Here is a 226,119-nt window from a genome sequence, read left to right on the forward strand (position 1 = left end):
CGGCGGGCCGGCGCATGCGCACTTCGGCGCCGCCGACCCTGATTGTGCCGCTGGTGGGTGCGTAGGACCCGTTGAGTACTTTCATGAGCGTCGATTTGCCGGCGCCGTTCTCACCCACGACCGCATGAACGGTGCCGAATTTGACGGCGAAATTGACGTTGGACAGAGCCTTCACGCCCGGGAACGTCTTGCTGATGCCTCGCATGTCCAAGGCGCAATCGGCGACGACAGTCATATCTGGCTAGGTTCCTCCTGGCGGCTGGCCGATCGTCCTCGGTATCGGCCATCGATATGTTAGTATAATAGTCGCTTCAACACAGCTCGACCCCTCTTCGAACTGGCTTGAACGTCCGGGCTTTTGAACACGCGACTCAGTCAAGGCTCTCGGTTGCGGTTGAATTTCTCACCGCGGATGATGACTATTGCACTAATATAATAGTTCTGGCAAGGTGGATTCCGGCGGTCGTTATGAACATCGTGTCCACCGACACCCGACCGCTTCCATTGGATGCGTTCCGATTGACATTCTAGTATTATCTGGCCATTTCTGGTGAACGAAGACACGGATTTGCAATGGACCTGGATCCTTCGACGCTCAATCGGGCTCTTCCGCTCCGCGATCAGATCTACCACAAGATCCGCAACCTGATCGTCGTCGGGCAGCTGAAGCCGGGAGAGGTCATCAACGAAGTCGCCATCGCGGAGGCCCTGGGGGTGTCGCGCACCCCGGTGCGCGAAGCGGTCAAGCGCATCAGCGACGAGGGCCTGGTCAAGATCTTGGCACAGACCGGCACCTATGTCGCTCCGATCAGCCGGGCCGACCTGGAAGAAGCCTATGTCATTCGGCGGGCACTGGAGATGGAGAGCGCCCGACGCGCGGCCGCCAAGTTCACAGCGGCGGCCAGCGAATTGCTGGAAGACAACATGGCGGCGCACCGGCTTGCCATATCCCGCGGCAGATATGCCACCGCGATACAGCTCGACGATGTCTTCCACCGCACCATAGCCGAGATCTGCGACCTGCCGATGATCTGGAGAGCCGTCGACATCTCGAAGGCACAGATGGATCGCGGACGCTATCTCGCCATCCCAAGACCGGGCTATGGAGAACAGACGATCGAGCAGCACGAGGCCATTTTCGACGCGCTGAAGCGCCACGACGCCGAGGGGGCGGCAAGGGCCATGGAACATCATCTCGAGACGTCGTTCCGCAACACGCTCGAAGTCGCCGCCGACCTTCTCGACTGAAGCCCCTGCGAGCCACCGGCATGCAAAGAATGGGACTATGTATCGGCGTGAAAGCCGAGGCGATCGCGGACTACAAGCGCGTCCACGCCGCCGTCTGGCCCGAAGTGCTCGACGTCATCAGCCGCGCCAACATCCGCAACTATTCGATCTTCCTGCGCGAACCGGAGAACCTTCTGTTCGCCTGCTGGGAGTATCACGGCAGCGACTTCGCCAGGGATGCGGCGCGGATGAGCGAGTCGCCGGCGATGCGCAAATGGTGGGAGCTGTGCGACCCCATGCAGACGCCACTGCCGACGCGCGCCGACAGCGAATGGTGGGCGGCGATGGAAGAGGTCTTCCATCTCGACTGACCGTGTCCCGGCCGGGCGGCGATCCGTTGTTTCATCCAGCCGTTTGCCGCCCTCAAACTGCGCCGCAAGGCGCACTCATCGCACGCCACTCACCTGACCGATCCGCCGCAACGCCCTGCAGTCCAGGCCTTTCGCAACCGCACCTTGACCACTGACATTCTATTATATTAGTATTCCAAATCACTTTTGCCTCTCGACGCTCCTTGTCGGGGAGAGCTTTTTCAGAGTTTGGGTCCTGGCACGGTTCATCAAGCTGTCGAATACCGACAACATTCTTCTGGCAGTCGATCCGTTGAAGATCGGCGACAAGGCCGGGGACGTGGCAGCGAAGGCGCGCATACCGCGCGGGCATAAGATGGCGCTGTGCGACATCGGCTCGGACGACCCGATCGTGAAATACGGCCAGACCATTGGCTTTGCGCGGGAACCCATCGTCGCCGGCGACTGGGTTCACGAGCACAATGTGTATCTGCGCAATTTCGAACGCGACTACGTCTTCGGCACCAATACCAGGCAAACCGAGATCGTTGCCGAGGCCGAGCGGGCCACCTTCATGGGTTACCGCCGGCCGAGCGGCAAGGTCGGCACGCGCAACTTCATCGCCGTCCTGACGTCAGTGAATTGCTCTGCCAGCGTCGCCCGGTTCATCACCGACGAGGTCAACCGGTCTGGCATCCTGCGCGACTATCCCAATATCGACGGCATCATCGCACTCGTCCACGGCACCGGCTGCGGCATCGACACCAAGGGTCCCGCTTACGACCTGCTGAAGCGCACGCAATGGGGCTTTGCCACGAACCCCAATGTCGGCGGCGTGCTGATGGTCGGGCTCGGCTGCGAAGCGTTCCAGATTCCGCGCTGGATGCAGTCGTACAACATCGAGGAGAGCACGATTTTCCGCACGATGACGATCCAGGAAACCGGCGGCACGCGAAAGACAGTCGAGGCCGGCGTTAAGGCGATCGTCGACATGCTGCCTACGGTGAACGCCGCCGAAAGGACGCCGCAACCAGCCTCCGAACTGGTGCTAGCACTGCAATGCGGCGGATCGGACGGCTACTCCGGCATCAGCGCCAATCCGGCACTGGGTGCTGCGGTGGACCTGCTTGTCGGGCAAGGCGGCACGGCCGTGCTCTCGGAGACGCCCGAAATCTATGGCGCCGAACATCTTCTCGCCTTGCGCGCCGAGAGCCGCGCGGTGGGTGAAAAGCTGATCGAGCGCATCCGCTGGTGGGAGGATTATACCGCCAGGCACGACATGGAGATGAACAACAACCCTTCGCCCGGCAACAAGCTGGGTGGGCTGACGACCATCCTGGAGAAATCGCTCGGCGCCTCCGCCAAGGGCGGCACCACCAATCTGCGCGCAGTGCTGGAATATGCCGAGCCGATCAACGAGCGCGGCCTCGTCTTCATGGATACGCCTGGCTACGATCCGGTCTCGGCCACCGGGCAGGTCGCCGGCGGCGCCAACATATTGTGCTTCACCACCGGCCGCGGTTCGGCCTTCGGCTGCAAGCCGACGCCCTCGATCAAGCTTGCCTCCAACACCTTTATCTTCGAGCAGATGCGCGAGGACATGGACATCAATTGCGGAGACATACTGGACGGCGTCTCGCTGGCCGAGAAGGGCCGGGAAATCTTCGCCGAGATCCTGCGCGTCGCATCCGGCGGGCGCACCAGGTCGGAAGCGCTCGGCTATGGCGACAACGAGTTCGTGCCATGGAGCCTTGGCGCAACCATGTAGCGATATCGCCCGCCTGCGCAGGCCGGCCTTTATCCCGGAAGTAGCTCAAACGGAAAGAACCGCTCGACATGAACAGGATCGATCTTGACGGCCAGCACGCTGTGGTCACCGGCGGCGCCCAGGGCCTCGGCTTTGCGATGGCCAGACGTTTCGTCGCCTCCGGCGCGACGGTAACCTTGTGGGATCTCGATGAGGCCCGCCTCGAAACCGCCAAGAAGGAACTCGGCAGCGCCGCCACGACGGAGACCGTGGACGTCGCCGATTGGGCGTCGGTGGACGCGGCGCGCGCCAGGACCGAAGAGCTGGCCGGCAAGATTTCCATTCTGGTCAATTCCGCCGGAATTGCCGGCCCGGCCGCCCCGCTCGACGTCTACGACATCGAGACGTGGAAGAAGGTCATCGACGTCAACGTAAACGGTACGTTCTACGTCAATCGCGCCGTGGTTCCCGGAATGAAGGAGCGCAATTACGGACGGATCGTCAACATCGCTTCGGTGGCCGGCAAGGAAGGCAACCCCAACGCCTCCGCCTATTCAGCCTCGAAGGCGGCGGTCATCGGCTTGACCAAGTCGCTCGGCAAGGAACTGGCGCAGTACGACATCGCCGTGAACTGCATCTCGCCGGCCACGGCACAGACGCGCATCCTCGAACAACTGACGCCGGAGCACATCGAATATATGCGCTCGCGCATTCCGCGCGGCCGCCTGCTGGAGGTTGACGAAGCCGCGGCGATGGTCGCCTGGCTCGTCTCCAAGGAGAACAGCTTTACAACCGCCTCCACGTTCGACCTGTCGGGTGGACGGACGACCTACTGAAAGGCAGTTGCCGTTCAGCCAGGCAACCGACCCAGACCAATCGCAAAGCGCTCCACCATTGCGAGGCCAGGCTCGCCTGGCCGCATCGCCGGAGCCCGGTCATGTACCGGGATGCCGGCGCGGGCGCCGAACAGCCGCTTGCCGTAACAGACCAGGCTCTCGATGCCTTGCATGACGAACACGGCAGCCGGCAATATTCTTGCATATTCAGCCTCGGCCGTGACTTCGTCTCCGGCGCGGAACGCATGATAGGCGCGCACGGCATAGTCGGCGCAATCCGGCGCCAGGATCATGCCGCGGCAACCGATGCGGAAATTGTCGATCAGTTCCAGGCCGCCGCGTCCGTTGAAAACCGGTATCCGGCCTTCGGTGCGCTCGATCAGCCCGGCGATGTCGGTGACCGGACCTTCGCCCTTGATCAGCCTTATGTTGGGATGCAGCGTGACGAGTTCGCGGATTTCGTCCGATGACAGGCCGCGCCCGAAAAACGCCGGCGCGTTCTGGATCGCCACCGGCAGGTCGGTCGCCTCGGCGACGCGGCCGAAGAACTTGATGTATTCCGGCGCACCATAGGATCCGGCTGGCGGCGGCTGCAGGATCACCCAATCCGCTCCGACGCTTTCGGCATGGCGAACCTGCGCCACCTGCTCAGCCACAGAAGAACCGAAGATGGTGAAGGCGAGCGGCACTTTTCCTGCGGTGTCTTCCGCCGTCCAGTCCATGATCGTCCGACGCTCGGCCTCGGTCAGCTTGGCGACTTCCGTTGCCAGGCCGAGCGCCGCCATGCCGTGCACGCCGGTCGCGAGGCAGATCTCGACCTGCCGACGCATCGCCGCGCGGTCCAGCTGTTCGTTCACGTCAAAGAGCGCGTAGAGAATGGCGTGAATGCCGTGGAAATCGAAAGGCCGGAAATTAGGCATGCTGGTCGGCCTCAATGGCTTTCGCGCGGGATGGCGTGGCCACGGCTTCCGACGAGAAAGTCGAGGTCGGCGCCACGATCCGCCTGCAGGACATGGTCGACGTAAAGCCCCTGATAGCCGCCGCGCATCGCCGGGACGGGCGGTAGCCAGGATTCACGACGCCGCGCCAACTCCTGTTCCGACACGTCGAGATGCAGCTTCCTCGCTTCGACATCGAGCTCGATGAAGTCGCCGCTCCTGACCAGCGCCAGCGGGCCGCCGATAGCGGCTTCGGGTGCGGCATGCAGAACGACAGTGCCGAAGGCGGTACCGGACATGCGGGCGTCGGAGATGCGGATCATATCGCGGACGCCTTGCTTCAGCAGCTTCCGAGGCAGCGCCATGTTGCCGACTTCGGCCATGCCAGGATAGCCTTTCGGCCCGCAATTCTTCAGCACCATGATCGACGCATCGTCGATGTCCAGCAAGGGATCGTCGACGCGCGCCTTGTAGTCGTCGATGTCCTCGAAGACGACGGCGCGGCCGCGATGCTTCATCAGCGCTGGCGAGGCGGCGGACGGCTTGATAATGGCGCCGTCGGGCGCCAGATTGCCGCGCAGCACCGCGATGCCGCCGTGCGATGTCAGCGCCTTGTCGCGCGGGCGGATCACCTCCGGATTGTAGTTTTGGGCGTCAGTGATGTTCTCGCACACGCTCTTGCCGGTGACGGTCAGCGCGTCGAGATCAAGCAGATCGGCCATCTCCTTCATGACGGCCGGAATGCCACCGGCGTAGCAGAAATCCTCCATCAGGAAACGGCCGGACGGCATCAGGTCGAGGATGGTCGGCACATCGCGGCCATATCTGTCCCAATCGTCCAGCGTCAGCTCGGTGCCGACGCGGCCGGCGATTGCCAGCAGATGCACGACCGCATTGGTCGAGCCGCCGATCGCGCCATTGATGCGGATCGCGTTGGCGAAGGCTTGTCTGGTGAGGATAGCCGACAGGCGCAGATCCTCATTGACCATCTCGACGATGCGCCGTCCGGTCATGCGGGCGATGCGGCTGCGGCGTGCATCGACTGCCGGATAGGCGGCGTTGCCCGGCAGCGCCAGGCCGAGCGCCTCGACCATCGAGGCCATGGTCGAGGCCGTGCCCATGGTCATGCAGTGACCGGGTGAGCGCGACATGGCGCTCTCGGCATTGGCGAAATCCTGCTCGCTCATCACGCCGGCGCGAACGTCTTCCGAAAACTTCCACACATCGGTGCCGGAACCGATCTCCCGGCCCTGGAAGCGGCCATTGAGCATCGGACCGCCTGAGATGACGATCGACGGCAGGTCGCAGGAAGCCGCGCCCATGACCAGCGACGGCGTGGTCTTGTCGCAGCCGGCCATCAGCACAACGCCATCCATGGGATTGCCGCGGATTGCCTCCTCGACATCCATCGAGGCGAGGTTGCGAAACAGCATCGCCGTCGGCCGCAGATTGGACTCGCCGCAAGAGAAGACCGGGAATTCGAGCGGCAGGCCGCCGGCTTCCAGCACGCCCGCCTTGATATGCTCGATCAGGCCGCGGAAATGCACGTGGCAAGGCGTGAATTCGGAGAATGTGTTGCAGATGCCGATCACCGGGCGGCCGTCGAAAGCATCATCGGGCAGGCCGTTGTTCTTCATCCAGCTGCGGTGGATGAAGGCATCCTTGCCCAGCCCGCCGAACCACTGCTGCGATCGTCTCTTGGTCATGGTCTTTCCGGCGTTCAGGCGGGATGCTGGAGCTGGCTCAGTCCACCGTCGACGACGAGCGTGGCCGCGTTCATGAACGGGCACTCGTCGGAAATCATGAACACCGCGGCAAGCGCGATCTCGTGCGCCGTGGCGATGCGGCCGCCGGGGTGCAGTGCCATGGTGTTGGCGCGTGCTGTGGCCGGGTCGGCAAAGCTGTTCCAGTAATCGATCGCCTTCTGCGTCTCGACATAGCCCGGCGCCAGCGCGTTCACGCGCACGCCTTGCGCCGCATATTCGAGTGCCAGCGATTTGGTCAGGCCGAGCAGCGCGTGCTTGGCGATCGGATAGGGGAAGGTATGCGGGATGATGGTGAAGCTGTGCGTCGAGGCGATGTTGAGGATGGCGCCGCCGCCGCTCGCGATCATGCCCGGCAGCACCGCCTTGCTGCAGTTCCAGGCTCCCTTGACGTTGACGTCGAAGTTGCGGTTCCACTCTTCCTCGGTCGCCTCGAGCGGCGTCGAGAACACATTGACCCCGGCATTGTTGATCAGCGCGTTGATCGGGCCGATCTCGGCAGCCGCTTGGCTGACGGCAGCCGCAATCCCGGCGCTGTCGCTTATGTCGGCCGCAACATGTCCGACATGGCCTTGCGGTGCGGCAAGGCCGGCGACTGCCTTGTCCAGCAGTGCGGCATCGCGGTCGACCAGGAACAGTTTTGCGCCTTCGGCCAAACAGGCTTCGGCGATGGCAAGCCCGATGCCTTGCGCTGCACCCGTCAGGAAGATGCGTTTGCCGGAAAGGCGCTCAGCCATTTTTGTTCCTCCAGCCTATCGCCGACCCAGTGCCGATGAGCGCAGATTGTCGAGCAGCACGGCCAGCAGCAAAATAACGCCGCGCACGATGTACTGGTAGAAGGCCGGGATGTTGAGCAGGTTCATGGCGTTTTCGGCGATTCCCATGATCAGCACGCCGACGATGACGCCCGACATGGTGGCGCGGCCGCCGGCAAGCGAAACGCCGCCGAGCACGCAGGCCGAAATGACCGAGAGTTCCAGCCCGACCGCCGCGTTGGGCTGGCCCGAGGTGATGCGCGACGCCAGCAGGATGCCGGCGATACCGCAGACGACGCCTTGCAGCGCAAAAATCCAGATGCGCGTCCGGTCGACATTGACGCCGGCAAGCCGCGAGGCCTCCGGATTGCCGCCGATGGCCAGCGTGTTCTTGCCGAAGACGGTCCGGTTGAGGACGAAGCCGAAGATGCAAAACAGGATGGCAAGCACCCAGACCGGCGTCGGTATGCCGAGCAGTTTCGAGAGCGCCAGCTGATAGAAATCCGGGCTGTTGATGCCGACGGCGCGGCCGTCGGACGCGATCAGCGCAAAGCCGCGCACGATCTGCATGGTGGCCAGCGTCGTGATCAGCGCGTTGATGCGAAATTTGGCGATGACAACGCCGTTGATGAAGCCGACGAAAGCGCCGCAGGCGATTGCCGCCAGCAGGCCAAGCAGGATCGAGCCGGTGTAATTCGAGGCCATCACAGCGACCATGCCGGCAAAGGCGACGATCGAACCGACCGACAGGTCGAAGTCGCGCGCGGCGAGGCAGAACATCATGGTGCAGGCGACGATACCGACGGTGACCACCGACTGCAGCAGGCCGAGCATGTTGCGGTCCGTAAGGAAGTTCGGCACCAGAGCCGACACCAGCGCGAAGGCGACGACAAAGATGACGACGAGGCCCTGTTCGCCGAGCAGGATTTTTTTCAACTGGTCGGTCATGCCAAAGTCCTCAGGATGCGATCGCGTCGGGGGTTTTCTGATCGGGCAGAGCGGCGGCCAGGATCGCCCTTTCGGCGAACTGGTCGCGGGTGAGTTCAGCGCTGACGCGGCCACCGCACATCACCAGAATACGGTCGCAGATGCCCATCACCTCCGGCAGTTCGGACGAGACCACGACGATCGCCATGCCGTCCTGCGCAAGCTGGTAGAGCAGTTCGTAGATTTCCGATTTGGCACCGACATCGATGCCGCGCGTCGGCTCGTCGACAATGAGCACCCGCACGCCCTGTTCGGACAGCCAGCGGCCGAGGATGACCTTCTGCTGGTTGCCGCCGGAGAGGTTGATGATGTCCTGCTTGCGCGACGGCGTGCGCACCTTCAGCTTCTTGATAAAGGTCTCGGCCGTGGCGATCTCGCTGGCGCGGTTGAGCACGCCGAAGCGTGTGTGATGGCGCCGCGACGAGATGTTGATGTTCTCCTCGACCGAGCGCCCCTGGATGATGCCGTCATGCTTGCGATCCTCCGAGCACAGCACGATGCCGGCCCGGATCGTGCCACGCGGATCGGTGGCGCGAACCAGCTTGCCGTCGACGGTGATGGTGCCGCCCGAACGCGGATCGGCGCCATAGACCAACCGCATCAGCTCCGAGCGCCCGGCGCCGATCAGGCCGAAGAAGCCGACGATCTCGCCTGCCCTTGCCTCGAAACTGGCCGGTGTCTGCAGTTTGGGGCCGCTGAGAGCGTCGACCTTCAGGCGGACATCGCCTGTTTTTCGTGCGCGAAAACCCCAGATATCCGAAATCTCGCGGCCGACCATCTCGGCGACGACCTGATCGCGGGTGACGCCTTTCAGCGACGCGTGGTGCGCCGCGAGCTTGCCGTCGCGCAGCACGGTCAGGCTGTCGCAGAGCCGGAACACCTCGTCGAGCCTGTGCGAGACGTAGATGATGACCTTGCCCTCGCTGCGCAGGCGATTGATCAGGGCAAACAGGATTTCGCTTTCGCGCGAGGACAGCGACGAGGTCGGTTCGTCCAGCGCGATAACGCGTGCGTCGAGCATGACCGCCTTGGCGATCTCGACCATCTGGCGTTCGCCGATCGACAGCGTCTTGACCTTGCGGCGCATGTCGATGTCGATACCGGCCGATTTCAGCTTGGCGCCGACGTCGTCCAGCATCCGGCGACCGGCGATGATGCCGGCGTTGGCGGGGAAACGACCTAGGCTGAGGTTTTCGGCAACGGTGAGTTCAGGAACGAGTTGCAGTTCCTGATGAATGACAATGACGCCATTGTCGAAGGCATCCCGGGTCGAGGTATAGGCCTGAACCCTGCCGTCAATGCGGATCTCACCCTGATCGGCATGCTGGTCGCCGGACAGGATCTTGATCAGGGTGGATTTGCCGGCGCCGTTCTCGCCCATCAGGCCATGCACGGCGCCTTTGTCGACGCCGAACGAAACGTCCGACAGCGCCTTGACGCCCGGATAGGTCTTGGTGACGTGCGAGAAGTCGAGAAAGGACACGAGCCGATCCTTTTGAGCCATGACAAACAGGCGGCGGGATGAGCCGCCGCCTGTTTGTACAGGGAGGATTATTCGATGCCGAGGCCCTGGCGGACCTTCTGGTAGTCGTCGCGCTTGGCGAGTGCACCCGAAGTCAGGATCAGCTTCTCCGGTTCCTTGTTGTTGGCAACCCAGTCATACATGTTGAGCGCCGTCTCGTAGCCATGACGCTTCGGCGAGATGATCACGGTGCCGACGAAGCCGGTGGCGGTCGGCTTCTTGAACTCGTTGATCGCGGAATCCGCGCCGCCAATGCCAACGCCGATCACGCTGTCAGCGGGGATGCCGACGCTTTCGGAAGCACGCACTGCGCCGAGCACCGCCTCGTCGTTGAGGCCGAAGGAGACCCACTTCTTGATGTCGGCATGGGCGTTGAGCACGACAGTCGCCGCATTGAGGGCAGCTTCCGTGTCGGTCTTGGCCTGCGGGGCGTCAAAAATGTTCTCGGCTGTGAAGCCGTTTGCCTTCAGCACCGAGATGGCGCCTTCGACGCGGTCAACCGCGGTCGGCAGTTGGTCATACGAGACGCGGATTGCGCCGACCTCGTCCGCCTTCCAGCCGCGCGCCTTCATTTCGTCGACGATCGCCTGGCCGACGGCTTCGCCGATCTTGGTGGCCGAAATGCCCATATGCGGCACGTCTTCCAGCGCCTTGCCGTCGGCGCCGACCAGACGGTCGTCGACAGTCATCAGCTTGAGATTGTTGGCGGCGGCCTTGGCGACGATGCCGGGGCCAAGCTTTACGTCCGGTGTGCAGACGATGAAACCCTGGGCGCCCTGGGCGCCGAGATTGTCGATCGCCGACATCAGCTTCTCACCGTCCTCGGCGCCGATCTTGACCAGGGTAAAGCCCTTCTCCTTGGCGGCCTGGTCGGCGAACTTCCATTCATCCTGGAACCACGGCTCCTCGGGCTGTTTGACGATGAAACCGATTTTGGTGTCCTGAGCATATGCAGCGATGGTCGTGACGGACAGCACGGCAAGCGCGCCCGCGACGAGCGCGGTCTTCAAAAGTCGCATGATTACCTCCCAGCGATAGACCGGGCGCTCAGCCCGGATGCCGGAGTCTCTAATCGCTTTTATCATACTCGTCAATTGATCTGGTATGATAATTAATGTACATGCTCTGACCAGCGATCGCTAGCGCAATCGATCCGCATCCGTTAAGGGCGGACCGGTTGTGCGAAACCAGCGGTTCGCCGCCTTGGAGGAGGGCTGAGGTGACCGAGATTCTGAAAAAAGCCCCGGGAGATACGACCACTCGCCGCCCGCGCGTGATGCCGGATGTGACCAAGGCGATAGCCTCTGACATCTTCTCCGGGCGCTATCCGGCCGGCTCCTCCTTGCCGACCGAAAACGAGCTCGGCGTCGAGTATGGGGTCAGCCGCACCGTGATCCGCGAAGCCCTGAAGGTGCTGGCCGCCAAAGGGCTGGTGCTGTCGCGGCCACGCATCGGCACGATCGTCTGCAACGAGGACGACTGGAACATCATCGACCCGCAGGTGCTCGCCTGGCACGCGCCGCACGCGCTGGACGACAAGCTCTTCGACGCCATCCTCGAAACGCGCCGCGCCATCGAACCGCTGGTCGCAGAACTCGCCGCCACCCGCGCGACGCTGCAGGAAATCGCCGACCTCGAAGCGGCATGGCGAGGCATGGCTGGCGCCGGCGAGGATCTCGCCGCCTTCTCGCGCAGCGACATCGCCTTCCACCAGATCGTCTATGCCGCGAGCCACAACCCGATCTTTCGCCAGATCGGCAATCTCATCGACACCGGGCTCAAATTCTCGCTCGAGGCGACGGCGGTGATTTCGCTCGACCGGCGCATGGAGGCCGTGGCGGCGCACCTCGAGGTGGTCGAGGCGCTGCGCATGCGCAATGCCGAGGCGGCACGCGGGGCGGCAAACAAGATCCTCGACCTCGCGGCGCGCGACCTCGTCAGCGCCAAGAAACTCAAGAGCAACTGAGACTGCGCATGAAAATCATCTCGCTCACCACCTACATCGTTCCGCCGCGCTGGCTGTTCCTGAAAATCGAGACCGATGCCGGCGTCACCGGCTGGGGCGAGCCGGTCGTCGAGGGCCGGGCACTGACCGTCGAGGCAGCGGTCAAGGAGCTTGGCGATTACCTCATCGGCAAGGATCCCCGCCTGATCGAGGACCACTGGACGGTGATGCACCGCGGCGGCTTCTACCGTGGCGGGCCGATCCTGATGAGCGCCATTGCGGGCATCGACCAGGCACTGTGGGATATCAAGGGCAAGGCGCTCGGCGTGCCTGTGCATGAATTGCTCGGCGGCAAGCTGCGCGACACGATCAAGGTCTATTCCTGGATCGGCGGGGACCGGCCGGCAGAAGTCGCGGCCGGTGCCCGGGAAATGGTTGCGCGCGGTTTCCTGGCGTTGAAGATGAACGGTACCGAGGAGTTGCAGATCGTCGACAGCCACGACAAGATCGATGCCGCTGTCGAACGCGTCGCCATGGTGCGCGAGGCGGTCGGACCCAACATCGGCATCGCCGTCGATTTTCATGGGCGCGTCCACCGGCCGATGGCGCGTGCCCTGGTCAAAGAACTGGAGCCTTACAGGCTGATGTTCATCGAGGAGCCGGTGCTCAGCGAAAACCGCGAGGCGCTGAAGGAGATCGCCGCGCTTGGCTCGACGCCGATTGCGCTCGGTGAGCGGCTCTACAGCCGCTGGGACTTCAAGTCGGTGTTCGAGGAAGGTGTCGTCGATATCATCCAGCCAGACCTGTCGCATGCCGGCGGCATCACCGAATGCCGCAAGATCGCGGCGATGGCGGAAGCCTATGACGTGGCGGTGGCGCCGCATTGCCCTCTCGGGCCGATCGCGCTTGCTGCGTGCCTGCAGCTCGACGCGGTCAGCTACAACTGCTTCATCCAGGAGCAGAGCCTCGGCATCCACTACAATGCCGCCAACGACCTGCTCGACTATGCCGCCAACAAGGATGTCTTCCGCTACGAGGATGGTTATGTCGCCATTCCCGACGGACCGGGCCTGGGTGTCGAGATCGACGAGGACTATGTCAAGGAACGCGCCAAGGAAGGCCACCGCTGGCGCAATCCGGTCTGGCGCCACAAGGACGGCTCCTTCGCCGAGTGGTGATCGGGCTGCCTTTCAGTCTCTAAGCGCTCCATGAACAATGAGGACTTTGTCCGGCGAGCGATCGCTCTCGAGAAATGGCTCGTTCGTTCCGTTGATGGAGGCGCTTTCAGCGGCGTTGCCTGAACTGGCCATCAAGCGCGATGGCCGCAGTGCGGCACATTCATCGGCTGCGAATTGCAGAGGGACTGTTTGGTGGAGCCAATCGGGATCGAACCGACGACCTCTTGAATGCCATTCAAGCGCTCTCCCAACTGAGCTATGGCCCCACTTCCGGCAGTCAACCGGCGCCGTTTCCGGCGAAGAGATCCGGCGCGGGTTGGAGACCGCGCCGTTAGTGCAGGCGGCTTCTAACCCCGCCCTTCTCAGATATCAAGCCTTCGAGAGCCGCTTTTTCTTCACAGGCCTCGAAAGCCCGCAAACGCCCGCTTTCAAGGCCGATCAGACCTCGTCGTCGTCGTCGCCGACGCCGATCATGTCGGCGACATCGTCGTCTTCTTCCTCTTCGTCGGCAAGGAAGGTGTCATCTTCGTCGTCGCCGAGATCGACGTCGTCCTCGTCGTCGCCAAGATCCGGCAGGTCGTCGCCCTTGACGTCCTCATCAGCCTCTTCGAGCGAGACGACCTCAACGCCTTCTTCTTCCTCGGCGTCCACTTCCTTCTCGGCCACTTCCTCTTCCTCCTCGAGAGCGGCAATTTTGCCTTCCTCGAAATAGGAACGCGGATAGGTCTTGCCAGTGTATGGCGAGACGATCGGGTCCTTGTTCAGGTCGTAGAATTTTCGGCCCGTCTCCGGGTCGATACGTTTTGTGCCAAGTTCGGTTTTTGCCACGGCAAGCCTCGTCAATAAAAGAGTGGTCCCCTTAACCACAGTTTGCAGCGCTGTCAAAGCGAAAAGCCGGCGTCACAAAACCATGCATTGAAAGGCCTCGCGTCAGTGACGACCATGGGGGATGACCATTTCGGCCCGCCGTGATACGAGACCGCCGCAACAAATGAAAAGCGCCGGCCTGCCGGCATTCCGTCCAGGGAAATTCCATGTCTCACGCCGCCGCCCCCAAGCCGGCCACCGCCCGCCAATCCCCAGCCCTTTCCGGCATCGCGCGCGTGCCGGGCGACAAGTCGATCTCGCACCGTTCCTTCATGTTCGGCGGCCTCGCCTCCGGGGAGACTCGCATCACCGGCCTGCTCGAAGGCGAGGACGTGATGCGCACGGGTGCGGCCATGAAGGCAATGGGCGCACATATCGAGAAGAACGGCGACGAGTGGGTGATCCGCGGCACCGGCAACGGCGCACTGTTGCAGCCGGAAGGCCCGCTCGACTTCGGCAATGCCGGCACCGGCTCGCGGCTGACCATGGGCCTTGTCGGCACCTATGACATGGAGACGACCTTCATCGGCGACGCCTCGCTGTCGGGCCGGCCGATGGGCCGCGTGCTGGAACCCTTGCGCCAGATGGGCGTGCAGGTGCTGAAGGCGACGCCAGGCGACCGCATGCCGATCACGCTGCATGGACCGAAGCACGCCGCCCCGATCACCTACCGCGTGCCGATGGCCTCGGCGCAGGTGAAATCGGCGGTGCTGCTGGCCGGGCTGAACACGCCGGGCATCACCACGGTGATCGAGCCTGTCATGACGCGCGACCACACCGAAAAGATGCTGAAGGGTTTTGGCGCCAATCTGTCGGTCGAAACCGACGAGCGCGGCGTGCGCCACATCTTCATCGAAGGCCAGGGCAGGCTGACCGGCCAGACCATCGCCGTGCCGGGCGACCCGTCCTCGGCCGGTTTCCCGCTGGTGGCCGCACTGATCGTGCCGGGTTCGGACATCACAATAGAAAACGTGCTGATGAACCCGACCCGCACCGGCCTGCTTTTGACGCTGCAGGAGATGGGCGGCAGCATCGAAATCCTCAACCCGCGCAATGCCGGCGGCGAGGATGTCGCCGACCTGCGCGTGCGTTATTCCGAACTGAAAGGCGTCATCGTGCCGCCCGAGCGGGCGCCGTCCATGATCGATGAGTACCCTGTGCTCGCGGTCGCTGCCAGCTTTGCCGAGGGGGAAACGCTGATGCAAGGGCTGGAAGAGCTGCGGGTGAAAGAGTCCGACCGGCTGTCGGCCGTCGCCAACGGGCTGAAGCTCAACGGCGTCGATTGCACCGAGGGCGAGGCTTCGCTCGCCGTGCGCGGCAAACCGGGCGGCAAGGGCCTTGGCGGCCATCCCAACGGCCAGGACACCACCGTGCAGACTCACCTCGACCACCGCATCGCCATGAGCTTTCTGGTGATGGGGCTGGCGACGGAAAAGCCGGTGACCATCGACGATCAGGCGATGATCGCGACGAGTTTTCCGGAATTCATGGGGCTGATGAAGGCGCTGGGCGCGGAGATTGGATAGCAAATGTTGCACGACTGGCCAATCCTAGGAGCTTGCCTAGGAGCGGCGTTGGTCCCTTATCTAATTGAGCGTTTTGTTTTCAAAAACCGCGTAGGCATTTTTGCCTTTCTTTTTTGGATTTTGTTACTTCAATTTCTGATGATGTATCTGTCGGTTTACGCAGCCACCCTCCTGGAAAACAACAAATGGGTTTTCCTTGCGGTGCTGATCAAAGGGTTCGGTGCAATGGCTTTTGTAACAATTGGCGTCGTACCGTTTATAGCGCTGCCGCTGTCGGTTCTGATTGCCGCGGCGGTGTTGGCATTTCGATTTTTCAGACCAGCCAAATGAGCTCGACCTTCACCATCGCCATCGACGGCCCCGCCGGCGCCGGCAAAGGCACCCTCGCCCGGCGGTTGGCTGACCATTACCGGCTAAACCTGCTCGACACCGGTCTCACCTATCGCGCCGTCGCCTATGCGCTGATCCAGCACGCGCTGCCGCTCGGCAATGTCTCGGCCGCCGAAACCGCGGCGCGCCAGGTCGATCTGGCAAGGCTCGACCGGACGGTCTTGTCGGCGCATGCGGTCGGCGAGGCCGCCTCGAAGGTCGCGGTGTACCCCACGGTGCGGCGCATCCTCGTCGAGAAACAACGCGACTTCGCCAAGACGCCGCCCGGGGCCGTGCTCGACGGCCGTGACATCGGCACCGTCGTCTGCCCCGACGCCGACATCAAACTCTATGTGACGGCCAGCGCCGAGGTGCGGGCACAGCGCCGGCTGGCCGAGATCGAGAGCATCGGCGGGACCGCTGATTTCACCGAGATCCTCGCCGATATCGTGCGCCGCGACGAGCGCGACATGGGTCGAGCGGACTCACCGTTGAAGCCGGCGGTCGACGCGCACTTGCTTGATACCAGCGAAATGGCTATAGAAGCCGCGTTTCTTGCAGCCATGGCGATCATAGACGACGTGCTGGCCAAGAGAGACAAGGCCTGATCCGGGTTTTCCCTCGTATTTCCGTTGTCGGAGGCGAAGAAAATACCCATATCGGGCACGAACCAGCCTGCCAGCATTCTTCATGCGCCGGAATTGCCGCTTAAAGAGCGGCCCAGGGTTTTTGTAGCCCGGAACGCCGGCAGGCCAACGCAACGCTAACCTACGGCGCCCGTCCCGCTTCTAGATGCGGGGCACTCCAGGAGAAACAATGTCAGCTGCAAATCCCACTCGCGATGATTTCGCGAGCCTGCTCGAAGAATCATTTACCACAGGCCATTCCGGCGAAGGTCAGGTCGTCAAGGGTACGATCACCGCGATCGAAAAGGACATGGCCATCATCGACGTCGGCCTCAAGGTCGAAGGCCGCGTGCCGCTGAAGGAATTCGGCGTCAAGGGCAAGGACACCACCCTCAAGGTCGGTGACACCGTCGAAGTCTATGTCGAGCGCATCGAGAACGCGCTTGGCGAAGCGATGCTTTCCCGTGAGAAGGCCCGCCGCGAAGAGAGCTGGGTCCGTCTCGAAGAGAAGTTCACCAAGGGTGAGCGCGTCGAAGGCGTCATCTTCAACCAGGTCAAGGGCGGCTTCACTGTCGACCTCGACGGCGCCGTGGCCTTCCTGCCGCGCAGCCAGGTCGATATCCGCCCGATCCGCGACGTCTCCCCGCTGATGCACAACCCGCAGCCCTTCGAGATCCTCAAGATGGATCGTCGCCGCGGCAACATCGTGGTGTCGCGCCGTACCGTGCTCGAAGAGAGCCGCGCCGAACAGCGTTCGGAAATCGTGCAGAACCTCGAAGAAGGCCAGGTTGTCGAAGGCGTCGTCAAGAACATCACCGACTATGGTGCGTTCGTCGACCTCGGCGGCATCGACGGCCTGCTGCACGTCACCGACATGGCATGGCGCCGCGTCAACCATCCGACCGAAATCCTCAACATCGGTCAGACGGTCAAGGTGCAGATCATCCGCATCAACCAGGAAACCCACCGCATCTCGCTCGGCATGAAGCAGCTCGAGAGCGATCCGTGGTCCGAGATCGGCACCAAGTTCCCGATCGGCAAGAAGATCAAGGGCACCGTCACCAACATCACCGACTACGGCGCATTCGTCGAGCTGGAGCCGGGCATCGAGGGTCTCATCCACGTTTCGGAAATGTCGTGGACGAAGAAGAACGTGCATCCCGGCAAGATCCTGTCGACGACCCAGGAAGTCGACGTGGTGGTGCTCGAGGTCGATCCGGCCAAGCGCCGCATCTCGCTCGGCCTCAAGCAGACGCTCGAGAATCCGTGGCAGGCTTTCGCCTCGAGCCATCCGGTCGGCAGCCAGGTCGAGGGCGAGGTCAAGAACAAGACCGAGTTCGGCCTGTTCATCGGCCTCGAAGGCGACGTGGACGGCATGGTGCACCTTTCCGACCTCGACTGGACCCGTCCGGGCGAGCAGGTCATCGAAGAGTACAATCGCGGCGACATGGTCAAGGCGCAGGTGCTCGATGTCGACATCGACAAGGAGCGCATCTCGCTCGGCATCAAGCAGCTGGCCAAGGATACGGTCGGCGAAGCGGCGACTTCAGGCGAACTGCGCAAGAACGCGGTCGTCACCTGCGAAGTCATCGGCGTCAAGGATGGCGGTCTGGAAGTGCGGCTGGTCGACAGCGGCATCGAGACCTTCATCAAGCGCTCCGATCTGAGCCGTGACCGCGACGAGCAGCGCCCCGAGCGCTTCACCGTCGGCCAGAAGGTCGATGCCCGCGTCATCGCCTTCGACAAGAAGACCCGCAAGCTGCAGGTCTCGATCAAGGCGCTGGAAATCGCCGAAGAGAAGGAAGCGGTCGCTCAGTACGGCTCGACCGACTCCGGCGCTTCGCTGGGCGACATCCTGGGTGCCGCGCTGAAGAAGCAGGGCAGCTAAGCATTAGCTGTTGCCGCGCCTTGCGCGCGGCCTCAACAAAAACCCCGCCGGAGCGATCCGGCGGGGTTTTTCTTTGACTTGACCGACGTGAAGGGTTGGAAGGTTACGCCCTGCCGTAAAGCGGCACCAGCGTACCGCTCATCGCCAGATTGGCCGGCGATGCCAGGTAGGCGATGGCTTCCGCGGCGGCTTCGAGGCTGACCCATCTGGTGACATCGGCATCCGGCATGTCGGCGCGGTTTGCCGGCGTATCGAGCGTCGACGGCGCCACGGCATTGACCAGGATGCCCCTGTGCTTCAGCTCTTCGGCCATCGCCACCGTCATCGCGGCAACCGCCGCCTTGCTGGCGGCGTAAGCGACCATGCCAGCGCCGCGCCGCGGATCGAGCCCGGCGCGCGCCGTGACGTTGACGATGCGGCCCGCGATGTCCGACGACAGCATTGAGCGGATCGCGGCGCGGCAGCACAGGAAGGCGGTGCGTGCATTGGTGTCCATCATCTCGGCAAAGGAGGCCGACTCGATCTTTTCCACCGGTGCGGCGGTGAAGCCGCCGGCCAGGTGGATTGAGCCCCACAGGCCTGGAACCTGACTGTAGAACGCCTCGACCTTGGCGGGGTCCGAGAGATCGACATTGTGCACCAACTGGACACGGTCATGCGCGGCGAAGGGAAAATGCGCTGGTGCGGCGGCATGGGCATTGGGCACATGGCAGATCGCGCCGTCACTCAGCAGTTTGCCGACAACCGCACCGCCGAGCGCACCGGTTCCACCGGTCACGACGATATGCTTGCCTTCAAGTGTTTCCGTCATCTTGGACGCTCCTGTCATTTTTTTATCGTTAGGTCGTTTCTGTGCCGCCGACGCGAAGCGTCGCGCCTTTTGCCCCGTCACTCAATTGACATCTCGACATGGCAGTTGTCGCGTCTTTGCATGCGTCCGCCCACCGGCCGGCCGAGGTTCAGGGCCGGCGAGACGGGAAATACGTAGCACCGTCCTTCAGTCAACCGTGATTTCGATGACGCGCGGCAGTCCGGTGGCCCGGGCGCGCTTCAACGCGTCCGCGAGAGCGTCGATGTCGGCAAGCCGTTCGGCGCCGATGCCATAGGCCTCGGCCAGCTTGCAGAAATCCGGCGGCGCCGGCGATACACCGACCGGCTCGACACCGACATCGAGCATCGAGGTTTCGATCTCGCGGTAGCCTCTGTTATTCCAGACGATGAAGATGACCGGCGCCCGCGCATCGAGCGCGGCGCCCAACTCCGGCAACGTGAACTGGAAGCCGCCGTCGCCGGTCAGGCAGACAACCGGCGCATCGGGTATCGCAAGGGCCGCGCCAATCGCCGCCGGCGGGCCATAGCCGAGCGCGCCGAAGCCGGTGGCGGCATTGAACCAGCCGCCTGGCCGGTCGTGGTCGTAATAGAGGTTGGCCGCATAGATCGGCTGCGTCGAATCGCCGACGATGAGCGCGCCCGGCAAGGTGTCGCGGATCATCTCGACGGCGCGCACCTGTGCCTGCAGTGTCGGATTGAGCTCGGCAAAGGCTGCTTCCCGGGCGGCGGCGGCGCGTGTCGGCCCACCTTCGCTTGCCGGGATATGGCCCGTCTGCAGAAGCAGCGCTTCGAGCGCCTCGGCGCAATCGGCCTGGATCGAAACGGTTGCCGGGCGGCGGGCAAGCTGGTCGGCGCCGATATCGATGCGGATCAGATTGGCGGGCAGGACGAAGCCACCATCGCTGTAGCCGTCATAGTCGGTCGGGCCGAATTCGGTGCCGGCGGCAATGACCAGGTCGGCGTCGGCCATCAGGGCCCGTACCGCCTTCAGGCTGGGACTGGCCGGCACGCAAAGCGGATGACCATGCAGCAGGCCGCGCGCATTGGCGGTCTGGACGACCGGCGCTCCCAGCCGCTCGGCCAGACGCCGCAGCGGCGCTTCGGCGCGTTTGGCGCCGCCGCCGACCAGGATCAGCGGGCGGCGCGCGGCACCGATGAGTTTGGCCGCGCTGGCAATTGCGGCACCTTCCGGCGCGGGTGGGGTCACATTGCTCAGCATGGCAGCGATGCCATCCGCCGACTTGACCATGACGTCGGTCGGGATCTCGATATGCACGGGGCCGGGCCGGGCCGATGAAAACAGGGCAAAGGCCTGCGCCAGGGCACCGGGCAATTCGCTGGCCTCGGTAACGCGCTGCGAAAACAGCGCCACCTTCTCCATCATGCCGCGCTGGTCCGGCAATTCATGCAGATGGCCCAGCCCCTTGCCCAGCGTCGGCGTGGCGTTGACGCCTGATATGACCAGCATCGGTACCGAATCGGCGCGTGCCTGCCCCATGGCGGTGATGGTGTTGGTGAGCCCCGGTCCGGTGATGACAAAGGCGACGCCCGGCTTGCCGCTGGCGCGCGCATAGCCATCGGCCATGAAGCCGGCGCCCTGTTCGTGACGCGGCGTGACGTGGCGGATATTCGAGCGCGCCAGCCCGCGGTAGAGCTCGACCGTGTGGACGCCCGGAATCCCGAACACCGTGTCGACGCCATGCGCTTCAAGCAGCGAGATGAGGGCTTCGCCGAGTGTCGTCATTGGTTTTCCTCCCCGTCCGGCGCGAGGCCTAGTTCGGCCTCGACAGTCTTGATGCCGATCGCCGCCAATTCGCCGGCCGAGAACATCTCGCCGGCCAGGCAGCCTTCGATCCAGAGTCCGTCGATGATCGCATTAATCGCGATGGCATGGTGGCGCAATTGGCTTGCGTCCGGATTGCGCCGTTCGGCGGCGAGCACCTCAGCCACAACCGCCTCCACCTCATTGCGAAAACCAAGGTAGCCTTCGCGGTGGGCGTGGGCCAAGGTCGGATCCGCTCTGGCGCGGCCGATGAAGGTTGCCCAGAGCGAAAACACCCGCGCATCGATGATCGGCGCATTGAGGTTGGCGGTGACGAAAGCCGCAAGGCGCTGGCGAGGCGAGGCATTCTCCATGACCAAAGCCGCTTTCGCCTGCTCGGTCATGCGGCCCATCAGCGCTGCATAGGCTTCCTGCAGCAATTCTTCCTTGCCGGGAAAATAGTGCCGGATCAGCCCAGCGGTGACGCCGGCACGCAATGCGATGGTGCGCAAGGTGGCGCCCTGCAGGCCATGTTCCGCCACGCTGTCCAGAGTGGCCTCGATCAGATCCTGCCGCCGCCGCTCCTCGCCCTCGCGACGGAACCTGCGGCGGGATGGCATATTCATTGGCGCAGGATCGGTCGCGTCAGGCATGTCGGCCCGCCCTCGCAGGCGATGCAGAGCGCATCCGCCTCGAAGATTTCGACCGTGCAGCCGGCGGCTTCCATCGCGGCTTTGGTCTTTGGAAAGCCTGCGACGGCAATGACCTTGTGTGGGCTGGTCGGCAGCACGTTCAGGCTAAGGCCGTTGGAAGCCGCGAACTCTTCGGCGTCGCCTTCGACCAGTCGGATGTTGCGCGCCTTCAGCATCTGATAGAACGGGGCCGGCAAAAGCGGTGAATAGACCAGTGCGAGGTCGTCGGCCAGCGGGCTGATCACCGACATCAGATGCAGGCACGCCTCTTCGCCTTGCCACAGCGGCAGATCAAAGCCGTAGACGGAAACGCCCAGCGGCGTCAGCAGGTTGGAAACCTGCTGGATGCCTTCCTGGTTGGAGCGGACACCGCGCCCGATCACCAGCGTGCGGGCATCGAGCCATACACAATCACCGCCTTCGACCTGGCCAGGAACCTCGACGCGGCCCAGGATTGGAATACCCAGCCTTCGGTAGGTTTCCTCATGAAGCGAGGGCTCCCTGGCGCGCAACGGCTTGCCCATGGACAGGATCAGCGCGCCGCGATCGGTCATCAGCGACGGGTCGTGCGTGAACACCGAATCCGAAAGTCCATCCGCCGCGTCCTCGATCCATTCGATTTCGGCACCGGAAGCCGCCACCAGTTCAGCAAGGAGCGCGTGCTGCGATGCCGCTTTCGCCGGATTGAAACCCGGGCCATAGTGCCAAGCAGCCCTGTCGGCATTGCGCATGGCGTTGGCCGCCGACCGCATCAGCACGCGGCGCAGCGGCGCCGCCATGGACTGTGATCCGAAAGCGCTCATCGAAGTCCTTTTTCGCTGAAAAAAATCGAGAAAATTTCATGGAAGGCTATTTATACACTTGCACAACAAGCTCGCAAGTGCCGTAATAAGCAGGATTGACGGGCTCGCGCCGTTGGGTCCATGCTGAAGTCTGGAGCGGGGCAGTACAGCGTATATGTTGATTAGCCGGATAGACGTTCGACGAACCGCCACCGACCCTATAGAGGTCACCCAGTGAGCGTGGTGGAAGCTGCCACAGTCCAATCCGGCAAGGCGCATGACGGCGCCGCCGAAGCCATCCACGTCGAAAACCTGCACAAGAAGTTCGGTGAGCTGCATGTGCTGAAGGGCGTCTCGCTGTCGGCGCGCGACGGCGAGGTCATCGCAATCATCGGCGGCTCGGGCTCCGGCAAATCCACCCTGCTGCGCTGCATCAACTGCCTGGAAAACCCGACCAGCGGCATCATTCGCGTCAATGGCGAGGAGATCAAGCTCAAGGCCGACAGCCACGGCCACACCATTCCGGCCGACCGCAAGCAGATCGAGCGCATCCGCTCCAAGCTCGGCATGGTGTTCCAGAACTTCAACCTTTGGAGCCACATGACGCTGATCGAAAACGTCATCGAGGTCCCCGTACATGTGCTTGGCGTCAAGCGCGATGTGGCGATCGGCGAGGCCGAGAAACTGCTCGCCCGTGTCGGTCTGGCCGAAAAGCGCGATGTCTATCCGGCCTATCTGTCGGGCGGCCAGCAGCAGCGCGCGGCGATCGCCCGTGCGCTGGCCATCAATCCGCGCGTCATGCTGTTCGACGAGCCCACCTCCGCACTCGATCCCGAGCTGGTCGCTGAAGTGCTGAAGGTGATCGGCGACCTGGCGCGCGAAGGCCGCACCATGGTGCTGGTCACCCACGAGATGAAGTTCGCCCGCGAGGTCGCGACGCATGTCGTCTATCTCTACAATGGATTGGTCGAGGAAGAAGGCCCGCCCGAGCAGATCTTCGGCGCGCCCAGATCCGAAAGGCTGAAGCAGTTCATCCGCAACATCGGCTAGGACAGGCCGGGACGGAAGAAAACCGGGAACCAACAACAAACTGGGAGTCATGAAATGAAGACCGTTCTGAAGACATTCGCCGCAGCGCTGCTGCTCGGCGTCGCAGCCATGGGCGTGGCCAAGGCCGATCCCGTCAAGATCGGCGTCGCCGCCGAGCCTTATCCGCCCTTCACCTCGCCCGATGCTTCGGGCAAGTGGGTTGGCTGGGAGATCGACTTCATCGATGCCGTCTGCGCCGAGGAGAAGCTCGATTGCGTCATTACCCCGGTCGCCTGGGACGGCATCATCCCGGCACTGACGACCAAGAAGATCGACCTCATCGTCTCCTCGATGTCGATCACCGCCGAGCGCGCGAAGACGATCGATTTCTCGGACAAGTACTATAACACGCCGACCGCGATCATCGGCCCGAAGGACCAGAAATTCGGCTCCGCCCCGGACGACCTCAAGGGCAAGATCGTCGGCGTGCAGGTTTCGACGGTACACGCTGTCTACGCCAAGAAGCATTTTGGCAGCACAGCCTCCGAGATCAAGGAATACCAGACCCAGGACGAAGCCAACAACGATCTTGCCGCCGGCCGCCTCGATGCGGTTCAGGCCGATTCCATCGCGCTTGGCGAGTTCCTGAAATCCGACCAGGGCAAGGCCTGCTGCGACTTGAAGGGGATGGTCGCTCCGGACGACGAAGTGCTCGGACCGGGCGTCGGCGCCGGCGTGCGCAAGGAAGACACCGAACTGAAGGGCAAGATCAACGCCGGCATCAAGGCGATCCGCGCCAACGGCAAATATGACGAGATCTCGAAGAAATACTTCGATTTCGACATTTACGGCGGCGGCGGCGCGCAGTCGAACTGACTATCCTCGCATGAGCCGTGGAGCATGGCGTCAGCGCCATGCCCCACCTGCCCGATCTTTCCCAGGCATGTTTGCCGCCGACACAGCCGTCGGCGGTTGGCCAGCACTTCGGGGGCGACGCTGATTGACGCACTTCTTTCGGCCTCCGCGGCCGGCATCACCGAGCTTCTCTCGCCCTACCCGCCAGGCTGGGGCGGGACGCTTCTGGTCGGGCTGCTGCACTCAATCGAGATCGCGCTGGGCGCCACGTGCCTCGGCCTTCTGATCGGCACCGGCGGCGCCTACGGCAAGCTTTATGGCGGGCCGGTGGTGCGCGATCTCCTGGCGGTCTACACCACCATCGTGCGGGCTGTGCCCGAACTGGTGCTGATCCTGCTACTCTATTACGCCGGAACCGACCTGATCAATCAGGCGCTGACGGCCATGGGCTATCAGCGCGTCGACGTGAGCGGCCTTGCCGCCGGCATCGCCGTGCTCGGCTTCGTCCAGGGCGCCTATTCGACAGAGGTGATACGCGGCGCGATCCTGGCCATTCCGCAGGGCCAGATCGAGGCCGCCCGCGCCTATGGAATGTCTCCGGGCCTGCTGTTGCGGCGCATCACCTTGCCGTCAATGCTGCCCTTCGCCATACCGGGCCTCGCCAATCTCTGGCTGATCGCCACCAAGGATACCGCGCTATTGGCGGTCGTCGGCTTCTACGAACTGGCGCTGGCGACGCGGCAGGCGGCGGGTGTCACCAAAGCCTATTTCACCTTCTTTTTCGCGGCGGGCGTGCTCTATCTGCTTTTGTCGCTGTTCTCCAACCTCGTCATCGGCCGGGTCGAGACCTGGTCGCGGCGCGGCATGCCTTCGCTCAAGGAGGCGCGCTGATGGCCAACGAGGCTGCCATCATCAACGTCGTCGCGCGAACATCGCTGTGGCTGCAGCCGCACCGCATCGTGCTGATCCTGATCGCACTGGGCCTTGTTTTGTCGGCTGCCTTTTTCATGCGCTGGGACTGGCTGCCGCAATATTATGAAATGGGCTTGATCGGCATCTGGCGGTCGCTGTGGATCCTGGCCGTCACCTGCGTGCTGGGCTTTCTGCTGGCCGTGCCGCTCGGGCTGGCGCAAGCCGCCGGCTCATTCTGGTTCGCCGCGCCTGCCAAGGTGTTCTGCACGGTGATCCGGGGCACGCCGCTGCTGATCCAGCTCTGGCTGCTCTATTACGGCCTGGGTTCGCTGTTCCCGCAATATCCGTGGATCCGCGAATCCTGGATGTGGCCATATCTCAGGCAAGCCTGGCCCTATGGCGTGCTGGCGTTGACCCTGTCTTTCGCCGGCTATGAGGGCGAGGTGATGCGTGGCGCCTTTGCCGGCGTGCCCAAGGGACAACTGGAGGCGGCGCGTGCCTTCGGCATGAGCCGCTGGAAGGCATTCCGGCGGATCTGGCTGCCGCAGGCCATCTACCGGGCGCTGCCGACGCTGACCGGCGAGACCGTGCTGCAGTTGAAATCGACGCCGCTGGTGGCAACGATCAGTGTCATCGACATCTTCGCCGTTTCGTCCAAGGTGCGGCAGGACACCTACCTCACCTATGAGCCCCTGCTGCTGCTGGCGCTGATCTACATGACGATCACCGGTATTCTGGTCTTCGCCTTCAGCAGGATAGAGGCCAGGATTCCCAACAAGATTGGTTAGAGGGGAGTAGGGGAGTAGGGGAGTAGCCAGCCACTATTCACGTTCACAATTCCATCCCCATTCGCTATTCACTGCTCACCATTCCCCTATTCCCTTACTCCCCTATTCCCCTAGGATTGCCATCATGCAACTCAGTCTCGACCAGGCAAAAGGACTGTGCCGGATGGCGGCACTTGGCGCTGGCGCCAATGAGGAAGCGGCACAATCGCTCACTGCTTCGATCATATCAGCCGAGGCCGAAGGGCTTTCCTCGGTCGGTCTGTCGCATTTCATCGACTATCTCGAGGCGCTGGAAGCCGGACGCATCGACGGCAATGCCGACCCGGTGATCACCCGGCCGGCGCTTGCGGTCTATCTCTCCGATGCACGCCGGGGGCTGGCGCATACCGGCTTCGACCGCACCATCGACGACCTCGCCAAGGCGGCAAAACTGTTCGGCGTCGCCATCTTCTCGCAGAAGAACGCCTATACATGCGGCGCGCTCGGCTATTTCACCGGAAGGCTGGCAACACTCGGGCTGGTGTCGTTCGCCGCCACCAACGGCCCGGCCGTGCTTGCCGGCTCGGGCTCGGTCAAGCCGGTCTACTGCACCAACCCGATGTCGTTTGCCGCCCCCGCCGCCGACGGGGCGCCGCTGGTCATCGACCAGTCGTCGAGCGCCACCGCTTTCGTCAACATCCGCAAAGCGGCCGAGGAGGGCAAGACAATCCCGGAAGGCTGGGCGCTGGACGCCAGCGGCAACCCGACCACCGATCCCGCCGCCGCCATGAAGGGCGCAATGCTCGCCTTCGGCGGCCAGCGCGGCGCCAACATCGCGCTGATGGTCGAGGTGCTGGCGGCGGGCCTGTCGGGCGCCAACTGGTCGCTCGACGCGCCATGGTTCAGCGGCGGGCCGGACAGCCCCGGCACGGGACTATTCGTGCTTGCTATCGAACCCAAGCTGCTCGATCCGGATTTCGAGCAGCGGATGAAGGATCAGCTCGACCGGCTGCGGCGGCGCTTCGGTGTGCATGTGCCCGGTCGTGCCCGCGCAGAGGCCGCCGAGAAGGCGCAAGCGCGGGGCATCACGGCATCCAAGGCGGTGGTGCAGCGCATTTCCGAATTCGCCGCACGCTATTCTTCCTGAATAGCTGTTAAATATCAAATAGTTATCTGAAATCTGCCCGCCGCAGGCGCGGCGCGGTGCGATTTTCTTTGCGCGCTGCTGAACCTTTCCGCGCCTTGCTGCGACCCAGCTTTGTCCAGGGCAAGGCGAGCTTGCCCGATCCACACCGGGGGAAGCAGCAAACCGAAATCGAAAGCCTGCATCACGCGAAGGCCGGTCCTTCGCGCCTCGGAAACCTCAACCCAAATCAAAGGAAATTGTCATGACCAACACCAAGATTACCATGCTGACCGCCGTCCTTCTGCTCGGCTCGTTCATGGGTGCCACACAGGCAGCCACCCTGAAGGCCGCGCCGATCAAGCCGACCAGCCCGGGTGTCATCGCCGCCCCGAGCGGCGGCGCCACCGAAGACCATTACTGCAAGAACGGCCATGCAAAATTCGCCAATTGCAGCGCCGATTTCGTCGCCGCCTGCAAGAAGGTTGGTGGCACCATGTCGGATGTTCAGGGCTGGGGTGGGCGTACTTGCTTCACGCCCTCCTGATACCGTCTCAGGTCAGGCCGCTCCGTCGGCCCCTGACTTCGCATGGATGTCACCCGGAAAACCCCGCTTCTGCGGGGTTTTCTGCGTTTTGATCGCACAATGGTAAAACATTCTTGTTTTGGTCAACTTTTGTTTATTTGACTTCGGCCAACCCGACCGGCCGTTTGCGCTGATTGAGCAAAACAGAGGAGCTATAATGCCGGCAAGCATGGACAATCCCCGCAACGCCCTTGTCATCCCGGTCCTTGGCAGGCTTTACGCGGCTCTGCACGATGGTGCCGAAACCGTTCTTCGCGTCGTCGCCGGCGGGTTTTTCGCCATCCACGGTTCGCAGAAGATCACCAATCCTTTCGGCGCTGCCGAGATGGTCGAGGGTCTCGGCTTCTATCCGGGCGCGTTGTGGTCGTTGCTTCTGGCCTGCACTGAATTCTTCGGCGGCATCTTCATCGCCATCGGGTTTTTGACGCGGCCGGCCGCCTTTGCCGGCCTGTTCGTGCTGCTGGTCACGGTCTGGTTCCACTGGGTCACGATGGACCAAGGCTATTCGGGCGCGGAAAAGTCGCTGCTTTGGGCGGCGATCCTGCTCTTCTTCGTCATTCGCGGCGGCAACCGCCATTCGGTCGACGCCCGTATGGGCAAAGCGTTCTGACAGGCTGATAGCGACGACGCGTCGCCCTTTGCCTTTGGCACGAAACGGATTATGAAACGGCTTCAGCCAAGCTTGCGAGCGCCGGAGCCAGCCATGACCGAAATCCTGCAGACCCCAAAGCTCGTCGTCGTCTTTGGCGGGTCAGGCTTTGTCGGCCGCCATGTCGTGCGCGCGTTGGCCAAGCGCGGCTATCGCATCCGGGTCGCCTGCCGGCGGCCCGATCTTGCCGGCCATTTGCAGCCGCTTGGCAATGTCGGCCAGATCCAGCCGGTGCAGGCCAATGTGCGCGTGCGCTGGTCGGTCGACCGCGCCGTGCAGGGCGCCGACCACGTCGTCAATCTGGTCGCCATCCTGCATGAGAGCGGCCGGCAGAAATTCTCCGCCGTGCACGAGTTCGGCGCCCGCGCAGTGGCCGAGGCCGCACGCTCGGTCGGCGCCGGCCTGACCCACATTTCTGCGCTTGGCGCCGATCTGGACTCCGAATCAGACTACGCGCGCACCAAGGCGCTTGGCGAAAAGGCTGTGCTGGAGACGATCAAGGACGCCGTGATCTTCCGGCCGTCGATCAATTTCGGACCCGAAGACGGCTTCTTCAACCGCTTCGCCAACATGGCGCGCTATTCGCCGGTGCTGCCGCTGATCGGCGGCGGCCAGACCAAGTTCCAGCCGGTCTATGTCGGCGACGTGGCCGAAGCGGTGGCGCGCTCGGTCGACGGCAAGGTGGATGGCGGCCAGATCTATGAACTTGGTGGACCGAAGGTGCTCACCTTCAAGCAGTGCATGGAAGAGCTGCTCGACGTGATCGAGCGCAAGCGGCTGCTGGTGCCGGTGCCGTGGTGGGTGGCCAACATCCAGGCCTCGATCCTCGGCCTGTTGCCCAATCCGCTGCTGACCAAGGACCAGGTGACGCAGTTGCGCGAGCACAACATCGTTTCGGACGCCGCCAACAAGACCAACAGGACGCTTGCAGGGCTCGGCATCCAGCCGCAATCGATCGCGACGATCCTGCCCAGCTATCTCTGGCGCTACCGCGCCGCCGGCCAGTTCCAGCAACGCAAGCCTGCTGCTTGATTTATCACAACCGTCTGAAGCTGTGTCTCATGCCGGTCGCGGCGTGACCCGCATCGGCAGACCGCCTTGCGGCTGCGTGGTCAGTTTCTGTACCGGCCAGGGTTTGGTTTCGGCTGTCGTGTCGAAGCGGAAGCGCGACAGCATGATCGCCAGCGCGATGATCGCCTCCTGCATGGCGAAGCTGGCGCCGATGCAGACGCGCGGACCCGCGCCAAACGGCAGATACTGGAAGCGGTCGATCTTTTCGCGATTCCCCGGATGGAAGCGCTCCGGCAGGAAGGCATCCGGCCGGTCCCACAGTTTCCTGTGGCGATGCACGACCCAGGGCATCACCAGCACCGCGGCGTGCTTGGGAATATGAAGATCCTTCCACATTTCCGGTTCGATCGGCTCGCGGTTGATCGACGGCGCCGGCGGATACAGCCTGAGCGCTTCGTCGAAAGCCGCACGCGTGAACGGCATGGCGTCGAGCCACTTCGTCGGATCGGGCTCGCGCGCCAACACCTGGTCGATCTCCTGCTCGACCCGGTCGCGCTCCCACGGTGATTCAGCCAGGCAATACAGTGTCCAGCCCAGCGCACGCGCCGTCGTCTCATGGCCGGCGCCGATGAAGGTGATGATGTTGTCCTCGACCTCGGCCCGCGTCAGCCCGTCGGGTCCCTCGGCCTTGAGCAGCAGCGTCAGGAAATCCTGCGGCACGGCATCGGGGTCGCGCTTGAATTTCGCTTCGCGCATCTTGACCGTATCGGTGACGATCTTGCGGAAATAGGCCATGGTCTTGCGGCCGCGGATACGGGTCAGCCTCGGCAGCCAGTCGGGCGCGCGCAACAGATCGAGCGGATCGACGCGACCCATGGTCTCGAACAGGCGGTCGATCTCGTTGGCGAAACTGCCGGGCTCGCCTGATATCTCGCCGGAAAACAGCGTCTCGGCCAGGATGTCGTAGGTGAGCAGCGTCATGTCATGGGCGATGTCGGACGTGCCGCCGTCTTCGTAGCGGGCGACGAAGTCCAGCGTGCGTCTCAGCATCGGCTGGGCGAAGCCGAAGATGTGGCGCGGCGTGAACACCGGCGCCATCGCCTTGCGCGACCGCTTCCAGACCTCGCCCTCGGCGGTCAGCAGGCCATCGCGCAGGATCGGCCGCAGGATCTTCTGACGCACCGTCGCCATCTTGTAGTTCCTGGCGTTGTCGACCAGCACATGGCGGATCAGGCCGGGATCATTGGCGACGATCAGATGTCCACCAACACCACTGGCCGAGATCCACGGCTCGTTGTAGGTGTGCTCACCCCACAATTCGAGCGGGTTGCGGTAGACGATGCGGATCATCTCCAGCGTCGAGGGCGGCGTGGTGCGCGGCTTCGGCGCCGGGGGAATGAAGGGGGCGGGCTGGATGTCCATGGGCTGCTCCGCTGATACCCCAATGTAATGGCTGGCAATGCGGGCGTCCATGTGACCGAACGGCAGGCGCAAATATGCAGCCCGAGGCGTCACAGCAGGCGATCCGTTCAGCCGATTGTGACCGCCTCCATGGCGGTGCCGCCTTGTCCGCGGCCGCGCCCTGCCGTAGGTCACCAACAGATACCGCCAGACCTAGGAGCCCGCCTTGAAGCACCAGTTGAACATCATCATCGGCAGCACGCGGCCAGGCCGCGCCGGACCGGTTTTTGCCGAGTGGCTGGAGACGTTCGCGCGCGAGCATGGAAAATTCGAGCCGGTACTGACCGACATCGATACGTTCAAGCTGTGCTGGACGAACCGCACCATCCAAGGCTCGGCAATTACAAGAACGACCATACCAAGGCCTGGTCGAAAGCGATCGATGCCGCCGACGCCTTCGTCTTCGTGGCGCCGGAATACAATTATTTCGTGGCGCCGGCGATCGTCAACGCGGTCGATTATCTCGCGCGTGAATGGAAGTACAAGCCTGCAGCCATTTTCAGCTATGGCGGCGTCTCCGGCGGCCTGCGCGCGGCGCAAGCGCTGAAGCCGTTGCTGACATCGGTCGGCGTCATGCCGATCTCGGAAGGCGTCGCGCTGCCGATGTACCAGAAACTGCTCGATGAGAACGGCGCTTTCAACGCCAGCGAACAGGTGCAGGGCGGAGCCAAAACCATGCTCGACGAGCTGTTGCGCTGGAGCGAGGCTTTGAAGCCTATGCGGGTTGCCTGAAAACGCTGGTCTTCCGCAAAAAGCCCGGCTTGCTCATGGCATAAAGAGGTGGAATGTTTGCGCAAATGGACAAGCCGGGGGGCGGTTCGACTTGCGCTTGCTTTTTGCCTTGCTGCTGATGCTCATGAGCACCGCCGCCGCGGTGGCTGAGCGACGCGTGGCCTTGATCATAGCCGAGGACGGCTACCGCCTGGTTCGGCCGCTCGCCAATCCGGTCCATGACGGCGAGGCGATGGCAGCGGCGCTGAAGAAGCTCGGCTTCGAGGTCATTCTCGAAACCAATCGCGACCTGCGGCGAATGCGCCGCGCGCTCGACGATTTTCGCCTGGATGCCAAAGGCGCCGACGTGGCGCTGGTCTACTTCTCCGGCCACGGCGTGGAAATCTCGGGCGACAACCGGCTGCTCCCGATCGATGCCGACGCCTCCTCGCTCGATGCGCTGGAGAAGACCAGCCTGCCGCTGGAAGAGGTGCGCGACAGCGTGGCCGCCACGGCCAAGGTCGGCCTGATCATGCTCGACGCCTGCCGCAGCGATCCCTTTTCGGGAAGCAGCGGTGAAGGGCGCGGCGCGACATCGCTGGCAAAGGATGTCTCCGACAAGGTGAAGCCGGGTCTCGGCCGGATTGGCCGCGCCGAAAACATCCTGTTCGCCTTCTCCGCCGCACCGGGCGAGACGGCTGCCGACGGCACCGGCCAGAACTCGCCCTTCACGACAGCGCTGACCAAATATCTCGGCACCGACGGGCTCGAGATCCGCTCGGTGCTGACGCTGGTGCAGCAGGAGGTCTACGATTTGTCGCGGGGCAAACAGCTGCCTTACGTCGAGAGCGGCCTGCCGAAGCTGTTTTTTGCCGCGGCCGCCAAGCAACAATTGCCGGAGCGCGAGCGCCTGTTGCTTGCCATGGCCGACGTGACGCCGGAAATGCGCGGTGAGGTCGAGCAGGTCGCCAGCGATGTCGACATGCCGCTGGCGCCTCTCTACGGCGTGCTGATCAGCTCCGACGCCAGCCACCTTTCCGCGGACAGCCTGAATGCCCGGTTGCGCGAGGCGGCCGACGCCTTCGTCAAGGTGCGCGGCGAAATGAGGACGCTGGCCTCCGATGATCCGCAGGTGACGGAATTGCGCCGGCAGGCCGAGGAGCAGCTTTCGCTCGGCGCCTTCGATGGGGCTCGCGCCATCCTCGCAAAGGCCGCCGACATCGACAATGTTTCGCGCAACGCCTTGAAGGCCAACTTCGTCAACCGCACGCTGTCCGAGGCGGCGACGCGTTTCCTGTCGGGCGGTGCGGCGCGTGCCGACCTCGACTATGCCACGGCCATCAAGGACTATGAATCGGTGCTGGTCCTCTACGGCGAGGCCGGGCAAACCGATCTGACCCTGGACCAGGCCGACCGCCAGATCCGAACCCTGGACGAGCTCGGCAAGCTCTACACCCTTGTCGGCAACACCGATGCGGCAGGCCGCGCCTTTGCAGCGCTGGTGTCCAATCTCGAGCTGCGTTCGGCCCGGGAAACCGACCCGAGCGTCAAGCGCGATTTTGCCGTCAGCCACATCAAGCTCGGCAACATCAAGCTGGCGCAAGGAGACCTGCCGGAAGCGCTGGAAAACTATCGGACCGCCAGAACCATGCTCAGGGATTTGACCGCTGCCGAACCCGATCGGCTGTCATGGTTCAGCGACTTCGCCATGGCCGACGACAAGATCGGCAATGTGCTTGTGACGCAAGGCGATCTGGCTGGGGCCTCGCAGATCTACCAGGAAGGCTTGTCGGTCAAGAAGCAGCTTGCCGACAACGAGCCGGAGCGCGCCGAACTGCAGCGCGACCTGACGATCAGCTATGACGAGATCGGCGGCCTTGCCCGGGTCATGGGGCAACTGGACAACGCCCAGATGGCCTACGAGGAGAGCCTGAAGATCCGATTGGCATTGGCCGAAAAGAAGCCGCAGGATGCCGAACGGCAGCGCGATGTGTCGGTCAGCCATGATACGATCGGCGACCTCAAGCGCGAGCGCGGCGATGCGGCGGGCGCACTCGCGTCCTATAAAGCGGGCCATGCGATCGTCGAACAATTAGTGGGCCGCGACCCCGACAACAGTGAGTTGAAGCGCGACCTGTCTGTCGGCAACGCAAAGATGGGCAATGCGCTGAGCGATCAAGAGGAATGGCCGGCAGCCCTCGCCGCCTATAGGCAAGCCCTCTCGATAGCCCGCGTGCTGGCGGCCAGTGACCCTGCCAACGCCGACTGGCAACGCGACCTCTCGGTCAGCCTGGAGAAGGTCGCCGGCATTCTGGCGATACAGGGCGACCGCGCCGGAGCACTCAAGGCCTATACAGACAGTTTCGCTATCGCCGACCGGCTGGCCAAGCTCGACCCTGCCAATGCCGACTGGCAACGCGACCTATCGATCACCCTGTCCGAGATCGGCATGCTCAAGGCCAAGCAGCGCGACGTCAAAGGCGCGCGGCAGGCTTTCCAGGACAGTCTCGACATCCGCCAGAAGCTCGCCCGGTCCGACCCAAACAACGCCACCTGGCAGCGCGACCTGGTGGTTGCCATGATCGACTACGCTCAGGTCGCCAAGAACCCCAAGACGGTGCTTTCGCAGGCGCTGGACATGACGCTGGAGCTCGACCGCAGCGGGCGGCTGGCGCCGCGATACAAGTTCATGATCAAGTTTCTCAGGGACCGGCTGGCCAAAGTGAAATAGGGCCTGACGGGAGGCTGCCATGGACAGCCGGCTCATTCCCCGTGAAATGCCTGCAAACCTTGGAAAAACCGCCTTTTGCGCCTATATCTAGTGCATATCAGAGGCGCGATTCGGAGCGGGTTTTTCGCGCCGTGCAAGCGGCATCCAGACAACAGGTTTTCATGAGCGATCAGATCGACAACAACAACGGCGCTGAAGCCGAATACGGCGCCGATTCCATCAAGGTTTTGAAGGGGTTGGATGCTGTCCGCAAACGCCCCGGAATGTATATCGGCGATACCGACGACGGTTCGGGCCTGCATCACATGGTCTATGAAGTGGTCGATAACGCCATCGACGAGGCGCTGGCCGGTCACGCCGATCTCGTCACCGTAACGCTCAACCCCGATGGTTCGGTCACCGTGATCGACAATGGCCGCGGAATTCCGACAGATATCCACACCGGAGAAGGCATTTCGGCGGCCGAAGTGATCATGACGCAGCTGCATGCCGGCGGCAAGTTCGACCAGAATTCCTACAAGGTCTCGGGCGGCCTGCATGGCGTCGGCGTCTCGGTGGTCAACGCGCTGTCGGCGTGGCTGAAGCTGAAAATCCGCCGCAACGGCCAGATCTTCGAGATGAGTTTCACGCATGGCAATGCCGACGCGCCGCTGAAGGCGACCGGCAGCTATGAGCAGGACAAGCAGCCGGGCACCTATGAGGGCCGCAGCGGCAGCCAGATCACCTTCTTCCCGTCGGCCGAGACCTTCACCATGGTCGAGTTCGACTTCAGCACGCTGGAACACCGGCTGCGCGAGCTTGCCTTCCTCAATTCCGGCGTGCGCATCATTTTGACCGATGCCCGTCACGCCGATGTCGTGCGCCATGAGCTGCACTATGATGGAGGCCTCGAGGAATTCGTCAAATATCTCGATCGGGTCAAGAAACCGCTGATCGACAAGCCGATCGCCATCCGGGCGGAGCGCGATGGGATCACCGTCGAAGTGGCGATGTGGTGGAACGACAGCTACCACGAGAACGTGCTGGCCTTCACCAACAACATCCCTCAGCGCGATGGCGGCACGCATCTGGCCGGCTTTCGCGGCGCGCTGACGCGCCAGATCACCGGCTATGGCGAATCCTCCGGCCTGACCAAGAAGGAAAAGGTCTCGCTGATCGGCGACGATTGCCGCGAAGGCCTGACGGCGGTGCTTTCAGTCAAGGTTCCAGATCCGAAATTCTCCTCGCAGACCAAGGACAAGCTGGTCTCGTCGGAAGTCCGTCCTGTCGTCGAAGGCCTGGTCAACGAAGCGCTCGGCACCTGGCTGGAAGAACATCCGAGCGAAGGCAAGGTGGTCGTCGACAAGGTGATCCAGGCCGCGGCGGCGCGTGAAGCGGCGCGCAAGGCGCGCGATATCACCCGCAAGAGCTCGCTCGGCGTCACTTCCCTGCCCGGCAAACTGGCCGACTGCCAGGAACGCGACCCGGCGAAGTCCGAAATCTTCATCGTCGAGGGTGACTCCGCCGGCGGCTCGGCCAAGGGTGGGCGTTCGCGCCAGAACCAGGCGATCCTGCCGTTGCGCGGCAAGATCCTCAATGTCGAGCGGGCGCGCTTCGACCGCATGCTCGGCTCCGACATGATCGGCACGCTGATCACGGCGCTCGGCACCTCGATCGGCAAGGACGAGTTCAACGCCGACAAGCTGCGCTACCACAAGATCATCCTGATGACCGACGCCGATGTCGACGGTGCCCATATCAGAACCTTGCTGCTGACCTTCTTCTTCCGGCAGATGCCGGAGCTGATCGAGCGCGGCCATCTCTATATCGCCCAGCCGCCGCTCTACAAGGTGACGCGCGGCAAGAGCTCGCAATACATCAAGGACGAGAGCGCATTCGAAGAGTTCCTGATCGGCTCGGGACTGGAGGAAGCATCGCTTACGCTCGGCTCGGGCGAGGTTCGCATCGGGCAGGACCTGCGCGGAGCCATCGACGACGCACTGGCGGTGCGCCAGCTGATCAACGGCCTGCACACGCGCTACAACAGAGGCGTCGTCGAACAGGCGGCGATTGCCGGCGGGCTCAACCCGGACGTGTTCACCGATCTCGGCCGCGCCAACGCCATGGCGGAGCGGATTGCAAAACGCCTCGACATCATTGCCGAGGACACCGAGCGCGGCTGGACCGGCCGCATGTCGACCTCGAATGAAGGTGTCGGCGGCTATGTGTTCGAGCGCACGGTGCGCAGCGTCAAGGAATACGCGCATCTCGATCTGGCGCTGATCAATTCGGCCGACGCACGCCAGCTCGACCGCTACGCACAGCGCCTCAGCGAGGTCTACGGCTCGCCGCCGGTGCTGCGCCGCAAGGATGTCTCCGAAACCATCTCGGGGCCGCTGGCGATGCTCAATGCGGTCTTTGCAACCGGCCGCAAGGGCCTGACAATGCAGCGCTACAAGGGTCTCGGCGAGATGAATGCCGAACAGCTGTGGGAAACCACGCTCGATCCGAACGTGCGCTCGCTGCTGCAGGTCAAGGTCAATGACGCGACCGACGCGGACTCGCTGTTTTCGCGGCTGATGGGCGACGAGGTCGAACCCAGGCGAGAATTCATTCAGGACAACGCACTGTCCGTCGCCAATCTGGACATCTGATATCTGGTCTGTGACATTGGCGCTGTGCGCGCCAATTGTTCGCCGGCGGCAAGAAAATCATTTTATAGTCCGCCGGAACGGAAGTCCCCTTGGAGCATTGTGACAACATCGATCACGATTTCTAACAGGAGGCCTTCATGGGACGCGGCATTTTGCTCTGGTTGCTCGGCATTCCGATCCCGATCATCATTTTGATCATGCTGTTCGCGCGATAGGGGGCTGTCATGCAGTCCACCCTATCGGCTGTCGACGTTTCCGCCTCAACCGAATCCTCCGCCACCGCCGTAAGTTGGGGGCCTATCGTCGCCGGCGCCTTCGCGGCTTCGACGCTGACCCTCATCCTCATGCTGCTTGGTTCGGGGCTGGGGTTGAGCATGGTGTCTCCCTGGTCGGGGTCTGGCACAACCGTTACCACATTCGCGGTTTCCACCGCGGTCTGGCTGGTCATCGTGCAATGGCTGTCCTCCGGCCTCGGCGGCTATCTTGCCGGACGGCTGCGCACCAAATGGGTCGGCGTTCATACCGACGAGGTCTATTTCCGTGACACCGCCCACGGTTTTCTCGCCTGGGCACTCGCCACATTGCTCGTCGTCGGCGTGCTTGGCTCAGCGCTTTCCGCGGCGATCGGTTCAGGCGTGCAGGCGGTGTCCACCGTCGCGTCCGGCGCTGCCATGGGGGCATCGGCTGGGGCCTCGGCCAATGCCGGCACCCCGTCGGTCGACAATGCGACATCCTATCTGGTGGATTCGCTGTTTCGTCCGGCCGATCCGAGCAAACTGGCGGCCGCCAATCCGGACAGTGATGCCGCGGCGGCCGGGCAGGCCTCGCGCATCCTGATCGCCGGCGCCGTGGCGGGTGAAGTGTCGGCCGAGGACAAGACATATCTGTCGCAACTGGTCGCCGCCCGCACGGGGCTTTCCGAGGCGGATGCCAAGACGCGGGTGGATGCGGTCATCGCCAAGGCTCAGGACGCCAAGGTCAAGGCGCAACAGGCCGCCGACACCGCCAGGAAGGCCAGCGCGACCTTTGCGCTGCTTGGTGCGCTGTCGCTGGCGATCGGCGCCTTCATCGCCAGCGCCGCCGCGGCTCTCGGCGGCAGGCAGCGCGACGACGAGGAAGCGGTGTTCCTCACCAGCCGCTGATCCGGCCAAGACGCCCAAAACAAAAGCCCGGCCGCAAGGCCGGGCTTTTGTTTGCTTCCGTCGCGCCGTGGTCGGATCAGTGATCCATGGCCTTGACGATCTCTTCGGTCATCTTCTTGGCATCGCCGAGCAGCATCATGGTGCCGTCCTTGTAGAACAGCGTGTTGTCGATCCCGGCATAGCCGGAACCGAGCGAGCGCTTGACGAACAGGCAGGTGCGGGCCTTGTCGACGTCGAGGATCGGCATGCCGTAGATGGGCGAAGACTTGTCGTCGCGCGCGGACGGGTTGGTGACGTCGTTGGCGCCGATGACATAGGCGACATCGGCTTGCGCGAATTCCGAGTTGATGTCCTCGAGTTCGAACACTTCGTCGTAGGGCACATTGGCTTCGGCGAGCAGCACGTTCATGTGGCCGGGCATGCGGCCGGCGACCGGATGGATGGCATATTTGACGTCGACGCCATTGGCCTTGAGCTTGTCGGCCATTTCGCGCAGTGCATGCTGCGCCTGGGCAACCGCCATGCCGTAGCCCGGCACGATGATGACTTTCTGGGCGTTCATCATGAGGTAGGCGGCATCGTCGGCGGAACCCTGCTTGACCGTGCGTTCGATGCCGTCATCGGCGGCCGCTGCCGTCTCGCCGCCGAAGCCGCCGAGGATGACCGAGATGAAGCTTCGGTTCATGCCTTTGCACATGATGTAGGACAGGATCGCGCCGGACGAGCCGACCAGCGCACCGGTGATGATCAGCGCCAGATTGCCGAGCGTGAAGCCGAGTGCGGCCGCCGCCCAGCCCGAATAGGAGTTGAGCATCGAGACGACGACCGGCATGTCGGCGCCGCCGATCGGGATGATGAGAAGGACGCCAAGGACGAGCGAGGCGGCAACGATCAGCCAGAAGACCAGCTTGGACTCGGTGGTGACCAGCAGCACGATCAGCACGACGAGCGCGATGGCAAGTGCCGCGTTGATGAAGTGGCGTCCGCCGATCATGATCGGCTTGCCGGACATGCGGCCGTCGAGCTTGAGGAAGGCGATGACCGAGCCGGTGAAGGTGATGGCGCCGATGGCGACGCCAAGGCTCATCTCGATCAGCGCCTGGGCGTGGATGTCGCCATCCGTGCCGATGCCGAAGCTTTCCGGCGCATAGATGGCGGCGGCCGCCACCATGACGGCAGCGAGGCCGACCAGCGAGTGGAACGCGGCGACCAGCTGCGGCATCGAGGTCATGGCGATGCGGCGCGCGGTGACGGCGCCGACGCCGCCGCCAATGGCCAGGCCGAGCACGATCAGGCCGAAGCGGCCGGCCGAGGGGGTTGCCAGCGCCAGCGTGGTGGCGATGGCGATGCCCATGCCGATCATGCCGTAGAGATTGCCCTGGCGGCTGGTGGTCGGATGCGACAGGCCGCGCAGCGCCATGATGAACAGGACGCCGGAGACAAGATAGAGGAAGGACGCGAAGTTGGCGTTCATGGCGCTCTACTTGTCCTTCTTCTTGTACATGGCCAGCATGCGCTGGGTGACGAGGAAGCCGCCGAAGATGTTGACCGACACCAGCATCAGCGCGACGAAGCCGAAGCCCGCGGCAATGCCGGAGGCGGCGATGCCGACGGCAAGCAGCGCGCCGACGACGATGACCGAGGAGATGGCGTTGGTGACGGCCATCAGCGGCGTGTGCAGCGCGGGGGTCACCGACCAGACGACGTAGTAGCCGACGAAGATCGCCAGGACGAAGATGGCGAAGCGGAAGACGAAGGGATCGATGGCGCCGCCGGACAGCGCATGCGCAGCATCACCCGCCGCGTCGGCACCACCAGGCGCGGTCGCCATGTTTTGCACCGCCAGCCGGACGGCGGCGGAAGCCTGGTCGAGCTGGTCAAGGGCTTTCTGCAGGGTCTGATCCATCACGCAATGCCTTTCGACTTCGACGAGGGCGACTTGGATGCGGCCGGTTTCTTGGGCGCGGCTTTCTTGGGCGAAGCGTCGGCGACCATGGTCTTGGCCGGGATCGCCGCCGGCTCGACATGGGGCTGCTGGTCAGACTTCACGAATGCCGGATGAACCACCTTGCCGCCGTCGGTCAGCATCGTTGCCTTGACCAGATCGTCATCGCGGTTGATGGCAAGCGTCTTGGTCGTCTTGTCGACCAGCGTTTCCAGGAAGGCAAACAGGTTTCTGGCATAAAGCAGCGAGGCCGACGCCGCGATGCGGCCAGGCACATTGAGATGGCCGACAATCTTGACGTTGTTGGCGGTGGTGACGACCTTGCCGGCTTCGGCGCCCTCGACATTGCCGCCACGCTCGACCGCCAGATCGACGAGAACCGAGCCTGGCTTCATCGAGGCGACCATGGCCGCTGAGACCAGCTTCGGCGCCGGTCGGCCGGGGATCAGCGCCGTGGTGATAACGATATCCTGCTTGGCGATGTGCTCTGATGTGAGTGCCGCCTGCTTGGCCTGGTATTCCTTAGACATCTCCTTGGCGTAGCCGCCTGCCGTCTCTGCGGCCTTGAATTCCTCGTCCTCGACCGCAAGGAACTTTGCGCCGAGCGAGGCGACCTGTTCCTTGGCGGCGGGGCGAACGTCGGTGGCGGTGACGACCGCACCAAGCCGGCGCGCGGTGGCGATCGCCTGCAGGCCGGCGACACCGACGCCCATGATGAAGACCTTCGCCGCCGGCACCGTGCCGGCCGCCGTCATCATCATCGGCAGCGCGCGATCATATTCCGAAGCCCCGTCGATCACCGCCTGATAGCCGGCCAAATTGGCCTGCGAGGACAAAACGTCCATCGACTGCGCGCGGGTGATGCGCGGCATGAATTCCATCGAGAAGGCGGTGACACCGGCCTTGGCCAGGGCTGCCACAGCGGCATCATTGCCATAGGGATCCATGATGGCAATGACCGCTGTACCGGGCCTGTAGCTCTTCAGCTCGGCATCGCCGGGCCGACGCACCTTCAGCACGACATCGGCCTTGGCGACATCGGAAGCCTTGCCTATGGCGGCGCCGGCGCTCGCATAATCGGCATCGACGATGCGCGAATTCAGACCGGCACCGGCCTCGACGACGACGTCGAAGCCCAACGCCGCCAGCCGTTTCACCGTATCGGGCGAGGCCGCGACGCGCGGCTCGTTGGCATCGAGCTCACGAGGGATGAAAACCGTCTGTCCCACCGCATGATCCTTTCGGCCGGAAGCTATTTCCCGCAAGACGCCGGCCGGCCTCGCGGCGGCGCCGTGGACAAGGTGTCGGAAAATCTATCGGAGGATAAAGGCGCCGACGGCCATAATCAGCACGAACAGGATGGTCGCCGAGAAGAAGCCGCCCGCGAAGAAGCCGAAGGCCATCGCCAGAAGCAGGGCTCCGCAGAAAAGCGATCCGTATTTGGCCAGCGCGAGGAAGCCCGCATAAGTGCGGTCATGCTCGGCATAGTCCATCTTCGCGCCCAGCTCGACAGGACCGGTCGGCGAGTGATCAGCCATAGGAATACCCCTTCGAAGACATCTTTCTGGCACATAGCGAAAAGCCGGGCCGAGAGCAATGGCGCTATTGCCGCACAACAGCGGACAACTGCCTCAAGGAAAGGTTGAAGCCGGCTGCCAACGCGCGACGGAGTCCGATCGCTGGATTCTGATGCTTGATGCGGAAAGATGCTTTGAAGGCAGACGCTTGCGTGGCCTAAGCCGGCGCCCTCAGCCGGCTAGATGCGGAAATAGCCCGAGCAACCCGACGACGATCAGATAGAGCGCGACGATGTAGTTCAACAGCCTTGGCATGACCAGGATCAGCACGCCGGCGATCAGCGAGATAAGCGGGGTGAGCGCAAGTGTGGAAATGGTCATGACGGGTTCCTTTGGCATATCCCTGGATTCGGCGACCAATGGCGAGGACGACAAGGCGCCGAGCCATCAGAACGCGTATCCGGCCGGAAAGCTCCAGTGGTTCTGCGAACGCCTAATCTCAGGCGGCTTCGCGAAAATATTTGGCAGTCGGCAGGATGGTCAGCGGCGCCAATTCTCCAGCACCAGGTGTCTCGAACAGCATACGCTGCTCCAGAGATGTGGATCGGAAGAATGGGAAGCGCGAGAACGACCGCTCGCGAATGGCAGCGACATTGGCGCGATAGAGCACGACCTTGTAGTTCAGGCCCGGATAGTCGCGCAGTTCGCCGATCTGCTCAGAACAGTAGATACGACGGTAGAAACCCGCATGTTCGGGCCGGATAGTCGAGAGACAGTAAGGTGCGTCGAAGTAGAAGCAGGCCATTCCGGCAAGGCGCAGCGTCAGGTAGGGGATCTGCGGATAGACCTTCGACCAGTCTGGGTCGGCAGCAAAGCGGCTCGGATCGGCAAAGTGCGCCCCGGCAGCCAGCATCGGGCGCAGGATGTCGCCGTAGACAGTTGTAGACGGCGATTGCGGCGTGGCCCGGCAGGCATGATGAATGCGCACCGTGGAGACCAGGATGCCGTCAATATAGACGCCGAACTTGGAACAATTTTCAGCTTCGTCGAGCTCGTCATGCACAATATGTTCCGGGTTTTCCGGCACCATATCATTCAAGCGATAGGATTTGTAGCGTAACCTATAGATGTCTTCGAGATCCTCTCCCTTGTCGCAGCGGCGATATTCCGTCCGCTCAAGCATCGCTGAAACATTGCGGGCGAAACTCGACATGCTGTCGGGCGAATTTTCTTCACCCCCGCCCGCCACATGGCCAAGCGCTTCCAACTGCACATCCATACTCAAACCCTCGTAAGTTTCCGCCGCAGTTCAACCTACGACGGGACCCTGAGATGTAAAAGATGAAAATGGAGCACACGTCGTTTACCGATCATTAACGTTAACGATCCGTAAATTTTTATGAAAAGGCGACACTCTTCCCGGCACCGGTCAGCGGCGTGCGGCTCTCTTGGCTGAATTGATGTCCTTGGCGAAGGGCCATACCGTGTTCGACATGGTCTCGATGCCGGAAGCGCTGAGCGCCGAACCGAACAGGAACCCCTGGACAAGGTCGGGCTTGACCTGCAGCGCCAGTATCTTGAGCTGCTCGAAGGTCTCTACACCCTCGACGGTGACCGAAAGGCCCAGCGGCCGCGATAGGTTGACGATACCCTTGAGCAGCTCGAGCGAACGGGGGTTCTGGGTGACGTCCATCAGGAACGAGCGGTCGATTTTGATCTTGTCGAGCGGCAGTTTGTGCAGATAGCTCAGGCTCGAATAGCCGGTGCCGAAATCGTCGAGCGCGATGCGTACGCCGATCTGCTTCAGCTCCTCGATATACTGGCGCGTCAGCGACTTGTCGTCCAGCAGCGCCGTTTCGGTGACCTCGATCTCGAGCCGGGAGGCGGCGAGGCCGGAGCCGGCCAACGCATCGCGAACCTTCTGGATGACGTCGCGGTTGCGGAAATCCTTGGCCGAGAGATTGACCGAGACGCTGGTCTGGTCCGGCCATTTGGCGCATTCGGCGCAGGCTGCCTGCAGCACGAAGGTGCTGATCTCGGAAATGATGCCCATTTCCTCAGCCAAAGGAATGAAGATGCTGGGCGAGATCGGCCCGAGATCGGGATGATCCCACCGGCACAACGCCTCGCAGCTGGCGATACGCATGGTGCTCATCGCCACGATCGGCTGATAGACCACCCTCAAGCCCTTGCTTTCCACGGCTGTACGCAGGTCCGCCTTCATCAGCTGACGGTTGCGGAAGGCGGCATCCATCGAGGCTTCAAACAGCCGCCAGCTGTTCTTGCCGAGCTCCTTGGCCTTGTAGAGCGCCAGGTCCGCCTTGACGATCATGGCGTCGACATCGGTATCCTTGACCCGTGACAGCACCGCGCCGCCGCTGGCCTGAATACGCAGCCCGTGACCGGCGACGTCGACTTCCCCTTGCAGGCCGGCGAAAATCTCGTCGAGCTGGCTGGTCAGATGGCTCTCATCCTCGACGCGGTCGAAGAAGATCATGAACTCGTCGCCACCGAAACGGCTGACCGTGATATCTTGCCTGGCAATGGCGGCAAGCCGCTCGGCAACGGCATAGATCAAGCCATCGCCGATCGGATGGCCAAGCGTGTCGTTGACGCTCTTGAAATCGTCGAGGTCGAGCACCGCAAGGCCGCAGAGACGATCGCGATCGCCGGATACCATGGCCTCGCCGACCAGTTCATGGAAATAGGCGCGGTTGGGCAGGCCGGTGAGGTTGTCGTAACGTGCCATGAAGCGGATCTTGTCTTCCGCCTCGACACGGGCGGTGACGTCCTCGAAGGTGATGACGCCCAGTTCCTGGCTGCCTTCGCGAGCCGAGAACTCGTAATGCTGGCCGTTGGCGAGGGAAACCAGCACCTTGCGGTCGCGGCCCTCGCGCAGGGCACGCGTCAGCTGGGCCTCGATGTAGCGGCAATCCTTGGGCGCCAGCATGCCGCCGGCGACACCGCGCATCAACAGACCATGGATCGACCGGCCGAGCAGCGCGTCGGGCGACTTGAGCGACATCAGATGCGCCGCCTCGGCATTGGCCACCGCGACGCGGCCGTCCGGGCCGAGCATGACAAGGCCGTGCGACATGGTGTTGAGCGCTCGGTTGAAGCGCTGGGCGATGCGATTGGCCTTTTTTTCCTCGGACAGGGCGGCGAAAAGCACCTCGCGGACCAGATCGGCGAAGCGCTTGATGGCAAAAAGAAATGGCGCCGAAAGCAGGCCGAGAATGAAGTGATAGGGATCGCCCCGCAGGATGAAGCCCAGCGAGATCGGCCAAGTCATGGTCATAATGAAGATCACGACCATCCTGGGCGAACCATAGTTGCGGCCAGCAATAGACGTGGCGGAGGCAAGCGTCACGCAGACGGCAGCTATTTCCGCGAATGGGTCATAGGCAAGATAGATGCCGACAAAGCAGAAGGCACCAAGCATGAAGCCATGCATCGAGCCGTACAGTATGTAGTCGTTCTCGCGGCGACGCGCCTCTTCCCAATTTTGAGGCGAAGGAGCGTGACGATATTTCCTGATGTTGCGAAGACGAAGGAAGGCGACGGCCAGCAGTCCGAGTGTGACCGCGAGATAGGCCGGATCCATGGTTTTCCAGTAAACCAGCACGACCAGCAGGGTTTGGGCAAAGAATCCTATCGAAAGCGTCAACCCGTCGCGAAACAAGGTTTCCACGAACGGAATGTAGACGTCGACCGGGATCTCGTTCTTCTTTATCAGATTCAACGCCTGAATCCCAACCCTGGGGAGCCAAGCAGTGCCACATCCGCCTTAAGAAAGATTTAGAGAGGCCCCGCCGCTCCTGCCGTCAAGCCGGGTGACGCAACGGAAAGCAAGGAAACTGTCGTTCAGGTAAACAAGGCGTATCGATCATTCCGCGGCCTGAAGTTTCGGCCGCGCCGGCGTACTCGATAGGCGTTTGAGCAGCCTTTGGCGTTCGCTCGAGGCCTTGTCGGCGCTGGCTCGACGGACGTGACCATAGCCGCGAATGAGGGCCGGCACCGAGGCCAGCGCAACCGCCGCATCGACCTTGGCCGGGGCCAGCGATCCGGCGATGAGTTCCAGATCCGCCTCATACTGCGCCAGCAGCCGTCGCTCCATGCGCCGTTCGGCGGTGTAGCCGAACAGGTCGAAGGCGGTGCCGCGCAGGCCCTTCATCGCCGACAGCAGGCGAAAACCCTTCATCATCCACGGGCCGAAGCTCGATTTCCTAGGGCTGCCGTCATTGCCGCGACGGCCCATGATCGGCGGCGCGAGGTGGAATTCGAGCTTTTCGTAGCTCTGGAATTGTTTTCCAAGTTCGGCGACGAAAGAGCCGTCCGTGTAAAGACGCGCCACCTCGTATTCGTCCTTGATCGCCATCAGCTTGAACAGGTTCCTGGCGGCGGCCTGCGATACCGTGGTCGACCCGGGTATGGCCTTCGCTTCGGCGGCGCGCAAAACGGCCAGTTTTTCGGCATAACGCCTGCCATAGGCGGCGTTCTGATAGGCTGTCAGGAAGGCGACGCGGCGGGCGATGATATCGTCCAGTGTCTCGGCGACATCCGTGCCCGGGCCGGCCTTCCCAGCCACGGCTGGACCCGGCTGGGCAACGAGGCCGCGCACGAATTCCGGCTGATGGGCAGCGCGACGCCCCCAGCGGAACGCGGCGACGTTCATCGCCACGGCTTCGCCATTGAGCTCGATCGCCTTCTCGACCGCCTCGGCGGATAGCGGCAGGCCGCCATGCTGGAAGGCAAAGCCGAGCATGAACATGTTGGCGCCGAGCGAGTTGCCGAAAAGTGCCGTGGCGGTGCGGGTGGCGTCGAAGAAATGCGCCTTGTCGTCGCCCGCGGCCGCACGGATCGCCTTTTTCAGCCGCTCTATCGGCAACGAAAAATCCGCCGAGCGTGCAAATTCGCCAGGCATGATCTCGGCGGTGTTGGCGACGAAGATGGTGTGGCCCTCGCGCACCGCGGTCAGCACCTTCTTGGCGCCCGAAACGACGAGATCGCAGCCAAGCACGAGATCGGCCTTGCCGGCCGAGACGCGGATGGCATGGATGTCGTCGGGGGTGCGGGCGATGCGGACATGCGTGAACACCGAGCCACCCTTCTGGGCGAGGCCGGCCATGTCGATCATGCCGCAGCCCTTGTCCTCGAGATGCGCCGCCATGCCAAGCACCGCACCTACGGTGACGACGCCCGTGCCGCCGACGCCGTCGATGATCGCCGCCCAGCCCTGCTCGCCAAGCGGGAATTGCGCCGGCACAGGCACGCCTTCCAGCGGATCGGCCTTGCCGGCCAGGCCCTCGGCCTTGCGGATCTTGGCGCCGTGCACAGTGACGAAGGATGGGCAGAAGCCGTTGACGCAGGAGAAATCCTTGTTGCAGCTCGACTGATCGATCTTGCGCTTGCGGCCGAATTCGGTCTCGACCGGCTGGATCGAGACGCAGTTCGACTGCACGCCGCAATCGCCGCAGCCCTCGCAGACCAGCTCGTTGATGAAGACCCGCTTGTCGGGATCGGGGAAGGTACCGCGCTTGCGGCGGCGGCGCTTTTCGGCGGCGCAGGTCTGGTCGTAGAGCAGCACCGAAACGCCCTTGACCTCGCGCAGCTCGCGCTGGACGAGATCGAGGTCATCGCGGTGATGGATGGTGGCGCCGGCCGGGAATTCGGCCTTGCCGGCATATTTGCCGGGCTCATCTGTGACGATGGCGATGCGGTCGACGCCTTCGGCGCGCACCTGCCTGGCGATCATGTCGACGGTCAGGCCGCCTTCGTGCGGCTGGCCGCCGGTCATGGCGACGGCGTCATTGTAGAGTATCTTGTAAGTGATGTTGGCATCGCTCGACAGCGCGAAGCGGATCGCCAGCGTACCGGAATGGTTGTAGGTGCCGTCGCCAAGATTCTGGAAGATGTGCTCGCGCTTGGAGAACGGCGCCTGGCCGACCCATTGCGCGCCCTCGCCGCCCATGGCCGTGAAACCGACGGTGTTGCGGTCCATCCACAGCGCCATGAAGTGGCAGCCGATGCCGGCCGCGGCGATAGAGCCGTCCGGCACCTTGGTGGACGAATTATGCGGGCAACCGGAACAGAAGAACGGTGTGCGCGAGCCGATGTCGGTGGCCTCGGTGAGCATTGCCTGGAACTGGCGCAGCTTCGCCACCCGCGCCGAAATCTCTTCGGACGGGCCGATGGTCCTGACGATCCTCTCGCCAAGCGCAATGGCGATCTCGTTGGGATCGAGCGCGCCCTTGGCCGGAAACAGCCAGTCGCCGCGCTCGTCCTTCTTGCCGATAATGACCGGTTGGGTGGCAGTGCCATAAAGGCTTTCGCGCAGCTGCACTTCGATCAGCGAGCGCTTCTCCTCGACGACGACAATGGTGTCGAGGCCGCGGGCGAAATCGGCGATGTGATGCAGGTCGAGCGGCCAGGGGCAGCCGACCTTGAACAGCCGCACGCCGATGCGGTTGGCGGCCGCCTCGTCGATGCCGATGTCCTCCAGCGCCTGACGGACATCGAGATAGCTCTTGCCCAGCGTGATGATGCCGATCTTCGGGTTGCGGCCGCCCGAATAGACGATGCGGTTCAGCCCGTTGGCAAGGATGAAGGCGGAAGCCGCGGCGCGCTTGTGCTCATGCAGCCGCTCCTCCTGACCGAGCATATCGATCTCGTGGCGGATGTTGAGACCGCCTGATGGCATGTCGAAATCCGGCACGACGATGTTCAGCCGCTCGAGCGCGGCATCGACCGAGGCGGTCGATTCGATGTTATCCTTGACGCATTTGATCGCCGCCCAGGTACCGGCAAAGCGCGACATGGCAAAGCCGTAGAGCCCGTAATCGATGATCTCCTGGACACCGGCGGGATTGAGGATCGGCACCATCGTGTCGACGAACAGGAATTCGGTGGCGTGCGCATTGGTCGAGGATTCGGCCATATGGTCATCGCCCATCAGCGCAAGCACGCCGCCATGCTTCGACGATCCGGCGAGGTTGGCGTGGCGGAACACGTCGCCTGAGCGATCGACACCCGGTCCCTTGCCGTACCAGACCGAAAAGACGCCGTCATGAGTGCCCTCGCCCAGCAGTTCCGTCTGCTGCGTTCCCCAGCAAGCGGTGGCGGCAAGCTCCTCGTTGAGACCCGGCTGGAAGACGATGTCAGCCTGGGCGAGCTGTTTCTTCGCCTTCCAAAGCTGCATGTCGAGGCCGCCGAGCGGCGAACCGCGATAGCCGGAGACGAAGCCGGCCGTGTTCAGGCCGGCGCGGCGATCACGCTCGCGCTGCATCAGCAGCATGCGAATGACCGCCTGCGCGCCAGACAGGAAGATGCGCTCCTTTGCGAGATCGAACTTGTCGTCGAGCGCGACGTCGTGCAGCGTCATCAGGCATTTCCTCTGCGGAGGCCACGCGGGGCAGGCAGCCAACGTCGGGGTCGGATGACGCATCCTTTCTCCCCTTGCAAGGCAGGTCAAACAAAATCGCAGATGCCAGGCAACGCGCAACGGACAGTCCGCGGCCATCCTGAATCGGGTATGAAACCGATCCACGGACATTGCCCGGCGCACGAAAATTTCAGCTGCGGCCCGGATGGCCGCGACGCGTCAGCCGCCCTTCGAGCAATCCGGCTTCGGTTCGCCCGGCAGCTTGCCGTCGGGATGGCCGACGAGATCGGGATTGGCGGTGTAGAGCTGGTCGATGACCAGCGGCCGGTCGGGCAGGATCGACTGGTCTTCCGTCGACATCAGCGTGGTGTCGATCTTCTGCAGGACCGCGCCGTCGGCGCCTTTGATGCTGATGGCAATCGCATAGGGCTTGTTCTTGACGACGCAGGTCAGTGCCGGACTCTCCAGCGTCACCTTGTCGAGCTTCGGCCAGACCTTCTGCTCGACCACCAGAGGCGCGCCGCCGGCGGGATCCTGGAAGCTGGCGACCGCGACCTGGCCCTCTCCCATCGGCTTCAGCGGCCGCAGGGTCACGACATAAGTCGCCCTTGCGAGGCGGTAGTTGAAGACGAATATCTTGCCGGAAATCTCGAACAGCTTGCCTTCGTCATTGCCGGTATCGCGGCAGGCGCCCAGCGCAACGGCCGCGATGAGTGCCACGCCGACAAGGATCGAACGGGAAAGGCCGCTACGCATTCCTGACCTCATTTTCCGCCATGCGACGGCGACGATAGTGACGGCTTGCCTTCTGCCTGTTGCCACACACCGCCATGTCGCACCAAAGGCGGCTGGAATTGCGGCTTCTGTCGACGAACAGCCAGGTGCAATTGGGACAGATCCTCAGCCTCGCGACGGTGTCGTCACGCAGAAGCGACAACGCCGAAACCGCCAGTGCCGCCTCGAAGGCGATCGGCGTCAGGGGATCACCGAACGGCCGCCCCGGCGCACCGATCTCGGTCCGGCTGCCGGCAAGGCCATCGGCGCAGGCTCTCAGGAATCCGGGCAGATCAGTGGTGGCAACCGCGCCCTTCGACGCCGCTCCACGAAACAGCCGGTCGGTCGCCTCGCGGATCGACAGCACGACGGGTGCGATCGCCACCGCCGAGGATACCGCCAATGGCCTGTCGCCAAGTTCGGCAGCGCGAAAGCGGCTCGCCGCATCGGCGAAGCGGGCAATCTCGGCCGGATCGTCGAAGCGATCGAAGGTTCGCCCCGGATCGCCGCGCAGCACGACGGTGTTCGCTGTGTCGAGCGCAAGCAGGCCGCCGGTGAAGCGGTGCGGGGTCCAGGATACCGTCATGGCGAAAATCTAACCTATAAATCGTATTTGACAAGTTAGATTCAGCGATGCACCCTCACTCTGGGCTGCGATGATCTTCGCAGCCTTTTGAGCCTGTCGTTGGCCAGGACCGCTTCGCACTTTTGGGCGGCATGCTTCGAGGTTTTGCATGCTCTATTTCTTCCAGCAGGTGCTGAACGGGCTGCATTCGGGCGCGCTTTATGCGCTGCTCGCCTTTGGCTATGTGCTGACCAACGGCATCCTGCACCGCACCAATCTCGCCTATGGCGCATTGTTCGCCTTTTGCGGCCAGACGATGATCCTGACCGCGGCCTTCGGCTATCAGATGCTGTGGCTGACGCTGCTGGCGGCGGTGGCGCTCGGCGTCGTCGCTGCGTTCCTCTATGCCGCGCTGATCAGCCACGTGCTGTCGCGCAGTGTCTTCGAACCTTTGGCCGACCGCACGCCCAATGCAATTGTGGTGACGACGCTCGGCATCCTGCTGCTGCTGTCCGAAGCGAGCCGCATCGCCGCCGACACGCATGATCTGTGGCTCCCGCCGATGCTGGCGCAGCCTATCGTTTTCGCGCAGGGCGCCACCTTCACGGCAACGCTGACGCTCATCCAGCTCATCGACTGCGCCGTGGTGGTGGCGGCAATCGCGCTGGCCAGCTGGGCATTTGCCCGGTCGAGCTTCGGACGGCGCTGGCGCGCCGTCTCCGACGACCCCAAGGCAGCCGCTATGTGCGGCGTCGACGTGCGCGCGGTGTTCCGGCACGCGGTCCTGTTCGGCGGCTTCTGCGCCGCGCTGGCCGGTGTGATGGCCGGGCTCTATTACGGCAATGTCAGCTTCGGCTCGGGCCTCGTCTACGGCCTGAAAATCCTGTTCGTGACGGCGGTCGGCGGCTATCTCTCGCCGTCGCGCGCGGCACTCGGCGCGGCCGCCTTCGGCATGGCCGAATCGCTGTGGGCCGGCTATTTCCCGGTCGAATGGCGCGATGCGTGGATGTATCTGTTCCTGGTCACGACGCTGATCCTGATCGGCGCCGGCCGCGACACCGGCAAAATCGCCTGAAACGTCAGACTTTGGTTGCATGACGCCAGGGCAGATCGCCGGTATTGGGCACTGTCTGCCATGCGATGACATTTGCTCCCTCTATCCTTGTTGACCCGTCAGTCCACGCGCGGCATACCGTTGGACCACGCGGCGTGACGGACAAAAAGGGGGAAGCCGGCACGCCTCCGGTACAAGGGAGGAATGCATGGCAGGGCTTCTTGCTCTATCCAGGACAATTGATCGCGCCAACGAATTCATCGGCAAGTGGATATCGTGGCTGATCCTGCTGGCGATCCTGGTGAGCGCCGCCAACGCCATTATCCGCAAGGTGTTCGACATATCCTCGAACGCCTGGCTCGAACTGCAATGGTATCTGTTCGGCGCCGCCTTCATGCTGGCCGCCGCCTATACGCTGAAGCAGAACGAACATATCCGCATCGACGTCGTCTACGGCCTGTTTTCACGCCGCGTGCAGCACTGGATCGACCTGCTCGGGCATCTCTTTTTCCTGATGCCGTTCGTGACGTTGATGGTGATCTATTTCGTGCCCTATGTGTCGCTGTCGTTTCGCAGCGGCGAGATGTCCAACAATTCCGGTGGTCTGATCATCTGGCCGGCCAAGGCCATCCTGCTCGTCGGTTTTTTCCTGCTCGCGCTGCAGGGCATCTCCGAGATCATCAAGAAGATCGCCATCATGCGCGGCGACATGGACGATCCCAATCCGTTCATTTCCGTGCATGAACAGGCCGAACTCGAAGCCAAGGCGCTGGCCGACGAGGTGCGCTCGTGATGGAGTTCATCGCGCAGAACATGGCGCCGATCATGTTCGCTTCGCTGATCATCTTCCTGCTGATCGGCTACCCCGTCGCTTTTTCCTTGGCCGCCAACGGCTTGATGTTCTTCTTCATCGGCGTGCTGCTGTCGCCTTATTCCGGAGGATCGATCAACCTCGCCTGGCCGCTCCTGCACGCATTGCCGGATAATTTCTACGGCAGCCGGGTGATGTCGAACGACACGCTGCTGGCCATCCCGTTCTTCACCTTCATGGGCATCGTGCTCGAGCGATCGGGTATGGCCGAAGACCTGCTCGACACGATCGGCCAGCTGTTCGGGCCAATCCGCGGTGGCCTTGCCTATGCGGTGATCTTCGTCGGCGCGCTCTTGGCGGCGACCACCGGCGTGGTGGCGGCTTCCGTCATCGCCATGGGCCTGATCTCGCTGCCGATCATGCTGCGCTATGGCTATGACCGCCGGCTCGCATCCGGTGTCATTGCCGCCTCCGGCACGCTTGCCCAGATCATCCCGCCGTCGCTGGTGCTGATCGTGCTTGCCGACCAGCTCGGCCGTTCGGTCGGCGACATGTATGCCGGCGCGCTGATCCCCGGCCTCGTGCTCACCGTCCTCTATATGTCCTACATCCTGATCATGTCGATCATCCGGCCGAACTCGATGCCGGCGCTGCCGCTGGAAGCCCGTACACTCGGCCATGGCGTGATGTCGCTGCTGGTGGCTTTGCTGGTCACATTAGCGGTTTCCTACGCGGCGTATCGTTATCTGGCGCCGGCGCATGGCGACAATGCCGACATTCTCGGCGCGACTGCCGGAGTCCTGTTCATCTACATCGTCGCCATTGCCGACAAACGCCTGAATTTCAACATGATGTCCAGGCTCGCGCAGCAGGTGATCATCGTGCTGATCCCGCCGCTGGCGCTGATCTTCCTGGTGCTGGGCACCATCTTCCTGGGCATCGCCACGCCGACCGAAGGCGGCGCCATGGGTTCCGTCGGCGCCTTGATCATGGCGGCGGCAAAGGGGCGCTTGTCGCTTGACGTCGTCAAGCAGGCACTGGCCTCGACGACAAGGCTATCGTCCTTCGTGCTTTTCATCCTGATCGGCGCACGGGTGTTCTCACTGACCTTCTACGGCGTCAACGGCCACATCTGGGTCGAGCACCTTTTGACGTCGCTGCCGGGCGGCGAGGTCGGCTTCCTGATCGGCGTCAACATGCTCGTCTTCTTCCTCGCTTTCTTCCTCGACTTCTTCGAATTGGCGTTCATCATCGTACCGCTGCTGGCGCCCGCCGCCGACAAGCTCGGCATCGACCTGATCTGGTTCGGCGTGCTCCTTGGCGTCAACATGCAGACCAGCTTCATGCACCCGCCCTTCGGCTTCGCGCTGTTCTACTTGCGTTCGGTGGCTGCGCGCGTGCCCTATCTCGATCGTCTCACCGGCAAACAAATCGCGCCGGTGACCACCGGACAGATTTATTGGGGCGCGGTGCCCTTTGTCTGCATCCAGGTGATCATGATCGGGTTGACCATCGCCTTCCCGCAAATGGTGATGCACTACAAGGGAACGACCGTCGATCCGGGCACGATCGACTACCAGGTGCCGGAGATGCCCGGCCTGTCGCCGCTCGGCACGCCGCCGGCGGATGGCGCAGCGCCTGCCGGCGGCGGCACGGCTCCCGCCGCCCCCGATCTGTCGCAGCCGCCGAGCTTCGGCGACGCGCCGCCGGCCAAGCCGGCAACGCCACAGCCCGACCTGTCGCAACCGCCAAGCTTCAACTGAACCGGCATGGTCAAAACCATGAAAGCGGTGCGGCTGGAAGCAGTGGGCGGCATCACGCTGCGCGACGTCGACATGCCTGACATCGGTGCGGATGAGCTACTGGTGCGCATCGAAGCCTGCGGCGTCTGCGGCACGGATCGGCATCTGTTTCACGGCGAATTTCCGTGCACGCCGCCGGTGACGCCCGGCCATGAGTTCTCCGGTCTCGTCGAGGCGATCGGAAAATCGGTCTCGGGTTTTGCCATCGGCGATCGTGTCACCGGCGACCCCAACATCGCCTGCGGGCGCTGCGCGCGTTGTCACGCGGGACAAATCAATCTCTGCAGCAATCTGCGCGCCATCGGCATTCATCGCGACGGCGGCTTTGCCGAATACCTTGCCTTGCCGCAGAAGCAGGCTTTCGTCCTGCCTGCGGGTCTCGATCCCATGCACGGCGCGTTCTGCGAGCCGCTCGGCTGTTGCCTGCACGGCGTCGACCTTGCCGGGATCAAACCGGGCAGCTCGGTGGTCGTGCTTGGCGGCGGCGTGATCGGCCTGCTCACCGTGCAGCTGGCAAGATTGGCGGGAGCCACGACCATCATCCTTTCGACCAGGCAAGCCTCGCGGCGCGCCCTCGCCGAGGACCTCGGCGCGACAATGACTATCGATCCAACCACCGCCGATGTCATCGATGCCATCGCCGGACCGGTGGGGCTGGTGCCAGGCGGTGTCGACGTCGTCTTCGAATGTGCGGGCGTGCGAGAGACCGTCGAGCAGTCGATGCGGCTGGCCCGCGCCGGTGGCACGGTCGTCATCGTCGGCGTGACGCCGCAAGGCGTGAAAGCTGAATTCGAGCCGTTCGACCTGCTGTTCCGGGAACTGAAGGTGCTCGGTTCCTTCCTCAATCCCTACACCCATCGCCGTGCCGCCGAACTCATTGCTTCCGGCACGATCGAGATCGATAGGCTGATCTCCAGGCAGGTGTCGCTTGAAGAAGCGCCAGCGGTGATCGCCAATCCGCCGGCGCCCGGCGAGGTCAAGGTTCTGGTGGTGCCGCGCCGAGGCTGAAGCGCCGGTTTCGCCTCCGGTATATACAGAAAAGCTCCCTGAGCGGGTTCCGCCCAGAGAGCTTTTGAGCAGAAGTCCGGCCGACTACAGCTTGCCGTTGCGCTGCTGGACCATCATGAAGGTGTCGTAATTGTATTCGGCCACCTGCGCCCAGAGATAATGCTCCTTGCGGAAGCCCTTGATCGATTCCCAGATCTTCTTGAACGGGGCGTTGGAGGCTTCCATTTCGGTATAGACCTCGTTGGCCTTTTCGAAGCAGGCGGCCATGATCTCCTGGCTGAACGGGCGCAGTTTCGCGCCGCCGGCTACCAGTCGCTTCACCGCCGCAGGGTTCAGATAATCGTATTTCTGCAGCATGTTGGCGTCGGCCGCCTGCGCGGCAGTGTGCAGCAGCGACTTGTACGTCGGCGAAAGTTCTTCGTACTTCGCCTTGTTGAACATCAGGTGGACGGTCGGGCCGCCCTCCCACCAGCCGGGATAGTAATAATAGGGCGCGACCTTATAGAAGCCGAGCTTCTCGTCGTCATAGGGACCAACCCATTCGGCCGCGTCGATGGTGCCTTTCTCCAGCGCGGGATAGATATCACCGCCGGCGATCTGCTGCGGCACGACGCCGAGCTTCTGCACCACCTTGCCGGCAAAACCGCCGATTCGCATCTTGAGGCCGGAAAGGTCGGCCACCGTGTTGATTTCCTTGCGGAACCAGCCGCCCATCTGGACGCCGGTGTTGCCGCCCGGCAGGCCGAAAAGGCCCTGCGTGGCGAGAAACTCGTTGAACAGGTCGATGCCGCCGCCATGGTAGTGCCAGGCATTCATGCCGCGTGCGTTGAGCGAAAAGGGAACCGCCGCACCGAGCGCCCATGTCGGGTCCTTGCCCCAGTAATAATATGCCACCGTATGACAGGCCTCGACCGTGCCGGCCGTGGTGGCGTCGGCGGCCTGCAGGCCAGGCACCAGCTCACCGGCAGCAAAAACCTGAATCTGGAAATTGCCGTCGGTGGCTTCCGACAGCATCTTCGAGAACACCTCGGCGCCGCCATAGATGGTATCGAGCGACTTCGGGAAGGACGACGCCAGCCGCCATGTCACCTTGGGATTGGACTGGGCGATTGCAGGCGCTGCCAGCGTGGCCGCCGCCGCGGCGGCACCGACGCCGGTGACACCGGCCTTGCGAATGAATGAACGACGATCCATGAACTTCCTCCCTTTTGGATCAACAGGCCGACGTCAGGAAATCCTCGGTTTCCCTGTCGGTTCGTTCGAGACAATACACGGGCAAGAAGTCGAGTCCAGCAGGCCGACCCGATTTGACGGCGAAGCCCGGCTGCCCTGCAACTATAGTCTAACAGGCCGTTTCGTGGCCCATGCGACACGCCGAAACTTGGCATGGAAAAACAACCGGGGATCGCCTATTTTAGCGGCAGGTATCCCTTGCCCAGATGGAACACAGAGCAAAAATGCATCAGCCGCTCGTCGCCATATCGACCGACGTCCGTCAGTTCGACAACTACACCTGGCACGCCGCCCCACAACAATATCTGGAAGCGGCGGTCACCGGCGCCGGCGTGTTTCCGGTGCTGGTGCCATCGTTCGGCGACCGGCTCGATTTCGACGAACTTCTATCGTCGGTCGACGGCGTCATGGTCACCGGCTCGAAATCCAATGTGCATCCCTCGCTCTATGGCGGCGACGCCAGCGAAGCCAATGGCCCCTATGATCCGGCGCGCGACGCCACGACGCTGCCGCTGATCCGCCGGGCGATCGAACGCGGCGTGCCGCTGCTCGCCATCTGCCGCGGCATCCAGGAATTGAACGTGGCGCTGGGCGGCACGCTCGGCACCGAGATCCAGGAGCGCGAGGGCTCGCTCGACCACCGCGCGCCGGTGAGCGATAAGCAGGACGAACGCTTCGCCATCCACCAGACCATTTCGATCAAACCTGACAGTTGCCTGGCCGGTGTGTTCGGTGCCGGCGACATCAAGGTCAATTCGTTGCACCGCCAAGCCATCGACCGGCTCGGCTCGAAGCTGCAGGTCGAGGCCGTCGCCACCGACGGCACGGTCGAGGCGGTTTCGGTGCGCGACGCCCGCGCCTTCGCCGTCGGCGTGCAATGGCACCCGGAATACTGGGTCAAGTCGGACAGCAATTCGGTGAAGATATTCCGGGCCTTCGGCGATGCGGTCAGGGGCCACGCCCTGATCCGCCAGGCAGCGCGTACGGCGGCAGAGTAAACGACCGGGTCCGCCCCCTGGCGCGAACCCGCGATCAGAACTTATAGCTGACGCCGAAGCGTACGGTTTGAGTCGTCACGTCGGTTGGGTAAAGCCAGGAACTGTCGGTCGCTGGATTGTCGGAGAACGTGCCAAAATCGCTGTAGCGATACTCGACCCGCGTCGTCCAGTTTTGCGCGAAGGCATATTCGATACCAGCGCCCACAGTCCAACCTGCCTTTGTGTTGGACGAGCTATCCGTCGTGGTGCCGTCGTCATATTTGGTATCGAAGTGAGCGACTGCGAGACCGCCCGTACCGTACAGGAGAGCCGGTCCCACCGCATAGCCAAGACGTGCGCGCAACGAGCCCTGAACGTCGATTTTGGTTTTGATATTGCCCGCATACGCGGAATCCACGGAGCCGCCCGCTCCCGAGGCTTCGAGATCGGCCTCGACGCCAAGAACGATCGAATTGAAGGCCTGATTGTAGCCGGCGTGGATACCTCCAATCACTCCGTCGGACTTCCACGCGTCAGCCCAATCGGAACTGCCGTCGTCGATATTGACGTCGTGGCTATCGACGTGCCCCCAATTGTATCCAAGCTGCGCGCCCACATAGTAGCCACTCCATTCGTAAGCCACCGGAGCTTCGACAAGCGCGTCGGCAGCGAAAGCGCCACCCGAAAGGGCGACAAGCATGGTGGATGCGAGAAGGATGGATTTCACGTTAGGCCCCCAATTGAATGGTGCATAACGATCTATCTTCGTTTGTATCGCAAGATGCTAAAATAGCGTGGAACTTCTTTTCGCAATCGGCGTGGCAGAACGGCCACTATGATTGGCTGGCTAAACCGCCATGGCGGTGCGATACCTGCCCTTTGAAGCGGCAGAATAGGCCGCTGGGCATTAATAGCTATTCAGCGACAGCAACGGTAGCGCCGGGGCATAAGATTCGTAGCCGTCGCCATCGGCAGCCGCGAAGGTGACGATCGGATCGACGCCGTTGGCGCTGAAGGCGACCGTGCCGTCGTTTTGCTCGCGCCAGAACTTCGCCTGCTCTATGCCGGGCAAGAGCCGGCGGCATTTCGGAGCAACGGTGACCAGCGACAAACCGTCCGAAATTTCGGCCCCGCGGCTGACTGCACAGACCGCCTCATCGCCATTGGCGACCAGCCTGTAGCTGTTGGACGGGGCGGCCTCGTTGGCCACGCTTTCTCGGCTGCCGCCATGAAACAGCTGAATGCCGCCAAACAGCGCTGCGGCAGCGATCAATGCGGAAAGTGCTTTCATCATTTTTCATCCACGTACACGGACAGGTTGAACAATGATTCCAAATGGTTAAGCTGACGTTAATAAATGTGGCGGCCACCGATCAGTTTCTAGCCTTGACTTCTGCTGTCTCGGGGACCGGCGTCAACGGCCGACGCTCGGTGAACCAGGACACCAGATTGTCGACGCACAGATCCGCCATGGCGCGGCGGGTGTGGTCCGAGGCCGAGCCGACATGCGGCAGCAGCGAGGTGTTGGGCGCGTTGAGCAGCGCCTTGGGCACGTTCGGTTCGTCGGCAAAGACGTCGAGGCCGGCGGCGGCGATGGTGCCGGTGACAAGGGCTGCCGCAAGCGCTGCTTCGTCGACAGTGCTGCCACGGCCGATGTTGACGAAGACGCCGTTGGCGCCAAGTGCCGACAGGATTTCGGCATTGACCGCCTTCTCCGTCGAGGCGCCCCCCGGCGCGACCGAAATCAGCGTATCGACGGCTTCTGCAAGCCCTTTCAGGGTCGCATGATACTGGTAGGAAAGACCTTCGACACGGCGCCGGTTGTGGTAGGCGACCGGCAAGCCAAAAGCTTCCAGACGCCGGGCGATGGCCTGCCCGATGCGGCCCATGCCGAAAATACCCACACTGCGCCCGCGCAAGGTCAGCCGGCTCAGCGGATAGTTGCCGTTGCGCAGCCAGCTGCCGTCGCGCAGCCAGGTTTCGGCGCGCGGCAGGTCGCGGATGGTGTTGATCAACAGCCCGATCGTGGTGTCGGCGACCTCCTCGGTCAACACGTCGGGCGTGTTGGTGACCATGATGTTCTTCGCTCGGGCATGGCTGACATCGACCGAATCATAGCCGACGCCGAAGGAGGCGATGAGCTCGAGGTTGGGCAATGCATCCATCATCGCCGCGTTGATGCCGGCAAACGAAGCGATGCCGCGCACATCGCTGCGCATCTCGTCGGTGATGAGGGACGGATCGGCGCGTTCTATTCTGACACGCCTGAACGTACGGTTGATGCGGTCGACCGCATGGTCGTTGAAATCGCCCGGCACCAGGATGGCGACGGTCTGCAACTGTTCGGCCTTGGTCATGCACGCTCCACCGGCTTGCCGGTCGACTGACGCACATGCAGTTCCGGCTTGATCAATTCCTGCGAGGGCCGCACCGTCTGGCCGTTGAGCTTGTCGAGCAACGCGCTGGCGGCGCGGCGGCCAACCTCGCGCTGGCCGTTCCAGACGGTGGTCAGGGCCGGCGTCGCGATCGCCGCCTCTTCGAGGTCGTCATAGCCGGTAACGGAGATGTCGATGCCGGGCACAAGGCCGGCACGGGCAATGCCGTTCATCAGGCCGATGGCGACAAGGTCGTTCCAGCAGCAGGCAGCCGTCGGTCTGTCCTTCAGCGCCAGGAACTGTCCGGCGGCCTCGAAGCCGGCCTGCTTGGTGCGTGGGCCGGCGATGCGCCATGACGGCCTGACTTCCAGCCCGGCCGCCTCCATCGCGTTGACATAGCCCTGGTAGCGGTCACGGCCGGTCGAGGTCTGGTCGGTGCCGCCGATCATGGCGATGCGCTTGTGGCCGAGCGAGATCAGATGGTTGGTGGCGAGGCCTGTTCCATAAGAGTCGTCGCCGCGAAAGACCGGCACGTCGGCACCCTCGACGGTGCGCGCGATCAGCACAGCCGGCAGGCCGTTCTCCTCGGCCATCAGGATGTCGGAAGCCGGCGTGCCGATGGCCGGCGACATGATGACGCCGTCGGCGCCGAGCTGTAAAAGCGTGTCGATGAAGGTGCGCTGCTTTTCGAGCTGATCGTAATGATTGGACAGGATGAAGGTTTGACGGCTGCGGTCGAGCTCGCTTTCGATTGAGCGCAGGATCTCGGCGAAGAATGGGTTCATGATGTCGTGGACGACGACGCCGACAATGCCGGAACGCGAGGTGCGCAGGCTGGCGGCGCGTCGGTTATAGATATAGCCGATGGCGCGGGCATGTTCCTTGATGCGGTCACGCGTGGTACCGGCAACCAGAGGGCTGTCGCGCAGCGCCAGCGAGACCGTAGCCGTGGACACGCCGAGCGCATCCGCGATCGTCGAAAGCTTGATTTTTTGTGCCAGCGACGTGTGCTCCCCGGACCTGAATTTCCAGACCTAAACTGTTTAAAGGCGGCGTTATGCCACCGATCGGGGGCAAATCAAAGTTTTTTTGCCAACGCCTCGGCCTCGACATCCGAGGCCGCGCGGCTCCGCAGCCGAAGCCTATGCTCGCGATGGACGATGTAGAGACCGCTGGCGACGATGATGGCGGCGCCGACCAATGTCCAGCGGTCGGGAAACTGCTTGAAGACGATCCAGCCGGAAATGATCATCCACACCATCTGCGAATAGGGATAGGGCGCCAAAGCCGTGGTTGTCGCCAGCCGGTAGGCCTGGACCAGCAGCCAGTGACCGACGCCGCCGAACACGCCGAGCATCAGCAGCACGAACCAGTGCCAACCGTCATGCGGCAGGGAAAACGAAAACGGCAGCAGGGGCAGAAGCAACAGCGCCGGCGCCAACGCCGAAAACAGGATGAGGCTCTCCGATGTCTCGGTCGCCGACATGCGGCGCGTCATGATGACGTAGAAGCAGTTCGACAGCATCGAGCCGAGCGCGAAGAGATGTCCGATGCCGAAAACGCCGACGCCCGGCCGGGTGATGATGAGGACGCCGGCAAAGGCCGCCAGGATGGCCAGCCAGCGCCGCCAGCCGGCCCACTCGCCAAGCAGCGGACCGGCCAGTGCCGTGATCACCATCGGCCCGAAGAAATAGATCGAGGTGGTCTCGGCCAGTTGCAGGGATTTGAGCGCCAGGACATTAAATATGGTCGATCCGAACAGGAACGCCCCGCGCAGGATATGCGCCGGCAGGTTGACCGGACGAAACCGCACCGGTTGGCGCCAGCCGCGCAGCAGCGCGCCGACCAGCACGACATGCACGGCAAAGCGCACCCAGGCAACGACCAGCACGGAAACGCCGGCAAGGACGAGGTATTTGCTTGATGTGTCGAGGAAGGTGAAGAAGACATAGGTGGAAAGCATGCACACGATCGCCACCGGGGGCGTCGCGCTTTCTACATGTCTTTGGGGAGCACTCACTTGCAGGCCGGGTGGGAAGCTGGGCTGGAGCCCACCTTTGCGGGAATTGCCGGCTCCCGGCAAGCCAATTGTCGACTGCCGCGACATGAAAGCCTGCTGGCACAACAAGAGCCGCCGGCAGGCGTAGTGCCTTGGCTAGGCGTGCATGCGGGCGCCCTTGGTGATTTTATCGACCAGCTTCTTGTCGGCGCGAAGCGCGATCCCGACCACCTTGGCGTCTTCAGGCGCGAATTCGGCGAAGACGGCACGGTTGGCCGCGTCAAAGCCGGTCGAAAACATTTCCTCGACATAGAGCGAGGTGGTCACGCCGCGCTCCAGCGTGCGCCGGTGGATGGTGCCCAGCGTCGTCTGGTCGGCGGACAAAACGATGACCGGCTGGATCGACAGCGGGTTGTAGAGATTGCCGGCGCGGTCGCGATAGGGTTCACCGATGATATCGGGAAACTGCGCGACGATGCCGCTGGTCAGGAAAGCGGTGACGTTGAGTTTCTGCCAGACCGGCAGATCTTCCCTGAGCACGATTGCAAATTTCGTATCGAACATGAGACATTGGCCATTCGGTTTGTGCCCCAATGCGAGGCTGAAGGAGACGATGTCGCACGATCTAGACAGCCAGGCCTTCAAGGGTCTTGGACGTTTGTGCGTCGATGCGGCGGAAAACCGCATCATCTCCGCCCCCGATCCCGCAGGCATGGAGCGGATCGAAGCGCGCTTCCATGGCAGCGCGTTCGACCTCCATCGCCACGACACCTATGCGATCGGGGTGACGCTGCACGGTGTGCAGACGTTTCGCTATCTCGGCGCTGCGCGCCACAGCCTTCCGGGCCAGATCATCGTGCTGCATCCCGACGAGTTGCACGACGGCGGCGCCGGCACCGAGGACGGACTGCGCTACCGAATGCTCTATCTGGAACCGTCGCTGATGCTCGACTGCCTTGGCGGCGCGTCGCTGCCTTTTGTCAGGGATGGCGTGGTGGCGGACGCCGCCTTCTGCGCAACGCTGCTTTCGGCGCTGGGTCCGCTGGAGCAGGAACTCGACGAGTTGTTCGTCGACGACTTCCTGACGCAACTGATGCAAAGCCTGATCCGGCATGGCGGCCAGTCGGCGAAGCCGATGAGCAGGACGGCGTGGCGGGCGGCTGCGCTGGCGCGCGACTATCTCACGGAAAACCTGAACCGGCCGGTGCGTTCCGGCGAGCTGGAAGCTGTAACCGGGCTTGATCGCTATGCCTTGTCACGGCATTTCCGTGCCGCTTTCTCCACCAGTCCACATCGCTTCCTGGTGATGCGCCGGCTTCAGCGGGCGCGGCGGATGATCGCCGCCGGCGAACCGTTGGCACAGATCGCGGTCGAAGCCGGCTTCAGCGACCAGAGCCATTTCATCAGGCAATTCAAGAAGGCGTTCGGCATGACACCGGGACGCTGGTCGTCGCTGATCCAGGGCTCTGCCGCGGCGGCCTGATCGCCTGCCGCGACAATCCGCCGGTCAGTCGTCCGATTCGGCGTCGTCGTCGATGAGCACCAGTTCCTCGTTCGAGAGGTTGGCCTCGATGCGGGCAAGCAGTTTGAACAGCGACTTCTGGTCCTTCTTGTCGAGACCCTTCAGCGCCAGCTTTTCGGTCTTCTTCACCGATTTCTCGATGGCGTGAATGATGTCGCGACCGGTGTCGGTGAGGAAAATATGCGCCTGACGGGCGTCGGCCGAGGAGGCGCGTTTTTCCAGAAAACCCTGGGCCTGCAGCCGGTTGATTGTCTTGGTGATGGTAGGTGGGCGCACGCCGAGGCGTCCGGCAAGATTGCCCGGCGTCTGGCCGTCCTCACGGTCGAGCGCCAGCATGATCTGATCCTGGCCGGCATAGAAGCCGTGCGCCAGAAGCCGGGCCGCCAGCGCCGTTCTTGCCAGCCTTGCCGCCGAATGCAGCCGGCTCATTGTCGCAGTCTTATCCGCCTTGGCCATGGTCATCCCTCTTCGGCCGTACCGGTGCGGGCAGCATAGAGGCAGCCGGCCGGTTGGCAATCGACGATGAAAAAGATTCCGGAGCTTCAAACAGCTTTGCCGGCAAGCATTGTGGTGTCCGCCGTGGCTAATGCCAGATGTTTATTTCAGTTAGATGACAAACGAATTCCCAGCCGGAATTTTCGCCGCGAGCAAAGTGATGGAGTGACCGCCGCTCAGCCGGACTTCACCGCGATGATCATCAGCGCCTGATAGGCATCCTCCAGCTCGCGCAGCGCAGCCTGCGATTGCGGTCCAGCCCGCCTGGCGATGCCGTCCGCGGCATTCGAGGTGTCGCGCTCGCCCGACCGGTCATTGTAGGGTGCGGCCGTGGTGAAAATCTGCTCGCTGAGGCTGTCCGGGAAAAACAACTGTCCGGTCATCACCGAACTGTCGTCGGGAAAGACCTTAAAATGGATGTGGGTGGTGCGGCCGCGATACCAGCCGGGATAGATCGTGGCGAAGGAAACGATGCCACTCGCGTCGGTCCTTTGCCAACCACGCAGGAAGGTCTGGCCCGAGGTGTCGAGATCGCGGCCATCACCCTGTCCGGGATAGCCGGAATAGGCGCCTTGCGCGTCGCAATGCCAGATGTCGACACGAGCGCCGGCAAGCGGGCGGCAGCCCGCGTCGACAACCTGCAGCCGGACATCAAGGGCAATGCCCTTCTTGCCTTCGGTGACATCGGCGCGTTCTAGCTTCGGATCGAAATAGAAAGGTCCCTCGGTCGCCTCGGGCGTGATGGTGCAGACACCGGCGCCGTTTTCGAACAAGGCCAGTCCGGCATAGGGTGAAGTCTGGTCTGCTATCGCGGCGGCGGGCAGGAAGGCACCACCGCCGGCGGTGACCGCGATCAAACCGAGCGCCTGGCGCCGGCTCATTGAGAACGAGGATGGCTTGCCGGACATATCTTGCCTCTCGAATTGGCATCTGTCGCCCTGATCTAGGCGATCACAACGGCTTTCGCCACGATTCGGCAATGCAGCAAGCCGGTTTGGCCCATCGGTTTGCCCCGTGCAAAAGCCCCGCACACATCCTATATGGAGCCGACATTCCCTTTTCTCAGGCCGAATTTCCGAGGCCCAGATAATTCGAGGCAAGCCATGAGCGACGCACAGACGCAGATCCCCGTAACCGTTCTCACCGGCTATCTCGGTGCCGGCAAGACGACGCTGCTCAACCGCATCCTGTCGGAAAACCACGGCAGGCGCTACGCCGTCATCGTCAACGAGTTCGGCGAAATCGGCATCGACAACGACCTGATCGTGGAATCCGACGAGGAAATCTACGAGATGAACAATGGCTGCGTCTGCTGCACGGTGCGCGGCGACCTGATCCGTGTCGTCGAGGGCCTGATGCGCCGACCCGGCCGCTTCGATGCCATCGTCGTCGAGACCACCGGGCTCGCCGATCCGGTGCCGGTGGCGCAGACCTTCTTCATGGATGACGACGTGCGCTCCAAGACCAGGCTCGACGCGGTGGTGGCGCTGGTCGACGCCAAGCACCTGCCGCTGCGGCTCAAGGATTCCCGGGAAGCCGAGGACCAGATCGCCTTCGCCGACGTCGTCGTGCTCAACAAAACCGACCTCGTCACATCAGAAGAGCTCGCCAAGGTCGAGGCGACGATCCGCGCCATCAATCCGGCGGCGAAGATCCACCGCACGACCCGAGCCGGCGTCGCCCTGACCGAGGTGCTCGATCGCGGCGCTTTCGACCTGTCGAGGGCGCTGGAAAACGATCCACACTTCCTCGAAGCGCATGACGATCACGATCATCATGACCACGACCATGACGGCCACGATCACCACCACCATGATCATGACGGGCACCACCATCATGCGCATGCTTCCGACATCCATGACGTGACGGTGCAATCGGTGTCGCTACGCGGCGGCGAGATGGACCCGAAGAAATTCTTCCCATGGATCGAGAAGATCACCCAGATGGAAGGCCCCAACATCCTGCGGCTGAAGGGCATCATCGCGCTCAAGGGCGATGATGAGCGCTATGTCATCCAGGGCGTGCACATGATCATCGAGGGCGATCACCAGCGCGCCTGGAAGGACGGCGAGAAGCATGAGAGCCGGCTGGTGTTCATCGGCAGGGAACTCGACGCCGAGCGGCTGAAGAAGAGTTTTGACGCCTGCCAGGCGGCTTGATTTCCAGACTTTATAGCGCTAGCGCTGCCCCTCCTTCCTTCTCCCCTTGTGGGAGAAGGTGGCCGGGCGAAGCTCGGTCGGATGAGGGGTGTTCCAGCTTGGCGCTGACGGAGATCCGTCACCCACCCCTCAACCGTCTCGGCGCTGCGCGCCGATCCACCTTCTCCCACAAGGGGAGAAGGCCGGCCGCACCCCAGCCGCGCTGGCGACCCAGCGAGGTTAGACGACCAGCATAAATCTCGAATGGAATAATCTCCCATGCCGACCGTTGCCCCGCTTGATCTCGAAGGCCACTGCATCGCCGCCGTCTTTCTCGGCGACGTGCCGCATTTTGCGATGGCCGACGGCGCCGTCCATCGGCTCGACCATGGCCACAAGACAATTCAGGCCAATGACGGGCTGCTCGCCGCCTTTCTTGATGCGGCCAATGACCGGCTGATCACCGGCGGCGAGGACGGCAAGGTGTTTTCCGTGAAAGCGGGCGGCGAGGCCACGGAATTGGCAAGCGCGGCCAAGAAGTGGATCACCAGCGTTGCCGCCGGGCCGCAAGGCGCCATCGCCTATGCCTCAGGCAAGACCGCCTTCGTGCGATTCGCCGACGGCAAGACGAGGGAATTCGTCCATCCGCGTTCGGTCGAGGGGCTGGCCTTCTCGCCCAAGGGCATGCGCTTCGGTGTCGCCCGCTACAATGGCGCGACGCTGCATTTCCCGGCCGCCGAGGGCAAGCCGGTGGAGCTTGAATGGGCCGGCGCCCACACCGGCATCACCTTCTCTCCCGATGGCGCCTTCCTCGTCACCACCATGCAAGAAAACGCATTGCACGGCTGGAAGCTCGCCGACGGCAAGCACATGCGCATGACCGGCTATCCCGGCAAGGTCAAAAGCCTGTCGTGGAGTGTGAAGGGCAAGTGGCTGGCGAGTTCCGGCGCGCCGGCGGCGATCGTCTGGCCGTTTTCAGGCAAGGATGGTCCAATGGGCAAGGCACCGCTGGAGCTCGGCACGCGCGGCAACGCCATGGTGACGGCTGTCGCCTGCCACCCGAGCCAGGATGTCGTTGCCGTCGGCTATGATGACGGCATGGTGATGGCGGTGCGTTTTGCCGACTCCAAGGAAGTGCTGTTGCGACGGCCGGGCAAGGGCGCCATCACCTCGATGATGTGGGACAAGGAAGAACGCCGGGTCGCCTTCGGCAGTGCCGCCGGCGTTTGCGGCGTCATCGATATCACGGCCTGACCCCGCTCACTCCGCTCCGCACGACACTTTGCCGCTGATTTCAACCGGTTTGCCGTCCTGGTCCGTATCCGCCGCGGCGTCGTAGATGGAGAGCGTATAGCTCCCGTCGTAGACGCCTTCGTCGCTGGTCTTGGTCAGGATCGTCAGTTCGACCGAATTGATCTTTTGGGCGACCTCGTGCTCGCGATAGATGTTCAGCCGCAATTCCTTGCCGTCGAGCCAGTACTGCGTCAGGTTGGAATCCTCGAACACCGTCTTGCGCAGGCTGTCGCCGGCAGGCCGGCTCAGAATTTCGAGGTTGCCTCGAAAGTTGAAGGTCGGCCCGCCCATGCCTCTGGTGACGCCTGCCTCGACCTCGAATGTCGCCGCCGTGTCCTCAGTGGAGCACCAGATGCCACCCGACGCGAAGGCAGCGCCAGCCGACGACAGAAGCATTGCCACACACATGATCGTTCGCATTTTACCCCTCCACCTAAATTCCCGCTCATATTGGCGCTGACTTCGGCAGCACGGTCAAGCGCCGCCGCCAAAGGCTGAGCCAACGCAGGGCAGATGCGCGGCCAATTGCGGATGCGGACACGGATTGGCTAAGAGGGATCGACCAGAGGGGTTTTCATGCACAGCGACACGTCCAACACGTCCATCGGCGGCATCGGCCGCGACCGCATTGCCGATTTGCGCGAAACCGAGGGGGCAGCCTTCCGCAAGGCGCGGCCAAAATCGCAAGCCAAGATCGGCAACGGCCTGCCCGGCTTCTTCGGCGGCGTCCCGATGCACTGGATGAACGATTGGCCGACGCCGTTCCCGATCCTGGTCGACAACGCCAGGGGCGCGAACATCACCGACATCGACGGAAACAAGCTCGACGATTTCTGCCTTGGAGACACCGGCTCGATGTTCGGCCATTCGCCGCCACCGGTGGCTCGCGCCATCCGCCGGCAGGCCGGACGCGGCCTGACCTATATGCTGCCTTCGGAAGATGCGCTGGCCATCGGGCCGCTGCTGCAGCAGCGCTTCGGCCTGCCGTTCTGGCAGATCGCGACGACGGCGACCGACGCCAACCGCTTTGCATTGCGCGTTGCCCGTGCCGTCACCGGCCGCGAAAAAATCCTGGTCTTCAACGGCTGCTATCATGGCTCGGTCGACGAAACGATGGTGCGGCTGATCGACGGCAAGCCCGTCAACCGGCCAGGATTGGCGGGCGAGTTCCGCGACTTGACCCGCACGGCCAAGGTCATCGAGTTCAACGATGTTTCAGCACTCGAAGCCGCGCTTGGGGATAAGGACGTCGCCTGCGTCATCGCCGAGCCAGTGCTGACCAATTCCTGCATGGTGCTGGCCGATCCGGGCTACCATGACGCCCTGCGCAAACTGACACGCCAAACCGGCACGCTGCTTCTGATCGACGAGACGCACACGATCTCGACCGGCCCCGGCGGCTACACGAGGAAATATGGTCTCGACCCGGACTTCTTCGTGCTGGGCAAGCCGATCGCCGGCGGCGTGCCGGCCAGTGTCTGGGGCATGAGCGACGACGTTGCCTCACGCTACGCGGATTACAACAGGACCAAGGAGCCGGGCTATTCCGGCATGGGCACGACACTCTCGGCCAACCCGCTTCAGTTCGCGGCGATGCGCGCCACGCTCGAAGAGGTGATGACGCAGGAAAACTACGACCGGATGGATCATCTGGCGCGGCGGCTCGATGCCGGGCTGACCGGCGTGATCGATCGCTATCGCCTACCCTGGCATGTTTCCCGCGTCGGCGCTCGTGTCGAGTTCATCTGTGCGCCCGGTCCGCTGCGCAATGGCGCCGAGGCGGAAATGGCGCATGCACCGGAACTGGAGGCCGCTATCCATGTCGCGCTGGTCAATCGCGGCGTGCTGATCGCACCCTTCCACAACATGATGCTGATCTCGCCGGCGACCTCGGCTGCCCAGGTCAACCGGCTGATCACCGCCTTCGGCGCGGTTGCGGCGAAGCTTGCGGCATGAGACAAGCGGCGATGGACCACCCTAATGCCATGATAACCTCACCTTCGGGCTCGACACCTGCCGAGGCGCACGCCTTTCTCGACGCCCATCCCGAGATCGAGGCCTTCGATATCGTGCTGACCGATGCCAATGGCGTCGGCCGTGGCAAGATCGTGCGCCGGCATGAACTGAAGAGCATCTTCGAGGGCGGCCGCCATATGCCGATCTCGATCCTCGGCCTCGACATCACCGGCGAGGATGTGCACGAGACCGGACTGATCTGGACGACCGGTGATGGCGACCTTAGGGCATGGCCGATCCCCGGCACGCTGGTGCCGCTCTACGGTACGAGCCCGCCGCGCGGCCAGTTGCTGATGGCGATGTACATGCTCGACGACCGACCGATGTCGTCGGATCCGCGCCTGGCGCTGGCTCGGCAGGTGGAGATCCTGGCGGCCAAGGGCCTCTATCCGGCCGGCGCCTTCGAGCTCGAATTCTTCCTGCTGGCCAATGAGCGCGACGCCGACGGCAAGGTGCAGCCGGCGCGCGCGGTGCTCGATGGCCGCGTCTCGGGCAAGACCGAAGTCTATTCCGTCGATCATCTGCACGGCATGGAGCCGCTGTTTTCCGACATCTATGCAGCGGCCAAGGCGCAAGGCATTCCGGCCGAGACGGTGATTTCCGAATATGCGCCCGGCCAGTACGAATTGACGCTGAACTACCGCAAGGACGTGATGCGAGCGGCCGACGATCTGGTCATGCTGAAGCGGCTGGTGCGGGCGCAGGCGCGCCGCCATGGCGTCACCGCCTGTTTCATGGCCAAGCCGATCGAGAAATATGCCGGCTCGGGCATGCATTTCCACGTCTCGCTGCAGGACACGGCCGGCCGAAACGTCTTTGCCGAAGCGGGCGGCGAGAGCTGGTCGCTGCCGCTGCTGCAGGGGCTCGGCGGCCTGATCCAGACCATGGCGGAATCGATGCTGGTGTTTGCGCCGCATGCCAATTCCTGGCGGCGCTTCGTCTCGCAATCCTATGCGCCGGTGGCGCCGACCTGGGGCGTCAACAACCGATCGGTGGCGCTGCGAGTGCCGGCAGGCGACGCCAAGAACCGGCGCATCGAGCACCGGCCGTCCGGCGTCGATGCCAACCCTTATCTGATCGCCGCAACCGTGCTCGCCGGCATCATCAAAGGCATGGATGAAGGCCTCGATCCGGGACCCGAAACGACCGGCAACGGCTATGAGGCAGCGGTCACGCGCACGACCATGCCGGTCGACTGGCGCGCCGCGATCGAAGCGGCGCGGACGTCCAGCTTCCTGAAGAACGCGCTCGGCGAAGACCTGCACCGCACCTTCGTGGCGATCAAACAGTCCGAATATCTGCGGGTGGCACGCACGGTCAGCGAGTTGGATTACCACCTCTATCTGCACGAGGTTTGATGGATTCATGATGGGCGGCAAATCACTTTTTCGCCGCCTCCATCAAATGAGGTAGCGGATCTCCTGTTTAGGACATATCATGAACAGATGAGCGCACTTACCGTCCGTGAAAAGCTGGCGATCCTCTCCGACGCCGCCAAATACGATGCCTCCTGCGCCTCTTCCGGTGCGGCAAAAAAGGATTCGTTGAAATCCGGCGGCATCGGCTCCACCGAAGGCATGGGCATCTGTCATTCCTACGCGCCGGACGGCCGCTGCATTTCGCTCTTGAAAATCCTGCTGACCAATTTCTGCATCTACGATTGCAGCTATTGCATCAACCGCTCGTCCTCCAATGTGCGGCGCGCCCGTTTCACCATCGACGAGGTGGTGAAGCTGACCATGGATTTCTACCGGCGCAACTACATCGAAGGCCTGTTCCTGTCTTCAGGCGTCGTCCGCTCACCGGACGAGACCATGGGCGAGATGGTCGAGGTGGCACGCCGACTGCGCGTGGAGGAGAAGTTCTCCGGCTACATTCATCTGAAGACGATCCCGGAAAGTTCGGCCGAACTGATCGAGAAGGCAGGGCTTTATGCCGACCGGCTATCGATCAATGTCGAACTGCCGACCGACGAGGGTGTGAAGCGGTTGGCGCCCGAGAAGAAGCCGGAGACAATCCGGCTTTCCATGGCCAGGCTGCGCCAGAAGATGGAGGAGAAGGCCGAGCCGACTTTGAAAACCAAAAAGCGCGAACGCTTTGCGCCGGGCGGCCAGTCGACGCAGATGATCATCGGCGCCGACAAGACATCCGACGACGGCATCCTTCACACCAGCGCGCGGCTCTATGGCAGCTATCATCTGCGGCGCGTCTATTACTCGGCTTTCAGCCCGATTCCGGATTCGTCATCGTCGCTGCCCTTGCTGAAACCACCGCTGATGCGCGAACACCGGCTCTATCAGGCCGACTGGCTGATGCGGTTCTATGGGTTTTCGCAGCCGGAAATCCTTGCCGGGAGCAGCGACGGCATGCTCGATCTCGCCATCGACCCGAAGCTCGCCTGGGCGCTGCGCAACCGGGGGCAGTTTCCGGTCGACATCAACCGCGCCGACCGCGAAGCTCTGCTGCGGGTGCCGGGTCTCGGCACCAAGGTGGTGGCAAAGATTTTGGAGACGCGCCGGCACCGGCGCATGCGGCTGGAGGATGTCGGGCGGATCTGCCAATCGATCGCCAAGCTCAGGCCGTTCATCATCGCCGAAGGCTGGTCGCCTGGTGCGCTGACCGACAAGGCCGGCTTGCGCGACAGGATCGTCCACTCCTGCGAACAATTATCGTTGTTCTGATCATGCGGCCGGCGGAACTTGATCTCGTCAGATACAGTGTGCGGCTCGATAGCGAGACGGATTTTGCCGGCTGGCGTGACGCGGCACGGCGGCTGGCCCTGAATGAGGTCAGGCCCGAGGACGTCGGCTGGCATGTCGCGCCGGGCTCTGATCAGGCAGAATTGCCTGAAGTGCCTGCGGGCGCGCAACTCGTCGTGCCGCGCGACTTCATCGGGCATGCCGAAACGGCGTTCTGCCATTCCGATCCCGGCCGGTTTGCCTTTCTCTACCGAATGCTTTGGCGATTGCGCGACGAGCCTAAACTACTGGAAATCGCGTCGGATCCCGACACCAGGCGGCTTGAGGCCATGGAAAAGGCGGTGCGGCGCGACAGCCACAAAATGCATGCCTTCGTACGCTTCCGTAAAATCGGCGACGGTGCCGATGAGCGTTATGTCGCCTGGTTCGAGCCGGATCATTTCATCGTCGAGCGCAACGCCGATTTCTTCGTCAGGCGTTTCACCGGCATGCGCTGGACGATCCTGACGCCCTACGCCTCCGCCGATTGGGATGGCGAAAGGCTGGCTATCGGACCGGGCGCGGCCAAGGGCGATGCGCCGGATCAGGACGACACCGCGGCGCTCTGGCGCACCTATTTCGAGAACATCTTCAATCCGGCGCGATTGAAGGTGAAGGCCATGCAGAAGGAGATGCCGAAGAAATATTGGCGGAACCTTCCCGAGGCTTCGCTCATTCCAGACATGATCGCAGGAGCGGACAAGGCCGCCAAGGACATGATTGCGAAAATGCCGACAACACCCGCGCCGCACCACGCCAAGGTGCAGGCACGGCATTGGCCGAAGCAGCCCGCCGAAGCACCGGAAGATGATGCAGACACGATTCCCGAGTTGCGTGAGGTAGCGAAAGGCTGCCGCCGCTGCCCGCTGTGGCGCGACGCGACGCAGACTGTCTTCGGTGAAGGTCCCGACAATGCCAAGGTGATCTTCGTCGGCGAACAACCGGGGGATCAGGAGGATCTCGCCGGCAAACCTTTCGTTGGTCCGGCCGGCAAGGTGTTCGATGCGATCCTGGATGATGCCGGTGTCGATCGGCAAAAGGTCTATGTCACCAACGCAGTCAAGCACTTCAAGTTCGAGCCGCGCGGCAAGCGCCGCATCCACTCCAAGCCGAATTCCGGTGAGATTCAGGCCTGCCGCTGGTGGATCGACCAAGAATTCGAGCTGATCAAGCCGAACCTCGCCGTGGCACTCGGCGCGACAGCGGCGATGTCGCTGCTCGGCAAGGCGATCCCGGTGACAAAGATGCGCGGACAAGTGATCGAGCGCGAGGACGGATTGCGCGTGTTCATCACCATCCATCCCTCCTTCATTCTGCGCATCCGCGAGTCCGCGGACAAGGAGGCTGAACGCGAACGGTTCCTGCAGGATATGAAGCTGGTGAAGCGGCTGATGGCTGCCTGATCAGTCTGTTTTGCGCAATTCCGGACGGAAAACCGCTTCACACTTTTTCCTGGAATTGCTTCAGCTACCTGATCAGAATCGCCCTGAGGTCGTTGACATTCGTGCCGGTCGGGCCGGGTACGAAGAGATCGCCAACTGCGTTGAAGGCCGTCCAGGCATTGTTGCCGGCAAGCATAGCCTTGGCGTCCACCCCGGCTGCGCGCATGCGCGATACGGTCGAGCCATCGGCGAAGGCGCCGGCATTGTCTTCCGAACCGTCGATGCCGTCCGTGTCGGCGGCCAGTGCGTGGATGCCGTCGACGCCGTTGATGCCGATAGCAAAGGCGAGCAGGAATTCCGAATTGCGGCCGCCCTTGCCTTTTGCCCGTAGAGTGACGGTTGTCTCGCCGCCCGACAGGACCAACACCGGCTTCGAAAATGGTCGGTTGCGCGTCGCCACTTCGCGCGCGATCGCGGCATGGACGCCGCCCACCTCGCGCGCTTCGCCCTCGATGGCATCGGAGAGGATAACGGCCTCGACACCCTGCCGTTTCGCTTCCGCAGCGGCGGCTTCCAGCGATACCCCGGCCGAAGCGATCAGATGCACCTCGTTGCGCGAAAAACGCTCGTCATCCGGGCTTGGCGCATCGGCGACCGGCGAATTGATATGCGCCATCACCGAGGCCGGCAGTTTCATGCCATAGGCCGATATTGAGGCCAGCGCGTCGGCGCGGATGCCTGTATCGGGTACGGTCGGGCCGGAGGCGACCATTGCCGGATTGTCGCCGGGAATATCGGAGACGATCAGCGATACCACCCTGGCCGGCCATGCGGCCGCTGCCAGCCTGCCGCCCTTGATGGTGGAAAGGTGCTTGCGGATGGTGTTCATCGCCGCGATCGGCGCACCCGAGGCGAGCAGCGCCTCGTTGACGGCGATCTCGTCGGCCAGCGTCAGGCTGCCGGCCGGCGACGGCAACAGCGCCGATCCGCCGCCGGAAATCAGCGCCACCACCAGATCATCCTCAGTCAGACCCTGGACCTTGGCGAGCAGGCGCCGCGAGGCTTCCCGACCGGCAGCGTCCGGCACCGGATGAGCCGCCTCGATGATCTCGATGCGCTCGCAGGTCGCGCCATAGCCATAGCGGGTGACGACCAGCCCATCGATGAGGCCGTCCCACACTTTCTCGAACGCTGCCGCCAGCTGCGCCGAGCCTTTGCCCGCGCCGATGACGATGGTACGGCCCTTTGGCTTGGCCGGCAGATGATCCCGGATGGTTCGCTCCGGATCGGCGGCGGCGATGGCGGCGTCGAAGATGGAGATCAAGAATGTCTTGGGATCAAGCACGGTCATTCGGCTTCCGGAGGCAATGCCAGGCCGCGCTTGTCGACGCCCAAATGATCGCACAGCGCATCGACGACGACGCCGTGATCCTCGCGCTCCGGCAGTCCGGAGACGGCGATCACACCAATGACGCCGGCGCCCTTGACGGTCACCGGAAAGCCACCGCCGGCCAGCACGTAGTCGGCAATATCCAGCCCCTCACCAATCTTGAAGGTGCGGTCGGGGCGCTGCTGTTCCAACACCATGCGATAGGTGCTTCTCAGGAACCGTTCGACCACATTGATCTTGCGCCGCGCCCAGTCGGGATTGGAAGCATTCGAGCCCGGCAGCGCGGCATAGAACAGCGGCCGGTCGAAGGTCCGGATATCGACGATGATTGGCAGGTTGCCGGCCAAAGCCCTATCGCGAATCGCGGTACCGATCTCAAAGGCAATGGCCTCGTCGAACTCCGAAAAGACGAGCGTGGCTTCCTGTCTTTTAATAGTCTCGATGTCGTCGGCCACTGTCTCGCTCCCGATGTCGTTGTTGGCTTTCGCCGACTATCGCGGCGCGGTCAAGACGTCAGCGGTCAGGCGCGCCCATCTGCTAGGACTATGTCCAGCGCCGCCTCGGCATGAAGTTGGGTGACGTCGAAAGCTGGCAACGGATAGTCGTCCAAAGCGGCCAACAGCGGAAGCTCGGTGCAACCTAAGATCACCGCCTGCGCGCCGCGCGCCTGGAGGTCCAATGCCATATCCATCAGCGCAGCCATTGAGTCCTGCTTCACGATGCCCAACGTCAGCTCATCGATGATGATACTGTGCAAGGCTTCACGTTGTTGCTGCGGCGGTGTGAGGACTTCGAGGCCATGACGCTGGCGCAGACGTCCCGAGAAGAAATCCTGCTCCATCGTATATCGCGTTCCCAACAGCCCCACACGCGCGAAGCCCCGTAACTGAATGGCCTGCGCTGTGGCATCGGCGACATGCAGCAGTGGGACGGAAAGCTGAGCCTCCACTTGGTCGGCCACACGGTGTGCGGTGACTGAGGTGAGCATCACTAAATCGGCGCCGGCCCTTTCCAGGTTTCGCGCCGCTTCGGCTACCGTTTCAGCGAGATCATCCCAGCGTCCGAGCGCGGCCATCTCGTTCAGTTCGTCGAAATCCAACGTGAACAGGACCGACCTGGCATTGTGATGTCCGCCGAGGCGCCGATGCGCGGCCTGATTGAGCAGCCGATAGTAAATCGCGCTCGATTCCGAACTCATCCCGCCTACCATACCGATGAGTTTATTCTGACGGACGGTCATCGACGGGCTCCCCTCGCACCTGCCGCTGCACTATAGCAGATCGCTCTTCGCTGCGCGCCCCGCGACATAGGCCTCGCGCACGGTGCGGTCGTCGCCAAGCGTCTGCAGGAGAAACAGTTCCTGCGCCAGCGTCTCGACCGTTTCCATCCTGAGCCGCATCGCCGGCGTTGCCCTGGCGTCCAGCACGACGATGTCGGCATCGGTGCCCTCGTCCAGCGTGCCGATCTTGTCGGCCACCGACAGCGCCTCGGCATTGCCGCGCGTCATCTGCCAGAAGGACTGGAACGGGTTGAGCTTCTCGCCATTCAGCGCGATCACCTTGTAGCCCTCGTCCATGGTGCGCAGCATGGAGTAGTTGGTGCCACCGCCGACATCGGTGGCGGCGGCGATGCGGAGCGGCTTGTCGCGGCGACGAATGCGCTGATAATCGAACAGGCCGGAGCCGAGGAAAAGGTTGGAAGTCGGGCAGAACACCGCCACCGAGCCACTGTCGGAAAGCGCATCCGCTTCGCGCTCCGAGAGATGGATGCAGTGCCCGAACAGGCTCTTTTTGCCCAACAGCCCGTAGTGCTCGTAAACGTCGGTATAGTCGCGCGACCACGGGTAGAGTTCCTGCGTGAAGGCAATCTCAGCGTGGTTCTCCGACAGATGCGTCTGCATGTGCAAATCGGGATGTTCGCGGCACAGCGCGGCCGCCATCTCCATCTGCTCCGGCGACGAGGTGATGGCGAAGCGCGGCGTGATGGCATAAAGCTGCCGTCCCTTGCCATGCCACTCCTTGATCAGCGCCTTCGTGTCGTCGTAACCCGATTGCGGCGTGTCGAGCACGCCGTCGGGCGCATTGCGATCCATCATCACCTTGCCGGCGATGTTGAGCATATTGCGGTCATGCGATTCGGCAAAGAAGGCCTCCGCCGAAGCCTTGTGCACCGAGCAGTAGGCGGCGACCGTCGTTGTACCGTGGCGCACCATCTCGTCGAGGAACAGCCGCGCGATACGGCGGCCATGTTGCGCGTTGGCGAACTTCGTCTCTTCCGGAAAGGTGTAGGTGTTCAGCCAGTCGAGCAGCTCAGCGCCATAGGAGGCGATGATCTGCATCTGCGGAAAATGCGCATGCGCGTCAATGAAGCCGGGCAGCAGCAGATGCGGCCGGTGGTCGATTTTTTTCGCTACCTCGCCGGCTTGCTTTTCAACATCGGCATAGGTGCCAGCGGCGACGATCCTGCCGTCGCGGATCAGCAGGCCACCATCCTCCTCGTAGCGCCAGGCGGAATGATCGTCGATGGTCTGCGGCCAGCGCGCGAAGGACAGCGTGCGGCCGCGCAGGAGTGTCGAGGTCATGCTATTTCCCCGCGCCTTCGAACCAGGCCACCAGCAGCGCCCGTTCCTTGTCGGTGATCTGCGAGACGTTTGCGGGCGGCATGGCGTGGCTGCGGCCGGCCTGCAGATAGATCTCGCGGGCGTGGTTGGCGATATCCGCGTCGGTGTCGAGCATCACGCCCTGCGGCGCATGATAGATGCCTTCGTAGACCGGCTCCGCCGCATGGCACATCGAGCAGCGGCCGAGCACGGTGTCGCGCACGGCCGGGAAATGCGCCGAAGCGACATAGATTTGCGCCGATGCCGATTCCCTGGGTTCGCCGGTCAGCACCTTCGGCGCGGTCGACAGCCAGATGATGACAATGAACAGGACGAGTGCCGCCATCCAGGTCCAGGTCGGATTGCCCTTGCGGGCATGGATCGAGTTGAAATAGTGCCGGATCAGCACGCCGATGATGAACACCAGCGAGGCGATGACCCAGTTGAACTCAGTGCCGAACGCCAGCGGATAGTGGTTCGACAGCATCAGGAACAGCACCGGCAGCGTCAGATAATTGTTGTGAAGCGAACGCTGCTTGGCGATCTTGCCATATTTCGGATCGGGCTTGCGGCCGGCGATGAGGTCGGCGACAACGATCTTCTGGTTTGGGATGATAACCATGAAGACATTGGCCGACATGATCGTGGCGGTGATGGCGCCCAGATGCAGGAAGGCGGCGCGGCCGGTGAACAGGTGCGTCAGCCCCCAGGCGATGAACACCAGCACGCAGTAGAGCACCAGCATCAGGCCGGTATCGCTTTTTCCCAGCGGCGAGCGGCACAGCAGATCATAGACCACCCAGCCGACGCCGATCGTCGCCAGCGACAGCAGGATGCCTGTAGGCACCGACATCGGCAGCACGTTGGGATCGATCAGGAACAGATCGGCTCCGGCGTAGTAGACGACGCACAGCATGGCGAAGCCGGACAGCCAGGTGGCGTAGGATTCCCACTTGAACCAGGTCAGGTGTTCCGGCATTTCGGCTGGTGCCACCAGATACTTCTGGATGTGGTAGAAGCCGCCGCCATGCACCTGCCATTCCTCGCCGAAGGCGCCGACGGGCATGCCGGGACGCTGGCGCAGGCCGAGGTCGAGCGCGACGAAGTAGAAGGACGAGCCGATCCAGGCGATGCCGGTGACGACGTGGAGCCAGCGCACGGCAAAACTCAGCCAGTCCCAGAAAATCGCGAAATCCATCATTGAAATCGTCCCTGCCGATTGGGCGACTTTACGGCTTGGAGCGCAAACGGAAAGAGGCGAGGTGCACGATGACTTTCAAAAAAAAATGGAAAATACTAGGGTAGTCACACGCAGCAGGATGGGAGCCGCCCGAAAGCGGCCTCAGGAAAGCCACGAAACCGCATGGCCTATCTCGACAACATTGCCGTCTTCGTTCGCGTGGTCGAACTCGGCAATCTGTCGGCGGCCGGGCGCGACATGCGGATTTCGCCGGCGGTCGCCTCCAACCGCATCAAGGAGTTGGAGAAGCACCTGGGCGTGCGTCTGTTCAACCGCACGACGCGGCAATTGATGCCGACCGAGCATGGCACGGTTTTTTACGGGGGCGCAAAGCAGGTGCTGGAGGCGATCACCGAAGCGGAAGCCGCGGTCTCGGCGCTTTCCGGTCAGCCGCGCGGCACCATCCGCGTCACCGCCCCCTTGGGCCTCGGCCGTCGGTTGGTGGCCTCGGGCATTCCCGATTTTCACGACAAATACCCAGACATCGAGGTGAGGCTGAGGCTTTCGGACCACAATGTCGACATCATGAAGGAAGGCATCGACGTCGCCTTCCGGCTCGGTATCATCGAGGATTCCAGCCTCAGGATGCGCGGCATCATGGAATGCGAGCGCGTGCTGGTGGCGGCGCCGAAATATCTCGAGGCGCGCGGCGAACCGATCGAGCCGCAGGAACTGATCGGCAAGAAGCACGACTGCCTGATGCTGCGTTATTCCGGCGCGCGCGAATATGTGTGGACGCTGCAGACCCCCACGGGCCCGCAGAAGTTCGAGGTACACGGACCCTACGACACCGATGATGGCGACGTGCTGACCGGCTGGGCGCTTTCAGGCCGCGGCATCATCAACAAGCCGCGCTTTGAGGTCGAGCCGTTCATCCGCGACCGGCGGCTGAAGGTGATCCTGAGCAGCACGCCGCCGACACCGGTGCAGTTCGCCGCCGTCTATCCGCACAAGAAGCTGCAGGATCCAAAAGTGCGGCTGCTGCTCGACTTCATGGCCGAGCGCTGCCAGCGACTGATCAACGATCTGCTAGCTGGGAAATAATGCTGGCCTCCACGTGCCCGGCGGTTGGCCCAGCGCCAGCGGTTGCCATCCCCTGAAGTGGCGAACATAGTTCGGGTGGTATTTCGTCTCGCAGGCACCATCGATGGACAGCGGCGCCACAATGCATCTTGCCGTTTCGCTGTTTCCGGGGATCGCCGATCCATCGCCGGAACCGGGATTCAGCCGCCTGACTGGTTTCGTGCAAAAGGCCGAAGCAGCGGGCCTGGACATGGTGCTGCTTGCCGATTCCGCACCGGCGTCCGGCGGCGGTGCCGCGAACAGCCCGATGCCCTTCGAAGCGACCACTTTGCTGGCCGCATTGGCGACTGTCACAAGCAGGATCGGACTGGTCGCCGCGGCATCGACCGTCGCCCACCAGCCATACAATCTGGCGCGCCGTTTCGCCTCGCTCGACATTATCAGCCATGGCCGCAGTGGCTGGAACGCAACCATGACGCAAGCGCCACGGGAAGCAGCCAATTTCAGCCGGGCCGAAGGATTTTCGCCTGACGATTTCCGCCGTCGCAGTGAGGAATATATCGGCATCGTGCAAGGTCTGTGGCGGGGCTGGGACGCGGACGCGATGCTGTTCGACCAGAGCGGCGGCCGCTTCCACGACCCCGAAAAGATGCATCTGCTCGACCACAAGGGCGGGTTCTTTTCCGTGCGCGGACCGCTGAACGTCGCCCGTTCGCCGCAGGATACGCCAGTGCTCGTCTTGTCGGACCTGAGCGAAGCCGACCTGGATATTGCCGCCCGCACCGCCGATGTCATCCTGCTGGATGGCGGACCGTTGGACGGCACGACAGAACGCTACGACGATATCCGGCGCCGTGTCACGGCGTGCGGACGCGATCCGGACGCTGTGAAAGTGCTGACGAACGTCGCGCCTACCGCCGATAGTAAGCCGGCTGCCCGCGCCGACAGGCTGGAAAAGGAATTCCGGGCGAGAGGCTGCGACGGGTTCAACATCCTGATGCCGGCACAGCTTTCAGCGCTCGACGATTTCGTCGATCTGGTTTTGCCGGAACTGAGGCAGCGTGGCCTGTTTCGAGAGAACTATCGCGGCACGACGTTGCGCTCGCATCTCGGGCTTGCCGGCGGAGGTGACCGATGACCGCTCGCCAGATGAAGCTCGGCGCCTTCCTGTGGGCGACAGGCCACCACATCGCGGCCTGGCGCCATCCCAAGGCACACGTCACCGCCGGCATAGACATCGATCATTACATCCAGCTGGCGCGCACGGCGGAGGCGGCGAAGTTCGACATGATCTTCTGCGAGGACGCCGCCGGCCTGCGCGAGGCCAATGTCGGCATCGCCAGCCAGACCTCGCGCTCGATCGGCTTCGAGCCGATCAGCCTGCTTTCGGCGCTCGCCGTCCAGACCAGCCGCATCGGCCTCGTCTCGACAGCCTCGACAAGCTACAACGAGCCCTATGGCCTGGCGCGAGCCTTCCTGTCGCTCGACCATCTGAGCGGCGGCAGGGCCGGCTGGAACCTGGTCACCTCGGCCAGCCCCGTCGAGGCCGCCAATTTCGGCTCGACCGGCCTCAAGCCCCATGCCGATCGCTATGAGCGCGCGCGCGAATTCGCCGAGGTGGTAACCGGGCTCTGGAACGGCAAGCTCGATGGCGCTTCTGGATCCGGACATGACGGCCAGAGCTTTTCGGTTCGCGACCCGCTCGATCTGCCGCGTTCGCCGCAGGGCGCGCCGGTGATGGTCCAGGCCGGCGCCTCGGATGTCGGCCGCGACCTTGCCGCCGGCACCGCCGATGTGGTGTTCACCGCGGCGCAGACCTTCGAGGAAGCGAAGGCCTTTTACGACGACCTCAAGGGACGTCTGGCGGCCTACGGGCGCGAGCCTGACGACATCAAGATCATGCCGGGCGTCGCGCCAGTGGTGGCGGAGACCGAAGCGGAGGCCCGTGAAAAATATGACGAATTACAGGCGCTGATCCCCGACGACGTCGGTGTGGCGCTGCTGTCCAGCTATCTCAGCATCTCCGATCTGTGGCGCTATCCGATCGACGGGCCGCTGCCGGACCTGCCGGAGAGCGAGGGGATGAAAAGCCGGCAGGCGCTGGTCATCGAGCAATCGCGCCGCGACGGCCTCTCTATCCGCGAGCTTGCCCGGCATTTCGCCGGCGCGCGTGGCCATTGGCGCATCGTCGGCACGGCGGCCCAGGTGGCCGATGAGTTGCAGGCGCGGTTCGAAGGCGGTGCCGTCGACGGCTTCAACGTCATGCCCTCTTATTTCCCCGGCCAACTCGATGCCTTTGCGATGCTCGTCGTGCCGGAATTGCAGCGACGCGGCCTGTTCCGCAAGGAGTACGAGGGCCGCACATTGCGCGACCAACTGGGTTTGAAACAGCCGGTTAACTGCGGCGCAGCCTAGCCTGCCATCACCCTGCCATGCGGAATTTGATGGTCGGCACTTGAGGTTGCGTTGTGACTGACCAGCGCCGTCATGATCTCGGCTGCCGCCAGCGCCGCGATGACCTGCGGGCGCTTGTCCTTGACCGTATCGCCGCCGATCGGCGAGACGAGGCGGGCAAACTCGGCCTCGCTGCCTGCCGCTGATTTCAGGAACCAGTTCCTGAACGTCGCTTTCTTGGTCTTCGAGCCGATCATGCCGACATAGGCGGTGTCGCCGCGCTTCAGCGCCTCGGCGACGATCAGGAAATCCAGCGCATGATCGTGGGTCAGGATGGCGAAGGCGGTGCCGGCGGGAGCGTTTCGCACCTCGGACTCGGGGATCGGCGTCAACCGCGGCTCGACGGTTTCCGGCATGCCTTCCAGTGCCTCGGCCCGCGTCTCGATGACGACGCAATGCACGGGGAGAAGTGCTATCGTCGACGCCAACGCCTGGCCGACATGGCCGCCGCCGAAGACGTAGACATATGGCAGGTGTGCCTCTTCGGCTTCCGCAACCGCAACCAGTTCGGCGGCAAGCGCGGCATCGACGAGCCGGATCAGCACTTCGACGCGCCCGCCGCAGCATTGGCCGATTTCCGGGCCTAGCGGGACGTCCAGGGTAGCGCAGACTTTGTCAACCTCGATGCGGGTTCCCCTCCCCCTCGAGGGGAGGGTGGCGGCGAAGCTGCCGGGTGGGGTCGGATCGACCGGGCTCAACGCCCTGGCGGTGCCTTCTGATAGGACCCCCTCTGTCGGCTTCGCCGACATCTCCCCCTCAAGGGGGGAGAAGAGCATCTGCCTGGCCTTGTCGATCGCCATGTATTCGAGCTGACCGCCGCCGATCGTGCCAAAGATCGCCGCCCGCGAGACGAGCATAAATGCGCCCTTCTCGCGTGGCGTCGAACCTTTTGTGCCAGCCACTTCGACCAGGGCAATCCAGTCGGCGCTGGCAAGGAAGTCTCTCAGGCTTTGCACTTTCGAATTCATCATTCGCATTCCCGTGCGGGAAATATAGGTTTTTTCGGCCCGGATTGCACGCATTGCCGACCTTGCGCCAGACTCAGGCGACGGCCTCTTTCTTCAGCCTCTCGATCGCCATCAGCACGCGCTCCGGTGTGGCGGGGGCATCGAGGCGCGGGCAAATCTTGTTGTCGGCGACACTGGCCACCGCATCCGACAGCGCATGCAGCACCGACATGCCGAGCGGGAACGGCGGCTCGCCGACCGCCTTGGAGCGGTGGATGGTCGGCTCGCCCGCTTCCGGCCAGTCGGCCAAGGTGACGTTGAAGATCTTCGGCCGATCGGAGGCGAGCGGGATCTTGTAGGTCGACGGCGCATGCGTGCGCAGCCGGCCCTTGGCGTCCCACCACAGTTCTTCCGTCGTCAGCCAGCCCATGCCCTGGATGAAGCCACCCTCGATCTGGCCGATGTCGATGGCTCGGTTCAGCGAGCGGCCGCAGTCGTGGAGAATATCGGTGCGCTCCACCATGTATTCTCCGGTCAGCGTGTCGACCGAGACTTCCGAACACGACGCGCCATAGGCGAAATAATAGAAGGGGCGGCCCTCGCCCTTGTCGCGGTTCCAGTGGATTTTCGGCGTCTTGTAGAAACCCGCCGCCGACAGCTGGACACGGGCCATATAGGCCTGCTTGACGAGGTCGGCGAAGGCGATTTCCTGGTTGCCGATGCGCACCCGGTTGGGCAGGAACAGCACCTGATCGCGCGGCACCTGGTATTTTTCGGCGGCGAAATCGGTCAACCGATCCTTGATCTGGCGAGCGCCGTTCTGCGCCGCCATGCCGTTGAGGTCCGAGCCAGACGACGCTGCCGTGGCCGAGGTGTTCGGCACCTTGCCGGTCGTGGTCGCGGTGATCTTGACCTGGTCGAGGTCGATCTGGAACTCTTCCGCCACCACCTGCGCCACCTTGATATAGAGGCCCTGCCCCATTTCGGTGCCGCCATGGTTCAGATGCACCGAACCGTCGGTGTAGACATGCACCAGCGCGCCGGCCTGGTTGTAGTGGGTGGCGGTGAACGAGATGCCGAACTTGACCGGTGTCAGCGCCAGGCCGCGCTTGATGAAACGGCTGTTGGCGTTGAAGGCCGATATCTCACGCCGCCGCCGCGCATAGCTGGCGCTTTCCTCCAACTCGGCGACGATGCGCTGGATGATGTTGTCCTCGACCGTCTGGTGGTAGGGCGTGATGTTGCGGCCCCCCTCGCTATCACCACTGGTGCCGTAGAAATTCTTTTTGCGGATTTCGAGTGGATCCTTGCCGACGGCAAAGGCCACCTCGTCGATGACGCGCTCGGCGCCAACCATGCCTTGCGGGCCACCGAAACCCCGAAACGCGGTGTTCGACACGGTGTTGGTGTAGAGCGGCGCCGACTGGGCATGCACCGCTGGCCAGAAATAGCTGTTGTCGCAGTGGAACAGCGCGCGATCGGTCACCGGGCCGGAAAGGTCCGACGAAAAACCGCAGCGCGCCGCGAACATGAAATCGACGCCGAGGATATTGCCCTCGTCATCGAAGCCGACCTCGTAGTCGACGAGGAAATCATGACGCTTGCCGGTGGCGATCATGTCGTCGTCGCGGTCGGGCCGGATTTTCACGGCGCGATGGTGTTTCTTCGCGGCGATCGCGGCCAATGCGGCAAACTGGTTGCCCTGCGTCTCCTTGCCGCCGAAGCCGCCGCCCATGCGGCGGATTTCCACCGTGATGGCGTTGCTCGGCACGCCGAGCGCGTGGCTGACCATATGCTGGACTTCGCTCGGATGCTGGGTCGAGGAATAGATGGTGACGTCCTGATCCTCGCCCGGAATGGCCATGGCGATATGGCCTTCGAGGTAGAAGTGTTCCTGGCCGCCGATGCGCATTTTTCCCTTCAACCGGCGCGGCGCCTGACGGATCGCTGTAGCGGCATCGCCGCGCTTCAGCGTCAGTGGCGGCGTGACGAGCTTGTCCTTCCTAGGATCGAGCGCACCAATGTCGGTGACGAAGGGCAATTCCTTGTATTCGACCTTGGCCAACCTGGTGGCGCGGCGCGCCTGCTCGCGGGTCTGCGCAATGACGCAGAAGATTGGTTGGCCGTAGAATTGCACCTTGCCGTCGGCCAGCACCGGCTCGTCGTGACGGCCAGTCGGCGAAATATCGTTCTCGCCCGGCACGTCACTGGCCGTCAGCACGCCGACAACGCCGGGCGCTGTACGCACCGCCGAGAGATCCATGCTGGCGATGGTGGCATGCGTGGCGGTGGAAAGCCCGAGGCAGCCATGCAGCGTGCCGGCCGGTTCCGGCATGTCGTCGATGTAGACGGCGGTGCCGCTGACATGCTTGTGCGCGGAATCGTGGCGCTGATCGGTGGCGACGCCGCCGGCGATCTTTTCAGCCTTGAGGTTAGGGGCAGCGTGCTTGTTCATCATGCGCGCCCTTTCCCTTCTCCCCGTTCACGGGGAGAAGGTGGCCCGAAGGGTCGGATGAGGGGCAGCGCCGACGTCGACAGCCTTGCAGACAAAGATCGACGACGGCGCCGCCCCTCATCTGCCTGCCGGCATCTTCTCCCCGTGAACGGGGAGAAGGACGCTACTCGCGACCGTTCGGCTGTTTGTTCACTGGCATTGGTGCTCATCATGCCGCCTCGTTGCGTGACACTTGGAATGGTGCCCGGGTATCCGTGGTCTCGGCGAAGAAGCGCAGCAACAGGTTCTTTGCCGCTAGCGCCCGGTATTCGGCCGAGGCTCGCATGTCGGTCAGAGGGGTGAAATCCCTTGCATATTCGCCCATCGCCGCTTCAACCGTCTGTTCGGTCCACGGCTTGCCGAGCAGCGCTTTTTCGACAGAAGACGCCCGCTTCGGCGTCGCCGCCATGCCGCCATAGGCAATGCGCACCTCCGCGACCGTGCCATCGCTGGCCAGCGTCAAGAAGAAGGCGCCGAGGGCTGCGGTAATGTCTTCGTCGCGGCGCTTGGTGATTTTGTGGACCGCGAATTTTGTGCCCTTGGCGGGAACAGGAACGTGCACCGCCTCGACGAATTCGCCCGGCTGCCGGTCCTGCTTGCCATAGGCGATGAAGAAATCCTCCAGCGCGATCGTGCGCTGCTTCTTGCCACGGCGCAGCGTCAGTTGCGCGCCGAGCGCTATCAAGGGCGGCGGCGTGTCGCCGATCGGCGAGCCGTTGGCGATGTTGCCGCCGATGGTGCCCATGTTGCGCACCTGTTCGCCGCCGATACGATCGAACAACGGCCCCAGCGCCGGGATACGCTTCGCCAATGTCGCGAAGGCATCAGTGTAGGTGACGCCCGCGCCGATCGAAATGATGCCGTTTTCTTCCGAGATGGTGGAAAGTCCGTCGAGATTGCCGATGAAAATGGCCGGCGAAATATCGCGCATGTGCTTGGTGACCCAGAGGCCGACATCGGTCGAGCCGGCGACGATGGTGGCGCCGGGTTCCTTGTCCAGCACGGCGGCGAAATCATCGACATCGGCCGGCACGACCAGCCGCGCCTTGGCCGAACCGATCTCGACCCGGGCGCCGTCATGCAGGGCCTCGAGCCTCTCGGTGATCGCCTTGCGCTCCGCGGCCAGCGGATCCTCCGCCGCCTTACCGTAGCTGGAAATGGCATGCGCCGCGCGGATGATCGCCTCGTAGCCGGTGCAGCGGCAGAGATTGCCTTGCAAGGCCTTTTCGATATCCGCGTTCGACGGATTCGATGACTTCATCCACAGGCCATAGAGCGACATGACGAAGCCCGGCGTGCAGAAGCCGCATTGCGAGCCGTGGAAATCGACCATCGCCTGCTGCACCGGATGCAGTTGGCCTGATACGCCGCGCAGATGCTCGACGGTCACGACATGGGTGGCGTCCAACGAGCCGAGGAAACGGATGCAGGCATTGACGCTTTCATAGACCAGCCCGCCGGCCGAGAGCTTGCCGACCAACACGGTGCAGGCGCCGCAATCACCCTCGGCGCAGCCTTCCTTGGTGCCGCGCAGCGACCGCTCTAGCCGCAGCCAGTCGAGCAGGGTCGCGTCTGACGCCACCGACGAAAGCGCGACGTCCCTGCCGTTGAGGATGAAGCGGATTTCTTTGCGGATGCTGATTTTGGCCATGCCTCAGCTCCCCCTGTATGTCGAGTAGCCGTAAGGTGAGACCAGCAGTGGCACATGATAGTGCACGGGCTCGGCCATGCCGAAGCGGATCGGTATCACATCGAGAAAGGCCGGTTTCGGCAGGCTCAACCCCTGCTGGCGCAAATAGTCGCCGGCGGCGAAGACCAGTTCGTATTCGCCGGTGCGGAACTCCGCGCCGACGAGCAGCGGCTTGTCGCAACGGCCGTCGGCATTGGTGACAACGGTCTTCAAATGTGTCCGTGCCTTGCCGTCGAGGTGATAAAGCGCGATCGACAGTCCCGCCGCCGGTTTGCCGGTCGCCGTGTCGAGGACATGGGTCGTCAGACGCCCGCCATCGGCATTCGACGTTTCTGCCATTGGCCGCCTCCATTTCCGGTACGAGCGAATTGGCCCGGTACGATCAAGTATCAACAGTGAATTGTGCGCCAATTAAAGGCGATGCATAAGTCCCGGTCGAGCGGAGTGCGACAAAAACACTTTCAAAAATTTTCGGGGGAATGCGAGAAGCACCCTTTCGATATCCTGATCATACTTCGGGCCGTGCCCGGCGGGAGGGACGATGCGTTACTGCAGAGACATGCGCGGCTATGGAGCCAATCCGCCGGACCCGAAATGGCCTGGCGGGGCACATGTCGCCGTGCAGTTCGTCGTCAACTACGAGGAAGGCGGCGAGAACTGCGTGCTGCATGGCGACAAGGCGTCTGAAGCCTTCCTGTCGGAAATCGTCGGCGCGGCACCCTGGATGGGCCAGCGTCACTGGAACATGGAATCCATCTACGAATACGGTGCCCGCGCCGGCTTCTGGCGGCTGCTGCGGCTGTTCACCGAGTCGCAAGTGCCGATCACCTGCTACGGCGTCGCCACCGCACTCGCCCGTTCGCCGGATCAGGTGGCGGCCATGCAGGAAGCCGGCTGGGAGATCGCCTCGCACGGGCTGAGATGGATCGACTACCGCGACCACAGCGCCGAAGATGAGCGCCGCGACCTCAAGGCGGCGATCAAGCTGCACTACGAAGTGACCGGCGTGCGCCCGACCGGCTGGTATACGGGTCGCACATCGATCAACACAGTGCGGATTGTGGCGGAAGAAGGTGGTTTCGACTATGTGTCGGACACCTATGACGACGAGCTGCCCTACTGGTTCGAGCATGAGGGCGGCGCGCAGCTCATCATTCCCTATACACTCGACGCCAACGACATGCGGTTCGCCACGCCGCAAGGTTTCAATTCGGGCGACCAGTTCTTTGCCTATTTGAAGGACAGCTTCGATACGCTCTATGCCGAGGGCCAGGCCGGCCGGCCGCGCATGATGAACATTGGCCTGCATTGCCGCCTCGTCGGGCGGCCGGGCCGGGTGGCGGCGCTGAAGCGCTTCGTCGACTATGTGAAGTCGCACGACAAGGTCTGGCTGGCGAGGCGCATCGACATCGCCAGGCACTGGCAAGAGGTCAATCCTTATCAACCGCCGGCGCTCCGCCCATCGAAGATGGAATTCGAGACCTTCGTCCACACTTTCGGCGGCGTGTTCGAGCATTCGCCCTGGATCGCCGAACGCGCCTATGAACTGGAACTGGGCCCGGCGCATGACACCTCAGGCGGTCTGCACAATGCGCTTTGCCGCATCTTCCGGTCCGCCAGCGAAACCGAGCGGCTTTCGGTGCTCAACGCCCATCCCGACCTTGCCGGCAAGCTGGCCAAGGCCAAACGGCTGACGGCGGAATCGACCAGGGAACAGGCCTCGGCCGGCCTCGACGCGGTGACCGACAAGGAGCGCGAACTGTTTTCCAAGCTCAACGCCGCCTACGTCACCACCTTCGGCTTCCCCTTCATCATCGCGGTGAAGGGCAAGACGAGGCAAGAAATCCTGGCGGAGTTCGAGGCGCGCATCGGCAACAATCGCGGCGTTGAATTCGAGACCGCCTGCAAACAGGTCGAGCGCATCGCACTGCTCCGCCTCAAGGACATGCTTCCGCAATAGGTTTGAACCCATGGATACGATCAGGATGCCCGAGCGAACCTATTACGCGCCACATGGCGGCCTCCCCGGCCAGAGCGAGCTTCTGACCGGTCGCGCCGTCTTCACCCAGGCCTATGCCGTCATTCCTCGGGGTGTGATGCAGGATATCGTCACCAGTGCCTTGCCGTTCTGGGACGAGACCCGCGTCTGGATATTGTCGCGACCGCTGTCGGGTTTTGCCGAGACGTTCTCGCAATACATAGTCGAGGTTGCGCCAGGCGGCGGCAGCGACCGGCCGGAACCCGATGCCGGTGCCGAAGGTGCGCTGTTCGTGGTCGAAGGCGAGCTGACGGTTCTGCTTCAGGGCAAAAAGCATAGTTTAAGGCCCGGCGGCTTTGCCTTCCTGCCGCCGGCCAGCGGCTGGAAGGTTCGCAACGAAGGCAAAGCCGATGTTCGCTTCCACTGGATTCGCAAGGCTTACGAGGCGGTCGACGGTCTCGATGTGCCGGAGGCCTTCTTCGCCAACGAACAGGAGATCGCGCCGACGCCGATGCCCGGCACCGAGGGCCGCTGGGCGACGACGCGTTTCGTCGATCCAGCCGATTTGCGCCACGACATGCACATGACCATCGTCACGCTTGAACCGGGTGCGGTCATTCCCTTCGCCGAGACCCATGTCATGGAGCACGGGCTCTATGTGCTGGAAGGCAAGGCGGTCTATCGCCTCAACCAGGACTGGGTCGAGGTCGAGGCCGGCGACTATATGTGGCTGCGCGCCTTCTGCCCGCAGGCCTGCTATGCCGGCGGCCCGGGCAAATTCCGCTATCTGCTCTACAAGGACGTCAACCGGCACGCCAAGCTCGGCGGCGCCGGTGTCCCTGGGCGGACGCCGTGACGCGGATCATTACGCGGCCACTGACCCGCGAGAGCTTTGCTCCGTTCGGCGACGTCATCGATATGGGCGGCGACAACCACTACCCGATCAATGGCGGCCGCGCGGAACGCTATCACGATCTGGCGACCGCCGAGGCGATCGGACCGAATGCCCGCGTGCTAATCTCGATGGTGCGCGGCACGCCTTACGAACTGCCGCTGAAGCTGAGCATGGTCGAGCGCCACCCCTTCGGCAGCCAGGCCTTCATCCCGCTGTCGCCGCGTCCATTCCTGGTCGTCGTCTGCCATGACGGCAAGCAAGGGCCTGATGAGCCGCATGCCTTCATCACCGCACCCAGCCAAGGCATCAATTACCGGCGCAATCTCTGGCATGGCGTGCTGACGCCGCTCGGCGAGCCTCAGGATTTCCTGATCGTCGACCGTGGCGGCGACGGCTCCAACCTCGAAGAGTTCCATTTCTCGCACGCCTACGAGATCCATCTCCCTTAATTTTTTGTGCGTGTCGTTACCCCAAACCCGGGGGCACTTTGGGCGACATGCGGCAGGAGACCCCCTGATGACGGATATTTCGCTGATCGACCGCCTGCTCGACGTTATCGAGCACGACATCGTGCCGAAGACGGCCGACGGCGTCACCCATGGCAACAAGCTGTTCGGCGCCGCGATCCTGCGCAAGGACGACCGGTCGCTGGTGCTGGCCGAAACCAACAACGAGATGGAAAACCCGCTCTGGCACGGCGAGGTGCACTGCCTGAAGCGCTTCTACGAAATGCCCAGGGCTGAACGCGTCGATACGAAAGACGCCATCTTCATCGCCACGCACGAACCCTGCTCGCTCTGCCTGTCGGCTATCACCTGGACCGGCTTCGACAATTTCTACTATCTGTTCAGCCACGAGGATTCGCGCGACAGCTTTGCCATCCCGCACGATCTGAAAATCCTGAAAGAGGTCTTCACCCTCGATCCCGGCGGTTACAACGCCGAAAACGCCTACTGGAAGAGCTTTTCCATTCGCCGGCTGGTGCGAGCTTTGCCCGAGGCCGAACGGCAACGGCTGGAAACACGTATCGGCGCGATTTCGGCGCGCTACGATGAGTTGTCCGGCGTCTATCAGGCGAATAAGGACGATAACGACATTCCGCTGAATTGACGCGGATTGACCAGCCGAATTCGTTGGCTGGCCCACGACGCGACCCCACCGGCTCCATCATCTGACGATCCTGGAGCATGCCATGAAAACAGTCACCGAATTTTCCCGCAAGGTCGTCGAATTCCCGGACATGGGGATCGTCATGCCGGACGGCTGCCGGCTCTCGGCGCGGGTGTGGATGCCGGAGGATGCGGGCGACGATCCGGTGCCGGCGATCCTCGAACACCTGCCCTACCGCAAGCGCGACGGCACCATCTTTCGCGATCAGCTGACGCATCCCTATTTCGCCGGCCACGGCTATGCCTCGATCCGCGTCGACATGCGCGGCAATGGCGATTCCGAAGGGCTGATGGACGACGAGTATTCCGAGCAGGAATTGCAGGACGCCTGCGACGTCATCGCCTGGGCGGCAAGCCAGCCCTGGTGCAACGGCAATGTCGGCATGATGGGCATTTCCTGGGGCGGCTTCAACTGCCTGCAGGTGGCGGCCAAGCAGCCGCCGGCGCTGAAAGCCGTGATCAGCCTATGCTCGACCGTCGACCGCTATGCCGACGACATCCACTACAAGGGCGGCTGCCTGCTGATCGAGAACTTCGGCTGGGCCTCGACCATGCTGTCCTACTCGTCGCGGCCACCGGACCCGCTGCTGGCCGGCGACAACAGATGGCGCGATCTGTGGCTGACCCGGCTGGAGAACCAATCCTTCCTGGCGCCGCTGTGGCTGAAACACCAGCACCGTGATGCCTACTGGAAGCGCGGCTCGATCTGCGAGGATTTCTCCGCCGTCAAAGCCGCGGTGCTGTCGATCGGCGGCTGGCATGACGGCTACCGCAACACGGTCTCGCATCTGGCCAGCAACATCGAAGCCCCGGTCAAGGGCATTATCGGGCCATGGATCCACAAATACCCGCACTACGCAGGACCAAAACCCGCCATCGGCTTCCTGCAGGAGGCTCTGCGCTGGTGGGACCGCTGGCTGAAGGGTGTCGACACCGGTGTCGAGTCCGACCCGGCCTACCGCGCCTATGTCATGGACAGCGTGCGCCCAGCGCGCTGGCACCCCGAGCGGCCTGGCCGCTGGGTGGCGGAGCAGGAATGGCCATCGTCCAACATCAAGACGCAGACGGTCGATCTGATCCCCGCAACGGAAAAACCCGCCATCGTGGCCTCGCCGCAAAGCTGCGGCCTGGCCGGCGGCGAGTATTTTCCTTTCACCTTCGGCCCCGAACTGCCTGGCGATCAGCGCCCCGACGATGCCCTGTCGGCGTGTTTCGACCAGCCGGAACTCAGCGAGCCGATCGACATCGTCGGCGCCCCGGAGGTCGAGCTGCAGCTATCCTCTGATCGTCCGCAGGCCAACATCGCGGTCCGGCTTTGCGATGTGCATCCCGACGGCGCCTCGGAGTTGATCTCCTATGGCGTACTCAATCTGACCCACCGCAATTCGCACGAATTTCCGGAGGCGCTGGTGCCGGGTGAAACCGTGTCTGCGCGCGTAGTGCTCGATCAATGCGCCTACCGCGTGCCTGCCGGCCACCACCTGCGCGTTGCCGTTTCGAACGCCTATTGGCCTGCCATCTGGCCGTCGCCGGAGCCGGTCCGTCTGACCTTGTCGGCGGCGACGCTCCGCTTGCCGCTGCGGCCGCTGGCGACAGACGACGAAGCGGCGTTCGCCGAGCCGGAAGGTGCCACTCCCTGGGCAACGGAGACGATCCGCGCCAGCAATTCCGAGCGCCATATCGATCGTGACGAAAAGACGGGAATCGTGACGCTTTCCATCGTTGATGATTTCGGCGAGGTGCGCGATCTCGCTCATGGCCTGGCCAATGGCAGCATCGCCCGCGAGACTTGGACGATCCACCCCGATGATCCGCTGTCGGCCTCGGGGAAGACGCACTGGACGCAGACCCTGTCGCGAAACGGATGGTCGGTACGCACCGAAACGACAGCCGAAATGCGGTCGGACGCGCAAAACTTCATCGTCAGCGCCAGAATCGAGGCCTATGAGGACGAAACGCTCGTCTTCGAGCGCAATTTCGAGGAGAAGGTGCCGCGCGCGCTTCTTTGAGCACCGAGTTCATTGGTCCAATTGCGACGTACGATTTACGCCACGGCATGTCGCATTCGGTCTTGCTTACCGCTTTCCCTTGCGGTCATTATTCTCCTCACAAGAAATAAGAAAAACGACCGCAGAGTCGAACCAACAGAGTGAGGAACTCAAAATGTCGAACGAACTGGAATTTCTTAGCCGGCGTGTCGCGTCGGGCAAACTGAGCCGTCGTGATTTTCTCGGCCGGGCGGCGGCGCTCGGTATCTCCGCGCCCTTCGCCAACTCGCTGCTTTCAAGCGCTGCACGCGCGGCAGGTCCGGTCAAGGGCGGTACACTGAAAGCCGGACTTGTCGGCGGCGAGTCCACCAACAGCCTTGATCCGGCACTGTTCATGACTCAGGTGCCGTTCGCCTTCGGCAAGATGTGGGGCGAATTGATCGTCGAGCTTTCGCCGGAAGGCAAGCTCGAGAACCGCATCGCCGAGGAGATCGGCTCGTCGGACGACGCCAAGGTGTGGACGCTGAAGATCCGCGACGGCGTCGAATTCCACAACGGCAAGACGGTGACCGCCGAGGATGTGGCCGCCACACTTGAGCGCCATTCCGACGAGAAGTCGAAATCCGGCGCGCTCGGCTACATGAAGGGCATCGAGACCATCAAGGCCAGCGGCAAGGAAGTCGTGCTGACCCTGAAGGAAGCCAATGCCGATCTGCCCTATTTGCTCAGCGACTACCACCTGATCGTCCAACCGAATGGCGGCAAGGACAAGGCCGACGCAGGCATCTCGGCCGGTCCTTACAAGGTCACGACCAATGAGCCCGGCGTGCGCCATGGCGGCGAGCGTTTCGCCAATTACTGGCAGGGCGACAAGATGGGCCACGCCGACCAGATCGAGATCATCGTCATCAACGATGCGACGGCGCGCACGGCCGCCCTGCAGGGCGGCCAGGTCAATATGATCAACCGCGTCGAGCCAAAGATCGTCGATCTGATCAAGCGCCTGCCGGGCGTCACCATCCGCAACCACGCGGGTCCCGGCCACTATGTCTTCATCGCGCATTGCAACACCGCACCCTTCGACAACAACGATCTGCGCATGGCGCTCAAGCTGGCCATCGACCGCGAAGAAATGCTCGACAAGATCCTGCGTGGCTACGGTTCGATCGGCAACGACTTCCCGATCAACGCTTCCTACCCGCTGTTCAGCGATATCGAGCAACGGAAATACGATCCCGACAAGGCCAAGTTCCACTTCAAGAAGTCGGGCCATGACGGGGCCGTGCTGCTACGGACTTCCGACGTCGCCTTCCCCGGCGCCGTGGATGCCGCGCAACTCTATCAGCAGAGCGCGGCCAAGGCCGGCATCAAATTGGAGATCAAACGCGAACCGGGCGACGGCTACTGGTCGGAAGTCTGGAACAAGCAGCCCTTCTGCGCCTCCTACTGGGGCGGCCGCTCGACGCAGGACCAGATGTACTCGACCGCCTATCTGTCGACGGCGGACTGGAACGACACGCGTTTCAAGCGCCCGGATTTCGACAAGATGGTGCTGGCGGCCCGGGCCGAACTTGACGAGACCAAGCGCAAGGCGATGTACCACGACATGGCTGTCATGGTCCGCGACGAAGGCGGCCTGATCCTGCCGATGTTCAACCAGTTCATCGACGCAACAGGCGCCAAGGTCGACGGCTGGGTCGACGATCCACATCAGGAGCTGATGAACGGTTACGCCTTGGCGAAGTGCTGGCTGCAGGCCTGAGCCGGCTTTGCGGATATGTCTTCACCCATCCTGAAACTGATTGCCCAGCGCATCGCGCTGGGCATTCTCCTCTTGTTGGCCGTTTCGGTCCTGATTTTCGCCGGCACGCAGATCCTGCCCGGCGATGTCGCGCAAGCCATTCTTGGGCAATCGGCGACACCGGAGTCGCTCGCCAATCTGCGCGAGCAGCTCGGCCTCAACGATCCGGCCTATATCAGGTATTTCCGCTGGCTCGGCGGGGTGGTGACAGGTGACCTGGGTACCGCCATGTCGAGCGGCCAGGATATCGCCACGTCGATCAAGGGACGGCTGTGGAACACGCTGTTTCTCGCCTTCTGGGCGGCGATCGTCGCCGTGCCGCTGGCGATCATTCTCGGCCTGATCGCGGTGCGCTACCGCAATGGCTGGGTCGACAAGCTGATCTCCGGGCTGGCGCTGGCCTCGACCTCCTTTCCCGAGTTCTTCATCGGCTATGTGCTGGTCTATTTCTTCGCCGTGAAATGGCAAATCTTCCCTGGCATCTCGACCGTCTATGACGGCATGCCTTTTGGCGAGCGCATGCAGGCGATCGCTCTGCCGGCGGCCGCGCTGACGCTGGTCGTGCTCGCCCACATGATGCGCATGACACGCGCGGCGATCCTCAATGTCATGCAGTCGGCCTATGTCGAGACGGCGGAACTGAAGGGCCTGTCGGCCTTCAACGTCATCCGCAAGCACGCCTTCCCCAATGCCATCGCGCCGATCATCAACGTCGTCATGCTCAACCTCGCCTACCTGATCGTCGGCGTCGTCGTGGTCGAGGTGATTTTCGTCTATCCGGGCATGGGGCAGTATCTGGTCGACCACGTCACCAAACGCGACGTGCCGGTGGTGCAGGCGGTCGGCCTGATCTTCGCCGCCGTTTATATCAGCCTGAATATCATTGCGGACATAGCGGCGATCGTCGCCAATCCGCGTCTCAGACATCCGAAATAGGGGGCGGATATGCTCGATATCAAACGCATCCCCCTCCCCGCGCTGATCGGGATCGTGCTGACGGCATTGTTCGTGCTGGCGGCGATCTTCGCCCCCTGGATCGCGCCGCACGGCAATGGCGAAATCGTCGGCGACGTCTGGGAACCGATGTCGGCTGCCCATTTGCTGGGCACCGACAATCTCGGCCGCGATCTTCTGTCTCGCATGATCTACGGCGCCCGCATCACTTTGTTCATCGCGGTGCTGGCCACCGCACTGTCATTCTCGCTCGGCGCCATCCTCGGCTTCTCGGCGGCCGTCTTCGGCGGCTGGTTCGACACGCTGCTGTCGCGCCTCGTCGATCTCTTGATGTCGATCCCGACGCTGATCATGGGTCTCGTCGTGCTGTCAGTGCTGCCGACCAATCTGGTGACGCTGATCCTGGTGATGGGCATTCTGGATTCGACCCGCGTCTATCGCCTGTCGCGCGCGGTCGCCGTCGACATCAACGTCATGGACTATGTCGAGGCGGCGAAACTGCGTGGTGAGGGCAGCGGCTGGATCATCTTCCGCGAGATCCTTCCCAACGCATTGTCGCCGCTGGTTTCGGAACTCGGCCTACGCTTCATCTATGCCGTGCTGTTCCTGTCGACGCTGTCGTTCCTCGGCCTTGGCGTGCAGCCACCGGACGCCGACTGGGGCGGCATGGTCAAGGAAAACAAGGATGGCATCGTCTTCGGCATCGCGGCCGCGCTTATCCCGGCGGCGGCGATCGCCCTGTTGGCGATTTCCGTCAACCTGGTTGCCGACTGGGTGCTCAACCGGACGACCAGCCTCAAGGGAGGACGCGGGTGATGGCCGACACCAAAGCGAAATCAGGCCTGCTGCTCGACATCCGCAACCTGCGCATCGAAGCCACCGTCTTCCCGCCCGGCGAGCCGCCAAAGAACATCGTGTTGGTGCACGATGTCTCGCTGACGCTTGAAAAAGGCAAGGTGCTCGGCCTGATCGGCGAGTCCGGCGCCGGCAAGTCGACCATCGGCCTGTCGTCGATGGGCTATGGCCGCGGCGGCGTGCGCATCACCGGCGGCGAGGTGATCCTGAACGGTCGCGACATCCTCAAGGGCGGCAAGGACGGCTTCCGCAAATTACGCGGCCGCGAGGTCTGCTATGTCGCGCAATCGGCGGCAGCCGCCTTCAACCCGGCGCACCGGCTGATGGACCAGGTGGTGGAAGCCACGCTGCTGCACGGTACGGCAACGCGGGCCGAGGCCGAGAAGCGCGCGGTTGCGCTGTTCAAGAAGCTCAGCCTGCCGAACCCTGAAACCATCGGCGAGCGCTTTCCGCACCAGGTTTCGGGTGGCCAGTTGCAGCGCGTGATGACGGCGATGGCGCTGTGCTCCGAGCCGGACCTGATCGTCTTCGACGAGCCGACAACGGCGCTCGACGTGACGACGCAGATCGACGTGCTGGCGGCGATCAAGGATGCCATCCGCGACACCCATGTCGCTGCGCTCTACATCACCCACGACCTTGCCGTCGTCGCCCAGGTCTCAGACGAGATCATGGTGCTGCGCCATGGAAGGCTGGTCGAATGGGGCGGCACAAGGCAGATCATCAAGGAGCCGCGCCAGGAATACACCAATGCGCTGGTCTCGGTGCATGAGATCGAGCATCAGGAGCAGAAACCCGGCACGTCGCCATTCCTGTCGGTGAAGAACGTCACCGCCGCCTATGGCCGCAGCGACATCAAGGTGCTGAAGAACGTCTCGGTCGACATCTATCCGGGTCAGACGCTGGCCGTCGTCGGCGAGTCAGGCTCCGGCAAATCGACGCTGGCACGCGCCATCACTGGCCTGCTGCCGCCCGAACAGGGCACCGTCACCTTCGACGGGCGTCCGCTGGCAAATCGGCTGGCCGACCGGCCGAAGGAAGATTTGCGCCAGTTGCAGATGATCTACCAGATGGCCGACGTGGCGATGAACCCGCGCCAGACCGTCGGCACCATCATCGGCCGGCCGCTCGAATTCTATTTCGGCATACGCGGCCGCGAGCGCGACAGGCGCGTCGCCGAACTGCTCGACAAGATCGAGATGGGCAAGGGCTTTTCCGACCGCTATCCGGCCGAACTTTCCGGCGGCCAGAAACAGCGTGTCTGCATTGCCCGATCGCTTGCCGCCAAGCCGAAGCTGATCATCTGCGACGAGGTGACCTCTGCGCTCGATCCGCTGGTCGCCAACGGCATCCTCAAGCTGCTGCTCGATTTGCAGAAGGAGGAGAACGTCGCCTACCTCTTCATCACGCACGACCTCGCCACGGTGAAGTCGATCGCCGATTCGATCGCGGTTATGTATCGCGGCGAGGTGGTGCGCTACGGCCCCAAGAGCCAGGTGCTAAGCCCGCCCTTCGACGCCTACACCGACCTGCTGCTCTCCTCGGTTCCAGAGATGGAAATCGGCTGGCTGGAAAAGGCAATCAAGGGACGGCGCATGACCAGCGCGGGCAACTAAAGCAATTCGGGGAAACTGGAACCGGTTCTCCCAGAAGAAGCGCATGGCGCTTCCCCTGGGAATTGCACCAGACCAAGCCGCCACATGGGGCGCCGGCGACCGTCATCCGGATGCAACACAAGAGCGCCAAACGTCCTTCGGGACGAGCGCTGCTCGCACGACTTTTAAAACAGGGGTAGGACATGAAGACTGAACTCGATTATCTCGCCGAACTCGCCGGTCAAGGCCGGATATCGCGCCGCGCCTTTCTTGGGCGCGCCGCCGCGCTCGGCGTATCGGCGGCCCTGATGCCGGCGCTGGCCGGCAAGGCATTTGCCCAGACGGCGGTGAAGGGCGGTATCATCAAGGCCGGTCTGCAGGGCGGTGAATCCACCAACAGCCTCGATCCGGCGCTGAACCTCAGCCAGGTTACCTTCAGCTTCGGCAAGCTTTGGGGCGAGTATCTCGTGCGCCTCACCCCGGACAACAAGCTGGTCAACCTGATTGCCGAGGAGATTGGCGCCTCGGCCGACGCCAAGACATGGACAATCAAGATCCGCGACGGCATCGAGTTCCACAATGGCAAGACGGTCGGCGCGGAGGATGTTGCTGCCACCATTGAGCGCCATGCGGACGAGAAGTCCAAGTCCGGAGCACTCGGCATCCTCAAGAACATCAAGGGGATCAAGGCGAGCGGCAAGGAGGTCATCGTCACGCTCGGCGACGCCGATGCCGACTTCCCCTATCTGATGGCCGACTACCATCTCACCATCCAGCCGAATGGCGGCAAGGACGATCCGAACGCCGGCATCAGCGCCGGTCCCTATAAGGTTAGCGTCAACCAGCCCGGCGTGCGCCATGGCGGCGAGCGCTTCGCCAATTACTGGCTGGGCGACAAGGCCGGCCATGCCGACCAGGTCGAGATCATCGTCATCAATGACGCGACCGCACGGCTTGCCGCCCTGCAGGGCGGCCAGGTGCACATGATCAACCGCGTCGAGCCGAAGGTCGTCGATCTGGTCAAGCGCATCGCGGGCGTCTCCATCGAGAACGTCTCGGGCAAGGGCTACTATCCGTTCAACATGTTCTGCGACACCGCCCCCTTCGACAGCAACGATCTGCGGATGGCGCTGAAGCTTGCCATGGACCGCGACGAGATGCTGGAAAAGATCCTGCGCGGCTATGGCTCGGTGGGTAACGACTTCCCGATCAACGAGGCCTATCCGCTGTTTTCCGCCGACATCGAGCAGCGCAAGTTCGATCCGGACAAGGCGGCGGCAGCCTATAAGAAATCGGGCCACAGCGGCTCGATCGTGCTGCGCACCTCGGACGTCGCCTTCCCGGGCGCCGTCGATGCCGCACAGCTCTATCAGCAGTCCTGCGCCAAAGCCGGCATCAAGATCGAGATCAAGCGCGAGCCCGGCGACGGCTACTGGTCGGAGGTCTGGAACAAGCAGCCTTTCTCGCTCTCCTACTGGGGCGGACGCGCGACGCAGGACCAGATGTATTCCACCGGCTATGTCTCGACCGCCGACTGGAACGACACGCGCTTCAAGCGGCCGGAATTCGACAAGATGCTGTTTACCGCGCGCGGCGAGCTCGACCAGGCCAAGCGCCAGGCGATCTACCACGACATGGCAGTGATGATGCGTGACGAAGGCGGGCTGATCGTGCCCTTCTTCAACCAGTTCATCGACGCGGCCGCCACCAGCAAGATCGGCGGCTATGCCAAGAGCCCTATCGGCGAAATGATGGACGGCTACGCGCTTGCCGAGTGCTGGCTCAACGCTTGAGCGGACTCTGATCGTCCGATTTCATCTAGCAAGAACGCCGTGTGCCCAAGACGGCACACGGCGTTCCCGTTTCAACCGCCAACCGCATGGAGCAGCCCGTGGCGCTCAAGTCCAAGCTTCTGCTGATCATCCTCGACGGCGTGCCTTACCGGAACTGGCGCCGGCTGATGGGCAATCTCGAAGGCTGGGTGCAATCGGGCGAGGCGCGCGTCTGGAAGATACGCTCGGTGCTGCCGTCGACCTCGGCCTGCTGCTATGCGTCGATCCACACCGGGGTCTCACCGCAGGTGCACGGGATTCTCTCCAACGAGAACCGGTTCCGCGTCGAGCAGCCCGATATCTTCTCCGAAGTCAGCAAGGCAGGCGGCAAGACGGGGGCGGTGACCCATTCCTACTGGTCGGAATTCTTCCGCGGCTATCCGTTCGACCTGGTCGAGGACATGGAATTCGACGAGCCAGGCGGGCCGATCACGCATGGCCGCTTCCACACCATGACCGGGTACAATCTTCGCAACCAGATGACGCCGAGCGATGTCGACCTGTTCGCGACGCTGACGATGCTGACGAAACGCCATGGCATCGACTACGGCATCCTGCACACCTGCACGCTGGACTCGATGGGACACCGCTTCGGCCACGACTGCCACGAGATGGACCATGCCGTCTATGCGATGGACGGGATGCTGGCCGCCTTCCTGCCGCGCTGGATCGAAGCCGGCTATGAGGTGATCGTCACCGCCGATCACGGCCAGACCGATCGTGGCCATCATGGCGGCCATGACGACGAGATGCAGGATTTCGCGCTGTACTATTTTGGACAAGGTAAGGGTCCGCAGGCCGACACGCTGCTCGACCAGCTGCAGCTGGCGCCGACAGTGCTGAGCCGGCTGGGTGTGGCAATACCGGAGACGATGAAGGCTAAATCTTTCTTGGAGTGAGCGGGCGCGCAGAACTCTTCCCTTCCCCCCTTGTGGGGGAAGGGAAGACCCTGCCTCTGGCAACACTTCCTTACTTCGGTTAGCCTCCGCAAAATTCCTTGGCGGAGGATGAACCTTTTTGGACCGATCAGCGACAGAGCAGACAGGAGCCAGGCGGCTCGACCGGCCATGACGGCAGCGACGGAGACCGATCGCGCTCTCGTCGACCGGGTCGCGAAGGGCGACCGTGCCGCCGTGCGGCTCCTGTTCATGCGTCACCACGCGCGGGTCTACCGCTTCGTGGCGCGCCAGACGGGATCGGAAATGATGGCCGACGATATCGCCAACGAAGTCTTCCTCGAGCTATGGCGCCAGGCGCCCGGCTTCGAAGGGCGTTCCGAAGTCTCGACATGGCTGCTCGGCATCGCCCGTTTCAAGGCGCTGTCCTTTCTGCGCAAGAAGAAGGAAGACTGGATCGACGACGAGGCCGCCGCCGCGGTGCCCGATGGCGCGGACACGCCGGAAGTCGTCACCATGAAGGAAGACAAGGCCGCCGCCCTGCGGCGCTTCGTCGACACCTTGCCCGAAGAGCATCGCGTGGTCATCGATCTTGCCTATTATCACGGACAGTCGGTGAGCGAGATCGGCGAGGTGCTCGACATTCCGGTCGCCACCGTCAAGACCCGGATGTTCTACGCCCGCAAGAAACTCGGCGAGGCCCTCAAGGCCGCCGGTTACGACAGGGGGTGGCCATGAGCGCCGCTGAAAAGATGTCGCGCCGCGACGAAATGGAAACGCTGCTGCCATTCTACCTGAACGGCTCGCTGGAAGGTTCCGACCTGGAAGCGGTCGAGGAGTGGCTGGCCAGCGATCCGGCCGCACTTGCCGCCCTTGGCGAGGCTGAAGCCGAATTCTCCGGCGCCACGGCCGCCAACGAAGCAATCCGGCCGCCGGCCGATGCGCTCAGCCGCTTTGCCAAGGCACTCGACGCCGAGGCCGGGCCTGCGCGCAAGCCGGCAGGATCGTCCTGGCTGGCGCAGGCCTGGGGCCGCTTCATGGCGGTGCCGGTCGGTGTCGCCTGGGCGGCAGCCGCGGTTCTGCTGGCTCTGGTCATGGTGCAGTCGTTTGTCGAACCCGGCGGCAAGGGCAATGATTTCGAGATTGCCGGCGCGCAAGACGATCCGGCGAAAATGCCGTTCGCCCTGGTCAAGTTCAAGCCGGATGCCAAGATGTCGGACATTTCCGCCTTCCTCGGCAGCAACGGGCTGAAGATCATCGGCGGACCGACCGCCGACGGCGTGTTCCGGCTTGGCATTCCGGCCGCGACAGCTGCCGACTACAACAAGCAAATCGGCCTTGTTGCCGCCCAGGCTTTCACGGAAACTGTGATCGAGGGAAGGAAACCCGTTGATGGCGGCTGAGGCGGTCATTCGATTTGCGGCAGTGCTTGCGACGGCGATGGCAATCGTCGTGCCCGCGTCGGCGCAGACCAACGACCCCAATCCAGACCAGACGAAAATCGACTGCCGCAACGGGACCAACGCGGCGGGCGCCGATTGCGCCAAGGATGGCAATGACACAAAGAGCGGATCGGACGCAGGCCAATCCGGCGCGGTCTTCCTGCCGGCGCTGATCGTCGACCTGTTTCCCAACCCGGCGGCGTCTCCAACACCGGTACCGACGCCCCGGCCGGCGCCCGCAACGCCGCCGGCCGATACTCAAGCCGGCCCCCCGCCCGGTGGCCCGATCGTCTCGCCGACCGATCTTATTGCCGTTCAGCCGCCGCGCGCGGTGGTTGGCGATTTCGTGCCCGACGAGGTGCTGGTGACCGTCGACGGCGATGCCGGCGCTGTCCAGCAGATCGCCGCCTCCTTCGGCCTGCAGGTGCGCTCGCAGCGCCAGTCGCTTCTGCTTGGCACCACGCTGGTGCGCTTCGGCATTCCCGACGGCCGGCCCGTCGGCGTCGTGCTGGCGCAACTGGCCGCCGACGGCCGCACCCAGCGGCGCGAGCCCAACCATGTCTATTCGCTGCAGCAGGCCGCCGGCATCGTCAACTATGCGTTCGATCGTATCGCGCTCGATGCCAAGCAGGCGAGCGGCGAAAACGTCCGCATCGCGGTGATCGACACTGGCATCGACGACACCAACCCGGCGCTGTCGGGCGTCATTGCCGGGCAGTTCGACGCCATGCCCGACGTGCCGATCGAAAAGCGCGATCACGGCACGTCGATCGACGGGCTGATCGCCGGCGTCGGCGTGCTGGAAGGCATGGCGCCGGGCGCAAAGATCTATCACGCCCGCGCCTTCGAGGGCGGCAAGTCGACCATGGACGTCATCCTGTCGGCGCTCGACTGGGCGGCGGAACAGGACGTGCGCATCATCAATATGAGCTTCGTCGGGCCGAAGAACGATTTGCTCGGCGTCGCCTGCCGCAATGCCCGCGCACTCGGCATGGTGCTGGTCGCCGCAGCCGGCAACAACGGGCCGAAGGCGCCCTATGGCTATCCGGCGGCTTTCGATGGTGTCATCGCAGTCACCGCCACTGATGCCAAGGACGGGCTGATGCCGCAGGCCAATCGCGGCGCCTATGTCTTCATCTCGGCGCCCGGCGTCGAGATGGTGGCGCCGAGCGGCGGCGGTTCGGACGTGGTCACCGGCACCTCGTTTGCGGCGGCGATCGTGAGCGGCGCCATCGCCAATCTCATCCATGCCGCGCCCGATCGCTCGGCCGACGACATCGAGAAGGCGCTCGCGGCGACGGCCAGGGATCTCGGCCCCAAGGGACGCGACGATGATTTCGGCTACGGTCTGCTGGACATCAGGGCGGCGGCGAGGGAATAAGGTCAGTCAAAGTGGGTTTGGGTCAAAACTCTATCAAGTGACTGCCGTCAATGGCTGAGATGGGTGGGCAGCGGAAGCCCGAGGCTGGCACCGAGCAGCAACTACATTAACCAGAAACAGTCATCCGCCACCGTTGTCGAATGACCGGGATGAGGCCGGAAACTGACGGTCGGCTTTCAACTGTTAAAGGGGTGGAAGCGGACTTTCAGAACTTGGGGAGCATCGACGCGATCTGACCCATTCCGGTCATTCCCAGAGCATTTCGGCGTCTCCAAAGCGGACACTCAAACCAAGCCGGCGCTGATGACCTAAGCGGACATCTTGTCGAGAGAGCATTCCGTTCAGATTCGTGGGTGGAAGGTCCGGCGCGTTGCCATTCCGAGTAACACCGCCCCTCTAGCTGTGCCGTAACACGGTCGCGCACACTCGCGTCCGAAGCAGGACTAGAATAGGCTGGAGCCAAAGCCGCTTGGACCGACCAGGGAAGGCGCAGGGCACGTATGGAGCGACGGCTTACAGCAATACTTGCTGCCGACGTGGTTGGTTACAGCCGCCTCATGGGCGAGGACGAGGTAGGAACGCTTGAGGGACTGAAGAGCTGCCGTCGCGAACTGATCGACCCCGAGATCAAGAAACACCACGGCCGCATAATCAAGCTAATGGGCGACGGCGCGCTCGTCGAGTTCGCCAGCGTCGTCGATGCCGTCCAGTGTGCTGCTGTGATCCAGCGCCGGATGGTCGACCGCAACAAGGGTATCCCCGAAGCCCGGCAGCTCCGGTTTCGCATCGGCGTCAATCTCGGCGACGTCATCGTAGAGGGCGACGACATCTATGGAGATGGCGTGAATATCGCGGCGCGCTTGGAAGCGATGGCCGAGCCAGGCGGTGTTTGCATCTCCGGGACGGCGTTCGATCACGCGGTGCACAAAGTGGATGTCGGCTTTGCGGATCTCGGAGGGCAGCGCCTCAAAAATATCGCCGATTCGGTTCGCGCCTATCGGGTTCTGCTCGATCCCGGAGACGCGGGGAAGATCTTAGCGGCGCCAAGCCGGCCAGGTTCCCCCATCATGATTTTGGCAGGAGTAGCAGCGCTGCTCGTCGTCTTGCTTGCAGGCATTTTTGCATGGCAATGGCAAAAACTCTCCGCGCTCGAAAAGCCCTCCATTGCAGTACTGCCGTTTACGAACCTGAGCGGCGATCCTGGCCAGGACTATTTTGCCGACGGCATCACTGAAGATTTGATCACCGATCTTGCGAAGCTTTCCGGGCTCGATGTGATCGCCCGTAACTCCGTCTTCGCCTACAAAGGAACCTCCCCCGTTTTGGCAGATATTGGGCGTGACCTTGGCGTGCAATTTGTCGTTGACGGCAGCGTGAGGCGGACCGGCGATCAAATCCGCCTCAACGCGCAGCTCATCGATATCGCCACTGGCGACAATCTATGGGCTAATCGGTTCAATCGCGGCATCGCGGACGTGTTTGCGGTCCAGGACGAGATGAGCCGGGAAATCGCCAAGGCGCTTGGCGTCCAAGCTTCGGCAGCCGAGAGAGAGCGAATGGCACGCCCGCCGACTGCAAATCTCGAAGCCTATGATACCTACCTCCGTGCGGAGCGGGAGGCGCGCACCGGTCGAGGCGACGGATTGCGCGAGGCGCTTGCGCTGTATGAGAAGGCGCAGAAGCTCGACCCCACCTTCGCCGAGGCCTTTGCCGCCGACGCACGGCTGAGTGTCTATCTTTGGCGGACTGCCTCCGATGATATCATTCAGAGCGCGCTTGCGCGAAAGAGAGCATATGAGAAGGCAAGCCGTGCTTTGGAGCTCGATTCGGATTTTTCATCGCCCTACGCCGTTCTCGGGATTATGCAGGTCATGGATCGCCGCTATGAAGATGCGATCACCTCGGCGGAGCGTGCTGTCGCATTAGGCTCCGGAGACGCTGCGACGGAAATTGCCGTTGGTTATATCCAGCTGTTCGCCGGCAACCATAACAAAGCGGCATTGGCGGTCGAGACGGCATTGAAACTTGATCCCAATCTGGCTCCGATAGACCGGGAGGTTGTCGGGGTTGTCTTGCTTTTGCTCGGGGACATCAGGAAAGCCATTGAGACTCTCGAGCGCGCTCGCGACGATGCTCCAGAGGCGGGCAGCCTGAGGATTCTGCTCGCAGCGGCCTATGCCCGCGCCGGCCGCACAGAGGACGCCAAAGCGGCGATTGCGGACGGCCTCCGGCTGGTGACGAAGACCGAATCCTTGGCTCGACTGCGGTCGTTGGACGCGTTTCGGAATCACTATGCCCATCTTCGCAACGCTGAAGATTTGGCACCGCTCATCGACGCCCTCCGTCTGGCAGGACTTCCCGAATGGCCGTTCGGCTTCACCGCCGACGAACAGGACCGGTTGAACGGTGCGGAAATCGCATCTTTTGTTGTTGGCAAGACCTTGAAAGGCAACCTCGAACCGGACGGGCTTCCAGCCATTATGCAGATAGAACAGGACGGCACGGCAGTCTTCCGAACGATGACACGAATGCTCACCGAGAGGGTCTACGTCGATCGCGACCTCTTATGTGAGCATAGCGAAAATATGTTTGGGCGGCCCATCTGTGGTCCCGTCTACAGACGCAGGGACGCTGCCGGCAACGGGTATTCGTATGTCAATACAGGTATGGTGTTTCACTTCGTGACAGTGAATTGAGCTCGCAAGACTCAGGGGTTATTGATCAAGTTCCAATCCGGCACATCGACTGCCAACTTTGCTTCGACGATCGGCCATTTTGCATCGCCCTTCGGAACAAGATCATCGGCATTGTCCGCAAAGGCGGCCGCGTTCCCTTCGTCGTAGATCAAGTAGAGCTTGCCATCGATGATCTTGAATGCTTCCGGATCGACATTGACGGTGACGGATTCGTGGAGTGCGACCTCGCCCGCGCAGTAACCACCGTATTGAGGAGCGTATTTGGCAGGTTCGCTCATGAACATTTCCTTGTGTTCCTTGCTGGCGAAATGCCACGGCGTGCCAAGCCACTCATAGGAAAAGTCTTCGGAACCCTTCACGGCCTTGCCATCGGTGAAATAAGCGACCGTGTCGTAGCCCATGATCGCCACTCCGCCGAAGTAGCCGGTATTCACCGAGTCGGCCAAGGCAGAGCCTGCACCGGCCATCAAGGTGAGCGCACATATGACTGCCGACGCCGAATTGGAAACCAGTCTAGTCGATCTGTTCATCTGCGTTCTCCGTTCAATCGTGGATAGCTTCGCACTTCGCAGCGTTCGCTTCGCCAAGGACGTTCGCCTGGCACGTCGCGCCATGCCGTTTGAATAGTTTTATGATGTCGGTATTGCCTTTCCAGAACGCGCGGGTAATCGGCATGTAGCCATGACCCTCGGCATGGTTCACATCCGCACCTTGCGCAATGAGGAATTCTGCGAGTTCTACATGGTTTTCCTCACCCGCTATCACCAAGGGTGTGACCCCAGACTTGTTAGCCGAGTCTTCGAGCACCGCCCCCTGTTCGAGCAACAGCTTGGCGACTGGGAGACTTCCAGAAAAGGCAGCCGCGTGGAGGGGGGTAAACCCACCGGAATTGCGCGCCATGACGTCGGCGCCCTTGCTCAGCAGGAATTCCGCAATGGGAAGCTGATCGTCGAGAGCAGCAGCGATGAGGAGCGTTGCCTGGTCGCGTGCCCGGCTGTCGACGTCGGCACCGCCCGCCAAGGCTTGCTCCACGGCATTCTTGTCGCCGGCGGTGATGGAGTCGAACAACGGCTCACCTGCGACTACTCTTGTAGCCGCCAATACCAGCATAGTAAGTGCCAGCAGTCCGCGCATCATGTAGAATAGCATATTAGCTTCGACTTATTCAAGCTGCATTAGGCTCGTCGGGGCAAATGCCGGGGGACAGCGCGGCCGGATGTCTGCTTCAGGTCGGTCACGTGGCCCACTTCAACGGCTGGCTTGAGGCGCGTAGCGGCCACTAGCGTCGTGGAAGACGGACGTAGGCTTTGGGTCGAGCTCGATCGCTACAGGTGATTAAGTTCGGACCTCAGCCAGGCGCCCCTGCCACCGATCCCCGGACCACCAGGTCGACCGGCCAGACCTCGCCTCGCGCCCCCTCCTCCAGTCCTGAAATCCGCGCCGCCAGCCGCTCGGCGACACGGGCGCCGGCGAGACGGATCGATGAACGCGTCGTCGACAGCGGCACCGAGAAATTCTCCGGCCTCAGCCAGGGGAAGACGTCGTCATGGGCGATCAGCGAGACATCGCCGGGAATGCTCAGGCCGAGGTCGCGCACCGCGCGCACGACGCCCAGCGCCATGATCAGGCTGGAGCAGGCGATCGCCGTCGGCGCGTCGTCCTCTTCCAGCAAACGCCTGGTGGCGCGATAGCCGTTCTCCTCGGTCATATCGACCGAGCAGACATGGCGTTCGCTCAATGACAGTCCGCTCGCGGCGAGCGCCCGGCGCACGCCGCGTTCGCGATGGATGGCGAAGGTCTCGCGGTCGTCACCGTTGATCAGCGCCAGCCGCCGATGACCGAGCTGGATCAGCAGCCTGGCCGCCTCGTGGAAGGCGCCCTCATTGTCGATGTCGGTAAAAGCATAGTCGAAGTCGAAGCCCTCACTGCGGCCATGGACGATGAAGGGAATGCCGAGCGTGTTGACCAGCGCCACGCGTCGGTCAACGGGCCTTGGAGAGGAGATATAAACAGCGTCGACCTGCCGGTTGGCGACGATGCGCCGGTAGGTCGTCTCCTGGTCGTCGGCGTCGGCCGGCGACAGCACAAGGTCAAGCTCGTGCGAGCGGGCATAGTCACCAAGGCCGGACAGGAACTCGACGAAATGCGGATCGATGTCGACCGACGCACCGGTCGGCAGGACATAGCCGATCATGCCGGTCTTGCCGGTCGCCAGCCGGCGCGCGCTCGGATTGGGACGATAGCCATGGCGCTTGGCGGCATCCATGACACGCCTGCGCGTCTCCTCGTTGACCTCGGGATAGCCGTTCAGCGCACGGCTTACCGTGGTTTGCGAAAGTGCCAGCATATGGGCGAGCTGCTTGAGGTTCACGAAAGGTCTCCATTCCCTCAAAGCGCTTTTAAATTGAATCGACCCAAGTGCCAGCGGGGCCGAGCCATACCAAGCCTAACATAGACGCGGTTCGGGCGTGTTTGAAACAAAAACTGCTGCTGCATCGCCATAATAGTATGTTGCAGCGCACTTTCGGGGGCGCAAATGCGCGAACCTAAATCGATTAATCCGCCGGCCTCTTGACTTCCCAGCAATTCAATGGCGTGATCGAAAAAGCCAAAGCGCTTTGGAAGACTCTTCGAAAGGTTGCGGTTCCTTTCCGACTGAGTCACAGCCCTGCGGCGTCGGCGGGCGGAATGGAGGTTCCGTCCGGTGTGTGAGACCCACTGGGAGGAATACCGATGAAGAAAATGCTTTTGCTGGGTGCTGCGTTTGCCACGTTCGCCCTGAACGCGCCCGCGCAGGCCGAACTGAAGTTCAAGCCCGGCGAAGACAAGCGCTTCAACTGGGCGAACTACGAAGAGCTCAAGAAAGTCGACCTCAAGGGTGAGACGCTGTCGATCTTCGGACCGTGGCGCGGCGAGGACGAAGGCCTGGTGCGCGGCGTTCTCGACTATTTCTCGGAAGCCACCGGCGTCGAGATCAAATACTCCTCCTCGGAGAATTACGAGCAGCAGATCGTCATCGATACGCAGGCCGGCAGCCCGCCGAACATCGCCGTGCTGCCGCAGCCGGGCCTCATTCAGGACCTGGCGTCGAAGGGCCTTTTGACGCCGCTCGGTGACGACACCGCCAAATGGGTCAAGGACAATTACGGTGCCGGCCAGTCATGGGTCGATCTCGGCACCTTCAAGGACAAGGACGGCAAGCCGGGCTTCTTCGCCTTCCCTTACAAGGCCGACGTGAAGTCGCTGGTCTGGTACTCGCCGGACAATTTCGAGGAAGCCGGCTACAAGGTGCCGAAGACGCAGGAAGAACTCGCCGATCTCGAAAAGAAGATCATCGCCGATGGCGGCAAGCCGTGGTGCATCGGCCTCGGCTCCGGCGGCGCCACCGGCTGGCCGGCGACTGACTGGGTCGAAGACCTGATGCTGCGCACCCAGCCTCCGGAGGTCTACGACAAATGGGTGAAGAACGAGATCCCGTTCAACGATCCGGCGGTGGTCAACGCCATCGACATTTTCGGCAAGATCGCGACCGACGACAAGATGGTCGACGGCGGCGCCAAGGCGGTTGCGGCGACCGACTTCCGCGACAGCCCGAAGGGCCTCTTTTCGGTGCCGCCGAAATGCTACCTGCACCACCAGGCATCGTTCATTCCGACCTTCTTCCCGGAAGGCACCAAGGTCGGCCAGGACGCGGACTTCTTCTACTTCCCCCCCTATGCCTCCAAGCCTGAACTGGGCACGCCCGTGCTCGGCGCCGGTACGCTGGCGATGATCACCAAGGACAGCAAGAGTGCGCGCGCGTTCATCGAATTCCTGAAGATGCCGCTCGCCCACGAGATCTGGATGGCCGAAGGCGGCTTCGTGACGCCGCTCAAGTCGGTCAACAAGGATGCCTATGCCAGCGACGCGCTGAAGAAGCAGGGCGAAATCCTCGCCAATGCCTCGACTTTCCGCTTCGACGGTTCCGACCTGATGCCGGGCAAGATCGGCGCCGGCGCCTTCTGGACCGGCATGATCGACCTGGTCGGCGGCAAGTCGGCGCAGGACGTCGCCACCGACATCCAGAAGAGCTGGGACGCCATCAAGTAGACGGCTGGCACGTAGACGACCAACCATTCTCGCACTGGATCCGGACCGTACTGGCCCGGATCCGACGGCGGCCCGTGCCGCAGCCTTTCGTCATGAGCGCATTGACATGAAGCGCGATCGGCAATGTGCGCAAGCCGCCGATGACGCGCTCCAAACAACTGAATCGGCGCCTGGTCCCCGTCACCAAGGTCATTCCTTGTCGGGTCATGCGCAGGGGGAGAGGGACCCATGGCGGCTCAGATTTTCTCGGCCATAACAGTCATCATCGTCGGCGTCGGCGGTTGCGTCGCCTATTTCTGGGGCGCCAACAAACTGGTCGACCTGATATTCCCGTCACGCGGCGTCGCCGGTGCCGCGGCCATCGACAATCTGCGCCGGCAAGGGCTGGTCAGGCCATGGCTGTTCGTCGGTCCGGCGATGATTATCCTCACCATCTACCTGATCTACCCGGTGGTCGAGACGCTGCGGCTGTCGTTCCTCGATCGCGGCGGCATCAATTTCGTCGGCCTGGCGAACTATGAATGGGCGTTCGGCGATCGCGAGTTCCGCAACTCGATCCTCAACAACATCATCTGGCTGGCGGTCGTGCCCGCCGCCTGCACGTTCCTAGGGCTGATCATCGCCGTGCTCACCGACAAGATCTGGTGGGGCACGATCGCCAAGAGCCTGATCTTCCTGCCGCTGGCGATCTCCTTCGTCGGCGCCAGCGTGATCTGGAAATTCATCTACGAGTATCGGGGCGAGGGCCAGACCCAGATCGGCATCCTCAACGCCATCATCCAGCATTTCGGCGGCCAACCGCAGGTCTGGATATCGCTGCCGTTTTGGAACAATTTCTTCCTGATGATCATCCTGATCTGGATTCAGACCGGCTTTGCCATGGTCATCCTGTCTTCCGCCCTGCGCGGCATTCCCGAAGAAACGCTGGAAGCCGCCGTCATCGACGGCGCCAATCCGTTCCAGATCTTCTGGAAGATCATGGTGCCGCAGATCTGGGGCACCATCGCCGTGGTCTGGACCACGATCACCATTCTGGTGCTCAAAGTGTTCGACATCGTGCTGACCATGACCAACGGCCAGTGGAACAGCCAGGTGCTGGCCAATCTGATGTTCGACTGGATGTTCCGCGGCGGCGGCGATTTCGGCCGCGGCGCCACCATCGCCATCATCATCATGATTGCCGTCATCCCGATCATGGTCTGGAACATCCGCCAGGCGAACAAAGAGACGGGAGAACATTGAGATGGCCGTCGCGACCGGAAATTCCTTCGCCAGCCGCTTTGGCGTCCACATCGCCGTGCTCATCTTCGTCGCAATCTGGACCATACCGACGCTCGGCATCCTGGTTTCGTCGCTGCGCGACAAGAACCAGATCATCGCCTCGGGCTGGTGGAACTCGTTCGCCAGTTCCACCCAGACGGAAGCCGGCCGGCTGCCGCCCGCCTCGGCGCAAGTCGAGAAGGACGGCAAGTTCGTCCTCGAAGGCAATATCTTCGGCGACGGCGCCAAGCGCGACATCAGCGCCTTCGGAGTCAAATCGGCGGCACCGACGCAATATCCCGCCGGCACCACAGCCGATCTCGGCGACGGCATGACCTTGCAGCTCAATGCCGACGGCAGCTTCATCATGCAGTCCCCGAAAGCGTTCGAAGGCGATCGCGGCCAGCGCGTCTATTATGCTTCGTCGGCGCCGCCGAAATTCACCACCGACAATTACAGAACCGTGCTGTTCTCCGAAGGCATCGGACGGTCATTCATGAATTCTCTGACCGTCACCATTCCGGCTACCGTCATCCCGATCCTGATCGCCGCCTTTGCCGCTTATGCGCTGGCCTGGATGCGGTTTCCCGGCCGGGCGTTGCTGATCGCGGTCATCATCGGCCTGCTGGTGGTGCCGTTGCAGATGTCGCTGATCCCGTTGTTGAAACTCTATAATGGTGTCGGCGCTTTCTTCGGCATGCCGTCGAAGACCTATCTCGGCATCTGGCTGGCGCATACCGGCTTCGGCCTGCCCTTCGCCATCTACCTGCTGCGCAGCTACATTGCGGGCCTGCCGCGCGAAATCATGGAATCGGCGCGCATCGACGGCGCCAGCGATTTCGAGATCTTCGTCAAGATCGTCTTGCCGCTGTCGTTCCCGGTGCTGGCTTCGTTTGCCATCTTCCAGTTCCTGTGGGTATGGAACGATCTGCTGGTGGCGATGGTTTTCCTCGGTACAGAGGCAGACCAGATCGTGCTGACCGCCAAGCTCAACGCGCTGTTGGGCTCACGCGGCGGCGACTGGGAGATTCTGACGACATCGGCTTTCGTGACCATCATTGTGCCGCTGATCGTGTTCTTTTCGCTGCAGCGCTATTTTGTCCGCGGGCTGCTTGCCGGCTCGGTGAAAGGAGGCTGAGACGATGCAATCCGCTTTGAAGGCCAGCTCGAAGCCTGACCTCGCCATCGATCGCGACTGGTGGCGAGGCGCCGTGATCTACCAGATCTATCCGCGCAGCTACCAGGACTCGAACGGCGACGGCATCGGCGATCTCAAGGGCATCATAGGCCGCCTCCCCTACATCGCCGCACTCGGCGCGGATGCCATCTGGATTTCACCGTTCTTCAAGTCGCCGATGAAGGATTTCGGCTATGACGTGACGGATTACTGCGATGTCGATCCGATGTTCGGCACGCTGGCCGACTTCGACGCGCTGACCGCCGAGGCACACAGGCTGGGCTTGAAGGTGATGATCGACGAGGTGTTGTCGCACACCGCCGATAACCACCCATGGTTCAAGGAAAGCCGGTCGAGCCGCAGCAACCCGAAAGCCGATTGGTACGTCTGGGCAGACGCCAGGCCGGACGGCACGCCGCCCAACAACTGGCTGTCGATCTTCGGCGGCTCGGCGTGGCAATGGGACACCAGCCGCCAGCAATATTACATGCACAATTTCCTGGCCGAACAGCCCGACCTCAACTTTCACAACCACGAGGTCCAGGACGCGTTGCTCGACGTCACCCGCTTCTGGCTGGAGCGCGGCGTCGATGGTTTCCGGCTCGATACCATCAATTTCTATTTCCACAGCCAGGGCCTGGAAAACAATCCGCCGCTGCCGCCGGAAGAGCGCAACGACCAGACCGCGCCGGCGGTCAACCCCTACAACTACCAGGACCATCTCTACGACAAGAGCCGGCCCGAGAACCTCGGCTTCCTCGAACGGTTCCGTGCCCTGCTCGATGAGTGTCCGGCAACCGCAGCGGTCGGCGAGGTCGGCGATTCGCAGCGCGGGCTTGAAGTGGTTGCCGCTTACACCGCAGGCGGCAAGCGCGTGCACATGTGCTACTCCTTCGATTTCCTGGCGCCGGAAAAGATCAGCGCGGGCAAGGTCCGCTCGGTGCTGGAATCCTTCGGCAAAGTCGCCAGCGACGGCTGGTCGTGCTGGGCCTTCTCCAACCACGACGTGATGCGCCCGGCCTCGCGCTGGGCCGCCAATGAGGCCGATCCGACCGCCTACCTCAAGGTCATCTCGGCGCTGCTGATGTCGTTGCGCGGTTCGGTCTGCATCTATCAGGGCGAGGAGCTTGGGCTCGGTGAGGCAGAGCTGCGGTTCGAGGATCTGCAGGATCCCTACGGCATCCGCTTCTGGCCGGAATTCAAGGGCCGCGACGGCTGCCGCACGCCAATGGTGTGGGATGGCGATGCCAAGAATGGCGGCTTCTCCCAGGCAAAGCCCTGGCTGCCGGTGCCGGCCAAGCATCTGGCGCAAGCGGTCAATGTCCAGCAGGACGACGAGGCTTCGCTGCTCGAGCACTACCGGCGCTTTCTCACCTTCCGGCGTGCCCATCCGGCGCTGGCCAAGGGCGACATCACCTTTATCGAAAGTGAGGGAGATACCGTCGCCTTCACGCGCCGCGCAGGCAACGAGCAGATCGTCTGCGTCTTCAATCTGGGAGCCGGGCCGGCCAAGGTTGACCTTGGCGGCCGATCGCTGCAACCTCTGCCCGGGCACGGATTTTCGGGGCAGGCGAACAGCGGTTCCATCGAGCTTGGCGGCTACGGCGCCTGGTTCGGGCGTCTCGACTGAATTTCCAATCACTGGAGGAAACCAATGGCCGATGTCACGCTAAGACAAGTGAAGAAGTCCTACGGCAATCTGAACATTCTCCACGGCATCGATCTCGAGATCAAGTCGGGCGAGTTCATCGTCTTCGTCGGCCCGTCGGGCTGCGGCAAGTCGACATTGCTGAGGTCGATCGCCGGGCTCGAGGAAATCACCTCCGGCGAGCTCAGAATAGCCGGCGAAGTGGTGAACGACGTGCCGCCGTCGAAACGGGGCATCGCCATGGTGTTCCAGTCCTATGCGCTCTACCCGCACATGACCGTCTACGACAACATGGCGTTCTCGATGAAGATCGGCAAAGAGAACAAGGCCGAGATCGACCGCCGCGTGCGTCAGGCCGCCGAGATCCTGCAGCTGACCAAATATCTCGACCGCCTGCCTAAGGCGATGTCGGGCGGCCAGCGCCAGCGCGTCGCCATCGGCCGCGCCATCGTGCGCAATCCCAAGGTGTTCCTGTTCGACGAGCCGCTTTCGAACCTCGATGCCGCGCTTCGCGTCGCCACCCGCATCGAAATCGCCAAGCTCAAGGAATCGATGCCCAACACGACGATGATCTACGTCACCCACGACCAGGTCGAGGCGATGACGCTGGCCGACCGCATCGTGGTGCTCAAGGACGGCCATATCGAGCAGGTCGGCACTCCGATGGATCTATACAAGAAGCCCGGCAATCTGTTCGTTGCCCAGTTCATCGGCTCGCCAGCCATGAACATCCTGCCCGCGACCATCGACAAGACCGGAAACCCGACCGTCGTCAGCCATGTCGGCGGACGCAAGGCGACCGTGCCGATCGCGACGCCGGCCTCGGCAAAGGGCGCTGCGGTTAGTTTCGGCGTGCGGCCGGAGGACCTGATCATCGCCAGCGGCGCGGACTATCTGTTCGAGGGGACGGTCGACTATGTCGAGCAACTCGGCGAGGTGCAGCTTGTCTATGTCGACATCGGCCGCGCCGACCTGCCGCTGGTGACCAAGCTGCCCGGCAATGTCGAGGTCAAGCGCGGCTCGACATTGCGGCTGAGCGCCAATGGCGAGGACTTGCATATCTTCGACACCGATGGGCGGTCGTTTGCCCTTCATGAAGCGGAAGCGAAGGCGGCCTGACGCAGGACCGCGTCTTGGACGCAAAAAGAGCGGCGGGCCAGGCCCGCCACTCTTTTGTTGAAGATCAGCTTCGGCTGTTAACGGCCAAAGAGATTCCGGTCGCTGCCCTGAGGGGCGGACTTCTCTTCGTCGCCCGACGAATTGAGCAGCTTCTCGACGAGGCCACCGCTGTTGCGGACCGAGCTCGTATGCGCGCTGTCAACCGAGGTAACCGCAGGCTGGTTGGCGCCGTTGGAGCCAAAGTTGTCGCTGCCGGCGAAGGCACTGCCGGTGATGGCCAGAACGGCGGCGGCAGCAATAAGGATCTTGTTCATTTTAGTCTCCTGAATTCTGGATTTCGCCAGACGGCAGACACAGCTGCCGTCGCTTGCGAAATTGGTTTTAGCGACCGAAGAGGTTACGGTCGCTGCCCTGAGCGGGTGTCTGGGCAGCCGGTTCCGAGGTCTTGGTGGAAGCCGTGTACGACTGGTCCACAGCGGCGGCAGGCTGGTTGGCGCCGTTCGAACCGTAGTTGTCGCTGCCCGCGAAAGCGCTGCCGGTGATGGCCAGAACGGCGGCGGCAGCAATGAGGATCTTGTTCATCTTAAAATACTCCTGAATGTCTGAATTTCGAATGTCTGAATTTCGCCAGGGCAGCGGGCGGGCCCGCCGTCGACTGGGAATCGGCTGTTAGTTGTTGCCGAAGAGGTTGTGGTCAGCACCCTGGGCAGGCGCCTGAGCAGCCGGTTCCGACTTCTTGGTCGAAGCGGTGTACGAGCTGTCGACAGCAGTGGCTGCCGCGGCGTTCGAACCGTAATGGTCGCTACCAGCGAAGGCGCTGCCGGAAATGGCCAGAAGGGCTGCGGCAGTGAGAATGATCTTTTTCATTTTTGTACTCCAGTATCGTCTTTTTCCGTCCGTCTAGCGGCGTGTCTTGGAAATGAAATCGCGTCGTTCGGACAGCCCCGATGTGGGAGGGCAACCCCGCCTTTTCCAATCACGAAGTTGTTCCGTGTGGACCATGAATCCACACCTTGAAATTGTGCCAGGGGAATCTAGAGATACATTTTTCCTCTCTAAATCAGCATGTTAAGTTTAACCATCCGATGGATCACTGACTGTTTCAAAGGCCCGGCGTTCACACCGTCCTGCACGCACCGTCAACAGAAACGAACCGTTCGGTTCGATTTTAGGTCAAGCTAATAGTCACTTTTCGAAACCGTTAACCTTTTTTGACCCCCGCCAAGGGTCGGACTCGGGAAGATCGCAGCCGGCAAATGGCGGCCCGGGAGGCGGGATTTCGGCCCGCGACGATCTGCGGTGACGTTTCGCATGCCGTGTCGCGCCGCATGGATACGATGTCGTTTTCATGCCGACGGCGCGCCAGCGATCGTGGTTAGATCATACCATCTCAGGTGCCGCTTCGTGACGACGAGGCGGAGAATTGGGAAGCCGGTCAGAATCCGGCGCTGCCCCCGCAACGGTGGTGGAGTTCAAGTCGCAACGGGAGACCACTGGGCAACTGCCTGGGAAGGTGTCGCGATGGTCCGCAAGGACAACTCCAGAGCCCGGAAACCAGCCCGAGATTTTTAGACTCGACTGATCGCGGTGGGCGGTCAAGAGGTGGATAGCGCATGTCCGGCACCTAGCCGGCCTGCGTTTCAATCCTTCCTCCATCACCACCAGTTCAGTCCTTAGAAACGAGGACAGGACATGGATATCCGCAACGACATGCTGAGGCTCCTGAAGGGGCGCCGGCAAGGCTTTTCGCTGGAGCAGCCCTTCTACACCGATCCAGACTACTTCAAGCTCGACATGGAGCTGATCTGGTATCGCGACTGGCTGTTCATCGGCCATGATTGCGAACTGCCGAAGCCGGGCAGCTACATCACCGTGCAGATCGGCGACTATCCGGTCGTCCTTGTCCGCGACCAGCAAGGCAAGATCAACGCCTTCCACAATTCCTGCCGCCATCGCGGCAGCCGCGTGTGCAACACGGAGAAGGGTACGGCGGCAAAGCTCGTCTGCCCCTATCATCAGTGGACCTATGAGTTGGACGGCCGCCTGCTGTTTGCCCGCCAGATGGCCGACGGTTTCGACAAGAGTGATTTCGGCCTGAAGCCGGTCGCCTGCGAGAGCGTCGGCGGCTACATCTTCATCTGCCTGGCCAAAGAACCGGCGGATTTCACGCCGATGCGGGCGATGATCGAACCCTATCTTTTGCCGCACCGGTTGCGTGAGGCAAAGATCGCCTTTGAGAGCACGATCATCGAGAAGGGCAACTGGAAGCTGGTCTGGGAAAACAACCGCGAGTGCTACCACTGCGTCGCCAATCACCCTGAGCTGTGCAAGACCTTCCCCGAGGCGCCGACCGTGACCGGCGTCAACGGCGCCGACAGCGACCCCGAGATGGTCGCGCACTGGGCCAAATGCGAGGCCGCTGGCTTGCCGAGCAAATTCCGCATCGATCCGGCAGGGCAGTACCGCGCCACCCGCGCGCCGCTGCTGCGCGATGCCGTCAGCTACACCATGACGGGAAAACGGGCGGTCCAGAACAACCTGTCCGACAGCGTTTCAACCGACCGCATCGGCTCCTTGCTGCTTTATCATTATCCGACAACCTGGAACCATATCCTCGGCGACCATGCCGTCACCTTCCGCGTGCTGCCGATCAGTGCCACGGAAACCGCGGTGACGACGAAATGGCTCGTCCACAAGGATGCGGTCGAAGGCATCGACTACGACCTCGCTGAGCTCACCCATGTCTGGACCGAGACCAACGACCAGGACCGCCGCATCGTCGAGGAAAACGCCTTCGGCATCCTGTCGCCGGCCTACGAACCAGGCCCCTATTCGGAGCTGCATGAGGGCGGCGTGATCCAGTTCGTCGAGTGGTACGCGTCGTTCATCGGGCCGCGCCTTGCCGAAGGCGGCCGGCCGGCCCTGCGCAGCGTCGCCTAGCTCAGGGGACAAGAGGATGAATGCGATGACGGACCTTGGCCTCTATCGCCATCTCGACCAGATGACGCCCTGGAACGACCGGCTGCAGGTGCTGGAAGTGATCGGCGTCAGCGACGAAGCGCCGGACGTGAAGACCTTCACCTTCCGCTCCGACAACCAGACCTGGTTCCGCTACAAGCCGGGCCAGTTCGTGACGCTGGAACTGCCGACATCGGAGGGGCCGCTGATGCGCACCTACACGCTGTCGTCCTCGCCGTCGCGGCCGTTCTCGATCGCGGTGACGGTCAAGGCGCAGGCAGGCAGCACCGGCACGCGCTGGATGTTCGACCATCTGACGCCGGGCTCGCACGTCAAGGCCTATGGGCCGACCGGTGATTTTTCGCTGCACAGCCACCCGGCGGCCAAATATCTGTTCATTTCGGCGGGCTCCGGCGTGACGCCGATGATGTCGATGCTGCGTTGGTTGAACGACTGTGCGCCATGGACAGATGTCGGCTTCGTCAACTGTGCGCGCCGCCCGGAAGAGATCATTTTCCGCAAGGAACTCGAGCTGCTCGGCAGCCGCATGCCCGGCCTGTCGCTCGGCTTCATGATCGAGGAGCGGTCGAGCCGCGAGGGCTGGTTCGGCCATATGGGCCGCATCGACGCGATCCGGCTGCCATTGCTGGCGCCCGATTTCCGCGAGCGCGAGATTTTCTGCTGCGGCCCCGATCCCTTCATGCGCGCCGTGCGCGGCATGCTGGACGCCGCCGGCTTCGACATGGCGAAATACCATCAGGAAAGCTTTGCTGCGCCTGCCGTGGAGGAGATCCCGGCGCCGTTCTCGCCGCCGGCGGAGGACGGCGCTGCTGCTGCCGTCGAGGCCGTGACACCGATCCGGTTTTCGCTTTCCGATGTCGATGCCGAATGCGTCGCCGGCCAGACCGTGCTGCAGACGGCACGCGCCTCTGGGGTGCGGATTCCCGCCGCCTGCGAGTTCGGCCTGTGCGGCACCTGCAAGGTGAGGAAGGTCGCGGGCGATGTCGAGATGAGTCACAATGGCGGCATCCTCGATCACGAAATCGAGGACGGCTTTATCCTCGCCTGTTGCTCGAAGCCGCTTTCTGCGCTTGAAATCGAAGCGTGACCGGCTGCGCTCGCCCCCAAGCCTGCGCCATCTTGCCAAAAACCCTGCAAATGGTTAGACGCCTGCAACGGTGGGGTTGACCGTAAGGCCCGAAGATCATCTCCGCGGCCTGCTCGGCGGGGGAGCAAACATGCGACAATCCGGCATCTATGCCATTGCCAGCAAGGATATCGTCTTTGAATCCTTCGACGGCGAAGCCGTCGTTCTTGACCTGACCACGGGCAAATATTTCGGCTTCTCTGATTCAGGCAGCAGACTTTGGGATGCACTGTCGTCCGGCGTGCCTGCCTCCGAACTGGTCGGCGCCACGACCGGCATTGGCGCCCTCGATGCCGCCGCGATTGACGGCTTTGTTTCACAATTGCTCGAATTCGGTTTGCTGGCGGCCGTAACCGATGGCGTGGCAAGACCGGCTCCAAGCGAATTGCTGGCTCAGCTCGCCGCTGCCAGAGAGCCCCTCAAGGTCGACATCCATGACGATCTCGCCGATCTCATTGTCGTCGACCCCATCCACGAGGTCGAGGAGCCCCTCGGCTGGCCCGCGGTGAAGCAGGCCAACTGAAGCGCCCATCAGGTTCTCGTTGCCGGACAGCTCCGGAACAGGCAAACCCATGCCGAACGTCACTCTCGAAAACTTGGTTGACTACGCACGTCATGTCCTGGCGCAAGCAGAGAGCAGCGCCGAGCATTATCCACTGACCCGCAAGGCGAGCTTGCCGCATCTGGATTTGACCGCGAATGTCAGCGCCGGCGCATTGGCGGATGCCGTCGCTCATGGCTTTGTCCCTGCTCCGGGCAACCGAACGCCTGCCGATATCTGCCGCGTCTTCGTCGCACATCCCGGCATAGACGGCATCGCGGCACCGGTCAGTTGGGGCCAGGGGCCCTTCACGCAGCATGGCTTCGCCACCCGGCTGGCGGAGGCCGGATTGCGCGGCAACCATTTTCACGACCTGGATTTCTGGCAGTTCTATGATCCGCAACGTCGCGTTGGGGTGCAGTTGATGGCTTCGGCCGATGCCTTTCCACCGTGGGAGCCGGGAGCGCCGCTGCGCCCCTTCCTCCATTGGGAATATGCGGCGCGCGGCATGCGCCTTGCCCATGCCGGCACGCTCGGGGCCAATGGCAAGGGCGTGCTGTTGGCCGGCGCGGGCGGGGCCGGGAAATCCGGAACCGTCGCCGCCGGCCTCCTCAACGGACTGGACAGCGTCGGCGACGACTATGTGCTGGTCGACCTCTCCAACGGGGTGACTGCCCGCCCACTGTTTTCAACACTCAAACAGGATCCCCAGGGGTTCGTTCGGCTTGGGCTGAAGCATCGGCTGAAAGCGCATGGTCCGCTCAACTGGCAAGGCAAGCATGCTTTTCACATTGATGACATCGCGCCTCGGCCGGTGCCCGAAACTCTGGACATCATCGCGCTGCTGGTGCCACATATCGGCGGAGGCGAGGCAAGTTCGATCGTGCCGGTGTCGCGCAGGGATGCCATGATTGCCTTGGCGCCGTCGGGCATAGCGCAGATGCCGGGCGAGCGGGAGAGCGGCTTTCGCTTCTTCAGCGACCTGACCCGCCTGCTGCCGTGCTATCGTCTGTCGCTGGGGACGCAGCCACAGGAGATAGCCGGTACGATTGCCGACTTTCTCACGCGGGGCGCTTCGTGAAACTGAGCGTGATAATGCCCGTCTACAACCGTGAGCGCTATGTCGTTTCGGCATTGCGCTCGCTGGTGCGGCAGCGGGACGCCGCCGATCTCGACATCATCGTCATCGACGACGGCTCGACCGACGGCTCTGCTGAGGCCGTGCGCTCGATGATGCGCGAAAACCCCTGCATCCGACTGTCCCAGCAATCCAACATGGGCGTGGCCAAGGCGCGCAACGCCGGGCTGCGGCAACTGCCGCCGGATGCGGAGTTCGTTTCGTTTCTGGATTCTGACGACATCTCGCTGGCCGGACGGTTCAAGAAGGACCTTGCACGCTTCAGAGCAGACCCCGGACTCGAGCTGACCTATTCGCTGATGACGCTGGTCGAGCGGATTGACGATGAGCGGCTGAAACCGGCAGCCGACAGCCGCACGATGACGCTTCGGGGAATTTCGCTGAGCGCCGCCGTGTTCAGCAGAGGGCTTGTCGACAGGACGGGCGAGTTCGATGAGGATTTCGAGCAGGCTGAGGATACCGACTATCTGCTGCGCGTTTTCGAGGCGGGACCGAACTACGAATTGTTGGACGCGGTCGCGATCTACTACCGACGCCATGCCGGAAATGTCACCAAGGAACATAGCGGCAGGGTCCGCAACCACTTGCGTGCAATCCACAAGTCGATGCGGCGGCGCAAGGCCGATCCGTCACGGCGAGAGGTCCAGGGCATCTTCGAATTGAAGAGTCCCACCGATTGGCGGATGCTATGATGCTCGACACAATCAAGTCGGATCAGCCAAGCCCGCAACGCTGCCGGAGACGCCCATGAAGCTGAGCGTCATCATGCCCGTCTACAATCGCGAACAATTCGTTGGCCTCGCGCTGCGCTCGCTGCTCAGGCAGCGCGAAGACATCGATCTCGACATCATCGTCATCGACGATGGGTCGACCGATGGTTCGGCAGCCGTCGTACGGTCGTTGATCGACGAGGCCCCGTGCATTCGTCTTTTCCAGCAGATCAATGGCGGGGTCACCAAAGCGCGCAATGCCGGGCTGAAGCAGTTGCTGCCGCAGACTCATCTGGTGTCGTTTCTCGATTCGGACGACATCTCCCCGACAGGGCGCTTCAAGGCGGATCTCGCTTGTTTCGGAGAGAATCCTGGCCTCGACCTGACCTATTCGCGCATGACGCTGGTCGACAAGATAGATGGCGAGACGCTGGAACCGGCCGCCGACAGCCACTCCATCACCGTGCGAGGGATCCACCTGTCCGCCGGGATCTTTGCGCGAAACCTCATCGAGCGCACCGGTGGTTTCGACGAGGATTTCAAACAGGCCGAGGACACCGACTATCTGTTGCGTATCTTTGAGAGCCAGACAAAATACGTTATGCCCGATACGGTGGCTCTCTACTACAGGCGTCATCCCGGCAACATGACCAAGGAAGCCGATGTGCCCTTTCGCGAGTTCATGCGCGCCCTTCACAAGTCGATGAAGCGTCGTAAGGCCGACCCCAACTTGCGCCGAGTGGAGGGAATCTTCGACTTCAAGGATCTCGCGCAGTGGCGGTTCCTTTGATGGCAGCCTACGGCGTCGTCATTCCGGCTTTCAACGCGGCCGCCACCATCGGCGCGGCCCTGAACTCCGTCCTGGCCCAGACGGCAAGGGCGGAGGCCGTCGTCGTGGTCGATGACGGTTCGACCGACGATACGGTTGCGGTGATCAATGCGATGAACTTGCCGGTGACGGTGCTGCGACAGGACAATGCCGGACCTGGCAGCGCAACGACCCGTGGCATTGCGGCACTCTCGACGCCGCTCATCGCGACGCTCGATGCCGACGATTTGTGGTTGGCGGACAAGATCGAAAAGCAGCTGGTCCATCTCGACCGTCATCCCGGGACAACGGGCGTCTTTACGCATTGGCGGACGTTTCGCGGCGACAGCCCCGATTTGCCCGATGCGACCAGTGGAGCTGGCTGGTCGCGCACGACGATGATGATCCGCCAAGAGGTGGTGCAGAGCGTCGGTCCCATCATCGACCCACCAGGCGGTCGCGGCGAGATGATCGACTGGATCGCCCGGGTTCGTGAGGCAGGCTTTGCCCTTGCCATGCTCGACGACGTGCTTGCATTGCGCCGCATCCGTCCGGGCAGCCTTTCCTACGGCCGCGATCCGGCACGCGACCGGGGCTACCTCCAGGTCGCAAGGCTCGCCATGCAGCGGCGAGCCCAGAACAAGGCAGGTTCCAGTTGAACGCCACGCCCGTTCGCCGCATCGGCCGCCGCTTCCCGGACTATGGCTGGTCGTGGCCCACCGGCCAGCTGGACCTGTTGCTGAAGGCGGCGCTGCTCTCCGATGAGGACGCAGCCGCTGCCTGTGCCGCGCGCTGGCTGGACGAGAACGACATCGATCTCGTCTCGTTTCGAGAACATCGCCTGCTCGCCGCCATCTCCGACAGGTTCGGCAGGAAGCTGGCCGGGCATGCCGCCCATCCGCGCCTCGTCGGCCTGCAGAAGATGCTGTGGACGAAGTCGCGCATGGCGATGCGCGAGGCCGAGCCGGCGCTGAAGGCGATGGCCGACGGCGGCGCCGACATCATGCTGATAAAGGGCGCCAGCCGCATTGCCTTGAACGCGTCGGCGCAGCGTGGCCGGGTGGCGCATGATATCGACATATTGGTGCGCCCGCGCGACATGGCTGCCGTCTTCGACATCTTGCGCGATCGCGACTGGCAGATCGCCTCGGGCGTCAGCGCGCAATATTTGCGAACCCGGTTGGCGTCGCTGCGGTCGATGAACTTCTTCAAGGGCCGTTTCGGTGACATCGACCTGCACCAGCTCGGCTATGACGGGTCGCAGACGAGCGCGGAAGACGACCTGGCGATCTGGCAACGGGCGGTCCCGGCACAATTCAGCGGCGTCGCGGTCTTCGTGCCGTCGCCGGCCGATCGCATGGCCCTGGCCATCGCCCATGGCGGCCTCGACGCCCATACCCACAGCGACTGGCTTGTCGACTGCGCGGTCGCCATTCATGGCGAAGACGTCGATTGGGACACGTTCCTCGACATCGTCGGCAGACGCGGCCTGGCGGTTCCAGCGGCGGTGGCGTTATCCTATCTAACGTTCGAGATCGGCATTCCGGTGCCGGAACCGACAATGGCCAGAATCTTGGACATGGCCGACGGGGTTGGCCTGTCGCGTTGGTCGTCGGTTCTGCAAGCCAAGCCGCGCACGGATTTCGGCGGCCTGGTCTGGCTATCGCGCGGGCTTGCCAAGCAGTTGCGCCTGAAGCGGAAGAAGGGCCGGTTGCAGCAGGAGCCGCCCGCCACACCTTGGCGCGGCAGATCGGCCGCGCGCAAGCCTCAAGCAGCATCGGCGCCTTTGGTGTTTTCGCAGGCCATCGCCTGTCCGCAAACGACCGGCGACATGATGCTCGAAATCATCGTCAGGATCGGCGTTCCGCCGGTCCGGCGCCGCATCGAGATGGAGATCAATGACGGTGGCGAGCATATTGCCCGCCTGCGCGCCATGGCCATCAGCCGGTCCGGCAGGGAACGCGTGCTGCATTTTCGCGGCAAGGTGACTCTCGACGGCGCGCGAGTTGCCTTGACGCTCGAGGCGCGACCATCGCGACAGTTTCGCGAGTGGAACGACGCGGCCACGGTGGCCGCCTATGGCGCCTTGCCTTTCCAGTTGCTGTCGGCGGATTTCTTTCCGGTCGGCTGAAGGAAGGCCCACCCGGCAGCTATAAGGCGTCGGGAGTGATCAGCCTCAAGGATGGGAAATAGGTCTGGTAGCGGCCGACATCACGGGTCAGAAGCGGAAGCTTGGTGACGGCGGCATGTGCGCCGATGAAGAAGTCAGGCAAGACGCCGGTCCTCGATCCTCCTGATCGGCGGTATTGCGTGAATACCTTTCCAGCAAGGAAAAGGGCGGCTCTTGGCATCGGAGCCATTTCGAGACCGGCCGCATCCAGAAATGCCTCAAGATCCTCGATTCTGATGTAGCGAACGGCAAGTTCTGCATAGACCGCATCATTGATCAACAATGGCCCATCGAGGCTTGCCGCCTCGAGTTGCGCGATCGACCAGCCCGCCCAATTGGGATCGTCCGTAACAAGGTCGAGCAGAACGTTGGTGTCGACGAACGTCACGCTCCGCCACGCGTCAGCGCCATGATAGCCTCGGTCGTGAGCCCCTCGCCGGCATGGCCGCGCAGATTGGCGAAGCGGCTCGCAGGCGGCTTTCTGTCAACCCGAGCCAACACCACGCTGCCATCGGCGGCGCGCCGGAAATCGACTCTGCTGCCCGGGACGATCCCCAGGAGGTCGCGGACGGGTTTGGGAATGGTCACTTGTCCCTTTGCCGTGACGGTGGTGGCCATCTTCACTCCTTGGTAATACCATATTCCGACAAGGTATTACCTCATCGGTCGATTTTCAAGGCTTGAAGCATCGTGTCTCGACCGAACCGCCAGAGTCCGTTCAAACTCCGTAGCGTTCGGTGCGAATGATTTCCGCTGCAACGCCGGCATCGATCAGCGCTTGGGCGGCCGCGGAAACGAAGGCGTTGGAGCCGCAGACGAAGGCGATGCCAGGCGGCTCCGGCAGCCGCGTCATGGCTTGAACCATCATCGCGACGTCTACCCGCCGCGCATAGTCGGCTGGACGGCGTGCGGCTTCGCGCGTCAGTGTCAGCATCAGGTCGAAGCCGTCCTGGCGTTCGTCGAGGGCGATCAACTCGTGACGAAAGATCACTTCGTCCCAGACCCGGACCGAAAAGACCAGGACGACGGGCACCGCTGAATTACGCGCGGCGCGGTGGCGGAGCATCGACATCAAGGGCACGACGCCCGAACCGCCGCCGACCAGAACAAGCGGTCCACTCTCATCCTCCGGCCAGACGAAATGCCCGCCAAGCGGCCCGCGCAGTTCGATTTCATCGCCCACTGCCGCGACCTCGTGGAAGAAGGGCGAGACCTCGCCATCGTCGAGTTTTTCGATCGCCAGTTCGATTGCGCCGCTCGTTTCGGGCGCGGAGGCGATGGAATAGGAGCGGCGCGCCTGATAGCCGTCCGGCGCCGTCAGCCTGACGTCGACATGCTGCCCGGCGCGATAGGCGAAGGGCCGAGACGGCTGGAAAAAGAAGCTGGTGACACGCGGCGTGCGCTTTTCGATGCGGACGATGCCGGCTGTTTGCCAGGGCGACTGCACTGCCGCCGCATCGCTCATGGATCGTCCGTGTAGCGCTGCTCGCGCCATGGGTCGCCATAGATATGGTAGCCGCGCAATTCCCAGAAACCGGGCTCGTCTCGCGTGGTGAATTGCAGGCCGTTCAACCATTTGGCCGACTTCCAGAAATAAAGATGCGGCACCAGCAGCCTTGCCGGGCCGCCATGGTCCGGTGTGATCGGCTTGCCTTCGTAGAGCAGCGCCACCATGGCCTTGCCGGCGGTGAGGTCCTTGACCGGCACGTTGGTGGTGTAGCCGTCGAACGCGTGCGCCAGCGTGAAGCCGGTCGGCGGCTCCAAACCGGCATCGGCAAGGATATCGTCGACCAGCACGCCTTGCCACGGCGTGTCGAACTTGGTCCATGCGGTCACGCAATGGATGTCGCGCGTCATCTTGTTCAGTGGCAGGGCGTTGAACTCGGCCCAGTTCCATTTCTTGATCGGGCGTGGCCCATGTTTCAGCGTGAAAGACCAATCCTCGGTACGCACGCGCGGCGTCGGACCGGCCGACAGCACCGGAAAACCCTGTTCCAGATATTGGCCCGGCGGGATGCGGGCATCGCCATCGGTTGGCGGGCGCCGTCCTGAAGAGAAACCTCGGGTGACCATAGCGGCAATCCCCATGCAATCAGGCCACTATCGGCCTGACGCAATGTTCTCGAAGATGCCCTGACGGGCAACCGAAATCTTGACGGGCGGAGACCGGCGGGATCGTCACCGATGGACCTGCCGGTCCCATGTTCACGTCAACGCCATTTCTCAGCCATTGGCGAAAGGCACCGCGATGTACATTTGAGCGTCGCCACGCTCGACCAGCAACAGCACCGATTTCCTGCCGGACTTGCCGGCCAAGGCGATCGCCTGGGTTACCTGCCTGGCGTTCTTGACCGGCACCTGATTGACGGCAACGATGATGTCGCCGGCCTGTATTCCGGAAGCGGCGGCCGCTTTGTCGGGGTTGACGCTGGCAACCACCGCGCCGTGCTGCTTGCCGGCTAGGTTCATCTGCTGGCGAATGTCGGGCGTTATATCCATCAAGCCGAGTCCTATCGCGGGAGCGCGCCCGGCGCTCGGCGCGTCGGACCCGTCGTCCAGCGACGCGGTCTTCGCATCGGCGCTGTTTTGGCCGACATCGACGGAAATCCGCATCGGCTTGCCTTTGCGCCAGACATCCACCGTTTCCCTGGCGCCCGGCGCGACATCGGCGACCGCCCGCGACAGGTCCTTGGGATCCTTCACGTCCTGCCCGGCAAAGCTGGTGATGACGTCACCCGTCTCGACGCCGGCCTTGGCCGCCGGCGAACCGTCGTTGACCTCTGAAACCAGCGCGCCGCCGGAATGGCCGAGCCCGATGGCGCTCGCGACATCGGGTGTCACCTCCTGGATCTGAACGCCGAGATAGCCGTATTGGATGGAGCCGCCCTTCATCAGCTTGGCGACCACCTTCTGGGCCTGATCCGACGGAATGGCAAAGCCGACGCCGACGCTGCCGCCATTGGGTGAATAGATCGCCGTGTTGATGCCGACGACATTGCCGGCGACATCCACCAGCGGACCGCCGGAATTGCCGTGGTTGATCGGCGCGTCGATCTGGATGAAATCGTCGAACGGGCCACTATGCAGGTCACGGCCGCGCGCTGAGACGATACCTGCCGTGACGGTGGTGCCGATGCCGAACGGATTGCCGAAGGCCAGCACCTGGTCGCCTGGCATGAGCTTGTCGGAATCGCCCCATTTGACGGTCGGCAGGGGTTTGTCCGACTTGACCTTGAGTACGGCGAGATCGTTCTTGGCATCGCGGCCGACAAGCTTGGCCGGAAGTTCGGTGCCGTCGTCGAGCGTCACCTTGATCGAAGAGGCACCATCGATGACGTGATTGTTGGTGACGACGGTGCCATCCGCGCCGACGATGAAGCCGGAACCCAGCGCCTCGGCGCGCTGCGGTTGCTGTTGTGGCGGCGTCTTCGGCGTCGGCATGCCCTGGTCACCGAAGAACTGGCGGAAATAGTCATCGAAAGGCGAGCCGCCGTCGAAAGGAGATGCATCGCTCATCGTTTCAGGCTGTGCCTTCATGACGGTGGTGACCGTCACCACCGCCGGCTTGTCGGCGGCAACGATGGGTGCGAACGAGCCATTGGGCGCGGTGATGCCGGCGACAGGCGTCTGGGTTGTCGGAATGGTGTTGCCCTCGCCTTGGGCGAAAGACATGACGAAGGGGGATATGATCAGCGCAGCGCCCAGCAAGGCCGCGACGCGATGCCTACGAAGGATATCTGACATGGTCGTTTGTCCGGGCGAGAGTTGATCCAGCGCCGTGGCCTCTCCCGTGCGGGGAAATCGGTCATCGGCGTGTCGAGGTCGCAATTGCCCGTCTCGCCTACATGGCAGCCAACCGGATCGACGGCCTTGCATCTAGGGCGCGGATTCGCCCGATTTAGGGTTTTAGGGCGACCTTACGAAGATTTAATATCCGCACGGCGGCAGGGCCGCAAAGTCGTTGGGCGGCACCTTGCTGTCTCGCTGGAGCCTCAGCCACCGGCGCTTCGCTCGAGATAGGCCGTGGCAATCTCGCGCATGCGCTTGCCGTCGAAGCTCGGTCCGTGTCCACCATGACCGATGCGGATCGGCAGGTCGAGCAGGCGCCGCATCGTGCTGACATAGGCGGCTCGGTCGGAATCCGGCAGGTCGTCGATCAGCATGGCGTCGTAGATGGCATCGCCGCTGAAGAACAGGCCGTCGACCTCGTCGAACAGCGCGATCGAATCCGGTGAATGGCCCGGCAAATGCAGCACGCGAAATTGCCGGTCGCCAAGATCGACGACATCGCCCTCGTCCAGGGTTCGCGTCAACGGCGCGGGCGGGATCCTGTAGTCGGCCGACTTCCATCCGGGCGCCGGCAGTTTCGAGACGGCACCGTCGAGGTCATGGAACATGTAGGCGTAGGTCGCGGCCTCATCCATGGTCTCGAACCGGGCCGCGCTCATCCTTGGCCCGGCCCGCAACGGGAATTCATGCAGCGAGCCGACATGGTCGAGATGGATGTGGGTGGCAACGACCAGCAGCGGCTTGCCTTCCGCCGTCTCGATCTGCGGCGCCAGCGGACAGATGCCCATGCCGGTGTCGACGAGCAGGTCGGCATCGCGACCGCGCAGATGCCAGATATTGGCCCGAACATAGGCATGGACGAAGGGCTCGGTCAGCATCGTCGTCTTGTCGTCGACGACGCTCCTGCTGAACCAGTCGGGCATCACCTGTGAGCCGGGCATCAAGTGTGAGCCCGGCATCAGACGAAGGGCTTCCCGACCTTGTACTTTTCCGGCACCAGCCGCTTGAGATAGGCCATGCCGGCATCCGACAGCTGATTGACATCGGGCTTCATGAAATCGTCCGGCATGTGGCGTGTCTTGCCGGCGACGTTCTTGAGCGGCACTTTCTTCAGCACCGTTCTGGTGCCGTCATATTGCAACGCCACCGAGCCGCCGCCCTGTTCGGCGACGGTGACGGCGAAAGCGCCGGCATCGAACGCCTCCTGCGCGTCGACCGCGCTGATGGCGCCGATATAGCCGCGCGGCATGTAGCCGAGCGCATCGACGCGGGCCCGCTTGCCCGGCAGGCCTTCCGCCAACGCGCGCTCGAGTGCGGCCGGCAGGTCGCTGCCCGACAGCTTGACGTTGCCATGCGCGTCGCGCTCAAGCTTGTCCGGCGGCACCAGGCTTTCGACCAGCGCCTTGCCGTCGGCGGTGCTGACGCCTTCCGAAACGGCGACGATGCAGCGCTTGTGGCGATCGAGCGTGGCACGCACGTCGTCGATAAAGCCGGCGGCCGAGAATGGGCGCTCGGGCACGTAGACGAGGTGCGGGCCGCTGTCGGGGTCGAGCTGCCAGGCGGCCGCGGCCGCGGTCAGGAAGCCCGCATGCCGGCCCATGACGATGCCGACATAGATGCCGGGCAGCGCACGAAAATCGAGATCGACGGACAGGAAGGCGCCGGCGACGAACTCGGCCGCCGAAATGAAGCCCGGCGTGTGGTCGTTTTCCTCGAGATCATTGTCGATGGTTTTTGGCGCATGGACGAAGGCAATTGAGCCGCCGGCGGCATCGGTCAGGATCTGCTGGGTACCCGACGTGTCGTTGCCGCCGATATAGATGAAGGCGTCGGCGCCGGCCTTCTTCAGGCCGTTGAGGATGACATCGCAATAGGCGGCGTCGGGCTTGTCGCGGGTCGAGCCGAGGGCGGCGCTCGGCGTGCCGGCAATCAGCCGCAGCCGGTCCTCGGGGATGGCGGAAAGGTCGATATAATTGCCGTCACGGATGCCGCGCACACCATGGATGGAGCCCAGCACCTTGGCACCGGGATGCCGCTTGCGGACCTCCAGTGTCGCCCCGACAACCGTCTGGTTGATGACGGCGGTTGGGCCGCCGCCCTGCGCGATGACAAACGTTCCAGCCATGCTTGATTTCTCCCGGCGCGATGGTTTTCAAGGCACCTTGGCCTGTCTTGCCGCATCGCGCAACGGGAGTTTCGAGCGGCGCCAACACGCCGCATAAGCGTCAGACGACGACGACCGGATTTTTTTTGGAGACGCGGCTGTAGAGGTCGATGATGTCCTGGTTGATCAGGCGCACGCAGCCCGACGACATCGCCTGGCCGATGCTCCACCATTCGGGCGAGCCGTGGATGCGATAGCCGGTGTCCTTGCCGTCCTGGTAGATGTAGAGGGCACGCGCGCCGAGCGGATTGGTGAGGCCGCCGGGCTGTCCGGCTTGCCATTTCACCAGTTCAGGCTTGCGGGCAATCATCTCCGGCGGCGGCGTCCAGGTCGGCCATTCCCTGCCGTACTGGATGTTGGCGCGACCCGACCAGCGGAAGCCATCCTTGCCGATGCCGACGCCGTAGCGAATGGCGTCGCCACCCGGCTGGACGAGATAGAGCATGCGCTCCTTGAGATGGACGACGATGGTGCCGGGCGCCTCGCCTGTCGTGTCGACGACGATCTGGCGACGGAATTCCGGCTTGACCTTCAGATATGGCACTTCCGGCACGTTGAAGCCGCCGTCGGTCAGCCCGGCATACATGACGCCGGGGCTGGTGATGTTCTTGTCGACGCTGATGCTTGGCCGGATCGGCCGCACGGAACCCGTGGTGACGTCGTCGAGCTCGAGCGCCGGCAGACCCAAGCCCGAGGTCGAGCAACCGGCGGCGCTCAGCAGCGCGAGCGCCCCTGCCCCGGACAGGATGGCGCGGCGGGAAAGATGATGATCGGTTTCGATTGCGTCGCCATTTCGCGGCGGCGTCAGACCTTGCGGCAACTCACGCATATACCCAGACCCTACGCTGTCGGCGGGAAGCACGGTCCGGCCGGATAGCGGGCATTTTCATCATTCATGGTTGATAAAGCGTGAAGACGTTGCACAGCCTGCATTTGCGCATGGCCTTGACGATGTCCGACCTTCTTGCCTGGGCTTGAACGAAGGCTGCTGCACAAAAAGACCTCGGCCGGGTCATATTCCCGGCGCCGGCGTTTCCTACTCCTCGAACCATCAGCGAGGGGCCTCCATGTGCAAGATCTTAAAAACCGACATCAAGCTTTTTGCCGCTGCCATTGTCGCGGCGGCAACCGTTCTCGGTGCCAATGTCAGCCTGGCCGATATCGTGAGCACGCTGAGCGGCGCGAACTGACACCGATCTGCCGCTGGCGCAGTCAGGGAAATCGCCTCTTTACATTCTCCTGGGCCTGAGGATTTATCCTCTTCTTTAAGCTCAAGGGAGACGAGCATGTCCTTCGAAAACTGGGCCGCCTTCGCCGCCGCGTCGACGATCCTCCTCATCATTCCGGGTTCGACCATCCTTCTCGTCGTGTCCTACGCGTTGGGCCAGGGCTGGCGCACCGCTCTGCCTATGGCAATCGGCGTGGCGCTGGGCGACTTCACCGCGATGACCTTGTCGATGCTGGGCATCGGCGCGCTGCTGGCAGCTTCGGCTGGTGTCTTCACCATCCTGAAGCTGATCGGCGCCGGCTATCTGATCTATCTCGGCGTGAAACTGTTTCGCGCCGGCGGCGCGCTGAAAGCCGAACCGCGCACCGACGCGGTCTCCTCGGCCAAGATGATGGCGCACGCCTGGCTGGTCACCGCGCTCAACCCGAAAAGCATCACCTTCTTCGTCGCCTTTCTGCCGCAGTTCCTCGACCGGCACGCCGATTTCTGGACGCAGATGCTGATCTTCGAGACGACCTTCCTGGCGCTCGCCTTCGCCAATGCCTTTGGCTATGCGCTGATCGCCTCACGCGCACGCAACGTGGTGCGCAATCCCAAGGCGATCCGGATCTTCAACCGCACCGGCGGCACGCTGCTGGTCGGCGCCGGCATCGCCACGGTGGCGATGCGTTCCAGCAATTAGCTGTCTTTTTGCTCATGACCCCGAAATTGTTTTCGGGTCATGATCAACCTTACCATTTGACGCTGAACCCAAGATTGCCTTCGAGTATCCGACGCTCGTCGCCGCCGAGATTGGTGGTGTAGTCGCCGGTGGCGAAGATGCTGACCTTGTCCGTCACCTTGGCGATCACACCGCCACCGAATTCGAACGAGGTCGATCTGCCCTCGGTGGAGATATCGGTGGTGTCGAAATTGACATGGCTCGTGCCGCCGAAATCGTGCCAGATGTTGGCCTTTAGGTACGGCTGCAGCGCCATGCCATTGATCGTTGTTTCGCCTTGCAGCCGTGCGCCGAGCCGGCCGGTCACGTTGCCGTCGGTATCGAAGGAAACCGAAGCAAAGCGGTCCGATGCATCGTCGAGCGACAGTTGCTGCCAGACCAGTTGCGCCTGCGGTTCAAGCGTCCAGCCTTGCCCCAGCGCGATGGGATAGCCGCCTTCCAGCGAAGCGGTGACACCGGTCCCGCCGACGTCGATGCCGATGCCGCGCGACGATGTTGCGTCTCCGCCGAAGAAGGTGGCCATGAGGACGCCGTCCAGGTACCAGCCACCCTGACCGATCCGGGTCCAGTAGCCGCCGACGCTGGTGCCGTTGATATCCATGCTGCCGACGGACAGATTGTCCCAGCCCAGCGCCTGGCCGCGCACGTCGCCATTCATGCTGGCATAGGCGACGAACAGGCCGGCGCGATCGGTCTGGCCCGACGCGGTTTCGCGGCCGAACAGATCGAAGCCCGCCTGGAGGCCGAACAGGGTGCCGTCGAAGGACGGCGATACGGTTCCTGAATACGCCATCTTGCTGTCCTGGCCGAAGATGCGGCCCCAGACCGGCGACAGCTCGGTGTTCGACAACAGGCTCTGCTCGCCGCGCCGTTCGTGGAAGGTGCCGAGCGTCGTCATCGCCAGATGTTCGGCGACCGGGGGCAAGGCGGAATAGACCGGAACCTCGATGCGATAGAGCAGGATCTCCTCGCCCGCCGCCGGTGTCGGCAGGTCAGGCACATCCGTTGGCACAACCGGCGGCGGCGGGGGCGGATCCGCAACTGGTGCCGGCGGTGGTGCCGGCGGCGGCTCGGGCTCCGGATCGGCGGCCTGCACCGGCGGTGTCGGATCGACCGGCGGGTTGTTGATGTCGCCCTCGGTCGGAGGCGGCGTCGGCGGCAGCTCGGAAGGCGGCGGCGGCGGCGGTTCGGCCGCCGGCGGCTCTGGTTCCGGCGGCGCAGTAGGTTCCAGCGCCGGCGGGGCGGCGGCCGGAGGGGCCGGCGTGTTCAGCGTCGAGCGCAGGTACCAGTTCTCCTCGCTGCCGGCGCTGACGCCGCCCTTGAACAGATAATATTCAAAGGCACCGGCGGCGACCGGGGCGTCGAGCGCGAATGTCGTGGCGCCCGAGGTGGCGCCGTTGATTGCCTGGACGACCATGATGCCGTCCTGCGTGGTCGCAGCCCCCGCGCCGCCGAGATTGACCACGGAGATCCCGGTCGAACCGGAAGCCGTTCCGCTCGACAGGACCAACTTGTCGGATGCGGAGGAATCGTCACCGAGCTCGGTCTGGATAAGCAGCAGGCCCCCCAGCCCGACATAATTGCCCGAAATCGTCAGGCTGTCGGTGGCGCCGGTGCTGCCATTGGTCAGGTCGATGCGGCCGGCATTGGTGACCTGCGCCAACTGGCCTGCCGTAAACGCCTGGATCGCCGCATTGAAGCCGCCGCCATAGAGCGTGCTTGCGGCATCGACACTGAGCGAACCTGTGCCGGTGCCGCTATCGCCGAGCACCAGATTGCTGTCCATCGTCAGTTCGGTGTCGTTGGTGGCGTCGATGCTTTCCCAGTTCTGGAGCCGGCTGACCCCATCCAGTTTGACGTTGTCCAGTGTCAGCGCGTCGGTACCGAGGCCGCCTGATATGGCATCCGTGGCACCGAGATTGGCGTTGGTGAGGTTGCTGAGCCTGGCGGTGTCGTTGTCGCCGCCGAGATCGACGGCGCCATAGATGATGCCGCCACCGTTCCAGACGAAATCGTCGGCGCCAAAGCTCATCAGTATATCGCCACCGACCGTGCCGCCGGTGACCGTGACGCTGTCATTGCCGCCGCTGACGCTGATGTTGCCGCCGATGGTGCCGCCCGATAGGATGATCGTGTCCTTGTCGAAGCCGGTGACGAGGTTGCGGTCGATGGTGCCGCCGGACATGTTGAAATAGTTCTGGTCGAGCTTCATGTTGACGCGGCCGATGCGGCCACCGGTCATCACGGCGCGGTCGCCATCGTCGAAGAAATCGACGATGCGTCCGCCGGTCATGGTGAAGGTGTCGAGGCCGTCGCCCTGGTTGAGCGAGCCGATCTGGCCGCCGCTCATGTTGAAGTCGTCGATGCCGGCGCCCTGCTGGACATTGCCGCCGACGGTCCCCGCGCCAATGGTGAAGAAATCCGTACCGCCGCCCTGATCGACGGTGCCGGTGATGGTGCCGGACTGCATGTCGATGCGGTCCGTGCCGACACCAAAGGTCACGTTGCCTGATATCTGCCCGGTGCCGCCGGCGGGAAAATTCAGCGTGTTATCGCCATCGGCATCGGTGAGGCTGCCGCCCGAGTCGCCGCTATCGCAGGTGTAGACGGTATTTCCGGCGATTGGGCCCAGCACGCATGCGGCAAACGCAGCTGAATTGGGCAGCAACGCAAAGGCCGTAGTTGAGAGGATGCTAATAAGCCAAGGGTGTAGCGGATGCGGCTTTCGCCGTGGCGAAGCAACTGTCACCTGCGCATCCTCCGAACGACTGTTCGGAAGCGAGTTCTTCATATGCCACATCGCGTCCCCTCTCGATTCGCGATTTCCAGCCCCCGCCAGTCGCCGTAATGAAGACACAATTCATTCGATTTTACAAAGCCTAATCTGCCCCGCATGGTTGCTAAACTGCAAAGACTACTGAAATGATCTGGCGTAGCGCACGGTTGGCGTGTCCGTGGCCCATGCTTTAGGATCGGTTTGGGCCGAAGGATCGAGGCCCTGTCACGGATCGATGAAAGGACATCGCATGGCAGCCAGGGACGCATTCGGCCTGACGCTTTCGGGTGCAACGGAGGCGGGGTTCGCCCCCTACAGCCAGGCAGTGCGCGAACTGCAGTGCTTCATCGGCGATCCCGTGGCGTCCATCGACCACGCCATCGCGGAAGATCCCGGCTTCGTCATGGCGCATGTCTTCAAGGGCTATCTGTTCGGCCTCGCCACCGAGCGGGAGGCGACAGCGGTGGCCAAGGCTTGCCATGAGGCGTCACTGCCGCTTGCCGCGACCACGCGCGAGCGGGCGCATGTCACAGCCCTGGGTCATCTCGCCAACGGACGCTGGCATCAAGCCAGCCGCATTCTCGAGGACATCACCATCGAGACCCCGCGCGACGGGCTGGCGCTGCAGGTCGGCCACCAGATCGATTTCTTCACCGGCAATGCACGCATGCTGCGCGACCGCATCGCACGCGCCCTGCCGTCCTGGCAAAGCGGCATGCCCGGCTACCACGCCATGCTCGGCATGCACGCCTTCGGGCTGGAGGAAATGGGTGACTATGTCAGGGCCGAGCAGCTTGGCCGCGCGGCGGTCGACTTCGAGCCGCGCGACGGCTGGGCGCAGCATGCCGTCGCCCATGTCATGGAAATGCAGAGCCGGCAAAGGGATGGCATCGCCTGGATGCTGACCAACCCGGAAGCGTGGACAAGGGAGAGTTTCCTGCAGGTCCACAATTGGTGGCACCTGGCGCTGTTCCACTATGATCTCGGCGAGACCGACGCGGTGCTGGCCCTCTATGACGGCCCCATCTACATCGTGCAATCGACGATGGCGCTCAACATGGTCGATGCCTCGGCAGTCCTGTGGCGGCTCGCCCTCGGCGGCGTCGATGTCGGCGACCGCTGGGCGGCGCTCGCCGCCAATTGGCATAAGGCCGGCGCCGGCAATTATGCCTTCAACGATGCCCACGCGATGATGGCCTTTGTCGGTGCAGGGTTAGATGCGCCGGCCCTCGCTTTGCTTGAGGCTCAGCGCGAGGCCATGCGTGGCAGCGACGACAATGCGGCTTTCACGCGGGATGTCGGCCATCCGCTGACGCTCGCCATCAAGGCATTCGGTGAGGGCAGTTACGCCGAGACCGTGCGCCTGATCCGGCCGATCCGATCGATCTCCCATCGCTTCGGCGGCAGCCACGCCCAGCGCGATGTTATCGACCTGACGCTGATCGAGGCAGCGTTGCGCGCCGGTGACGGTGCGCTGGCCAGGGCGCTCACGGCCGAGCGTTCGATGGCGCGGCCCGACAGTCCGCTGTCAGCGCTGTTTGTGCGACGCGCCGCCGATTTGTCGGAGAATTGACCCGAAGCGGATCTTGTTTTAAAAACTGGCCAAGCCAGATTTTTTCGAGACCCGAAAAAATTAACTGGCGTGGGAGGAAGACATGTATCTGGGCCTCGATCTCGGGACGTCGGGCGTCAAGGCGCTGCTGATCGTTGCCGGGCAAACCGTCGTCGGTTCCGGCCATGGTTCGCTTGATGTTTCACGGCCGCATCCCGGCTGGTCGGAACAGAATCCCGAGCACTGGATCCGGGCCTGCGAAGACGCAATTGCCGAGCTCAAATCCTCCCATCCGGATGAACTCGCGGCAGTCAAGGGCATTGGCCTGTCCGGGCAGATGCATGGCGCCACGCTGCTCGACGCCGCCGACAAGGTGCTGCGTCCCTGCATCCTGTGGAACGACACGCGCAGCCATGCCGAGGCGGCTGTCCTCGATGCCGATCCGCGCTTCCGCGCTCTGACCGGCAACATCGTCTTTCCCGGTTTCACCGCGCCGAAACTTGCCTGGGTGAAAAACAACGAACCCGCTCTCTTCGCCAAGGTCGCAAAAGTGCTGCTGCCCAAGGATTTCCTGCGGCTCTGGCTTTCGGGCGAACACATTTCGGAGATGTCGGATTCTGCCGGTACCTCCTGGCTCGATGTCGGCAACCGGCGCTGGAGTACGGACCTGCTCGCAGCGACGTCGCTCGACGAGGAGCAGATGCCGTCGCTGGTCGAGGGTACGCACAAGGCAGGCGCACTGCGCAGTGAATTGGCCTCGAAATGGGGCGTCCAGGCCGGCATTCCAATCGCCGGCGGCGCCGGCGACAATGCGGCCTCGGCCTGCGGCATGGGCACGGTCGGCGCCGGCCACGCTTTCGTCTCGCTCGGCACATCGGGCGTGCTGTTTGCCGCCAACGCTTCCTACCTGCCCAACCCGGCTAGCGCGGTTCACACCTTCTGCCACGCCCTGCCGAACACCTGGCACCAGATGGGGGTCATCCTGTCGGCAACGGATTCGCTCAATTGGCTGTCCGAAATCACCGGGAAGAGCGCCGGCGAATTGACCGCTGAACTCGGCGACACATTGGAGGCGCCCAGCGGCGTGTCCTTCCTGCCTTATCTCTCGGGTGAGCGCACACCCTACAATGATGCCGCCATTCGCGGCGCGTTCGCCGGGCTGGCGCATGAATCGAGCCGTGCCGTGCTGACCCAGGCCGTGCTGGAGGGTGTGGCCTTTGCCTTCCGCGACAGCCTCGACGCCCTGGCGAAGGCCGGCACGAGTTTGACGCGGGTGACGGCGATCGGCGGCGGTTCCCGCTCGCGCTACTGGCTGAAGGCGATTGCCACCGCGCTTCAACTGCCTGTCGACATTCCCGCCGACGGCGACTTCGGCGCCGCCTTTGGCGCCGCACGGCTCGGCCTGATCGCTGCGACTGGTGCCGATCCCCTGGAAGTCTGTACGGCACCGAGGACGGATGCCACGATCGAACCGGACGCGGCGCTTGGCGGCGTCTATGCCGATGCCTATCAGCGCTACCGGGAGCTGTACCCGGCGATCAGGGCTGTAACCGCGTGATTCAGTGCGAGGCGCCCCCCTCTGCCCTGCCGGGCATCTCCCCCTCTAGGGGGGAGATCGGCAGCGTTGACGGCTTTACTCGTCTTGCAAGGTTGATAATTAGCGATGGCGGGAAAGACAGCCAATCTCCCCCCTTGAGGGGGAGATGGCCGGCAGGCCAGAGGGGGGCGCTTCGCACCCGCCTCGCCCAGAAGTCCTTACTGCGCAGGCACCTTGTCGAGAAAGCCGGTGACGCTCTTCAGGCGGCCGTTCTCGATGATTCCGATGTCGGTACCTTCGATCACCGATGGCGTCCCCTCAGGCCCGAGATTCCACGAGAAGCGGATCTTGTCGGCAAAACCGTCCGGCGTGCCCTTCAGCGAGAACCGGAAGCCGGCAAAGCGCTGCTGCACGCCGTCGATCAGAGCCGCGACGCCTTCATGGCCGTCGCCCTGCATGAGCGGATCACGATAGCTGACGTCTTCCGTGAAGGTCGCCTTGAGCAATTCGGTCCGGCGGACGGCATCGCTTTCGTTCCAGGCGGTGATGTAGTTTTCAGCGATCTTGGTGAGGTCGGTCATGGTCTGTCTCCTTCATTTGACGGTTTTGACATGACCCTTTTCAACCGGCGCTGGCCTGAAACCAATTACGCCTGAGGTAATGGCGGCAGAACTTTGTGAGAGGACAGAAATCATGAGCAGCGGATTTTTCGGCGACATCAAGAAAATCAAATATGAAGGGCCGGATTCGACCAATCCGCTGGCCTATAGGTTCTACAATCCCGACGAGCTCGTCGCCGGCAAACGGCTGGAAGACCATCTGCGCTTCGCCGTCGCCTACTGGCACTCCTTTGCCTGGCCGGGCGGCGATCCGTTCGGCGGCCAGACCTTCGACCGGCCGTGGTTCCCCAAGGCAGGTGGCACCGACACGATGGAGCTGGCAAAGCTGAAAGCGGACGTCGCCTTCGAGATGTTCTCGCTGCTCGGCGCGCCCTATTTCTGCTTCCACGACGCCGATGTGCGGCCGGAAGGCAAGGATTTTTCCGAAAGTGCCGCGCGCCTCGACGAGATCGCCGATTACTTCGCGGGGAAGATGAAGCAGACCGGCGTCAAGCTGCTTTGGGGCACCGCCAATCTGTTCTCCAATCGCCGCTTCATGTCGGGGGCGGCCACCAATCCCGATCCGGATGTCTTTGCCTACGCAGCGGCGACGGTAAAAAGCTGCATCGACGTCACCAAGCGGCTGAAGGGCGAAAACTACGTGCTGTGGGGCGGGCGCGAAGGCTATGAGACGCTGCTCAACACCGACCTCGCGCGCGAGCAGGAACAGGCCGGCCGGTTCCTCAGCATGGTCGTCGACTACAAGCACAAAATCGGCTTCAAGGGCGCGATCCTGATCGAGCCGAAGCCGCAGGAGCCGACCAAGCATCAGTATGATTACGATGTCGCCACGGTCTACGGCTTCCTCAAGCGCTTCGGGCTGGAGAAGGAGGTCAAGGTCAATATCGAGCAGGGCCACGCCATCCTGGCCGGCCATTCCTTCGAGCACGAACTGGCTCTGGCCAATGCGCTCGGCATTTTCGGTTCGATCGATATGAACCGCAACGACTATCAGTCGGGATGGGACACCGACCAGTTCCCCAACAACGTGCCGGAAATGGCACTGGCCTACTACCAGGTCCTGCAGGCCGGCGGCTTCAAGACCGGCGGCACCAATTTCGACGCCAAGCTGCGCCGCCAGTCGCTCGATCCGCAGGACCTGCTGATCGGCCATATCGGCGGCATGGACTCTTGCGCACGTGGCCTGAAAGCCGCGGCCCGCATGGTTGAGGACAAGGCGCTATCGGCGCCGCTGGCCGAACGTTATGCCGGCTGGAACACGGCCGAGGGCAAGGCGATGCTCGCCGGCAAGCGCACGCTTGAGGATATCGCCGAGCGTGTCGTCAAGAAGAAGATCGAGCCGCAGCCGAGGTCCGGCCGCCAGGAACTGCTGGAAAATATCGTCAACCGCTACGTGTAAGGCGCGCGCCGCTCCATCTCTGGACCGACATCCGGCACCACTGGATGAAAGCCGCCGCCATCGCTATCTGCTAGTCAGCCCACTTCGCGAGAGGCTGCCGAGGATCGCACAGATCTTCGGCAGCCAGCGTGAGATCAAGATGCCACGCGTGTCGCCGAAAGAGAGCCCGTGCGGCAGCCTTTATTTTTATGCATGTCGTCATCCCAAAACCGCTGGCACTTTTGGGCGACATGCATTGGCGGGAGACGGAAAATGGCAGAGGATCGAATCATCGTGCGCCCGGCGCAGGCGAGCGATATTCCGGCGTTGAAGCAGGTGCTGCAGGAAACGTTCGAAGGCACATGGCTGCCGAACATCACCGAAGCAGCGGCGCGGTGCTATGTCGAGACGGATATTGGCGGGCGCTATGTCGACCGGAGCTGGCCTGAGTTCGCCGTTGCCGAGATCGATGGCGAGGTCGCCGGCCTGATCCATTGGCGCGCGGATTTCATCGAGGCCCTGCACGTCATGGCATCCCGTCAAGGCCAAGGTGTCGGCCGCAAGCTGCTTTCCCATGCCGAACAGGCAATCGGCACCGCCGGGTTGGCGCAGGCGCGGCTGGAAACCGACACGTTCAACCTGCCGGCACAAGCCCTCTACAAGGCGGTCGGCTATGTCGAGAAAAACCGCTATCCAGACGACGAATGGGACAGTGGCTTTACCACGAGTGCTGTTCGAAAAGCGGCTGTAGATCTCTCCTTGACCTGACCTGCCAAGGCGCAGGAACAGCTTTGCGCATGGCCCGGTCCCGCGACACGGTTTTGCCCTTCGACGCCCTTCAATGACCTCGCTCTTGCCTTCAAACAGCCGTCACGAATCTCGTATAAGACTGGCTCGTGGCGGGAGAGGAAGAAGGAGGCGAACCGATATGCAGAACGAACGTGAAATCGACGCCCTGCTCTCACCTGGCGAGGCTGGATCGATCATCGACCGGCTGATGGCGATGCCGCGGAAAACGGACGACGCCAAGATTTCGAATGAATGGGATCGCGCCGTGGCCAGCCGCTTCGAGACCCGTCTGGCCAGACAGATGCGCTCGCAAATCGACGGCGACCGCCAGAACGCGGCCTGATCGCGCGTTGAAACCTACCCCCTCCGCAACCTGACCGGCGCTTCGCCGAAAGTCTTTGAAAACGCCCTCGAAAATGCCGCGGCGGACGAGAACCCGGTCCGCCCGGCAATGTCGGCCATGGCAACCCTTGTATCGACCACCAGCCGGCGCGCGGCACCGAGGCGCAGCCTGAGATAATAGGCGCCCGGCGTCTCGCCGATCGACTTGCGAAAGATGCTCTCCAATGTCCGCGCCGTCACCCCGGCGCGCTTTGCCACTGCTTCTATGGTCAGCGGCTGGTCGACATGCGCTTCCATCAGCCGGATGGCTTGCGCAAGGCGCGGGTCGTAGCCGTCGAGCCGGCCGAGCGAGACCAGCGGCTGTGCGTCGGTGGCGGCGCGCGCCTGGTCGTAGATGAAGACGCTGGCGACATCGAGTGCGACGGCCATGCCGAGCCGCGTACGGATGAGATGCAGCATCAGGTCGAAGGTCGGCGACGCGCCACCCGACGTGAACACCGGCCCGTCGATGACATAGCGGTCAGGGCGGACATCGACGCCGGGAAAGGCCGAGGAAAAATCCTCCATGTCCTCCCAGTGGGTGGTGGCGCTGCGCCCTTCCAGCAGGCCGGCGCGAGCCACCAGCCAGGTGCCCGCCTCGACACCGCCGCAAGCACGCGCCGTGCGTGCCGCCCGGCGCAGTCCGGACAACAGAGCCGACGTTGCATAATTCTGGGTGCCGAAGCCGGCGACGACGACAAGGACGTCGGTTGGCTCGCCCGCGTCGAAACGGCCACTGACCGCCACCGGCAGGCCGCATGTGGTGACCGGAGCCTCGCCGGTCACCGAGACCAGCCGAAAATCGAACAGGGTCTCGCCGGAGATGCGGTTGGCGGCCCGCAGTGGATCGACGGCGGATGCGACGCACATGATGGACGAGCCGGAAAACACCAGCAGCGTCACCTTGAGCGGCGAGCGCTCGGCGCGAAAGATCGTCGGTTTTTCGCTTTTCGTCATGGAAGCTTCGTAAAACGCAAAACAGTTTCCGGCAAGTCGGGCATTGTTGTGGTCATCTTTGTGCATGTCGTTATCCCAAAACCGGTTCCCACTTTTGGGCGACATGCATACTATTGGAGGAGAATTCCATGCCGCTTGCGATGAACCGCGAGGTCTTCATTACCTGTGCCGTGACTGGGTCCGGCGGGTCGCAGGACCGCAGCCCTCATGTGCCGCGCTCGCCAAAGCAGATCGCCGATTCGGCCATCGACGCGGCCAAGGCTGGCGCCGCAATCGTGCACTGCCACGTCCGCGACCCCGAAACCGGCAAGCCCAGGCGCGATGTGCATCTCTACCGCGAAGTGACCGAGCGCATCCGCGAGGCAGAAGTCGACGTCATCCTCAACCTGACCGCCGGCATGGGCGGCGACATGGTGTTCGGATCGCCGGAAGCGCCGCTGCCGCTCAACGAAAAAGGCACAGACATGGGCGGCGCCACCAACCGCATGGAACATGTGCGCCAATGCCTGCCGGAAATCTGCACGCTCGACTGCGGCACCATGAATTTCGCCGAGGCCGACTATGTCATGACCAACACGCCCGGCATGCTGCGCGCCATGGGCGGCATGATGACGGCGCTCGGCGTCAAGCCGGAGATCGAGGCCTTCGACACCGGTCATCTGTGGTTCGCCAAGCAGCTGGTCGAGGAAAAGGTGCTCAATCCGGATGCACTGGTGCAGCTCTGCATGGGCGTGCCGTGGGGCGCGCCCGACGACCTCAACACCTTCATGGCGATGGTCAACAATGTGCCGTCGACCTGGAACTGGTCGGCCTTTGCCATCGGCCGCAACCAGATGGCCTATGCTGCTGCGGCGGTGCTGGCCGGCGGCAATGTCCGCGTCGGTCTCGAAGACAATCTCTGGCTCGACAAGGGCGTACTGGCGACCAATGCGCAGTTGGTCGAGCGCGCCGCCAGCATCGTCACCAATCTCGGCGCCAGGATCCTTGGGCCGGAAGAGGTACGGCAGAAGCTCAACCTCACCAAGCGGGCGCCGATCGCGGCATAAATTATTCGTCGGGAGGGTCGGCATGACTACCGTAAAATTCACCGCAATGAAGGATGGCGACCGGGACGACTACGAGTTCCTGACCGCGCATGAGATCGACTATGCCGCCAGGACCGGCGAGCGGCTGCTCGATGCGCTGGTGCAGCTCGACGCGGGCCTTTCGGGCTACAAGATCACCCGGCTCGGCCATTCGCTGCAGGCGGCGACGCGTGCCTGGCGCGACGGCGCCGACACCGACTGGATCGCCTGCGCGCTACTGCACGACATCGGCGACATCTATGCGCCTTACAATCACGACGAATATGCCGCTTCGATCCTGAAACCCTTCGTGCGCGAACAATGCACTTGGGTGGTGGAGAAACATGGCGACTTCCAGCGGCTCTACTATGCCCATCACCTCGGCGGTAACCGCCATGCGCGCGACCGCTTTGCCGGCCACGCCTATTTCGACGATTGCGACCAGTTTTGCGAACGCTGGGACCAGTCCAGCTTCGACCCCGATTATGACACGCTGCCGATCGAATTCTTCCGGCCCTTCGTCCTCGAAGTCTTTGCCCGCAAGGCATACGACCCGTCCGTGATCCGCGCCGGCGAACGCGTGCCGCTCATAGATCCCACAACCGCCATGACCAGAACCGGAGCTTCCGCATGAGCATCATCAACAAGGCAGCCGCCATCGGTGGCGGCGTCATCGGCGCCGGCTGGGTGGCGCGGCTGCTGCTCAACGGCATCGACGTGTCGATCTTCGATCCCGATCCCGAGGCGTCGCGCAAGGTCGGCGAAGTGATGAAGGGCGCGCGCCGCGCCTACAAGCAGATGGTACCCGGCGGTTTGCCAAAAGAGGGCAAGCTGACCTTTGCCAAGACCATCGCCGAGGCAGTGGCCGATGCCGATTTCATTCAGGAAAGCGTGCCGGAACGGCTCGACCTCAAGCACCGGGTGCTCGCCGAGATCGATACCCACGCGCCGGCCAATGCGATTGTCGGTTCCTCGACCTCCGGCATCAAGCCAACCGACATGCAGGTGGCGATGAAGAAGCATCCGGAGCGGCTGGTCGTCGGCCATCCGTTCAACCCGGTCTATCTCCTGCCGCTGGTCGAGATCGTGGGCGGCGAGCAGACCTTTCCCGAGGCGATCGAGGTCGCCAAGGAGATGTATGCCTCGATCGGCATGAAGCCGGTCGTCATCCGCAAGGAGATCGAGGCCTTCGTCGGCGACCGCCTGCTCGAAGCGGCATGGCGCGAGGCGCTGTGGCTGATCAAGGACGGCATCTGCACGGTCGAGGAACTCGACGACATCATGCGCTACGGCTTCGGCCTGCGCTGGGCGCAGATGGGCATGTTCCAGGTCTATCGCGTCGCCGGTGGCGAGGCCGGCATGCGCCACTTCATGGCGCAGTTCGGGCCCTGCCTGAAATGGCCATGGACCAAGCTGATGGATGTGCCGGAGTTCAACGACGAACTGGTCGACCTGATCGCCACGCAATCGGACGACCAGGCACATGGGCTGTCGATCCGCGAACTGGAAAAAATCCGCGACGACAATCTGGTCGCCATCATGGATGCGCTGTCGAAGCAGAACAAAGGCAAGGGCTGGGGCGCCGGCGCCCTGCACAAGGACTATACCAGGCAGCTGGCCAAGCTGGCGGCGAAGAAGCCCACAGCCTCCAAGGCTGCCGAGAAGGCCAAAGCCTTGAAACCGGTCAAGAAAGCCGAAAAGCCGAAGAAAAAGCCCGGCAAGAAGAAAGGCTGAGAGCATGGATTTCGGGCTGTCGGAGGAACAGAGGCTCATCGTCGAGACGACGCGTGCGTTCGTCGAGAACGAGCTTTACCCGCATGAGCGCGAGGTCGAGCGCACCGGCGTGCTGCGCCGCGACCTGATCGAGGAGATCAAGGTCAAGGCGATCGAAGCTGGGCTCTATGCCGCCAACATGCCGGCCGATGTCGGCGGTGCTGGCCTCGATACGGTGACTTGGCTGCTCTACGAAAAGGAGCTTGGCCGCGCCAATTACGCGCTGCACTGGACTTGCGTGGCGCGGCCCTCCAACATCCTCCTGGCCGGCACGCCGGAGCAGCGCGAGAAATATCTGTTCCCCTGCATCCGCGGCGAGAAATGGGACTGCCTGGCGATGACCGAGCCGGGCGCAGGCTCCGATTTGCGCGGCATGAAGGCGACCGCCGTACAGGACGGCGACGACTGGGTGCTGAACGGCACCAAGCATTTTATCTCCCACGCCGACCTCGCCGACTTTGCCATCGTTTTCATGGCCTCAGGCGAAGAGGATTCGCCGCGCGGCAGGCGCAAGAAGATCACCGCATTCTTCGTCGACAAAGGGACGAAGGGCTTCACCGTCCGCGATGGCTACCGCAACGTCTCGCATCGCGGCTACACCAACGCCATCCTCGAATTCGACGATTGCCGGCTTCCCGCCGCCCAAGTGTTGGGCGAAGTCCACAAGGGGTTCGACGTCGCCAATTCATGGCTCGGCGCCACCCGGCTGCAGGTCGGCGCCACCTGCCTCGGCCGCGCCGAGCGGGCGCTTGGCCATGCCATCGAGTATGCCGCGCAGCGCCAGCAGTTCGGCCAGCAGATCGGCAAGTTCCAGGGCGTGTCGTTCAAGCTTGCCGACATGGCGACCGAATTGAAGGCCGCCGACCTGATGGTGTTCGAAGCCGGCTGGAAGTACGATCAGGGCACTGTCACCGATCAGGACATGGCCATGGCCAAGCTGAAGGCCACCGAGATGCTTGCATACGTTGCCGATGAGGCGATCCAGATTCATGGCGGCATGGGACTGATGGACGATTTGCCACTGGAGCGCATCTGGCGCGACGCGCGCGTCGAGCGCATCTGGGAAGGCACGTCAGAGATCCAGCGCCACATTATTTCAAGGGCGCTGCTGCGTCCGTTCGGGGCATAACATATGCATAAACTTGAGCGTCTCCTGCGGCCGAAATCGATCGCCGTCTTCGGCGGTGCGCAGGCCGCGGCCGTCGTCGCGCAATCGATCAAGATGGGCTTTGCCGGCGAGATCTGGCCGGTGCATCCGACCAAGGACGAGGTCGCCGGTCGCAAGGCCTATCGTTCGGTGGCTGACCTGCCGGGCGCGCCCGATGCTGCCTTTGTCGGCGTCAACCGGCATTTGACCATCGAGGTGATCAAGGCGCTGGCCGAGCGCGGCGCCGGCGGCGCCGTCTGCTTTGCCGCCGGCTTCCTCGAAACCGAGGCCTATGACGATGATGGCGAGCGGCTGCAGGCCGAGCTGGTCGCCGCAGCCGGCTCGATGCCGATCATCGGGCCGAATTGCTACGGTCTGATCAATTATGCCGACGGCGCGCTGCTGTGGCCCGACCAGCATGGCGGCATAAGATTGGCCGAGGGCGGCAAGGGCGTCGCCATCATCACCCAGTCCTCCAACATCGCCATCAACATGACCATGCAGAGGCGCGGCCTGCCGATCGCCTTCCTGATGACCGCCGGCAACCAGGCGCAGACCGGTCTGTCCGAAATGGCGCTCGGCCTGATCGAGGACGAGCGGGTCACGTCGCTCGGCCTGCATATCGAGGCCTTCGATTCGGTAGCCGGCTTCGAGAGGCTGGCGGCACGGGCGCGCGAGCTGAAAAAGCCGATCATCGCCATGAAGGTCGGCCGTTCCGAACAGGCCAGGCAGGCGACCGTCTCGCACACCGCCTCGCTGGCCGGCTCGGACGCGGCCTCGGGTGCGTTCCTGCGGCGGCTCGGCATTGCGCGTGTCGATTCGATCCCCGCCTTTATCGAGGCGCTGAAGCTGCTGCACATCACCGGACCTTTGCCCGGCTACAGGCTGTCGTCGATGAGCTGCTCCGGCGGCGAGGCCTCCGTCATGGCCGACAGCGCCGAAGGGCGCTGGGTCAATTTCCCTGTGCTGACCGACAGCCACCGCGCCCATGTCAAATCGACGCTCGGGCCGCTGGTCGCGGTCGCCAATCCCTTGGACTATCACACCTTCATCTGGAACAACGAGCCGGCGATGACCGCCACCTTCACCGCCATGGTGTCGGGCGGCTTCGACCTCAACATGCTGGTGCTGGATTTTCCGCGACCTGATCGTTGTTCGGTCACCGATTGGTGGGCGACGTTGCGCGCCTTCGAATCGGCGCTGAAGACCAACAAGGCGCATGGCGCGATCGTCTCGTCGCTGCCGGAAAACCTGCCGGAGGAGTACACCGCCGAACTGATGGCGCGCGGCATGGTGCCGTTGTTCGGCATTTCGGAAGCCATGGATGCCGCCGGGGCGGCGGCCTTCATCGGCTGGGCTTGGGCCGAACCGCAGGCGCAGCCGATCGACACTTCTGCTGCCGGTGCGCCTGGTGGCGACCATGTCACGCCCGACGAGGCCGAAGCAAAATCGCGGCTGATCAAGGCCGGCCTGCCGGTGCCGAAAGGCGAACGGGCCGCCAATGCGGTCGAGGCGGTGATTTCGTCGATGGCGCTCGGCTTTCCCGTCGCACTGAAGGCGCTCGGCGTCAGCCACAAATCCGAAGTTGGCGCCGTCAGGCTCAACCTCAGGGATGCCGAATCCGTCAGCACCGCGGCGCATGACCTCTTGCCGCTCGGCACCGGGCTCTATGTCGAGCGCATGGTGCGCGACGGTGTCGCGGAACTGATCGTCGGCTTCACCCGCGACCCGATGTTCGGCGCGGTGATGACCTTGGGCACCGGCGGCGTGCTGGTCGAAATGTTGCGCGACAGCGTCACGCTGATGCTGCCGGCGACGCGCGACGATATCGAGGCGGCGCTGCGCGGCCTGAAACTGTTCCCGCTGCTCGAGGGCTATCGCGGCCGGCCAAAAGCCGATGTCGCGGCTGCCATCGATGCCATTTCGGGCATTGCCGCCTTCGTGCAGCAGAATGCCGGTGAGATCGAGGAACTCGACATCAACCCGCTGATCGTCTGCAGCGAAGGCAAGGGCGCCTGGATCGCCGACGCACTGCTGGTGCTGGGAGAGAACAAGAATGTCTGACGTCATTTCGACCCGCCGCGAGGGCACCATCCTCGAGGTCACCCTCGACCGGCCCAAAGCCAACGCCATCGACCTGAAGACCTCTCGGCTGATGGGCGAGACCTTCAAGGCATTCCGAGACGATCCGGAATTGCGCGTCGCCATCGTCAAGACCGCCGGCGACAAGTTCTTCTGTGCCGGCTGGGACCTCAAAGCCGCTGCCGGCGGCGATGCCGTCGATGGCGACTATGGCGTCGGCGGCTTTGCCGGGCTGCAAGAATTGCGCGACCTCAACAAGCCGGTGATCGCTTGCGTCAACGGCATGGCGGTCGGCGGCGGCTTCGAGCTGGCGCTGTCCTGCGACCTCATCTATGCCTCCGATCATTCCTCCTTCGCGCTCCCCGAAATCCGCGCCGGCACGCTGGCCGACGCGGCAACGATCAAACTGCCGAAGCGCATCCCCTACCATGTCGCCATGGACCTTCTGCTGACCGGCCGCTGGATGGATGTGGCCGAGGCGCATCGCTGGGGCCTGGTCAACGAAGTGCTGCCCAAGGAGAAGCTCGAGGACCGTGTCTGGGAGATCGCCCGGCTGCTCGCAGGCGGCCCGCCGCTGGTCTTTGCAGCGATCAAGGAGACCGCGCGTGTGGCCGAGGCGCTGACCTTCCAGGATGCAATGAACAAGGTGACGCGGCGCCAGCTGCCGACGGTCGATGCCCTCTACGGCTCCGAAGACGGCATGGAGGGTTTTCGCGCTTTTGCGGAGAAGCGTGAGCCGGTGTGGAAGGGGAAATGAGGATTGTTGCCGAAATGACAGCGCTCACCCCCCTCTGTCCTGCCGGACATCTCCCCCTCAAGGGGGGAGATTGGCAGCTTCGATCTCTGCGCTCTTCTTGCGACGCAGAAGGTTGGCGAAAGCCTTCGCAACATCCGATCTCCCCCCTTGAGGGGGAGATGTCCGGCAGGACAGAGGGGGGCGCCCTGGCTCAGCCTTGGGCGCCTTTCCAGCACCCATGACCGATTACAAAACCCTCATCGACGCCGAGACCTGGGCGTTCATAGAGCGGACCAATTCCTACTATCCGCCCGACACGATCGACTACACGATCGCGCAGCAGCGCGGGATCTATGACCGCATGTGCCGCGAATTCTTTGCCGGCTATCCCGAAGGCGTGGCGGTCGAAACCTCAGCCATTGCGACGCCCACGCACGACATCCCGATCCGCACCTACCGAAGCACACACAAAGCTGCGGTGACGGTGCTCTATGTCCATGGCGGCGGCTTCATCCTCGGTGGGCTGGACAGCCACGACGATGTCTGCGCCGAGCTCTGTGCCCGCACCGGCTATGAGGTGGTCTCGGTCGATTATCGGCTGGCGCCGGAGCATCTGCATCCGGCGGCCTTCGACGATGCGATGAGCGCCTTCGAATGGGCCGCCGCCAATCGCGATCATCCTATCGTGCTGTGCGGCGACAGCGCCGGCGGCAATCTCTGCGCCGCCGTCAGTCACGCCACGCGTGACCGTTCGAAAAGGCCGGTTGGCCAGGTGCTGATCTATCCCGGCCTCGGCGGAGACCGCGCGAAAGGCTCCTATGTCAAGCACGCCGAAGCGCCGATGCTGACCATCCGCGATCTCGAATTCTACAAGCACATCCGCACCAGCGGCGTGGATAGGACCGGGGACATCACGCTGTCGCCGCTCGCCGACACCGACTTCTCCAACCTGCCGCCGACAGTACTGATCACCGCCGAGTGCGACCCGCTGTCGTCGGATGGCGAGAGCTATCACGACCTGGTCGTGGCGGCGGGCGGACGCGCAACCTGGTTCGAGGAAACGGGGCTGGTGCATGGTTATCTCCGAGGCCGGCACACGGTCGGCCGCGCCCGCGCAAGCTTCACCCGGATCGTCGATGCGGTGACCGCGCTTGGACAGGGCGATTGGCGCTGGTGATCGCGGCTGGACTCTGAGGACCGACCGGCCCCGGCTCATCCCACCGAAGCGGCCGCCGCACGGCCGGCGCTGCGGCCGGAAAAGATGCAGCCGCCGAGGAAGGTGCCCTCAAGCGCCGCATAACCATGCACACCGCCGCCGCCAAAACCGGCGGCTTCGCCGACGGCGTAGAGTCCCGCAACCGGCTGGCCATCGGCACCCAGCACGCGGCTGTCGAGATCGGTCTGCAGGCCGCCCAGCGTCTTGCGCGTCAGGATGTTGAGGCGCACCGCTATCAGCGGGCCGTTTGCCGGATCGAGCATCTTGTGCGGCTTGGCCGTGCGGATCAGCCGGTCGCCGAGATAGGCGCGCGCCCCGCGCAGAGCGGTGATTTGCATGTCCTTGGAGAACGGGTTGTCGAGCTGCCGGTCGCGGGCGCGGATTTCGCGCTCGACTTGGGCTACCTCAAGAAGCGGCTCGCCGCCGGCAAGCGCGTTCATGCGCGCGACCAGCGTCGGCAAGTCGGCCTCGACGATGAAATCCTCGCCCTTCTCCATGAACGCCTTGACCGGGCTCGGAATGCCCGATGTGGCGCGACCGAGCACCTGGCGCCAACTCTTGCCGGTCAGGTCCGGGTTCTGTTCGGAGCCCGACAGCGCGAACTCCTTCTGGATGATCTTCTTGGTCAGGATGAACCAGGAATAGTCGAAGCCGGTGCTCATGATGTGGCTGAGTGTGCCCAGCGTATCGAAACCGGGATAGAGCGGCACCGGCAGGCGCTTGCCGCGCGCATCGAGCCACAGCGATGACGGGCCGGGCAGGATGCGGATCGCATGATCGGTCCAGACCGGCGCCCAATTCTTGATGCCCTCGACATAGTGCCACATGCGGTCGCGGTTGATGATCGAACCGCCGGCCCGTTCCGTGATCGCCAGCATGCGGCCGTCGACATGATCGGGCACGCCGGTGATCATGCGCTTCGGTGCCGCGCCCAGCCGCTGCGGCCAGTTTTCCCGCACAAGCTGATGGTTGGCGCCGATGCCGCCGGAGGCGACGATCACCGCTTGCGCGTGAAGCTCGAAATCGCCTGATATTTCGCGCGAACTCTTGTGGCCGCGCTCGACAGCGCTGGGCTGCAGGATGTCGCCACGCACACCGGTCACAACAGCACCCGTCCGCGTCAGTTCATTGACGCGGTGGCGGAATTTGAAACTGATCAATCCGCGCTTTTGGGCCTCGCGCACGCGCTGGGCGAACGGTTCGAGCACACCGGGGCCGGTGCCCCAGGTAATGTGAAAGCGCGGCACCGAATTGCCATGGCCGATGGCATTGCCGCCGCCCCGCTCGGCCCAGCCGACCACAGGAAAGAATTTCAGGCCGCGCTGCATCAGCCAGGAGCGTTTCTCGCCGGCGGCGAAGCCGACATAGGCTTCCGCCCATTTGCGCGGCCAGAAATCCTCCGGCCGATCGAAAGCCGCGGTGCCCAACCAGTCTTCCAACGCCAAGTCATGCGAATCGCGGATGCGCATGCGCCGCTGCTCGGGCGAATCGACGAGAAAAAGGCCGCCGAACGACCAGAATGCCTGGCCGCCCAGCGACTGCTCGGGCTCCTGGTCGACGATGATGATTTTCTTGCCGGCCTCGGCAAGCTCGGCGGCGGCAACCAGCCCTGCAAGGCCGGCGCCGACAATGATCACGTCCGCATCGTCAGCCATCTTTCCTCCCAGAATTAGCCGGCTACTTCAATTGCAAGGGGTCAGACGGTCTCCCAGCCTTCTTTGCCGCCGGCGCGGAAGATGGCATCGATGACTTTCTGGTTGAGCACGGATTCCTCCAGCGTGAAGACGCGCTCCTTGCCGCCCTGTGCTGCACGCGCGAAGGTCTCGACCTCCAGCCGGTATTGCTGCGTGCCGGGAAAGCGGAACACCTGCGCCTCGGTGTGGTTCTGGTTGTGCAGTTCGACGCGGTGGTGGTCGTAGAGCCCGGCATTGAAGGGCGAGAACAACTCGATGAAACCCTTCTCGCCGTGGAACACCATCACCTGGCGCGCCGCCATCTGCGTCGACAGATAGAAGGACAGCTCGAAGTCGCCGAAATCGGCGCGGATCGAGGAGTAGATGTCGGTGCCGAATGTCTTGTCGCGCTCGATCGTCGCCTGCACGCGCAGCGGCTCCTTGCCGGTCGAAAAGCGCGTCGACACGGTCGGGTAGACGCCGATATCGGGCAGCGCGCCGCCGCCGAGGTCGAGCTGGTTGCGCATGTTGCTGGGGTCGACATTGTAGTAGGAGAAGGCACCCTGCACATGGCGCAGCCGGCCGATGGCGCCGCTGGCGATGAGGTCGCGTACTTTGATCCATTGCGGGTGGTAGATGACCATGAAGGCCTCGCAGACCAGCACCTTTTTCTGGTCGCGCAGCTTGATCAGCGGCAGGATGTCCTTGGCGTCGAGCGCCAGCGGCTTTTCGACCAGCACGTGCTTGCCGGCTTCGATGGCCTTGGCCGCCCATTCGACATGCTGCGAGGTCGGCAACGGGATGTAGACGCCATCGACCTCGTCGGAGGCAAGCAGTTCCTCATAGGAGCCGAAGGCATGGCGCGCGCCGAAGCGCTCGGCCAGCGCCTTGGCCTTCGACAGGTCACGGCTGGCGATCGCCGACAGCACGCCGTTCTCCGCCTCGACCATCGCCGGCAACAAATGCTCGCGGCCGATCTTGGCCGTCGACAACACACCCCATCGGAACATCAGGCTTCTCCATCACAATTACAGGCAACGAGGTTTGCCCGAAATCGCCGGAAAAGCCAATGACGAGGGTCAGCCCCTTTTGCCGGTCAGCGTCATGTCGAAGTCGACGATGTTGGAATAGATTGGCGTGCCGACATCCATGCCGTAGCGCGACCTCAGCACCTTGCCGGTGACATGGAATTTGATCGTCCCGGCCTTGAGACCGCCAAGCTCGGCCGTGAACTTTTCCGGAAACGTCTTGCCGCGCGCCGTCAGCCGGCCGCTGACGAGGGCCGTGGTGTCGCTGGTTCGGGTCACGCTGGTAGAGCGGAACTGGATCTCCGGGTTGTTGGCGGCATCAAACACCGCGTCGGAGCGCAGGAAGGCATCGATACGGCTCTGGCCGGTGCCAACGCTTTCGGGAAAGATGGTGAAATTGACCTGCGAGTGCCCGACATCGCTGTTGTCGATGCGGATCGAGCCCTTGAAGCGGGCGAAGGCGCCATTCAGGCCGCCGCCGCCGACCTTGCCGATGGAGAAGCGGATGCTGGAGTTGGCCGGGCTGATCGAATAGCTGCCGGCGGCGTCACCAAGCGCGACGGCCGCTGAAACAGGCATGGCGAGGCAAGCGGCGACCGCCGCAAATCCGAGGATGCGCGTGTACATGGGGATGTTCCTTGTTGGAGGCAGCGCATTTCTCGCGCCCTCACTCCATGAACGAATGAACCGCTCGCTCTATTCCGGATCTGACGAAGGCGTGATCATGCGCATGAGCACGCCATCCCTGAGCTGGAAATGATGCCGCAGTGCCGCCGCAACGTGGAGAGCCACAAGCGCCATGCCGGCATAGGCAAGATACCAATGCGCCGCCGCCCAGAAGCTTTCGGCACCATCCGATTCGGCCAGCGGCAGGTTCGGCATGACGAACAGGTTGAACGGCAGGCTGGGTATCTCCAGCATCGAGACCGACACCAGCGCCCAGCCGGACAAGGGCAAGGCAAGCTGAAACGCGTAGAGCGCAAAATGGGCCAACGGTGCCGCCCGACGTTCCAAAGTCCCGACCGAGCCCGGCAGCGCCGGCGTTGTATTGCCGCAGCGCCAGACGATGCGCAGGATGATCAGGCCGAGCAGCAGGAAGCCGAAGGATTTGTGCAGCTGGATCAGTTCGAAGGCGGTGCGCTGGCTGGTCACCCGCACCATGACGAAGCCGAGTCCGAACTGGCTGATGAAGATCAGCGCAATCAGCCAGTGAAGAATGATCGCGCCCCAGCCATAGCGGGTGGTGCTGTTGGTGATCGATGTTTGCATCGTTGGTGAACGACCGCGATGCCGGTTATCTTCCACCAAGGGGGGGGCGAGCCCGCTTTATCCACTCACCTTGAAGAAATCGACAAAGGCCCTGAGCGCTGGCCGCATCTGACGGCGGCTCGGATAATAGACAAAGAAGCCGTCGAAGGGCGGGCACCAGTCCTCCAGCACGCGGATCAGCCTGCCGTCGGCGAGCGGTGCGCGGACATAGTCCTCAAAGACGAAGGCGAGCCCGGCGCCGTCGACCGCCGCCTGGGCGATCAGATGGTCCTCGTCGAGGATCAGCGGTCCCTCCACCGCCATCTCGATCGTCTCGCGGCCTTTCTCGAACTCCCAGCGGTAGAGGATGCCGCTGGAGAAGCGGAAGCGGATGCAGCGGTGGCCGGCCAGGTCGCGCGGGTGGCGCGGCTTGGGGTTGACCTCGAAATAGACCGGGGCGCCGACCACCGCGCCGCGAAGGTCCGGCCCGATGCGCACCGCGATCATGTCGCGCTGCAGGCTCTCGCCAAGCCGGACGCCAGCATCGAAGCCGCCTTCCACCACGTCGGTGAAGCGGTCCTCGATGACGATCTCCAGCACGATGTCGGGATAGGCCGACGCAAAGGCGCCCAGCCGTGGCGTCAGCGCCAAATGCGCTGCCGTGCGCGGCACGGTCAGGCGCAGATTGCCGGCCGGCCGGTCGCGCGTCTCGATTGCCGTCTCCAGCGCCAGGTCGATCTCCGACAGCGCCGGCCGCAACCGCTCCAGCAACTGCGCACCTTCTTCGGTCGGCGCGACGCTGCGTGTGCTGCGCGCCAGCAGCCGAACGCCAAGCCGCGCCTCCAGGCTGGATACCGCGTGGCTGACAGCCGAAGGCGCGATGGCCAATTCCCTGGCGGCGCCCCGAAAGCTGCCGCATTGAGCGACAGTTGCCAGCACGGCCAATTGGGAAAGATGCGCGCGATTCATTGATCTATCTTTTAGTACAGCCCGTGCGGATGGAAGCCGATTATCGAACACAAGGCAAGGCGCTATTTCTCCCACATCGCAACAAGGAGACGCGTTATGCAAACCCGCAAGCTAGGAACTGAATTGAACGTCTACCCCGTCGGCCTCGGCTGCATGGGCATGAGCTTCGCCTATGGCGGCCAAGCGGAAGCCGATGCGATCGCCACGCTGCATCGCGCCGTCGATATCGGCGTCAACTTCTTCGACACGGCGGAGGTCTATGGCCCCTTCGAGAACGAGATCCTGCTCGGCAAGGCGCTGAAGCCGGTGCGCGATCATCTGACGATCGCGACAAAATTCGGCTTCCGGATTCTGGAGGAAGGTACAGGCCTCGACCGCATGGCTGGCGTCGACAGCCGCCCCGAGCACGTCAAAGCGGTCGCCGAGGCCTCGCTGAAGCGGCTGGGCACCGATGTGATCGACCTCTACTACCAGCACCGTGTCGACCCCAACGTGCCAATCGAGGATACGGTCGGCGCCATGGCCGAACTGGTGCGCGAGGGCAAGGTGCGCGCGCTTGGCCTGTCCGAGGCGAGTGCCGCGACCATTCGCCGGGCCCATGCCGTGCATCCGGTATCGGCCGTGCAGAGCGAATATTCGCTGTGGAGCCGCGACCCGGAAGACGAGGTGTTCGCCGTCTGCCGCGAGCTCGGCATCGGCTTCGTTCCCTATAGCCCGCTCGGCCGTGGGCTGCTGACCGGCACGATCGCCAAGCCCGAGGCCTTGAGCGACGGCGACTGGCGCCGGACCTTGCCGCGCTTCCAGGCCGAGGCGATGGAAGCCAACGCCGCTGTCATCGCCACCTTGGAAAAGCTGGCTGTTGAAAAGGGCGTGACCTCGGCACAGCTGGCGCTGGCCTGGGTGCTGCACCAGGGCGATTTCATCGTACCGATCCCCGGCGCGCGCAAGATACGCCATCTGGAGCAGAACACGGCGGCGGCGGACATCGCGCTAAGCGCGGCCGAGGTGCAGGCTATTGGTGACGCGCTGTCGCCCAACAAGGTTATGGGCAAGCGCTACACCGAAGAGTTGCTGGCACTGGTGAACCGCTAGGTCTTCCCCCTCCCCCTTGTGGGGAGGGTCGGCTCGCTGTCGCAGCGAAGCGGAGACAGCGGGACGGGGTGGGGGAGCGCCCTACGAAGACCCCCACCCCGCTCCGCTGCGCGGATCGACCCTCCCCACAAGGGGAGGGTGAGGTCACCACGGCACAACCGTAATCTCCGGCCAGCACTCCCTCGCCCTCGCCCCCTTCACCTCATGCGTCTGCTGGTTGTCCATCACCCGGTTCGGTGTGATGCGGAACGAAAAAACATCATCCAGCCCGAACGGCGCCACCAACACCAGCTGCCCGTCAGCATCGTATCGAACCCCGACGGCGTGCGTCTTCGACGCGAAATAGCAGACGGGATCGCTGGCGTTCGAATAGCGCGGGCAAGGCCGCCCGAATTTCTGCGGATACCAAAGATGCACCCGCGCCTGATTGCGCACCTCGACCGGCAGCGGCAGTCCTTCGAAATGCTTCTCCGCGCGGCGAATAACGGCGTCCTCGGCCTCGTAGGAGAGGTCGCTGTCATCGAAGTAGAACAGGTCGACATCCCTGATGCCATACCCCGAAGGCTTGCCGGTCAGATGGTTCCAAACACTGTTGTAGAGCGCGCCGGAAACCACCAGCCAGTCCGGCAGGTCGAGCGTGCGAGCCCGCGCCAGCGCGTCGCGTAACAGCGGGTCGGCAAGCACGATGGCGAGAAACGCCGCGCGCTGCTCTTCAAGAGGAAGGCCCGAATAGCAGAGAGTATCCATCGCCCTTTGGAGAGCGATTCGGCAAGTATCCGCAATGCTTCGCCCATAGCGCCACCAAAGATGTGGCCAGATTGCAACGTGACCGGACCATGATGCTCGGCCTGGCCCTAAAACAGCCCACCCTCGTCATCTGACGACTATGCGCGTCTGCCCATCTGCCGGCATGGACGATTGCTATTGGAATTTTCCACACCGGCTGGAGTAGCCTGGGCATGCAGATATCGTCGGTTTGGCCAGCAGCATCGTCGAGAGGACCGATCGACAGGGCAAAATTGACTGCGAAGTGGTTCTGGATTGCCGCGACCTTCTGCGTTCTGATCGCAGCCTCGCTCAATGCAAGTGCTGCGGCGGAGCCGATCGTGATTTCCCCGGCCACGCTGCCGGATGGGAGAGTTGGTGAGCACTATGATCGGACGCTGATGGCTTCAGGCGGAGCTGGCGGGCCATACACGTTCGCGCTCACTTCGGGGGTCACGCCGGTCTCCTTCAGCAGCGGCGGCGTCCTCTCCGGGGCAGTGATAGCCGCCCCCGGCACCTATAATTTCAGAGTCCTGGCGACAGATCAGGTCGGCAACACCGGCACACGCGACTACACGATTGTGATCGCGGACAACCCGGTCTTGATTTCGCCTGCTGCGTTGCCCGGCGGGCAGATTGGCCAGCCGTATAACCAGGCGCTGACGGCTTCGGGTGGCGCTGGCGGTCCCTACACGTTCTCGATCGTTTCGGGCTCCATGCCCGTCGCCTTCAGCAGTGCCGGCGTCCTCTCAGGGCCAGTGATAGCCGCCCCCGGCGTCTACAGTTTCAGGGTCCGGGCGACAGACCATGTCGGCAACAGCGGCGAACACGACTACACCATCGTGATCGCGGACAACCCGGTCGTCATTTCACCAGCTGCCTTGCCCGGCGCGCAGATTGGCCAGCCCTATAGCCAGGCGCTGACGGCTTCGGGTGGTGCTGGCGGCCCCTTTACGTTCTCGATCGTTTCGGGCTCCATGCCCGTCGCCTTCAGCAGTGCCGGCGTCCTCTCCGGGCCGGTCATAGCGGCCCCCGGCGTCTACAGTTTCAGGATTCGGGCGACGGACCATGTCGGCAACAACGGCGAACGCGACTACACGCTTGCGATCACCACTGGCCCGCCCATCGTAATTTCACCGGCAGCTTTGCCCAATGGCCAGGTTGGGCAGCCCTATAGCCAGATGCTGACCGCAACCGGCGGTGTGGGCGCGCCTTACACGTTTCAGCGGATCATCGGAAATCTGCCCGAAGGCGTTTCGCTCGCAACCGATGGCACACTCGGCGGCACGCCGACCGAGAGCGGATCATTTGCCTTTGCCGTCGATGTGTTCGACACCTCCGAGAACAGGGCAAGGCGCGAGTATACGCTGGACATCGCTGCGGCGCCCCGACCGACGGCGCCGTCACGGACCATGACCATCGTTGCCGGCATGTCGGCTTCGCTGCCGTTGACGCCGGGTGCTACCGGCGAACCATTCAGCGCCGCGGCGATCATGTCCAGCGCCCCCGCCGAGGGCGGCACGGCGACGCTGTCCGGCGCGCCCAACTACCTACTGACCTTCGCGTCCTCGCCGGTGTTTTCAGGCACCGTCATCGTAACGTACACACTGACCGGCCCCGGCGGCGTTTCCGATCCGGCCACGGTGACCATCACCGTCACCACGCGGCCGGACCCCTCCGACGATCCGGAGGTCGCCGGGCTGCTCAATGCCCAGGCGCAAGCGGTGCAGCAATTCGCCGCCGGGCAGACAGACAATATCAACCATCGCATGGGCGCTTTGCGAAGCGAGGCGTGCCGCAAGGCCTTTGCGAATGGGCTCGAACTGTCTGGCCAAGGCGCCGATGGCAATGCCGCCAGCGTCGACTTTCCAGACGGATCCGATTGTGGGGGCGACGCGGCAAAGCTGGGCTTCGGCTTGTGGGCCGGCGGTCACATCGATCTCGGCCATAGTTTGCCTGACAATAGCGCGGAGCGGGACTCCGTTTCGATCAACATGACCACCGGCATCGACTACCGTTTCAACGACCGTTTCGTCGCCGGTCTGGCCGTCGGCTACTCCAGCGACGACAGCGACATTGGCGGCAATGGCACCGAGAGTTCCGGCGAGGCCTACAGCGCGACGCTCTATGCAAGCTATCGCCCGGCCGAAAACCTGTTTCTCGATGCCCTGGCCGGCTACGGTTCGTTCAGCTTCGATTCGAAGCGCTTCGTGACAAGTGTTGGCGGCTTTGCCGACGGTCAGCGTGACGGCGACCAGATTTTCGGCTCGCTGACTGCCGGTTTCGATCATAGCGTCGGCGGGCTGCGACTCACTCCGTTCGCCAGGTTGACGGCATCCTCTTCGAGCCTCGACGCGTTTACCGAAACCGGAGCAGGCATCTATTCGCTGAGCTTCGGCAAGCAGAGTGTCGACAGCCTCGGCGGCACGCTTGGCCTTGCCGGCGGCTATGACATGCCGGTGGCCCTCGGCGTCTTCACACCACGCTTCCGGTTTGAATACACTCACGAATTCTCCGGCTCGAGCGGCGTCGATATCCGCTACGCGGATAGTCCGGATGGCCTTGTCTATGGCTTCCAGACGCAGCCTTTGGCGAGTGACCAGGTGATGATCGGCCTGGGCGCCGATCTGCTGCTGCACCAAGGGTTATCCATCGGGCTCGATTATCGCGGCACAATCGGCTTTCAAGACAGCTACAGCCATGCCTTTGGCCTGAGGGTCGGCGGCGGGTTCTGACCATTGCGGCAACGGCTGCTCATCCGTCCCGTGGACGGATGAGCAGCCCCATCGCTAACAGTTCAGTCGCCTTGGGCGCTACGTCCTCAGAACGCCACCGGCCTGCTTACCGACATTCTCGACGATACGCTTGGCCAGTGCCTCGAAATCCTCGTCGGTCAGTGTCTTTTCAACCGGCTGGATCGACACTTCGACGGCGATCGATTTCTTGCCCTCGCCCAGCGAAGCGCCTTCGAAGATGTCGAAGACCGAGACGGCGGTGATGAGCTTCTTGTCGGCGGCGAGCGCCGCGCGCACCAGCGTGCCGGCCTCGACCGTTTTGTCGACGACGAAAGCAAAGTCGCGCTTGACCGCCTGGAAGGGGGACAGTTCCAGTTTCGGCTTGGTTTTCGTCGGCTTGGCCTTCGGTTCGGGCACGGCATCGACGAAGACTTCGAAGCCGCACAGTGGCCCGGAAACATCAAGGCCTTCCAGCGTCTTCGGGTGGAATTCGCCGAAGGTGCCGAGCACGGTTTTCGGACCGAGCTTGATCGTGCCGGAACGGCCGGGATGATACCAGGCCGGGCCGCCGGCCTCGATCTGCAGCCGGTCGACAGGCGCACCGCAGGCTTCCAGTGCGGCGATCGCGTCGGCCTTGGCGTCGAACACGCCGACCGCACCCGAATTGCCGGCCCAGTTGCGGCCTGAGCCGTCGAGCTTGGCGGTGCCGCGGCGCACGCCGGCGGCCACGCGCCGCTGCTGGTCGGCGCCGTCGCCCTCATAGGTGCCCGAGACTTCGAACAGCGCCACGTCGCCGATGCCCTTGTCGGCATTGCGCTGGGCAGCAGCAATCAGGCCCGGCAGCAGCGACGGCCGCATGTCGGACATGTCGGCGGCGATCGGGTTGGCGAGCTTCAGCGCGGTCTGGCCGCCGCCGAACAGCTCGGCGTGCTTGGCCGGAATGAACGACCAGGTGACGGCTTCCATCATGCCGCGCACGGCAAGCGCGCGCTTGGCGGTGCGGGTACGGACCTGCAGCGTGGTGAGGATCCTTGCATTGACCGCGTCATGCGCACCGAGCGGCTGCGGTGCGATGTTGTCGACACCATGGATGCGCATGACTTCCTCGACCAGGTCTGCCTTGCCGTCGACGTCGGGGCGCCAGGACGGCACGGCGACATTGACCACATCGCCCGATCCCTCCGGCTTGAAGCCGAGGCGCGACAGGATGTCGAGGCTTTCCGCCCTGGGAACCTCGATGCCGGTCAGCCGCTTCACTTCCGAAAGCGGGAAGGAAACGATCTTCGACTTGTGGCCGGCGTAGCCGACGACTTCCATTTCGGTCGGCGTGCCGCCGCAGAAATCGAGCACCAGTTTCGTTGCCAGCTCGACGCCGGGAACCATGAATTCGGGGTCCACGCCGCGCTCGAAGCGGTAGCGCGCGTCGGTGATGATGGCGAGCGTGCGGCCGGTGCGCGCCGTGGTGATCGGATCCCAAAGGGCGGATTCGATCAGCACATCTGATGTGTTCTCGTCGCAGCCCGAATGCTCGCCGCCCATGATGCCGGCGATGGACTCGACGCCGTTGTCATCCGCGATGACGCACATTTCCGGCGTCAGCGTGTATTCGCGGCCGTCGAGCGCCTGCACCTTTTCGCCATCGCGCGCGCGGCGCACGACGAGATTGCCGGCAACCTTGCTGGCGTCGAACACATGCAGCGGGCGGCCGCGGTCGAAGGTGACGTAATTGGTGATGTCGACCAGCGCGCTGATCGGTCTCAGCCCAATGGCGATCAGCCGCTGCTGCAGCCATTTTGGCGACGGCCCATTCTTGACGCCCTTGACCAGGTTGAGTGCGAAGCCGGGGCAAAGCTCCGGCGCTTCGATCGTTACCTTGACCGGACACATGCCGTTGCCGACATGCGACATGATGGCGCCGCCGACGAGGCGGCCAAGCCCGCTCGCCGCCAGATCCCTGGCGATGCCGTAGACGCTGGTCGCATCCGGCCGGTTCGGCGTCAAATTGATCTCGATGACCGGATCGTCGATATGCGCATAGGCGGCGAAGCTGGTGCCGACCGGCGCATCCTCGGGCAGGTCGATGATGCCGTGGTGTTCGTCGGACAGTTCCAGTTCGCGCTCGGAACACATCATGCCGTGGCTTTCGACGCCCCTGATCTTGCCGACCGTCAGCGTCACGTCGATGCCGGGCACATAGGTGCCGGGCGCGGCAAAGGCGCCGATCAGGCCGGCCCGCGCATTGGGCGCGCCGCAGACGACCTGCACGGGTGGTTTGCCGTTGCCCGTATCGACAGTCAGCACGCGCAGCCGGTCGGCATCGGGGTGCTGCACCGCCGTCAACACCCTGGCTATGACGAAGGGTTTCAGGCTCGACTTGTCGTCGACATGCTCGACTTCGAGGCCGATCGAGGTCAGTCGCTCGACGATCTCGTCAAGCGTGGCGTCGGTCTCTAGGTGGTCCTTGAGCCAGGAGAGGGTGAATTTCATGGGACTGTTCCGTCTGGTCTTTTGACGCTTGTTTTCAGATGTCTCGGCAGGTCGTCGGATATATGCAGGAAGGCAAGCTGTTCGCTGACATAGGCATGCTGCGTCGGCTCAAAATCGGCCGGCATGTCCATGGTGCCGAGCATGAAGTAGATGTCGTCCTCCAGCCGCTCGTCGACATAGGCGATGGGTGAGCCGCAAGTGCCGCAGAACGAGCGCGTCACCGGGCCGTTCTCATACATCTTCAGCGCCTTGCCGGTGAACGCGACCTGATCGACCAGGAAGCCGACAAAGGCCGACACCGGCGCGCCGCTGGCCCGCCGGCAATCGCCGCAATGGCAATAGCTGACGTGATGCGGTTCGACTGATGCCTCGAACCGCACGGCGCCGCAGCGGCAGCCGCCGGCATAGGGCGCTGTCATGCGCTCAGGCCTCCGAACAGCGTCGGCATGTCGAGCGGCCTGAACCCGTAATGCGACAGCCAGCGCACGTCGGCATCGAAGAAGGCGCGCAGGTCCGGCATGCCGTATTTCAGCATGGCGATACGGTCTATGCCCATCCCCCAGGCAAAGCCCTGATATTCGTCCGGATCGAGCCCGCCATGGCGCAGCACGTTGGGGTGCACCATGCCGCAGCCGAGGATCTCCATCCAGTCGGAGCCTTCGCCGAAGCGCACTTCGCCGGGCCTGGAGCGGTCACACTGGATATCAACCTCGAGGCTCGGTTCGGTGAACGGGAAGAAGGACGGCCGGAAGCGCATCTTGACCTGCGGCACCTCGAAGAAGGCCTTGCAGAACTCCTCCAGCACCCACTTCATGTTGGCGACGTTGGCCGTCTTGTCGATCACCAGCCCCTCGACCTGATGGAACATCGGCGAGTGGGTGGCATCCGAATCCTGCCGGTAGGTCTTGCCCGGAATGACGATGCGGATCGGCGGCTTCTTCGTCTCCATGGTGCGGATCTGCACCGGCGAAGTGTGGGTGCGCAGAAGCTTGCGCTCGCCCTTCTCGTCCGGCTGGAAGAAGAAGGTGTCGTGCATCTCGCGCGCCGGATGGCCTTCTGGGAAATTCAGCGCGGTGAAATTGTAGTAATCGGTCTCGATATCGGGACCTTCGGCGATGGAGAAACCGAGGTCGCCGAAGATCGCCGCAATCTCGTCGACGACCTGGCTGATCGGGTGTATACGGCCGCGCTCAGCCGGCGACTGCCGCACCGGCAGCGTCACATCGACCTTTTCGGCGGCGAGGCGCGCGGTGATCGCCACATCTTTCAACTCGGCCTTGCGCGCCGTCAGCGCATCTGTGACGCGGTTCTTGAGTCCGTTGATTGCGGGGCCTTTGACCTGACGCTCCTCGGCGGTCATGGCGCCAAGGGTCTTCAGCATCTCGGACACGGCGCCCTTCTTGCCGAAAGCAGCGATGCGCACGGCCTCGATGGCCGGCTCATCGGCGGCCGAGGCGATTTCGGCCAGAAGTGAGTTTTCAAGCGTATCCAGGCCAGTGGTTGCGTCGTTCACGGTCAAAACTCGCTACGTTGGAAATCAGCTCAAAGTGAAAGTCACTTTTAAGTTGAAGTTCAGGCAAAAGAAAACCCGCGCCAGCCGTGCCAGCGCGGGTTCCCCAAATCAGAATTGCGAATGCTTGGGAAGCGCTGGTCTTAGGCGACAGCGCTTTCAAAAGCGTTCGGCGTGGTGTTCTTCAGATATTCGAGCGCCACCTTGGCCTTGGCGACCAGGGCTGCGAAAGCCTGCGGCTCGTGGATGGCCATGTCCGACAGGATCTTGCGATCGATCTCGATGCCCGACTTGTTGAGGCCGTCGATGAAGCGGCCATAGGTCAGGCCATGCTCGTGGGTCGCGGCGTTGATGCGCTGGATCCACAGCGCGCGGAACGAGCGCTTGCGGTTCTTGCGGTCGCGATACGCGTACTGCATCGACTTTTCCACCGCCTGCTTGGCGATGCGGATGGTGTTCTTGCGGCGGCCGTAGAAGCCTTTCGCGGCTTTCAGGACCTTCTTGTGCTTGGCGTGCGAAGTGACGCCTCTTTTTACGCGTGCCATGTCATGATCTCCTTAAAACGTGTCCGGACCGAATGCCTTAGAGGCCGTTCGGCAGAAAATTCTTGATGACCTTCTTGCCATCCGGTTCAGCCAGAACCATCGTGCCGCGGGCATTTCGAATGAACTTGTTGGAACGCTTGATCATGCCGTGACGCTTGCCGGCCGCAGCCGACAGGACTTTACCCGTACCTGTGATCTTGAACCGCTTCTTGGCGGCCGATTTGGTCTTCATCTTGGGCATTTTGCTACTCCGTATTGTTGGCGCACTACCGCGCTTCTTGTTCGCTTCAGGCCGACCAAAGCCCGAAAAGCAAATGAAACCGCCACGGCATGCCCTGCCGGGCGGTTTTCTTGAACCGCGGTGCTATACGTCAAACACGGCCCGCGCGCAACACCTGTGGAGATGCGGCGCTGTGTCCTCGTCAGGGCAGCGTGAACCAGACCGGCAACATGCCTGACTGCTGGGCGCCGTCAATCAATTCAAAGGCCGGCAGCGCGACGAGGAAGACCAAACCGTCGAGCAGCGTGGTCAACAGCAGGCGCGGCTTGAAGTTTCCGGTATTGCCCTCCTGGTAGAGCGACAGTTTCGGGAAAAAGCGCGGCACCCGCGCCAGATAGGCCTGATACGGCGCGCCGAGCGCTTCCTTGAGGAACTTCTCCTCGCGCAGGATGACGATATGGAACGCCCCCGCGCACAAAAGCCCGAAGAGGATGATGCCGGAGAACGAACCGATCTGCGCGCCGACGCCAGCCGCGGCTACGGTCGAGAACACATAGAGCGGGTTGCGGGTTATCGAGTAAGGCCCGCCAGTCACCACCTCGGACGATTTGCGCCCGCCTATGTAGAGTGTCGCCCAAAGGCGGCCCACGATGCCGAGGAAAATCAGCAGCACGCCGAACATTTCGATCGTCTCGTGCACGGCTGTGTCGGGCGGAAACGTCGATTGGCCAAACAGCAATGCTGCAAACAGCACGACCACGAGAACGGCAAGCACTATCCGGCGCATATGCTGGTAATTGCCCAGCCCGTGTTTGAAGTCCACGTCCGAAACCTTGACTTCATCGACCATAGTGAATCCGATCGTCAGGAATTTTGCCGGCGATCGCAGCGTCTGAACAAGAAGAAGGCGTCCCGCCGATCGCCGGGACGCCTTGCGATGTGATTCAGGCGGATTTAAGCGCGATGGCCAAGCCTGACGTTATCGTGATCCTAGATACGCGCCGATGCAGATCTTAGCGCGGCGACAGCACCATCATCATCTGGCGGCCTTCGAGCTTCGGTTCCGCCTCGACCTTGGCAATCGTCGCCACTTCCTCACGGACCTTGTTCAGAAGCTGCATGCCGAGTTCCATATGCGCCATCTCGCGGCCACGGAAGCGCAGCGTCAGCTTGACCTTGTCGCCTTCCTCGAAGAAGCGGCGAACCGCCTTCATCTTGGTCTCGTAGTCATGGCTGTCGATGTTCGGGCGCATCTTGATCTCCTTGATCTCGATGACCTTCTGGTTCTTGCGCGCCTCGGCCGCCTTCTTCTGGTTGGCGTATTTCAGTTTGCCGAGATCGAGTATCTTGACGACGGGGGGTACCGCATTGGGCGATATCTCGACGAGATCGAGCCCAGCCTCTTCGGCGAGCAGCAATGCGTCGTTGATGGAAACATCGCCGCGGTTCTGGCCTTCGGCGTCGATAAGCTGGACCCGGGGAACCCGGATGTCACGGTTGGAGCGCGGGCCATCCTTGGTCGGCGCCGCTGCTTTGAAAGGTCTGCGAATGGTCGTGGTCTCCTTGGCCGTTTCGTTCAGGGTCTGTCAGTGTTGATGCATGGACGCGCCAATGTGGTGAGCGCGCGGGCGGAGTCAATAGCACAGCATTGACAGAAAATCACCCTGATCGCTGCTCTGCACCAAACAAACAACATCGTGAGCACTTTTCGCCACGCCACCGTCCGTGTCACAAGACCGGCGTTGAGGAAAAGCCATGACTGCCACGCCCCCAATCTTTCTGGATGTAGATGGATCGCGCATCGCGGTGCGCCATACTGCTGGCTCTACGCCGGGCATCGTCTGGCTCGGCGGCTACAAGTCGGACATGCTGGGCACGAAGGCTCAGACGCTGTCGGACTGGGCGGCAAAAGAAGGCCGCGCCTTCCTGCGCCACGATTATTCCGGCCATGGCGAATCCGGCGGCGCCTTTGCCGACGGCACGATTTCGACATGGCTTGCGCAAAGCCTTGCCGTGTTCCGGCATTTCACCCGGGGCAGCCAGGTCCTGGTCGGCTCCTCGATGGGGGCCTGGATCGCGCTGCGCATGGTGCAGGAATTGCGCAAGGCAGGCGATAGCAACGTCGCCGGCCTGGTGCTGCTGGCGCCGGCCCCGGATTTCACCGCCGAACTGGTCGAACCGGTGCTGACCAAGGCGCAGAAGCGCGATCTCGCCAAAAAAGGTTTCTTCGAAGAGCCGTCGGACTATTCCACGGAACCCTACATCTACACCCGCGCGCTGATCGAGGACGGGCGCGACAACCGGGTTATGACAGGCCCGATCGACACCCATTGCCCGGTGCACATCCTGCAGGGTCTGGCCGATGCAGATGTGCCGGCAAGCCATGCGCTGAAGGTGGTCAGCCTGCTGCCCGCCGACGACGTGACACTGTCACTGATCCCCGACGGCGACCATCGCCTGTCGCGACCCCAAGATCTCGACATGCTGGTTAGGGCCGTCGATGCGATGGTGCAGAGGGGAAACTGATGCGCGCATCCATTCCGATATCCGCTTTCGTCGCGGCGATCGTCGGCTTCGGCGGCACGCTGGCCATCGTCATCGCAGCCGCCAACGCAGTCGGCGCGACGCAGATCGAGACGGCAAGCTGGGTGACGACGATCTGCCTGGCCATGGCGATCGAGAGCCTGTGGCTGTCATGGCGCACGAAGATGCCTGTCATCACCGCCTGGTCGACGCCGGGCCTGGCGCTGATCGCGGCATCGAGCGGCTTTTCGATGGGTGAGGCCGTCGCCGCCTTCATCGTCACCGGCGTCCTTCTGATCGCCACCGGGCTGTTTCGGCCCCTGACCAAGCTGATCTCGAGGATACCGCCCTCCGTTGCCTCGGGCATGTTGGCTGGTATCGTCGTCACCTTCGCGCTCAATGCGGTGAAAACCATTCCAATCGACCCGTGGCTGATCCTGCCGCTGATCGCTGCCTTCTTCGTTATCAGGCTGTTCAACCCGGCGCTGTCGGTGCTGGCGGTTCTGATCGGCGGTGGCCTCGCCGCTTTCCTCACCGGCCGTGTCGGTGGCCTGCCGACACCGGAACTGTCGACGCTTACGCTGATTGCGCCTGACTTCACCACCAAGGCGGTGATCGGCCTGGCACTGCCGCTCTACCTCGTCACCATGGCGTCGCAAAACCTGTCCGGCCTCGCCGTGCTGCGCGCCGCCGGCTATCACCCGGAGCCCGGCCCGCTGATCGGCGTCACGGGCCTGTTTTCGCTGCTGTCGGCGCCGTTCGGCGGCTCGACGACCAATCTGGCGGCGATCTCGGCGGCGATCTGCACCGGACCGGACGTCCACCCCGATCCCGCCGAGCGCTGGAAGACCGGGCCGTTCTATGCACTCGCCTATCTCATCTTTGCTATTTTCGGCGCTTCGCTGGTGGCGATCTTCGCGGTGCTGCCGCAGAGCCTGATCGTGCTGGTGGCAGGCCTGGCGCTGATGGCGTCGCTCGCCAACGCGCTGTCTATCGCGCTGAAGGAAGAGGCGGATCGCATGGCCGCCACCGTCACCTTTGTCGTCACCGCGTCGGGTCTGACGCTGTTCGGCGTTGGCGCCGCATTCTGGGGCCTGATTGCCGGGCTGGTCGTGCTTTTCCTCGATATGATCAAAAAGCGATAATCATTTCAGATGCTTGTCCGGATTTGGCGGACATTGTCTTGAATCGCCGTTTTTCTCTTCCCATTTCGATTCCACGCAGCCCGGATTTGGCTGTCTCCAACCGAAGGAATGGGAGAAAATGAACGCATCCGCATTGATCCGTCCGGCCTGGACGCCGGCAACCATCGCGTTGATGGTTGTAGGTTTCATGGTGTTCTGGCCACTCGGCTTCGCCATGCTCGCCTACATCATCTGGGGCGACCGCCTCGATGGCTTCAAGCGTGACGTCAACCGCGCGACCGACGGCATCTTCGCCGGATGCCGCCGCGGTTCCGACAAGGCCGCGCGCTGGGGCAATGGCTCCGCCCGCACCGGCAACGTCGCTTTCGACGACTGGCGCGAAAAGGAACTTGAGCGGCTGAACGAAGAGCGCCGCAAGCTCGACGAGATGCTGACCCAGTTCGACGAGTATGCCCGCGAATTGCGCCGCGCCAAGGACCAGGACGAGTTCGACCGGTTCATGGCCAACCGCAACAAGTCGACGGCTCCGACGAAGACCGATCCAAGCACCGGAACGACGACCACCAAGCGTGGCAAGGGCTCGAACCTGCTTGACGACTGAGGCCAAGCGACTGGCCACATCGTGAAAAAACGGCGTCGCGCGAGCGGCGCCGTTTCTTTTTTGTTCTAGTCGTTTTTCTCGAATCGCGTATCGTCCCGCCATGACTCTCGGCTTCTTTCGCAATCTGACAAAGCCCAAGCCCACGCCTGTCGTGGAGCGCGAATATTGCGTCGCCGGCCGCACGCTGCCGCTCAAGATCGTCGAGAGCGCCAGGGCGCGCCGAATGACGCTGCGCATCGATTCAGGCGGCCAGGGTCTACGCATAACCGTGCCGCCAGGCCTGCGCCGCGGCGAAGTGGACAGGTTCCTCGAGCGGCACCAGGACTGGCTGGAGCAGCGACTGGCCAAGGTGCCGACGCGGCCGCAGGTGCGGCCCGGCATCAGGATCCCGGTGCGCGGCGTGCCGCACCGCATCGTCCATGAACCATCAAAGCGCGGCACCGTCACCGTGTCGCGCGACGAACGTGGCCCGCTCTTGATCGTGCATGGCGACCGCATACATCTGCCGCGTCGCCTCGCCGATTTCCTCAAGCGCGAGGCCAAGAAGGAAATCGAGAAGCTGGTGGCCAAACACACCGAGGCGCTCGGCAAGCGCGCCAAGGCTATCCGCTTCAAGGACACATCAAGCCGCTGGGGGTCATGCACCTCCGAAGGCAATCTGTCCTTTTCCTGGCGCATCATGATGGCGCCGTCGCCGGTCATCAACTACCTCGTCGCGCATGAAGTGGCGCATCTCAAGGAGATGAACCACGGTCCGAAATTCTGGAAATTGTGCCAAAAGCTCTGCCCCGACACCGATCGCTGCAAGGACTGGCTGAAGCGCAATGGCGGTGCGCTGCAGGCGATCATGTTCGAGTAGATCGCTCAGTCGTCGTTGGCGGCGTTCAAGTCCTCAGGCCGTAGCCCTTCATCGCCATGATGCGGCCACGGCAGGAAATTGCCGTCGAATTCATCGCCGCCGAAATAGTCGAGCGCGCGGTGCGCCTCGGCGCCGTTGAAGGCGGCCTTGTCGATCAGGTGCGCGATGACCTCGCGCGCCTGCGCGATCTTCTGCCTGAGTTCGGCAATTGTCCTGTCGGTCATGATCGTGCTCCCGCCATGTGTCCTATTCATCCATAGGTAGCGCCTTTGGCCGCGCCGGCAAACAGCATGCTTTTTCTCGACTCTTATCGCTTTTCATGCCAATTCCCGCGCCATGGCACTCGAAATCAAGATCTGCGGCTTGAAGACCGACGCGGCAATGGCCGCGGCGCTGGCCGGCGGCGCCAGCCATGTCGGGTTTATCTTCTTCGCCAAAAGCCCACGCTATGTCGAACCCGCCGAGGCTGGCCGTCTGCGCGAGGCGGCGCGCGGCAAAGCGACGGCGGTTGCCGTCACCGTCGATGCCAGCGACGCTTTCCTGGATGAAATCCTTGCCCAAATGCAGCCCGACATGCTGCAACTGCATGGCGCGGAAACGCCCGAGCGCGTCGCCGAGGTCAAAGCCCGTTATGGTTTGCCGGTGATGAAGGCGCTGCCGCTCAGCGAGGCTGCCGATCTCGAACGGACAAAGCCGTTCATCGGCATAGCCGACCGGTTCCTGTTCGACGCCAAGCCGCCGAAAGGCTCAGAGCTGCCGGGCGGCAATGGTGTGGCCTTCGACTGGCACATCCTCGCCGGCCTTGACGGCGGCGTCGATTACATGCTTTCCGGTGGGCTCAACGCCGCCAATATCGGCGATGCCCTTCGGCTTGCCGACCCGCCCGGAATAGACATTTCCTCAGGCGTGGAAAGCGCGCCGGGCATCAAGGATCCGGCGCTGATCGAACAGTTTTTCCGGGCCGTCAGGACCGCGCGGAACACCCGCGCAGCCTAGTAGTGCCTTAAACCAGAGCATGTCCCGGAAAAGTGGGAACCGGTTTTCCGACAAGGACATGCTTCATAAGTCAAGATGCCAGGAGATCGGCGATGAACAAGCCGGCGACACCCAATTCCTTCCGCACCGGACCCGACGAACAGGGCATGTTCGGCATTTTCGGCGGTCGTTTCGTTGCCGAAACGCTGATGCCGCTGATCCTCGATCTGGAGCGGCACTGGAACGAGGTCAAGAACGATCCGGATTTCAGGGCTGAATTGACGGACCTGTCGACCCATTATGCCGGGCGACCCTCGAAGCTCTATTTCGCCGAAGGCCTCACGAAGCATCTCGGCGGCGCAAAGGTCTACTTCAAGCGCGAGGATTTGAACCACACCGGTTCGCACAAGATCAACAACTGCCTCGGCCAGATCCTGCTGGCCAAGCGCATGGGCAAGAAGCGCATCATCGCCGAGACCGGCGCCGGCCAACATGGCGTGGCATCGGCCACGGTCGCGGCCCGCTTCGGCTTCCCCTGCGTCGTCTATATGGGCGCCACCGACGTCGCCCGGCAAAGCCCCAACGTCTTCCGCATGAAGCTGCTGGGCGCCGAGGTCCGGCCGGTGACCGCTGGCCACGGCACGCTGAAGGACGCCATGAACGAGGCGTTGCGCGACTGGGTGACCAATGTCGAGGACACCTATTACCTGATCGGCACCGCCGCCGGCCCGCATCCCTATCCGGAGCTGGTGCGCGACTTCCAGTCGGTAATCGGCACCGAAGCGCGGGCGCAGATCCTCGAGCAGGAAGGCCGACTGCCGGACACCATCATCGCCGCTGTCGGCGGTGGTTCGAACGCCATCGGCCTGTTCCATCCCTTCCTCGACGACAAAGAGGTCCGCATCATCGGCATCGAGGCCGGCGGACGCGGCCTTGACGGCATCGAGCATTGCGCCTCGATGAATGCCGGCGCGCCCGGCGTGCTGCATGGCAACCGCACCTATCTCCTGCAGAACGCCGACGGCCAGATCATGGACGGCCATTCGATCTCGGCCGGCCTCGATTATCCCGGCGTCGGGCCGGAGCACTCGTGGCTGCGCGATTCAGGCCGCGTCGAATACGTGCCGATCCTCGACGACGAGGCGCTCGAGGCCTTCAAGCTGACGACGCGCGTCGAAGGCATCATCCCGGCGCTGGAATCCGCGCATGCCATTGCGCACGCGGTGAAGATCGTGCCTGCCATGGACAAGGACCAGATCGTCATCGTCAACCTGTCCGGCCGTGGCGACAAGGACGTGCATACGGTGGCCTCGATGCTGGGTATGGAGATCTAGGCCCCTTTGGACAGTTTCGATTTGGGAGTTGATTATGAGCAAAATTCGTCCAAAGGGCCAGACATGGTGACCCGGATCGACCGCCGCATGGCAAAACTGAAAGCCGAAGGCCGCCCGGCGCTCGTCACCTATTTCATGGGCGGCGACCCTGGCTACGACACCTCCCTGTCGATCATGAAGGCACTGCCCGGCGCAGGCTCCGACATCATCGAGCTCGGCATGCCGTTCTCCGATCCGATGGCCGACGGCCCGGCGATCCAGGCGGCGGGCCTGCGGGCGCTGAAGGGCGGCCAGACGCTGGTCAAGACGCTGAAGATGGCGGCCGACTTCCGGACCAGTGACAATGAAACGCCGATCGTGCTGATGGGCTACTACAATCCGATCTACATCTATGGCGTCGACCGCTTCCTCAAGGACGCGATCGCCAGCGGCATCGACGGGCTGATCGTCGTCGACCTGCCGCCCGAGATGGACGAAGAACTGTGCATTCCGGCGCTCAAGGCCGGCATCAATTTCATCCGGCTGGCGACACCGACGACCGACGACAAGCGCCTGCCGAAAGTGCTGCAGAACACGTCGGGCTTCGTCTACTATGTGTCGATGACCGGCATCACCGGCTCGGCGCTGGCCGACACCGGCAAGGTGGCGGCGGCGGTCAAGCGCATCAAGGGCCATACCGACCTGCCGGTCTGCGTCGGCTTCGGCGTCAAGACCGCCGAGCAGGCGCGGGTGATCGGCGCCAACGCCGACGGTGTCGTCGTCGGCACCGCGATCGTCAATGCGGTGGCCAATGTGCTGGGACCGAAGGGCGAGATGACCGCCGACCCGGCCGAAGCCGTCGCCACGCTGGTCAGCGGCCTTGCGCAAGGCGTGCGCTCGGCCCGCCTTGCTGCTGCCGAATAGTTCTCCTACCTCTTCCCAATCCTCGTCAGGACAGGAGCCGAAGCGATGAACTGGATCACCAATTACGTTCGCCCGAAGATCAATTCGATGCTCGGCCGGCGCACCGACATGCCCGAGAACCTCTGGATCAAGGATCCGGAGACCGGCGAGATGGTGTTCCACAAGGACCTGGAATCCAACCAGTTCGTCATTCCCTCGTCCGGCCATCATATGAAGATTTCGGCCAAGGAGCGGCTGAAATTCTTCTTCGATGGCGGCAAATACGAGACCCTGGACAACCCCAAGGTGATGCAGGATCCGCTGAAATTCCGCGACGAGAAGCGCTATGTCGACCGGTTGAAGGACGCCAAGGCCAAGACCGGCCTTGAGGACGCGATCATCAATGCGCTGGGCACCGTCGAGGGTCTGCCGGTGGTGGTCACGGTGCAGGATTTCGCCTTCATGGGCGGCTCGCTCGGCATGGCCGCTGGCGACGCCATCGTGCATGGCTTCGAAGTGGCCCTGCAGCGCAAGCGGCCGCTGATCCTGTTCGCCGCTTCCGGCGGCGCGCGCATGCAGGAAGGTATTTTGTCCCTGATGCAATTGCCGCGGACAACGGTTGGTGTCGACCGGCTGAAGGAAGCCGGCCTGCCCTACATCGTCGTTTTGACCAACCCGACCACGGGCGGCGTGACCGCCTCCTATGCCATGCTGGGCGACGTGCACATTGCCGAGCCCGGCGCGCTGATCGGCTTTGCCGGACCGCGCGTCATCGAACAGACGATCCGCGAGAAATTGCCCGACGGCTTCCAGCGCTCCGAATATCTGATGGAGCACGGCATGGTCGACATGGTCGTATCCAGGCTGGAAATGCGTGAAACGATCGCGCGCCTGCTCAAGATGCTGCTCAAGCTGCCGGAAGAGCAAAAAACGCTGGAGCCGGAAATCCTGCCCCCGGCGGTGGTCGCCGCGGAAGCTCGGCCGCAAGCCTGAAGCGACACGAAGCGCCGCGACCGCGATTGCACGGGTGCTTCGGCGCGCTGTAGCTTTTGATTGCCATGGCCATCCGAAACCGATTCTGGTTTTCACGGCTCATGCGCTAGGATTCTGCCATGACGACGCTTGCCGCCGACCGCGAAATCGAAGCCCTGATGGCGCTTCATCCGAAAGGCTTCGACCTTTCGCTCGACCGCATTTCGCGGCTGCTGGAGCGGCTTGACGATCCGCAGGATCGGCTGCCACCGGTCATCCACATCGCCGGCACCAACGGCAAAGGCTCGTGCGCCGCCTTTTCGCGCGCCCTACTCGAGGCCGCGGACTACCGCGTCCATGTTCACACCTCGCCGCATCTGGTCAACTGGTATGAGCGTTACCGGCTGGCCGCCGATGGCGGCGGCAGGCTGGTCGAGGACAGGGTTTTCGCCGATGCTATTGCCCGTGCGGCCAGAGCCAATGAAGGCGAGAAGATCACCGTCTTCGAGATCCTCACCGCCGTCACCTTCCTCTTGTTTTCCGAACACCAGGCCGACGCCGCCATCATCGAGGTCGGGCTCGGCGGCCGCTTCGACGCGACCAATGTCGTCAAGGAGCCGGCCGTGTCAGTGATCATGCCGGTGTCGCTCGACCACGAGGCCTATCTCGGGGACCGTGTCGAACTGATCGCGGCCGAAAAGGCCGGTATTATCAAGCCCGGCTGTCCGGTGGTCATCGGCGCGCAGGAGAGCGAAACGGCGCTGCAGGTGCTGATCGAAACCGCCGAGCGGCTTGAATGCCCCACCTTCGTCTACGGCCAGGACTTCCTTGCCTTCGAGGAAAACGGCCGCATGGTCTACCAGGACGAAGACGGCTTGATGGACCTGCCACCGCCCAGGCTGCCCGGACGCCATCAGTTCGCCAATGCGGCGGCGGCGATCGCCGCGGTCAAGGCGGCCGGTTTCGAGATCAGCCATCGCGCCGCCGAAAAGGCGATGATCAATGTCGCCTGGCCAGGGCGTATGCAGAAGCTGATGCAGGGCCGGCTGGCCGAACTGGCACCCAAGGGCGCCGATATCTGGCTCGACGGTGGCCACAATCCGGGGGCCGGCGTGGTGGTTGCCGAAGCGTTGGCCGAGCAGGAAGAGAAGAACCCGCGTCCGCTGTTCCTCATCTCGGGCATGATCAACACCAAGGACCAGAGCGGCTATTTCCGTGCCTTCAAGGGCCTCGCCCGGCATGTCTACACGGTGCCGGTGAGCCTTAGCGAGGCCGGCGTGCCAAACGACGAACTGGCGGTCCGCGCGACGGAAGCCGGGCTGACCGCCGAGCCGGTGAGTTCCGTCGCCAGCGCGCTGATGCTGTTGCGCGACACCTGGGACGGCCCGGCGCCACGCATCCTGATCAGCGGTTCGTTGTATCTGACCGGCGCGGTGCTGGCCGAGAACGGCACCCCGCCGACCTGAAGGCGGATTTTTCTGCGAGGAGCCAGTCATGATCAAGGTCAAGCAACTCGCCCATGTCTGCATCTTCGCCAACGACCTTGAAGCGACACGAAGCTTCTATCGCGACGTGCTGGGTATGGACACCCGCTTCAATTTCCTGCGTGACGGCAAGATTTTCGGGTTCTACCTCGATTGCGGCGGCGGCAGCCATGTCGAGGTGTTCGGGAAAAACGAGGCCCGCTATGGCGACCTGAACCAGATCAACCACTTCTGCCTAGAAGTGGAGAACATTGATGCCGCGATCGCCCACATCAGGTCGAAAGGTGTCGACGTCACCTCAAAGAAACTGGCCTGCGATGACACATTTCAGGCCTGGATCCGCGATCCAAACGACGTGAAAATCGAGTTGTTCGAGTACACCGAAAAAAGTGCACAATTCGCCGGCGGCGACCGCATAGCCGACTGGTGAAAAGCGCCTGCCAGCCCTGACGGCTTACTTCAGCTCGATCTCGATAAAGGCGTATTCGCCTTCATTGGCGTTGATGACGTCGTGCTCGACGCCCTCCTTGCGGAAATAGGGCGTGCCCTTCTTCATTTCGGCGAAGGTCTCGCCGTCCTTGGTCAACAGCTTCACCTTGCCGTCCATCAGCGGCACGACGACATAGTCGTGGCCGTGGCGATGCCAGCCGGTGTTTTCGCCCGGCGCGAAGCGGTACTCGGTGACGATAACGCGCTCATTGTCGATGAAGACGGTGGCCTTGGCGGATCCGGTCATGGGTTTCTCCTGTCTGGCTCAAGCAGATGACATGGAGTGGCCGGACGCGAGAGCCAGAGCCACGCACCCGATGACGCCAACAAAAAGCCCGGCGCGAGGCCGGGCTTGATGGTCATATGAATTTCAGATGGATCAGGCGAGATTGCCATTGATCCAGTGCGACAGCGCGGTCTTGGGCGCCGCACCGACCTTCATGTCGGCCATTTCGCCGCCCTTGAAGATCATCAGCGTCGGGATCGAGCGCACGCCGAACTGGGCGGCAAGCTCCGGATTCTCGTCGATGTTGAGCTTGGCGATCTTGACCTTGGCGCCGAGTTCGGTGGCGATGTCTTCGAGCGCTGGCGCGATCATCTTGCAGGGACCGCACCATTCCGCCCAGAAATCGACGACGACCGGTACGTTGGCGTCAAGCACGTCGGCCTGGAAGTTGCTCTTGTCGACCTTCACGGTTGCCATATGGAAAATCCTTTTGAAAGTTTTTGTCTCACCAAATGTGGTGGCGATCGCGCCCTTCTTCAAGCAGGTGTTGTGTCACGCTCCCGTGAGTCGGGCAAGGGCGTCGTCCATGGCACCGGCCGGCAGCTCGATCAGCCGCGGCGCCTCGGTGAACAGCAGGGCCGCCTTTACCGTGCGGCCGGGATAGAGCGGCTGCAACAGGGCGCGATAGAGCGCGAGCTGGAGCAGGTAAGCTGGCGGCACCTCGGCTAGAGTGGCGGGCGCCGGCCGGTTGGTCTTGTAGTCGATAATCGATACCGTGTCCGGCGTCACCGCCAAACGGTCGATCTTGCCGGAAATCGAGCGCTTTTTGCCCTTTACTTCCAGGCTGCCCATGATCGCGACCTCGGCACGTGACGATGGTGCAAACAGCTGACCGAAGCCGACGTCGGCAAGGATTGATGTCACCGCCGCCAGGGTTTTTTCGCGCTCTGACGGCGGCCAGTCCGCGCCCGTTCGCAAGAGATAGCGCTCCGCCGCGCGCTGGCGTTCGGGCTCGGCAATGCCGGGCAGCATCTGCAGCAGTTTGTGCAGGGCAAGCCCGCGCAGCACGGCAAAGCCCGGCTCGGCATCGGCGTCCAGCACCGGAGACGCCTTGTCGACCACAGCTTCCTTGCCTTCGTCGATCAGCGCCGAGGGGCCCGATGGCGAGAGCGGACGCGGCAGATCCTCGAACGGCGGCAAGGGCCGAAACAGGGTCGACGGCAAAGGTCCGAAAGCATCTGTCGGCCGCGCCTGCTCGCTGGAAGCCAGTGCGACGGGCGGCAGCTTGGTGACATGGAAACGATGCACCGGTTCGCCACCGGGGGGATGCGGACGCTGTTCGCTCTCCGGAGCGCCGATCAGCGCGCGGCTGACGATCGAGTGCCAGGTGCCGGCGTTCGGCGCCCGCTTGCCGTGATAGCCGCAGACGATCAGCCGGTCCTCGGCACGGGTCATGCCGACATAGAGCAGCCGGCGGTATTCGTCGTCGGCGAGTTCCCGTGCCCGCGCCGCCGCTGCTTTGGAAAAGCCGTTGGCGACGTCGCTGGCAGAGCGCCAGAGATAGCCCTTGCCGTCCCAATTCGCGCCGGAGCCATCGACGGGCATCAGGCGCGGCAGATGCTGGTCACTGAACGGGGCGGAACCGCCATCGACCAGGAACACGACCGGCGCTTCCAGCCCCTTGGCGGCATGCACGGTCATGACCCGGACCTCGTCGCGGGTCTGGTCCATCTCGCGCTTGATCTCGGGACCGGCGTTTTCCAGCGTCGACAGGAAGGCTTCAAGCCCCGGCAGGCCGGTCCGTTCCTCGGCCAGGCAGAAGCTGAGGAACTCGTCGAGGATGTCGCCGGCTTCGGGCCCGAGCCGCGCGATCATCTTGCGGCGCACGCCATCACGCGCCAGCAGCCCGGCGTAGAACTCGAACACCGGTTTGAAGGCGGCCTCGTTCGTCCAGATGTCGACCTGGGCGACGATCTTCGCCAGTCTCTCGCTGTCGCCGGCGTGCTGTCGCAGCGACGCGATCAGCGACAAGCCGGACGGCCTCTGCGCGGCGAGCGTGAAAAGCGTCTCTTCCGGCAGATCGAAGATCGGACTGCGCAGCACGGCGGCAAGCGACAGATCGTCCTGCGGCTGGATGAGGAGATGACCGAGCGCAATCAGGTCCTTGACCGCGATGTGTCCAGGCAGGCTCAGCCGGTCGGCGCCGGCGACCGGAATGTCGCGGCGTTTGAGTGCGCGGGTCAGCGCATGGACGAAGCGATCGCGCTTGCGCACCAGCACCAGCACGTCGCCCGGCCGCAGCCGCTTGCCGCGGCCTTCGACGATTTCGCCACTGCCGATCCAGCCGGCGATGGTGGCGGCGACGTTCTCGGCCACGCGCACCGCCGGCGCATGCGCATGATCGATGGCTTGCGTCCAGTCGTCGGGCTCGTCGACCACATCGGCGCCGACTGACGGCCACACCTCGACATAGCCCGGTGCGTCGGTGCGGATCGCCTGGTGGCGCAGCGGATCGGGATCATGGCTGATGCCGCGCCGCACGCTCGCGTCGGCAAAGACGCGGTCGACCGCGGTCAGAACATCGTCGGTCGAGCGGAACGACCAGGTCAGCTTGAGGTCGGCAAAGGACGCCTCGGCGTCGCGCACCCGTCCGGCGAACAACAGCCGGCTGTCGGCGAAGGAGTCCGGGGCGGCACCCTGGAACGAATAGATCGACTGCTTCTCGTCGCCGACGGCGAAGACCGTGCGATGGACCCTGTCGCGCGCGCCAAAGCCGGCAAAGAATTCTTCCGCCAGCCGCTTCACCACTTCCCATTGATCGGGGCTGGTGTCCTGCGCCTCGTCGAGCAGGATATGGTCGATGCCCTGGTCAAGCTTGTATTGCACCCATGGGCCGGCGTCTGGCCGCGCCAGCAGGTTGACGGTGCGGGTGATCAGGTCGTTGAAATCGAGAAAGCCGCGGCTGCGCTTCAGCATTTCGTAGCGGGCGATCAGCCAGTCGGCGATGGTCAGCGCCGCTCTTGTACCCTCCAGCATCCGGAACAGGGCCAGCCGGTCGGTGGTTTCGACGATGGCATTGGCGGCCGAGAGATAGCGCTCCGCCAGATCCGGCAGCCGGTCGACCAGGGCCTTCCTGAAGGCCTTTGCCGGGTCGTAGGCGTCGCCATCGGTCTTGAGGAAGGCTCGCGCCAGCAGTTGCAGGCGCCGAATGGGATCGCCCTCGGCGAAAGCCTGCCGCGCATAGGGCAGGATGTTGTTCAGCACCGATCTGGCGTCGGTGGCCTCGGCTGCGTGGGCGAAGCCGGCAAAATAGTCGGGCAGGAAACCCGGCAACGGCCATACCGAAGCGGCTATGCCCTCGGCCGTCTGGCCTGGATGGAAATGGAATTCGTCGAACAGGGCCTGGAAGCGCGTGCCATCACGCCCGACGGCGTCGATGAAATTGCGCAAGCCGTCGCGCTTGCGCACGATCTCACCCAGCAAGGCGTCGAGCCCGGCTTCGCCGCCCCGATCGAGAATGGCGGCAAAAGCCTCGGCCAGATCCCTGTCGCCGGCGGATGTGCCCGAAATCATCTCGCGGCGCGCCGCGGCAAACAGCGAGGCTTCCATCTGGCCGTCGAGCATCTCGAAATGGGCCGGGATGTTGGCTTCCAGCGGGAACTGGTGCAGCACCGATTCGCAGAAGGCATGGATGGTCTGGATCTTCAGCCCGCCGGGTGTTTCCAGCGCCTCGGCGAACAGGCGCCGCGCCCGGCGCATGGTCTCGAGATCGGGCCGGCGCCCCTCCAGAGCCTCGACCTTTGCCGCCAGATCCGCGTCACCAAGCGTCGTCCACTCCGACAGTGTCGAGAACACCCGGTTGGACATGTTGGCGGCGGCGGCGCGCGTATAGGTCAGGCACAGTATCTTCGACGGATCGGTGCCGCGCAGCAGCAGCCGGATGACGCGCTGGGCCAGCACATGGGTCTTGCCGGATCCGGCATTCGCCGACACCCAGGCGGAATTGCCGGGATCGGCGGCGCGGGCCTGGCTGGTCGCGGTGTCGCTGGGGATCGGATAGGCCTTTTTCATGCCTCTCCTCCCTCGTCACCGGCATCGCCGCCTGCCGACCATTCGAGCACGCGGGCAAGATGGTCGTAGTCGCCATCAGTCTCGCCTTCGCGGAACGGCAGCGCGCGCGACAGATAACCCGTCGCAGGATCGGCATAGTGGATCAACAGCTTTTCCAGCCGCGCCCAGGCCTCTTCGGCAAGATCGGTCGCGGTCCGCGGCTGGCGATTGTGTTCGAGGATGGATTCCTCGAACACCTCGCCATTCGGCTTCAGCCTGATGAAGGCCAGTTGAGAGGGCTCGCGCGCGCCTAAATCCTTGAAGGCGCCGCGCCTGAGCAGCGCACCCTCCAGCGCCAGTTGCGGCGCTAGCAGTGTGTGCGCCTGCGCCTTGGACGGCGAGGAACCGGTCTTGTAATCCAGTATGTCGGCCATGCCACCGGCCAAAAGGTCGACCCGGTCGGCGTAGCCGGACAGAGTCACGCCGGACTGGCCGACAACGGTCTTGCCGGCGCGCTCCTCGGCATAACGCCTTGTCACCGCATCGGCGCGCGTGCGCTCCCACTCGATGATGTTGGCGGCGAGTTTCTCGAAACGTGGCCACCACACCGCCTCGACATCGGCCGGAAGCGCGGCCCCGGCAAAACAGGCGCGGCCGGCGGCGATAAGGCCGGCGAGCGCCTCGGGGGTGCGCGGATCGGCGACACTGCCTGAGAACAGGTGCAGGATGGCGTGAAACAGCGTGCCGCGCTCGGCCGCACCAGGATCGCGGATGACCTGATCGAGCGGCATCAGGCCAAGGATGCGTCTCGCATAGACGGCGTAGGGGTCACGGCGCAGGGTCTCGATCTCGGTGACCGAGAAATGCGTCGGGCGCACCGACAGCGGCGGCTTCGGCTGCGGCCGTGGCGCGAAATCCTGCCTTGGGCCGGTATCCAGCGCGCGCGCCCAGGCGAGCAGTTCGTCGCCACGCCGGCGCAGCTCCGCTGCCTGGTCGCTGCCGATGAAGGTCAGCAGCCGCTGCAGCCAGCGCGACGGCACGGCGGGGGCGTCGCCGGCACGCGCCGAGCGGGACAGCACCACTTTCCCAGCGCCCATGGCCATCTGGAAATCATGCGCGGCAAGGCCGATGCGCCGCTCGGGCGGTTCGAGGTCGATGCCGGTCTTCATCAGCCGCGACATGAAGCGGTCGCTCTCGGGCTTGCGCGGCCATACGCCCTCGTTGAGCCCGCCGATGACCAGCGTGTCGACGGTCTGCAATCGGGCTTCCAGCGCACCCCAGATGGCGATGTTCCGGTCGGTGCCTTGTGCCGGCTTGACCGTTTCAGGCGCGATCAGCGCCGCCATGATATCGGGCCACTCGGTCGCCGCGAAGGACAGTGAAGCCGAAGCCGAGACCAGCCCGCGCAGCAGTTCGGCAAGCTTTTCACCGGCGTCACCGGCATAGAGCTCGCCAAGACCACCGTCGGCGGTGCGGCCGAGATTTTCGAGTGAGACGACACTGGCCCTGACAAGCGCGGCAAGGTTGGCGTCATCCCGGCCGCGGAAGGCTGCGAGCGGCGCCAGCGCTTGCTTGAGACGTTCAAGCAAATTCCGGGCAGTTTCGATGGAGCGCACGGTCAGCCGGGAAAACCAGAAGGGCTGTCGACTGCCGCCGCCCAGGCCGGTGAGGCGGGCCTCGAACAGTTCCGGCAGCGAAACGATGTCTGGGCGGCCGGTGCCGCCGCGCAGCGCCACCAGCTCGACGAGTTCCGCCGCGTGGCGCACATCGGCCCGTTCGAGGCCGAGGCCAAGCAGCGGATGCTTGAGCAGCGACAGCAGGCCAACCGGATCGCCTGGCCTGAACAATGCCTCGAGCGCCAGCCTGAGCAGGCTGGCCGCCGGGGTGTTGGCGAGCGGCGTGCCACCGGAATCGTCGGCGACGACGCCGAAGCGCTGGAGCTCGATCGAGACGCGCCGTGCCAATGCGCGATCGCCGGTGACGAGAGCCGCCCTTTGGCCGGGCTGTTCGACCGCGCGCTTGAGCGCGACGGCGATGGCGACAGCTTCATCACGTTCGCTGGCAGCTTCGAGCAGGGTCACCTCGGCGAAGGCGCCGGCAATGTGGGACGCCGGGAAGCCCGCACGTGTCTCGGCCCAGAGTTCGGTGGTTTCGGCCGGCCGCAGCGCTTCGCCGACAAGAGCGGCGCGAAGCGCAAGTCGCGGTTCGGCCACGCCAATCTCCTCGACGTCGCCGCGCAATACGCCGATCTTGCCTATCAGCCTGGCCAGGCCATATTGCGGGTGGCCGAGCACAGCTGGACGCGCGCCGGGCGCGGCAATCGCCTGGAATGACGCTTCGTCCAGCGTTCGGTCGAGACCCGGCAGCACAATGGCGCCGCCGGGCAGGCGCGCGATGGCGGCAAGCAGTTCAGCCGTGGCGGGGATCGAGCCGGTCGACCCTGCGGCGATGACCGGGCCAGCGGGCGGATTGCGCAGCAGCCGCGCCGCCTCGGCGCGGATCAGCGCGCTGCGATGCGCGGCCGGATTGGAGCGGTCGCTTTCCGCGAGGAATTTCGGCCAGGCTTCGGTGACGATGCCGAGGAATTCGAGGGTCACCTGCCACCATCCGGCAAGGTTGCCGGTCACCAGATCGGTGAGCTTGGCCCAGTCCGTTCCTTCCGTCTCGATCTCGTCCATCAGCCGGGCGAGATCGCGCGCCAGCCAGATCGCGTCGGCGGTGGAAGCCGGGATGACGATCTCCTCGGCAAAGAGGGCGGCGACATGTGCCGGCAGCCGGCGTTTCCAGGCGCGCACCAGCGGCGTCAGCAGCAACAGGCGTTCGGTTGCCGAAATCGGCGGCGCGAGATCGATGGCCGCCGATGCCTCGGTCTCGAACGCGGCCTCATCTTCGTCGAACTCGCCGAGCGGCCGGATGACCGGCAGGATTGCCGAGCCGCCGCCGCCGCGTGCCGCCAGGCTGTCGACGAAGACACCCCGCAAGGCACGCGCGGCACGGCGTGTCGGCACATAGATGGTGACATCGGCCAAAGCGAGCGGGTCGCCGTCAAATCGAAACCCCGGAACAAGGCGACCGGCAAGCAGCGCCTCGGCAAGCGTCGGCAGAAACGGCGCTCCGGGCGGGATCGAGAAAACGCGGCTGGAGCCGCTCATTGCGACTCGATGAGCGCGCCGGCGACCGCCGCTTCCGCGAGCGGTACGGCATCGGGCGTGCCGACGGTGACCCAGTGGCCATGCATGGGCATGCCGAACAGGCGGCCGGCCGCGATGGCGGAATCGAAATAGGCGTTGAGCGAGTGCGGCCCGGCCGGTGCACCCTCGAACAGGCGCGGATGGACGATCGCCGCCCCGGCATAGATCAGCCCCGCCGGGTCGCCTTGCGAACGCCGCAAGCCGCCATCCGGCGCCACCAGGAAATCGGTGCTGCCGCAGTGTCCGGTCGCCTGTTGGAGATCCGCCAGCATCAGCAGAATATCCATTTTCGCCGCGTCCCATGCAAGGGCGAGGCGCTGGAGATTGAGAGGACCGTCATCGATCCAGAACGTGTCGGCGTTGAGGATGTAGAAGGGCTGATCGCCCAGTTCGGGCAACGCCTTGACGATGCCGCCGGCGGAATCGAGCAGTTGTTCGCTCTCGTCAGAAATGACGATGTTTGGCGCGCGGCGGGCAGTGACATGGGCGACGATCTGTTCGGGAAAGTAGTGGACGTTGACCACGGCCTTCGCGACGCCGGCGGCGGCCAGGCTGTCGAGGCTCCAGTCGAGCAACGTCTTGCCGGCAATCTTGACCAGTGGCTTGGGAATGGTGTCGGTGATCGGCCGCATGCGTTTGCCAAGCCCGGCGGCAAGTACGATGGCGGTGTCCGGTCTTGCTGTCACAGCGCTCGCTCCTCCAGCAAACCGTGGGCGTCGTAGAACTCGCGCAGGCTTGCCAGCGCCGGATGAGACAGAGCCCGGCGCAGATAGTCGCGGATGCGCGGCAGGTGCTTCAGATAATAGGGCTTGCCGTCGCGTTTTTCGAGGCGAACGAAGATACCGAGTATCTTGGAGTTTCGCTGCGCCGCCATGACGGCGTAGGATTCCAGGAAGCTTGCTTCGTCGAAAGCCCCGGCTGCGTGGCGCGCCGTGACATAGGCATCCAGCGTCTGTTTCTCGATCTCGGGCGAGATGGTGACCCGCGCGTCCATAGCGAGCGAGGCGACGTCATAGGCGCAAGGGCCGATCAGCGCATCCTGGAAATCGACAATGCCCAATCGATCATGCCCTGAACGGTCGCCGCGCCAGATGATGTTGGGCGAATGGAAGTCGCGCAGCATCAGCGTGACCTCGCGGCCCTGCAGCCGGTCGAGGAGTGCGTTCCATTGCTTGTGGTAGCCGGCGCGCAAGCTGTCGCTTGCCGGGCTGCCCGATATCGCCGGCACGTACCAATCGACCAGCAGATCGGCTTCGATCATCATGGCATCGCGGTCGAAAGGCGGCACATCGTGGAAGCCGCCTTGCCCTGTTTCCAGGCGCTGCGGCCAGGCCCTGCCATGCATCATGGCCAGCAGCTCGGCCGCCGCTGCGCAACGCTCGGCCAGCGGCTGGCCATCGCCGCCGAGGAAACCTTCGGAACCAAGATGTTCGAGCAGCAGGAAACCTTGCTCCTGGTCCTCGGCATGGATTTGCGGAACGCTGACGCCACCTTCCTTCAAGGCGCGGTCGATGGCGACGAAGGCGGAGACCGACTGAGCGGTATGCGCGATCTCGGCATAGGGCTTGCCGTCGCGCACAGGCGGACCGAGAACCAGCCGTGGCGAGTTCATCAAGACCCGAGGCTTTTGGTCCGGCAACGAAACGATCTCGTAGGAGCGGGCCGAAGCATCGCCGATGAAATGGCGGCGCTGCGCTTCCCCCCAGCCGGCGTTCACAAGAAAGTCGCGCATGGCCAGCGATCGTGCCGCCCGATCGAAGGCATCACCCTGGCCTGACAATCGCGCCAGCCGGCCGTCGCCATGCTGGACGAGCTCGATCAGGACCGTGGTTTTCGGCAGATGGGCTTCCGCCCGTTCCGGCCATTCGACCAAAGCAGCACCCTGCGCCAGGGCTTCGTCGAACCCAAGCTCATCGAGCTCGTCCGCCGAGGACAGGCGGTATAGATCGAAATGATGGACCGGAATGCGGGTGTCGTAGCTCTGCACCAGCGTGAAGGTCGGACTCGGAACCTCGAGGCCGGCATCGTCGGCCAAGGTCCTGATCAAGGCCCGCGCCAGCGTCGACTTGCCGGCGCCGAGATCGCCCTTGAGGGCAAGCACGTCGCCTGGGCGCAGCGACAGCGCAAGATCCTCGCCCAGCCGCGCTGTGTGTGTTTCGTCGGCGAGTAAACGCTCCAGCACCAATCCCGTCATCGAGCGCGCTACTCGGCCGCGGCGCGGATGCCCGGCATGTCTGGAAAGGTGCAGATGACGGTCGTGCCCTTGTCCTTGCCGGTTTCGATGCGAACGCTGCCGCCATGCAGCTCGACGAAGCTCTTGACGATCGACAGGCCGAGGCCGGCGCCGCGCCGGCGGCCGCCATTGGCGCGCGGCTCGAAACGGCGGAACACCGAATCGAGCACATCCGGCGGCATGCCGGGACCATCGTCATGAACCGAGAATTCCACCCCATCCGCCAGATGGCGGCATGTGAGCCGGATGATGCTGGCTTCCGGGGCGTAATTGGCGGCGTTGCTGAGCAGATTGTAGAGGATCTGGCGGACGCGGACCTCATCGCCGTGAAACGTCTTCGGCGCCGCGATGGCGTCCACCTGGAGACTGATCGAATGCTCTTCCAGCCGGTCGGCCACCAGTTCGGCCGCAGCGGCGATGGTGCGATCGACCTGCACCTCGGAAATGTCGAGCTGCATGATGCCGGCGTCCACCGTCGCCAGGTCGAGGATATCGTTGACGATGGTGAGCAGGACCGCGGAGGACGAGCTGACATGCTCGACATATTCGCGCTGTTTCTGCGTCAGCGGACCGGTCGTGGGCTGCGACAGGAGTTCGGTGAAGCCGATAATGTTGGTCAGCGGCGAGCGCAGTTCATAGGAGACGTGCTGGACGAATTCGTTCTTGAGCTGGTCGGATTTTTGCAGCGCCTCGTTCTTGTCCTTCAGCGCCCGCTCTACATGGACGCTGTCGGTCACGTCGACGAAGGTCATCATCACCTGCCCGTTGGGCAGCGGGATCATGGCGTAACTCAGCACATTGCCGTTGTTGAGCTCGGTCTGTCCGTGGCGGTCGCGGCGCTCGTCGTCAAAGCCGGTGATGGCGGCAACGAAGCTGGGCCAGGGGCTGTCCGCGGCCTGCCGGTCGCAGAGGTCACGTATCGTCGACACGTGGACACTGGGCTTGGCCGCTTCACCGCTCAATCCCCAGAGAGTGGCAAAGGCAGGATTCGACAGCCGGAGCCTGCCGTCGGGTCCGAACACCGCCACGCCTTCGGCAAGATTGTCGAGCGTCTCGCCCTGAACCCGCACGGCTGTCTGGTAGCGGCTTTCGAGGTCCATCTTCTCGGTCAGGTTCTCGAACACCCAGGTCACGCCGCCCTTGGGCTGCGGATTGGCGACGACGCGAATGGTCTTGCCATCCGGCAGATGCCACCAATGTTCCTGGGATTCGACGGCGCGATAGGCGCCGAGCAGGCCTTCCTTCCAGCGGCGCCATTCAGGCTGTTCGGCGATCTTGCCTTCGCTGCGCAGCCGGTCGAGCAGCAAGGCATTGTCGGGTGCGCTGTGCAGGAAGCCGGCGTCCAGCCCCCAAAGCTTCTGGAAGGCTTGATTGAAGAACCGCAGCTTCTCGTCGGTGTCGAAAATGGCGACTGCCGTGTTGAGCTGGTCGAGCGTGTCGGCGTGGCTTCGCACCGTCCGTTCGTATTCGCCGCGAACGGCCTCAATGGCACTGGTGTCACAGGCAAGGCCGGCCGAGCCATCGCTGCCGGCGAAATCGGTGACCGCGAACACACGGCGGTCACCTTCGATCACGGTGGACAGCGACTGCTCGAAAACCGGATGCGTCTTGTGCTGGGCGGCAATCGCATCGCGCGCCTGGCCGCCGAGGAACTCTTTTTTCTCCCGGACCGCGGCTTCGGCATTTTCGGCTTCGACGGCATCGGCATAGGCGCGGTTGACCCACTTCAGCCCGCCACCCTCGCCGCGGAGCCATGCCGGCATGTTCAGCGCGTCGAGCAGGCCGATCATCGTGTCGTGGTCGGCGGCCAGCCGCTGGTTCTCGATCTTCAGCCTGGCCTGGCTGCGCTGCGTCTCCGAGAGCGAGACGAAACGCACGAGCACATGCGCGGCACTCTTGCGGCCATGCACTTCGAGCGGCGCACCGGCCTGCGATTCGATGACGAGGTCGAAGGGTTTGGCCTTCTCGCGCAATCCCGCGACGGCATGTTCGAGTGCCGCCGCCGAACGCGGCATCAGCCAGCGGCCGAAAGCGAGAAAAGCGGCCCTATCCTCGGGAGCGCCGCTTTCGACGGGCAATGTGCCGATAAGCTCGGGCTTCTTGTTTTCCGCGGCCCAGACGACCACGCGCTGGTCACGGAGATTGAGCAGCGCCTCGGAGCGGCGGAGCGCCGCGTTGATGTCGGCGAGGCGGCTCCTGAGTTCGACATTCTCCGCCGAGGTGCGGGCTCTTTCGCGGATGAGAACGATGGCCGATATCAGTGCGGCACCCGTCACGCCGACGAACACGGCAAGCTGCATGACCTCGATGGCGCTCACCGACAGTCCCGCGACGCTGGCAGCAGCGGTTTCGGCATGCGCGACGGCGCCAGCCAAGGGGCCCGCGAGCGCGGAGGTGGCAAGGAATGTCGACGCACGGGCGCGCCAGGACAGGCTCCCGCCTTCCAGGGCGGAGCCAGCAATCCCCGAATCGTCATGGCCGCCGGAAACGGCCCGTCCCGCTCTGTGCGGGTGTTGCCCCGGCATGTCTTGGTCCTCTCCGCCGCCTGAATGCAAGACCGCCCTGATGCGTGCCTCTCTTGACCCTCTCGGGCTGGAAGCATCGCCGAATCACCTGACAATAACCCCTCGCCGAATCGCCGTGAAGGCTGATGGCGCGCAAAAATAAGGCCGGGCGAAAAGTCAATCGCCCGACCTCAATATCTGGTAGTAATTTTAGCTTTGGTTAATAGCGGTAGTGTTCCGGCTTGAACGGGCCCTGCGGCGTGACGCCGATATAGGCGGCTTGTTCACCCGACAGTTCGGTCAGACGGGCGCCGAGCTTGTCGAGATGCAGGCGCGCGACCTTTTCGTCGAGATGCTTGGGCAGGACATAGACCTGGTTCTCGTACTGGCCGGGCTTGGTGTAGAGTTCGATCTGCGCCAGCACCTGGTTGGTGAAGGATGCCGACATGACGAAGCTCGGGTGGCCTGTGGCGTTGCCGAGATTGAGCAGCCGCCCTTCCGACAAAAGGATCATCCGCTTGCCGTCCGCGAAGGTGATCATGTCGACCTGCGGCTTGACGTTGGTCCATTTCAAATTGCGCAGCGCGGCGACCTGGATCTCATTGTCGAAGTGGCCGATGTTGCCGACGATGACCATGTCCTTCATCGAGCGCATATGGTCGAGGGTGACGACATCCTTGTTGCCGGTGGTGGTGATGACGATGTCGGCGGTGGGGGCCGCATCTTCCAGCGTGACGACTTCAAACCCGTCCATCGCCGCCTGCAGCGCGCAAATCGGATCGACCTCGGTGACCTTGACGCGGGCGCCGGCGCCCTTGAGCGAGGCCGACGAGCCCTTGCCGACGTCGCCATAACCGCACACGACAGCGACCTTGCCGGCCATCATCGTGTCGGTGCCGCGGCGGATGCCGTCGACCAGCGATTCCTTGCAGCCATATTTGTTGTCGAACTTCGACTTGGTGACCGAGTCGTTGACGTTGATGGCGGGGAAGGGCAGCAGGCCCTTCTTCTGCAGCTGATAGAGCCGGTTGACGCCGGTGGTCGTCTCTTCGGTGACGCCGCGGATCGCCGCCTTCTGCTTGGTGAAGAAGCCGGGCGAAGCCTTCAGGCGCTTCTTGACCTGGGCGTAGAAGTATTCCTCTTCCTCGCTCTGCGGGTTGGACAGCACATCCTCGCCGGCCTCGGCGCGGGCGCCGATCAGGATGTACATGGTGGCATCGCCGCCATCATCGAGGATCATGTTGGAGAGGCCGCCGTCGGCCCACTGGAAGATCTTGTCGGTGTAGTCCCAATACTCCTCGAGCGACTCGCCCTTGACGGCGAACACCGGGATGCCGGCTTCGGCGATGGCCGCGGCCGCATGGTCCTGGGTCGAGAAGATGTTGCAGGAGGCCCAGCGGATATCGGCGCCCAGCTCCTTCAGCGTCTCGATCAGCACCGCCGTCTGGATCGTCATGTGCAGCGAGCCGGTGATGCGCGCGCCCTTGAGCGGCTGCTTGGGACCGAATTCCTCACGGCAGGCCATCAGGCCCGGCATTTCGGTTTCGGCGATCTCGAGTTCCTTGCGGCCCCAGCCGGCAAGCGAGATGTCGGCGACCACATAGTCCTTGCTACCCGTCATGGCAGTACTCCGATGCGAATGTTGTGCTTGCGAATTTGTTGCGGGCACGCCCGCGCCGGTCGGCGCGTCGAAGGGCGCGAATTGCCGGCCTGACTAGCAGATCGGAGCAAGGACGACAATGGGATATAAAGAAATCTTTATCCCTGCATGTCTCTCAGACACGCATCGGCGCTCTACCTGATCAGCATTCCTCGCCAAAGCGGGACGCCACCAGCTGCTCCAGGGCGTCGATGACCTGCCGGGCTTCCGGCCCGCTCGCGGTGACGCGGATCGAATAGCCGGGGCTTGCCGCCAGCATCATCAGGCCCATGATCGAGGTGCCGCCGACCTTGACGCCATCCTTCTCGACATGCACCGAGGCATCGAAGCCGCTGGCCAGCTGGACAAACTTCGCCGAAGCGCGCGCATGAAGGCCACGTTGGTTGATGATGGGAAAATCCCGGACAATTTGGTCTTTTTCCGGGGACAGCGCGGTCATTTGCTGCTCAGGAGCTGGCTGGCGACATTGATGTATTTGCGGCCGGCGGCCTGAGCCTCATCGAGCGCGGCGGCCATATTGTCGCCCTTGCGGATCGAGGAGAGCTTGATCAGCATCGGCAGGTTCATGCCGGCGATCACCTCGGTGCGGCCGGATTCCATCACCGAGATGGCAAGGTTGGAGGGCGTGCCGCCGAACATGTCGGTCAGCACGATAACGCCCGCCCCGGTATCGACACGGGCAACAGCGTCGACGATGTCGCGGCGACGCTGCTCCATATCGTCGTCGGCACCGATCGCCACGGTTTCGAAATTGTCTTGTGGCCCGACGACATGTTCGACGGCATGTCGGAACTCGGTGGCCAGTTGACCGTGCGTTACAAGCACGAGTCCGATCATTCTTTGGTGGCTCCCGTCATCGCCGCTTCACAGGCGCATTTTATGCTCGCCAGCCAATCCAGGCGGCGGGAGCGCTATCTTGTCGACGCACGGCCCGTTGACAAGCCCAAAATTGCGCAGGCACATGCCATTTTGACGCATTGCAGCAAAAAACCCGGAACGGATCATAGAAAAGGCGCGATCGACAGCCGCGCCATCACGACCGGCAAGGCGGCAGCGACGTTGCGTTCGACCGCATCGATGCGCGGCACCCGACAGCCGGCGATGCTGGTGTCGGCATCCTCCTGAAAGCGTGCCGTTTCACCGGCCGGCGTCAGGCGGACATGCAAGTCGACAATGGCGGCGGGCTCGAACGGCACCGCTCGCGGCCCGAGCCCAGGCACCTCGACGAGGCCTTCTATGGTGGCGGGAGCGCGGCAGAGAAGCCGCCCTGCATGCGCCTCGACAAAGAGCTGATCGTCACCGACGAGCCGCGAGAACAGGCCGCGCTGGCGACAATGATCGAGGAGGGCCAGCGCCAGCGTCGTCTTGCCCGAACCGGAGGCTCCGGTGACGAGAATGCCGCGCTCGCCGATCAAAACCATTGTCGCGTGAATGTTTTCAGGCTGCACGATCATGCCTTTAAATGAAGCATGAACTCTGGACGAACGAAACCGTTCGTCCGAGAAAACCGATTCCCATTTTTCGGGATCATGCTTCGGCCGGCAACGTGACCACGAAACGCGCGCCCTTGATCTCGCCGGGTTTGGTGCCGGGGATGTTCTCGGCGGTCAGCGTGCCGCCATGGGCTTCGACGATCTGCCTGGATATCGACAGGCCAAGGCCCGAATTCTGGCCGAATGCCTCGCCGGCCGGCCGGTCCGTGTAGAAGCGCTCGAAGATGCGGTCGATGTTGTCGGCCCGGATGCCGGGGCCATTATCATCGATGGTGACGATGTTGAACTTGCCGGCACGCGCCAGCGACAGGCTGATGTGGCCATGATCCTCGGGAACGAAGGAACGGGCGTTCTCGATCAAATTGGTGATGACCTGGCCGATGCGCAGATCATGCCCGACGACGACGTAGCCTTTGACGCCCTGCGGCAGTTTGGCGGCCTTGAACTCGATCTCGACCGCCTTCTTGTTACGCGTCGCTTCGCGCGAAACGGCGACCAGATCGGTGATGAATTTCTTCAGGTCAACCGTCCCCGCATCTTCACGCGCGAGTTCCGCGTCCAGGCGCGATGCGTCGGAAATATCGGTGATGAGCCGGTCCAGCCGCCTGACATCGTGCTGGATGATATCCATCAGCCGGCCGCGCGAATCGTCGTTCTTGGCCAGCGGCAAGGTTTCCACCGCGCTGCGCAGCGACGTCAGCGGGTTCTTCAGTTCGTGCGAGACATCGGCCGCGAAGCTTTCGATCGCCTCGATGCGGGCGTAGAGCGCGTTGGTCATGTCGCGTATGGCGATCGACAGATTGCCGATCTCGTCCTGACGGTCGGAAAAATCGGGAATTTCCTCACGGCTCTTGACGCCGCGCCGCACCCGCACCGCCGCCGCCGACAGCCGGCGCAGCGGATTGGCGATGGTGGAGGCAAGCAGCATCGACAGGATGGCGGTGACAAGCGCCGCGATACCGAAGACGCGCAGGATCGCCTTGCGCTCGGCAGCGACGATCTTGTCGATGTCGCCGCCTTCGGTCGACAGCATCAGCACGCCCAGAACAGCACGAAAGCGCTGGATCGGCACCGCCACCGAAACGATCTGCTCGCCCTGCTCGCTGACGCGCACGATGGTCGACGGGCTGCCGGTGAGAGCCTTGACCACTTCCGGGAAAGCGGCGCCATTGCCGCCCGGCTGCTCGTGATAGACCGGCAGCTCGGTGTTGCGGAAGAAGTCGAAGACGAATTTCTGGATGCGCTCGACCAGATCGGGCTCTTCCTCCTCGACCGGCGGCAGGTCGTAGCGCAGGATCTGGCCACGCGAATAGAGGTGGCGTGAATCGAGCAGCAGATTGGCGTCGCGGTCATAGATGCGGGCGCGGGTCCTGGTCGGCGAGATCAGCCTTCGCAGCACCGGGGCGACGCGCTCCGGGTTGATCGGGAAGTCGAGATTGTCGAGCTGGTCGGAGCCCGGCCCCAGGCTTTCGCCGGCCTGCAGTTCAAGCAGCTTTTCCGGGTCGATGCTGATCGAATCCGTCTCGACCGTCGCCGACGCGGCGATCGCACCGGCGATGATCTCGCCCTGGGTCATCAGGCTTTCGACGCGGGCGTCGATCAGCCCGTCTCGGAAGGTGTTGAGATAGAGGATGCCGGTCACCAGGACGGCGAGGCCGGCAAGGTTGAGGAACAGGATACGCCGCGTCAGGCTGGAAAAGATATGATGGCCAAGGAAGCGGCGCATCGGCACCGTGATCTTCGAGACGAAGGACGGCATGATCCGCGACGGCCGCCTGGAGGCGCCCGCCGGTCTTGTTCGCTGTGCTTCCACTGCCATCGAATAGCAGCTCCCGCCTAGTCCTTGGCCTGATGCATGTCGTTGTCCCAAAACCGGGACCACTTTTGGGCGACATGGATTACCTTGCTTTGATGCATGTCGGCATCCCAAAACCGGGACCACTTTTGAGCGACATGCATCATTACGCTTCGCGGAACCGGTATCCGACTCCGTAAAGGGTTTCGATCATCTCGAAGTCGTCGTCGACGGCCTTGAACTTCTTGCGCAGCCGCTTGATGTGGCTGTCGATGGTGCGATCGTCGACATAGACCTGTTCATCATAGGCCGAATCCATCAGCGCATCACGGCTTTTTACGACACCGGGACGCTGCGCCAGCGAATGCAGGATCAGGAACTCGGTGACGGTGAGCGTCACCGGCTCGCCTTTCCAGGTGCAGGTGTGGCGCTCCTGGTCCATGACGAGCTGGCCGCGCTCGAGCGAGCGGGCCTGCTGGCTTGGCGTCTTGGCGGCAGCCTCGCGGGCACTGGCGCGGCGCAGCACGGCGCGCACCCGCTCGACCAGCAGGCGCTGCGAGAAGGGTTTGCGGATGAAATCGTCGGCGCCCATCTTGAGGCCGAACAATTCATCGATCTCGTCGTCCTTGGAGGTCAGGAAGATCACCGGCAGGTCTGACTTCTGGCGCATCCGGCGCAGCAGTTCCATGCCGTCCATGCGCGGCATCTTGATGTCGAGGATGGCAAGGTTCGGCGGGCGTGCCGCCAGGCCTTCCAGCGCCGACGCACCATCCGTGTAGGTCTCGACGCGATACCCCTCGGATTCCAGGGCGATCGACACCGATGTCAGAATGTTGCGGTCGTCATCGACAAGCGCGATTGTTGCCATTTCAAGCGGCTCCCTCATGAGCTGTCCCTTCTGTCGTAGAGAAGGGGCTTTTGCAGGACAAATTAGGTACAAAATGTGGCATAGGCCTTGTCCGCTGTCACGCGCGGCATGCCGGCGGCCACAATCCTACCTCGACATGGATTGGACGAACGTACATCGCCAATCCTTTGGGCAACCGCGAAACTTTTTGCACATATAAACGATTTAAACAACTTTCAAAATATTTAAATCGATTAATGATTTGATATCATTTGCCTTTTCTGGTTCTGACCATCTCAGCCCGCGTAGTGGGCGTGCTGGAAACGTGCCGGCAAAGATGCGGCAAATCCAAGAGGGACACTCGATGTCGGAAGTCGGCAAACGCAATTCCGCCTGCGCGATCGATCATATCGGCCTGAAAACCACCGGCGTGGTGCGCTATAATTTCGGTGCGGCTGCCCTTTATGAGGAATCGATCCGGCGCGGCGAGGCCCGCTTGACCGCCCATGGCGCGCTGGTCGCCGAGACCGGACAGCACACCGGCCGCTCGCCCAAGGACAAGTTCGTCGTCCGCGATGGCGCCACCGAACCACATGTCTGGTGGGACAACAACAAGGCGATCTCGCCGGCCCAGTTCGACACGCTGCTCGCCGATTTCCAGGCGCATGCCGCGGACAAGGACCTATACGTCCAGGATCTGGTCGGCGGCGCCGATGCGGAGTCGAGGCTGCCGACCAGGGTGATCACCGAATTTGCCTGGCACTCGCTGTTCATCCGCAATCTGCTGATCCGTCCGGATGCCGCCGAACTCGAACAGTTCGTGCCTGAGATGACGATCATCGACCTGCCGTCCTTCCGCGCCGATCCCCTTCGTCACGGCAGCCGCACCGAAACGGTGATCGCCGTCGATCTTTCGCGCAAGATCGTGCTGATCGGCGGCACCTCCTATGCCGGCGAGATGAAGAAGTCGGTGTTCACCATGCTCAACTATCTGCTGCCGGCGAAAGGCGTGATGCCGATGCATTGCTCGGCCAATGAGGGTGCGGCCGGCGACGCCGCCATCTTCTTCGGCCTGTCGGGCACCGGCAAGACGACGCTCTCGGCCGATCCCTCGCGCACGCTGATCGGCGACGACGAGCATGGCTGGGGACCGCACGGCATCTTCAATTTCGAAGGCGGCTGCTACGCCAAGACGATCAAGCTGTCGGCGGAAGCCGAGCCGGAAATCTTCGCCACCACGCAGCGCTTCGGCACGGTGCTGGAAAATGTCGTGCTCGACGCTGATGGCGTGCCGGATTTCAACGACGGAAGACTGACCGAGAACACACGCTGCGCCTACCCGCTGGACTTCATCCCCAATGCCAGCAAGACCGGCCGCGCCAACCATCCCAACAACATCATCATGCTGACCGCCGATGCGTTCGGGGTGATGCCGCCGATCGCGCGGCTGACCCCGGCGCAGGCGATGTATCATTTCCTGTCCGGCTACACCGCCAAGGTGGCCGGAACCGAAAAGGGCGTGACCGAGCCCGAAGCGACGTTTTCGACCTGTTTCGGTGCGCCGTTCATGCCGCGCCACCCTTCCGAATACGGCAATCTGCTGCGCGAGCTGATTGCCCGCCACGGCGCCGATTGCTGGCTGGTCAATACCGGCTGGACCGGCGGCGCCTACGGCACCGGCAAGCGCATGCCGATCAAGGCGACGCGCGCCTTGCTTGCAGCCGCACTCGACGGCTCGCTGAAGACGGCCGAGTTCCGCACCGACCCTCATTTCGGTTTCGAGGTGCCGGTGGTTGTGCCGGGCATCGACAGCGCCATTCTCGACCCGATGATTCTGGACCCCCGGGCGACCTGGGCCGACAAGGCCGGCTATGACCGGCAGGCGGCACGGCTGGTCGGCATGTTCGCCGTCAATTTCGAGAAATTCGAAAGCCATGTCGACGCCGTGGTGCTGGGCGCGGCGCCGCGCATGCAGGAAGCGGCGGAGTAATCGCGCCACAGGGGTCAGCTTTCGTTGAAAGGCCCGGTTCGATCGGGCCTTTTCTTTTTCGATCCGCCGCGCCATGACTGCGGCATGGCGAGCGACGACAACATCATCATATCAGGCGATGCGGTGATCCATCCGGGCGACCTGCACGAGGATTTCATCCGCTCGTCCGGTCCCGGCGGCCAGAACGTCAACAAGGTGGCGACGGCGGTGCAACTGCGCTTCGACGCGGCCAACGCAACGGGTCTGTCGGAGCGCGTGCGCGAGCGGACGATCAAGCTTGCCGGCCAGCGTGCCACCAAGGACGGTGTCATCGTCATCGAGGCAGGCCGCTTCCGCACCCAGGAACAGAACCGAGCCGATGCGCGGGCACGGCTGACGGCATTGGTCGCCAAGGCCGCCGAACCGCCACCGCCGCCGCGCAAGAAGACACGGCCGTCAAAGGGTGCCGTGGAACGGCGGCTGAAGAGCAAGGCCGGGCGCGGCACGATCAAGAAGCTGCGCGGCCGGGTGGAGAACGATTAAGCACCACACCAATCACGCGCAAAACGACTTCCCATTTTGGACCGCAGATGCAAAGTTCAACCATTGCCATTAGCAAGGGAGACCAAGGATGGGCATGTTCGATTTCGTCAAGAGCGTCGGCAAGAAACTGGGCATCGGCGGTGACGACGAAGCCGCACCCACGGCCGACACACTCAAGAAGGAGCTCGATTCGCACAAGCTCGGCACCGATGGCGTCGAGGTCGTCGTCACGGGCGACACGGCGGTGCTGAAGGGTGTGGTCAAGGACCAGTCGATCTTCGAGAAGGCGGTCATCGCCGTCGGCAACACGCTCGGCGTCTCCAAAGTGCAGGCCGACGAATTGCAGGTCGCGCCAGCACCTGGCACGGCCGCCGCCCCCGCCAAGGAGCCCACCTTCTACACCGTGAAGAAGGGCGACAATCTCTGGAAGATCGCCGAGAAAAGCTACGGCAAGGGCCAAGGCGTCAAGAACACGGTCATATTCCAGGCCAACAAGCCGATGCTGACCCATCCCGACAAGATCTATCCGGGCCAGGTGCTGCGCATTCCCGACCTCGCCTGATCGGCGGCTGCCAATTCGACAAGAGCGGCGGCTTTCGGGTCGCCGTTTTCATTTGATCGTGACCTTTTACGGTTCCGAACCATCCAAGAGGTAATCGAATCCGTGCTCGTCCTGCCCAAAGGCGTCCGCCACATGCCGGCCTACCTGTCGCGCAGCGCGCAGGAAGAGCTGGTCGACGAGGTGAGACGGATCGTGCAGCAGGCGCCGCTGTTCGTGCCGGCCATGCCGCGCACCGGCAAGGAGATGAGCGTGCGTATGACCAATTGCGGGCCGCTCGGCTGGGTCACCGACAAGGAGCACGGCTATCGTTACCAGCCGGCGCATCCGGTAACCGGGGCGCCTTGGCCGCCAATTCCGGATGCGCTGCTCGACCTGTGGCGCGAGGTCTCGGGCTATTCGCACCCGCCGGAAGCATGCCTCATCAATTTCTACACGCCGGACGCAAAAATGGGCCTGCATCAGGACCGCGACGAGACCGATCTTTCGGCGCCGGTCGTCTCCGTCTCGCTCGGCGACGACTGCCTGTTCCGAGTCGGCCAGACTACGCGTGATGGCGCCACCAAGTCGTTCAGGCTGCAAAGCGGTGACGTCGTGGTGCTCGGCGGCGAGGGGCGGCTGTGCTTTCACGGCGTCGATCGTATCTATCCCTCGACCTCGGCGCTGCTGAAAAACGGCGGGCGGATCAATCTGACACTGCGGCGGGTGACGGAGCCGGCCGTCACAGCTTCCTGAGCGCCACTTCCTCGATCAGGTGGTCGGCGCCCTTGCGCAGGATCAAGTCGGCGCGGGCCCGCGTCGGCAGGATGTTCTCGCGCAGATTCTTCAAATTGATGTTGGTCCACAGGCCTTCGGCGATGGCGCGCGCCGAACTCTCCGACAGCTGCGAATAGCGGTGAAAGAAGGAGTCCGGATTGCGGAAGGCGGTCTCACGCAGCCGCATGAAGCGGGAAATATACCAGTTGTGGATCAGCTTCTCGTCGGCATCGATGTAGATGGCGAAGTCGAAGAAGTCCGACAGGAAAGGGACGATCTTGCCGTCCTGCGGCAGCTTGCCGGGCTGCAGGACATTGATGCCCTCGAAGATCAATATGTCGGGCCGGTCGATGGTGACAAACTCGCCGGGAATGACGTCATAAGTCAGGTGCGAATAGACAGGCGCGCGGACATCGGGCAGCGCCGACTTGATGCCCGACAGGAAGCGCAGCAGCGCGCCCACATCGTAGCTGTCGGGGAAACCCTTGCGCTCCATCAGGTTCTCGCGGCGCAGGACCTCGTTGGGCAGCAGGAAGCCGTCGGTGGTGATGAGATCGACCTTGGGGCTCGACGGCCAGCGCGCCAGCAGTTCCTTCAGCACGCGTGCGGTGGTCGATTTGCCGACGGCGACCGAACCGGCAATGCCGATGATGAACGGTGTCTTGACCACGTCGACCGCGTTGAAAAAGGCCTGGCGTTGCCGAAACAGCAGCTGGCTCGCTTCGACATGCGCCGACAACAGCCGCGACAGCGACAGATAGATGCGCGTGACCTCTTCGAGATCGACCGGATCGTTGAGCGAGCGCAGGCGGCGGAATTCGTCCGCGCTCAGCGTCAGCGGGGTATCGGCGCGGAATTGCGACCATTGATCGGCGGAGAAGAAACGAAAGGGGGAATATTTCTCGGTTGGCGCGAGCTGATCCATCGAGATACCTGCCCTTCCTCGCGGTCAGCCCTTGGGCCGTGACGCCTTCTCGGCGATGCCCGAACGCCGGGTGCGGCCTTCGAGTTCCCTAAGCACGTCGCTCAGCGGTACCCCGGAGAGGCCGAGAACGACGAGCCAATGATATATAAGATCGGCGCTTTCTGAAACGATGGCCGGTTTGTCGCCCCTGACGGCGGCAATCACGGTCTCGACCGCCTCCTCGCCGAGCTTCTGCGCCGCCTTGTCGATGCCGCGCGCGAACAATTTTGCCGTCCACGAATCCGGATCTCCGGAATGGGCGCGTTCCCCAATGATTTTTTCCAGATCGGAAAGCGAAAACTCGGTCATGGCGTCATCTATCTGCTTGTTTAAGCATGATCTTTTCCGAAAACCGGTTCCCACTTTTCGGGATCATGCTTTAGGGCCGATTATTCACAGAGTCCAGCCGCATCGGCAGCCCCGCGGCGGCCATATGCGCCTTGGCCTGCGCTATCGTGTAGGTGCCGAAATGGAAGATGGACGCCGCCAGCACCGCGCCGGCATGGCCGTCGCGAATGCCTTCGACCATGTGGTCGAGCGTGCCGACGCCGCCGGAGGCGATCACCGGCGCACGCACGGCGTCTGATATCGCGCGGGTCAGCGCGATGTCGTAGCCGGCCTTGGTGCCGTCCCGATCCATCGAGGTCAGCAGGATCTCGCCGGCGCCGCGATCGACCATTTTCCGGGCGAACTCGACCGCATCGATGCCGGTCTTTTCGCGGCCGCCATGGGTGAAGATCTCCCAGCGGTCGGTCTCACTGGTGCCCGACACCTTCTTGGCGTCGATGGCGACGACGATGCACTGGTTGCCGAACTTGTCAGCGGCCTCGGCGACGAAATCCGGGTTCTTCACCGCGGCCGTGTTGATCGACACCTTGTCGGCGCCGGCCAAGAGCAGCTTCCTGATATCGGCCACCTGGCGCACGCCGCCGCCAACGGTCAGCGGCATGAAACATTGTTCGGCGGTGCGTGCGATGACGTCGAAGATGGTCTCTCGATTGTCCGACGAAGCCGTGATGTCGAGGAAGCAGAGTTCGTCGGCGCCGGCCGCGTCATAGGCCTTGGCCGCCTCGACCGGATCGCCGGCGTCGACGAGATCGACGAAGTTGACGCCCTTGACGACACGGCCGCTCTTGACGTCGAGACAGGGGATGACACGGGCTTTCAGCATCAGCGACCCTCTATCGTGGCGATGAGATCGTTCAGCAACTGGCCGACCAGCGGCGGAACATCGGCCTGGGCGTCGAAGGCCGGGTCGTAGGCGGAGACGGTGATGCCGACGATCGGCACCGCCAGCGCCATGGCGCACGTGGCATCGCGCAACTGTTCCGGGCTCGGCCCGCCCGAAGTGATATAGCGGTTGGCCTGCAGCTCCCGGGGATCGTGCACGTCCATATCGAGATGCATGTGCACGCGTCTGGCGCCGGCGACCATCAGTCTTTCGGCCGCCTGGGCCACCCCGGAGCATTCCGTCCGCACGATCGGCAATGTCTCGAGAAGCTGTTTTTCCGCCGGATCGAGATCGCGCGCGTTGACGAGCACGCAGCGTGACGGATCGATCGGCTTGAAGCCCGGAATGGCCGACGCCATCGGCCGCCAGCACAGGCCGAGCACGGTCGCCAGCGCCATGCCGTCGAGAAAGCCATATGTGGATGTCTCGGGCGTGTTGAGGTCGCCATGCTGGTCGGCCCAGATGATCGCATCGGCGTCTTCGCCGGCGACCGCGCCGGCGCTGGTCAGGCAGTTTCCGGCAAGGACGATGGGAAACCGACCGGCGTCGCGGGCAAGGCGAACCTCGCTCGCAACCGCGTTGCAGACGGCAAAGCCGGTGGCGATTTCACGCTCCTGGGCATCTCCAACCTTGCCGATATCCTCGACCATCACATCGTGGCCAGCCATCGTCAGGGCGTCGACGAGCCCGCCCGAGACCAGCGCGTCCGGCCCCTGGCCCATGCCGCCATGGTAGTGGCCGCTGTCATAGGAGGCCAGGATAATGGAGATTTTCACGTCCGCGTCTCCGCCCTGCCCTGCAGGATCGCCAGGGCCTCGGCCGGTTCGATGCGGCCGTCATAGAGCGCGCGGCCGGAGATCGCGCCTTCGAGCTTTTGCGCATCGGGCATGGTCATGCGCACGATGTCGGCGATCGAGGCGAGGCCGCCCGACGCGATGACCGGGATCGACACGGCATCGGCGAGGTCGATGGTGGCGTCCCAGTTGATGCCGGTCAAAACGCCGTCGCGGTCGATGTCGGTGTAGATGATGGCAGCGACGCCGGCGCCCTCGAACTTCCTCGCCAGTTCGATGACGCCGAGGCTCGACGCCTCGGCCCAGCCCTCGACGGCGACCTTGCCGCCCTTGGCGTCGATGCCGACGGCGACCTTGCCCGGAAACGCCTTGCAGGCCTGTTTGACAAGGTCCGGGTCACGCACCGCCACCGTGCCGAGGATGACCCGGGCCAGGCCGCGATCGAGCCAGTCCTCGATCTGCGCCAGCGTGCGGATGCCGCCGCCGAGCTGCACCGGGTTCTTCGTTGCCTTGAGGATGGCGCCGACCGCCGCACTGTTGACGCTCTGGCCCTGGAAGGCGCCGTTGAGGTCGACGACATGCAGCCATTCGAAACCCTGTTGCTCGAAGGCCCGCGCCTGCGCGGCAGGATCATCGTTGTAGATGGTCGCGGTCGCCATGTCGCCATGCCTGAGGCGCACGCACTGGCCGTCCTTGAGATCTATCGCCGGGAAAAGGATCATCCGTTCAGGCGCCTTCCACAATGGCGAAATGGGATGTCGAATAGAGGCGTCGGAATTTCAGCGCCACCTGGTATTCAGGCGAATGGAAGCAGGCGAGTGCGACCGCATAGCTCTCGAACTCGATGATGACATGGCGATTGCCCGATGGCCCTTCCGGGCTCGACGACTGACCGCCGCGGGTCAGGAACTTTGCGCCATATTTGTCGAAAGCCGCTTTGTTGGCGGCAATGTATAGCGGATAATTTTCCGGATCGGTCACCTCGACCATCGCCATCCAGTAGCCCTTCTTGCTCATGGTCTATCCCTCTGCTCGAGCATGATCTCCGGACAAACGGGAACCGTTTGTCCGAGAAACCGGGGTCCACTTTTCGGAATCATGCTCTAGGGCCTCCAGCGCAGGAAATTAGTGATCAGCGCGAGGCCGAGCGCCTGGCTCTTTTCCGGGTGGAACTGCGTGCCGACAAGATTGTCGCGGGCGACGGCCGCCGTCACCGGGCCGCCATAGTCGGCAACCGCCAGAACCTCGTCCGCCTTGCCCGCATCGAGATGATAGGAATGCACGAAATAGGCATGCAGCCCGCTTGCGCCAGTCGGTATGCCGGCAAACAGCGGATGCTGGCGCTTGAGCTCGATCGTGTTCCAGCCGATCTGCGGGATCTTCAGCGCCGGATCGGAAGGCATGATCTCCTTCACGTCGCCCGATATCCAGCCGAAGCCCTTGGTAATCGTCTTTTCGAGGCCGCGCTGCGACATCAGCTGCATGCCGACGCAGATGCCGAGGAACGGCCGGCCCTTGACGATCGCAACCTCCTCGACGGCTTCCCACATGCCTTCGACGGCCTGCAGGCCGGAGGCGCAGTCGGCATAGGCGCCGACGCCGGGCAGGACGATGCGATCGGCCGTGCGCACCCGCTCGGCATCTGCGGTCAGGTCGATATCGGCCGATATGCCGGCTTCGCGCGCGGCGCGCTCGAAAGCCTTGGTGGCCGAGCGCAAATTGCCCGAGCCGTAGTCGATGATCGCAACCCGCATGTCAGCTTCTTCCCGGAATGTGGGTCAGCCCCAGCGCCATGCCCGGCTGCGCTGGCCGCGCGAGGGCAGCATCGGGGACCATACGCGGCGCCGGCACAACCTCATCGGCAAGCGCTTCCGCTTCCAGCGCATAGCGTGTGTCGGCGTCGTCGAGCCAACCGGCTTCGACCGCGCCCCATTCGTGCCAACCGCGCCGGCGAAGTGCCGCGATGCGCAGGCCTTGCCCTTCCAGTCCGACATAGAGCGAAACCAACAGTGACAGCAGCGAGCCGGTCAGACCAAGGCCGAGCTTCTGGCCCAGCATCGAAAGCAGGCCCATGACGACGAAGGCAAGCGCTGCCTCGATCCACAGCCGATGCCAGGCGAACCATAGCGGCGGCACCAGGAGGCCCAGCCAGGTGAAGCCATCGCGGACAAAGGCCGTGGCATCGGCCCTCTCGCTGCGGCCTGGCGGTTCCATCACGACATAGGTGGCCATGGCCTTATCCCTTCAACGATCCCTTGGTGGAGGGAACCGCATCCGGCTGGCGCGGATCGCGTTCGAGAGCCGCGCGCAGCGCGCGCGCCACCGCCTTGAAGCAGGTCTCGGCGATGTGATGGTTGTTGGCGCCATAGTGATTGGTGACATGCAGCGTGATGCCGGCATTCTGCGCCAGCGCCTGGAAGAATTCGCGCACCAGCTCGGTGTCGAAAGTACCGATCTTCGGCGACGAGAAGGAAACGTTCCAGACCAGGAAGGGACGGCCGGACACGTCGATCGCAGCGCGCGTCAGCGTCTCGTCCATGGCAAGGTCGATCGAGGCATAGCGCATGATGCCGCGCCGCTCGCCCAGTGCCTTGGCCAGCGCCTGGCCAAGCGCGATGCCGGTGTCCTCGACGGTGTGATGATCGTCGATATGCAGGTCGCCTTTGGCCCTGACCGTCATGTCGATCAGGGAATGGCGCGCCAGTTGGTCCAGCATATGGTCAAAGAAGCCGACGCCCGTCGAAATGTCCGATTTTCCGGTGCCGTCGACATGGGCCGAGACGGCAATCTCGGTTTCCTTGGTCTTGCGGCTGACTTCGGCGGCGCGGGGCGGCATCACTCTATCCTTGTCCAGAGGTTCACATCGTGACCGGCTCAGAGGTTCAAGCCCTCGCAGGCTTGAAAACGAAAGCCTTCTAGCAGCATGATCCGGCGATTGCCAGTTGCGAACCCGGCCGCTATCCAGCGGTTTGCAATCATCGGTCCCATGCATACATATGGCCGATCAAGTCACTCGTACCGCGCCGATCGCCTTATCGGGATGGCGCTGCTCGGAGCCAGAAAATGTCCGATAATCTGACCATGCACGCCACGACCATCGTGACGGTGCGCAAGGGCAACAAGGTGGTGATCGCCGGCGACGGCCAGGTCAGCCTTGGCCAGACCATCATGAAGGGCAACGCCAAGAAGGTGCGCCGCATCGGCAAGGGCGGCAATGTGATCGCCGGGTTCGCCGGCGCCACCGCCGACGCCTTCACGCTGCTGGAGCGGCTCGAAGCCAAGCTCGAACAATATCCAGACCAGCTGACGCGCGCCTGCGTCGAACTAGCCAAGGACTGGCGCACCGACCGCTATCTGCGCCGGCTCGAGGCGATGATGCTGGTGGCCGACAAGTCGGTATCGCTGGCGCTGACCGGCACCGGCGACGTGCTCGAACCCGAATTCGGCGTCATGGCCATCGGTTCGGGCGGCAACTACGCGCTGGCCGCGGCCCGCGCGCTGATGGACAGCGACAAGGATGCCGAGGAGATCGCCCGCAAGGCGATGCAGATCGCATCCGACATCTGCGTCTACACCAACAACAATTTCGTCGTCGAAACGCTCGAGGTCGGCTGAAAAGGCCGGCCATGACCCCGAAAAGTGGAAACCGGTTTTCTCGGACGAACGGTTCCGTTCGTCCAGAGATCATGGCCGAACAAGAAGATAGCTACGACTTTCGGCCGGTGACGGAAAAAGACCTGCCGATGATCGCCGGCTGGCTCGCCGAGCCGCATGTTGCAGAGTGGTGGGACGATCCGGAGACGGAAATCGCCGGCATTCGCGAGCACATCGACTCGATTTCGGTCGAGCCGCTGATCGTCGAGCTCGACGGCAAGCCGATCGCCTATCTGCAGAGCTACGACCCGCATCTGGAAGACGACCATCCCTATGCCGACCAGCCGTTCGGCACGCTCGGCATAGACGTGTCGATCGGCGTGCCGGAGTTGCTCGGGCGCGGCCATGGCTCGGCAATCGTGCGCCAGTTCGTCGAACAGCTTTTCGAGGAAGGTGTTCCGCGCGTCATCATCGATCCGGATCCCGCCAATGTCAGGGCGATCCGTGCCTATGAAAAGGCTGGCTTTGTTGCCTTTGACACCAGAACATCGGAGTACGGGCCGGCCTTGATGATGGCGCGCGACGCGACGCAGGAGCCCAATTGATCAGCGCCGAAACCCTCGACAAGGCAGTCGCGAAAGGTTTGATCTCGCAGACCCTGCGCGATCAGTTGGAGGCCATGGAACGTGCGGTCGCTCTCGCCCCCGAGGCCAGGCGCGCCGATGACGAGGGTGACGAGGAAAACCTGCGGCTGGTAGGCGGCGGCAACGATCTGTTCGTCACCGTGGGAACCGTTCTGCTCAGCGCCGGCTTCTTCTTTGTCCTGACCACCTTGCTTCCAGGTCAGACATTCTGGATCGCAGGCATCCTCGCGGTTTTCGCCTGGGGGCTCGCCGAAATCGTCACGCGTCAGCACCGGATGAAATTATCGTCGTCCGTGCTTGCCCTGATTTTCATGGCCGCCATTCTGGCCGCTCTGGCGCTACAGGTGGAGGCCAGCTTCGGCATACGCAAGCCGGAGACTATCTGGCAGCTATTGGCGTTGCGCCAGACGGCGTCCCAGGCCGGATATCTGTTCCTGGGCGGAGGAATAATCGCGGCGGCGATCTATTTCTGGCGTTTTCGCGTCCCCATCATTGCCGGGGCTATCGCCATCGCTTTTACACTGCTTGCCTTCCTGCAAACGGCGATAATCCTGTATGACAGCGTGACAGCGGGTGCGATTGCGCCACCGCGTATGGAGGATGTTCCCGAATTGCTCCGCGCGGCACTTTACATGCCGCTGATCTGCGGCCTGATCGTGTTCGCAACGGGTGTAGCTTTTGACATTTACGATAGGGATCGACGCAAGATCTGGTCCGATTGCGCTTTCTGGCTGCATGTCGTCTCGGCGCCTATGCTGGTGCATCCGCTCTTCATCATGGCAACCGGCCAGAACGTCGTATTCGGACATATCGCGCCGGATGCCAATGCAACCATCATGCTGACGATACTGATCCTTGGCTTCCTCTATGTCGCGCTTGCCATCGACCGCCGTTCGCTTCTGGTTCCGACATTGGCTTACTTCGGCTCGCTGGGCATCTATTATCTGGTGAATTCCGCCTCCGATTCGACGGGCATCCCGCCTTTTGCCTTGATCCTGGTCGTTGTTGGCGCGCTGATCATTCTGTTCGGGGCTGGCTGGCAGCGTATCCGGCGGTTTGTGGTCAAACCCACCTTGCCGGCGGCCGTGATCCGCCGGCTACCGCCGCTGAAGGCGTGACAAGGCTTTGTGATGATCGACACGGCGACGCGAAACGAGGGGGAATGAACCGATGACGACACCGACCGCGGAGAACAGCTATTCGGCCTATGAAGACAGCTGGCGAATGGGGCTTCTGCTGGTGCTTGCCCTGGTCATCTTCCAGGCCGGGGCGCTCTACGGCATGGGGCGAACGCCGATCTGCACCTGCGGCTACGTCAAGCTCTGGCAAGGCGTCGTGCAGAGTTCGGAGAATTCCCAGCACATTTCGGACTGGTATACGTTTTCACACATCATCCATGGCTTCCTGTTCTATGCGCTGGCAAGATTCCTGTTCCCGCGTTCGCCGATCGGCTTGAGACTGGCGTTCGCCGTCTTCATCGAAGGCGGTTGGGAGCTGCTCGAAAACAGCCCATTCATCATCGAGCGCTACCGCGCCGGCACCATCTCGCTCGACTATTACGGCGACAGCATCATCAATTCGGTGTCGGACACTCTGGCCATGGTGCTGGGATTTGTGATGGCGCGAAGGCTACCTATATGGGTGATCGTCAGCCTCGCCATCATCTTCGAACTCGGTACCGGCTATCTCATCCGGGACAATCTGACACTCAACGTGATCATGCTGCTGCATCCGTTCGAGGCCATCAAGCAGTGGCAAAGTGGAATCTAGTGATATGAGCACATTTTCTCCCCGCGAAATCGTTTCGGAACTCGACCGTTTCATCATCGGCCAGAAGGACGCCAAGCGCGCCGTGGCCATCGCCTTGCGCAACCGCTGGCGCCGCCAGCAGCTGGAAGGCCAGATGCGCGAAGAGGTGATGCCGAAGAACATCCTGATGATCGGGCCAACCGGCGTCGGCAAGACCGAAATCTCGCGCCGCCTGGCGCGGCTCGCCGGTGCGCCTTTCGTCAAGGTCGAGGCGACCAAGTTCACCGAGGTCGGCTATGTCGGCCGCGATGTCGAGCAGATCATCCGCGATCTGGTCGAGATCGCCATCGGCCTGGTGCGCGAGAAGATGCGCGAAGACGTCAAGGCGCGCGCCCACGTCAACGCCGAGGAACGCGTGCTGGAAGCGCTGGTCGGCAAGACGGCGAGCCCGGCCACCCGCGATAGTTTCCGCAAGAAGCTGCGCGACGGCGAGCTCGACGACAAGGAGATCGAGGTCGAGGTTGCCGACACCGGCAATGGCGGCATGCCCGGCTTCGAAATCCCCGGCATGCCGGGCGCCAATATCGGTGTGCTCAACATCAACGACATGCTGTCGAAGGCGATGGGCGGCAAGAAGACCAAGATGCGCAAGACGACGGTCAAGGAGTCCTACGACCTGCTGGTCAATGACGAGTCCGACAAGCTGCTCGATCAGGACGAAGTCGTGCGCCGGGCGCTCGATGCCGCGGAGAATGACGGCATCGTCTTCCTCGACGAGATCGACAAGATAGCGGCGAGATCCGACATTTCGGGCGGTCCGTCCCGCGAAGGCGTGCAGCGCGACCTGCTGCCGCTGGTCGAGGGCACCACGGTGGCGACCAAATACGGGCCGTTGAAGACGGATCATATCCTGTTCATCGCTTCCGGCGCCTTCCACGTCTCCAAGCCGTCCGACCTTTTGCCGGAGCTGCAGGGCCGCCTGCCGATCCGCGTCGAATTGCGGGCGCTGGAGAAGGACGATTTCGTCCGCATCCTGACCGAGACCGAGGCGAGCCTGATCAAGCAGTATATCGCTCTGATGAAGACCGAGGGCGTCGAGCTGACCTTCACCGTCGACGCTATCGATTCGCTGGCCGGCATCGCCGTCGACCTCAACGCCAGCGTCGAGAACATCGGCGCAAGGCGGTTGCAGACGGTGATGGAGCGGGTGCTGGACGAAATCTCCTACGATGCGCCCGACCGCAACGGCACATCAGTCACCATCGATGCCGCCTATGTGGAGAAGCATGTCGGCGACCTGTCCAGGAATACCGACCTGTCGCGGTTCATCCTTTAAACGACGGCGCCGGAACGTTCCGGCGCCGGTCCAGGCAACATTTTCCGGCAAGCAAAATCATGTGTGGCCAGATGGTACCATCTGGCCACCTTTCGTAGTGCCGGGTGAAGGGGCGCTCTCGACTCGACCAAGAGCTTTACCTAGTTTGCGCGGCAATTCTCGATCTCTTGGTTGACGCAATTCCGGGAAACCGTTTCACACTTTTCCTGGAATTGCTTGGGCGGCGGGTGCATGAAAAAATTGATCCTGGTCATTCTCGGCTTGACGCTGGCGGCGACGCTGTTCGCCGCCGAGGCAGCGACATTGGTGCCGCCGGGAAATCGCAATGCCGTGCAGCCCGACATTCCGGGTGCCTCCAGCCGGCGAACGCAGGCGACCAACACCAGCTTCCAGGCAAAGTACCGCAAGGTCTACGCCCTGCTGCAGAACGACGCCGAATTGCGCGGCAAGATCAAAAAGGCAGCAGCCACCTACGGCATTGATCCCCTGCACATCGTCGGCGCCATCGTCGGCGAGCACACCTACAATGTCGATGCCTATGACCGGCTGCAGACCTACTACGTCAAGGCGATCTCCTATCTCTCCAGCAAGCTTTCCTTCGCCTATGACGGCGAGGACATCACCGATTTCGTGCAGCGGCCGGAATTCAAGAAATGCGCCCCAATGTCCGACAGCTACGATCTGTGGGAATGCCGCGAACAGGTGTGGAACCGTTCGTTTCGCGGCAAGAGCGTCGGCGGGACGAACTTTCCCGACGACCGCTTCGGTGCCACCTTCTTCCAGCCCTATTATGCCGGCCAGACCTTCGGCCTCGGCCAGCTCAACCCGCTGACCGCCCTGCAGATGAGCGATCTGGTGCACAAGGTTTCCGGCCTGCCGAAGCTCGACGTCGGCGATCCCAATTCGGTCTACAAGACCATCATGGATCCCGACCTGACGCTGCCCTACGTCGCCGCGACGATCCGGAAATCGATCGATGCCTATAAAAGCATTGCCGGCTTCGACATTTCGGGCAATCCGGGGGTCACGGCCACGCTCTACAATGTCGGCAATCCGGAGCAGCGCGCCGACGCGCTGAAGGCGGAGAACGACAGGCGCCGCGCCGCCGGCGAGCCGGAAAAGCTGCCGGAAGAGAATTACTATGGCTGGCTGGTGAATGACAAATTGGCGGAGCTGAAGGCGCTGTTTTAGGCTGGGGTTCAGGCGCGCTGACGTTAATTTGCCGACGCCTGCGCCGCCCCTCATTGTCCTGCCGGACATTTCTCCCCGTATAGTGACGGGGAGAAAGGGGCTGGCCGCAACCTCGGCGCCCTTCTTGCGATGCTGGTGATTGGCGAAACCGGCGATGATAGCGCCCTTCTCCCCGTCACTATACGGGGAGAAGATGCCGGCAGGCAGATGAGGGGCGGCGCAGACGTCGGCAATTGGCGTGACGGCTCAAGCCGCCAGCAGCGACTTCAGCTTGACCGCCTGTGATCCCAGCGCTTCCGGCGCCGGTTTCGCGTGCTTGCCGATCAGTATTTCGGCCAGCCTGATATCGCGGGCGACCGCGTTGCCGGGGCCGATGCCGCTGGCGGCCACCAGCCTGCCGTCTTGGGCCAGATGGAAGAGGATGAAAGCGCCGTCGCCGAGGTCGCGGCGCACGGTGCTGCTGCCTTCGTCGGCGAGCCCGGCGATCTGCAGGGACAGACCATATTGATCCGACCAGAACCACGGCACCGACGCATGCGCCTCGCCGGCGCCGAGCATGTTCCTGGCCGCCAGCGCGCCCTGTTCCTGGGCGTTGCGCCAGGCTTCCAGCCGGACGCGGCGGCCGCCATAGACGGCGAGCGGAAACGAGCAGCAATCGCCGGCGGCAAAGATGTCGGGATCGCTGCTGCGCAGCTCGGCATCGACTGCAATGCCGTTGTCGATCGCCAGGCCGGCTTCGGCCGCAAGCCCGGTCACCGGCACGGCGCCGATGCCGATGATCGCGAGGTCGGCGACGATTTCCCGGCCGCCGGCAAGCGCTATGCGCACCTTGTTGCCGTCGTCGGCGATGGACGCGATGCCATCCCCGCACAGAGTATCAACGCCCTCGGCGACATGCGCGTCATGGATGATTTCGGCGATCTCCGCCGGCACGCCGCGCATCAGGATGCGCGGCTGCGCCTCGATAACGGTGACCGCAGCGCCTAGCTTGCGTGCCGCGGCGGCGAGTTCGAGGCCGATGAAACCGCCGCCGATGATGGCGATACGGTTGCCGGGGGTAAGATGCGCGCGAATGGCGAGCGCGTCGGCGAAGGTCCTGAGATAGACGCAGTGCGCGCCAAGGCCGGGCATCGGCAGCTTGCGCGGCATCGAACCCGTTGCCAGCAGGAGCTTGTCGTAAGGCAGGACCGATCCGTCCGACAGGCGCACCGCATGCGCCGCCGGATCGATCGCCACGGCCTGGACGGAATGGATATGCCGGATCGATTTCTCGGCCAGAATGGCGTCGCTGGCGATCGCCTTGATCTCTGGCGCATCGCTGGCCATCGCCTCCTTGGACAGCGGCGGGCGCTCATAGGGCAGATGCGGCTCATCGCCGACCAGCGTCACCGGCCCCTGATAATCGAGGTCGCGCAGCGCCAATGCCGCCCGCCCGCCGCATTCGCCGGCGCCGATGATGACCATTCCCCGCGCCATGTCAGTCATCCGATCTGGATCAGGACTTTGCCGGCATCAACCTTGACCGGATAGGTCTTCAGATTGACGCAGACCGGCGCGCCGCGGGCATCCCCTGTCTTGTAGTTGAAGCGGCCATTGTGCTTGGGACATTCGATGATGTCGTCCATCACCAGCCCGTCGGCCAGGTGCACCTTTTCATGCGTGCAGAGGCCGTCGGTGGCGAAGAACTCGTCGTCGGGGCTGCGATAGATGGCGAAGGTGCGGCCGCCATGGTCGAAGCGCATCACATCCTCCTCGTCTATGTCGCCGGTGGCGCAGGCCTCGACCCAGTCGCTCATTCAAGTCCTCCCCAAAGCAAATCCAGGAAAAGTGCGCAGCGGTTTTCCGCCCGGAATTGCGTTAAAATAAACACTCTAAACCAGATGGAAGCACGATCATTCCGCCGCGGCGGCGATAGTGTCGTTGTGGAATTCTTCGCGATATGGCCGTGCGGTCGGCGGCAGCTCGCGCTTGAGGAAATAGTCCTCGTTGCGCAGCTGGCGCAGGAAGACAGGGATCATCTCGCGATAGCCGGCCAGGATCGACGGTGTCGGTTCCGGCAGGTCGTGCTTGATCAGTTCGTGCAGCCTCGGCAGCGCATGATAGGGCACCATCGGGAACATGTGATGCTCGACATGGTAGTTCATGTTCCAGTAGATGAAGCGGCTGATCGGGTTCATGTAGACGGTGCGGCTGTTCAGTCTGTGGTCGGTGACATTGTCGGCTAGGCCGCCATGCTGCAGCAGCCCGACCATGACATGGTGCCAGGCGCCGTAGAGCCTGGGCAGGCCGACCAGCATCAGCGGCAGGAACGAACCGGTGTAGAGCGCCAGCCCGACGGTGGCGGCATAGATCGCCGTCCAGATGCGGGCGACGCGGATCGCCTTGGGCTGTTCCTGTTCGGGAATGAAGGCCTTTTCGGCGGCGCTGACGGTGCCGGCGGCGTTGCGCAGCATGTCTGACATCGCATGCCAGGCATCGAGCACACCGACGAAGCCCAGCATGGCGCGAACCAGATCAGGCGGCCGCATGACCGAGATTTCCGGATCGCGGCCCACGATGACGGTGTCGGTGTGGTGGCGCGTGTGGCTCCAGCGCCAGGTCACCGGATTGCGCATGATCATGAAGCAGGCGATCTGATAGACGGCATCGTTCATCCACTGCGTCCGGAAGGCGGTGCCGTGGCCGCATTCGTGCCAGCGTGAATCCGTCGAGGAGCCGTAGAGCACGCCATAGACGAAGAAGAACGGCACGCACCACCATGTGCCCCAGAACCAGGCGCCGCCGGCGCCGCTGACGATCAGCGCGGCGAACCAGATTGCCGTATCGCGGATCGCCGGCCCGTCGGAGCGCTGCATCAGCTCCTTCATCTGCTTGCGCGGTACCTCGGTGTGATACCACTCGGCCGCCGACAGGCCGGTCTCGACGGCGAGCTTGGCATCGCGGCCGATCAGGCTGTAGTCACGCCGGGACGGCGCAGTGGACATGATTGCCTCCCTCGGCAAAGGCATCCGCCAGAGCGAATGCCATGAAATCCTTTGGCTTCGAGCATCAAAGTAACGCCGACCGATGATGGACTCAACATCACAAAGATAGTTTCTATCATTTCCCATCAGGATGATGTACGAAGGCTCAAGCAAACCCGACGAGGCAAGCATGGTGAAGCGGCCGACAATATCAGATCTGGCGCGCATCTCGGGCGTCAGTGTCGCCACCGTCGACCGCGTGCTGAACAACCGGCTGCCGGTGCGCGAAGAGACAGCGCGCCGCGTCTACGAGACCGCTACCGATATCGGCTATCACGCCGCCGGCCTTATCAAGCAGCGCATGCGCCAGGAATTGCCGGAGTACCGGCTGGGCTTCCTGCTGCTGCGGGGCAATGATGCCTTTTACGGCGACTTCGCGCGGGAACTCGAACTGGCCATCTCGCAATCGCAACGCTTCCGTGGCGTTGCGACCATCGATTTCGCCAGCTCCCTGGCTCCCGACGAGATCGCCTCCCAGATGCGCAGGCTGGCGGCGAAATCGAGGGCCATCGCCGTTGTCGGTCCGGACCATCCGACCCTGACAGCGGTCGTGGAAACCTTGAAGGCGAGAGGGCAGCCGGTCTTTTCCGTGCTGTCCGACTTTGCCGCCGGCATCCGGGAAGGCTATATCGGCCTCGACAACCGCAAGGTCGGGCGCACCGCCGCATGGATGATCTCCAAGGCAGCCAAGCGGCCCGGCAAGGTCGCCCTCTTCGTCGGCAGCCACCGCTTCCACGGCCATGAGCTGCGCGAGATCGGCTTTCGCTCCTTCTTCCGCGAGCACGCGCCGGAGTTCAGCGTGCTTGAAACGCTGGTCAATCTGGAAGCCAACCAGGTGACCCATGACGCGATGATCGATCTTCTGGCGCGTTATCCGGATCTTGCCGGCTGCTACGTCGCCGGCGGCGGCATGGAAGGCGCGGTCTCGGCGCTGCGGGCAGCGAAGCCCGCGACCATGCCGGTGGTCGTCTGCAACGAGATCAACGCCGAATCACGCGCGGCACTCGCCGACAACATCCTCACCATGGTGATCTCGACCCCGCTCGCCGCTTTGTGCCGTGAGCTTGTCGACCTGATGGCGCATGCCATCGAGACCGGCGCCGCCAACGCTCCGGGCCAGACCTTCCTGCCCTTCGACATCTATCTGCCGGAAAACATCTAGCCCGCCGCCGCGCAAGGCCGCCGAGGCAAATGATAGAATCCATCAGAGCGAGGCGTAAATCGGCCCGCAGGCCGCGGAATCGCCCTTGACGCCCCGATGTGAAATGGAATAAATATTTCATCATCTGTGTATTTTGGTTCTTTCGTTCCGTAATATCTGTTTCAAACGGAGGGTTTGACGTTCCAGCCAGGAGGCAGGCGTCACCCGGAACAGAAGAGACATCAGGGAGAGATTCCCCGGGGAGATCGGGGATTCCGGATAAATCGGTGAAACCGGACACCAATATGTGGAGGAGAAACACAATGAAGAAATTGATTTTGGGCGTCGCCTTCGCGGCGCTGATGAGCTCATCCGCCCTGGCCGCCAAGGTTGGCGTGTCGATGGCCAAGTTCGACGACAACTTCCTGACCGTGCTGCGCAACGGCATGATCGAGCAGGCCAAGGGCATGAGCGGCGTCGAGCTGCAGGTCGAGGACGCGCAGAACGACGTTGCCAAGCAGCTTGACCAGATCAAGAACTTCGCCGCCTCGGGCGTCGATGCCATCATCGTCAACCCGGTCGACACTTCGGCCACGCAGGCGATGTCGGACGCAGCCGCCGCAGCCAAGATCCCGCTGGTCTATGTCAACCGCGAGCCGGTCAATGTCGACACGCTGCCCGACAACCAGGCCTTCGTCGCCTCGAACGAAGCCGATTCCGGCACGCTCGAGACCAAGGAAGTCTGCCGCCTGTTCAAGGAAGCCGGCAAGAAGGAAGCCAATGTCTATGTGATCATGGGCGAGCTTTCCAACCAGGCCGCCGTGCAGCGCACCAAGGACATCGACGACGTGATCGCGACGCCGGAGTGCAGCTTCATCAAGATCATCGACAAGCAGACGTCGAACTGGAACCGCGACGAGGCGCAGAACCTGATGACCAACTGGCTGTCGACCGGCAAGCCGTTCGACGGCGTCATCGCCAACAATGACGAAAGCGCCATCGGCGCCATCCAGGCGATGAAGGCCGGCAACATCGACATGAAGGCGGTTGTCGTCGGCGGCGTCGATGCCACCCAGGACGCGCTGGCGGCCATGCAGGCGGGCGACCTCGACGTAACCGTGTTCCAGGACGCCGCCGGCCAGGGCGCCGGCGCTCTCGATGCGGCGCTCAAGCTCTCCAAGGGCGAAAAGGTCGAGCACAAGGTCTACGTGCCCTTCCAGCTGGTGACGCCAGCCAACATCGACAAGTTCCTGAAGAAGAACTGAGCCGCCAACGGTTCGATACGGAGCGGCGCTCTCGACCAAGACAGCGCCGCTCCCCTCTCTCCCTCAGCGCCGCAGGCGCGAGGGCGACCGCGGCTGATGGAGGACAGAATACGTGGCACAGACATCTCATGGCGTGGGCGGCGTCGGTTTTGATGCGAAGAAGCGCACATGGCCGGCCGAGTTCAATGTTTTCCTGGCACTGGTCATTCTCGTCGTCATCTTCGAACTGATCGGCCGCATTTTTCTCGGCGACAGCTTCCTGTTCAACACACGCAGCGACGTCGGCGGCATCTTCAACGAAGCGCGCCTGCAGATCATCATCCTGCAGGTGTCGATCGTCGGCATCATCGCCATCGGTGTGACGCAAGTGATCATCACCGGCGGCATCGACCTGTCCTCGGGCTCGATCGTCGGCGCGACCGCCATGATCGCCATGAGCTTCGCCCAGGTGGCGACGGTCAACGGCAACCCCAATCCCAAGGCGATGTTCCTGGCGCAAGGCTGGACCGACCTGCCTGTCATCGTGCCGCTGCTGGTGGCGATCGCCTGCGGCCTGTTCGCCGGCCTGGTCAATGGCGCGCTGATCGCCTACACGCGCATTCCGCCGTTCATCGCCACGCTCGGCATGATGGTGACCGCGCGCGGCATCGCCAAATGGTGGTCCAAGGGCCAGCCGATCTCGTTTCCCACCGAGAGTTTCGCCGGCATCGGCAAAGGCCTGATGCCCGTCGTCATCTTCCTGTCGCTGGCCATCCTGTTCCAGCTGATCATGACCTACACCAGGTACGGCAAGCACTGTTACGCGATCGGCTCCAACGAGGACGCCGCGCGCATGTCCGGCATCAAGATCGCCAACCACAAGATCCTGGTCTACGTCATCGCCGGCATTCTCGCCGCGCTCGCCGCCGTGGTGCTGAGCTCCAAGAACCTGACCGCGCAGTCCGGCATGGGCGTGATGTACGAGCTCGACGCCATCGCCATGGCGGTCATCGGCGGCGTCTCCCTGTCGGGCGGCCGCGGCTCGATCATCGGCACGGTGATCGGCTCGCTGATCTTCGGCGTCATCATCTCCGGCTTCACCTTCCTGCGCCTCGACGCCTACTACCAGGAGATGGTCAAGGGCGTGATCATCGTCGGTGCGGTGGTTCTCGACCAGTGGCGCCAACGCCTGCGGGCAATGAGGGCATGACCATGTCAGACATCGTCCTGAAGACTGAAAACCTGACCAAGCGCTATGGCGGCGTGCACGCGCTGGAAGGCGCGAATTTCGAACTGCGCAAGGGCGAGCATGTCGCCATCATGGGCGACAACGGCGCCGGCAAATCGACCTTCGTGCGCCAGATCACCGGCGTCGAGCAACGCACCAGCGGCCAGATCTGGTTCGACGGCAAGGAGGTGAATTTTGCCGGGCCGATCGAAGCCCGCACGGCGGGCATCGAGACCGTGTTCCAGAACCTGGCGCTGGCCGACGATCTCGACGTGCCTTCGAACCTGTTCCTCGGCCGCGAGAAGGTGTTGTTCAACCTCGGCCCGTTCTCGATCCTGGACCGCAAATACATGCGCAAGGCGACCGAGGCGGCGCTCGTCCGCACGGCGGTGAAGATCCCCAATCTGTCCAACACCATCCGCCACATGTCGGGCGGCCAGCGTCAGTGCGTGGCGATCGCCCGGACGGCGACTTTCGCCTCCAAGCTGATCATCATGGACGAGCCAACGGCTGCCCTTGGCGTGCAGGAGACCGCGCAGGTCGAAAACATCGTCCGTACGCTCAAGGACAATGGCGAGCCGCTGATCCTGATCAGCCACAATATGCGCCAGGTGTTCGATCTCTGCGACCGTATCGTCGTGTTCCGGCGCGGCCGCATCGTCGCCAATCTGCGCAAGGAGAACACCGACGGAAACGACATCGTCTCCTACATCACCGGCGCCAAGACCGGAGAGGCGGAACTCGCGGCCTAAAACAGGATGATCACCCTGTTTTAAGGTATGCGTGCGTGAAGTAATCTTGCCCCCTTCCTCAGGGAAGGTGCGGACACAACTCTCTCAAACCCATCCCCTAGAGGAAATACCCATGACCGTTCGCTTCGCTCTCCTCGGTGCCGGCCGCATCGGCAAGGTCCACGCCCGCGCCGTCGGCTCCAACCCGCAGGCCAAACTGGTTGCCGTTGCCGATGCGTTCGAGAAGGCCGCCAAAGAGCTGGCGAGCGCCTATGGCGCCGAGGTGCGCAGCATCGAGGATATCGAGAAAGCCGGTGATATCGACGCCGTCGTCATCTGCACGCCGACCGACACCCATGCCGATCTGATCGAGCGCTTCGCCAAGGCCGGCAAGGCGATCTTCTGCGAGAAGCCGATCGACCTCAACGTCAAGCGCGTCGAGAAGTGCCTGGCCGTGGTCGAGAAGACCAAGGCGACGCTGATGGTCGGCTTCAACCGCCGCTTCGATCCGCATTTCGCCGCCGTACGCAAGGCGATTGACGACGGCGCCATCGGCACCGTCGAGATGGTCACCATCACCTCGCGCGATCCCGGCGCGCCACCGATCGACTACATCAAGCGTTCGGGCGGCATTTTTCGCGACATGACCATCCATGATTTCGACATGGCGCGCTTCCTGCTCGGCGAAGAGGTCGTGGCGGTCAGCGCCCATGCCTCGGTGCTGGTCGACAAGAAGATCGGTGCTGCCGGCGATTTCGATAGCGTCAGCGTCATCCTGGAAACCGCTTCCGGCAAGCAGGCGGTCATCTCCAACTCGCGCCGCGCCACCTATGGCTACGACCAGCGCATCGAGGTGCATGGCTCGAAAGGCATGGTCGCGGCCGAGAACCAGCGCCCGGTGTCGATCGAACTGGCCAACGAGAAGGGCTATACCCGCCCGCCGCTGCACGACTTCTTCATGACCCGCTATCTCGACGCCTACGCCATTGAGATCGCCGCGTTCATCACGGCCGCGACCTCGGGCAAGAAAGCGTCGCCGAGCGGTGCGGATGGGCTGGTGGCGCTGAAGCTGGCCGACGCGGCGCTGAAATCAGCAACGACCGGCAAGACCGTCCGTCTCGACAAGTAAGAACCGGAAACTAGGGTACAGGGAGCCGAGCGATGAGCACATCCGCCGATCGCAATTCGAAGACGCGCGCCATCGTCACAGGTGGCGCCCAGGGGATCGGCTTTGCCGTCGCCGAAGCTCTGGCCGAGGAAGGTTGCCGGGCACTGGCGCTCATCGGCCGTTCGCAGGAGAAGGGCGACAAGGCCGTCGCCCATTTCAGGAGAGCCGGCGTCGACGCGATCTTCATCAGCGCCGACGTCTCTAAAGTGGCCGACTGCAAGCGGGCGGTCGCCACCGCGATCTCGCATTTCGGCACCATCAACGCCCTGGTCAACGCCGCCGCGACATCGGCGCGCGGTTCGCTGGTCGAAACCTCCGAGGAGCTTTTCGACACCATCTTCGACACCAATGTGCGCGGCCCGTTTTTCCTGATGCAAGGCGTGGTGGCGCATCTCCTGGAAAAGAAGGCACCAGGCTCGATCGTCAACGTGCTGTCGATGTCGGCGCATACCGGCCAGTCGTTCCTGACGCCCTATTCGACCAGCAAGGGCGCGCTGATGACGCTGACCAAGAACGTCGCCAACGCCTATCGTCACAACCGCATCCGCTGCAATGCGGTGCTGCCGGGCTGGATGGACACGGAGGGCGAGGACATCGTGCAGAAGAAATGGCACGATGCGCCGGACGACTGGCTGGCAAAGGCCGAAGCCGCACAGCCGATGGGGCAATTGGTGAAGCCGGACCAGTTGGCGCGGCTGATCAGCTACATGGTCAGCCCGCAGTCCGGCGTCATGACCGGATCGCTGGTCGACTATGACCAGAGCATTGCGGGGTCGTCTCCGGAATAGGGTCAGCCGAATAGCCTCTCGTCCAGAAGCAGCTCGGCCAAGCCTTGGCCGAGCTTGCCCTCGCCAGCGTGACCGGCTCCAGACCAAAAATCGCCAAGGGACCCGAGCTCTGAAAGCCCTCCCTTCCCCTGTTGCCGCCGCATCACCACTCCCATATAGTCAAGATAGTCAGACTGGTCATGGAGGTCGCAATGCTGTCTGCGCCCAAAGAGAATACCAATTGGACGGTCGCCGGGGCAAAAGCCCGGCTCTCGGAGGTTATCGAGCGCGCGCAGTCTTCGCCGCAGACGATCACCAGAAACGGCAAACCAAGCGTGGTTGTCGTCTCGGCCGAGGAATGGCAGCGCAAGACCGCGCGCAAGGGTACGCTTGCGGAGTTCCTGCTGGAGTCGCCGCTGCGCGGCGCCGATATCAACCTTGAGCGTCAGCGCGATGAACCGCGTGATCTGCCGCTGTGAGGCTTCTGCTCGATACGAATGTCCTGTCTGAAGTGACACGACCGGCGCCGGACGCACGCGTTCTGAACTGGCTGGATCGGCTTGATGAGGACCGCTCCTTCATCAGCGTCGTGTCGATCGCCGAGATCCGGCGCGGAGTCGCCCTCATGGATGAGGGTCGGAAACGTGAGGCCCTGGCCGAGTGGCTTGCTCGGGACCTGCCGCAGCGCTTCGAGCAGAGGGTTCTTCCGGTGGACGAACCGGTTGCCTTGGCCTGGGGCGACTTGATGGGCCTTGCAAAACGCAGCGGTCGCGGCCTGTCGTCGATGGACGGCCTGATCGCAGCCACGGCGATTGCGCAGGAGCTTACCTTGGCAACACGCAATACGAAGGATTTCGAAGGTTTTGGAATTGAACTTTTTGATCCCTGGACTGCATGAAGCGCTCGGCGGCGTATGTCTGCATCGGAAACACCATCACTTCGTCATCCACGGGCGGAGCAAGGAGCGTAGCGACGCGGCGCAGACCCGAGGATCCATGCCGCGACTTCCGAGTGCGCGCCACGGTGCAGAATTCTGCTCCGCTGCACTCTATGGTCAAGGTCGCGGCATGGATCCTCGGGTCTCCGCGACGGAGCTACGCTCCTGCTCCGCCCGTGGATGACGAAGGCGGGGAGGCTTCGGCCAATCCCGAATTGTCTCCAATCAGGGCACGTGACAAGCGCCTCCGCATCGACTATATGAGCCTCATGATCAACCTGACCGCCACATATTGGTACTTTAGGAGCTCGCTGGCGGCGGGAGGATTGCGCTCGATCTGAAGATTGCAGCAACAAGATCCGAACAGCCGCCATACCTGGCGGCTTTTTTGTTTCAGCCGGCAGGTTCCCTCTAAATCAAAGAGGAGCATGATGTCGTCCGAAACCGCTTCACACTTTTCGGCATCATGCTCTCGACAGGAGCAGAAAGCCGTGTTGACCACCACAGACGACCTCCGGGTCAAGGAAATCCGAGAACTGAGTACGCCGGACGAGGTGATGCGGGAGATCCCGCGCACTTTGACGGCGACGCGCACCGTCAGCGCATCGCGCAACGCAACCCATGCCATCCTGAACGGCACCGACGACCGGCTGCTCGTCATTGTCGGCCCGTGTTCGATCCACGATCCGGTCGCGGCCGTCGACTATGCCAGCCGTCTGGCGGCGCTGCGCGAGAGCCTGTCGGACCGGCTGGAGATCGTGATGCGGGTCTATTTCGAGAAACCGCGCACGACGGTCGGCTGGAAAGGCCTGATCAACGATCCCGACCTCGACGGCAGCTTCAACATCGACAAGGGGCTGCGAATGGCGCGCAATGTGCTGTCGGCCGTCAACAATCTCGGCCTGCCGGCGGCGACCGAATTCCTCGACATGACCACGCCGCAATACATTGCCGACCTGGTCGCCTGGGGCGCGATCGGCGCGCGCACGACCGAGAGCCAGATCCATCGCGAACTCGCCTCGGGCCTCTCCTGCCCGGTCGGCTTCAAGAACGGCACCGACGGCAATCTGCGCATCGCCGCCGAGGCGGTGAAATCGGCCGCCCAGCCGCATCATTTCATGGCGGTGACCAAGGGCGGACGCAGCGGCATCGCCACGACCACCGGCAATGAGGACTGCCACGTCATCCTGCGCGGCGGCGTTCAGCCCAACTATGACGCGGCGAGCGTCGAAGCCGCCGCTGTGGAACTCGCCCGCATCGGCATTGCGCCCAGGCTGATGATCGATGTCAGCCACGCCAACTCGGCCAAGAAGCCCGAGAACCAGCCCAAGGTCGCGGCAGATGTCGCCGGCCAGGTCGCGGCAGGCGACGAGCGCATCATCGGCCTGATGATCGAGAGCAATCTCGTCGCCGGCCGGCAGGACGTGGTGCCGGGCAAGCGGCTGCTCTATGGCCAGAGCATCACCGATGGCTGCATCGACTGGGCGACCACCGAGACGGTGCTGCACGGCCTTGCCGGCGCCGTCGAGTGGCGCCGCTCGGCACGCCGCGCCATGATCGACAACCGGCAGGGAGCCGCTTGAGCCACTATTGCCGGCCTTTGCCCGGCACGACCCCCACCCTAACCCTCCCCACAAGGGGGAGGGAACGCTGCCGCGCACTCCTACTCGAATCTTGACGTCTGAAAGCCTCGGCAGTTTGCCATTGTCAGCGCCGGCGGGAGTCTCCCTCCCCCTTGTGGGGAGGGGTTAGGGGTGGGGGTCTTCTTCGCAAGAAATCCCTACGCCGCTCTCAGTCCTTCCCATGCGGTAAACACCGACACGGCAAAGAGCAGCAGTCCGGCCGCCCGGCCGGCAAAAATGGTGGCCCGCGGATTGGCGATCAGAAGGTAGCGGCTGCGGCCGGCCGTGATCGCCAGCCCGCCATAGATCGCAGCCTGCGTCACCACGGTCAGCAGCCCCATGATCGTCGCCTGCATCCAGATCGGACCGTAGTCCGGTTTCAGGAACTGCGGGTAGACGGCAAGCACGAACAGGTATGCCTTCGGGTTGATCAGGCAGGTCACAAAACCCTGGCGAAAAGCCTTCCATGCGGAACGGCTGCCGGTGGGTCCGTCCTGGCCGACAGTGATGGAACTGCGCATCAGCGTGATGCCGATAAAGGCCATGTAGGCGGCGCCGGCAAGCAGCAGCGGCCTGAACAGGATCGGCACGAAATGCATCAGCAGGCCGACGCCGATGGCGCCGTTCAGCGTGTGCACCATGCCGCCGACGATGATGCCGCCGGTCGCGGCGAGAGCCCTGTCGCGCCCGCCGGTCAGTGCATTGGCGAGCACGAAGAGCATGTCCATGCCCGGAACGGCGATGATGCCGAACAGCAGGATAAAGAAAAGCCAGAGATTTTCCGCATAGCCCATGTCAGTTGCCTGCCGCCTCGCTCCGCCAAACCGCAGCGGAACCTGTTGATTTTCAATTCGATAGGCGCTCCTATAGGTCAGCCCAACTGACAATGCTGTGTCAGTTGGGCGCGCAACCTGGGGTAAAAAATGCGCAAGGCGTCACGCCTGTTCGAGATCATCCAGATCGTGCGGCTGGCGCGGCAGCCGGTGACGGCGGCAACGATTGCCGAGCGGCTGGAAGTGACGGTGCGCTCGATCTATCGCGACATCGCAGCGTTGCAGGCGATGCGCGTTCCGATCGAAGGGGGCCGCGGCATCGGCTATATCCTGCGCCCCGGCTTCGACCTGCCGCCGCTGATGTTCTCGATCGAGGAGATGGAGGCGATCGTCCTGTCGCTGGCGCTGCTGGAGCGCACCGGAGACAGCGAGCTCAAGCAGGCGGCCAAGCGCGTCAGCGCCAAGATCGCCGGCGCGGTGCCGCCACCCTTGCGGCAGGCATTCGACGCCAATGCGCTGCATGCATGGGGGTTCGCCGCGCCTTCGACCGGCGCGATCGATCTGGCGCTGGTGCGCCGCGCCATCCGCGACGAGGAGAAGCTCGATCTCTCTTATCGCGACGAGATGGGCCGCGCCTCCGAGCGTCTCATTCGCCCGATCGCGCTCATCTACTACGCCGAAACCGCCAACATCGTCGCCTGGTGCGAGCTGCGCCAGGCGATCCGCAATTTCCGCAGCGACCGGATCGAGGATTGCCAGGAGACGGGGCTGCGCTTCAAGGGCGAAGGCGACCGGTTGCGGCAGGTCTGGGTGAGCGGTTGGGAGATCAATGCGGCGGTTGGCGACTGACGCGATTTCCCTTCTCCCCCTTGTGGGAAAAGGTGGATCGGCGCGCAGCGCCGAGACGGATGAGGGGTGTTCCAGCGGAGTGAGACGTTGGTGTTCCCTGGAGCACCCCTCATCCGACCTCGCTTCGCGAGCTCACCTTCTCCCGCAAGGGGAGAAGGTGAGCCGCCGCCTTACCTCACATCGACCCAGCGCTTTTCCTCAAACGAGCGCGCCATTGCGTGGACGGTGCGCTCGATCTCCAGCCCTTCGGCAAACTCGATGAGCCGCGCCGGCTTGCCGGCAAGCCGCGTCAGCAATTCGTGGCATTCGATGATCTTGAGGTCGTTGAAGCCGAGGCCATGGCCGGGAGCCGGCACGAAGAGGTCATAGGGCTTGTGGTGCGGCGCCACCAGGATGGTGCGGTAGCCCTGTTCGGTCGGACGGTCTGATGTGAGATAGAGCTGGAATTCGTTCGATCGCTCCTGGTCGAACAGGATCGACCCTTTAGAGCCGAAGATCTGGACGGCGATGCGGCCCTTGCGGCCCCAGGCCGAGCGGTTGACCAGCAGCGTGCCGGCAATGCCATTTTCCAGATGCATCAGCACGCTGGCGATGTCGTAGGTTTCGACCGCGCGACGGCCGCCGCTGGCCAGCTTGCGGTCGGCATAGGGTTTGGCCATGTCGCAGATGACACTGGCGACGCGGCCGAACAGGGCTGAGACCAGCGACAGCGGATGCACGGCGAAATCGTCGAGCGCGCCATAGCCTGAAGCTGCTTCGTGCTTCCAGAAGAACAGCGCTTCGGGATCGGCCATGAAGTCCTCGTCCATCTCGATGCGCAGATGGTTGACCTCGCCGATGATCTTCTCGTCGAGCAACGCGCCGATGTGGCGGATGGCCGGGCTCTGGATGTAGTTGTAGCCAAGCGCCGCGACCTTGCCGGACTTTCTCGCCGCCGCCGCCATCGCCTCGGCCTCGGCAAAGCTCGGCGCCATCGGCTTTTCGCACCACAGATGCTTGCCGGCTTCGAGGATGGCGATGGCCATTTCCGGATGGAACTGGTTGGGCGTGGTCAGCGAGACGATATCGACTTCGGGATCGTTGACGACGGCACGCCAGTCGCCCGACGCCTTGGCGAACCCGAACTCGCCCGCCTTGCGCCGGGCGAGCTCTTCATTGACCTCGCCGAGATGGACCAGCCGTGGCTTGGCAACGTCGGGAAAGACGGCGCCGACGGCACTCCATGCGATGGCGTGACACTTGCCCATGAAACCCGTACCGATGAGACCGACGCCGACCATTTTCCGTTTCTCCACTGCTTGAAGCGCTGCGTGGATGAATTAGTCCATTTTTCCCTGGAATGGAATGTCTGCCTCATTTTTTATGGTGTTCTTGCGCAGGCTCGCTATGATGGTGCACAGAGGACGCTTCACGCATGAGCCTGGACAGAGCGACGATGGACGAACGGGTACCTCGCGATTTCGAGACGCTGCGCACCACCATCCTGGAGCGGCGCGAAAGCCTGCCGAAGCGCATCGCCCAGATCGCTGCCCATGCGCTCGACAATCCCGACGACATCGCCTTCGGCACCGCCGCCAGCATCGCCGCTTCGGCCGGCGTGCAGCCTTCGACCCTGATCCGATTTGCCCAGCAGCTTGGCTTCGATGGTTTCACCAGCCTGCAGCAGGTGTTTCGCGAACGGCTGCGCGAGCGCAACTCATCTTATGACGAAAGGCTGCAGGCGTTGCGCGCCAAGGCAGAGGGGGGTGCCGGCCACCGGGCGATCTTCGACGGCTTCGTCGCCGCCGCCTCGACCTCGCTCAACGACATTTCGCGCACGCTGGACGACGCGCATCTGGAAGAGGCCATTTCCCTGCTGGCGAAGGCGGAAACCATCTACGTTCTGGCCAAGCGCCGCTCGTATCCGGTGGCGTCCTACATCGCCTATGCGCTGGGCAAGCTGAAGATCCGCAACCAGCTGATCGAATCGGCGGCCGGGCTGAATGCCGAGATGATCGGCTTCGCCACGCCGGCGGATGCCGTCATCGCCATCTCCTTCTCGCCCTACGCGCCGGCCACGATTGAGGAGGCGCGCAGTATTTCGGAACAGGGCGTGCCGATCGTCGCCATCACCGACAGCTCGTTTTCGCCGCTCGCCCAGTTCGCCAAGGTCTGGTTCGAGGTTGCCGAGGCCGATTTCGCCGGCTTCCGCTCGCTGTCGGCGACGATGGCGCTGGCCATGGCGCTGACCGTCGGCGTCGGCGAGAAGCGACGCGACACGGGCCGCAAGCGCAAGGGCTGATCCACCGCCGAAAAGGTACTTTTCATGAAAGGAACGCTCATTCCATATTGACTATGGATTGGAATTATTATTTCATATTCCCGGCGCCACGCTGCCGCTCGCGCGTGTACCCCAACACAACAAGGCCGACGGGAGGTTCCAATGAGCGAAGCCGTGGACGCTGAATACGCGCCGCTCGACGTCATCACCATCGGTCGCGCTTCCGTGGACCTTTATGGGCAGCAGATCGGCTCGCGGCTGGAGGACATCACCTCCTTCGCCAAGTCGGTC

Annotated in this window: 213 protein-coding genes, 1 tRNA gene, 1 pseudogene and 1 riboswitch (2 of these 216 cut by a window edge); of the genes and pseudogenes, 114 read left to right on the forward strand and 101 right to left on the reverse strand. The window is 63.2% G+C overall.

What is annotated here, in order from left to right; genetic code table 11:
• Positions 1-235 carry the start of a sugar ABC transporter ATP-binding protein gene (locus EJ079_RS04255; protein WP_127808178.1) on the reverse strand. Its footprint begins 1,268 nt before the window's first position, so 235 of the gene's 1,503 nt are visible here — the first part of the coding sequence; its start codon is at positions 233-235; its stop codon lies beyond the left edge, outside the window.
• Positions 236-573: 338 nt separating this feature from the next.
• On the opposite strand from EJ079_RS04255, the gene EJ079_RS04260 reads away from it, so the two are divergent.
• The 4 genes from EJ079_RS04260 (at position 574) to EJ079_RS04275 (ending at position 4,160) form a co-directional block, all read left to right on the forward strand.
• Complete coding sequence (locus EJ079_RS04260) at positions 574-1,248, forward strand: GntR family transcriptional regulator (RefSeq protein ID WP_127808179.1); 675 nt, start codon at positions 574-576, stop codon at positions 1,246-1,248.
• Positions 1,249-1,268: 20 nt separating this feature from the next.
• Complete coding sequence (locus EJ079_RS04265; RefSeq protein ID WP_127808180.1) at positions 1,269-1,598, forward strand: L-rhamnose mutarotase; 330 nt, start codon at positions 1,269-1,271, stop codon at positions 1,596-1,598.
• A gap of 235 nt (positions 1,599-1,833) precedes the next feature.
• Positions 1,834-3,345: an altronate dehydratase family protein gene (locus tag EJ079_RS04270; protein ID WP_127808181.1), complete on the forward strand. Its 1,512-nt coding sequence runs from the start codon at positions 1,834-1,836 to the stop codon at positions 3,343-3,345.
• 68 nt (positions 3,346-3,413) lie between these two features.
• Positions 3,414-4,160, forward strand: coding sequence for an SDR family NAD(P)-dependent oxidoreductase (locus tag EJ079_RS04275; protein WP_127271930.1), 747 nt, complete (start codon positions 3,414-3,416; stop codon positions 4,158-4,160).
• 14 nt (positions 4,161-4,174) lie between these two features.
• Here the strand turns inward: EJ079_RS04275 and EJ079_RS04280 are convergent, their stop codons facing one another.
• The 6 genes from EJ079_RS04280 to EJ079_RS04305 all read right to left on the reverse strand — a co-directional run bounded on the left by EJ079_RS04280 (position 4,175) and on the right by EJ079_RS04305 (position 11,144).
• Positions 4,175-5,080 (reverse strand): dihydrodipicolinate synthase family protein, encoded by a 906-nt coding sequence (locus tag EJ079_RS04280; RefSeq protein WP_127808182.1) that lies wholly within the window; start codon positions 5,078-5,080, stop codon positions 4,175-4,177.
• An 11-nt stretch (positions 5,081-5,091) separates the two neighbouring features.
• Positions 5,092-6,804: an IlvD/Edd family dehydratase gene (locus EJ079_RS04285; protein ID WP_127808183.1), complete on the reverse strand. Its 1,713-nt coding sequence runs from the start codon at positions 6,802-6,804 to the stop codon at positions 5,092-5,094.
• Between the two features lie 14 nt (positions 6,805-6,818).
• Positions 6,819-7,598 (reverse strand): SDR family oxidoreductase, encoded by a 780-nt coding sequence (locus EJ079_RS04290; RefSeq protein ID WP_127808184.1) that lies wholly within the window; start codon positions 7,596-7,598, stop codon positions 6,819-6,821.
• 15 nt (positions 7,599-7,613) lie between these two features.
• Positions 7,614-8,564, reverse strand: coding sequence for an L-arabinose ABC transporter permease AraH (gene araH, locus EJ079_RS04295; RefSeq protein ID WP_027039818.1), 951 nt, complete (start codon positions 8,562-8,564; stop codon positions 7,614-7,616).
• Between the two features lie 10 nt (positions 8,565-8,574).
• Positions 8,575-10,086: an L-arabinose ABC transporter ATP-binding protein AraG gene (gene araG, locus EJ079_RS04300; protein ID WP_127808185.1), complete on the reverse strand. Its 1,512-nt coding sequence runs from the start codon at positions 10,084-10,086 to the stop codon at positions 8,575-8,577.
• A gap of 68 nt (positions 10,087-10,154) precedes the next feature.
• A complete protein-coding gene (locus tag EJ079_RS04305) occupies positions 10,155-11,144 on the reverse strand; it encodes an arabinose ABC transporter substrate-binding protein (protein WP_127808186.1) in 990 nt (329 codons plus the stop codon).
• 200 nt (positions 11,145-11,344) lie between these two features.
• Between EJ079_RS04305 and EJ079_RS04310 the strand changes: the two genes are divergently transcribed.
• Together EJ079_RS04310 and dgoD are read left to right on the forward strand one after the other, a co-directional pair.
• Positions 11,345-12,091 (forward strand): FadR/GntR family transcriptional regulator, encoded by a 747-nt coding sequence (locus tag EJ079_RS04310; protein ID WP_127808187.1) that lies wholly within the window; start codon positions 11,345-11,347, stop codon positions 12,089-12,091.
• Between the two features lie 8 nt (positions 12,092-12,099).
• Entirely contained in the window at positions 12,100-13,248 is a 1,149-nt protein-coding gene (dgoD, locus tag EJ079_RS04315) for a galactonate dehydratase (RefSeq protein WP_127267760.1), read from the forward strand.
• 190 nt (positions 13,249-13,438) lie between these two features.
• On the opposite strand, the gene EJ079_RS04320 is transcribed toward dgoD, so the two are convergent.
• Positions 13,439-13,514: transfer RNA gene (locus tag EJ079_RS04320), tRNA-Ala, on the reverse strand.
• A 172-nt stretch (positions 13,515-13,686) separates the two neighbouring features.
• Entirely contained in the window at positions 13,687-14,076 is a 390-nt protein-coding gene (locus EJ079_RS04325; RefSeq protein WP_013528180.1) for a TIGR02300 family protein, read from the reverse strand.
• A 206-nt stretch (positions 14,077-14,282) separates the two neighbouring features.
• Between EJ079_RS04325 and aroA the strand changes: the two genes are divergently transcribed.
• The 4 genes from aroA to rpsA all read left to right on the forward strand — a co-directional run bounded on the left by aroA (position 14,283) and on the right by rpsA (position 18,524).
• Positions 14,283-15,641: a 3-phosphoshikimate 1-carboxyvinyltransferase gene (gene aroA / locus EJ079_RS04330; protein WP_127808188.1), complete on the forward strand. Its 1,359-nt coding sequence runs from the start codon at positions 14,283-14,285 to the stop codon at positions 15,639-15,641.
• 3 nt (positions 15,642-15,644) lie between these two features.
• Positions 15,645-15,971 carry a hypothetical protein gene (locus EJ079_RS04335; protein ID WP_127395334.1) on the forward strand — a complete coding sequence of 109 codons (327 nt, stop codon included), beginning with the start codon at positions 15,645-15,647 and terminating at the stop codon, positions 15,969-15,971.
• The gene (gene cmk / locus EJ079_RS04340) at positions 15,968-16,618 is read left to right on the forward strand and encodes a (d)CMP kinase (RefSeq protein ID WP_127808189.1); all 651 of its coding nucleotides are present in this window, start codon (positions 15,968-15,970) and stop codon (positions 16,616-16,618) included. The genes EJ079_RS04335 and cmk overlap by 4 nt, the downstream gene beginning before the upstream one ends.
• A gap of 208 nt (positions 16,619-16,826) precedes the next feature.
• Positions 16,827-18,524: a 30S ribosomal protein S1 gene (rpsA, locus tag EJ079_RS04345; RefSeq protein WP_013528183.1), complete on the forward strand. Its 1,698-nt coding sequence runs from the start codon at positions 16,827-16,829 to the stop codon at positions 18,522-18,524.
• A 103-nt stretch (positions 18,525-18,627) separates the two neighbouring features.
• On the opposite strand, the gene EJ079_RS04350 is transcribed toward rpsA, so the two are convergent.
• The 4 genes from EJ079_RS04350 to EJ079_RS04365 all read right to left on the reverse strand — a co-directional run bounded on the left by EJ079_RS04350 (position 18,628) and on the right by EJ079_RS04365 (position 22,612).
• Complete coding sequence (locus EJ079_RS04350; RefSeq protein WP_127808190.1) at positions 18,628-19,335, reverse strand: SDR family NAD(P)-dependent oxidoreductase; 708 nt, start codon at positions 19,333-19,335, stop codon at positions 18,628-18,630.
• Between the two features lie 186 nt (positions 19,336-19,521).
• Positions 19,522-21,099, reverse strand: coding sequence for a 5-guanidino-2-oxopentanoate decarboxylase (locus tag EJ079_RS04355; RefSeq protein ID WP_127808191.1), 1,578 nt, complete (start codon positions 21,097-21,099; stop codon positions 19,522-19,524).
• Positions 21,096-21,743, reverse strand: a complete 648-nt coding sequence (locus tag EJ079_RS04360) for a TetR family transcriptional regulator C-terminal domain-containing protein (RefSeq protein WP_236383290.1) — start codon at positions 21,741-21,743, stop codon at positions 21,096-21,098. Before EJ079_RS04360 ends, EJ079_RS04355 begins: the two co-directional genes overlap by 4 nt.
• A complete protein-coding gene (locus tag EJ079_RS04365) occupies positions 21,740-22,612 on the reverse strand; it encodes a dimethylarginine dimethylaminohydrolase family protein (protein ID WP_127808192.1) in 873 nt (290 codons plus the stop codon). The genes EJ079_RS04360 and EJ079_RS04365 overlap by 4 nt, the downstream gene beginning before the upstream one ends.
• 213 nt (positions 22,613-22,825) lie before the next feature.
• Between EJ079_RS04365 and EJ079_RS04370 the strand changes: the two genes are divergently transcribed.
• The 8 genes from EJ079_RS04370 to EJ079_RS04405 all read left to right on the forward strand — a co-directional run bounded on the left by EJ079_RS04370 (position 22,826) and on the right by EJ079_RS04405 (position 29,544).
• The gene (locus tag EJ079_RS04370) at positions 22,826-23,641 is read left to right on the forward strand and encodes an ABC transporter ATP-binding protein (RefSeq protein WP_127808193.1); all 816 of its coding nucleotides are present in this window, start codon (positions 22,826-22,828) and stop codon (positions 23,639-23,641) included.
• A 54-nt stretch (positions 23,642-23,695) separates the two neighbouring features.
• Positions 23,696-24,496 carry a transporter substrate-binding domain-containing protein gene (locus EJ079_RS04375; protein WP_023811511.1) on the forward strand — a complete coding sequence of 267 codons (801 nt, stop codon included), beginning with the start codon at positions 23,696-23,698 and terminating at the stop codon, positions 24,494-24,496.
• Between the two features lie 156 nt (positions 24,497-24,652).
• On the forward strand, positions 24,653-25,366 hold the full coding sequence (locus tag EJ079_RS04380; protein WP_206516821.1) for an ABC transporter permease: 714 nt from the start codon (positions 24,653-24,655) through the stop codon (positions 25,364-25,366).
• Positions 25,366-26,175 carry an ABC transporter permease gene (locus tag EJ079_RS04385; RefSeq protein ID WP_027039831.1) on the forward strand — a complete coding sequence of 270 codons (810 nt, stop codon included), beginning with the start codon at positions 25,366-25,368 and terminating at the stop codon, positions 26,173-26,175. Before EJ079_RS04380 ends, EJ079_RS04385 begins: the two co-directional genes overlap by 1 nt.
• A gap of 124 nt (positions 26,176-26,299) precedes the next feature.
• Positions 26,300-27,301, forward strand: a complete 1,002-nt coding sequence (locus tag EJ079_RS04390) for an Ldh family oxidoreductase (protein ID WP_164749058.1) — start codon at positions 26,300-26,302, stop codon at positions 27,299-27,301.
• A gap of 241 nt (positions 27,302-27,542) precedes the next feature.
• Positions 27,543-27,824, forward strand: a complete 282-nt coding sequence (locus EJ079_RS04395; protein WP_127808194.1) for a hypothetical protein — start codon at positions 27,543-27,545, stop codon at positions 27,822-27,824.
• A 196-nt stretch (positions 27,825-28,020) separates the two neighbouring features.
• Complete coding sequence (locus tag EJ079_RS04400) at positions 28,021-28,473, forward strand: DoxX family protein (protein ID WP_127808195.1); 453 nt, start codon at positions 28,021-28,023, stop codon at positions 28,471-28,473.
• A 93-nt stretch (positions 28,474-28,566) separates the two neighbouring features.
• Complete coding sequence (locus tag EJ079_RS04405) at positions 28,567-29,544, forward strand: complex I NDUFA9 subunit family protein (protein ID WP_127270317.1); 978 nt, start codon at positions 28,567-28,569, stop codon at positions 29,542-29,544.
• A 27-nt stretch (positions 29,545-29,571) separates the two neighbouring features.
• Here EJ079_RS04405 and EJ079_RS04410 read toward each other — a convergent pair whose 3' ends face one another.
• Positions 29,572-30,945, reverse strand: coding sequence for a cytochrome P450 (locus tag EJ079_RS04410; protein WP_127808196.1), 1,374 nt, complete (start codon positions 30,943-30,945; stop codon positions 29,572-29,574).
• A 205-nt stretch (positions 30,946-31,150) separates the two neighbouring features.
• Here EJ079_RS04410 and EJ079_RS04415 point away from each other — a divergent pair.
• The 4 genes and pseudogenes from EJ079_RS04415 (at position 31,151) to EJ079_RS04430 (ending at position 38,201) form a co-directional block, all read left to right on the forward strand.
• Positions 31,151-31,716 (forward strand): annotated as a pseudogene (locus EJ079_RS04415) (NADPH-dependent FMN reductase).
• Between the two features lie 124 nt (positions 31,717-31,840).
• Positions 31,841-34,426 carry a caspase family protein gene (locus EJ079_RS04420; protein WP_245481816.1) on the forward strand — a complete coding sequence of 862 codons (2,586 nt, stop codon included), beginning with the start codon at positions 31,841-31,843 and terminating at the stop codon, positions 34,424-34,426.
• 161 nt (positions 34,427-34,587) lie between these two features.
• On the forward strand, positions 34,588-37,059 hold the full coding sequence (gene gyrB / locus EJ079_RS04425; protein WP_127808198.1) for a DNA topoisomerase (ATP-hydrolyzing) subunit B: 2,472 nt from the start codon (positions 34,588-34,590) through the stop codon (positions 37,057-37,059).
• A 224-nt stretch (positions 37,060-37,283) separates the two neighbouring features.
• The gene (locus EJ079_RS04430) at positions 37,284-38,201 is read left to right on the forward strand and encodes a hypothetical protein (RefSeq protein WP_127808199.1); all 918 of its coding nucleotides are present in this window, start codon (positions 37,284-37,286) and stop codon (positions 38,199-38,201) included.
• Between the two features lie 76 nt (positions 38,202-38,277).
• Here EJ079_RS04430 and EJ079_RS04435 read toward each other — a convergent pair whose 3' ends face one another.
• The 10 genes from EJ079_RS04435 to EJ079_RS04480 form a co-directional block, all read right to left on the reverse strand.
• Entirely contained in the window at positions 38,278-39,675 is a 1,398-nt protein-coding gene (locus EJ079_RS04435) for an NAD(P)(+) transhydrogenase (Re/Si-specific) subunit beta (protein ID WP_127808200.1), read from the reverse strand.
• A gap of 6 nt (positions 39,676-39,681) precedes the next feature.
• Positions 39,682-40,110, reverse strand: a complete 429-nt coding sequence (locus EJ079_RS04440; protein WP_023813594.1) for a proton-translocating transhydrogenase family protein — start codon at positions 40,108-40,110, stop codon at positions 39,682-39,684.
• Positions 40,107-41,375, reverse strand: a complete 1,269-nt coding sequence (locus EJ079_RS04445) for a Re/Si-specific NAD(P)(+) transhydrogenase subunit alpha (protein ID WP_127808201.1) — start codon at positions 41,373-41,375, stop codon at positions 40,107-40,109. Before EJ079_RS04445 ends, EJ079_RS04440 begins: the two co-directional genes overlap by 4 nt.
• Before the next feature lie 84 nt (positions 41,376-41,459).
• Positions 41,460-41,684: an aa3-type cytochrome c oxidase subunit IV gene (locus EJ079_RS04450; protein WP_127267396.1), complete on the reverse strand. Its 225-nt coding sequence runs from the start codon at positions 41,682-41,684 to the stop codon at positions 41,460-41,462.
• Between the two features lie 210 nt (positions 41,685-41,894).
• The gene (locus tag EJ079_RS04455; protein ID WP_013528205.1) at positions 41,895-42,044 is read right to left on the reverse strand and encodes a DUF3096 domain-containing protein; all 150 of its coding nucleotides are present in this window, start codon (positions 42,042-42,044) and stop codon (positions 41,895-41,897) included.
• Positions 42,045-42,162: 118 nt separating this feature from the next.
• On the reverse strand, positions 42,163-42,942 hold the full coding sequence (locus EJ079_RS04460) for a hypothetical protein (protein WP_127267397.1): 780 nt from the start codon (positions 42,940-42,942) through the stop codon (positions 42,163-42,165).
• Between the two features lie 150 nt (positions 42,943-43,092).
• Positions 43,093-45,405: an EAL domain-containing protein gene (locus EJ079_RS04465; protein WP_127321216.1), complete on the reverse strand. Its 2,313-nt coding sequence runs from the start codon at positions 45,403-45,405 to the stop codon at positions 43,093-43,095.
• Positions 45,406-45,549: 144 nt separating this feature from the next.
• Positions 45,550-49,044, reverse strand: coding sequence for an indolepyruvate ferredoxin oxidoreductase family protein (locus EJ079_RS04470; RefSeq protein ID WP_127808202.1), 3,495 nt, complete (start codon positions 49,042-49,044; stop codon positions 45,550-45,552).
• A gap of 219 nt (positions 49,045-49,263) precedes the next feature.
• Positions 49,264-49,800 (reverse strand): hypothetical protein, encoded by a 537-nt coding sequence (locus EJ079_RS04475; RefSeq protein ID WP_127269757.1) that lies wholly within the window; start codon positions 49,798-49,800, stop codon positions 49,264-49,266.
• Complete coding sequence (locus EJ079_RS04480) at positions 49,793-50,404, reverse strand: CGNR zinc finger domain-containing protein (protein ID WP_127271073.1); 612 nt, start codon at positions 50,402-50,404, stop codon at positions 49,793-49,795. Before EJ079_RS04480 ends, EJ079_RS04475 begins: the two co-directional genes overlap by 8 nt.
• Before the next feature lie 148 nt (positions 50,405-50,552).
• Between EJ079_RS04480 and EJ079_RS04485 the strand changes: the two genes are divergently transcribed.
• From EJ079_RS04485 to EJ079_RS04500, 4 genes are all read left to right on the forward strand, one after another.
• Complete coding sequence (locus EJ079_RS04485; RefSeq protein ID WP_127808203.1) at positions 50,553-51,458, forward strand: branched-chain amino acid ABC transporter permease; 906 nt, start codon at positions 50,553-50,555, stop codon at positions 51,456-51,458.
• A gap of 187 nt (positions 51,459-51,645) precedes the next feature.
• A complete protein-coding gene (locus tag EJ079_RS04490) occupies positions 51,646-52,230 on the forward strand; it encodes a TRAP transporter small permease subunit (protein ID WP_127266510.1) in 585 nt (194 codons plus the stop codon).
• Positions 52,227-54,011 carry a TRAP transporter large permease subunit gene (locus EJ079_RS04495; protein WP_174800303.1) on the forward strand — a complete coding sequence of 595 codons (1,785 nt, stop codon included), beginning with the start codon at positions 52,227-52,229 and terminating at the stop codon, positions 54,009-54,011. Before EJ079_RS04490 ends, EJ079_RS04495 begins: the two co-directional genes overlap by 4 nt.
• Before the next feature lie 18 nt (positions 54,012-54,029).
• The gene (locus EJ079_RS04500; RefSeq protein ID WP_164873918.1) at positions 54,030-55,058 is read left to right on the forward strand and encodes a zinc-dependent alcohol dehydrogenase family protein; all 1,029 of its coding nucleotides are present in this window, start codon (positions 54,030-54,032) and stop codon (positions 55,056-55,058) included.
• A gap of 84 nt (positions 55,059-55,142) precedes the next feature.
• On the opposite strand, the gene EJ079_RS04505 is transcribed toward EJ079_RS04500, so the two are convergent.
• Complete coding sequence (locus EJ079_RS04505; RefSeq protein ID WP_013528215.1) at positions 55,143-56,252, reverse strand: TRAP transporter substrate-binding protein; 1,110 nt, start codon at positions 56,250-56,252, stop codon at positions 55,143-55,145.
• A 263-nt stretch (positions 56,253-56,515) separates the two neighbouring features.
• On the opposite strand from EJ079_RS04505, the gene EJ079_RS04510 reads away from it, so the two are divergent.
• Complete coding sequence (locus tag EJ079_RS04510) at positions 56,516-57,289, forward strand: gamma-glutamyl-gamma-aminobutyrate hydrolase family protein (RefSeq protein ID WP_127808204.1); 774 nt, start codon at positions 56,516-56,518, stop codon at positions 57,287-57,289.
• Positions 57,290-57,323: 34 nt separating this feature from the next.
• Here the strand turns inward: EJ079_RS04510 and EJ079_RS04515 are convergent, their stop codons facing one another.
• The 6 genes from EJ079_RS04515 to EJ079_RS04540 all read right to left on the reverse strand — a co-directional run bounded on the left by EJ079_RS04515 (position 57,324) and on the right by EJ079_RS04540 (position 62,206).
• The gene (locus EJ079_RS04515; protein ID WP_127808205.1) at positions 57,324-57,995 is read right to left on the reverse strand and encodes an outer membrane protein; all 672 of its coding nucleotides are present in this window, start codon (positions 57,993-57,995) and stop codon (positions 57,324-57,326) included.
• 180 nt (positions 57,996-58,175) lie between these two features.
• Complete coding sequence (locus EJ079_RS04520; RefSeq protein ID WP_164873919.1) at positions 58,176-58,559, reverse strand: hypothetical protein; 384 nt, start codon at positions 58,557-58,559, stop codon at positions 58,176-58,178.
• An 82-nt stretch (positions 58,560-58,641) separates the two neighbouring features.
• On the reverse strand, positions 58,642-59,625 hold the full coding sequence (locus tag EJ079_RS04525) for a 2-hydroxyacid dehydrogenase (RefSeq protein WP_127808206.1): 984 nt from the start codon (positions 59,623-59,625) through the stop codon (positions 58,642-58,644).
• On the reverse strand, positions 59,622-60,644 hold the full coding sequence (locus EJ079_RS04530; protein ID WP_127396005.1) for a LacI family DNA-binding transcriptional regulator: 1,023 nt from the start codon (positions 60,642-60,644) through the stop codon (positions 59,622-59,624). The genes EJ079_RS04525 and EJ079_RS04530 overlap by 4 nt, the downstream gene beginning before the upstream one ends.
• Before the next feature lie 77 nt (positions 60,645-60,721).
• Positions 60,722-61,606, reverse strand: a complete 885-nt coding sequence (locus EJ079_RS04535; RefSeq protein ID WP_164748949.1) for a DMT family transporter — start codon at positions 61,604-61,606, stop codon at positions 60,722-60,724.
• 192 nt (positions 61,607-61,798) lie between these two features.
• The gene (locus EJ079_RS04540) at positions 61,799-62,206 is read right to left on the reverse strand and encodes a DUF2000 family protein (RefSeq protein WP_127331396.1); all 408 of its coding nucleotides are present in this window, start codon (positions 62,204-62,206) and stop codon (positions 61,799-61,801) included.
• A gap of 49 nt (positions 62,207-62,255) precedes the next feature.
• Here EJ079_RS04540 and EJ079_RS04545 point away from each other — a divergent pair, with 49 nt between their 5' ends.
• Positions 62,256-63,125, forward strand: a complete 870-nt coding sequence (locus EJ079_RS04545) for an AraC family transcriptional regulator (protein WP_127396004.1) — start codon at positions 62,256-62,258, stop codon at positions 63,123-63,125.
• Between the two features lie 24 nt (positions 63,126-63,149).
• Here the strand turns inward: EJ079_RS04545 and EJ079_RS04550 are convergent, their stop codons facing one another.
• Positions 63,150-63,620 (reverse strand): MarR family winged helix-turn-helix transcriptional regulator, encoded by a 471-nt coding sequence (locus EJ079_RS04550; RefSeq protein WP_127396003.1) that lies wholly within the window; start codon positions 63,618-63,620, stop codon positions 63,150-63,152.
• Positions 63,621-63,686: 66 nt separating this feature from the next.
• Between EJ079_RS04550 and EJ079_RS04555 the strand changes: the two genes are divergently transcribed.
• The gene (locus tag EJ079_RS04555; RefSeq protein WP_127266502.1) at positions 63,687-63,872 is read left to right on the forward strand and encodes a hypothetical protein; all 186 of its coding nucleotides are present in this window, start codon (positions 63,687-63,689) and stop codon (positions 63,870-63,872) included.
• Here EJ079_RS04555 and EJ079_RS04560 read toward each other — a convergent pair.
• Positions 63,836-64,567 (reverse strand): intradiol ring-cleavage dioxygenase, encoded by a 732-nt coding sequence (locus EJ079_RS04560; protein WP_127808207.1) that lies wholly within the window; start codon positions 64,565-64,567, stop codon positions 63,836-63,838. The genes EJ079_RS04555 and EJ079_RS04560 overlap by 37 nt on opposite strands.
• A 195-nt stretch (positions 64,568-64,762) precedes the next feature.
• Between EJ079_RS04560 and EJ079_RS04565 the strand changes: the two genes are divergently transcribed.
• Both EJ079_RS04565 and EJ079_RS04570 read left to right on the forward strand, forming a co-directional pair.
• On the forward strand, positions 64,763-65,818 hold the full coding sequence (locus EJ079_RS04565; RefSeq protein ID WP_127808208.1) for a GTP-binding protein: 1,056 nt from the start codon (positions 64,763-64,765) through the stop codon (positions 65,816-65,818).
• Positions 65,819-66,076: 258 nt separating this feature from the next.
• Positions 66,077-67,051 carry a WD40 repeat domain-containing protein gene (locus EJ079_RS04570; protein ID WP_127808209.1) on the forward strand — a complete coding sequence of 325 codons (975 nt, stop codon included), beginning with the start codon at positions 66,077-66,079 and terminating at the stop codon, positions 67,049-67,051.
• A gap of 6 nt (positions 67,052-67,057) precedes the next feature.
• On the opposite strand, the gene EJ079_RS04575 is transcribed toward EJ079_RS04570, so the two are convergent.
• Entirely contained in the window at positions 67,058-67,510 is a 453-nt protein-coding gene (locus EJ079_RS04575) for a hypothetical protein (protein ID WP_127808210.1), read from the reverse strand.
• Positions 67,511-67,666: 156 nt separating this feature from the next.
• Here EJ079_RS04575 and EJ079_RS04580 point away from each other — a divergent pair, with 156 nt between their 5' ends.
• The 4 genes from EJ079_RS04580 (at position 67,667) to EJ079_RS04595 (ending at position 73,247) form a co-directional block, all read left to right on the forward strand.
• Complete coding sequence (locus tag EJ079_RS04580; protein ID WP_127808211.1) at positions 67,667-69,046, forward strand: aspartate aminotransferase family protein; 1,380 nt, start codon at positions 67,667-67,669, stop codon at positions 69,044-69,046.
• Positions 69,047-69,057: 11 nt separating this feature from the next.
• Positions 69,058-70,464, forward strand: a complete 1,407-nt coding sequence (locus EJ079_RS04585; RefSeq protein ID WP_127811276.1) for a glutamine synthetase family protein — start codon at positions 69,058-69,060, stop codon at positions 70,462-70,464.
• 87 nt (positions 70,465-70,551) lie between these two features.
• Entirely contained in the window at positions 70,552-71,787 is a 1,236-nt protein-coding gene (locus EJ079_RS04590) for a putative DNA modification/repair radical SAM protein (protein WP_127808212.1), read from the forward strand.
• Between the two features lie 2 nt (positions 71,788-71,789).
• Positions 71,790-73,247 (forward strand): UdgX family uracil-DNA binding protein, encoded by a 1,458-nt coding sequence (locus EJ079_RS04595; RefSeq protein WP_127808213.1) that lies wholly within the window; start codon positions 71,790-71,792, stop codon positions 73,245-73,247.
• A gap of 64 nt (positions 73,248-73,311) precedes the next feature.
• On the opposite strand, the gene EJ079_RS04600 is transcribed toward EJ079_RS04595, so the two are convergent.
• The 5 genes from EJ079_RS04600 to EJ079_RS04620 all read right to left on the reverse strand — a co-directional run bounded on the left by EJ079_RS04600 (position 73,312) and on the right by EJ079_RS04620 (position 78,416).
• Positions 73,312-74,577, reverse strand: coding sequence for a glycerate kinase (locus EJ079_RS04600; RefSeq protein ID WP_127808214.1), 1,266 nt, complete (start codon positions 74,575-74,577; stop codon positions 73,312-73,314).
• Entirely contained in the window at positions 74,574-75,071 is a 498-nt protein-coding gene (locus tag EJ079_RS04605; protein ID WP_127808215.1) for a heme-degrading domain-containing protein, read from the reverse strand. Before EJ079_RS04605 ends, EJ079_RS04600 begins: the two co-directional genes overlap by 4 nt.
• 65 nt (positions 75,072-75,136) lie before the next feature.
• The gene (locus EJ079_RS04610) at positions 75,137-75,856 is read right to left on the reverse strand and encodes an amino acid racemase (protein WP_127808216.1); all 720 of its coding nucleotides are present in this window, start codon (positions 75,854-75,856) and stop codon (positions 75,137-75,139) included.
• A gap of 30 nt (positions 75,857-75,886) precedes the next feature.
• Entirely contained in the window at positions 75,887-77,197 is a 1,311-nt protein-coding gene (guaD, locus tag EJ079_RS04615) for a guanine deaminase (protein ID WP_127808217.1), read from the reverse strand.
• A gap of 1 nt (position 77,198) precedes the next feature.
• Entirely contained in the window at positions 77,199-78,416 is a 1,218-nt protein-coding gene (locus tag EJ079_RS04620) for a urate hydroxylase PuuD (RefSeq protein ID WP_127808218.1), read from the reverse strand.
• Between the two features lie 162 nt (positions 78,417-78,578).
• Between EJ079_RS04620 and EJ079_RS04625 the strand changes: the two genes are divergently transcribed.
• The 3 genes from EJ079_RS04625 (at position 78,579) to EJ079_RS04635 (ending at position 81,893) form a co-directional block, all read left to right on the forward strand.
• On the forward strand, positions 78,579-79,499 hold the full coding sequence (locus EJ079_RS04625) for a LysR family transcriptional regulator (protein ID WP_027039874.1): 921 nt from the start codon (positions 78,579-78,581) through the stop codon (positions 79,497-79,499).
• A gap of 103 nt (positions 79,500-79,602) precedes the next feature.
• Positions 79,603-80,616: an LLM class flavin-dependent oxidoreductase gene (locus EJ079_RS04630; protein ID WP_127808219.1), complete on the forward strand. Its 1,014-nt coding sequence runs from the start codon at positions 79,603-79,605 to the stop codon at positions 80,614-80,616.
• A complete protein-coding gene (locus EJ079_RS04635; RefSeq protein ID WP_127808220.1) occupies positions 80,613-81,893 on the forward strand; it encodes an LLM class flavin-dependent oxidoreductase in 1,281 nt (426 codons plus the stop codon). Before EJ079_RS04630 ends, EJ079_RS04635 begins: the two co-directional genes overlap by 4 nt.
• On the opposite strand, the gene xdhC is transcribed toward EJ079_RS04635, so the two are convergent.
• From xdhC to uraH, 4 genes are all read right to left on the reverse strand, one after another.
• The gene (gene xdhC / locus EJ079_RS04640) at positions 81,890-82,900 is read right to left on the reverse strand and encodes a xanthine dehydrogenase accessory protein XdhC (protein WP_127811277.1); all 1,011 of its coding nucleotides are present in this window, start codon (positions 82,898-82,900) and stop codon (positions 81,890-81,892) included. The genes EJ079_RS04635 and xdhC overlap by 4 nt on opposite strands.
• Before the next feature lie 73 nt (positions 82,901-82,973).
• Positions 82,974-85,334, reverse strand: coding sequence for a xanthine dehydrogenase molybdopterin binding subunit (gene xdhB, locus EJ079_RS04645; protein WP_127811278.1), 2,361 nt, complete (start codon positions 85,332-85,334; stop codon positions 82,974-82,976).
• A 208-nt stretch (positions 85,335-85,542) separates the two neighbouring features.
• Positions 85,543-87,024: a xanthine dehydrogenase small subunit gene (xdhA, locus tag EJ079_RS04655; RefSeq protein ID WP_127808221.1), complete on the reverse strand. Its 1,482-nt coding sequence runs from the start codon at positions 87,022-87,024 to the stop codon at positions 85,543-85,545.
• A gap of 3 nt (positions 87,025-87,027) precedes the next feature.
• Entirely contained in the window at positions 87,028-87,402 is a 375-nt protein-coding gene (uraH, locus tag EJ079_RS04660; RefSeq protein ID WP_127808222.1) for a hydroxyisourate hydrolase, read from the reverse strand.
• A gap of 202 nt (positions 87,403-87,604) precedes the next feature.
• On the opposite strand from uraH, the gene puuE reads away from it, so the two are divergent.
• The 15 genes from puuE (at position 87,605) to EJ079_RS04735 (ending at position 106,545) form a co-directional block, all read left to right on the forward strand.
• Complete coding sequence (puuE, locus tag EJ079_RS04665) at positions 87,605-89,023, forward strand: allantoinase PuuE (RefSeq protein ID WP_127808223.1); 1,419 nt, start codon at positions 87,605-87,607, stop codon at positions 89,021-89,023.
• A gap of 10 nt (positions 89,024-89,033) precedes the next feature.
• Entirely contained in the window at positions 89,034-89,897 is an 864-nt protein-coding gene (locus EJ079_RS04670; RefSeq protein WP_127808224.1) for a bifunctional allantoicase/(S)-ureidoglycine aminohydrolase, read from the forward strand.
• A complete protein-coding gene (locus tag EJ079_RS04675; RefSeq protein WP_127808225.1) occupies positions 89,894-90,385 on the forward strand; it encodes an ureidoglycolate lyase in 492 nt (163 codons plus the stop codon). Before EJ079_RS04670 ends, EJ079_RS04675 begins: the two co-directional genes overlap by 4 nt.
• 67 nt (positions 90,386-90,452) lie before the next feature.
• Positions 90,453-91,046: a nucleoside deaminase gene (locus tag EJ079_RS04680; RefSeq protein ID WP_127328578.1), complete on the forward strand. Its 594-nt coding sequence runs from the start codon at positions 90,453-90,455 to the stop codon at positions 91,044-91,046.
• Between the two features lie 82 nt (positions 91,047-91,128).
• Positions 91,129-93,114: a CocE/NonD family hydrolase gene (locus tag EJ079_RS04685; RefSeq protein ID WP_127808226.1), complete on the forward strand. Its 1,986-nt coding sequence runs from the start codon at positions 91,129-91,131 to the stop codon at positions 93,112-93,114.
• Positions 93,115-93,268: 154 nt separating this feature from the next.
• A complete protein-coding gene (locus tag EJ079_RS04690; RefSeq protein WP_127397243.1) occupies positions 93,269-94,855 on the forward strand; it encodes an ABC transporter substrate-binding protein in 1,587 nt (528 codons plus the stop codon).
• Between the two features lie 15 nt (positions 94,856-94,870).
• Positions 94,871-95,830 (forward strand): ABC transporter permease, encoded by a 960-nt coding sequence (locus EJ079_RS04695; protein ID WP_127397242.1) that lies wholly within the window; start codon positions 94,871-94,873, stop codon positions 95,828-95,830.
• Positions 95,831-95,839: 9 nt separating this feature from the next.
• Entirely contained in the window at positions 95,840-96,664 is an 825-nt protein-coding gene (locus EJ079_RS04700; RefSeq protein WP_127268157.1) for an ABC transporter permease, read from the forward strand.
• Positions 96,664-98,319: an ABC transporter ATP-binding protein gene (locus EJ079_RS04705; protein WP_127808227.1), complete on the forward strand. Its 1,656-nt coding sequence runs from the start codon at positions 96,664-96,666 to the stop codon at positions 98,317-98,319. Before EJ079_RS04700 ends, EJ079_RS04705 begins: the two co-directional genes overlap by 1 nt.
• Before the next feature lie 182 nt (positions 98,320-98,501).
• Positions 98,502-100,091 (forward strand): ABC transporter substrate-binding protein, encoded by a 1,590-nt coding sequence (locus tag EJ079_RS04710; RefSeq protein ID WP_127268159.1) that lies wholly within the window; start codon positions 98,502-98,504, stop codon positions 100,089-100,091.
• A gap of 86 nt (positions 100,092-100,177) precedes the next feature.
• Positions 100,178-101,029, forward strand: a complete 852-nt coding sequence (locus EJ079_RS04715) for an alkaline phosphatase family protein (protein WP_164873920.1) — start codon at positions 100,178-100,180, stop codon at positions 101,027-101,029.
• 168 nt (positions 101,030-101,197) lie between these two features.
• Positions 101,198-101,764, forward strand: coding sequence for a sigma-70 family RNA polymerase sigma factor (locus EJ079_RS04720; RefSeq protein WP_127268161.1), 567 nt, complete (start codon positions 101,198-101,200; stop codon positions 101,762-101,764).
• On the forward strand, positions 101,761-102,429 hold the full coding sequence (locus EJ079_RS04725) for an anti-sigma factor (protein ID WP_127808228.1): 669 nt from the start codon (positions 101,761-101,763) through the stop codon (positions 102,427-102,429). The genes EJ079_RS04720 and EJ079_RS04725 overlap by 4 nt, the downstream gene beginning before the upstream one ends.
• The gene (locus EJ079_RS04730; protein WP_127808229.1) at positions 102,419-103,849 is read left to right on the forward strand and encodes a S8 family serine peptidase; all 1,431 of its coding nucleotides are present in this window, start codon (positions 102,419-102,421) and stop codon (positions 103,847-103,849) included. The genes EJ079_RS04725 and EJ079_RS04730 overlap by 11 nt, the downstream gene beginning before the upstream one ends.
• Positions 103,850-104,349: 500 nt before the next feature.
• Complete coding sequence (locus tag EJ079_RS04735; protein WP_127808230.1) at positions 104,350-106,545, forward strand: adenylate/guanylate cyclase domain-containing protein; 2,196 nt, start codon at positions 104,350-104,352, stop codon at positions 106,543-106,545.
• A gap of 11 nt (positions 106,546-106,556) precedes the next feature.
• Here EJ079_RS04735 and EJ079_RS04740 read toward each other — a convergent pair whose 3' ends face one another.
• From EJ079_RS04740 to EJ079_RS04750, 3 genes are all read right to left on the reverse strand, one after another.
• Complete coding sequence (locus EJ079_RS04740; protein WP_127320817.1) at positions 106,557-107,075, reverse strand: YHS domain-containing (seleno)protein; 519 nt, start codon at positions 107,073-107,075, stop codon at positions 106,557-106,559.
• Between the two features lie 13 nt (positions 107,076-107,088).
• On the reverse strand, positions 107,089-107,679 hold the full coding sequence (locus EJ079_RS04745; protein ID WP_127320823.1) for an ankyrin repeat domain-containing protein: 591 nt from the start codon (positions 107,677-107,679) through the stop codon (positions 107,089-107,091).
• A gap of 214 nt (positions 107,680-107,893) precedes the next feature.
• Positions 107,894-108,916, reverse strand: a complete 1,023-nt coding sequence (locus EJ079_RS04750) for a substrate-binding domain-containing protein (protein ID WP_127808231.1) — start codon at positions 108,914-108,916, stop codon at positions 107,894-107,896.
• A 362-nt stretch (positions 108,917-109,278) separates the two neighbouring features.
• On the opposite strand from EJ079_RS04750, the gene EJ079_RS04755 reads away from it, so the two are divergent.
• The 5 genes from EJ079_RS04755 (at position 109,279) to ugpC (ending at position 115,838) form a co-directional block, all read left to right on the forward strand.
• Positions 109,279-110,634, forward strand: a complete 1,356-nt coding sequence (locus EJ079_RS04755) for an ABC transporter substrate-binding protein (protein ID WP_127267791.1) — start codon at positions 109,279-109,281, stop codon at positions 110,632-110,634.
• A gap of 228 nt (positions 110,635-110,862) precedes the next feature.
• Entirely contained in the window at positions 110,863-111,876 is a 1,014-nt protein-coding gene (locus EJ079_RS04760; protein WP_127808232.1) for a sugar ABC transporter permease, read from the forward strand.
• A gap of 1 nt (position 111,877) precedes the next feature.
• A complete protein-coding gene (locus tag EJ079_RS04765; RefSeq protein ID WP_127808233.1) occupies positions 111,878-113,032 on the forward strand; it encodes a carbohydrate ABC transporter permease in 1,155 nt (384 codons plus the stop codon).
• Positions 113,033-113,036: 4 nt separating this feature from the next.
• A complete protein-coding gene (locus EJ079_RS04770; RefSeq protein WP_127808234.1) occupies positions 113,037-114,701 on the forward strand; it encodes an alpha-glucosidase family protein in 1,665 nt (554 codons plus the stop codon).
• Between the two features lie 24 nt (positions 114,702-114,725).
• The gene (gene ugpC, locus EJ079_RS04775; RefSeq protein WP_127808235.1) at positions 114,726-115,838 is read left to right on the forward strand and encodes a sn-glycerol-3-phosphate ABC transporter ATP-binding protein UgpC; all 1,113 of its coding nucleotides are present in this window, start codon (positions 114,726-114,728) and stop codon (positions 115,836-115,838) included.
• Between the two features lie 77 nt (positions 115,839-115,915).
• On the opposite strand, the gene EJ079_RS04780 is transcribed toward ugpC, so the two are convergent.
• The 3 genes from EJ079_RS04780 to EJ079_RS04790 form a co-directional block, all read right to left on the reverse strand.
• Positions 115,916-116,152, reverse strand: coding sequence for a DUF680 domain-containing protein (locus EJ079_RS04780; RefSeq protein ID WP_127397673.1), 237 nt, complete (start codon positions 116,150-116,152; stop codon positions 115,916-115,918).
• 67 nt (positions 116,153-116,219) lie between these two features.
• Entirely contained in the window at positions 116,220-116,420 is a 201-nt protein-coding gene (locus tag EJ079_RS04785; RefSeq protein WP_127267341.1) for a DUF680 domain-containing protein, read from the reverse strand.
• A gap of 87 nt (positions 116,421-116,507) precedes the next feature.
• Positions 116,508-116,705: a DUF680 domain-containing protein gene (locus EJ079_RS04790; RefSeq protein ID WP_027039902.1), complete on the reverse strand. Its 198-nt coding sequence runs from the start codon at positions 116,703-116,705 to the stop codon at positions 116,508-116,510.
• A 508-nt stretch (positions 116,706-117,213) separates the two neighbouring features.
• A riboswitch (cobalamin riboswitch) is annotated at positions 117,214-117,416 on the forward strand.
• 114 nt (positions 117,417-117,530) lie between these two features.
• On the opposite strand from EJ079_RS04790, the gene EJ079_RS04795 reads away from it, so the two are divergent.
• From EJ079_RS04795 to EJ079_RS04830, 8 genes are all read left to right on the forward strand, one after another.
• The gene (locus EJ079_RS04795) at positions 117,531-118,778 is read left to right on the forward strand and encodes an aromatic ring-hydroxylating dioxygenase subunit alpha (RefSeq protein WP_127808236.1); all 1,248 of its coding nucleotides are present in this window, start codon (positions 117,531-117,533) and stop codon (positions 118,776-118,778) included.
• A gap of 25 nt (positions 118,779-118,803) precedes the next feature.
• Complete coding sequence (locus tag EJ079_RS04800; RefSeq protein ID WP_127808237.1) at positions 118,804-119,904, forward strand: hybrid-cluster NAD(P)-dependent oxidoreductase; 1,101 nt, start codon at positions 118,804-118,806, stop codon at positions 119,902-119,904.
• 130 nt (positions 119,905-120,034) lie between these two features.
• Positions 120,035-120,466, forward strand: a complete 432-nt coding sequence (locus EJ079_RS04805; protein WP_127808238.1) for a PqqD family protein — start codon at positions 120,035-120,037, stop codon at positions 120,464-120,466.
• 49 nt (positions 120,467-120,515) lie between these two features.
• Complete coding sequence (locus EJ079_RS04810) at positions 120,516-121,565, forward strand: serine kinase (protein ID WP_127808239.1); 1,050 nt, start codon at positions 120,516-120,518, stop codon at positions 121,563-121,565.
• Positions 121,562-122,314, forward strand: coding sequence for a glycosyltransferase family A protein (locus tag EJ079_RS04815; protein ID WP_164873728.1), 753 nt, complete (start codon positions 121,562-121,564; stop codon positions 122,312-122,314). Before EJ079_RS04810 ends, EJ079_RS04815 begins: the two co-directional genes overlap by 4 nt.
• Positions 122,315-122,369: 55 nt before the next feature.
• Complete coding sequence (locus EJ079_RS04820; RefSeq protein ID WP_127808240.1) at positions 122,370-123,122, forward strand: glycosyltransferase family A protein; 753 nt, start codon at positions 122,370-122,372, stop codon at positions 123,120-123,122.
• Positions 123,122-123,799, forward strand: coding sequence for a glycosyltransferase family A protein (locus tag EJ079_RS04825; RefSeq protein WP_127808241.1), 678 nt, complete (start codon positions 123,122-123,124; stop codon positions 123,797-123,799). Before EJ079_RS04820 ends, EJ079_RS04825 begins: the two co-directional genes overlap by 1 nt.
• Positions 123,796-125,271, forward strand: coding sequence for a nucleotidyltransferase family protein (locus EJ079_RS04830; RefSeq protein WP_127808242.1), 1,476 nt, complete (start codon positions 123,796-123,798; stop codon positions 125,269-125,271). Before EJ079_RS04825 ends, EJ079_RS04830 begins: the two co-directional genes overlap by 4 nt.
• A gap of 19 nt (positions 125,272-125,290) precedes the next feature.
• On the opposite strand, the gene EJ079_RS04835 is transcribed toward EJ079_RS04830, so the two are convergent.
• The 8 genes from EJ079_RS04835 to EJ079_RS04870 form a co-directional block, all read right to left on the reverse strand.
• Positions 125,291-125,698, reverse strand: coding sequence for a type II toxin-antitoxin system VapC family toxin (locus tag EJ079_RS04835; protein WP_127267349.1), 408 nt, complete (start codon positions 125,696-125,698; stop codon positions 125,291-125,293).
• Complete coding sequence (locus tag EJ079_RS04840; protein WP_127267350.1) at positions 125,695-125,928, reverse strand: AbrB/MazE/SpoVT family DNA-binding domain-containing protein; 234 nt, start codon at positions 125,926-125,928, stop codon at positions 125,695-125,697. Before EJ079_RS04840 ends, EJ079_RS04835 begins: the two co-directional genes overlap by 4 nt.
• Positions 125,929-126,028: 100 nt before the next feature.
• On the reverse strand, positions 126,029-126,775 hold the full coding sequence (locus tag EJ079_RS04845) for an FAD-binding oxidoreductase (protein ID WP_127320468.1): 747 nt from the start codon (positions 126,773-126,775) through the stop codon (positions 126,029-126,031).
• Entirely contained in the window at positions 126,772-127,383 is a 612-nt protein-coding gene (locus EJ079_RS04850) for a molybdopterin-dependent oxidoreductase (protein WP_127395761.1), read from the reverse strand. Before EJ079_RS04850 ends, EJ079_RS04845 begins: the two co-directional genes overlap by 4 nt.
• 150 nt (positions 127,384-127,533) lie before the next feature.
• Positions 127,534-129,054: a DegQ family serine endoprotease gene (locus EJ079_RS04855; RefSeq protein WP_127395762.1), complete on the reverse strand. Its 1,521-nt coding sequence runs from the start codon at positions 129,052-129,054 to the stop codon at positions 127,534-127,536.
• 248 nt (positions 129,055-129,302) lie between these two features.
• Positions 129,303-130,022, reverse strand: a complete 720-nt coding sequence (locus EJ079_RS04860; protein WP_127328591.1) for an MBL fold metallo-hydrolase — start codon at positions 130,020-130,022, stop codon at positions 129,303-129,305.
• A 35-nt stretch (positions 130,023-130,057) separates the two neighbouring features.
• Complete coding sequence (locus EJ079_RS04865; protein ID WP_127808243.1) at positions 130,058-131,224, reverse strand: diphosphate--fructose-6-phosphate 1-phosphotransferase; 1,167 nt, start codon at positions 131,222-131,224, stop codon at positions 130,058-130,060.
• Positions 131,225-131,324: 100 nt separating this feature from the next.
• Positions 131,325-132,092, reverse strand: a complete 768-nt coding sequence (locus EJ079_RS04870; RefSeq protein ID WP_127322091.1) for a L,D-transpeptidase — start codon at positions 132,090-132,092, stop codon at positions 131,325-131,327.
• Between the two features lie 238 nt (positions 132,093-132,330).
• Between EJ079_RS04870 and EJ079_RS34135 the strand changes: the two genes are divergently transcribed.
• On the forward strand, positions 132,331-132,453 hold the full coding sequence (locus EJ079_RS34135; RefSeq protein ID WP_127270199.1) for a hypothetical protein: 123 nt from the start codon (positions 132,331-132,333) through the stop codon (positions 132,451-132,453).
• Between the two features lie 96 nt (positions 132,454-132,549).
• Positions 132,550-133,173, forward strand: a complete 624-nt coding sequence (locus EJ079_RS04880; RefSeq protein ID WP_127808244.1) for a LysE family translocator — start codon at positions 132,550-132,552, stop codon at positions 133,171-133,173.
• 49 nt (positions 133,174-133,222) lie between these two features.
• Here the strand turns inward: EJ079_RS04880 and EJ079_RS04885 are convergent, their stop codons facing one another.
• A complete protein-coding gene (locus EJ079_RS04885; protein WP_127808245.1) occupies positions 133,223-136,012 on the reverse strand; it encodes an autotransporter outer membrane beta-barrel domain-containing protein in 2,790 nt (929 codons plus the stop codon).
• A 226-nt stretch (positions 136,013-136,238) separates the two neighbouring features.
• On the opposite strand from EJ079_RS04885, the gene EJ079_RS04890 reads away from it, so the two are divergent.
• Together EJ079_RS04890 and xylB are read left to right on the forward strand one after the other, a co-directional pair.
• Complete coding sequence (locus EJ079_RS04890; protein WP_127808246.1) at positions 136,239-137,561, forward strand: tetratricopeptide repeat protein; 1,323 nt, start codon at positions 136,239-136,241, stop codon at positions 137,559-137,561.
• Positions 137,562-137,643: 82 nt separating this feature from the next.
• Entirely contained in the window at positions 137,644-139,098 is a 1,455-nt protein-coding gene (xylB, locus tag EJ079_RS04895; RefSeq protein ID WP_127808247.1) for a xylulokinase, read from the forward strand.
• Positions 139,099-139,295: 197 nt separating this feature from the next.
• Here the strand turns inward: xylB and EJ079_RS04905 are convergent, their stop codons facing one another.
• A complete protein-coding gene (locus tag EJ079_RS04905) occupies positions 139,296-139,658 on the reverse strand; it encodes a nuclear transport factor 2 family protein (protein ID WP_127269938.1) in 363 nt (120 codons plus the stop codon).
• A 112-nt stretch (positions 139,659-139,770) separates the two neighbouring features.
• Between EJ079_RS04905 and xylA the strand changes: the two genes are divergently transcribed.
• From xylA to EJ079_RS04920, 3 genes are all read left to right on the forward strand, one after another.
• Complete coding sequence (xylA, locus tag EJ079_RS04910; protein ID WP_127328551.1) at positions 139,771-141,096, forward strand: xylose isomerase; 1,326 nt, start codon at positions 139,771-139,773, stop codon at positions 141,094-141,096.
• 252 nt (positions 141,097-141,348) lie between these two features.
• Positions 141,349-141,843 (forward strand): N-acetyltransferase, encoded by a 495-nt coding sequence (locus tag EJ079_RS04915; protein WP_164873729.1) that lies wholly within the window; start codon positions 141,349-141,351, stop codon positions 141,841-141,843.
• Between the two features lie 160 nt (positions 141,844-142,003).
• On the forward strand, positions 142,004-142,207 hold the full coding sequence (locus tag EJ079_RS04920) for a hypothetical protein (protein ID WP_127398055.1): 204 nt from the start codon (positions 142,004-142,006) through the stop codon (positions 142,205-142,207).
• A gap of 14 nt (positions 142,208-142,221) precedes the next feature.
• On the opposite strand, the gene EJ079_RS04925 is transcribed toward EJ079_RS04920, so the two are convergent.
• On the reverse strand, positions 142,222-143,202 hold the full coding sequence (locus EJ079_RS04925) for a GlxA family transcriptional regulator (protein WP_127398053.1): 981 nt from the start codon (positions 143,200-143,202) through the stop codon (positions 142,222-142,224).
• Positions 143,203-143,330: 128 nt separating this feature from the next.
• On the opposite strand from EJ079_RS04925, the gene EJ079_RS04930 reads away from it, so the two are divergent.
• The 7 genes from EJ079_RS04930 to EJ079_RS04965 all read left to right on the forward strand — a co-directional run bounded on the left by EJ079_RS04930 (position 143,331) and on the right by EJ079_RS04965 (position 151,181).
• Positions 143,331-144,248, forward strand: a complete 918-nt coding sequence (locus EJ079_RS04930; protein WP_127808248.1) for a 3-keto-5-aminohexanoate cleavage protein — start codon at positions 143,331-143,333, stop codon at positions 144,246-144,248.
• Between the two features lie 22 nt (positions 144,249-144,270).
• Positions 144,271-144,900, forward strand: coding sequence for an HD domain-containing protein (locus tag EJ079_RS04935; protein WP_127269384.1), 630 nt, complete (start codon positions 144,271-144,273; stop codon positions 144,898-144,900).
• Entirely contained in the window at positions 144,897-146,000 is a 1,104-nt protein-coding gene (locus tag EJ079_RS04940) for a carnitine 3-dehydrogenase (protein ID WP_127269385.1), read from the forward strand. Before EJ079_RS04935 ends, EJ079_RS04940 begins: the two co-directional genes overlap by 4 nt.
• A 4-nt stretch (positions 146,001-146,004) precedes the next feature.
• Positions 146,005-147,168: an acyl-CoA dehydrogenase gene (locus EJ079_RS04945; RefSeq protein WP_127398681.1), complete on the forward strand. Its 1,164-nt coding sequence runs from the start codon at positions 146,005-146,007 to the stop codon at positions 147,166-147,168.
• A 3-nt stretch (positions 147,169-147,171) separates the two neighbouring features.
• On the forward strand, positions 147,172-149,250 hold the full coding sequence (locus EJ079_RS04950) for an acetate--CoA ligase family protein (protein WP_127808249.1): 2,079 nt from the start codon (positions 147,172-147,174) through the stop codon (positions 149,248-149,250).
• Entirely contained in the window at positions 149,243-150,025 is a 783-nt protein-coding gene (locus tag EJ079_RS04955) for a carnitinyl-CoA dehydratase (RefSeq protein ID WP_127270028.1), read from the forward strand. Before EJ079_RS04950 ends, EJ079_RS04955 begins: the two co-directional genes overlap by 8 nt.
• A gap of 217 nt (positions 150,026-150,242) precedes the next feature.
• Positions 150,243-151,181, forward strand: a complete 939-nt coding sequence (locus EJ079_RS04965) for an alpha/beta hydrolase (RefSeq protein WP_127808250.1) — start codon at positions 150,243-150,245, stop codon at positions 151,179-151,181.
• Between the two features lie 35 nt (positions 151,182-151,216).
• Here the strand turns inward: EJ079_RS04965 and EJ079_RS04970 are convergent, their stop codons facing one another.
• From EJ079_RS04970 to EJ079_RS04990, 5 genes are all read right to left on the reverse strand, one after another.
• Complete coding sequence (locus tag EJ079_RS04970) at positions 151,217-152,875, reverse strand: FAD-binding dehydrogenase (protein WP_127808251.1); 1,659 nt, start codon at positions 152,873-152,875, stop codon at positions 151,217-151,219.
• A 41-nt stretch (positions 152,876-152,916) separates the two neighbouring features.
• Positions 152,917-153,903 carry a Gfo/Idh/MocA family oxidoreductase gene (locus EJ079_RS04975; protein WP_127321839.1) on the reverse strand — a complete coding sequence of 329 codons (987 nt, stop codon included), beginning with the start codon at positions 153,901-153,903 and terminating at the stop codon, positions 152,917-152,919.
• A 69-nt stretch (positions 153,904-153,972) separates the two neighbouring features.
• The gene (locus tag EJ079_RS04980; RefSeq protein ID WP_127808252.1) at positions 153,973-154,548 is read right to left on the reverse strand and encodes a YceI family protein; all 576 of its coding nucleotides are present in this window, start codon (positions 154,546-154,548) and stop codon (positions 153,973-153,975) included.
• Between the two features lie 69 nt (positions 154,549-154,617).
• Positions 154,618-155,190, reverse strand: coding sequence for a cytochrome b (locus tag EJ079_RS04985; protein WP_127808253.1), 573 nt, complete (start codon positions 155,188-155,190; stop codon positions 154,618-154,620).
• A 57-nt stretch (positions 155,191-155,247) separates the two neighbouring features.
• The gene (locus EJ079_RS04990; protein WP_127266811.1) at positions 155,248-156,138 is read right to left on the reverse strand and encodes a LysR family transcriptional regulator; all 891 of its coding nucleotides are present in this window, start codon (positions 156,136-156,138) and stop codon (positions 155,248-155,250) included.
• Positions 156,139-156,234: 96 nt separating this feature from the next.
• Between EJ079_RS04990 and EJ079_RS04995 the strand changes: the two genes are divergently transcribed.
• Positions 156,235-157,230: an aldo/keto reductase gene (locus EJ079_RS04995; RefSeq protein ID WP_127808254.1), complete on the forward strand. Its 996-nt coding sequence runs from the start codon at positions 156,235-156,237 to the stop codon at positions 157,228-157,230.
• A gap of 144 nt (positions 157,231-157,374) precedes the next feature.
• On the opposite strand, the gene EJ079_RS05000 is transcribed toward EJ079_RS04995, so the two are convergent.
• Complete coding sequence (locus tag EJ079_RS05000; RefSeq protein WP_127808255.1) at positions 157,375-157,977, reverse strand: nucleotidyltransferase family protein; 603 nt, start codon at positions 157,975-157,977, stop codon at positions 157,375-157,377.
• A 272-nt stretch (positions 157,978-158,249) separates the two neighbouring features.
• Between EJ079_RS05000 and EJ079_RS05005 the strand changes: the two genes are divergently transcribed.
• Positions 158,250-160,730, forward strand: a complete 2,481-nt coding sequence (locus tag EJ079_RS05005; protein ID WP_164873730.1) for an autotransporter domain-containing protein — start codon at positions 158,250-158,252, stop codon at positions 160,728-160,730.
• Positions 160,731-160,808: 78 nt separating this feature from the next.
• Here the strand turns inward: EJ079_RS05005 and pheT are convergent, their stop codons facing one another.
• From pheT to infC, 7 genes are all read right to left on the reverse strand, one after another.
• On the reverse strand, positions 160,809-163,217 hold the full coding sequence (pheT, locus tag EJ079_RS05010) for a phenylalanine--tRNA ligase subunit beta (RefSeq protein WP_127808257.1): 2,409 nt from the start codon (positions 163,215-163,217) through the stop codon (positions 160,809-160,811).
• Complete coding sequence (locus tag EJ079_RS05015; protein ID WP_127328541.1) at positions 163,214-163,636, reverse strand: GFA family protein; 423 nt, start codon at positions 163,634-163,636, stop codon at positions 163,214-163,216. Before EJ079_RS05015 ends, pheT begins: the two co-directional genes overlap by 4 nt.
• A complete protein-coding gene (gene pheS, locus EJ079_RS05020; protein WP_127808258.1) occupies positions 163,633-164,730 on the reverse strand; it encodes a phenylalanine--tRNA ligase subunit alpha in 1,098 nt (365 codons plus the stop codon). Before pheS ends, EJ079_RS05015 begins: the two co-directional genes overlap by 4 nt.
• Positions 164,731-164,870: 140 nt before the next feature.
• On the reverse strand, positions 164,871-165,272 hold the full coding sequence (gene rplT, locus EJ079_RS05025; RefSeq protein WP_023672281.1) for a 50S ribosomal protein L20: 402 nt from the start codon (positions 165,270-165,272) through the stop codon (positions 164,871-164,873).
• A gap of 37 nt (positions 165,273-165,309) precedes the next feature.
• Complete coding sequence (gene rpmI, locus EJ079_RS05030) at positions 165,310-165,513, reverse strand: 50S ribosomal protein L35 (RefSeq protein ID WP_006201248.1); 204 nt, start codon at positions 165,511-165,513, stop codon at positions 165,310-165,312.
• A 181-nt stretch (positions 165,514-165,694) separates the two neighbouring features.
• Positions 165,695-166,342, reverse strand: a complete 648-nt coding sequence (locus tag EJ079_RS05035) for an isoprenylcysteine carboxylmethyltransferase family protein (protein ID WP_127808259.1) — start codon at positions 166,340-166,342, stop codon at positions 165,695-165,697.
• 163 nt (positions 166,343-166,505) lie between these two features.
• Positions 166,506-167,042, reverse strand: coding sequence for a translation initiation factor IF-3 (gene infC, locus EJ079_RS05040; protein WP_013528312.1), 537 nt, complete (start codon positions 167,040-167,042; stop codon positions 166,506-166,508).
• Positions 167,043-167,247: 205 nt separating this feature from the next.
• Here infC and EJ079_RS05045 point away from each other — a divergent pair, with 205 nt between their 5' ends.
• The 4 genes from EJ079_RS05045 (at position 167,248) to EJ079_RS05060 (ending at position 170,620) form a co-directional block, all read left to right on the forward strand.
• Entirely contained in the window at positions 167,248-168,018 is a 771-nt protein-coding gene (locus EJ079_RS05045) for an alpha/beta hydrolase (protein ID WP_127808260.1), read from the forward strand.
• Entirely contained in the window at positions 168,018-169,160 is a 1,143-nt protein-coding gene (locus tag EJ079_RS05050; protein WP_127808261.1) for a benzoate/H(+) symporter BenE family transporter, read from the forward strand. Before EJ079_RS05045 ends, EJ079_RS05050 begins: the two co-directional genes overlap by 1 nt.
• A gap of 118 nt (positions 169,161-169,278) precedes the next feature.
• Positions 169,279-169,761 carry a DUF2852 domain-containing protein gene (locus EJ079_RS05055; RefSeq protein WP_127266800.1) on the forward strand — a complete coding sequence of 161 codons (483 nt, stop codon included), beginning with the start codon at positions 169,279-169,281 and terminating at the stop codon, positions 169,759-169,761.
• 100 nt (positions 169,762-169,861) lie between these two features.
• Positions 169,862-170,620, forward strand: a complete 759-nt coding sequence (locus EJ079_RS05060; protein WP_127808262.1) for a M48 family metallopeptidase — start codon at positions 169,862-169,864, stop codon at positions 170,618-170,620.
• A gap of 5 nt (positions 170,621-170,625) precedes the next feature.
• On the opposite strand, the gene EJ079_RS05065 is transcribed toward EJ079_RS05060, so the two are convergent.
• A complete protein-coding gene (locus tag EJ079_RS05065) occupies positions 170,626-170,844 on the reverse strand; it encodes a hypothetical protein (protein ID WP_127289588.1) in 219 nt (72 codons plus the stop codon).
• A gap of 112 nt (positions 170,845-170,956) precedes the next feature.
• Here EJ079_RS05065 and EJ079_RS05070 point away from each other — a divergent pair, with 112 nt between their 5' ends.
• The 6 genes from EJ079_RS05070 (at position 170,957) to EJ079_RS05095 (ending at position 176,697) form a co-directional block, all read left to right on the forward strand.
• Positions 170,957-171,616 carry a phosphoribosylanthranilate isomerase gene (locus EJ079_RS05070; protein WP_127808263.1) on the forward strand — a complete coding sequence of 220 codons (660 nt, stop codon included), beginning with the start codon at positions 170,957-170,959 and terminating at the stop codon, positions 171,614-171,616.
• Positions 171,617-171,708: 92 nt separating this feature from the next.
• Positions 171,709-172,929 (forward strand): tryptophan synthase subunit beta, encoded by a 1,221-nt coding sequence (gene trpB / locus EJ079_RS05075; protein ID WP_127808264.1) that lies wholly within the window; start codon positions 171,709-171,711, stop codon positions 172,927-172,929.
• Positions 172,930-172,992: 63 nt separating this feature from the next.
• On the forward strand, positions 172,993-173,832 hold the full coding sequence (trpA, locus tag EJ079_RS05080) for a tryptophan synthase subunit alpha (RefSeq protein WP_127808265.1): 840 nt from the start codon (positions 172,993-172,995) through the stop codon (positions 173,830-173,832).
• 45 nt (positions 173,833-173,877) lie between these two features.
• Positions 173,878-174,804, forward strand: coding sequence for an acetyl-CoA carboxylase, carboxyltransferase subunit beta (gene accD, locus EJ079_RS05085; protein ID WP_013528321.1), 927 nt, complete (start codon positions 173,878-173,880; stop codon positions 174,802-174,804).
• Positions 174,805-174,923: 119 nt separating this feature from the next.
• Positions 174,924-176,249: a folylpolyglutamate synthase/dihydrofolate synthase family protein gene (locus EJ079_RS05090; protein WP_127301845.1), complete on the forward strand. Its 1,326-nt coding sequence runs from the start codon at positions 174,924-174,926 to the stop codon at positions 176,247-176,249.
• A 28-nt stretch (positions 176,250-176,277) separates the two neighbouring features.
• Complete coding sequence (locus EJ079_RS05095) at positions 176,278-176,697, forward strand: VOC family protein (RefSeq protein ID WP_127380279.1); 420 nt, start codon at positions 176,278-176,280, stop codon at positions 176,695-176,697.
• A 24-nt stretch (positions 176,698-176,721) separates the two neighbouring features.
• Here EJ079_RS05095 and EJ079_RS05100 read toward each other — a convergent pair whose 3' ends face one another.
• The 13 genes from EJ079_RS05100 to EJ079_RS05165 all read right to left on the reverse strand — a co-directional run bounded on the left by EJ079_RS05100 (position 176,722) and on the right by EJ079_RS05165 (position 194,776).
• Complete coding sequence (locus EJ079_RS05100; RefSeq protein WP_127808266.1) at positions 176,722-177,003, reverse strand: cupin domain-containing protein; 282 nt, start codon at positions 177,001-177,003, stop codon at positions 176,722-176,724.
• A gap of 132 nt (positions 177,004-177,135) precedes the next feature.
• Complete coding sequence (gene trxA, locus EJ079_RS05105) at positions 177,136-177,459, reverse strand: thioredoxin (protein ID WP_013528326.1); 324 nt, start codon at positions 177,457-177,459, stop codon at positions 177,136-177,138.
• A 75-nt stretch (positions 177,460-177,534) separates the two neighbouring features.
• Positions 177,535-181,053: a double-strand break repair helicase AddA gene (gene addA / locus EJ079_RS05110; RefSeq protein WP_127808267.1), complete on the reverse strand. Its 3,519-nt coding sequence runs from the start codon at positions 181,051-181,053 to the stop codon at positions 177,535-177,537.
• Positions 181,050-184,184 carry a double-strand break repair protein AddB gene (gene addB / locus EJ079_RS05115; RefSeq protein ID WP_127808268.1) on the reverse strand — a complete coding sequence of 1,045 codons (3,135 nt, stop codon included), beginning with the start codon at positions 184,182-184,184 and terminating at the stop codon, positions 181,050-181,052. Before addB ends, addA begins: the two co-directional genes overlap by 4 nt.
• Entirely contained in the window at positions 184,181-184,909 is a 729-nt protein-coding gene (locus tag EJ079_RS05120) for a nucleotidyltransferase family protein (RefSeq protein WP_127808269.1), read from the reverse strand. Before EJ079_RS05120 ends, addB begins: the two co-directional genes overlap by 4 nt.
• A complete protein-coding gene (gene tsaE / locus EJ079_RS05125) occupies positions 184,906-186,417 on the reverse strand; it encodes a tRNA (adenosine(37)-N6)-threonylcarbamoyltransferase complex ATPase subunit type 1 TsaE (RefSeq protein WP_127808270.1) in 1,512 nt (503 codons plus the stop codon). Before tsaE ends, EJ079_RS05120 begins: the two co-directional genes overlap by 4 nt.
• Positions 186,418-186,425: 8 nt before the next feature.
• A complete protein-coding gene (locus EJ079_RS05130; RefSeq protein WP_127808271.1) occupies positions 186,426-188,981 on the reverse strand; it encodes a PAS domain-containing sensor histidine kinase in 2,556 nt (851 codons plus the stop codon).
• A gap of 199 nt (positions 188,982-189,180) precedes the next feature.
• Positions 189,181-190,581 (reverse strand): adenosylhomocysteinase, encoded by a 1,401-nt coding sequence (gene ahcY / locus EJ079_RS05135; protein ID WP_023810629.1) that lies wholly within the window; start codon positions 190,579-190,581, stop codon positions 189,181-189,183.
• A 181-nt stretch (positions 190,582-190,762) separates the two neighbouring features.
• Positions 190,763-191,059 carry an HPr family phosphocarrier protein gene (locus EJ079_RS05140; RefSeq protein WP_027039963.1) on the reverse strand — a complete coding sequence of 99 codons (297 nt, stop codon included), beginning with the start codon at positions 191,057-191,059 and terminating at the stop codon, positions 190,763-190,765.
• Positions 191,056-191,457, reverse strand: a complete 402-nt coding sequence (locus tag EJ079_RS05145; protein ID WP_010912939.1) for a PTS sugar transporter subunit IIA — start codon at positions 191,455-191,457, stop codon at positions 191,056-191,058. Before EJ079_RS05145 ends, EJ079_RS05140 begins: the two co-directional genes overlap by 4 nt.
• A 164-nt stretch (positions 191,458-191,621) precedes the next feature.
• On the reverse strand, positions 191,622-192,074 hold the full coding sequence (locus tag EJ079_RS05155; protein ID WP_127395509.1) for an HPr kinase/phosphorylase: 453 nt from the start codon (positions 192,072-192,074) through the stop codon (positions 191,622-191,624).
• Positions 192,075-192,147: 73 nt separating this feature from the next.
• On the reverse strand, positions 192,148-193,932 hold the full coding sequence (locus EJ079_RS05160; protein WP_127808272.1) for a sensor histidine kinase: 1,785 nt from the start codon (positions 193,930-193,932) through the stop codon (positions 192,148-192,150).
• Between the two features lie 142 nt (positions 193,933-194,074).
• Positions 194,075-194,776 carry a response regulator transcription factor gene (locus EJ079_RS05165; RefSeq protein WP_013528337.1) on the reverse strand — a complete coding sequence of 234 codons (702 nt, stop codon included), beginning with the start codon at positions 194,774-194,776 and terminating at the stop codon, positions 194,075-194,077.
• Positions 194,777-195,119: 343 nt separating this feature from the next.
• On the opposite strand from EJ079_RS05165, the gene EJ079_RS05170 reads away from it, so the two are divergent.
• The 4 genes from EJ079_RS05170 to EJ079_RS05185 all read left to right on the forward strand — a co-directional run bounded on the left by EJ079_RS05170 (position 195,120) and on the right by EJ079_RS05185 (position 198,561).
• The gene (locus EJ079_RS05170) at positions 195,120-196,745 is read left to right on the forward strand and encodes a phosphoenolpyruvate carboxykinase (RefSeq protein WP_127808273.1); all 1,626 of its coding nucleotides are present in this window, start codon (positions 195,120-195,122) and stop codon (positions 196,743-196,745) included.
• An 84-nt stretch (positions 196,746-196,829) separates the two neighbouring features.
• Entirely contained in the window at positions 196,830-197,267 is a 438-nt protein-coding gene (gene arfB / locus EJ079_RS05175; RefSeq protein WP_023810634.1) for an alternative ribosome rescue aminoacyl-tRNA hydrolase ArfB, read from the forward strand.
• An 88-nt stretch (positions 197,268-197,355) separates the two neighbouring features.
• Positions 197,356-197,829: a peptidoglycan-binding protein LysM gene (lysM, locus tag EJ079_RS05180; protein ID WP_127808274.1), complete on the forward strand. Its 474-nt coding sequence runs from the start codon at positions 197,356-197,358 to the stop codon at positions 197,827-197,829.
• A 102-nt stretch (positions 197,830-197,931) separates the two neighbouring features.
• The gene (locus tag EJ079_RS05185; RefSeq protein ID WP_127808275.1) at positions 197,932-198,561 is read left to right on the forward strand and encodes an alpha-ketoglutarate-dependent dioxygenase AlkB; all 630 of its coding nucleotides are present in this window, start codon (positions 197,932-197,934) and stop codon (positions 198,559-198,561) included.
• On the opposite strand, the gene coaA is transcribed toward EJ079_RS05185, so the two are convergent.
• The 9 genes from coaA to hisB form a co-directional block, all read right to left on the reverse strand.
• The gene (coaA, locus tag EJ079_RS05190; RefSeq protein WP_127320239.1) at positions 198,548-199,507 is read right to left on the reverse strand and encodes a type I pantothenate kinase; all 960 of its coding nucleotides are present in this window, start codon (positions 199,505-199,507) and stop codon (positions 198,548-198,550) included. The two genes, EJ079_RS05185 and coaA, sit on opposite strands and share 14 nt — an antisense overlap.
• A gap of 24 nt (positions 199,508-199,531) precedes the next feature.
• Positions 199,532-199,855 carry a phosphoribosyl-ATP diphosphatase gene (locus EJ079_RS05195; protein ID WP_127398493.1) on the reverse strand — a complete coding sequence of 108 codons (324 nt, stop codon included), beginning with the start codon at positions 199,853-199,855 and terminating at the stop codon, positions 199,532-199,534.
• A gap of 70 nt (positions 199,856-199,925) precedes the next feature.
• Positions 199,926-200,720: an imidazole glycerol phosphate synthase subunit HisF gene (hisF, locus tag EJ079_RS05200; protein ID WP_164873921.1), complete on the reverse strand. Its 795-nt coding sequence runs from the start codon at positions 200,718-200,720 to the stop codon at positions 199,926-199,928.
• Positions 200,717-201,553 (reverse strand): arginase family protein, encoded by an 837-nt coding sequence (locus EJ079_RS05205; RefSeq protein WP_127808277.1) that lies wholly within the window; start codon positions 201,551-201,553, stop codon positions 200,717-200,719. Before EJ079_RS05205 ends, hisF begins: the two co-directional genes overlap by 4 nt.
• Positions 201,550-202,293 (reverse strand): 1-(5-phosphoribosyl)-5-[(5-phosphoribosylamino)methylideneamino]imidazole-4-carboxamide isomerase, encoded by a 744-nt coding sequence (gene hisA, locus EJ079_RS05210; RefSeq protein ID WP_127808278.1) that lies wholly within the window; start codon positions 202,291-202,293, stop codon positions 201,550-201,552. The genes EJ079_RS05205 and hisA overlap by 4 nt, the downstream gene beginning before the upstream one ends.
• 4 nt (positions 202,294-202,297) lie before the next feature.
• Positions 202,298-202,588, reverse strand: coding sequence for a DUF1330 domain-containing protein (locus tag EJ079_RS05215; RefSeq protein ID WP_127380294.1), 291 nt, complete (start codon positions 202,586-202,588; stop codon positions 202,298-202,300).
• 86 nt (positions 202,589-202,674) lie between these two features.
• On the reverse strand, positions 202,675-203,325 hold the full coding sequence (hisH, locus tag EJ079_RS05220) for an imidazole glycerol phosphate synthase subunit HisH (protein WP_127320231.1): 651 nt from the start codon (positions 203,323-203,325) through the stop codon (positions 202,675-202,677).
• A gap of 1 nt (position 203,326) precedes the next feature.
• Positions 203,327-203,803: a DUF2628 domain-containing protein gene (locus tag EJ079_RS05225; RefSeq protein WP_127808279.1), complete on the reverse strand. Its 477-nt coding sequence runs from the start codon at positions 203,801-203,803 to the stop codon at positions 203,327-203,329.
• 4 nt (positions 203,804-203,807) lie between these two features.
• Positions 203,808-204,407, reverse strand: a complete 600-nt coding sequence (gene hisB / locus EJ079_RS05230; protein WP_127808280.1) for an imidazoleglycerol-phosphate dehydratase HisB — start codon at positions 204,405-204,407, stop codon at positions 203,808-203,810.
• Between the two features lie 227 nt (positions 204,408-204,634).
• On the opposite strand from hisB, the gene hslV reads away from it, so the two are divergent.
• The 6 genes from hslV to EJ079_RS05260 all read left to right on the forward strand — a co-directional run bounded on the left by hslV (position 204,635) and on the right by EJ079_RS05260 (position 210,085).
• The gene (gene hslV / locus EJ079_RS05235; RefSeq protein ID WP_127266874.1) at positions 204,635-205,186 is read left to right on the forward strand and encodes an ATP-dependent protease subunit HslV; all 552 of its coding nucleotides are present in this window, start codon (positions 204,635-204,637) and stop codon (positions 205,184-205,186) included.
• A 71-nt stretch (positions 205,187-205,257) separates the two neighbouring features.
• A complete protein-coding gene (locus EJ079_RS05240) occupies positions 205,258-205,770 on the forward strand; it encodes a GNAT family N-acetyltransferase (RefSeq protein ID WP_127270633.1) in 513 nt (170 codons plus the stop codon).
• Positions 205,767-206,927: a hypothetical protein gene (locus tag EJ079_RS05245; RefSeq protein WP_164873731.1), complete on the forward strand. Its 1,161-nt coding sequence runs from the start codon at positions 205,767-205,769 to the stop codon at positions 206,925-206,927. The genes EJ079_RS05240 and EJ079_RS05245 overlap by 4 nt, the downstream gene beginning before the upstream one ends.
• 106 nt (positions 206,928-207,033) lie before the next feature.
• Positions 207,034-207,579 carry a DUF2585 domain-containing protein gene (locus EJ079_RS05250; RefSeq protein ID WP_245469262.1) on the forward strand — a complete coding sequence of 182 codons (546 nt, stop codon included), beginning with the start codon at positions 207,034-207,036 and terminating at the stop codon, positions 207,577-207,579.
• A gap of 4 nt (positions 207,580-207,583) precedes the next feature.
• Positions 207,584-208,894 (forward strand): ATP-dependent protease ATPase subunit HslU, encoded by a 1,311-nt coding sequence (hslU, locus tag EJ079_RS05255; RefSeq protein WP_127808282.1) that lies wholly within the window; start codon positions 207,584-207,586, stop codon positions 208,892-208,894.
• Between the two features lie 231 nt (positions 208,895-209,125).
• Positions 209,126-210,085 carry a DUF1402 family protein gene (locus EJ079_RS05260; RefSeq protein WP_127808283.1) on the forward strand — a complete coding sequence of 320 codons (960 nt, stop codon included), beginning with the start codon at positions 209,126-209,128 and terminating at the stop codon, positions 210,083-210,085.
• Between the two features lie 246 nt (positions 210,086-210,331).
• Here EJ079_RS05260 and EJ079_RS05270 read toward each other — a convergent pair whose 3' ends face one another.
• The 3 genes from EJ079_RS05270 to EJ079_RS05280 all read right to left on the reverse strand — a co-directional run bounded on the left by EJ079_RS05270 (position 210,332) and on the right by EJ079_RS05280 (position 213,069).
• Positions 210,332-211,570, reverse strand: coding sequence for an FAD-dependent oxidoreductase (locus EJ079_RS05270; protein ID WP_164873732.1), 1,239 nt, complete (start codon positions 211,568-211,570; stop codon positions 210,332-210,334).
• Positions 211,567-211,881: a MocE family 2Fe-2S type ferredoxin gene (locus EJ079_RS05275; RefSeq protein ID WP_027161041.1), complete on the reverse strand. Its 315-nt coding sequence runs from the start codon at positions 211,879-211,881 to the stop codon at positions 211,567-211,569. Before EJ079_RS05275 ends, EJ079_RS05270 begins: the two co-directional genes overlap by 4 nt.
• A 96-nt stretch (positions 211,882-211,977) precedes the next feature.
• A complete protein-coding gene (locus EJ079_RS05280) occupies positions 211,978-213,069 on the reverse strand; it encodes a fatty acid desaturase family protein (RefSeq protein WP_127808284.1) in 1,092 nt (363 codons plus the stop codon).
• A gap of 169 nt (positions 213,070-213,238) precedes the next feature.
• On the opposite strand from EJ079_RS05280, the gene EJ079_RS05285 reads away from it, so the two are divergent.
• The 9 genes from EJ079_RS05285 (at position 213,239) to EJ079_RS05325 (ending at position 221,907) form a co-directional block, all read left to right on the forward strand.
• Entirely contained in the window at positions 213,239-214,270 is a 1,032-nt protein-coding gene (locus EJ079_RS05285; protein WP_023810652.1) for a LacI family DNA-binding transcriptional regulator, read from the forward strand.
• Positions 214,271-214,572: 302 nt separating this feature from the next.
• Positions 214,573-215,514, forward strand: a complete 942-nt coding sequence (locus EJ079_RS05290; RefSeq protein ID WP_127808285.1) for a sugar ABC transporter substrate-binding protein — start codon at positions 214,573-214,575, stop codon at positions 215,512-215,514.
• Between the two features lie 112 nt (positions 215,515-215,626).
• The gene (locus EJ079_RS05295) at positions 215,627-216,703 is read left to right on the forward strand and encodes an ABC transporter permease (RefSeq protein WP_127808286.1); all 1,077 of its coding nucleotides are present in this window, start codon (positions 215,627-215,629) and stop codon (positions 216,701-216,703) included.
• Between the two features lie 2 nt (positions 216,704-216,705).
• Positions 216,706-217,473 carry an ATP-binding cassette domain-containing protein gene (locus EJ079_RS05300; protein WP_023810655.1) on the forward strand — a complete coding sequence of 256 codons (768 nt, stop codon included), beginning with the start codon at positions 216,706-216,708 and terminating at the stop codon, positions 217,471-217,473.
• A gap of 112 nt (positions 217,474-217,585) precedes the next feature.
• Entirely contained in the window at positions 217,586-218,581 is a 996-nt protein-coding gene (iolG, locus tag EJ079_RS05305; protein WP_027039991.1) for an inositol 2-dehydrogenase, read from the forward strand.
• A 32-nt stretch (positions 218,582-218,613) separates the two neighbouring features.
• Positions 218,614-219,408, forward strand: a complete 795-nt coding sequence (locus tag EJ079_RS05310) for an SDR family oxidoreductase (protein WP_127382806.1) — start codon at positions 218,614-218,616, stop codon at positions 219,406-219,408.
• Between the two features lie 191 nt (positions 219,409-219,599).
• Positions 219,600-219,866 carry a type II toxin-antitoxin system Phd/YefM family antitoxin gene (locus EJ079_RS05315; RefSeq protein ID WP_127808287.1) on the forward strand — a complete coding sequence of 89 codons (267 nt, stop codon included), beginning with the start codon at positions 219,600-219,602 and terminating at the stop codon, positions 219,864-219,866.
• The gene (locus EJ079_RS05320) at positions 219,863-220,285 is read left to right on the forward strand and encodes a type II toxin-antitoxin system VapC family toxin (protein WP_127808288.1); all 423 of its coding nucleotides are present in this window, start codon (positions 219,863-219,865) and stop codon (positions 220,283-220,285) included. The genes EJ079_RS05315 and EJ079_RS05320 overlap by 4 nt, the downstream gene beginning before the upstream one ends.
• Before the next feature lie 530 nt (positions 220,286-220,815).
• Complete coding sequence (locus EJ079_RS05325; protein WP_127808289.1) at positions 220,816-221,907, forward strand: 3-deoxy-7-phosphoheptulonate synthase; 1,092 nt, start codon at positions 220,816-220,818, stop codon at positions 221,905-221,907.
• 197 nt (positions 221,908-222,104) lie between these two features.
• Here EJ079_RS05325 and EJ079_RS05330 read toward each other — a convergent pair whose 3' ends face one another.
• Positions 222,105-222,740, reverse strand: coding sequence for a LysE family translocator (locus EJ079_RS05330; RefSeq protein WP_127808290.1), 636 nt, complete (start codon positions 222,738-222,740; stop codon positions 222,105-222,107).
• A 129-nt stretch (positions 222,741-222,869) separates the two neighbouring features.
• Here EJ079_RS05330 and EJ079_RS05335 point away from each other — a divergent pair, with 129 nt between their 5' ends.
• Positions 222,870-223,568 carry a YafY family protein gene (locus EJ079_RS05335; RefSeq protein ID WP_127808291.1) on the forward strand — a complete coding sequence of 233 codons (699 nt, stop codon included), beginning with the start codon at positions 222,870-222,872 and terminating at the stop codon, positions 223,566-223,568.
• Between the two features lie 170 nt (positions 223,569-223,738).
• Here EJ079_RS05335 and EJ079_RS05340 read toward each other — a convergent pair whose 3' ends face one another.
• Positions 223,739-224,848, reverse strand: coding sequence for a Gfo/Idh/MocA family oxidoreductase (locus EJ079_RS05340; protein ID WP_127808292.1), 1,110 nt, complete (start codon positions 224,846-224,848; stop codon positions 223,739-223,741).
• A 155-nt stretch (positions 224,849-225,003) separates the two neighbouring features.
• On the opposite strand from EJ079_RS05340, the gene EJ079_RS05345 reads away from it, so the two are divergent.
• Together EJ079_RS05345 and iolC are read left to right on the forward strand one after the other, a co-directional pair.
• On the forward strand, positions 225,004-225,849 hold the full coding sequence (locus tag EJ079_RS05345) for a MurR/RpiR family transcriptional regulator (protein WP_164873922.1): 846 nt from the start codon (positions 225,004-225,006) through the stop codon (positions 225,847-225,849).
• 141 nt (positions 225,850-225,990) lie between these two features.
• Positions 225,991-226,119: the beginning of a 5-dehydro-2-deoxygluconokinase gene (gene iolC, locus EJ079_RS05350; protein WP_127808294.1), read on the forward strand. 1,806 nt of this gene lie beyond the right edge of the window; only the first 129 of its 1,935 coding nucleotides appear in the window; its start codon is at positions 225,991-225,993; its stop codon lies off the right edge, out of view.

This window comes from Mesorhizobium sp. M7A.F.Ce.TU.012.03.2.1, from assembly GCF_004006095.1.
Taxonomy (GTDB): Bacteria; Pseudomonadota; Alphaproteobacteria; order Rhizobiales; family Rhizobiaceae; genus Mesorhizobium.

What these genes read in the sequence shown, in the direction of transcription:
- uraH (WP_127808222.1), bottom strand. Translation starts at nt 87,402, where the DNA reads ATGGCAGAAACGTCGAATGCCGATGGCGGGCGTCTGACGACCCATGTC.
- EJ079_RS04905 (WP_127269938.1), bottom strand. Translation starts at nt 139,658, where the DNA reads ATGACCGACCTCACCAAGATCGCTGAAAACTACATCACCGCCTGGAAC.
- EJ079_RS04400 (WP_127808195.1), top strand. Translation starts at nt 28,021, where the DNA reads ATGCCGGCAAGCATGGACAATCCCCGCAACGCCCTTGTCATCCCGGTC.
- EJ079_RS04305 (WP_127808186.1), bottom strand. Translation starts at nt 11,144, where the DNA reads ATGCGACTTTTGAAGACCGCGCTCGTCGCGGGCGCGCTTGCCGTGCTG.
- EJ079_RS04695 (WP_127397242.1), top strand. Translation starts at nt 94,871, where the DNA reads ATGTCTTCACCCATCCTGAAACTGATTGCCCAGCGCATCGCGCTGGGC.
- cmk (WP_127808189.1), top strand. Translation starts at nt 15,968, where the DNA reads ATGAGCTCGACCTTCACCATCGCCATCGACGGCCCCGCCGGCGCCGGC.
- EJ079_RS04735 (WP_127808230.1), top strand. Translation starts at nt 104,350, where the DNA reads ATGGAGCGACGGCTTACAGCAATACTTGCTGCCGACGTGGTTGGTTAC.
- arfB (WP_023810634.1), top strand. Translation starts at nt 196,830, where the DNA reads ATGGCGAGCGACGACAACATCATCATATCAGGCGATGCGGTGATCCAT.
- trpB (WP_127808264.1), top strand. Translation starts at nt 171,709, where the DNA reads ATGAACAAGCCGGCGACACCCAATTCCTTCCGCACCGGACCCGACGAA.
- EJ079_RS05260 (WP_127808283.1), top strand. Translation starts at nt 209,126, where the DNA reads ATGAAAAAATTGATCCTGGTCATTCTCGGCTTGACGCTGGCGGCGACG.
- EJ079_RS04825 (WP_127808241.1), top strand. Translation starts at nt 123,122, where the DNA reads ATGGCAGCCTACGGCGTCGTCATTCCGGCTTTCAACGCGGCCGCCACC.
- addA (WP_127808267.1), bottom strand. Translation starts at nt 181,053, where the DNA reads ATGAAAAAGGCCTATCCGATCCCCAGCGACACCGCGACCAGCCAGGCC.
- EJ079_RS05225 (WP_127808279.1), bottom strand. Translation starts at nt 203,803, where the DNA reads ATGGCCACCTATGTCGTGATGGAACCGCCAGGCCGCAGCGAGAGGGCC.
- EJ079_RS04485 (WP_127808203.1), top strand. Translation starts at nt 50,553, where the DNA reads ATGCTCTATTTCTTCCAGCAGGTGCTGAACGGGCTGCATTCGGGCGCG.
- EJ079_RS04360 (WP_236383290.1), bottom strand. Translation starts at nt 21,743, where the DNA reads ATGAATATGCCATCCCGCCGCAGGTTCCGTCGCGAGGGCGAGGAGCGG.
- EJ079_RS04280 (WP_127808182.1), bottom strand. Translation starts at nt 5,080, where the DNA reads ATGCCTAATTTCCGGCCTTTCGATTTCCACGGCATTCACGCCATTCTC.
- EJ079_RS04965 (WP_127808250.1), top strand. Translation starts at nt 150,243, where the DNA reads ATGACCGATTACAAAACCCTCATCGACGCCGAGACCTGGGCGTTCATA.
- rpmI (WP_006201248.1), bottom strand. Translation starts at nt 165,513, where the DNA reads ATGCCCAAGATGAAGACCAAATCGGCCGCCAAGAAGCGGTTCAAGATC.
- EJ079_RS04560 (WP_127808207.1), bottom strand. Translation starts at nt 64,567, where the DNA reads ATGTCCGGCAAGCCATCCTCGTTCTCAATGAGCCGGCGCCAGGCGCTC.
- EJ079_RS04505 (WP_013528215.1), bottom strand. Translation starts at nt 56,252, where the DNA reads ATGGATCGTCGTTCATTCATTCGCAAGGCCGGTGTCACCGGCGTCGGT.
- EJ079_RS04715 (WP_164873920.1), top strand. Translation starts at nt 100,178, where the DNA reads ATGGAGCAGCCCGTGGCGCTCAAGTCCAAGCTTCTGCTGATCATCCTC.
- EJ079_RS05035 (WP_127808259.1), bottom strand. Translation starts at nt 166,342, where the DNA reads ATGGTCGATGAAGTCAAGGTTTCGGACGTGGACTTCAAACACGGGCTG.
- EJ079_RS05130 (WP_127808271.1), bottom strand. Translation starts at nt 188,981, where the DNA reads ATGCCGGGGCAACACCCGCACAGAGCGGGACGGGCCGTTTCCGGCGGC.
- EJ079_RS04995 (WP_127808254.1), top strand. Translation starts at nt 156,235, where the DNA reads ATGCAAACCCGCAAGCTAGGAACTGAATTGAACGTCTACCCCGTCGGC.
- trpA (WP_127808265.1), top strand. Translation starts at nt 172,993, where the DNA reads ATGGTGACCCGGATCGACCGCCGCATGGCAAAACTGAAAGCCGAAGGC.
- EJ079_RS05315 (WP_127808287.1), top strand. Translation starts at nt 219,600, where the DNA reads ATGCTGTCTGCGCCCAAAGAGAATACCAATTGGACGGTCGCCGGGGCA.
- aroA (WP_127808188.1), top strand. Translation starts at nt 14,283, where the DNA reads ATGTCTCACGCCGCCGCCCCCAAGCCGGCCACCGCCCGCCAATCCCCA.
- hslV (WP_127266874.1), top strand. Translation starts at nt 204,635, where the DNA reads ATGTCCGATAATCTGACCATGCACGCCACGACCATCGTGACGGTGCGC.
- rpsA (WP_013528183.1), top strand. Translation starts at nt 16,827, where the DNA reads ATGTCAGCTGCAAATCCCACTCGCGATGATTTCGCGAGCCTGCTCGAA.
- EJ079_RS04625 (WP_027039874.1), top strand. Translation starts at nt 78,579, where the DNA reads ATGGCCTATCTCGACAACATTGCCGTCTTCGTTCGCGTGGTCGAACTC.
- EJ079_RS04670 (WP_127808224.1), top strand. Translation starts at nt 89,034, where the DNA reads ATGGATACGATCAGGATGCCCGAGCGAACCTATTACGCGCCACATGGC.
- EJ079_RS04725 (WP_127808228.1), top strand. Translation starts at nt 101,761, where the DNA reads ATGAGCGCCGCTGAAAAGATGTCGCGCCGCGACGAAATGGAAACGCTG.
- lysM (WP_127808274.1), top strand. Translation starts at nt 197,356, where the DNA reads ATGGGCATGTTCGATTTCGTCAAGAGCGTCGGCAAGAAACTGGGCATC.
- EJ079_RS04545 (WP_127396004.1), top strand. Translation starts at nt 62,256, where the DNA reads ATGTCGCACGATCTAGACAGCCAGGCCTTCAAGGGTCTTGGACGTTTG.
- xylB (WP_127808247.1), top strand. Translation starts at nt 137,644, where the DNA reads ATGTATCTGGGCCTCGATCTCGGGACGTCGGGCGTCAAGGCGCTGCTG.
- EJ079_RS05055 (WP_127266800.1), top strand. Translation starts at nt 169,279, where the DNA reads ATGAACGCATCCGCATTGATCCGTCCGGCCTGGACGCCGGCAACCATC.
- guaD (WP_127808217.1), bottom strand. Translation starts at nt 77,197, where the DNA reads ATGACCTCGACACTCCTGCGCGGCCGCACGCTGTCCTTCGCGCGCTGG.
- EJ079_RS04585 (WP_127811276.1), top strand. Translation starts at nt 69,058, where the DNA reads ATGGACCACCCTAATGCCATGATAACCTCACCTTCGGGCTCGACACCT.
- EJ079_RS04395 (WP_127808194.1), top strand. Translation starts at nt 27,543, where the DNA reads ATGACCAACACCAAGATTACCATGCTGACCGCCGTCCTTCTGCTCGGC.
- EJ079_RS05170 (WP_127808273.1), top strand. Translation starts at nt 195,120, where the DNA reads ATGTCGGAAGTCGGCAAACGCAATTCCGCCTGCGCGATCGATCATATC.
- EJ079_RS05155 (WP_127395509.1), bottom strand. Translation starts at nt 192,074, where the DNA reads ATGATCGTGCAGCCTGAAAACATTCACGCGACAATGGTTTTGATCGGC.
- EJ079_RS04595 (WP_127808213.1), top strand. Translation starts at nt 71,790, where the DNA reads ATGCGGCCGGCGGAACTTGATCTCGTCAGATACAGTGTGCGGCTCGAT.
- EJ079_RS04850 (WP_127395761.1), bottom strand. Translation starts at nt 127,383, where the DNA reads ATGGTCACCCGAGGTTTCTCTTCAGGACGGCGCCCGCCAACCGATGGC.
- EJ079_RS04780 (WP_127397673.1), bottom strand. Translation starts at nt 116,152, where the DNA reads ATGAACAAGATCCTTATTGCTGCCGCCGCCGTTCTGGCCATCACCGGC.
- EJ079_RS05240 (WP_127270633.1), top strand. Translation starts at nt 205,258, where the DNA reads ATGGCCGAACAAGAAGATAGCTACGACTTTCGGCCGGTGACGGAAAAA.
- EJ079_RS04375 (WP_023811511.1), top strand. Translation starts at nt 23,696, where the DNA reads ATGAAGACCGTTCTGAAGACATTCGCCGCAGCGCTGCTGCTCGGCGTC.
- xylA (WP_127328551.1), top strand. Translation starts at nt 139,771, where the DNA reads ATGAGCAGCGGATTTTTCGGCGACATCAAGAAAATCAAATATGAAGGG.
- EJ079_RS04710 (WP_127268159.1), top strand. Translation starts at nt 98,502, where the DNA reads ATGAAGACTGAACTCGATTATCTCGCCGAACTCGCCGGTCAAGGCCGG.
- EJ079_RS05145 (WP_010912939.1), bottom strand. Translation starts at nt 191,457, where the DNA reads ATGATCGGACTCGTGCTTGTAACGCACGGTCAACTGGCCACCGAGTTC.
- EJ079_RS05045 (WP_127808260.1), top strand. Translation starts at nt 167,248, where the DNA reads ATGACTGCCACGCCCCCAATCTTTCTGGATGTAGATGGATCGCGCATC.
- EJ079_RS05250 (WP_245469262.1), top strand. Translation starts at nt 207,034, where the DNA reads ATGGGGCTTCTGCTGGTGCTTGCCCTGGTCATCTTCCAGGCCGGGGCG.
- EJ079_RS04760 (WP_127808232.1), top strand. Translation starts at nt 110,863, where the DNA reads ATGGCGGCTCAGATTTTCTCGGCCATAACAGTCATCATCGTCGGCGTC.
- puuE (WP_127808223.1), top strand. Translation starts at nt 87,605, where the DNA reads ATGCGTTACTGCAGAGACATGCGCGGCTATGGAGCCAATCCGCCGGAC.
- EJ079_RS05285 (WP_023810652.1), top strand. Translation starts at nt 213,239, where the DNA reads ATGGTGAAGCGGCCGACAATATCAGATCTGGCGCGCATCTCGGGCGTC.
- EJ079_RS04600 (WP_127808214.1), bottom strand. Translation starts at nt 74,577, where the DNA reads ATGACCGTGCTTGATCCCAAGACATTCTTGATCTCCATCTTCGACGCC.
- tsaE (WP_127808270.1), bottom strand. Translation starts at nt 186,417, where the DNA reads ATGACGGGATTGGTGCTGGAGCGTTTACTCGCCGACGAAACACACACA.
- EJ079_RS04540 (WP_127331396.1), bottom strand. Translation starts at nt 62,206, where the DNA reads ATGTTCGATACGAAATTTGCAATCGTGCTCAGGGAAGATCTGCCGGTC.
- EJ079_RS04765 (WP_127808233.1), top strand. Translation starts at nt 111,878, where the DNA reads ATGGCCGTCGCGACCGGAAATTCCTTCGCCAGCCGCTTTGGCGTCCAC.
- ugpC (WP_127808235.1), top strand. Translation starts at nt 114,726, where the DNA reads ATGGCCGATGTCACGCTAAGACAAGTGAAGAAGTCCTACGGCAATCTG.
- EJ079_RS04700 (WP_127268157.1), top strand. Translation starts at nt 95,840, where the DNA reads ATGCTCGATATCAAACGCATCCCCCTCCCCGCGCTGATCGGGATCGTG.
- EJ079_RS04940 (WP_127269385.1), top strand. Translation starts at nt 144,897, where the DNA reads ATGAGCATCATCAACAAGGCAGCCGCCATCGGTGGCGGCGTCATCGGC.
- addB (WP_127808268.1), bottom strand. Translation starts at nt 184,184, where the DNA reads ATGAGCGGCTCCAGCCGCGTTTTCTCGATCCCGCCCGGAGCGCCGTTT.
- EJ079_RS04975 (WP_127321839.1), bottom strand. Translation starts at nt 153,903, where the DNA reads ATGTTCCGATGGGGTGTGTTGTCGACGGCCAAGATCGGCCGCGAGCAT.
- EJ079_RS04795 (WP_127808236.1), top strand. Translation starts at nt 117,531, where the DNA reads ATGGATATCCGCAACGACATGCTGAGGCTCCTGAAGGGGCGCCGGCAA.
- xdhB (WP_127811278.1), bottom strand. Translation starts at nt 85,334, where the DNA reads ATGAACAAGCACGCTGCCCCTAACCTCAAGGCTGAAAAGATCGCCGGC.
- EJ079_RS04680 (WP_127328578.1), top strand. Translation starts at nt 90,453, where the DNA reads ATGACGGATATTTCGCTGATCGACCGCCTGCTCGACGTTATCGAGCAC.
- xdhA (WP_127808221.1), bottom strand. Translation starts at nt 87,024, where the DNA reads ATGGCCAAAATCAGCATCCGCAAAGAAATCCGCTTCATCCTCAACGGC.
- EJ079_RS04390 (WP_164749058.1), top strand. Translation starts at nt 26,300, where the DNA reads ATGCAACTCAGTCTCGACCAGGCAAAAGGACTGTGCCGGATGGCGGCA.
- EJ079_RS04525 (WP_127808206.1), bottom strand. Translation starts at nt 59,625, where the DNA reads ATGACCAAGGCCGAACAGTTGCAGACCGTCGCCATCCTGGTGCCGGGC.
- hisA (WP_127808278.1), bottom strand. Translation starts at nt 202,293, where the DNA reads ATGATCCTTTTCCCGGCGATAGATCTCAAGGACGGCCAGTGCGTGCGC.
- EJ079_RS04970 (WP_127808251.1), bottom strand. Translation starts at nt 152,875, where the DNA reads ATGGCTGACGATGCGGACGTGATCATTGTCGGCGCCGGCCTTGCAGGG.
- EJ079_RS04455 (WP_013528205.1), bottom strand. Translation starts at nt 42,044, where the DNA reads ATGACCATTTCCACACTTGCGCTCACCCCGCTTATCTCGCTGATCGCC.
- EJ079_RS04410 (WP_127808196.1), bottom strand. Translation starts at nt 30,945, where the DNA reads ATGGACATCCAGCCCGCCCCCTTCATTCCCCCGGCGCCGAAGCCGCGC.
- EJ079_RS04565 (WP_127808208.1), top strand. Translation starts at nt 64,763, where the DNA reads ATGAGCGACGCACAGACGCAGATCCCCGTAACCGTTCTCACCGGCTAT.
- EJ079_RS04690 (WP_127397243.1), top strand. Translation starts at nt 93,269, where the DNA reads ATGTCGAACGAACTGGAATTTCTTAGCCGGCGTGTCGCGTCGGGCAAA.
- EJ079_RS04810 (WP_127808239.1), top strand. Translation starts at nt 120,516, where the DNA reads ATGCCGAACGTCACTCTCGAAAACTTGGTTGACTACGCACGTCATGTC.
- EJ079_RS04580 (WP_127808211.1), top strand. Translation starts at nt 67,667, where the DNA reads ATGCACAGCGACACGTCCAACACGTCCATCGGCGGCATCGGCCGCGAC.
- EJ079_RS05100 (WP_127808266.1), bottom strand. Translation starts at nt 177,003, where the DNA reads ATGACCGGATCCGCCAAGGCCACCGTCTTCATCGACAATGAGCGCGTT.
- ahcY (WP_023810629.1), bottom strand. Translation starts at nt 190,581, where the DNA reads ATGACGGGTAGCAAGGACTATGTGGTCGCCGACATCTCGCTTGCCGGC.
- EJ079_RS34135 (WP_127270199.1), top strand. Translation starts at nt 132,331, where the DNA reads ATGTGCAAGATCTTAAAAACCGACATCAAGCTTTTTGCCGCTGCCATT.
- EJ079_RS04705 (WP_127808227.1), top strand. Translation starts at nt 96,664, where the DNA reads ATGGCCGACACCAAAGCGAAATCAGGCCTGCTGCTCGACATCCGCAAC.
- EJ079_RS04275 (WP_127271930.1), top strand. Translation starts at nt 3,414, where the DNA reads ATGAACAGGATCGATCTTGACGGCCAGCACGCTGTGGTCACCGGCGGC.
- rplT (WP_023672281.1), bottom strand. Translation starts at nt 165,272, where the DNA reads ATGGCACGCGTAAAAAGAGGCGTCACTTCGCACGCCAAGCACAAGAAG.
- EJ079_RS04935 (WP_127269384.1), top strand. Translation starts at nt 144,271, where the DNA reads ATGACTACCGTAAAATTCACCGCAATGAAGGATGGCGACCGGGACGAC.
- coaA (WP_127320239.1), bottom strand. Translation starts at nt 199,507, where the DNA reads ATGGATCAGCTCGCGCCAACCGAGAAATATTCCCCCTTTCGTTTCTTC.
- EJ079_RS04915 (WP_164873729.1), top strand. Translation starts at nt 141,349, where the DNA reads ATGGCAGAGGATCGAATCATCGTGCGCCCGGCGCAGGCGAGCGATATT.
- gyrB (WP_127808198.1), top strand. Translation starts at nt 34,588, where the DNA reads ATGAGCGATCAGATCGACAACAACAACGGCGCTGAAGCCGAATACGGC.
- EJ079_RS04955 (WP_127270028.1), top strand. Translation starts at nt 149,243, where the DNA reads ATGTCTGACGTCATTTCGACCCGCCGCGAGGGCACCATCCTCGAGGTC.
- EJ079_RS04365 (WP_127808192.1), bottom strand. Translation starts at nt 22,612, where the DNA reads ATGAGCGCTTTCGGATCACAGTCCATGGCGGCGCCGCTGCGCCGCGTG.
- EJ079_RS04885 (WP_127808245.1), bottom strand. Translation starts at nt 136,012, where the DNA reads ATGTGGCATATGAAGAACTCGCTTCCGAACAGTCGTTCGGAGGATGCG.
- EJ079_RS04785 (WP_127267341.1), bottom strand. Translation starts at nt 116,420, where the DNA reads ATGAACAAGATCCTCATTGCTGCCGCCGCCGTTCTGGCCATCACCGGC.
- EJ079_RS05345 (WP_164873922.1), top strand. Translation starts at nt 225,004, where the DNA reads ATGGACGAACGGGTACCTCGCGATTTCGAGACGCTGCGCACCACCATC.
- EJ079_RS04845 (WP_127320468.1), bottom strand. Translation starts at nt 126,775, where the DNA reads ATGAGCGATGCGGCGGCAGTGCAGTCGCCCTGGCAAACAGCCGGCATC.
- EJ079_RS04990 (WP_127266811.1), bottom strand. Translation starts at nt 156,138, where the DNA reads ATGAATCGCGCGCATCTTTCCCAATTGGCCGTGCTGGCAACTGTCGCT.
- hslU (WP_127808282.1), top strand. Translation starts at nt 207,584, where the DNA reads ATGAGCACATTTTCTCCCCGCGAAATCGTTTCGGAACTCGACCGTTTC.
- EJ079_RS05330 (WP_127808290.1), bottom strand. Translation starts at nt 222,740, where the DNA reads ATGGGCTATGCGGAAAATCTCTGGCTTTTCTTTATCCTGCTGTTCGGC.
- EJ079_RS04420 (WP_245481816.1), top strand. Translation starts at nt 31,841, where the DNA reads ATGAGCACCGCCGCCGCGGTGGCTGAGCGACGCGTGGCCTTGATCATA.
- EJ079_RS04880 (WP_127808244.1), top strand. Translation starts at nt 132,550, where the DNA reads ATGTCCTTCGAAAACTGGGCCGCCTTCGCCGCCGCGTCGACGATCCTC.
- EJ079_RS05195 (WP_127398493.1), bottom strand. Translation starts at nt 199,855, where the DNA reads ATGACCGAGTTTTCGCTTTCCGATCTGGAAAAAATCATTGGGGAACGC.
- EJ079_RS05000 (WP_127808255.1), bottom strand. Translation starts at nt 157,977, where the DNA reads ATGGATACTCTCTGCTATTCGGGCCTTCCTCTTGAAGAGCAGCGCGCG.
- EJ079_RS05070 (WP_127808263.1), top strand. Translation starts at nt 170,957, where the DNA reads ATGGCACTCGAAATCAAGATCTGCGGCTTGAAGACCGACGCGGCAATG.
- EJ079_RS04405 (WP_127270317.1), top strand. Translation starts at nt 28,567, where the DNA reads ATGACCGAAATCCTGCAGACCCCAAAGCTCGTCGTCGTCTTTGGCGGG.
- EJ079_RS04260 (WP_127808179.1), top strand. Translation starts at nt 574, where the DNA reads ATGGACCTGGATCCTTCGACGCTCAATCGGGCTCTTCCGCTCCGCGAT.
- EJ079_RS04570 (WP_127808209.1), top strand. Translation starts at nt 66,077, where the DNA reads ATGCCGACCGTTGCCCCGCTTGATCTCGAAGGCCACTGCATCGCCGCC.
- hisH (WP_127320231.1), bottom strand. Translation starts at nt 203,325, where the DNA reads ATGCGGGTTGCGATCATCGACTACGGCTCGGGCAATTTGCGCTCGGCC.
- EJ079_RS04350 (WP_127808190.1), bottom strand. Translation starts at nt 19,335, where the DNA reads ATGACGGAAACACTTGAAGGCAAGCATATCGTCGTGACCGGTGGAACC.
- EJ079_RS05310 (WP_127382806.1), top strand. Translation starts at nt 218,614, where the DNA reads ATGAGCACATCCGCCGATCGCAATTCGAAGACGCGCGCCATCGTCACA.
- EJ079_RS04610 (WP_127808216.1), bottom strand. Translation starts at nt 75,856, where the DNA reads ATGACCGTCCGTCAGAATAAACTCATCGGTATGGTAGGCGGGATGAGT.
- iolG (WP_027039991.1), top strand. Translation starts at nt 217,586, where the DNA reads ATGACCGTTCGCTTCGCTCTCCTCGGTGCCGGCCGCATCGGCAAGGTC.
- EJ079_RS04355 (WP_127808191.1), bottom strand. Translation starts at nt 21,099, where the DNA reads ATGACGACACTCGGCGAAGCCCTCATCTCGCTGCTTGAAGCGCATGGC.
- EJ079_RS04490 (WP_127266510.1), top strand. Translation starts at nt 51,646, where the DNA reads ATGGCAGGGCTTCTTGCTCTATCCAGGACAATTGATCGCGCCAACGAA.
- EJ079_RS05340 (WP_127808292.1), bottom strand. Translation starts at nt 224,848, where the DNA reads ATGGTCGGCGTCGGTCTCATCGGTACGGGTTTCATGGGCAAGTGTCAC.
- EJ079_RS04265 (WP_127808180.1), top strand. Translation starts at nt 1,269, where the DNA reads ATGCAAAGAATGGGACTATGTATCGGCGTGAAAGCCGAGGCGATCGCG.
- EJ079_RS04860 (WP_127328591.1), bottom strand. Translation starts at nt 130,022, where the DNA reads ATGCCCGACTGGTTCAGCAGGAGCGTCGTCGACGACAAGACGACGATG.
- EJ079_RS04770 (WP_127808234.1), top strand. Translation starts at nt 113,037, where the DNA reads ATGCAATCCGCTTTGAAGGCCAGCTCGAAGCCTGACCTCGCCATCGAT.
- EJ079_RS04930 (WP_127808248.1), top strand. Translation starts at nt 143,331, where the DNA reads ATGCCGCTTGCGATGAACCGCGAGGTCTTCATTACCTGTGCCGTGACT.
- EJ079_RS05335 (WP_127808291.1), top strand. Translation starts at nt 222,870, where the DNA reads ATGCGCAAGGCGTCACGCCTGTTCGAGATCATCCAGATCGTGCGGCTG.
- EJ079_RS04755 (WP_127267791.1), top strand. Translation starts at nt 109,279, where the DNA reads ATGAAGAAAATGCTTTTGCTGGGTGCTGCGTTTGCCACGTTCGCCCTG.
- EJ079_RS04805 (WP_127808238.1), top strand. Translation starts at nt 120,035, where the DNA reads ATGCGACAATCCGGCATCTATGCCATTGCCAGCAAGGATATCGTCTTT.
- EJ079_RS05090 (WP_127301845.1), top strand. Translation starts at nt 174,924, where the DNA reads ATGACGACGCTTGCCGCCGACCGCGAAATCGAAGCCCTGATGGCGCTT.
- EJ079_RS04720 (WP_127268161.1), top strand. Translation starts at nt 101,198, where the DNA reads ATGACGGCAGCGACGGAGACCGATCGCGCTCTCGTCGACCGGGTCGCG.
- EJ079_RS04745 (WP_127320823.1), bottom strand. Translation starts at nt 107,679, where the DNA reads ATGCGCGGACTGCTGGCACTTACTATGCTGGTATTGGCGGCTACAAGA.
- EJ079_RS04800 (WP_127808237.1), top strand. Translation starts at nt 118,804, where the DNA reads ATGACGGACCTTGGCCTCTATCGCCATCTCGACCAGATGACGCCCTGG.
- xdhC (WP_127811277.1), bottom strand. Translation starts at nt 82,900, where the DNA reads ATGAATTCGAAAGTGCAAAGCCTGAGAGACTTCCTTGCCAGCGCCGAC.
- EJ079_RS04285 (WP_127808183.1), bottom strand. Translation starts at nt 6,804, where the DNA reads ATGACCAAGAGACGATCGCAGCAGTGGTTCGGCGGGCTGGGCAAGGAT.
- EJ079_RS04555 (WP_127266502.1), top strand. Translation starts at nt 63,687, where the DNA reads ATGAAAAAGATTCCGGAGCTTCAAACAGCTTTGCCGGCAAGCATTGTG.
- EJ079_RS04630 (WP_127808219.1), top strand. Translation starts at nt 79,603, where the DNA reads ATGGACAGCGGCGCCACAATGCATCTTGCCGTTTCGCTGTTTCCGGGG.
- EJ079_RS04985 (WP_127808253.1), bottom strand. Translation starts at nt 155,190, where the DNA reads ATGCAAACATCGATCACCAACAGCACCACCCGCTATGGCTGGGGCGCG.
- EJ079_RS04575 (WP_127808210.1), bottom strand. Translation starts at nt 67,510, where the DNA reads ATGCGAACGATCATGTGTGTGGCAATGCTTCTGTCGTCGGCTGGCGCT.
- EJ079_RS04520 (WP_164873919.1), bottom strand. Translation starts at nt 58,559, where the DNA reads ATGAAAGCACTTTCCGCATTGATCGCTGCCGCAGCGCTGTTTGGCGGC.
- EJ079_RS05065 (WP_127289588.1), bottom strand. Translation starts at nt 170,844, where the DNA reads ATGACCGACAGGACAATTGCCGAACTCAGGCAGAAGATCGCGCAGGCG.
- EJ079_RS05280 (WP_127808284.1), bottom strand. Translation starts at nt 213,069, where the DNA reads ATGTCCACTGCGCCGTCCCGGCGTGACTACAGCCTGATCGGCCGCGAT.
- EJ079_RS05275 (WP_027161041.1), bottom strand. Translation starts at nt 211,881, where the DNA reads ATGAGCGACTGGGTCGAGGCCTGCGCCACCGGCGACATAGACGAGGAG.
- EJ079_RS04460 (WP_127267397.1), bottom strand. Translation starts at nt 42,942, where the DNA reads ATGGATGTGCAGTTGGAAGCGCTTGGCCATGTGGCGGGCGGGGGTGAA.
- EJ079_RS04840 (WP_127267350.1), bottom strand. Translation starts at nt 125,928, where the DNA reads ATGGCCACCACCGTCACGGCAAAGGGACAAGTGACCATTCCCAAACCC.
- EJ079_RS04480 (WP_127271073.1), bottom strand. Translation starts at nt 50,404, where the DNA reads ATGACGGTATCCTGGACCCCGCACCGCTTCACCGGCGGCCTGCTTGCG.
- hisB (WP_127808280.1), bottom strand. Translation starts at nt 204,407, where the DNA reads ATGCCGCCCCGCGCCGCCGAAGTCAGCCGCAAGACCAAGGAAACCGAG.
- EJ079_RS04945 (WP_127398681.1), top strand. Translation starts at nt 146,005, where the DNA reads ATGGATTTCGGGCTGTCGGAGGAACAGAGGCTCATCGTCGAGACGACG.
- EJ079_RS04470 (WP_127808202.1), bottom strand. Translation starts at nt 49,044, where the DNA reads ATGACGCTGCACGACGTCGCGCTCGACGACAAGTTCGATCTCGCAAAG.
- EJ079_RS05165 (WP_013528337.1), bottom strand. Translation starts at nt 194,776, where the DNA reads ATGGCAACAATCGCGCTTGTCGATGACGACCGCAACATTCTGACATCG.
- EJ079_RS05050 (WP_127808261.1), top strand. Translation starts at nt 168,018, where the DNA reads ATGCGCGCATCCATTCCGATATCCGCTTTCGTCGCGGCGATCGTCGGC.
- EJ079_RS04430 (WP_127808199.1), top strand. Translation starts at nt 37,284, where the DNA reads ATGCAGTCCACCCTATCGGCTGTCGACGTTTCCGCCTCAACCGAATCC.
- EJ079_RS04385 (WP_027039831.1), top strand. Translation starts at nt 25,366, where the DNA reads ATGGCCAACGAGGCTGCCATCATCAACGTCGTCGCGCGAACATCGCTG.
- EJ079_RS04475 (WP_127269757.1), bottom strand. Translation starts at nt 49,800, where the DNA reads ATGCGTAGCGGCCTTTCCCGTTCGATCCTTGTCGGCGTGGCACTCATC.
- EJ079_RS05290 (WP_127808285.1), top strand. Translation starts at nt 214,573, where the DNA reads ATGAAGAAATTGATTTTGGGCGTCGCCTTCGCGGCGCTGATGAGCTCA.
- EJ079_RS04890 (WP_127808246.1), top strand. Translation starts at nt 136,239, where the DNA reads ATGGCAGCCAGGGACGCATTCGGCCTGACGCTTTCGGGTGCAACGGAG.
- trxA (WP_013528326.1), bottom strand. Translation starts at nt 177,459, where the DNA reads ATGGCAACCGTGAAGGTCGACAAGAGCAACTTCCAGGCCGACGTGCTT.
- EJ079_RS04855 (WP_127395762.1), bottom strand. Translation starts at nt 129,054, where the DNA reads ATGTCAGATATCCTTCGTAGGCATCGCGTCGCGGCCTTGCTGGGCGCT.
- EJ079_RS05300 (WP_023810655.1), top strand. Translation starts at nt 216,706, where the DNA reads ATGTCAGACATCGTCCTGAAGACTGAAAACCTGACCAAGCGCTATGGC.
- EJ079_RS04620 (WP_127808218.1), bottom strand. Translation starts at nt 78,416, where the DNA reads ATGATGGATTTCGCGATTTTCTGGGACTGGCTGAGTTTTGCCGTGCGC.
- EJ079_RS04740 (WP_127320817.1), bottom strand. Translation starts at nt 107,075, where the DNA reads ATGAACAGATCGACTAGACTGGTTTCCAATTCGGCGTCGGCAGTCATA.
- EJ079_RS04925 (WP_127398053.1), bottom strand. Translation starts at nt 143,202, where the DNA reads ATGACGAAAAGCGAAAAACCGACGATCTTTCGCGCCGAGCGCTCGCCG.
- EJ079_RS04290 (WP_127808184.1), bottom strand. Translation starts at nt 7,598, where the DNA reads ATGGCTGAGCGCCTTTCCGGCAAACGCATCTTCCTGACGGGTGCAGCG.
- EJ079_RS05015 (WP_127328541.1), bottom strand. Translation starts at nt 163,636, where the DNA reads ATGACAGCGCCCTATGCCGGCGGCTGCCGCTGCGGCGCCGTGCGGTTC.
- accD (WP_013528321.1), top strand. Translation starts at nt 173,878, where the DNA reads ATGAACTGGATCACCAATTACGTTCGCCCGAAGATCAATTCGATGCTC.
- EJ079_RS05060 (WP_127808262.1), top strand. Translation starts at nt 169,862, where the DNA reads ATGACTCTCGGCTTCTTTCGCAATCTGACAAAGCCCAAGCCCACGCCT.
- EJ079_RS04500 (WP_164873918.1), top strand. Translation starts at nt 54,030, where the DNA reads ATGAAAGCGGTGCGGCTGGAAGCAGTGGGCGGCATCACGCTGCGCGAC.
- EJ079_RS05160 (WP_127808272.1), bottom strand. Translation starts at nt 193,932, where the DNA reads ATGGCAGTGGAAGCACAGCGAACAAGACCGGCGGGCGCCTCCAGGCGG.
- EJ079_RS04950 (WP_127808249.1), top strand. Translation starts at nt 147,172, where the DNA reads ATGCATAAACTTGAGCGTCTCCTGCGGCCGAAATCGATCGCCGTCTTC.
- EJ079_RS04820 (WP_127808240.1), top strand. Translation starts at nt 122,370, where the DNA reads ATGAAGCTGAGCGTCATCATGCCCGTCTACAATCGCGAACAATTCGTT.
- EJ079_RS04550 (WP_127396003.1), bottom strand. Translation starts at nt 63,620, where the DNA reads ATGGCCAAGGCGGATAAGACTGCGACAATGAGCCGGCTGCATTCGGCG.
- EJ079_RS04335 (WP_127395334.1), top strand. Translation starts at nt 15,645, where the DNA reads ATGTTGCACGACTGGCCAATCCTAGGAGCTTGCCTAGGAGCGGCGTTG.
- EJ079_RS04870 (WP_127322091.1), bottom strand. Translation starts at nt 132,092, where the DNA reads ATGCGTGAGTTGCCGCAAGGTCTGACGCCGCCGCGAAATGGCGACGCA.
- EJ079_RS04685 (WP_127808226.1), top strand. Translation starts at nt 91,129, where the DNA reads ATGAAAACAGTCACCGAATTTTCCCGCAAGGTCGTCGAATTCCCGGAC.
- EJ079_RS05095 (WP_127380279.1), top strand. Translation starts at nt 176,278, where the DNA reads ATGATCAAGGTCAAGCAACTCGCCCATGTCTGCATCTTCGCCAACGAC.
- EJ079_RS04450 (WP_127267396.1), bottom strand. Translation starts at nt 41,684, where the DNA reads ATGGCTGATCACTCGCCGACCGGTCCTGTCGAGCTGGGCGCGAAGATG.
- EJ079_RS04590 (WP_127808212.1), top strand. Translation starts at nt 70,552, where the DNA reads ATGAGCGCACTTACCGTCCGTGAAAAGCTGGCGATCCTCTCCGACGCC.
- EJ079_RS04510 (WP_127808204.1), top strand. Translation starts at nt 56,516, where the DNA reads ATGCATCAGCCGCTCGTCGCCATATCGACCGACGTCCGTCAGTTCGAC.
- EJ079_RS05215 (WP_127380294.1), bottom strand. Translation starts at nt 202,588, where the DNA reads ATGAGCAAGAAGGGCTACTGGATGGCGATGGTCGAGGTGACCGATCCG.
- EJ079_RS04865 (WP_127808243.1), bottom strand. Translation starts at nt 131,224, where the DNA reads ATGGCTGGAACGTTTGTCATCGCGCAGGGCGGCGGCCCAACCGCCGTC.
- EJ079_RS04920 (WP_127398055.1), top strand. Translation starts at nt 142,004, where the DNA reads ATGCAGAACGAACGTGAAATCGACGCCCTGCTCTCACCTGGCGAGGCT.
- EJ079_RS05140 (WP_027039963.1), bottom strand. Translation starts at nt 191,059, where the DNA reads ATGACCGCGCTGTCCCCGGAAAAAGACCAAATTGTCCGGGATTTTCCC.
- EJ079_RS04730 (WP_127808229.1), top strand. Translation starts at nt 102,419, where the DNA reads ATGGCGGCTGAGGCGGTCATTCGATTTGCGGCAGTGCTTGCGACGGCG.
- EJ079_RS04635 (WP_127808220.1), top strand. Translation starts at nt 80,613, where the DNA reads ATGACCGCTCGCCAGATGAAGCTCGGCGCCTTCCTGTGGGCGACAGGC.
- dgoD (WP_127267760.1), top strand. Translation starts at nt 12,100, where the DNA reads ATGAAAATCATCTCGCTCACCACCTACATCGTTCCGCCGCGCTGGCTG.
- EJ079_RS04535 (WP_164748949.1), bottom strand. Translation starts at nt 61,606, where the DNA reads ATGCTTTCCACCTATGTCTTCTTCACCTTCCTCGACACATCAAGCAAA.
- EJ079_RS04980 (WP_127808252.1), bottom strand. Translation starts at nt 154,548, where the DNA reads ATGTACACGCGCATCCTCGGATTTGCGGCGGTCGCCGCTTGCCTCGCC.
- araH (WP_027039818.1), bottom strand. Translation starts at nt 8,564, where the DNA reads ATGACCGACCAGTTGAAAAAAATCCTGCTCGGCGAACAGGGCCTCGTC.
- pheT (WP_127808257.1), bottom strand. Translation starts at nt 163,217, where the DNA reads ATGAAATTCACCCTCTCCTGGCTCAAGGACCACCTAGAGACCGACGCC.
- EJ079_RS04790 (WP_027039902.1), bottom strand. Translation starts at nt 116,705, where the DNA reads ATGAAAAAGATCATTCTCACTGCCGCAGCCCTTCTGGCCATTTCCGGC.
- EJ079_RS05270 (WP_164873732.1), bottom strand. Translation starts at nt 211,570, where the DNA reads ATGACTGACATGGCGCGGGGAATGGTCATCATCGGCGCCGGCGAATGC.
- EJ079_RS04435 (WP_127808200.1), bottom strand. Translation starts at nt 39,675, where the DNA reads ATGAACGCCAACTTCGCGTCCTTCCTCTATCTTGTCTCCGGCGTCCTG.